Origin of the sequence: Halocatena marina (assembly GCF_023276375.1) — an archaeon.
GTDB classification, from domain to species: domain Archaea; phylum Halobacteriota; class Halobacteria; order Halobacteriales; family Haloarculaceae; genus Halocatena; species Halocatena marina.
Map to the genome: position 1 here is coordinate 3727084 of NZ_JALLPK010000001.1, position 188141 is coordinate 3915224.

Consider the following 188141-nt stretch of genomic DNA (forward strand, 5'->3'; position numbering starts at 1 on the left):
CGTTGTGTCCGCGGTGCGCTCACGAGCGATGTATCCGTGGCGTGCGAGGACCTCGTCGCGCTGACGGCGTGCACTCTCCGCTTCGTCCGCGTCGCTCGCGTCTCGTGCCCGACGCGTCAACCGTTCGGCTTCATCAGCGATGTTTTCAGGAAGCATCAAGCGCCTCATTGGCAAGCTTGTCTGCGCGCTCGTTTATCTCCCGCGGAACGTGTGTCAGTGACCATTCGTCGAACTGTTCGAGGAGTTCGAGCGCCCGAATTCGACGTTCACGAAGCCCCGGATCGTTTACGTTCCACGCCCCAGTCACCTGCTTGACGATGAGCTGTGAATCCCCCCGGACGACTACCGTATCGAATCCACTGTCTGCGGCGACCGTCAGCGCGTGAATAAGCGCCTCATACTCCGCACGGTTGTTTGTCATGTCGTCGATTCGTTTGCCACCTTCCGAGACAATCCCATCATCCGTCACGATGACCCAGCCGACGGCCGACGGTCCGGGATTTCCACGTGATGCTCCGTCGAAGTAAATGTGTGCGCGTCCACCCGCTTCGCGTAACAGCGCGACTAACCGTTCCGGTGTCTGACCCTGTATGACGACCTTGGTGTCGTATGCAACGGCTACTGCGCCACCGTGCTCAGCTCGCCAGCGTTCGTGGTCTGTGTTGCCCGGTTCGATATCTATATCCGCGTCTGCGAGTCGTGCGCGCGCCACGCCGGGATCACACTCGATGACCGGCATTGGTTCGACTCACCCGGGGAATGATAAATGGCTTCTGGTCCGGCATACTCAGGATCGAAAGAAGACGCACGAATCTATCCCTGTTTATCAATTTTGACCAATTTAATTGCGGCAGATGACCCCACGTTACGGAAGGTCTAAGTACCTTGACCAAGGTAGTATAAAAATGCGATGACACGGTCCACCCGTACGCGGGAGCGCGAGCAGGAAACGGAACACGAAGCAGAAAGCACGCGAGAATGTCCCGAATGCGGGTCCGACCATCTTATTAAGAGTTCAGATCGTGGTGAACTCATTTGTGACGATTGTGGACTCGTCATAGAGGAAGAAAAGATTGACCCTGGTCCTGAGTGGCGGGCGTTCAACCATCAAGAACGCCAGCAGAAGTCCCGTGTCGGAGCCCCGACGACTCAGACGATGCACGATAAGGGGCTAACGACCACCATCGACTGGAAGGACAAAGACGCCTACGGTCGGTCGATTTCTTCGAAAAAGCGCAGCCAGATGCACCGGTTGCGAAAGTGGCAAGAGCGCATTCGAACCAAGGACGCCGGTGAGCGAAACCTCCAATTCGCTCTTTCCGAGATCGACCGGATGGCCAGCGCGCTCGGCGTCCCCCGATCGGTTCGGGAAGTCGCGTCCGTCATTTATCGACGCGCGCTGAAGGACGATCTCATCCGTGGCCGATCCATCGAGGGCGTCGCTACCGCCGCACTGTACGCGGCCTGCCGCAAAGAAGGAATTCCACGGAGCCTCGAGGAGATCTCCGAAGTCTCCCGTGTCGAGCGAAAAGAAATCGGACGCACGTACCGGTATATCTCCCAAGAACTCGCCCTGGAGATGGAACCGGTCGATCCGAAGAAGTACGTCCCCCGATTTTGCTCAGAACTCGACTTATCCGAGGAAGTACAAGCAAAAGCCAACGAAATCATCACCACTACCGCAGAGGAAGGACTGCTATCGGGCAAATCCCCAACGGGATACGCCGCCGCAGCGATCTACGCTGCCTCCCTTCTCTGCAACGAGAAAAAAACCCAACGGGAAGTCGCCGACGTCGCTCAGGTGACAGAAGTCACCATCCGAAACCGGTATCAAGAGCAGATTGAGGCGATGGGTATCCACAGCTAACTACCGCTAATCGACGTACGAAATCCAACCTCGCTCGCGCTTCCGTTCATCAGCACACCTGCGTTACGTTTTGTAAACACCAGCTGTGGTTTCCCGTGTCGGTCCATTTTTCCGCTCCACTACGAGTGAAGATTCAAGCATCTGTCGCTCTTACTGCCAGTAATGCGGCTCGATGAGTTCATCGACGGGCTCGCGTACGACGAAGAGACCCGTATGCGTCAGTTGGCAAAGGAGAAATCCTACGCAATCACGGAGTATCTTGCCGACACTGAGCGTCGCATCGACGAGACCGTCCAAGGTGACTCACTGTTTGGGAGCACGTCCCCCTCGATTTTTGTTGGGAGATCTGGGTATCCACAAGTTTCTGCGGGCATTCTCGCCCCGGTCGGTGACGAGCAACACGCCTCCGAGTACGCGACCAGCGGAGAGTGGTACCAGCGTGGCTACACCATCGATGACGTGTTCCAAGCCAGAACCGGCCTGCTCAACTCTGCGCGACCGACCGATGTTCACGTCGCTGATGAGTGGAACGGGTTCACTGGCGTTCGACGCGAAGTCGCTATCGCCGACCGTCCAGTTGACGTGGAGGTTGATCTCGATGGACCACCCTCAATCGATCTTGACGTCGGTCGTGACGACATAGCGACGCCGACGGGACCGCGGGCGCGGGCAACTGGGGCGCAGCTCACAGAGAACCCTCACGTTCCACGAGCAGTCGAGAAGACGCTCTCAGACGATGACTGGCGCGCCGACGGAGCAATGGCGTATCTCTACAACCGTGGGTTCGACGTATACGATATCAACACCATTCTTTCGGCTGGCGCGCTCGGACGGACTACAAACCGACGACTCGTCCCGACGCGGTGGTCGATTACTGCTGTCGACGACACGGTCTCTCAGTTCTTACGGGGACAACTCCAAAACGCATCGTCCATCGACGAGGTGGAGGTCCGCTACAACGAGTATCTCGGTAATCAGTTCTGGGTGCTGCTCGCGCCGGGTGACTGGGAGTTCGAGCTCGTCGAGATGAAAGCACCAGGAAGTGTTTGGAATCCCGACCGCAGCGAGTACTGGCTCGCGAGCGACCGCGAGGGATACGAAGGACGAACGCAGTACGTCGAAGAAACCGCTGGCGCGTACTATGCGACCCGCCTTGGGGTCCTCGAACACCTCGCAGAGCGTGACCGTCAGGCGAAGGTGCTCGTGCTCCGGAACGTCACCGACGACTACTGGGGTCCGGTTGGCGTCTGGCAGGTGCGCGAATCAGTCCGGAACGCCTTCTCTGAGGAGATGGCCACCGCAGAGACGTTCCACGACGCAGTCCGACAGATCGTTCCGCGGCTTCCTGTCGGCACAGACGCCCTCCGTCGTAAATCCAATATGGTCGCGGGATTACAGACGAGTCTGAGCTCATTCATCACGACCAACGAGGGGTAGCACAGCGTGCTACGCTCTCCCTTTCGTTACTCCGCGAGTGCTGCGAACGCTTCATCAACCAGTTCGCCCGTCTCTCCAACGAGTTCGTCCCACTGTTCGCTTTCAGGAGCCATCCCGAGCAGTCGAGCAGCGCGCATAATGCTGACGTGATAGACGCGTTGGACGCCTGATTCTTCTTCCCAGATAACGACGTTACACGGGAACAGCGCGCCGATCGTTCGGGTCATGTTGAGCGCACGATCTGCCATCTCAGGATGACACGCACCGAGTACGTAGTACGGACTGCGGTCGGCATCGATCTTCTCGTTGAGAAGTTCGGATGGGGAAAATTCGGCTGGGACACCAAAGCCTCTCTCCGTGAAGGCAGTCCGGACGTGCTCGATGGCTTCCTCATGCTCCATGTGGAGCGTCGCCTGCTGCTGGCCGATATCTTCGCCGTCCAGTACCGTTGGATCGATCTTCAGGTCCATCACACCCTCGTTCGAACGAGCAGAATAAAACGCTTCGTTACTCGTCGGTCGATTCGGCCGTCGGAACCGGTCCAGTGCCGATGACTTCACGGACGGCGGTTTCGAGGTCTTGCTTGCGTGGGAAGTACGTGCCGTCTGACTCATCGAGAATATCTGTGAGCTCGCGCGGTCCATCGGGTGTGCGGATGAGTTTGTCTCCCTCGCGGCGAACGACCTCGCTTTTCGGAATGCCGTAGTGGAGCCGCGAGGTGATGCGTGCGAGCGGTGCCCCCTCGACCGATTCGCCCTCGCCGAGTTCCACGATCGGTTCGGTTTCCTCGTCGTCAGCCATGTTCGTCCGTCTGCTCGGTTGGCGATTAATACTGTCGGTTGTCCCCTCGTCTCGCTTCCAACGGATCGACAGATACATCGATCCGGTACGGAGGTCGAGAACTGTGTTTGGTTACTGATTCTGTGGTCGATATTGAACGCACAGTGTGACCGTTCACGACCGCCAGCGAGTGCGAGACACCATATTTCCGCTGACTATGTTACCAAAAACCACACCACACAAAGGCTTATACTCAGATGGACTCCACTTATGTGAGTGACAATGATGATCGTTTTCGTGTCCAACTGAGACGACTGCCGCCGTTTCACGCGTAGGCCCTCCGTCTTCGATTTCACGACAGTCGCACTGCTTATCCGTCTGCCGCAGCCGCGGCACTGTCTCGCTCTCGCTCCCGATTTGGATTCGCTTCACGAATCCACCGAGCTGACAGTTGACAGCGCCCCTATGGCTGGATTTTCGTGATCTGGCTATTGGGTGAACTGCTCGTATTCCACCGACTACGACAACGATGACAAACGATACTGATCTCGACGATGATAGCGAAGAAAAGACGTTCGCCGTCCAGCGAGACCGGGTTGACGCTCCGATTCGCCGTCTGTTTGCAACCTATGGCAGAGAGCAGTGGTTTCCGCTCTCCGTTGGTCTTGTTGCGAGCTTAGCCGCGCATCTCCTCTCGCTCGTTCCACCGTACATTCTCGGCGTCGCTGTTGATGCGATTTTCAACCAGAACGATCTCTACGAACTCCCGTTGGTTCCACAATCGTGGATCCCGAACGATCCCATCGGACAGTTCTGGCTCTCTGCTGGACTGATCATTGCCACGTTTGTTGGCGGCGCGGTGGGCGCGTGGGTGAAGGGCTGGGGACTCAACGAATTTGCACAGTCCATCCAACACGAGATCCGCGTCGACACTTACGATGCAATGCAGCGGTTGGATCTCGGCTTTTTCGCCGAGAAACAGACGGGCGAGCTGATGAGCATCCTGAACAACGACGTCAACCGTCTCGAACAGTTCCTCAACGGCGGGCTGAACGTGATGACGATGATCGGCGTCACCGTTGTAGGCGTCACTGGGCTTCTCGTCTACATCAATTGGCAACTCGCGCTCGTGACGCTGGCGACGGTTCCGGTGGTCGCCGTGTTCACACACAAGTTCGTCCAGACCATTCAGCCAAAGTACAGCGAGGTCCGATCGACCGTCGGACGCCTCAACGCTCGACTCGAAAACAATCTCGGTGGCATCGAAGTCATCAAGGCTAGCAGCGCCGAAGATTATGAGTTCGATCGCGTCACCGACAGCTCTCAGGAGTACTACGACACGAACTGGGACGCTATTCGCACCCGCATTATGTTCTTCCCGGGGCTTCAGCTGAGTTCTGGCTTCGGCTTCGTGCTCACTTTCGTCGTTGGCGGCCTGTGGGTGTTTAACGGTCCGCCGCTTTTCTTCTCGGGCGGATTTTCGATTGGGAATTTCGTGACGTTCGTGTTTTTGAGTCAGCGATTCGTCTGGCCGCTCGCACAGTTCGGGGAGTTCATCAACATGTATCAGCAGGCGGTCGCCTCCGCTGAGCGTGTCTTCGGATTGATGGACGAACCGAGCGGACTCGATATCGACGACGACGCTCCCAATCTCACCGTTACAGAGGGCGTCGTCACATACGAGACCGTCACCTTCGGCTACGACGAGGAATCGATTGTAGAAGACGTGAACTTCACTGTCGGAGGCGGCGAGACGCTCGCGCTCGTCGGACCGACTGGTGCCGGAAAGTCCACCGTTTTGAAGCTCTTGTTACGGTTCTATGACCTCGAAACGGGCACAATCCGTGTCGATGGCCGGGATATCCGTGACACCTCCCTCGTCAGCCTTCGTAAATCGATTGGCTACGTCAGTCAAGAGACGTTCCTCTTTGCGGGTACCGTCGCGGAGAACGTCGCATACGGCTCCTTCGAGGCGACACGACGGGACGTTATCGAGGCCGCAAAAGCCGCGAAAGCACACGAGTTCATCGAGGATCTGCCAGATGGATACGATACAGAGGTTGGCGAACGTGGCGTCAAACTATCGGGGGGCCAGCGCCAGCGCGTCGGTATCGCGCGAGTGCTGCTGCAAGATCCCGAAATCTTGCTCCTCGATGAGGCGACCAGCGATGTCGATACGGAAACAGAACTCCACATCCAAGAGAGCCTTGACGCTCTCTTGGAGGATCGAACCGTACTCGCCATCGCACACCGCCTCTCGACCATCAAGGATGCAGACACCATCCTCGTCCTTGAGGATGGTCAGGTGGTCGAGCGCGGCGACCACCGAGCACTGATCGCACGGGATGGGCTGTACGCCGACCTCTGGGGAGTACAAGCCGGAATGATCGAGGATATTCCGTCGCGGTAACGGTACGCACCCACGGTCCGTATTTTAGTATCCGAGGATCGAAACCCGACCATGAAGGAGTACGAACGGAAGCAGCTCCTCGAACGGATCGACCGCGAGGGTGCGACGGTGGGGTCGTCAATCCCGGAGACGATCGACGTGCAGGGTGAGGAAATAAATCTTCGAGCGTTCGTCTTCGAGACAAAACGACGCGCGACCGTGCCGCCGGGAGAGCAAGATCGTCTCGACCGGGTGAAACGGAATCTCAGGCGCGAGCGACTCCAGCGCAGACAGCGCATCGAGGACGATGCGGTCACCTTCGAGACTGGCAAGCAACTGGTTGAGAGCATCATTGGTATCGAGCGGGCGCTCTCAGCACTCGACTCGCTCGAACGGCCGGACATCGAACGAGAGATCGAGGCGAAGGAGGCGGCCGATACGAAGCGGTGGACGAAGTTCCTGAAACAGGTGCTCGGAAGTGACACGAACACACCACGGAGGAATCGATGACTGTTCGGAACGACGAGCTGGCCGCCCAATTCGAGGAGATGGCAGATCTTCTCGAAGCCCAAAACGTCGAGTACAAACCCGTTGCCTACCGCCGTGCAGCAGAAAACATCCGGGAATATCCGGAGAACGTCGCGCATCTCTCACAGGAGAGCCAGAGCGCCGTTGAGCGGATCGACCGCGTCGGCGAAGCAATAGCCGAGAAGATCGTCGAATACGTTGAGACCGGAACTATAGCCGAGCTCGAAGAGCTCAGAGACGAGCTCCCTGTTGACATGGCTGGGATCACGAGCGTCGAAGGCGTCGGTCCGAAGACGGTCGGTACACTGTATGAAGCTCTCGACGTACGAACGCTCGACGATCTCGAAACTGCGGCACGTGAAGCGAACATTCGGGATGTGAAAGGCTTCGGTCCCAAGACCGAAGAGAACATTCTTGCGAACATTGATTTCGCGCGTGAGTCACGTCAGCGCCAACTCCTTGGAGAAAGTGTCCCGCTTAGTACAGATATCACGGCGTATCTCTCCGACACTGGTCCCGTCGATCGCTGTGACGTGGCAGGCTCACTTCGACGCTGGCGATCGACGATCGGCGATATAGACGTTCTCGTCGCAAGCGCAGACGCACCGAAAGTTGTCGAGGCGTTCACTGATTGGCCGGACGCAGACGAGGTTATCGAAGCAGGGACGAGCAAAGCAAGTGTTCGATCGAACGGTGTCCGCGTCGATCTCCGCGTTGTCGTTCCGGACGAGTTCGGTGCCGCGCTCCAGTATTTCACTGGGAGCAGGGATCACAACATCGCGATTCGGAACCGTGCCATCGACAGGGGTCTGAAAATAAATGAGTACGGCGTCTTCGACATCACAGACGTAGACGATCCTGATGCAGGACAACGCGTTGGTGAGCGAATCGCTGGTAAAACCGAGGCTGACGTGTACGAAACACTCGATTTGCCGTTGATCCCGGCAGAGCTTCGAGAAGCTCGTGGCGAAATTGAGGCTGCGGCCACAGACAAGCTCCCCGAGCTGATTTCGGTTGATGACATTCGGGGGGATCTTCATCTCCACACTGAATGGTCGGACGGACGAAATAGCATCGAAGAGATGGTTGCTGGAGCCGAGGAACGGGGCTATGAGTATCTCTGTATCACCGACCACGCGAGTGGTCCGGGGATGGTTGGTGGCGTTGGACTCTCGGATGACGAACTCGAAGAACAGCTGGCCGTGATCCGTGAGACCGGAGACGATGCAGCTATCGAGGTGTTCGCTGGTGTCGAAACAAACATCGACGAAAATGGCAGCGTTTCTACCAGTGATGCGATCCTCGAACAGCTCGATTGCGTCGTCGCATCGCCACACTTCGCGCTTGATGGCGACGGCACAGATCGACTCATCGCTGCCGCCGAACATCCTGACGTCGATATCATCGGCCATCCGACTGGCCGCCAGTTGAACCGCCGGTCGGGACTCGATATCGATGTCTCGAAACTGGCGAACGCCGCAGCGAGAACGGAGACGGCGCTCGAAATTAATGCCAATCCTCACCGTCTTGATCTCCGCGGGGGTGCGGTGCAGGTCGCAGTTGAGATGGGTGCGACTGTCGTCATCGATACAGACGCACACCGTCCGTCGAGCTACGACTACGTTCGCTACGGCGTTCACACTGCCCGTCGTGGATGGGCCGAACCCACTGACGTGCTTACCACTTGGAATGCTGATGCTGTCAGAACGTTTTTCGAGTCGTGAGTTGGTTGGATATTCAATATCTATAATTTGATACTAATTATATAAAGGCGTGTGTTTCGATTCATTGCTGTGATGTCTAATCGAGGAAGAATCATCATTTGATAACTATTTGTGATAAGTTTCTTATATGAGGGTTGATTAACGACAACTCCCAAAACCACAATATACCATGGATCTGCATAGACACATTAGAAATAATACATACGAATCATTCGTAACTATGCTATAACATCTGTCTGTGATATTCTAGAGCAGGATCAAATAGATGCTTTACTGTGGATAAGGTATATAGCTATTCTCCAATCAGTCCTGAATGATGCCCACCCGGATGACCTCCACTTTCGAGTTCCTCTTTGGGAGGTCATGGGTTGTCTCGCTACGGATTATTGCAGTTGGTGTGTTTCTCTCGATAAGTATTGGTCTGATCGGGCGGCTGATCCCGTTGGGTGCGATTGTCGTTTATCGATCAGAGATTGCAGGTGTTCTTGCTAGTATGGCATTCCTCAGTGGAGCAGGAGCGATCGCCTACTTCAATTCTGGCTACGTTGTGATATTACTGATTCAGGTACTTCTTCTGCTTGGATTATTTACCAGCGGTGGTGTCGCAGTGTTTCCCGGGTCGAGTATGGTCGAACAGTTTCAACTGAAAATCCAATTTGCAATTGTAATCGGTCTCTTGCTCAGTACTATCGGATACGCCGTTGGTGGTGCTGTTCGGTCTATTCGAAGCTGATTACCTATGAGAAACTGTGACCGTAGAATGGTACTCTCTCAAATGCTGGTCGATAAGCAGTCACGAAAACGAGTTGGCTGATAATGTCTTGCCGCAAGAAACACCATCCGAAAACAATTATATGGATTTTGTATTTGTTGGTGTAATTAGATATGAATGTGATATAAAATATGACAGTGGAGAAATTCATACCTCGGTTAAATAAAATAGCATTGGATAAATTGAAATATGATGATTGTGAATTAGATTACCGAGTCTTGATATTCACCGCGGAAAATGGTGGCTGTTGAGTCATATCATGTTTCGAACCTATAATGCAACTTCGACAATCTATTTTACGAATGTGACAGTACTCCGAGTCAGATGATGTTAGATGACCTTGTACGTCCATCGACCAACAAGATCCATGGTGAGACGTACCCAGGAATGAGCCGACGCCGTTTGTTATCTTCTCTTTCTGGATTGGGATTTACACAGGTTTCAGCAAAATTTATCACGAGGGAGGACATTGACAACGCAGCTTCTGATGAAGTTCCGATTGTCACTGGGTTCTACAGTGATGATCCAACATCGGAGACAACTGCGTACAAAGAGTATGTGCCAGCTGATTGGTACAACGAATTTCGTCACGCAACACAGATAAAACAGCAATTAGAGAGTTCTCTCATCCAAATTCCTGGTGTCGTTAGTGTCGGTGTCGTTCCTGGAGAACGTGGAGGGGAGAGTTCTCACGTCGTCGTCAGAATCCAAGAAAATGTGCTGGGGACGATTCTTGGAGATATCCCGACACTGATCGATGGTATCGAGATCAGTGTCGAACCAGTCAACGAGTTCCGATCCCTGAGTTGTGCCGGGAGTCTTCGAAATTGGAATGCTTCTCAGTCGTCGATTTATGGCGGATATGAAGTTTGGGGAGACGCATCGAAACCGATTGGAACCGTTGGTGCGCCAGCGTTCAAAAATGGTCGTCGATATCTCGCTACGTGCAAGCACATTTTTTCGGGGAAAAATTCCACTGGGAAGATATTGAGACACCCAAATGGGGCTCGACTCGGGAAAGTTAGTAAGAGTCGTTGTATGGAGGACTTTGCCATGGTGTCTCTCGATCCGGGCCATTATATTGAACGTAACATTCGTCATTCGGGATTTCGTGGGATCTCTGGTCATTATTCGCATGACGGATTAGCAAATCTCAAGAGTCGAAGAGTGAAGACCCGGAAAGTTGGTCGGACCACGTGTCGGACCACCTTCGGACGGATCCAATCCACCGCCGAGACGATTTTCACTGCACCGGGTTGTGTACCAAAACCCTACTCAGTGTTTCACAAGGACCAAAGCTCAGGGAACGATCTCAAACAAGGCGACAGTGGGTCTATCAGCTTCTATAAAGCTCCGAACAATAGTAATAAATGTTGGTTGGTGAGCTTCATAAATTATGAGGATGCAGGCACGAATGATGTTTTCGGGATTGGTCTCTATCGCCTAGCCGATTTTGGATACAGTTTTTAATAAGACATACTGTATCATTCACATCTAATAAATATAGTTTGTCTTCTCGTAATTCGCTCGGCGATGTTGACGCGACGGAATTCTCTTATCCCCATTCAATCCCCATCGCGCCTCCAATGATGAATTCGAGCGCGTTCACGAGATAGTGCGCAACGACAACAGCGAGAAGACTGTTGGTGTAAATGAATACGACTGCTAGTGCGAATCCGAGGATTCCCGTAACGAGAATTCCGAGTCGACCTTGCGCGCCGTGACCGACCGCGAACGCCACAGACGAGCCCCCGGCGAGGAACCAGGGGGAGATCGCAAAGCCAGAACTCAGAACACCGATCAACACTCCTCGAAAGAGTAACTCCTCAAAGCCAGCGATAATTGGAAGGACGCCACAGAGCAAGAGAACCCAACCAGCAGGCGTCTCTGGAGTCAAGAGATCGCGTAGTTGCTCTTCGTATTCATAGCCAAGTGCAGTCGCACTCGCAGCACCGACAGCGTTAGCTGCATAGAGTCCAAGACCAGTCACAACACCGACCCCGACCGCCAACAGACCAACACTCAATGGATCCCGAACATCAAGACCGAGTGCCGCTGGTGGAATTGCTGTATACCACGCACCGGCAACGAGAATAAACCCAAACAAACCCTGCGAGAGTGCAACGTTGGCGAGCAACATTCCCGCAGAGAACTGTGGTTGGGTCGGAGCCTCATCACTCGGCGAGCTCAACTGACGATTTGAATTTGAATTTGAATTCGTATTCTCGGTAGTATTGGTGCTGATCTCTGCTTCGTTCTGCTGGTCGCTGTCCTTTGTCGTGAACGCCTCAGTCTCGTGGTTGCTGTTCGACTGTGGTGTTGATTCGTTGGGGCGCTCACTCATGTCTTGGCCTTGTGAAAGGCGAGCAAGCGACAGTAAGAGAACGAGGACGACGCCCGTCAACCCCGAAAACGCCGTCCAATTGGGCACGCGTTATTGTGGGCTCGGGCTGCCGGGGCCGGTGGCAGAGCCCGATTCGAGTGCTTGTCCGGTAATGCTCTTGAGACGGTCGACGAGCGAGTCCTTTTCTGGTTCACCAACCAGCGCGATGTCGAGCACTTCGCTGATGTGTGAGACTGGAATGATCTCGATCATTTCCTTGTACTCGTCTTCGATCATCACGTCTTGCATGTTCGCGGCGGGGATGATGACTGTCTCCACCCCGGCCTTGGCGGCGGCCTCAATCTTGTGAGTCACGCCACCGACGGGGAGAACGTCACCGCGAACCGACAGTGAACCAGTCATCGCAACGCTCTGATCGATCGGGATGTCCTCCAACGAGCTGATGACGGCTGTGGCCATTGTGACGCTTGCAGAGTCGCCTTCAACTCCTTCGTAGGACTGCACGTACTGGATGTGGATGTCCCTCTTGGAAATGTCCTCATCAGAGAACTTCTTGATGATGGCAGAGACGTTCTGAACAGCTTCCTGTGCAATGTCCTGAAGGTTACCAGTTGCGATAACCTCACCAGGTCCCTGTGAAGGAGCAACCTCGGCCATCACCGGCATCACGATGCCGGAGTCTTCGCCCATGACTGCAAGGCCGTTGACCCGACCTCCGACGTTCCCTTGCGCGATGGTCATATCGTAATCTTTGCGCCGCTCGATGTAATCATCGGCAAGCTGCTGTTCGATAGAGCGCGAACGTCCTTTCGCCTGCAGAACGTGGTCTCGGGTCGTGAACTCAGCATCCTCAGCGCGGGCGATGTCACCTGCAACTCGTACGAGTCCACCGAGGGCTCGCAGTTCGAGCGTCAGGTGCCCCTTGCGACCGGAGCGACGCCGCGCTTCGAGGATGAGTTCTTCGGCGGCAGTGCGGGTGAAATGCGGTAGTCGGCCGTCTTTCTTAACTTCCTGAGCGATGAAGCGAGAGTACTTCCGGCGCATCTCCGGTGTATCCTCGATGGTGTCATCCATGTACACCTCGTACCCGTAGCCTTTGATACGGTTCCGGAGTGCTGGGTGCATATTCTCCATCGCATCGAGGTTCCCCGCAGCGACCATGATGAAGTCCGTCGGAACCGGTTCGGTCTGGACCATCGCGCCCGAGGAGCGCTCGGACTGCCCCGTGATCGAGAACTCACCTTCCTGAATGGCAGTCATCAGCTTTTGCTGTGACCTGATATCGAGGGTGTTGATCTCGTCGATGAACAGCACGCCTTTGTTCGACTTGTGAATGGCACCAGGCTCAACGCGATCGTGGCTCGGTGTCTCCATCCCACCTGACTGGAATGGGTCGTGTCGAACGTCCCCGAGCAGCGCGCCAGCGTGTGCGCCTGTTGCGTCCTCGAACGGGGCCGTCTGCTTATCGGCGTTGTTCACGAGCAGATTCGGGATCATCGCGTCGCTGCCGCGACTGCTGTAGCGGAAGACGAGATAGATGATTCCTGCTGCAAGAATCCCGATGAGAAGCTGCTGGCGAAGGATCAACGCGTACCCAAGGACGATCGCGATGATAATCCACATGAGGAACGACCGCATTTGGTTGCGCTTTCTGGCTTCCTCTTTATGTGCATCGACGATCTGGTCGCCTTTTCCTGCTGGCACCGTCCGGATCTTCGGCTCATTCCCGTCGTCGGGATTGTGGTAGACCAATATGTCTTGGAGTTCTTCTCGTGGGAGAAGCTGGCTCATCGCCTTTGCGAGCATCGACTTGCCCGTGCCCGGTGACCCGATCATCATCACGTGGCGGCGCTGTTTGGCCGCTTTCAGGACGATGTCTCGGGCGTGATCCTGTCCGATGACCTGATCGACGAGCCGATCTGGCACCTCAATGTCGGCGGTAGTATCAATTTTTAGGCCGCCGAGCAGGTCGTCTTCGGCCATCTCTTCGTCGATCTTCTCCTCGTTGATCTGCTCTTCGCCAATCTGCTCCCCGCCGACTTCGCGAACGACCTCGGCGGATCGGTCTCCCGACTCGGATAGCGAATCGCTTGTCCCCCCGCTCCCCGGAAGAGCCTCATCTGGGTTGTTATCGCTCATAGAACCGTGCTCTCATCATATAGGATGTGATGTTTACTGATATACTTTCTCCCCTCTTTCTCGTATCTGTCTGTCGAAATCGCCACCCATGAGAGTGACTGACAGCATTTTCGGCTCGACCGAAGGACGTTGGGCTTATTAAACGTCCGGGTGAGGTTTGAGTATGCGCGGGTTCCTTATTGGGCGGTTCCAGCCCTTCCATGAGGGCCACCAGACAATGGTCGAACGAATCGCCCCAGAGGTCGACGAACTCGTTCTCGGTATCGGCAGTGCTGATCAGTCACACACGATGCGTAACCCGTTCACCCCCGGTGAGCGCATCATGATGATCACCAAAGCCGTCTCGAAACTCGACCTCACTACCTATGCTGTTCCGATCGAGGATCTGAATCGAAATGCGGTGTGGGTGAGCCACGTTCAGAGTATGTCTCCTCATTTTGACGTAGCGTACTCGAACAATCCGCTGGTCGTACGGCTGTTCGAGGAAGCCGGGGTCGAGGTCCGGTCGACCCCAATGATCAGACGCGAAGAACTCGAAGGCTCCGAAGTCCGCGATCGAATGTGTCGAGACGAAAATTGGGAGTCACTCGTTCCTGATGCGGTCGTCGAAGTCATCGACGAGATCGATGGTGCCAACCGACTTCGACAGGTGAGTGACTCGGATGCAAACGGAGCGTAATCAATCTCACTGTAGCACAACGCAGTTCGGTTTTTAGCGCTCCGATCCAAACAGACTGCCATGATCACGCTCGCAACTGATTTTGGCTCTCCGTATCCGGCGGCGATGCGGGGTGTTATTCTCGGTGCCTGTGATGCTCGTATCGTCGACATCACGCACGAGTTTCCGCGCCAGGACGTACAGACGGCTGCGTTTTGGCTCCGCGAGGTGCTCCCGTATTACCCACCAGCCGTCCACTGTGCGGTCGTCGATCCAGGTGTCGGAACTGACCGTGCTGCACTCCTCGTACGGGCAGGCGAACACCTACTTGTCGGTCCGGATAATGGTCTCCTCTTACCAGCCGCCCGTGCGCTCTCTGAACGTATCGATGTTTTTGAGTGGCAGTACGAATCCCCAGACAGCACGACATTCCACGGACGAGACGTGTTCGCACCAGCAGCAGCAGCCGTCCACGAACACAGCATCGCGGAACTCGATCGTGCGAGACCGACCGACGAGTACGTCGATCACGCGTTCCCCGAACCCGAACTCCGCGAACAGGACGTGATCGGCACAGTCCTCGTCGTCGATGGGTTCGGAAACGTAATCACGAACATTCCCGGCACCGTTCTCGATGCGTGTAATGAATCCGTCATGGTGAACGAAGAACGAGTGCCAGTCGAGCGGGCGTACGCCCAACTCGAACCCAACAGCCGACTCGTCACAGTCGGGAGCCACGGAAATGTCGAACTCGCCGTGAATCAGGGGCGCGGCGATAGAGCGTTCGATCTGGACACCGGTGATGCGGTCCGACTCGAATTGTGAGACACTGATCGAGATTCGTGTCCAACGAACGGTATCGATGATCGACACGCTGCTCCGATTTTGTATAATGTCGTACTCACTGCTATGGGATCGTCACAGCGCCAAAAGAGTCGTAGATTGTGGGCCGTAGAGCGTACGCGCCGCTTAGTTGGCGGAGATAACGTCGTCGATGCGGACGATCATCGTTGCCGCTTCCGTTGCGCTCTCGATGGCTTCGCGTTTGACCGCAGCAGGGTCGAGGATGCCGGCTTCGATTGGATCAGCGACGTGGCCGGTCTGTCCCTCGGCGATGACGCCTGCTCGACCCTCTCCCTCGAAGGTCGAACGGAGGTCGACAAGCGCGTCGATTGCATCCATCCCGGCGTTCGTTGCGAGTGTGCGCGGGAGAACGTCGAGTGCGTCAGCGAATGCCTCAACAGCGAGCTGTTTGCGACCCGTGATGGACGCGGCTTCCGTGCGGATTCCGTCCGCAATTGCGATTTCGGTCGCTCCTGCGCCGGGCACGACACTGCCTTCTTCGAGTGCGGCAGTAACGACATCGAGTCCGTCAGCCAGCGCGCGTTCGAGTTCGTCGGTGACGTGATCGGTGCCACCTCGGGCGAACACAGTGACGGCTTCTGCTTGGGCACCACCCTCGACAAACGCGAGTTCGTCCTCACCGAACTTCTCGACGCGGACGAGTTCGGCGGAGCCAAAGTCATCTTCTTCAAGATCGTCGACCGTACCGACGAGGCGAGCGCCCGTCGCACGGGAGATCGCCGATGCTTCGTCGTCGTCGACACCGTCGAATGCGAGCACACCCTCGTTTGCGAGGAACGAGGCCACACGGTCGTCAACATCGCCGGTCACGAATGCGACATCGATACCCGCATCGGTGAGCGTGTCAGCGTACTCTCGAAGTTCACCTTCCTCTGCGTCGAGTGCGGCGTTGAGCTGGTCGACGCTCGTAACGTTGTACTCGGCATCGATGCTGCTCTCGCGCACTTCAAGATCGACATCGAGCACTGCGATCGTCGCGTCTTCAACGCGTCGGGGCATATTCTCGTGGAGTGGCTCCTCTTCGGAAATGACACCCTCGACGAGTTCCGTTGCGGAGGAGGATGCTCCAGTCTGCGTGCGTACTCGAACGTTCTCACGCTCGACTCCGTCCTCACCATCGACCATCAGAATAGCCTGGACGACAGTTTCCGAGAGTGGAACTGCGCCGATGTCTCCGGTTCCCTTACCGGTCATGCTCGTGACAGCGACTCGTTCGAGGAGATCGGCGTCGATCTCGTCCTCAAGCTCCTGCTCGGCAATCGTTTCCTGTGCGATGCTCGCGGCTTCGTGGTAGCCCTCGACGATCGCAGTCGGGTGTACATCGTCGTCAAGGAGATCTTCGGCGCGAGAAAGAAGCTCACCAGAAAGCACTGCTGCCGTCGTCGTTCCGTCGCCAACCTCTTCTTCCTGAGTGCTGGCGACTTCGACGATCATCTGTGCTGCCGGGTGATCGATGTCCATCTCCTCAAGGATGGTCGCACCGTCGTTCGTGATAACGACGTCGCCCGAATCGGAAACGAGCATTTTGTCCATCCCACGCGGACCCAGTGTCGATCGAACGGCGTTGCTCACCGCCTTCCCGGCGGCGATGTTAGACGATTGAGCGTCCTGGCCACGCGTACGTTCACTATCCTCTGCGAGAATGAACATCGGTTGACCTCGGCGCTGGGCGGATTGTGACATAATCATGGAGACATGGATTGCGCTTCTATATAAAAGTTGCTGTGTTGGGATTAGGAATCGGACGACGGAGCGCCATGTCGATTGCTATCATGGACACTAACGTCGTTGTGTCGTCCGAATTGACTATTGTTCAAAGGGGTCCGGTCGTTAGGATTCGGTGACTGGGATCTCGGTCGCGTTCTCCCAACTCCGTTGTGTGTGTTCTTCGATCGTTTCGTCGACGAGAATTCCGATTTTCGCACCGATACTTGCTCCAACACTCGCGCCGACGGGTCCACCGATCGCACCGACGCTCGCGCCGATACTCGCACCCGTAATCGTTCCGCAGTTGTCTCGTCGATCCATATGTTCACATCGTCGCGGTGGCATAAGAGTCCTATCGTCGATCGTAGACAGTGACAGCACGGTCTGTGCGTGCTGAGAGACCACGGTGATTGCGGCGGGGTGTTCGGTCGCGGAGCCGAGCGATGAGGCTATCTTTCAATCCGACACCCACGCCTCCAGCAATATCTCGCCCGTTTGTAAGCCATTCTGACGGTCGTGTTTCGCCTCGTGCGATGGTCGGTATGCCCGAGCCAATGTCGGTAACGATGTGTCGAGCAACCCGCCAGAGCGAACGAGTGCCGTAGTTCTTCACTAATCGATAGGTGAGTGATCGGTATCGCCAGCGCCAGTCTCTCGCATCTTTCCCACCATCAGCACGGATTCCCGGCTGTGCGCCGTATTCGTCGACTTCGGGAACAGGTCCGTCGTGAGATTGTGTTTGTCGTCGAACACTCATCTCAGGTTCCCACGCCACCTCGTGTCCGAGGCGGGCAAGCCGGTGGGCGACATCCCGCGCTCCGCCGGTCGCTAGATACTCATCGAAGCCGTCGACAGCTTTGAGCGCATCTCGATGAAAAGCGACGTTTCCGCCACGAAAGTATGTCACGTGCTGGCCTGCAATAGAGCGACGTTCGACAGTTTCCGTGCTCATACCACCGCGGAGCGGTCGATGGATCGGTCCAGTAACGACTGCTGGTGATTCCGGTCCATGCCCGCTAGCGCGGTGGGCTGGTGCAACGCATTCAAACGCTCTCTGAATTGCGTCTGCCCAGCCTTCCTCGACGGCAAGCCAGTACTCGACGAACGCGAGAATGTCGCCACTCGCGCGGTCGAGACCGGCGTTCCTCGCGACGTTAATATTTCGTTCTCCGACCTCTACAAGCACGTCTACGTCGTCTCGCTGACGGATTACTCCTGTCGTCCCGTCCACGCTCGGGCCGTTGACAACGATGATTTCTGCCGATGGTACATTGGTCGATAGCGCATCGAGACACCTCACCAGGTGCTCGCGGCCGTTGAGCGTCGGCACGACCACCGAGAGTTGCATACCTTTGCTACGGACCCTCGAACGATAAAAAGACGCCGTTACTCTGCTCCCGACCGAACTTCTATACTTCTGATAGGTCCCCCATAGTCACTGACTTTTCGATTATTTTCGGCTGTATATATCTATTGTAAAGATGCTAATATAACGATCGATGTATCGCCACACCGATCATGCCGTGAGAGGATAGTGACAGGGGTACTCTGTAGAGAGTGATTCACACTACGCGCGTATTCCAGTACGACACCGAAGCGAGACGGTCGCCTATGGTCGTGCTACCGACTGTCGTATCTGCTTCCCGGAATGTGGATGCAATCTCGTCGGGGATCTGTCGGTAGAAACCGTATGGAAGAATAAAATCGTGTGATTCATCGACGAGTGTGAGACTTGCGCCGCTGAGAAGGCGATTGACCTCGTTCTCGGAGTACAGTCGTGATCCCATCGGAAGCAGCCAGTTGTAGACCGTCCGTGTGCTGTAGCGGTTGAACGTATCGAAGAAGACCTGTTCCCGTGAGACTCGACTCATCTCACTCAGGAACGATGCTGGTGTGTCTGCGAGGTGGAAAAAGCGCATGGCGAACACCGAATCAAAGTAATTGTCTGGAAACGGCAACCGGGCCGCATCGCCCCGAATGAACTCGATGTGGTCTGGCACGCCATTCTGTTGTGCCTTCTCTCGGCCTTGCTGTAGCATGGCAGCAGAGATATCGATACCGGTGACATCTGCGCCCCGTTTTGCGAGCATCGAGGTGAATCGACCCGTCCCGCAGGCAATTTCGAGAATTCGGCGGCCTTCAACGGGCGAAAGAGCGTTGAGAACAGCCTGTTTTTCCCGTTGGTCGATGAGTCGCCCACCCCGCGAGAACCGCTTTGTGTCGTAGTCCTCGGCAACATCGTCCGCTTGGTACCACTCCTGCCCTTTCACGCTACCCACAACAATCCATTCGGGAAATAAAACGGTACTGGATTTGAGTGCAACGAGTTGACTAGTCCAACTGTGATGAAAACTACGTGGTGGCGACGTTGTTGGGTGCAATCCGTAGTACAACCCGCGCGCCCTCTTCCTCATCCAATCCCGGATATTCATCGCGCCCCATGTATCGCTGAGTGAGTTCGTTGATGTGCGCTATGGCTCCTGCTTCGGTAATGTCGACTACTTCGCCACGAACCGAGACGAATCGGTAAGGGTCCTCGGGATCGATCATGCTCACGCCAACGCTTGGGGTTCGCTGAACGTTCCGTTCTTTCTGTCGCCCCCGTTCGGTGTTGATCAGCACGTGTCCAGCGTCAGCGTCGTAGTCCACCCACACCGGTGTTACCTGTGGCGTTCCGTCTGGCATCACCGTCGAGAGGTGCGCAAACGTTTTCTTTTCGAATAGATCGTGGTACTCGTCTGGAATTGCCATACCCACTACACGCGCCCGACTGAGAAAAATGAATGGCGTCGTTTCTTCTACTCATTTCGGTCCGGATCTGTGGCGACGCTTTGACGCTGGACGCTTACCCTGATTCGGACGAACATCGCGTTATTCTGGACTGACGACCTCGACTTTGATCCCCGCTGGATCTTCGCAGTAGAGTGCGTAGTAGCCGCCTGCATACGGATGCTGGTCCTCGTAGAGAACAACAGAATCCGCTCGTTCGCGGATTTCCGCGGTCAGTTCGTCAACCTGTGCACGAGAATCTGCGTGGAAAGCGAGGTGGTTGAGGCCCGGAGCCTGCCGGTCGAAAGGATCATCGGAGACGTCGGCCTGTTTGATGACGATGTACGTTGGGCCATTACTCCACGAACGACCACCATCCCACTCGTTGTTTTGTTCGTAGCCGAGTTCGGTTAGCAACCACGCCCAAAAATCAACTGACGCCGCGAGGTCAGAGGCGCACAGCTCGACATGGTGAAGTTGTCCGGTGTGTTCGAAATTGGAACGATCGTGGTTCATTTACACTGCGTCGTAGATTGCGTCCACTCCTCGGAGGGTAACGGATACGCTACTTCCCACAGGTGGCCATCAGAATCTTAAACGTTCTGGAGTATCCGCCCAAACGTCCTGTGCTGATTTTACGATGCGACCACCGGCTGCTTTGGCTTGCACGAGTAGCTCTCGTGGAGAGATAGCAAGCCACGTTCCATCCAAGGGAAAAAAGCGATATCGCTGTCGTCCTCTCGGTCGCGTAGTGGGAAGCCGAGATCATCTCGGAAGGAAATTTGATTCATCGATGTCCGAGACACCGAGTGTAACAACTGAGAGCTGTGGATCCAGCCGACGAGTATATATTGAATGATGGTGAAGGTGTCTGTTCTCTCCTCTCTTGGTAGTCGGATACTATGTCGTTGAGGATGTTTGCCATCGTCAAACGATTACGTCTGTATTTGCATCGGTTGCGGCAATACCTGTCTGATATCTATGTATAAGGATAACAACCCTACATTGGAGTATTCGTATTGTTTTGTGGGGGTTATAGCGAAGATTTACAATCTCCTTCCCCCCAGAGCCGGTATATGAGTACGAATGCGGAAAACCAGCCCGTGGAAACGTTCCTCACCAACCCGGATTTTCGTGACAGATTGCGCGAACTCCCCCCAAGTGCGAAGCTAGTGGCCAAGGTACTCGACGATGAGTCGCCTCTCTCACAAGGACAGCTCGCTCAAGAATCACTGCTTCCCGACCGTACCGTTCGATACGCACTAAATCGACTCGAAGAAGCTGATCTCGTCAATTCCCGTTACAGCTTCCACGACGCGCGAAAACAGGTATACTTCCTCATTAAGTAGTTCTTCGAACGCGTGTGGATATGCTACGTGACGATTCGTGACGAACTCGTGTTCTCTCTGAGTGGCCCGGCTTCGAGAGATTCATGGGACTCACGATACTGTAGCTGTTTTTTAGATTCGCCGTCTGAGTGACTAGCATGAACGTGTCCCGAGTCTCCGTTCAAACTAACACACCAAGCGGGACGACAAACACCTATCTCCTTGGTAGCGATAGCGCTCTTCTTATCGACCCAGCGGCACGAAACGATGCGCTCGATGCTGCTATCGCCGCACACAGCGTCGATCATATTGCCGTCACGCATCATCATCCGGATCACATCGGTGCTGTCCACGAGTACGCTATCGAGACTGGTGCCACGGTGTGGGCAAAGCATGGGCGTGAGCGATCATTCAAATCAGCAACCGGTATCGCTCCAGACAGAACATTTCGCGGCGGAACTGCTATCGAAATTGGAAGCGAGCGAATCCACGTGCTCGAAATACCTGGTCACACGCCCGAACACGTCGGATTCGTAGGGAATGATGGGGAACAAACACGACTCCTCGTTGGTGACCTCGCGGTGGCGACCGGGAGTGTTGCCGTCGGTGCACCGGAGGGCGATATGCGCGCGTATCTCGGCTCGCTCCGTCGCGTCCACGCCCGTGCACCAGACGTACTCGACCCCGGCCACGGTCCAGTTATCACTACTCCGAGAACAACGATTCGTGAACTCATCGACCGTCGACTCGACCGCGAACAGCACGTTCTCACAGCCGTCGAATTGGGAGCCTCGACCGTTTCGGAAATCACCGATGCAGCCTATGAGAAAGATATCTCCTCTGTTCGCTCGCTCGCTGAGGCAACAGTGAATGCGCATATCAAAAAGCTCGCCGTCGAACAGAAGGTGAAGTGGGACGGAACGCACGCATCGTTCGACCGTCCTCGAGAAGATGATCTTTTCTCGATCGAGGAGAAGACTCGATATGGACGGTGAAGAGTTCGATGGCGTTGGCTCCGACCCCACGTCCGGCGCTTCGTCCGAACCGGAATCTGACCTCGAACGCGAGCACGAACGCGCGCTCGCACTCGATATCGAACGCCTCGCGGACGCCATCGAATCCATCGGTTTTGAGTGTACCCGTTGCGGTGCGTGTTGTACCAGTCACGGGGATGAACGAGACCAAGAACACACCGCGACCGTCTTTCCAGATGAGGTACGCACACTACAGGACTCGGAGGACGAGTGGCGCGATGTTGCCCGTCCGATTCCGTACGGCCTCAGCGAAGGACCAGACGGTCTGGAAGGTGAAACGTTCGAGTGGGCACTCCAGACGGATTCTTGTGGTGACTGTGCGTTCTATACGGAAACTGACGGGACAGGCGAGTGTACGGCACACGAGAACCGGCCGCTCATCTGCCAGACGTATCCCTTTAGCGTCGCGCTTTCGGGAACGAGCCAGCCGATGGGTGAAGTCGTTGACAGACGCTCGGTTAGCAGCCGAGCGAAGCTCGGCGACAGAGACGGATCCAGTCCTTCAAGCAGCCAAACTGTGTCCGGTGACAGTGAGGAGGTTCGTGCTCACGAGTGTGAGGGGCTCGGTCGGGAAATCAGTCGAGCAGACGCACGCTCGCTTGCAACCGCGCTGAAAGAACGCGCTGTTCGGGAACTCGAAGAAGCCATCGCCGTTCGTGATGCGTACGAGCCAACCCGTCCCGCTAGCGGCGAAATCGTCGTCCACGATTCGGAAGGCGCGAAACATCCAGACGGTACACGACGCTGAGCGAACTGCGATTCCCGTATTGGTGTAAATTCTTCGATGCCACGGCTTGCCGGCAGCTACTTTCGAATTCCTCGGCTCCGGTACGAAATCGGTCCAAGTGTGAGATACGCTAGTGCGACGACGAGTAACACGCGCGCCAGCCACTGGCCGGATGATCCCCACGCGATGACGACGGTCTGTACGGTCCCCACTCCGAGCGCATCGCGTGCGCACAAACCGGGGTAGGGTATTTGAGCGAGCATTAGATACGTTAGCGCGGCGGCCTCAACCAGCAGCAGGGTCGCACTGTCGAAGCCAGCGAGATACGTCAGAGTGAGAACCGTCGCCGCGAGCGTGTTCGGAACTCCCGGACGAAATTCATCTGACTCATACACCATGTACATCGTCGTGCGAAGAAGCGCCGCTACCACGAACGCCGTCGTGATCGCTATGGTAAGCACAACCCGTTCGGTCGGATCTGGTATCGAACTCCATCCCCACTCCGTGCGCGCAACGGTGTAAACAAACAGGCCTGGCGCGACACCGAATGAGACGATATCTGCGAGCGAATCGAGCAGTTCACCGATTTCCGAACTGGTACTTATCCGAGCCAGCACGCCGTCTAACCCATCGGCGATCACCCCGAGAAGAATGAGCCGCGCTGCCAAGCCTAACTCTCCTCCCGACCCTGTCTCTACAGATATCACGACGATTGCGAGAAATCCAAACATGACGTTCGCTATCGTCACTATGTCGGGAAGTTCGAGCCGCCTAACTGGATGCTGGCGCACGTTTGTGCCCGCGAGACAGTCGACAATATACCTTCCGTTGCTTCCTATGAAAGTGATACCCAATCAATCCAGGTTCGTTCCATCTCAGAAAAACGATCGATGTCGTTCTGAGGCGATACATTCTTTACCCCGTGCCCGTGACATCGCGTTCAGAGGTCTATCATGGAAATCTCAGAAAAGCTCCTGTGTCTGTTTAGTGCTGAGGTGTCCGCTAGTGGGGACACCTACACCGTCGAAATCCCGCGGCGCGAGATCGAAACTGGATCTATCGACCCCGGTGAAACCTACCGTGTCGCACTCATCTCGGCCAGTGATGACTCCCCTTCGCCTTCAACTTCCACTCCTGATCAGGTCACGGGACAACCACAACCACCGGTCGAAGGCGGAGAAATCCGGTACGTCGAAATAGAAGATCTCGGAAAGCAGGGCGATGGTATCGCTCGTGTCGAACGCGGCTACGTCATCATCGTTCCAGATTCAGAGGTCGGCGAGCGCGTCAAGGTCGAAATCACTGAAGTGAAATCCAATTTTGCTGTTGGAGAGATCATCGAGTAAGTAATCTCTCCTTACTTCCCTCCTCCGTCGCGGATCGAATCACTTTGAGAGAATGTTCAGAAACATCTCTTATTATCTTATCCTACTAAATTGACCGCCAGTTCTTCGGTACTCGGGGAGATAATCGGTCTTGTGTCGATATAAAGCAACCGACATTTCTTCGGTAATCTCGTGTTACCCGCGTGTACCAACCCCCCGGCCATAGCTCCTTCTATACGACGGTAGAGGTGGAGAAATCGCATGAGGGAAGCGTGTTACCCCACTGTACCAAACCCACTATATGCCGTTCGGCCATGATTTTGCTTATGAGTGTCAGCGCCTCATCGGCAACGGAACTGACGGAGAAGCAACAACAAATCCTTCGATATCTCCGCGAGAACGCAGCGACGAAGACGTACTTCAAATCACGCCTCATCGGAGAGGAACTCGATTTGAGCGCGAAGGAAGTAGGCGCAAACATGCGTACGATTCAGGAAGCAGCGTTTGATCTCACGATCGAGAAGTGGGGATACTCATCCGGAACAACGTGGAAGGTCACGACCTAATCTTGAAGTTGCTCTCGATCAATGAGAACGTTCTACTGGTCACTCTAAGGATGGGTTACTGTGGGTCGTACCGGACCAGTGAATCGGCATCAGCAGCGAGTGCAATTGCGTCTGGCCCGAATGAATCGGCATAGCGCACAAGGAGGGTGAGTACAGTCTCAGGGCGCTCGACCGTATAGCCGTTGTTGCGAGATAACAATGCAGCCTCTTCAAGTTCCTTTGCGTATTTGCTTACTGTTGGCCGCGAGACACCAAGGGTCTGGGCGAGATCGCTTGCACTCGTCTCTGGCTCCCGAAGAAGCGTGATAAACATCCCCCGTGCAGTCTCACGGCGAAGATAGCCGAGGGCTGTTTTCTCAAAGTCACTGAACCGGCGCGCTTGAACGTACCGCCGGTACTCGCCGTCACGGAAGCTTTCAATTGCTTTCGATTCGACGAGTCTGCGGAGATGATGTTGTGTCTCGCCAGTCCCCAGCGATAGATCATCACGAACCTTCGAAAAGTGTGCACCAGGTGTCGTCGAGAGATACCCCACGATGGCATCGCGCGCGTTGCTTGAGGACCCGCTATCAACAAGCCGCGAGAGCGGACCCGCGGCTCCAAGTGCCGCAAACCGCCGAAGCGTCGCCCGCTTCTCCGTGTCAACTGTCTCTCCCGACTCACCAGTCATTACTTATCCGTAAGAACGCGGTGTGTAAAATATCTTTGTCGGTTCGTGATGCGTGATCGACTCACTCGGTTTCCGTTTCGGGTTCGGATTCCGGTTCTGGTTCTGGTTCTGGTTCTGTCTGCCGATTATTCGATTCGGCTTCCGTATTTTCGGTGGTATTGGTGCCTGTCTGTCCTCCACCATTGTCCATTTCTATTTCGGCATCCATCTCTTCGATCACTTCATCTGGATCTTTGATATCGATGGCATCCTGCCCTTCTTTGATTGCTTGTGCCTCCTGTTCCATCTCTTCGACGTCCATTTCTGCTGCGTTGTCGATTTGGCCGATGATCTGTTCGATGTCATCGATACCGATCAGTTCGCGGGTCTCCGCGTCGAAGTCGAGACTGTCGAGTGCTTGGCTGTCTGTCGCCTGGACATCGCTGCCAGTGAGGTGCTTGCCGTAGCGCCCGAGGAGTGACGTGAGTTCCTGTGGGAGCACGTACGTGGTGGAGTCGCTCTGGCCGATCTCTGCGAGTGTTTCCATGCCTTTGTCGATGACAGCCCGTTCGCCCATCGATTGTGCCGACTTCGCTCGCAGCACTGTCGACACAGCGTCACCCTGTGCTTCCAAGATCTGTGCTTGCTTTTCACCCTGCGCGCGAATGATGTTCGACTGCTTGTCACCTTCTGCCGTCTCGACAGCACTGCGGCGTTCACCCTGCGCTTCGAGGATCATCGCGCGACGGCGGCGCTCTGCGGATGTCTGTTGCTCCATGGCCTGCTGGACGTCTTGGCTCGGGTTCACTTCACGAACCTCAACGCTTTCGACGCGGACACCCCACTCGTCGGTCGGCTCGTCGAGTTCCTTGCGGATGCGTGCGTTGATCTCCTGTCGCTTGTTCAGCGTGTCGTCGAGATCCATATCACCGAGCACAGCCCGAAGTGTTGTTTGGGCGAGATTCGACACTGCTCGCTTGTAATCATCGACTTCGAGAAACGCCTTCCTCGCATTCATTACCTTGATGTAGACGACCGCATCCGCCGTCACGGGGGAATTGTCCCGCGTGATCGCTTCCTGACGGGGGACATCGAGCGTTTGTGTCCGCATGTCGAACGGGTATGTTGCCGAGACGAACGGTGGGACGAAGTTGATGCCAGGTTCGAGCAGCTTCCGGTACTCGCCGAACACCGTGAGTGCACGCTTTTCAGTCGCTTGAACGATCTCGACGGCTTGAGAGACCGCGAAGATAAGAATAAGCAGTACGACGAGACCGATTATCGACGCGATACCTACTTGCAACGGGAGGGCTAGCATACCATGACGTTGGCATACTGGTACTAAAAGCGTTTTTATCAGGAATAGTAGCTTTAAACTGCAACATTCCTCCATGTGTTTCGACCGCTGTCTTACCGATTCCAGTAACTAATAGCACGTTGCTCGGTGCTGTTGTTATGCTGTATCTGGCTCTCGTTCCTCGTTTCGGTATTCTTTGGCGAGTTCCCGATCGATGTCGTCTTCGATCGCTGAGAGTGCTTCGACAGTAATGACGTTCCCGCCACCGGGATCGAGGACCATAATCTCTTCACCAGCTGGAATTTCACCATCGAGCGTCCGGGCCTGATAGTAAGGGTTGAACCCACCGTCTTCGAGTTTCACTTCGCCTCCCGACCGCGAGACGTCCTCCGTCACGTGTCCTGTCTTTCCCCGAAGTGCATCCGAATCACTGGTCCGACCGCTCCCTTTTCCACCATAAATATCAAATTCTCTATATGTGTAGAGAGATAGTCCGCCCGCGATGAGGACGGTGAGCGCCATTCCGATCAATGTCGGGAACAGGGTAAGACCCAGACCGCTCAGTGCGATTCCGACGGCGCCAGCAATCAGTAGTGCGATGCCGATGACGATGAAGTGAGCTCCTGGAGCGAGGGCTTCGGCGATCATGAGCCCTGCTCCAGCGAGCAACAGTAGGACCGGTATCGGGAGCGTCAACCAATCGGCAATTTGGAGGACGATTGTATCCATGCGTGATGATTGGCCGTTCGATATGTTAACCCTTCGGGGGTGATGGTGCCGTGGTATTTTTTCGTTGCTCGCTGCTGGTGTTCTGTTCTCACGACGTGGGTTTGTCTCTCCTTCGTGACCGGTTACTGACAATGGCTGATCTGAAAAGCATCAGAGACGACCCGCTTGCTGTGATCTAGTCTCAACTTCACAGACCGTCACACCACCGCAGTATTCGAGCGACTGGTGACGAACATCGTGGTTTCGAGAGTGACAGTCACCAGATCCCGCAACTCTACGCTGTGACACAGAGAGCAGTCACAGCACGCCAAGGAGCAATAACAGGACCGTAACCGTCACTATCGCTCCGAGCGCAACGAACGCCGCGTTTTCGGCAGACGGTGATCCCGGTTCCGGGTCCGCAGATCGAAGCCTTGCGATCTCGTCGTTGTACCCACCATTGGCTTCTACTTCGTCCTCGTTTTCGGTTCCGACATCATCGATGTCAAACCGCCACTCCCGTTCGTCGTCCATGCTTTTCATAGGCACTGTACGCATAAGTCGCTACCGAACAGATAGCAACATGCCACTTTGTTTCCCGCCGAACTGTCCGTAGCGCGTTCGATCGTCGCGTGCTCAGTGCGCTATTCAATCGATCTTTGAATGGCGTTTTCTCGGAACGAAGCTGATTGATGGATCACTCACTTCGACACAGCTCGTGGGTCTTGTTCACGTGATCTTCGTTCCAAGTGGTGCGTCGCCGTGGGTTGTGAGGAGATCTGCCTCCTCGCCGGCGGCGAGTACCATTCCATTGCTTTCGACGCCGAACAGCTCTGCTTTCTCCAAATTCGCAACGAGGACGACACGCGTTCCGGGGAGGTCGTCCACGTCGTGTAGCTGTCGCAGTCCAGCAACGACCTGACGTGTTTCGAGACCGATATCAACAGCGAGCTTTACGAGCTTGTCTGCCCCCTCGATCGGCTCGGCGGATTGAATACGGCCGACCCGTAGATCGAGTGCCTGAAACTCCTCGAAGCCAATTCGTTCCTCAGAAAGCGGTTCGAGATCGACATCATCGTCAGTCTCTGAACCGTCATCGGTGGGTGTTTCCGTCATTTCTTCGTGCTCGATTCGTTCGTCAAGACGCTCGTTCAGTGCTTCGATCCTGTCGTCTTCGATTTTCTCGAACAGTTCGGTCGGCTCGTCGAACCGTGCGGCTGGCGCTTCGAGCGCGTCGTCGAGCGTCGTGTTGTGAACTGATCCATCCTCGTTCAGTTGCGAGTAGAGCCGCGCTGCCGTAGCTGGGGCGGTCGGTTCGATGAGGACGGCAATTGCTTTCACCAGTTGGACGCAGTCCCGAATGACCTGAGCGGCTCGTTCTGGATCCTCATCTGTAAGCTTCCACGGCTCATTTCGTTGGATGTACTCGTTGCCAAAGCTCGCCACGTCAACCGCGGCCTGCGTGGCGTTTCGGATGGAGTACTCGTTGATGCTGGTCCGGAATGTCTCGATCGCGTCCTCGATCTGTTCGCGGACCTCATCGGAGACAGACACGTCTGGCGTCCCCTCGTAATTTCGGTACGCAAACAGCAGCGAGCGATAGACGAAGTTGCCGACGTTGCCGACGAGCTCGCCATTGACTCGTTGTTGGAAGCGTTCCCAAGCGAAATCGATGTCGTCCTGAATGCCACCGACAGTCGTCAGGTAGTATCGCAGCAGATCGGGATCGAATCCCTCGTCGAGATACTCGTGGGCCCAGATAGCGCGGTTGCGACTGGTCGAGAACGCATCTCCATCGAGGCTCATGAATCCGTGAGCGACGATCGCTCGCGGTTCGTTGTACTCAGCGACGTGGAGCATCGCTGGCCAGAAGACTGTGTGATGCTGGATAATGTCTCGCCCGATGATGTGGATGATCTCTCCATCTTGCTTCCACGGATCTTTCCAGTCGTAGACATCGCTTCCAACGCGCTCTGTGTACTGTTTGGTCGAGGCGATGTACTCGATCGGTGCATCCACCCAGACGTACAGGACGAGATCCTCTTCGCTGTTCGCGTCTGGATCTGTGTCCGGGTAGTCGATCCCCCACTCCATATCGCGGGTAATACACCAGTCTAGTAGCTCCCCTTCGATCCATTCACGGGGCTGGTTGCGGGCGTTGCTGGTCCCTTCAAGACGGTCGATGAACGACTGAAGGTACGACTGGAGATCCGACAGTCGGAAGAATTTGTGCGTCCGCTCGCGGTATTCCGCCGGATTTCCTGTGAATGCACTATACGGGTCCTCGATCTCGCCGGGTTCGAGGTGGCGCTGGCACCCCTCATCACACTCGTCACCGCGTGCTTCGGCACCACAGTAGGGGCAGGTGCCGCGGACGAAGCGATCGGGGAGCGGCTGCTCTTCTTCGGGGTCCCACGCAACGAGCACCTCGTCTTCGTAGATGTAGCCCTCGTCTTCGAGCGTCTGGACAATCTCTTTGGTTAGTTCGGTGTTCGTCTCGTCGTGGGTGTGCCCGTAGTTGTCGAACTCGATGTTAAAGCGTGGAAACGTCTCCTCGTACTGCTCGTGTCGTCCGAGCGCCAGCTCCTCAGGCTCGACTCCCTGCTGGAGTGCTTGGACCGCGACCGGCGTTCCGTGCATATCGGTTCCACAGACGTAGGCAGTCTGTTGACCGAGCGTTCGCAGGGCACGCGTGAACACGTCGGCACCGACGTAGCCCCGCAGATGACCAATGTGCAAATCCCCCGTGGCGTACGGTAGTCCACAGGTCACTACCGCTGGCCGATTAGTTGGAAAGGTTTCGTGGCTCATACGTGATGCTGCCTCCCAGCGGGTGTAAAACCGCCGATTGTTCGCTTTTGACTCCTTCGTTCGTGTTCGTGTCTATGTTCGTGTTCGTGTCCGTGTTCATGTTCGTCGATGTGATTGTAGCGGTTGTCTTCGCTGTGCTCGTCGTTCGTTCACGTTCCGTGTCGAATTCTCACACCGAGCGAGATCGTAATACGATCCACACAAACCGTATGACCGGCATCTCGGGGAGATCCACCGACACAACAGCAGCTACAGACGCATAGAACAGACCACAAGCGACCGCGCTGTAACCGTCACGTCAAGCTATCCGTTACGATCGAGTAAAAACCCTCGGACGCGTGTTATTGTTGCTCGCTGCCGGTGGTTCGGTACTACCAATTCTACGCGCGTGAAGAGTGTGTGATTTGAAACGGCGTTCAAAAGAACAGGAAGACGATCTCGATGCCAGCGAGCCAGACGATCAATCGTCCCACGCTCCCGATGAACGTCGCCACCGCGAACTTCGCGTAATCTTCTTCGAGCACGGTGAAGGCGTAGATCGAGAGTGTGTCCGGAAACCCCGGGATACAGAGCGCGAGTGCGAGCCCGATATACCCGTACTGTTGGGCGATAGCGACTGTCTTCCGCTGTGAGATTCCGACGACATCGATGCCAGTGCGGTTTAGTGCACGCATCACTGGTCCTGCCTTCTTGGCTTCATTACCGATCCGGAGCGCAAGCACGCTTCCGATCGATTTTCCGACACCGCTCACAACGACGATAAGGGCCATCGTCATCCACTTTGGGAGGCCGAGATCGAGCGGCGCGGCGAGAACGACCTCGCTTGGCAACGGGAGGATGATGGCAATGAGAAACGAATAAACGAAGATGATCAGCAACCCGATTGGCCCGGTCGCCTGCTCCACCATCCGTTCAAGTCCCAAGAAGCCGCCCTGAAGAAATACAGCTTGGAACGCACAGAGGAACGGTGTGGAGGGATCCACGATCACATGTGAAATTGTAGAAGGAAAACTCCTAAATGTTCCGAAATTGTTGAGTAACAAAACCATGCCGCAGTACTGCGGTTTTCGTTGATGAGGCTGCTGAGATCCCACCGAATCTGTTCCATTATCCTCTCTTTGGAACCGGAGTGCTGCTCAATGACGGACGCTTTATCGGGGTGGCGGTCACAGATGAACTATGCAGGTCAAATCCCGTCACCATCTTCGCGGCGACGAGATACGGCGCATCGAAACGACGATCGAAAGATCACTCGGTGTCGCTCTCGATGCTGACAGCTACGAGCGCGTCGATTTCGACGATAGTGATACCGATCTCGTTCTCGTTGACGGTGATCCATTCATCGCGTACTTCGAGCAATCGGTCAGCTCCGAGGAAGATCACACCGAATTATCACCGTTCCTCACCGTTCGTGGCGCGAACGCGTATCCACCACAGCAGCACGTAGTGACCGTCGACACCGGAGCCATCTCGTTCGTCTCGGACGGCGCAGACGTGATGCGTCCTGGTATCGCTGCTGTCGATGACGGTATCGAGTCGGGCGATCTCGTCGCTATCAGCGAAGAGTCACACGGGAAAATCCTCGCCATCGGGCGGGCGCGGGTCAGCAGTGATGACCTCCTCGGAGACAGCGGTAAGGTCATCGACTCGCTCCACCACGTCGGAGACGAACTGTATCAAGTGACGCTGTGAAACTCTCGATTTTCACTGATGCTGATAGAGCGTACAACTACTGGCTATCTATTTAGACTAAATCACCAGGCAGCTCGTCGCTCTGGGATTCAAGGAGTTCCAACACTGGTCGTATCTCCTCGAACCGCGGTCCCTTCTCCACTTTGTTCGACTCGTATGTGATGAATTCGTTGTCGGTCAGCTTTGGGAGATGAACGTGGTAGTCCTTTAGCGTGTACTGCTTTTCTCCGTTGGCTGACTGTGGTGAAACTACTTGGGGGTTGTGTTCGAGTAGGGCGAACAGCAACTGCCGTCGTCGACTATTCGACAATGCGTCGAATATCGCATCGGTGCTTGTAGTTTCGGTGTGTGACATCAAAAATGGGTTTGACCTCGATAACAGTGAGAGTGACTTCTGTATATACAACAGGCTTGATAGTCTTCACTGTGGCTGGTTCTCTGAACTGATCGAGGCGTTCGCTATGAGCCGTCGCATCCCGCGCCGAATTCGGGAACTAAGTGCCTGTTGTGTGATTTCGAGTTCGTCAGCGATGTCAGTGAGTGTTACGTCAGGGGGTGATTCGAAATAGCCACGCTCATACGCTAAGAGCAGGGCCTCTTGTTGCGTATCGGTTAGCTTTTTGGCTGCTTCCGGTTCGGTCAGCGCACTGACTGAAGTGATATCGATCGAGATATCATTACACTCACAATATTCTTTGAACGTAGAGATACTATCCGCATCGTCGCCACGGATCTCGAACCGCCAACCGTCTTCAGTTCCGACTGCGCTGAGTAACACGATATCCGACTTGGCAAGTCCTGTCAAAATACCTTCATATTTCCTCACCCACTTACACTTCATGAGATGTCGTGATCCAAAAGTGTCGACAACTGTTATATTTCGCACTCCCGGATGTTCTGAAAACTGTGCCACGATGTCGGCCATATTCATATCCTCAATCCAAAAGTATGGAACGACTCCCTCTGTTTTCGGGACGACGCGTTCGAGTTCTACTGTAACATCTTCAACATTCTTAAAAATGGTCCCTAGTGGGAACTGGCCGGCGTTGACGGTAAACTCGACGATAGTGGCCATAATACAACCTATGTGATGAGCGGCAATGAGATTGTAGGTGAAGTGATTGTTACGGCGTACATCAACGTGTCTGGAATACGAATGGTGGTCGAATAACACCGCTGCTGAACGGATCGTTCACGCTGTTCTGTTCAGTGTGCGTCTGACCTCGCTCATCTTGAATCACTGTGTTGCAGGACCATCAGTCGAATCGGCTTGCACACGCTCTCCATCGGCAGTTTCGGGAAATATCTTTCCTGGGTTGAGCGTGTCACGAGGGTCGAGTGCGCGCTTGATCTGTCGCATTGCCTCGATGCTTGATTCTCCGTGTTCGTGAATCATATACTCACGTTTTCCCATTCCGATGCCGTGTTCTCCGGTTGCGGTGCCGCCGAGGTCTATAGCTTTCTTCACGACACGGCGATAGAGCAACTCACCACGTTCTCGCATTGTTGGATCATCCGGATCGACCAGCACCGAATAGTGGACGTTACCGTCACCCGCATGCCCGAAACAGGGGACGAGAAGATCGTGTTCCGCACTGAGTGCTTTCGCATAGCGAATGATCTCTGGATACTTGCTGATTGGAACGGTAATATCCCCTGGATGGAGCGGTCTACGATCAGGGTCGTACACTTGCACGGCAAAAGCGAGCTCCTTGCGGGCAGTCCAGAGTTCGTCCATCCGACTTTCGTCGCTCGAAATTTCACACTGCTTGGCTTCGTGTGCCTCGAAGATCGATCGGCAGGTCTCGATCTCTCGTTCGACTGGATCGTGGAAGGCAACAAAAACCATCGGTGCGTTCGGCAGTCCGGTGTCGAGATACGCGTTGGCCATCTCGGCACTCTCTCTGTCGATCAGTTCGATGGTAGCAACGTCGATGCCCGACTGAACAGTGTCGAAGACGGCTTCGGTCGCACCAGCAAGCGTCGGGAAGATGGCCCGACCGCCGTGGATTCGTTCGGGACGGCCCGCGACTTCGAGTGTCGCGCGCGTGATCACCGCAAGCGTCCCTTCGCTGCCGACGAGGAGATCACAGAGGTTGTAGCCACTCGATGTCTTGCTCGCAGTACTTCCCGCCGTGATAACCGATCCATCAGCGAGCACAGCCTCCAGTTCGAGCACCCAGTCGCCCACTTCGCCGTATTTGACGGTCTTCATTCCGCTTGCGTCGTTAGCGATCATGCCACCAATCGTTGAGAGATCGGCGGAGGCGGGCATCGGTGGAAAGAACAAGTCGTGCGTTTCGAGTGCGCTGTCGATAGCCGACCCCATCACTCCCGGTTCGACGTCGATCTGGAAATCATCGGGACGAACGTCGAGAATCGCGTCCATCCGAGTCAGGTTCATACTTATTCCTCGGTGAGCGGGCACAGCGTTTCCTTCGAGACTCGTTCCCGCTGCGTAGGGCGTCACGGGAACACCGTGCTCGTTCGCGCTGGCGAGAACTGCTGACACCTCCACCGTTGATGTTGGCCAGACGACAGCATCGGGCGTCACTGCGAGGTCGAACGCTTCTGCTCCCCAGTCACCCGCATGGCTCTCCCTGTCGGAATCACCGTACGATACCTCGACCGAGAGATCGTCGAGGAATGTACAATCGTTGGACATGTTATCTACCCTCACGCCCACGACCATACATGTATCGGGACACCGAATTCGAGCAATCTGGTATGAGGGAGCGGAACGGCAATAGGGAAGCCACTGCAATCGGTCGTTCAATATCAATACTCACGAGATGAATACGAATTTATTCTCCGAACTCTGATGATAGAACGTGATCATCGGTGAACGGAGAGTATTTTGAGCGCATTGTCGATCCGGATCGACTCGCTGTGTATCTCGAATCGGAACTCGGAGCTGTAGACGAATACGATGTCGAACATCATCAGGAGGGTCATTCTAACGAGACGCTGTTCGTGACGTGGGGTGAACGTGAGCTCGTCATCCGCCGACCGCCGCCGGGTGACATCGCCGAAACGGCCCACGACGTGCTCCGAGAATACCGCGTGATTGATGCATTACAGGAGACGAGCGTCCCTGTTCCGGAGACGGTTCTCGCTTGCGAGAATCACGACGTAATCGGGAGCGACTTCTACGTGATGGAACGAATCAGGGGCGACGTTCTCCGTGCGGGGGAACCAGAACGATTCCAGCATCCGGATGCTCGCCGATGCATCGGGACAGAGCTGATCGATACGCTTGCGGCCATCCACACTGTCGACGTTGAAGCTGTTGGTCTCGACGAATTCGGTCATCCGCCCGGATTCACCCACCGACAGGTCAAGCGATGGTCTGAACAGCTGATGTGGGCGTTTGAGGTGACCACCGACGAGCGTGAGGTGCCCCTGCTCTACGACGTGATGGAATGGCTGCAAGCCAACGTTCCCGAGGATACACCGTCGACGCTCGTCCACGGTGACTACAAGCTTGATAATGTAATATACGCACGCGACGAGCCGACGATCGTTGGGGTGTTCGACTGGGAGATGAGCACGCTTGGAGACCCATTTACCGACCTCGGATGGATGCTCTCATACTGGTGGGACGAAGACGACCCTGACCCACCGCAGGCAACTGATACGCTCACAGCTACGTTCATGCAACGCGATGGATACAACACCCGATGTGACTTGATCGAACGCTACGAGGCGGCGACCGGGTTTACATTCGAAAACAACCGATTCTACCGCGCGCTCGCTGTGTACAAGCTCGCTGCCCTCGGGGAGATGTTTTTCCGACGATATCTCGAAGGAAATTCTGACGATCCGATGTATCCGCAGATGCGCGATGGGGTCGGCCAGCTTGCTGCACGGGCACAACGAATCATCGACGGCGAAGAACCTCTCTGACAATGACTATCAAATAATAAATAATAACTATAGTAATATCGAATACAAATTATATTAATGCAAAACAAGGGATAGGAGTGATCTACGGTCCTATCCCCTTACTATAAAACCCATCAGGGCTACTACAGTAGTATGCAGCCGTTGTTCAGGCTTGCGATTTCGATATTTCCTTCGTGGCTCCCGGTTTATGATCTCCTTCTCGTCGGTGCTATCGTTCTCTCATTCGGTATTGCCAGATGGTTCGGTGGCTTCGATCCCGTTCGGGTCGCACGAACGCGCTTTCGCTGGGGGATTCCGTGGGGGACACTCTCTATTAGTGGTTTCGTGCTTTTCGTGTATCTCTTCGTTCAGAATGGGATTACCTACCCTAATGCGCCAACCGTGATTCCGTTTCGAGCGTGGTCGTATTTCTCCCCAACAGGGATTGTGATGTCACCGTTCACGCACGCGAATCGTGGACATGTCACCGGTAACATCGTTGGAACGCTCACCGTTGGCGTGCTGGCGGAGTATCTGTGGTCTCACTATCCTGAAAAGCGAACATCGAATGCATCCACGTCGTTAAAACGTGGATTCGTGCCGACACTGGCTCATCCGTCCGTGCGAATACTTGCGTTCGTCGTCGGATCTCTCGTTGTTGGTCTCTTGTCTGGCGTGTTTTCGCTCGGGCCGACGATCGGATTCTCGGGTGTGGTCTTTGCGTACGCTGGTTTCACACTGATGCGATATCCGCTCGGAACAGTGCTCGTACTGCTTTCCGGCCGCGTTCTCTCGCTCGTCTATCAATCGATCAAAAATCCAACGGTCACACAAGCCGGACAGCCACAGTTCGTCACGCCGTGGTGGGCAGGTATCTCGCTCCAAGGCCACGCATTGGGACTGTTCATCGGTGCGCTGTGTGGGATCTATCTCGTTCGTCGTCGATCGGTCCGTCCGAATGGACTCCGTCTCTGGTCGGGCGTTCTCATCTTTGCCGTATTCGAGGGGATGTGGGCGATGTACATCCCGCTGGGTGGATCTCAATTCAAGCTGTTTCGAGCCATCGGAGCGGCAGCAGTCTTCTTACTCGCAGCGTTGCTCACGATTGCGGTCCAAAGCTCGAATCAGCCGTTGTTCGGTCGCTCTAGAATCCAGTACAAGGACGCTGCACTGAGTCTCGTGGCCGTCTTGCTCGTCGTCATCGCTGCGGTGGCTGTTCCGTACAATCTATTTACTGTTTCCGATCGATCATCGGGGATCACTGATCAAAACAGCATTCAGGTTCGGGGCTACACCATCGCGTACGCCGAAGGGATTCCTAATCAGTACATCTCGGACGTCGAATTCAATGCATTAGGTGAGACGACGAATGTAAAGGCAAGTGGCGTCATCGTCGTCAACGATCAACAGGAAATCTGGTGGCAGGAGATCTCGAAAGATCGACTCGGATTTGATCATAGGGTCGCTGTGCGTGTCGGCGGCATTGGGTGGCGCGAGACCGTTCTCGCCAGTCGAACGACGTGGAAGGTCGTCGGGAACCACTCGGTGTACACCGTCCAGTTAGAACACGACGACGAACGAACCCACGTATTCACCTCACAACCCGCACGCGCCGAACCGACCATCGCGGGCCGGAACGTCACATTCGTCCCCGGCGAAACGTTCTCGTTTCGCGTCACACGCAACGGAACCGTGCTTGGTCAAGCAGACATCCCCGAACGCGACGAAGCGGTCTCTGCTGGCGGACTCACGCTCGTCCGAATGAAAAACCGTTTGTACGCAATGAACAACCAAACCCGAGTCCGAATAGCGAAATACGTCCCACCGAAAAAATAACACTGACTTCGATGTCATTCCTCGGTGAGATTGGTCGAGTATCCCCCTGATGCGGTACTGGATTTAGGCATGCCTAAAAATCAATACTTTTATGTTGTTTAGGCGAACCTAAAATATTGTATGCAGAGATTGATGTCCCGGACGTGGCGCGTCGTCAACGATCGTGACGAACAGAGACACAACGGGGTATGAGACAGATGGTTACAAACGAGGATTTCTTGACACAGCAGTCTCGACGCGAATCGAACGCACGAACGTATCCTCGTGGGATACCGATCGCGATTCAGTCGGCTCGTGGAATCGAGATCAAAGACGTCGAGGGGAACACGTACATCGATTGTCTCGCGGGTGCCGGTACCCTCGCTCTTGGTCACAATCATCCGGTCGTCGTCGATGCAATGCAGAGCGCGCTTGAAGACGACCGCGCGCTTCACACGCTCGACCTCACGACACCGATCAAAGAACAGTTCGTAGATACGCTGTTCGATAGCCTCCCAGATGAGTTCACAGACTCTGCGAAGATTCAGTTCTGTAGTCCAGCTGGAACGGATGCGGTTGAGGCGGCGCTGAAATTAGTGAAGCACGCGACTGGAAATCGGGATGTGCTGGCGTTTCAGGGCGGCTATCACGGGATGACGAACGGTGCACTGAGTTTAATGGGTGACGTGGAGGCCAAAGAGGGCGTTTCGGGTTTGATGTCTGGTGTTCATCACCTACCGTACCCCTACGAGTACCGGTGTCCGTTCGGGGGTGAAGGCAGCACTCACGAAACCGCCAGTCGATACGTCGAGCGTCTGCTCGATAATCCGACCAGCGGTATCGCTGAACCGGCCGGGATGATCGTCGAACTCGTTCAGGGAGAGGGTGGTATGATTCCCGCACCAGATGCGTGGACGAAGGAGATTCGACGGATCACACGAGAGCGTGACATCCCGCTCATCGTCGATGAGATTCAGACCGGACTTGGGCGGACAGGCGAGCAGTACGCGTTCGAACACGCCGACATCACACCTGATGTCATCACGCTCTCGAAGGCGATCGGTGGCAGCCTTCCGCTGGCGGTCGTGTTGTACCACGAGCGATACGATGTCTGGGAGCCGGGAGCACACGCGGGAACGTTCCGTGGGAATCAGCTGGCGATGGCGGCGGGCCAAGCGACGATCGAATACGTTCTCGAACACGATCTCGCCTCGCACGCAGCGGAGATGGGTGCGCGACTCCAAGAGAAACTATCCCAGACAGCGCAACTCGACGTTGTCGGTGACGTTCGCGGGCGCGGGCTCATGATCGGCGTCGAAATTGTCGATCCGACCGGCGAACAAGAGCCAGACGGAAGCTATCCAGAGAACCCCGATCTCGCAAAGCAAATTCAGTCTGGCTGTGTCGATCGCGGACTCATCATCGAACGTGGTGGTCGGCGAGGGAGCACAGCACGATTCCTCCCGCCGTTGATCGTCTCGAAAGGCCAGATCGACACGATCGTAGAGATTTTCCACGAAGCCGTTGTTGGGGCTCGATCGGATCCATCATCTGATGAGCAGACCAATCGATGAGCGGGACGAAAACGTTTCGTGAGAGTCCAGAAGATCTCACAGAAGGGCTCTTCTTGGGAACTGATGCCGGGACCATCGCCTACCGGACAGCGATGGGGCAGGCCCAGCAGGCCGTTCTCGACGCGTACTTACGGCGCGCAACGCCCTATTCGGGCGCGTCACACGAACAACAGGCAGCACAGCTTGCATCGATCGAGTGTCTCCCAGAGGACGGACGAGGATTGCCCGCGACGATCGAACTGGTCGCCGAGACGGTGCTCCAACATTCGGTCGGCGTCTCCGATCCCGCCTGCGTCGCACACTTACAGTGCCCACCGATGATCCCGGCACTCGCCGCTGAGGCGATGATTACCGCGACGAACCAGTCGTTGGACTCGTGGGATCAGAGTCCGTCTGCAACCGAACTTGAAACGCGCCTCGTCGACGCGTTGGCTGAGGTGTTCGGATACGAGGAGCACTCAGATGGCGTGTTCACGAGCGGGGGAACACAGTCGAATTTCATGGCACTCCTCCTCGCTCGGAACTGGTATCTCGATGATCGATTCGATCACAATGCACGAATTGACGGACTTCCACCTGAGATTGATTCACTCCGTATTCTCTGCTCAGAGGACGCCCATTTCACCACGCGCCAAAGTGCAGCGCAGCTCGGTCTCGGTGAAAATGCCGTTGTCACAGTTCCCACAGACGACGAGCATCGTCTCTCGGTCGATGCGCTCGATTCGACGGTTCAGACCCTGTGCGAACGGGATCTACAGCCATTCGCACTCGTTGGAACCGCTGGAACCACCGATTTCGGGAGCATCGATCCGCTTACACCCCTTGCCCAACGCGCGCACGAACACAACATGTGGTTTCACGTCGATGCGGCCTACGGCGGCGCACTCGCGTTCAGCGAGCGACACAACGAGAAATTGAGCGGAATCGCTCTCTCCGATTCAATCAGTATCGACTTCCACAAGCTGTTCTATCAACCGCTCAGCTGTGGCGCATTCCTCCTCCGAGAGGGTGATCGATACCGATACATCGATCGCAACGCCGCGTATCTCAATCCCGAATCCGACGATACTGATGGCGTCGTGAACCTCGTCTCGAAATCCGTCCAGACATCCCGGCGATTCGACGCTCTGAAACCGTTTATCGCGTTCCAGACGCTCGGTCGAGCGGGAATCGCGGAGCTGATCGATTACACTCTCGAACTCGCCACGGCCGTCGCCGACACGATCGCTGCCGATCCTGCCTTCGAGCTGAAACACGAACCAACGCTGAATGCTGTCGTGTTCCGCTATCTGCCAACAACAGACGCGAACGGATCGGCCACGAGCGAAACGAGCGAGGTAAACGAGCGGATTCGTGATCGATTGCGCGCGGAGGGTGACGCTATCATCGCGCGGACAACGGTCGATGCGGAGACCTATCTCAAGTTCACGCTGTTGAACCCGCAGACAACGATCAGTGATGTCGAACGAATCCTCGAAGCGATCAAACAGTACGGGACAGAGATCACACCGCTTTATGAACAGAAAACAAACTACGATGCCTCAGCTGAAGAATAAAAATGACTGATAAATCGATATCCTCCGAGAAAATTGCTGAATCGGCAACGATCCACAGTTTCGTGAACTGCTATCTGCGCGAGACAGGAAACTACGACCGTCTGAAACCGGACGAGATCTCGATCACAGCACGGGACGGTAGAAACGATGGTGGAGATGACAACAACGATAATGGAGAGAGCGATGGAAATGGGGGACGGCTGTCGTGTGATACCGTCTTCTGGAGTGAACTGTCTACTCTGAATCTCGATTTACTATTTCCCGTCCGATACGAATCGCCAACTGGGCGCCACCTGTTTGACCTTCCGGTGTACGTTCGCTCAGCCGGGGATTGGATCGAGCTGGACTACACCACGCTCGCAAGTCTGATCGTTCGTGAGCTCGCGCTTTCACGCTCGGACTCAGACGACAGTGCTGATGAGCTACTGTTGCGAGTCATTCGGAGTGCTCGTAACATCGAACGTTACGTTGCAGCCCGAGACGATTTCGAGCAGCTCTACGGGTTCGAGACGACCTTTCGGGACGCCGAGCAGTCACTCGTGTTCGGTCATCTCCTTCATCCGACGCCAAAAAGTAGACAAGGGATCGCTCGCCGTGATGCGCCGACGTACGCGCCCGAGCTACACGGGGCGTTTCAGCTGCACTACTTCCGCGCTGATCCCGAAATTGTGACACAGGGGTCGGCGCGCGAGGAGAGCGCCACAGAATGGGTAAAATCGGAGCTACGCGACGATCCAAACGTTTCGAATGCGTTCATCTCCTCACACGTCGACAGCGAGGACGCGTTACTCCCAATCCACCCGTGGCAAGCCGAGTATCTCCTCGATCAACCCCACGTCCAACAGGCGATCGAGGACGGGTGCCTCGAACATCTTGGCGCACACGGACGGACGTTCTATCCCACATCATCCGTTCGTACTTTGTACAACCCGACTGCCGCATTCATGGTGAAAGGGTCACTCGATGTGAAGATCACCAACTCCGTTCGAACGAACAAACGACCGGAGCTAGAGCGAGGCGTCGCTGTGAGCGAACTTCTCGAAACAGAGTTGGGAGCGCAACTCCGAGAGCGGTTTCCAGACTTTCAGGTCGTTCGTGACCCCGCCTCTCTCACGCTCGATATCGGGACCGAGCGGGAGTCAGGGTTCGAAGTTGTCCTCCGTGACAATCCGTTCCGTGGTGATGCAGCGACGAATGCGACGCCGGTCGTTGCTCTATGCCAGGATCACCTCTATCGTACAACCGACCGAACCGACCACAATGCCTCGCGGCTCGATCACATCATTCGGACGCTCGCAGACCGCGAAGGTCGCACGACAGCGACGGTTAGTGAGGACTGGTTCCGTCAGTATCTCGCAATTTCTGTGCGCCCGGTGCTCTGGTTGTACCTCACCCACGGCGTCGGCGTCGAGGCACATCAGCAAAACAGCGTGCTGGCCTTGGATGACGGCTATCCTGACCAGTTCTACTACCGCGACAATCAGGGCTATTACTTCTGTGAATCGACCTACGAGGCCGTCGATGCACTTCTTCCTGGCGTCGGTGAACGAGCAGACACGATCTGTCCGGACGCGATTGCAGACGAGCGCATCCGATACTACGTCATTTTGAACAACACGTTCGGTCTCATCAACGCCTTCGGATGCGCCGATCTCGTCGACGAGCGGCGATTGTTAGAGCTTCTTCGCGAGGAACTGAACCGGTTGCAAGCGTTCGACCGCGAGACGTCGAACTTGTTGGAGCCGCTTCTCACGTCACCGACGATTCCCTGCAAGGCGAACTTGCTCACTCGATTTCACGGGATGGACGAGCTCGAAGCCTCGATCGAGAACCAGTCGGTGTATACGGAGATCGACAACCCGCTCGTTACTGAACGGGAGGCCCAGTGATGACCGGTCCAACGTTCCCGTCGGACTACGACTACAGAACCTACAACGAGAGGCTCGAAAAGCTGATTGCATTCAGACAGGTCTCGTTGGAGCGCGATCTTGAGCGATTGCACGCGTGGCTCAACGCAGAACACGTCCTTCCATACTGGCAGCTCAACGACCCGCTTCCGACGTTTCGGGCCGAACTCGTCGAGAAAATCGAGGACGAGCATTTGGCACCGTACATCGGCTACCTCGATCACGTCCCGATGAGCTACTGGGAGTGTTACTGGGCGGCAGACGACGTGATAGCGGACTACTGTGAGACGAACGCGGCCGATCAAGGGATTCACCTGCTCATTGGTCCAGCGGAGTATCTCGGCCGTGGATACGCCGAACCGCTGGTGCGAGCCGTCACGGAGATGCAGTTTTGCCATCCAGAGACCGACCGCATCCTCACCGAACCCGATGTCAGAAACGAGACTGTGATTCACGTCTTCGAAAAGTGTGGCTTCGAACCGCTCCGAGAGATCGAACTCCCGGAGAAAGACGCTCTGTTGATGGCCTGTGAACGAGCGCAGTTCCAACAGCACGGTTCGAGTGGAAACGAAACCCGAGTGAGTGCCGACACAGGTGAGGATGGCCAATGACCGACGAACCGTACGACCTCGTTGGCATTGGTCTCGGTCCGTTCAATCTCGGTCTCGCGTCTCTCCTTGAAGACTGGGACCTCGACGTTGTGTTCCTCGAACAGCGCTCGGAGTTTTCGTGGCACGAAGGGATGCTCATCGAGGGAACGACGCTCGAAGTGCCGTTTCTCGCGGATCTCGTTACACTCGCGGATCCAACGAACCCCTACAGCTACCTCAACTATCTGCGGGAAACTGGACGAATCTACGAATTTTACTTCTACGAGACGTTCCAGATTCCCCGAAGAGAGTACAACGACTACCTCAAGTGGGTCACAACGCGCCTCGATAACTGCCTGTTCAATCGCCGGGTACAATCAGTGCGCTGGGAGCAAGAGGAGGAACTGTTTGTCATTACGGCCGTGCACCCCGACAGCGGGGAGGAGCATGAATACCGAGCCGCTGACGTCGCACTCGGGATCGGGAGCCAGCCACAGATTCCCGATTCGCTACACGGTCACTCAGAAGACGTGTTTCACACAGCGGCGTATCGCTCACACCGGCAGCGGTGTCTCGATGCTGATTCAATTACGGTCGTCGGATCGGGCCAGAGCGCAGCTGAGGTCTTTTTGGATCTTCTCCAGCGCCAACCCGACGGTGAGTACCGTCTCGATTGGCTCACCCGCTCTGAGGGATTTTTCCCGATGGAGTACTCGAAACTCGGACTCCAACATTTCACGCCGGAGTACACACAGTACGTCTACGAACTCGATCAGGACACCAAAGACGAACTCATTCCGGAGCAGGGGCTGTTGTATAAGGGGATTGACGTCAACACGAGTGCTGAGATATACGATCTCCTCTATCGCCGATCGATCGGTGCCCGTGATCCGGACGTTGGTCTCTTCGCGATGACCGAAGTCTCGGACGTTCAGGCGACAGAAGATGGCTGTCGCCTGACTTGCGAGCAATGGCAGACTGAACAGTCATTTGTTCAGGAAAGCGATGTCGTCATTCTCGGAACTGGTTACGAACGCCCCGATCCCAGCTTTCTCGATCCACTCGAAACGCACATTGTGCGCGACGAGAGCGGTCGGTTCCGGATGAGCGAGGACTACCGCATCGAACTCGACGATGTTGCAGGCCGAGTGTTCGTCCAAAACGCCGAGTTACACACTCACGGCGTCGGTGCGCCGGATCTCGGACTCGGCTGTTACCGAAACACGCGGATTATCAATCAACTCCTCGGGCACAAAGCCTACTCGGTAGACACCGATACTGTCTATCAAGATTTCTCCGTCGAGCGGTTTCTTGAACACGCCCCCGGTGCTTCCCGAGACCAGGGTCAGCCTCAAAACTGAGAACAGAGTCACTCTCAGGATGTAACAACATAAACCGACTGACGTACCCGCGCGAAGATGCGAGAACTAACAGAAATATTTGATGATAGCTTTCTACCGCTTCGTCATCAAGTGCACTCCACGAGATTGCAACCGATTTACGACCGACAGATCACCACTCTATTCGGTACGCCTCGGCGTCGATCGTTCGTTTGTCGGTCGTATGGAAATGGAACTGTCGCGGGAGATCGAGATCGACGGCGAACGCGTGGGTAACGGTTCCTCCGTGATCGTCAGCGAACGCCTCGATGAACGCGTGGCTCCCATCGTTGTGTATCGAGTAGGAGACGGTTGCGATATCAGACGTTGCACGGAGGAACGCCCGATCTGCGTGCGCTCGTCCTTGTTGTGCGCCAAATGGCGGATTCATCAGGACTGTAACCGGTTCATCCAAACAGAGTGGGAGACGGGTTGCATCACCGCGTATCCACGCTGGTGTCACTGGGGGCGTAACGCAGTGCTCGTTTTCGCGGGCCGACGAGAGCGCACGCTCATCGCGGTCGATACCGACGATTTTGCTCGCTCCACTCAGCGCCGCACCGAGCGCCAGCATCCCTGTTCCGGTTCCAAGATCGACGACAGTATTTGCAAGATCTCCGTGTGTGCCCGCGAGATGAATGAGATGGGCAGCGATATCCGCCGGCGTCGGATACTGCTCGAACTCGATGCGTGGCTCCTCGAAGCCAGCGACCGCCGATAGTTCGCGTTCGAGCGCACCCCGTCGCATAGCACGCCTAGTATTGGGACGAATAAAAGCAACTGCAAATTAGACACACAACCCAGCCACAACTGCGACTCGATCCGAGTGGTAGCGACAGTCACCACGTTCCGTGGAACGTATCGAACGAGAGATCTTCGAGGGGTGCGTTGCCGACAGCGATCTCGTATTCGCCCGGCGTGAGCATCGGCTTGTGGAACTGTGGTCCGTCGTCAGTTGTGATGCGTGGACAGCCGGTGTTCACGAACGCATCGAAACCGAAGTTTCGCAGGCGATCTGGTGTCACTTCGTCCATCGTGAGGAGGTAGGCGTTGTCGTTGTTCTCGACAATTTCTATCGCGGTCTCCCACCGTCCCTGTCCGATTTTCGTACAGAAGACGACGCCCCATGTTTCGGCATCCATCGCCCGGTGAACAGCTCCGTAGCGTTGCTTCATGAACTTCTCTGTGTCGGCGATCGTGACGACGTTGTTCACTGGATCGGCGATCACGACCCGTTTCTCGGGGTGTTCCATCGCAAGACCGAGCGGATGGAACTTCCCGCCGCCCACATAGAGGATCTGTTCGGCATCAATATCTGCACTCGCGTAGTTACAGCCCAGCACCTGTCCCTCGTGGGTGAGGCGTTCGTCGCCACGGCGCGTATGAACCGTGTAGCCCCGCTCTTCGAGCCACGAGCGCATCTCGTCGAATCGGTTCATGTGCTGGGCGGTCGTGACGAGGCCGACCTCCTCTTCAGGGAGCTTTTCGAGCGCTTCCTCCATGATGGGAGCCACCTCCACGTTCGAGAACAGCGGGACGTAGATGATTTTATCCGACTCCTTCATCGGCGAGTGACCGAAGTGAACGAACACGTCCGTCCGGCGCAGCAAGTACGTATCGAGATCACACGCACCGTAACACGGCTGCCCCGAAATCATGATGCTGACGTCGTCGCCGAGTAACTCCCCGAGATCGTCCGCGACAGCCGATCCACGTCGTTTCAGTCCTTCTGGAAACTGTAGGCCAACCGTCGTGGCGTCTCGCTCTTCGCATGCCTCGACGATACGCTCGAGTTCGTAATCCCACTCGCGATCGTGTTTGAGCGACAACCCCGTCTTTCGGAGATCACCCTCCGAGAACTCCGATCCGTGACTCATTATACGATGCAGTGGATCAGTGCGGATAACGCGTGCGGTTCAACGATCGTTCGGTTCTCACTTTGCTTTCACTGAAGGTGTTGTGTCGTCGTGCTCTGGTGCTTCACTGTATGATTGGTTCACGTTTCTCGCGTTCTGAACGCTCGGTCCGAGCAGAAAATGAGCAAAATTTGGAATATACACCAAGTTCACTTCTCCGTTCAAGTAGCAGGCCGAATTTGGGGGAGGGTCATTTTTCGCCACACCTAAACCATCTCGCTTCCAACTGCGAGTATGAGCACCGACACGACGCCGGATGTCGAGACGATGCCCGAAACGACGGCGACGGAGTTGGCGAGTGATCTGGGGGAGGCGATCACACAACTTCCGACTTACCAGCGATTCCTCGAAGCCAAGGAGGCCGTTGAGGAGAGCGAAGAAGCCCAGGAGAAAGTCCAACAGTTCGAACAACAGCGCGAGGAGTTCATGCTCGCACGCCAGACCGGCAGCGCAACCAATCAGGACCTCCGGGAGCTACAGGCCGCCCAAGAAGAGCTTCACGACATCCCAGTCATGAGTGAGTTCCTCGAAGTGCAATCGGAACTCGAACTCACACTACAGGAACTCAACGAAACGATTTCTGAGCCGTTGGCAATTGATTTCGGCGAGAAATCCGGCGGCTGCTGTCAAGACTGAGTGTTCAGTCTCAATCTCCGTGCGCACCGTTTCAGAGAGAGGGGACCGTAAACTCGTACGGCAGATCCTCCTTCCGTGCGGTGTCGAGAACGCGCCTCATGAACTGTGTTTTTCCCTTGGAGTAGGCACTGAGATCATCGTGCGTGTCGGACAGATCACGCTTTAGCTCCTCGTACTCACGACAGAGGTCGGGATACATCCGGAGAACGTCGCGTGTAACAACACTGATCTTCCATCTGTCACTCGATACGGCGAAGACGTGATCGTTGAACCGTTGACCGTTTTCCACGCGAAAGACAGGCTGCCACTGATCTGAATTTTTCACACGTTTGCCGCCCCATTCGGCTTCGAGCGCCAGTGAGACATCGCTCACTGTACCATCGTTGACGATGATATCGAGATCGACGATATCTTTCGCCGCGAGGTCGGGGACGGCAGTCGAGCCAACGTGTTCGATTCGCTCAATGTGCGCGTCAAGTGCATGCGTCGAAAGCGCCGTACGGATACGATCGCGCTCTCCGGTGAATTGCTCGCACCATTCTTCATAATTAGATGACACGAGTTCGATTGGATCGTCGTCCACATCGACCATTATCTCACCAACTACTGAGGCGTACTTCAGCTTGGTCGAACTGTGTTAGGTGCTATCATGGGAAACGAGTGTGCGCGACAGGCCGTCTGATGCGGTATCGGACGATTTGGCGTTCTTACTGTGCCCATTCTAACAGCCGTTCATAAAACGGGTCGCTTCGAAGCGTGTCCGCATCTCCCACGAGACAGAGTGCTTTTTTCGCCCGCGTGAGCGCGACGTTTACCCGTCTGCGGTCCTCGAAGATCGGGCTGTCGAGCGATTCGGTAGCAACGAACGAAACGATGATGACCTCCCGCGAGGAGCCTTGAAAGCGATCAACTGTATCGACCGTGATCTCATCTGGAACGCGCTGTGTAATCGCAGCCACCTGTGCGCGAAACGGGGCGATGACGCCGATCTCTTCAGAGCTGACGCCCACTTCCCTGTATGTGTCGACGATTTCTGCGACTCGCTCTGCTTCGATCGGATTCACGTTCCCGTTCTCTCTCCCATCAGGATCGACGAACGAGACCGCATCGTGGAGTTCAGTTGGAAGCTCATCTGTCGAAACGGTTGGAAGCTCATCAAGTCGCTGGCCGGCGATCGCCGGTGTTGCCGGCCGCAGTTCACCGTCGTAAAACGCATCCGATGAAAAATACTGGATGCGCTGGGCCATCCGATACTGGCGATCGAGCGTGACCGATGCGTCCGGAAAGCGTTCGATGAGCCGTTCGAACAGCGAGGTGTCAAGGTCGGTGTCGGCTCTGACGACCGGTGGGAGCTGTTGGTGATCGCCGACAAGGACGAACCGCTCTGCGAGGTTGATGGCAGCGAGTGTTCCTGGTTCGGTGAGTTGACTCGCTTCATCGACGATGGCTACGTCGAACTCACACTCTTGCAACACGGACGAACCACACGCAGCAGCCGTCGCAGCCACGACGGGAGCGTTCTGGAGCTTCGTGACCCGTTCTGTTGGATCACCTCGATAGTCAAAGCGGGCCTCCTGCATCGACGGACTAACGCTGTGCTCAGATCCGATTCTGATGAACGCATCGAAGCCCTGCTCGTCGAGACATTCGAGCGCGTTGTCGACGGCTCGGTTCGTAAACGCCGCCAACAGAACCCGATCGCCCTGTTCACAGAGCGCGCGCACTGTTTGTGCAAGCGTGTACGTCTTTCCAGTCCCGGGTGGGCCGTGGATGAGCGCACAGTCGTCGGCCGTCACCGCTAGCTTCACGGCACGATTCTGCGCCGCGTTGTTCTCGATGAACGTCTCGTCACTCTCGCCGAACGACGGCTCACGACGCCCGAAGAGGATGTCTTTCCGGTGGCTGTCTCCTTTCAGAACAGTGTCGTGAATTGCCGTTTGCAACACGTTGAGGCCGTAATCAGAGGGATACACGTCGAGACGACGGAGTTCGACCGGTTCGTCCGCCGTCACGACGATTTCACTGTCGAGCCGAATGACTCGGGCAAGTTCTGCGTCGCCACGTGTTGGGTGGCCGTCGCTCGCCAGAACAACGTCACCCTCACGTATCTTAGAGACAGCGTCGGTTCCCTGCGCGCGAAGTTCCCACGTTCCGTCCGCTCGCTGGTCGTGCCCGAGTGGCTCGAGATCGATGAGTGCTCTGTCGTCGTCTGCGCGCTCTGAGGCTGATTGGGTCCACAGCTTCACGTACTCGCGGTGAATCTCACGGCGTTCGGCCTCAATTGCACGATACAGCCGCTCGAAATACTCGCGCTCTTCGTCGGAAACGGAATCGCCAATCGCACCGGCTTTTGATTCCTGATCGAGCCGCCCCGCAACGACCATGCAGGTGTCGCGCACGAAGCAGTACTCACAGACTGCATTGCTTTCCTTGCCTGTTGGAACCGACAGGTCGTACTCCATGGCGGCAAGCTCGTTTCGTGCACGAACCACGAATTCGAGAAGTCCAGATCCGATCGAGAAGTCCTTCGCTGGTGAGAGATCCCCCGACGCTTCTGCGCGGTCAATCGCCGAGTTCTTCGTATACAGCAGCGTTCCCGTATCGGGTGCTGTTTCGTCGTGTTCTCCGAGTAAGAGCGCATAACAGGTCGCCTGTACTTTATCTTCGAACCGTGGTTCTGATTTGGTGTTCTTCCCCGTCTTGAGCTCGACCGGTACACCACGTCTAACGGCGTCTGCACGACCCTTGATGGCGAACGTCTCACTGATCAGCGTCTGTTCTGATCGCCACTCGTCTTGTTCTGTGAGCCTCCCCTGTTCGAGCCAGCCCTCGATGGCTCGCGCGTTGGCTCTGACGTCGCCCGCGACAGATTCGGCATCACGCCCGAGCAGCCCGAGCTTCAGCCCCGCGTCCGCGACCTGATCCTCGATTGATGCATCGAGGTCTCGCTCTCGGAGCAAGTCGCCAAACACCTCGTGGACGAGCGATCCCTTCACGAGCGGATAGGAGAGTGATGCACTCGTGAACTTATTCAGGTAGTACTGGCGCGGACACTGCACCCACTCGCGGATGTCGGTCACGTTGACCAGAAACTCCGGTTCAACAATAACGTACGACTCACGCGTAGTGGAATACTGTGTCTCACCCTGAAATTCGCGCGCTTCCGGCTCGGTCACGCGGATCGACATCCCGGATTCGAGCAGCTCGGCCGTCTCGACCCACGATCCCCACAGAGTAACTGTCACAGGTGCACCCGCTCCCCGCTCCGGACGCATCGTCACTTCAGCGAGCTCGCGGCTGCCGTGGCGTGTGCTCACTGTCTTCGGTTCATCAACGCTGACGACAGGGCCGCAAAGCGTCACACCCGAACTGGAACGGCCACTCGAAAAGAGGGTGTCGGTTGCAGAAGTTTGGACCGTCAGTTCCTCGCCGGCACGAGACGCAGGCTCGCGTAACCGTTATTCTCCTGACTCTGTAAGCCGATATATGGACTGTGACAAGTGTGGCGATCAGGCAGTGATGAACGCCGCGTACTCTGGCCTGCATCTCTGTGAGCGCCACTTCTTTCGCTCGGTCGAAAAGCGCGTCAGACGGCGCATTCGAGAGGATGCACTCATTGGTGATGATGCATCGCCCGAAACGCCAGAGAATTGGGTCATCGGTCTCTCCGGTGGAAAAGATAGTGTTGTCCTCACGCACATTCTCAACGAAACGTTTGCGAACGATCCACGCATCGAACTGATCGCCCTCACGATACACGAAGGCATCGAAGGCTACCGCGATGCGTCGCTAGAAGCGTGTCTCGATCTCACTGATGAAATCGACATTCGCCACGAGGTCATCACCTACGAGGACGAGTTCGACCTCCAGATGGATGATGTGGCCGAAACGGATCCCGAGGGGATGGCTCCCTGTGCGTACTGTGGTGTTTTCCGTCGAGATATTCTCTCTCGGTATGCAGAACAGTTCGAGGCGGATAAGCTCTTTACCGGCCACAACCTCGATGACGAGACCCAAACCGCGCTGATGAATATTTTCGAAGGTGATGTTGCACAGATTGCAAAACACTTCGACGCCAGTCTCGGCCGCTTTGAGCATCCGAACAACGACGGACGGACGCGCACCGAAACAGAGGCGTTCATTCCGCGCGCAAAACCCCTTCGAGACATTCCCGAAAAGGAAATCGCACTCTATGCGCACCTGAAAGATCTCCCGGTACATATGGCAGAATGTCCACACGCGAGCGAAGCGTACCGAGGTGAGATCCAACAACTGCTGCTCTCTCTTGAAGAGAATCATCCTGGAACACGCCACTCAATCATGGCCGGCTACGAGGAACTCGCTGGTATTGCTGCCGAACAGTACCACGATGACGGTGGTCCCGAATTAAACGAGTGTGAACGCTGCGGTGCGTCGACAACCCAACAGCTTTGTCGGAAATGTCAACTAGTAGATGCAGTTCATGCTGCGTGATTTCTATTCGTCGGTCAAGAAACGACACACGTCATCCTACTGCCGTTAAATTTTAGAAACGATTCATGACAGTACCGAAGTGTAGATCTCCTGTTTATTTTCTCTGGGAGATAGGTTATCTAATGACATCGAGACCATTGTTGGTCTCGATAGGATCCTGTCCGCCGTCGGATTGCGCGCTTCCGAACTCCGTTTCTGTCTCCGTGTTGACCTGATCCAGGGCAGCACGGCGTGAAGCATCTGCCTGCTTTTGTGTTGTTGGGCCGAGTATTTGGGCACTCTGAACGCCCGTCATGATCGCCATGACACGGACTTTGCCCTTGTACTCTTCTTGAATGCGCGCACCCCAAATGACGTTTGCGTGGGCTTCGAGTCGCTCGGTGATCCGTTGAGCGATTCCCTCAGCCTCCTTGAGTGTGAGGTCTGGACCGCCGGTAATGTGGACCAGCCCACCGGTTGCGCCTCGATAGTCGACATCGAGTAGTGGGTGGCTCATTGCGTCGCGGACGACCTCTTCGGTTTTGTTCTTATCCTGGGTCTCACCAACAAGCATGACTGCAACACCACCTTGACCCATGATGGCGGTCATGTCTGCGTAGTCGAGATTGATGAGCGATGGTTGAGTAATCGTCTCGGAGATACCCTTGACTGTTTCGGCGATGATCTGGTCCATCACCGAAAACGCCTTTCCAATCGGGAGATTTGGGACGTAATCGAGCAGCCGATTGTTATCGAGGACGATGATAGAGTCGGCCTCGTTACGAAGCTGCTCGAGTCCCTCTTCTGCTTTGACGGTCCGTGCCCGTTCGACGTTGAACGGGGTTGAGACCATTCCGACGACGATCGCACCCAGCTCCTTTGCAACTTTCGAGACGACAGGTGCCGCCCCGGTGCCCGTGCCGCCACCCATGCCAGCCGTGACGAACACAAGGTCGGCACCCGAGAGAACATCTTTGACCGTTCCTCGAGCCATCTCTGTCGCGCGCTCGCCCATTGCGGGATCGCCACCCGCACCGAGTCCTTGCGTGAGTGTTTTACCGACGAGAACTTTCGTATCGGCCTCGATCATCTGTAGGTGCTGCTTGTCAGTATTGATCGCAACTGTGTCTGCACCTTCGACGCCAATATTGTAAAGCCGATTAACCGTATTGTTCCCTGCACCGCCACAGCCAACGACAACAATACGAGGATCGCCGAACTCGTCGATGTTTCCCGCATCTGCCATCTCACGCTCTTCGTCCTCAGCGTGTTCGAGCGCGTCGTTGACGAGTTCTTGCATCGTCAGGCACGCGCCCACGGACGCTTATTTTCCCGTCGTTGACGCTCCGCGTTCTCTTCGTTAATCATATCACGAACAGCGGACCGAATCGCCTCGCTTCGGTTCGGGAACTCACCCGTTTCGACCAGCTGTTCCACTGCTTCGATCTGTTGTTTTGGAATCCGTAGTGTCACACGCTCCATGGTTTTCCCCTTTCCGGTAAGACGATCAGACGCACGTCCGCCCCGCGTCTTACACGGCGAAATCACACGAAAGCGACCGAATCACTCCACACGATTCGCCGTGTAAGACGATCGTCTTACGCAGGTGTGTGCATTATCGCCGGTGTAATAAATCTTTGCCCTATGTATGACATTGCCGTCTGATACAGTGCAAATAGATCAGGAGATGGTGTAAAATTAAATATCTATGTCTGATCGAGAACGTCCGCCGCAGGCGTGCGACGGCCGCAGCTGGGGCAGAACGACCAATCAGAGCGAATTTCATCACCACAGTCACAGAACACCCGCCGACTCGATTTTTCTCCACAGTTGGGACAGTAAACGTGGGGTTCCGAAAGTGGTTCACCGCACTGAGAACACTGTTTACGTTTTGCCTCGGATTCATCCTCTGGCGTAGTACGCGTCTTACACTTTTCAGCTGATTGTGACGACTCATTGTCCAGAGACGCCTCATGCTCTCCGTCTACGGTGATGTTTACGTTGATATCTTGTGGCTCTGATCGTGTAAACGCGCCTGTGGAACGTTCTGTGATGAGTTCGTCGACTCGCTCGCGCACGATCCGATCGATTTCGATCCCAGCGTCGGGAGCAGCACGAGAATCAGACGTCTCGACAGAATTTTCGAGATAGGAGCGTAGCGCTTCGCGCATGATCGCGCTCTTGGAGGCATCGAACTCCTCCAACTGGGCAATGAGATCATCGTCTGCGCGAAACGTGATCTTGCTCATTCGTACCGTCGTTGTTTCCCAAACTATTTTAACGTTGGTGCCAACGTCATACGTCCGTCAGTCACACACCAGAATGGTTCACTCCGGCGAAAAAAGACAAGGGTTAAATTGGGGTTAGGACATACAAATGAATGACCGCTCTTAGCTCAGTCTGGCAGAGCAGTCGACTGTAGATCGACTTGTCCCCCGTTCAAATCGGGGAGAGCGGACTTCCTGTCACACAGCATCGTGGGAGCCGTGAATAGCGATGTGTCTGGAATCCGTCTCGGTATGATCTGAGTCAGTCGTGCCGAAGGGATGACGCATTTCACGTCGAGAAGAGTAGATTTGAATAGTTGCCAATCCCATTCGAATACTCTCCGTTCTATTCTCCGAAATTAGATGATTCAACCACCAAACCAAATGACTGGCTGTTAATAAGCGGCCAGAAAGCATATTCCGAACATCTCTAAGTGACTCACATAATGACGTATCAACGGGTGCCGATTAGCCGGCGGTCATTTCTTTCTGGAGCAACCGCTGCTGTTGCTGGTGGTGTATTTCTCGGAAAGAGCAACCCGGTACGAGCGGACTCGGATCCGACAGGCGACGAGCAGTGGACACAGCTTGGTAAGAACGCAGCATCCACCCACTCCGCCATGACCGGTGTTGGACCAACAGGCGATATTTCTATCGCGTGGGACGCGCACAAGAGCGTCCATGGATACAGTGGGGATTCAAGCGTGGGGGCGGTCGTCGACGGAACGGTGTACGCCTCGGGCACTGGTCTGGTTGCGCTTGATGCGACAGATGGGACCGAACTGTGGAGCTTTGGTGCCAAAATCCCCGACAGAGAGTACCCAGAATCAGGAATTACAGGGGATATCGAAACACCAGCGGTCATGGACGGAACCGTGTTCGCTACTGTCCGCTTTGGAGTCTACGACGCAGATTCGTCCGTTTTCCATACAGCCATTGTCGCTGTGGATGCAGAATCTGGTGAGAAACAGTGGCGTATTGATGTGCCGTACGGTCTTTCGTTTTCGGAACTGACAGCAGTCGACGGATCACTGTTCGTGAACGGTCCGGATATGGACGGTGGAGATGGCCTATTCCTGTACGTCCTCAACGCGGATGATGGATCAGTGCAGTGGCGCCAGCCTATACAAAGGACTGAGTTCGGCACCCGTCCGCGCGATTACTACTCGGCCCCAATCGTTGCCGATGGGTTGGTGTTCGTTGCACCTCCCAACGGCGTCAACGCCTACGATGCGGCTAGCGGCGACCTCGTCTGGGACGCCCTTCCTTATGTGAAAGATCTCTCTGTGGCGATGGTCTCGGAGGAAACGCTGTTCGTGAATGAGAACAGCAGGCCGGGAGCGACGATCATCGCACTCAATGCGAGGACCGGAGATGACCAGTGGAAAACAGCCTACGGCGGAGATATTCGCGTGGCCATGCACACAGTCGATACGGAACGGCTGTACATCTCCACGAGCGAAGACGACAGCGATGTCGTTGCCCTCGATCGGTCCACTGGGAATGAACGCTGGCGGACGACCATTCCTCAGCCCACCAATGAAGAGCAACCCCGAATGTGGATACCAAACCGTGGCATGATTCGCGTCGGGGAACTGTTGTACGTCGGTGGAGCTGCGTTGCAGCCGTCAGACGGTGAAATTCTCTGGAAAAAGGAGCTCAGAGAGGTCCCGTCAGGTGGCTATTCGTTAGACGCCGTCGCCGGGGGACAGATGTATATCAGCGACCGCGGTCTCGGGGGTGGTCTCGTCGTACTGGAAGGGACGAAAACACAGACAACGACGCCAACGCCCCAACCGGAGAACACCGAGCAACAGGGTGACCTCAACGAGAGAACTGACACGTCACATCGAACCCAGTCGGACGATACTACTGCTCGAACTGATACGTCACATCCTACCCAGTCAGACAATACTGACCAATCGACGGCCGACCACACCGAGAAAACCGACACGCCCAATCACACTCAATCGGGCAGGACGATCCAACAAGCCGCCGAAACAACACCGCAGGCGACCCCTACCCAAACCGGCACCGCTTCGAACTCCGAACCCGCAACTCGCGCAACTGACGCAACGACCGCCACTGACGGACCAGGATTTGGTCTGGTGACAGCTATCGCGGGCGTTGGAGTCGGTGCGTGGCGATATCTTACCACCGACTAACGTATCCTGTATCTGATCTGGGACTGTCCCGATCCTTCCGGGTCGGTTACCCACACCAGAACAAATTGTCACCATCTGATACAGTCCAGACCACGAGACCTACTTCCCGAAGAAGTCCGTATCAAATATCGGTGGCCTGATGAGAAAACGAACGAATCTTTCGAGGCTACGGTCTCAAACAATTGCTAGCTGTGCCCCCCTGTTGTGACTGTAGCTGTGGACGTGATTGATTGGTACAGGCGGTGTACCAACGTCGAGCAGTAGATGCTAAACGCAGTAGCACCATTACTGTCGTATACTCGAACGGATCTGCTTGTTCTATGTTTGTAAGTCATGAGTGCTATTGTCTTACGCAATCTGTATCAGAGCAGAATTTATTATGGCGTTGTAGTAGTGATCTCACGATCGTTCTCTACGACTGTTCTGCAGCTCCAAGATCGGTAGGTGCTACTCAACTTCCTCCTCTGATTGCTGCTGTTAGGTCCTGTTTACGAAGCCAATACCGCATTTATCGGCACTGAGACGCTCTCTCGTGGAACTGATACAGCGGAATACATTTCGTTCAGAGAACCGAAAACGATGCACTCATATTGCACTTCTAACTATATTGTTCCCATATCTCTTGTGTAATTATATCTGCGTATTGGTAGTACCGCTCGATTTCTGGTTCTCGAACGAAATATATAATTTCGATTGCATCAACTGATCGGTTCGTGTTCTGACTAGAATGTAGTACGTAAGACATCTAACGTCATTCAGAGAGAAGGAACGACCCCTGTCTTATGTGTTGTATACAAACATGATCTCAGTGTACGCAATCTGTTTGAACGAGAACCACTGCACGCGAATCCGACGAGGCCCTGAATTGGCGTATCACTTCAGTCTGTGCTACGGTGACACGTGTCTTACAGCGAGTCAAGCACGGATCCTAACACGTCCAACGCCTGTTTCATCTCATCAGTCTGCCCGCCGAGACTTATCCGGATACGTTCAGGAGCGTCGAAAAAGCGCCCTGGAATAACAAGGAGGTCTTGCTCCCACGCGGCTCGTGTGACCCGATCTCCGTCAGCGTGAGTGCAGGCGAGTGTGGCAAACGGGCATCCATCCGGTACAGTCCCAGTAAGGTCGGTGCGCGAATCGACGAATGATGAGAGGAGGTCGTGGTTTCGTTCGATGAGATCGCGTGATCGGTCAGTGAGTGTCTCCGCATTGAATAATGCCCGTCGACCGAGAGCACGGCTGGTGTCGGCTACGACAGGCGTATACCACGCGACGGAGGAGAGTCGGTCGACAAACGCGGCAGGGCCGATGACCCAGCCGATGCGGAGGCCACCGAGCCCGTGAAACTTCGTGAATGATCCTGTCACCACGGTGTTCGGAAGTCCTGCCGCCGTCACGCCCCCAAAGCCACGCTCTCCGCGCGATGTTGGGACGTATGGTGCGTACACTTCATCAACAAGACAGAATGCATCACTTTGACTCGCAATATCGGCTACTGCTGCCAGTGTCTCGCGGTCAGTCATCGTCCCCGATGGATTGTGTCGGTTCGTGAGGACAACGAGATCAACAGGACCGCTGTCTGCTGCGTCCGCGATGGTATCGGGATCGAGCTGTCCGTTCGTGTCGCGTGGGATGCGGTCGACTTCAGCACCAAGACCGATCGGCGTCTTCACAAGCGGTTCGTAGCCGGGCGTCTCGACGAGCACTCGGGAACTCAGATCCCGCTGTCGCTCGAACTGGAGTGCGGTTGCCATCACGAGCAGATTTGCGTGAGTGGCTCCTGCTGTGACGTGAATCTGGTCCGGGCGGACGGCGTACACATCAGCAAGCTGTTCTTCGAGTGTCGTCTCTGCTGGCGGATCTGGAAACCCATCGAGCGCCTCACGAGGTGAATCCTGAGGAACAGCGTGGAGATCGCTCGACCCGAGATCGTGCGCCGCGGCGTCTGGTCGTCCGGCGATCCATTCGAGATACGCTATCGGTTGGTTCATTCGCACGCCCATCCGCGATTCGTGTGGTTCAATCGCTCGTAGCCATCATCGGTCACAACAACGAGATCCTCGACCCGGACACCGAACTCACCGGGGATGTAAACCCCGGGTTCGACGCTGAATACCATCCCTGGTTCGAGCTCGCGGTCGTTGCCAGCAACAATGTATGGCTCCTCGTGAACCGCGAGACCGACACCGTGTCCAGTCCGGTGGATGAACTGCTCGCCGTAGCCCGCCGATTCGATAACAGACCGAGCAGCGCTATCAATTTCACTCGCCTCAATGCCGGGTTCGACGGTCTCCACGGCCGTCTCCAGTGCCTCTTGAACCAACTCGTGGACAGTCACGAACGTCGAGGACGGCTTGCCGTCGAACACCACAGTTCGCGTCTGGTCACTCGGGTATTCATTGGCTCGTGTCCCGAAATCGAGAACCACTGGATCGCCAGCTTCGATTTCGCGCTTGCCGTGACCGTGGTGTGGTTTTGCTCCATTCGGACCGCTTCCAACGATCGGTTCGAACGAGACCCCCGTCCCTCCCGCCGCCGTAAGACGCGTCTCGATCTCGGTAGCGAGTTCCGTCTCCGTCATTCCAACTGCACTGGAGCCAAGTTCCCGAATCGCCTCCATCGCTTGGTCTGCGATCGTCGCCGCCTCCCGTAGCGCGTCGAGTTCGGCACTATCTTTTCGGCATCGCTGTGGACCGAGTACCTCGCTTGCGAGTCCGAACGTCGCCGCCGGAAACACATCTCGGAGATCCTGCGTGAACTGCGCCCACATCGTGTCATCGACGAGAAGATGATTTTCGTCACCCGGTTCTCCAATCTCAAGCGACGACTCATCAACGACCGTTTCGAGAAGCGCGAGGGGGTCATCGTCGTCACTCCACGTCCGGACGTTAGTGACCCACGATTCGTCTCGAATGTGCTCGCCGTACATGTCTGGAACGACGAAGACTGGCTTGCCCGTCGCCGGAAGGAGAAAGAACAGGTGACGCTCGCTCGGCTCTTCGTCGAAGCCCGTCGTGTAGTAGAGGTTCTGACTCGGGAACAAGATAGCTGCTGATGCTCCGTGGTCCTGAAGCTGCTTCTGACAAGCGTTGGTTCGGCGCTCGAATGGCGTCATACTCCGTCTTTTGTTCATGACAACTAAGCCGTTCTGCCACCATCCCAGATCGATTCCTGATACGAAAAGCGCCATTCGATTCGCCAGTGAGACAGGTCCGGACTTCGAATTTACGACTGTTGTTATAAGCTGAGAAACCAATAGAATTGATAAAACTCTTTATTCTCCAGATCATTTTTTCAAGAATTGGTACCGACGATTATGGGAGATGATTTCAATCACGACGGTGAACACGGTGGGACAGACCAACCGCCGCGCTGGAGGAGGCAAACCATCCCTCTCGACACCATATTCCAACTCTTGAGCAATCAGCGTCGTCGGTACGCTCTCTACTGTCTGAATCGATTCCCAGGTAGCGCGATAGAAATTGATACTCTTGTACAGCACATCTCGGGGATGGAAACCGATTCCCAACCGGAATTGATTGATCTCGGGGCCGACACTGATGACGCTGAAACCCACCGTGATACGTACCATCACAAGCTTACTGTGGATCTCCTCCACAAACACCTCCCAAAACTCGAAACGGCTGGCGTTATCGACTATGACACACGGAGTGGTATGATTCGATACTGGGTTCACCCATCGCTGCAAGAATGGCTCGAACACGCAGAGTACAAAGAGTGCGAGCAGCGGTTAGGATCGTAACGTCGTCTCTTGATAGCAGTTCGAAGTAGCACAATTATCGAACTATGCTTGGTTACAGCACCGAACTGATCCGATCTACGATCTGTCGCTTTTCTGATTCGGTGATTTCGTGGTGCTGAAGCCGCTTTCGCAACGCATCGGTCACTTCGGGAGCATTCGAGACAATGTTATGTTGTTCTTTGCTGTCCTCAGTGAGGTTGTACAGCTCTTCGGTGTCGGGCGTGACGATATACTTCCATCCGTGGCCACGGACGGATTTGACCCGGTCAAACTCTGTTTTAGAGAGACAGAAGTCGCTCGTGTACTGTTCCGGAGTGAGAGCACTATCTGCACTATCGAAGACAATCTGTGGAAGTTGTGAGAGAGAGAGCTGTTCGGTCACAGTTTCGCTCGTATCGCATCCATAAACGACGAGTGGCACCCGAATGTTCTCTTCGTATAGCACTCGTTCGTGGCCGTAAGTGCCGTGTTCGCCGTGGGCTTCTCCGTGGTCGGCCATAACGATGAAAGTTGGATCGCCTTTGGGGCTGTCGTCGAGGAATCGGGCAAAAAACGCATCGACCGACCGAACAGTATCGCGGTAGGCGCGCCGTATCGACCGCCCAGCGTGCTCTGGGAGCGGATCGTCTGAATCCCGTCCGTGCCAGTATCGAGCCACGCTGTAGTACATCTCCAGCGCAGACGTTTCTTGCCGGTATCGACGCGGCGTGATGTACGGCTGGTGGCTGTCGAGCAGAAACACCCAGAGAAAATACGGCTCCGACAGTTCTGCCATCGCGGTCTGAATCTCTTCATACAGGCCGGTCCACTGAGCGAACCACTCTCGCTTTGTCTTCCAATTGAACGCGTTTTCGGCGTTCAGACGGCTCAATACGCCATCAACTCCGGCTACAAGTGACGATTCCGAGTATGCACGGTCATTCGCACTGCTCTCAACGAAGCGATCGAAGCCGCTGTCGAACCCCGTGTCGACGCTCGTCCACGGACTCGCTGTAACGCTCCCTGTCGAATATCCACACGCGGATAACCGATCGGCGATCGTCCCATATCGGGTAAGGTGTTCGGCCAATCGCGCCCGTCGAGCCACCCAGTCCTGCTCTGGACACTGTTCTCGGTACTGGTAGAACGCTCCAGTCGAGAACACCGGAGCGGACGAGGGAGTTCGCGGTCCTGGTGCAACCGCATTCAGAAAGCCGATGCCTTCGCTCGCCATCCGATCGAGCGTCGGCGTCAGATCCAGATCACGCTCGGGATCGACGAACCCACAGTGGTCTGCGCGTAAACAGTCCACCGTGACAAGAACGATGTTCTCACTCACGCTATTCGATACGTCACCCGCCATCTAAAAGAATGCAGCGTGAGTGCCTCGGGTCAGGTTGGTGGGGTAAAAGCATTAATGCAGTTTGTTGTTGGCGATCGGTCTGGGAAATCCCGCTGAAGCGCAAAGTGGGCCATTCTTTTCGGTCGGTCCATCTCTTTGGCCGTTGAGCAAGCGAATCACCGGGCTCACAAACCAACCGTCTACTCGGAAGGTAAGCCTGTCTGGATCGAGGCGCGTAAGCCGCCCGTCATCATCCCATTCCGTCGCAGAACAGAGTGTACTTCATATCACAGTCAGAGGGAACTAGAAAAGCCATGGGTCACCCGATCCGTGGTTGTCACATCAATCGAACGGGCATCATACGAGCACGATACCCACCACCCGCCGAACGAATACGTTACATCTGTATGGGAATGTTGTCACAGTACATGCGTTCGATCAAACGCGCTATCGGCCACGCTCTCTCCGATAGTAGAAGTGTGAAAGAACTCTACGGGGTGGGTATTGCTGGGTGGCTCGCTTACAGCACGCGCGTTCCATTTGGAACGAACATCTACGAGCGAGAGTGGGACGCCCTCATCGTTCTCGATGCCTGTCGTGTCGATACGCTGCAAGCTGTCGCCGACGAGTACGAGTTTCTCGACACTGTCGATAGCATTCGTTCGGTTGGAAGCACCTCGAAAGAGTGGATCCTGAAGACGTTCACGGATGATTATCGCGAGCAGATCAACGAAACAGCGTACCTCACCGCGAATTCGTGGGCTTCTGAGGCGCTGGCGGCTGATGCGAACCCACTGCTCTACCCCTCTGCGGGTGACACCGTCGTCTCGAAGCTCGGTGTGACTCGACTCCTCCGCGATTCCGGTATCACGGCGGATGATTTCTCCGATTTCCGTCCCCTCTGGAACGATCTAGCAGAGCGAAACCCGTACGGACCGACGCCGCTTCCGAGTGACGTTACTGACTATACGATCGCGTACTGTCGTGAGATGAACCCCCGTCGACTCGTCGTCCACTACATGCAACCGCACGATCCGCACCTCGCAAGCGCACTCGATCGGGGACACATCACAGAGGTCGAACAGCGTCCGTGGGACGCGCTTCGCGACGGTGCAGACGCCGATACCGTCCGGGAAAACTACACTGACAACCTTCGGCTCGTTCTGGATGAACTGTCGCGTCTCCTCCAAAATGCTACGTTCGAGACTGTCGCAATCACCGCTGACCACGGCGAACTCTTGGGCGAGATGGGCCTCTTCTCTCACGGTGCAGCCATTCCTCACCCAGCAGTGAAACGCGTCCCGTGGGTCACGTGCTCTGCAACCGACACCGAGACTGTCACACCAGAGATCGACACGACCGACGCGAGTGATACAAGCGAAGAAGACGTCATTGCCCACCTGAAACAGTTGGGATACATCTGAGGACTCGGTCTGTCGAATCTTTTCCGAGCGGACCGATCGATAGAAGCGGCCAATCGATTCGCTCAGGCGCTCTTCTCCGATTGGGTCCACACCAACAACCTCAGTCGAGCGGCACGACTTCGTCACCGGGCTGTATCGTTCCACCATCGACAATATCTGCTCTAAGCCCTCCGCGGTGGGTGAGTGCCCCGAGAACGCCGTCCGTAGTGATTCGCTGTAAGTGATCACACGGTTCACAGAGCCGGTCTCCACGACAGACGACGTCCCCAATTCGGAACCGATTCCCGACGAGGTGATTGAGCGCAACGTTACGGGTCTCGATATTCCGACGGTGTTCGCCGGGAGCGAGCTCGATTCCAGCCTCACGCTCGATTGCTTCGATGGCCTCTCGCTCGATGAGCGTCACGTCGTAGCCAGCAGGTCGTGTTTCGTCCGAATCCCACTTGACGAACGTCCCCGTTTCGATGTCGCTGAAATACCGGTCGCCACGAAGACCACTACTGGCAACGGCTTCGATTTTGTCAACGTCCTGCATCTCGGCTTCTCCTTCGGGTGCGATGAAAATTCGATCAGCTGTGCCTGTCCCGTTCATGGTACTAAATTTCACTCTCTGCACATATACATTTGTTAAGGATAGATGGATTGCAAACAAGTTGCGAACGAAGTGGCGTTCCGGTCTCTAATCGTTTGGAGACATTTTATTTGTATCCAAGCGCTTCGAGGCGGTCTTTGATCATTCGTCCAGGCATTTGTCCGCTGTTGCTGTTTTCACCTGCGGACCATTCTTCGTCGATAACAGCGAGCAGTTCCTCGACGTTCGCCTGATCCGCACGAGCGGGCGTCTCCCCAGGTGTTGCCGGATCGACGGTCGAGTGGAGGAGAACGTTGTCTTCCCGTGAATGGATGATTTTTTCTGTTCCTCGGTAGACTGCCTTTCGCTCTGTGCCGTGACGACAGGATTCGCAAACGACAGCGCGGTCGTCTGGAATCTCGTCTTGCCACGCCACGCCGGGAAACGGACCGTCGTGGCCGAACGCCCGGAGGATGGTGTTCGGAATGTCACGGAGGCTTGCCCAGCCGCCTGATGGAACAATTGAACCATGGTCAGGATGATGTGCTGCTGCCGGAACGCGGGCAAGCATGTCGTACGGCGTTCCGCCGTGGCCGACAGAATACGCCGGTCGAGAGTCGGAAAATTGCTTGTCTATCTCGTGGTGTTCCCAGTGGAGCTCGCCGTGATCGCCGGTGACGATGAGGAATGTGTCTTCGAGTATCTCATCGAGCAGGGGCGAAAGCTGTGCTTCAACGTGCGCGAGACACGCCCGATAGAGTTCGAGCCGGTTTTCGCGGTAGCGAAGACACGCTGGATCGTCTTCATCGTACGCATCCCAGTAGTCGTAGTTCCACGTCGAGAGTCCGTCGATCGTCGTATCGACCTGCTCTCCAAGGTATTCGCTCGGTGGATCGAGCGGTTCGTGGAGATCTGAGAAATGGAGGTACGCGAATGTTTTGTCTCGGTGTTGACGCCACGATCGGTATCGGTCAACGACGTGCTGTGCCCCCGTATTCGCCGAGGCGTGGTGTCGCTGATACCAACCACCGGCTGCGAGGAGTGGGATCGTAAAGTCCGAAGCGAAAAACGTCGAATATCCGCTTTGTTCGAGCGTGACTGGGAGGAGATCGACATCGGTCGCTTGCTCCGGAATAAGATACGTTCCGTCAGCACTTCTGACGTGGCTGCCGTGCTCGCTGGGATACAGCCCCGTGTGCATGCTGGTGACCGATGGAAACGTCCACGTGCCGGGTGTGATTGCGCTCCCGAACGAAAGCGGGAGATCTGGAGCACAATCGGGCCTGAGCGCATCGATAACGAGAACGAGGACGTGGTTGGGACCAGTTGCAGTAAGGTGGGGGGCGTCGAACGATCGACGTCGGTGTCCGAGATCGGCACGCTTTGCCTGATATGTCAAATACGCTGGCGCAAGAAGCGACCGAAGCAGCCGTATGCTCTCATTCACTCGTGTCATTCACACTCCTCTGTGCAAAGCCTGTCTGCATACAAATACCACCTGATGTTTGTTTATCCAACTGCGGTCGTCGAACGAGGTTCGCTCTCCCATCAGCGAACGCGAACTTAGACGCGCGTCAGAAGAGATCATCCACTGCTGCGTTGTGGACGATGAGGTCGTCGTGACGTAGTTCGCGGCAGTTCGTGTCATGATCGAAGTTCCTAAATGATTTAACCTTCCTGACCGTACGACGGCCAACAGTGACCGACTTACTTTCACTTTCCGGGCTCAAGACACAGTTCAACACTGACCGTGGTGTGGTGAAGGCAGTCGATGGAATTGACCTCACTATCCGCGAAGGCGAGACAGTCGGTCTCGTCGGGGAGAGTGGTTCGGGCAAGTCCGTTACTGCCCTCTCGACGATGGGTCTGATCGATGCACCAGGCGAAATCGCCGACGGTCAGGTCCTGTTCCACGATGCTGATCTCGTTAGTTACGTAGCACGGAAATATCCCGACCAGATCGTCACTGGCCGACATGACGGATTCATTTATATCAACGATGGCCAGATTGACATGTCGTCCATCCCCGATCGCATCAACGTGCCCAATCGCGCTGATGCGCTCGCAACGCTTGCTCGTGAGAACCCCAAGGACATCGTCCAAGATCCCAACGATACGGGCTTTCTCTACATCGATGAGGGATACGTCGACCTCACCGATGTGCCGGAACCGGTGTTGCGCGATGTCCGTGGCGGCGACATCGGCATGATCTTTCAGGACCCGATGACGTCGCTCAATCCCGCGCTCACTGTCGGTGAGCAGGTCGCAGAAAGCCTTGAGCTTCATCGGTATGGTGGCCGAAAGAAGGATACGTGGTTCAACGCCGTCAACGAAGCACTCTCTCGGGGCGGAATGAACGAAGATCTCCGCGAGGAGACCATCGATCTGCTCGCAGAGGTCGGGATCCCCGAACCGTCCCAGCGTGTTGATGAGTATCCCCACGAGTTCTCCGGCGGAATGCGCCAGCGCGTCCTTATCGCCATCGCACTGGCCTGTCGCCCGAAACTACTCATCGCTGACGAACCCACGACTGCTCTCGACGTGACAATTCAGGCTCAGATTCTCGATCTCATCACGGAGTTACAAGATGATCTCGGAATGTCTGTCCTGTTCATTACCCACGACCTCGGTGTCGTCGCGGAGACGTGTGACCGTGTCGGCGTCATGTACGCCGGTGAGATCGTCGAAGAAGGTCCCGTTGAAGAGATCTTTACGAACCCTTCCCATCCATACACATACACTCTTCTCGAATCGATTCCACACGAGGGAACCGATCGTCTCACTCCAATCGAAGGGAACGTTCCCGATCTCATCGACATGCCTGATGGGTGTAATTTCGCCCCCCGGTGTCCGTGGTCGAAGCCCGAGTGTACGGGGAACGACATACCGTTCCTCCAGCACGGGCCGGCCAACGTCGACCACAGAGCGAAATGCATACTTCCAGAATACGATATCAATCGATACCAACCCGATGGGATCAGTGCCACTTCCACCCACGAAATTTCGGACGACGAAGAGCCGCTTGTCTCTGTGAAGGGACTGGAAAAGCATTTCTCTCGAGCTGATGGAATCCTCGATGAGTACTTCGGTCAAGCAGGAACTGTCAAAGCGGTCGATGGTATCGATTTGGACATCTACGAAGGAGAAACGCTCGGTCTCGTCGGCGAATCCGGTTGTGGGAAGTCGACAACCGGTCGGTCGATCCTTAGACTGCTTGATCCGACAGACGGAACGGTTCTGTTCATGGGCGACGATCTCGGTGATTTGAACCGATCGGAACTCCGGAAGAAGCGCCGAGACATGCAGATGATCTTCCAGGATCCCTTGTCGAGTCTCGATCCGCGACAAACAATCGGTGATACGATTTCAGAGCCGCTGTCTATCCACGACAGACCCAAATTCGACGTCTCCGCGAACGTTTTCGGCGGAAAGGACGTCACACTGACCGGTAGCGAGTCGTTGCTCGGCAATCTGGTTGACCGGGACAGCAGTGATATCGCAGTGACAATTCGGGATGGAGAAATTGGCTCACTCGAAATTCGGACCGAGATTCTCTCCGAAGAGGATCTCGACATTCAAATTAATGAGACCCGCACCGACCTTACCCTCTCAGTCGAGATCCCCCACTCAAAGCGCGACATCCGACGGCGGCGTCTCACCGAACTCCTCAACGCGGTGGGACTCGATCCCAGCCAGCGTGACCGATATCCTCACGAACTGTCTGGCGGACAGCGCCAGCGTGTCGGTATAGCCCGGGCACTCGCGGTCGATCCTGATTTCATCGTCTGTGACGAGCCAGTGAGCGCGCTTGACGTCAGTGTACAGGCACAGATCATCAATCTCCTCGAAGATCTTCAGGAACAGTATGGACTGACGTATCTGTTTATCGCCCACGATCTATCCGTCGTTCGGCATATCTGCGATCGAATCGCAGTAATGTATCTCGGCGATGTCGTCGAAGTCGCTACCACCGATGAATTGTTCTCAGAACCAAAGCACCCCTACACACGGGCGCTTCTGTCGGCGATTCCCGTACCGGATCCGACACGCGATACGAACAGAATTCTTCTGGAGGGTGGCGTCCCTAGCCCAGTCGACCCACCGTCTGGCTGTGCATTCCGAACGCGCTGTCCGTCGATAGTTCCACCGGAGAATCTCGATATCGAGCAGGAGACGTACCGAGAGGTCATGCATTTCCGCCAGCGCGTTGAGGATCGATCACTCGATCTTGAAGCGATTCGAGAGGAAGGACTCATCGCCGATGGAGGAACTGGTCTCCCAGCGAGTACGTCACAAGATATGGGAAGCCAAACGAGACCGGCAGCGATCGTCGAGACCATCTTCGACAATCCGTTGACCGGCGAGGATCGCGTGACCATCGAGTGGGCTATCGAACTTATCGATTCGGGTAAGTGGGATGAGGCTATCGACGTGCTTCGCCAGCGCTTCGGTAGTGTCTGTGAACACCAGAATCCAGTTCTCCAGAAAGAGCCCCACCCTGCGGCGTGCCACCTCTACAATCAACCAGATCACAGCCAATAGTAATTTTTTGTTGTCCATTTCGGTAGACTTATATAGTGAGATTCATGTGTCTGGGTATGGAAGAGGATGGCGCTCATAGTAGGCGGACGTTTCTAAAAGTCGCAGGAAGCGCGGCCGCAGCAGTATCATTGGCCGGTTGTCTCGGTGGAGGGAACAACGGTGGCGGAGGCGGAGGAGGAGGGAACGATGGTCCCTCTGGCACGCTCGTTTACAGTCGAGGTGCCCCGTCCGCGACCCTCGACCCACAGAACTCCACGAGTGGTGAGGATGCGAAAGTCATAAACCAGATCTACAATCAACTCGTCCAGTTCAAGCCCGGTGATGTCAGTCTCGAAGCTGGACTGGCGAAGAAGTACGAACTCAGCGGAAAGACGGCAACTCTCACACTCCGCGAGGGTGTGAAGTTCCACAACGACGAAGAGTTCACCGCAGAAGACTTCAAAGCGACGTTCCGTCGCTTCACTGATCCGGAGTACGAGTACTATCCTGGTGATACGTACATCTCCGGATACGCAGCGATCACGCTTGGTAACTGGGTCGAGACGGTTAATGCCAAAGATAAATACAAACTAGAAATCCAGTTAAAGCAGAAGTTCGCGCCGTTCCTCCGGAACCTCGCGATGTTTGCTTCGGCTGTCCTCTCGAAGAAGGCAATTGAGGAAAAGAATAAGAAACTCAACAAGGAACCAGTCGGAACCGGTCCGTTCAAACTCGGACAGTACGAGAGCAACGGCGAACGGATTCAGCTCGAATACAACGACAACTACTGGGGGAAAGGACCAAAGGTCGAACAAGTTATCTTCTCGACCATTCCGGAGAACTCCACCCGAGCGGAAACGCTCATCGGCGGTGATGCGCATATCATCGACGGTCTCGGTACGACGGCTTCGCAGAAGGTTCAGAAGGCGGACGGTGTCAAGCTGAATGCATTCGAGGGGGTCAACACCGGCTACATGGCGTTCAACATGGAGCGGTTCAAACCATTCCGGAAAAAGAAGGTCCGACAGGCGATCAGCTACGCCATCAACACGAAGGTTATCGTCGAAAACATCTTCTCTGGGTTTGCAGTGCAGGCCAGCCAGCCGATCCCGTCGAATATGATGGGATACAACAAGGATCTCGATCCGTATCCCCACGACGTGGAGAAGGCGAAAACGCTGCTAAAGGAGGCGGGTCACGGGGACGGAATATCGTTCGAATTGGCGACATTCAAGAACCCACGTTCGTACAACCCCTCGCCGCTGCGCGCCGCACAACAGGTCAGATCTGACCTCTCCAACGTCGGTATCGAAATCGAGATCAATCAGATGTCGTTCGATCCATTCCTCAACTACACCGACAGTGGCAAGCACGATGCCTGCTTCCTCGGCTGGATGAGCGATAACGCCGACCCCGATAACTTCTACTACTCACTGCTGCACCCTGGCGTAGAGAGTCCTGCTGGACAAGACTGGGTAAGCTTCGACACGGAGGGTTACAACACTCTCAGCGTGAGTGGGTGGGCGAACAAAGAATACATGAAGACGGTCGAGGATGCACAGAAGATGTTGAAGGAGAGCGAACGGAAATCTCTCTACCAGAAAGCAGCTAAGATCGCACACGACGAGGCACCGTGGGTGTTCTTGGACCACGCGAAGGAACTTCGAGGCGTCTCAAATGCCGTCTCTGGATACGTTCCGTCGGCGATCGGTGGTCCATACCTCAACCTTGTCTCTGTAGGGGGTGAGTGACAAGCATACTCCTTGTCACACCTAGTCTTGTTGCTCTGTCTCTGAAAATTTTTCATATATATTTCAAGTTGATAAATATAGAGCTCACCACGAATAAACAGAGTAAAACTTTTATTTATGACAAAGATACCCTCCATCTCACTGAGTGCTTCGGCTGTTCAGTAACAGAGTTTTTGACCGACATCTTAGAGTGCCAAATCTCTCTCTCTTTCTCTTGACTTGATCTGAGCGATAGTTAGTACACAGCGGTATAACCACCTTTAGTGCCTAAGATAAGGATTGAAAATCAAGGAATGTATCAGCCCAGTCAGTAGCAAAGCTGATTTTCTGGGTAAACTGATCGAAGGTGTCTCGAACGAGAGCGCAGAATGCGTCCGCGCTTTAGAAAGAAATCGGCGAGATCTCCCACTTGAGCGATTTCCAGACCTGATCGATGGGGTTGAGATGGGACGAATACGGTGGCAGAAACGCGAGATCGATGCCAAGTTCTTCAGTACGCTCTCGTGTGTACGTACATGTGTGTGACGAGAATCTATTTTTTCGGGATCGGTCTCCAGCCAATCGCATTTCCTGTCAATTTTTTATAGTTAGTCCCTTAGCTAGGGATCGTACAACAATTTAATATCTGCCTGCCAATATCCCTATGGATTACATTCCTCCACCTTGTCCTGCCTTGTTTTGCCGCCGAATGACGACAGTCTCTGAGGCACTCGCTGCAATATTCCGCCAGATTAACCGGGAAATGGACGCCGTCTGGCAGTATGGCATCGCTCAGACGGCTCGCGTGGATGTGTCGAAATCTTGCGAAACAGCACGTTGATGATCCGGACGTACCCGCCGCACCGAATGGCGTGGACGGGTACGCCGAGTGGGTACAGATCGCGTTGATTCTCTTCCGTGTCGAACTGGAGAAGAGTCTCCGTGAGACTGAGGACTACCTCACCGAGATGCCCGGTGTCCTCGCCGCGTTTGACCTCAACGAGGCACCGCACTACAGTTCGTTCTGCCGGTGGGAACGACAGTACCGAATGCGTGAACTCCGCCGCCCGCTCTCCCTTCTCTGGACGTATCCGGAAGAGGCATCGCCGTCGTCACCGGAACAATGCAGCAAGATACCATAGTTTTGACCCTTCGACGAACACCGCTAGCGACAGCGACTGCATCTTCTGCGTCCAAGAACCGGTCTCTGACGGCGTAAAACCGTGAGTAATTGACCCTACCACGACGCTGTCTTGCGTTCAACAAGGCACCTTGTCATCTGGACAATCGCATCTCCTATCAATTATGTCACAGTTAGTCCCTTGACCAGGGATCGTACAACAATTTAATATATTCCGACCCCAACCAGAACTACAATTACACTTACACTCATATGTTTGATAACACCCAGCTGGTTTTACGCCATTAGCTGGGTCGTATAGGCGCTTGTGGGTACTGCTCCCCACATACGCGTACGCTCGACGAGCCTGCGGATAGATATGGAGGCGGATTTCTTCTTCGTCATCGAACCGAGCAACGATATTTGCGGTTGCTTTTCCATCGATTCTGTCCGGGAGGACATTGAGATAGTCAGCCTCGACGAGGGACGACGGAGGTGATACGCCCTCTGATTCCATCAGCTGAGCAACCGAATCGATGTGTTCGACGAACGCCTGCTCAATCTTCGCCTCGTCGTCGATATATTCCTGATAGGCACGCGCTTTGTCATCGTCCACCTTGTCGAGATCCAGTACTCCCATACTGTCCATGTCGTCCTGTGCCGTCGCACCAGCGACGCCAGTGAAGCCAGCCATCGCTACACCTGTTGCTCCGATTCCGCGGAGAATGCTTCGGCGACTCAATTCTCGCTCCGCATCTCTTTTTCCTGCCATCATATAATTCCATAGATGAAGTAACATAAGTCTATTACAATTTCCAAATACATAAATACTAGTTATATTTATAATAAATATATGGATTGATTAAACGCCACTCTACGACCATATATAAGTTGGTCTTAATTTCTCACACTAATAATGAGTGGGAGGAGGCAAATAGTGGGTTTTTTCATCACCCGACTCTCCCTACTGGTAGATGGCTTCGAAATGGTTCGTTACGAAGCGACTCCTGTTGTTGGTACCGGTTCTCATAGGGGTTGCAACGCTCGTCTTCGCCGTTCTTCATCTCGGAAAGGGTGATCCAGCTCGGGTTATGGTCGGCCAGCGTGCGTCACAGGCACAGGTTGAGTCGGTCCGCCAGCAGCTAGGTCTCAATGACCCTATTTGGGTTCAGTATGGCCGGTTTTTGAAGGATGCTGCTCAATTTCAGTTTGGAGACTCCTACGTGCTCCAGCCGAATAATCCAGTCAAATCGTTGCTGGTGAACAAGCTTCCGACCACGATGGAACTCGCATTGTTGGGCCAGTTCGTTGGAATTCTGTTCGGAATTCCGCTGGGCGTCCTCAGTGCGATCAAACAGGACTCGCTGACCGATCACTTTACGCGAATCGGCGCGCTCGCAGGGATCAGCGTTCCTATCTTCTGGAGTGGTCCGCTACTCATCATTCTGTTCTCGGGGGCACTCGGAATGTTTCCGACAAGTGGACGGATTGAATCGACAATTTTCCTCGATAGCTCGTGGTTCTTATTCGGAACTGAGTTGCCACTAACAGGATTCATCACCATTGACACGCTCTTACTCGGTGAATACGACGCATTCATCTCGGCAGTGCACCATCTCGCGTTGCCCTCGTTGGTTATCGGTATCTACTCGATGGCGCTGATCTCGCGGATGATGCGCTCATCGATGTTGGAGGTTGTCCGGCAGGACTACATCCGGACAGCGCGGGCGAAAGGTCAGGGTGCGAGAATCACCATGCTGAAACACGGGTTCAAGAACGCACTCATTCCCGTGATCACGGTCATTGGCATTCAGTTCGGGACGCTCCTCGGTGGGGCTGTGCTGACCGAGACTGTCTTTGCGATCTCAGGAATGGGGCGGCTGCTCGTCGCCGCGATTGAGGTCGGCGATTACCCCGTCGTGCAAGGGGCGGTGCTCGTCTTCGCGCTTCTGTTCACGCTCGTCAATCTCGGTGTCGACATCACGTACTCCTATCTCGACCCACGTATCCAACAATAACACATTACAATGAGTACACAGATCGAATCAGATTCACCGCAGACGCAATCGAGGGGACTCCTCTCGCGGCTCCGGGCCTCACAGTTCCTCTCGAATCTTCTGTCGAATCGGCTCGCCCTCACGGGGTTAGTCATCATTCTCTCGATGGTTATGATCGCACTGTATTCCCGTGTCACCATCGGCGGTGTGCCGATGGTAACTGACGGGTATTATCAGGACTTGATTCAGTCGAATCTCGGGAACAACCCGGGACTGGCCAAGTCACCACCCAGCCTTGAGTATCCTTTCGGACTGGATGGGCAGGCACGCAGTATCTTCCCCCGAGTTCTCTTTGGTGCGTGGTTAGCGCTGAAGTGGGGGACGATCATCGTCGGTACCTCGACGGTGCTCGGTGTTGGCTTCGGGATCATTGCCGCGTACTACGGCGACATCACGGATAACGTCATCATGCGGACGATGGACGTATTGCTCGCGTTCCCTTCACTTCTGTTGGCACTCGCATTGGTCGCCATCTTCGGTGAGGGTCTCCAAAACGCTTCCATTGCACTCATTCTCGTGTACACACCACGGTTTGCGCGGGTCGTTCGGGGGGCCGCACTGACGGTGCTCGAAGACGAATATATCGACGCAACGGTCGCGCTCGGTGCGGCTGACCCTCGTGTACTCGTGCGTCACGTTGTTCCGAACTGTCTCGCTCCGGTCACCGTTCAGAGTACGCTCAACTTTGGTCTCGCAATTATCGACCTCGCAGCCCTCTCGTTCCTCGGATTCGGTGCTGCACCCGGCACACCGTCGTGGGGTATCATGCTCAACAACGGTGTCAAACACGGCTTGGAGATCGCGTGGTGGTGGTCGTTCTTCCCAGGGCTGTTCCTCGCACTGACTGTCCTCGGATTCAATCTCCTCGGCGACGGAATGCGTGATGCGCTTGACCCACGCATGCGCGAGGCAGTCGACTGATGGATCGTGCGGTCGCGGCGTGGGTGCGCGTTCGCGTCCGTCTGGTCGGCTCGGCTGCTGCGCTGGGCTTTCTTCTCGTTGCGCTTGCGGTTCCGATCCTCGTTTTCGCCGCACAGTACGACCTGCGATTCGTGAGTGCACAGGTGTTCTCGCTCGCGGCGCTCTGCTTTGGGATTGGGATGCTTGGGTGGTCGGGTTCGATACTCGCCGGTGGGGGCTTTGAACACGCGCAGCGTTATCTCGACACTGGGACGAATTGGACCGAAGCCGAGTCCCGACGGGCAATGGCCCGGGTCGGTGGTGTGGGTGCTGGTGGGATGATCGGCGTAATCATTGTCGTGTCGCTCCTCGGTGGGGCGTGACTGTTCTCCAGTCGAACGAGCGCCCGATCGACAGTAGACTACGAGTCTCGCACGTTTTTTCCGACTGGCTCTCCGAACTCCCCGTTTTCGTAAACGATCTGACCACGGACCATCGTCCACTCCGGAAAGACACCTTTCTGGCCTTCGAACGGCGTCCATCCGCATTTCGAGTGGAGTTCTTCGCCTCTGATTTCGCGTGATGCGTCCGGGTTGACGAGTACGAGATCGGCGTCTCGCCCGGCTTCGATTCGACCCTTTCGCGAAAGATCAAACACCCGTGCGGGATTCGCAGCCGTGAGATCGCGCACTCGTTCGTAACTCAGTCGTCCTTTCCGGGCGTCCTCTAGCAATAATGCAAGAGCGGTTTCGACGCCGGGCACCCCGCTCGGTGCGTCCCAGATAGTCGCGTCTTTCTCAGAGAGCGTGTGTGGAGCGTGATCGGTTGCAATCATATCCACTGCACCGGAAGCGACGCGCTCATACACCGCCTCTCGTCGTTCTTCGCTTCGCAACGGTGGGTTCATCCGGCCGAGCGTCCCGAGTTCGTCGAGATCGTCTCGGCTGAGAAACAGGTGGTGTGGCGTCACTTCACACGTCATTTCAGCCTCGTTCGCGCGGTCGATACCTTCTGGTGTGCTCGTGTGCGCGATGTGGATGCGCGCATCGCAGTCAGCTGCGACTTCACAGGCGCGCTTGACGGCAGTGGCTTCGGCCTCTGGCGTTCGGTAGGCGCTCCACGCGTCAGCATCGTCGTGCGCTCTCTCCTCGAACTGCGTTGCGTCCTCCGCGTGGACGGTGACGGTGACGCCTCGCTCTGTGGCTCGCTCGACAGCGTCGGCGAAGAGATCGGTCCCAATACCCATGTTTCCGGTCGAGTCGGCCAAGAACACCTCGCCGAGCGCGAACAACGGCTCCTGGAGGAGTGCCTCCGGTTCCCATGCGGACGTGACGCCACCGTTGAGACCGAAGTCGACGTACGAATCCTGTGCAAGCGCGAGTTTTTCCTCGAATGCCGTTTTTGCCACTGTCGGCGGGTCAGTGTTTGGCTGATCGACGACGCTCGTTACGCCGCCAGCAGCGGCGCTCTTGCTTCCCGTCGTCCACGTCTCTTTGTGCGGATACCCGGGTTCACGAAAATGGACGTGTACGTCGATCATTCCTGGCAGAAGGAGATTACCATCAACCTCCCGAATCGTTTCTTCACCATCGTGTTCGGTACTCTCGTGTGAGAGGTGTTGACCGACAGTCACAATACGGCCATCTCTGATCCGAACGTCTCGGACTCGTCCGTCAGCGAGTGTGGCATTCGTGATGAGCATGATCGTCACTCTCCCCTCAACCTCGGATAGACCTAATCCTGCCGAACATACTCTACGTTGTATTTGTCGTTTTCATCAGATCCGAGTCCAACGAGTGCCTGTTCGATTTCCCGTTGGGCTCGCTCAGGATCACTGTCTCCGCCAGCGCGTCCGATGCTGCCGACGCTGTCGGGATCGAATGGGACACCGAGGGCAGCGTAGACATCAGAGAGCACCGCCGCAATCGCTGTGTGGTCGCGGACAACGACGATCCCTGCGACGAGTGCGACACCGCGCTGGACGCGCTGTGCGACACCGACGATTTTCCCACCGGCTTGGAGGGAGTGGCTCCCGGGACAGAACGAGTTCGCCGGTTCACCGGGAGACGCATGGACATCGAGTTGCATCAACGCCACCTGCAGGTCGGTCACTGCGGCAGAATAGCGATCTTGCATGCCACGACGAATCTCTTCGAGGGGTTCTGTCCGGGCGAATGCGATCGTCTCTCCGGTGTACGCGACCGCGCGTCCACCGACGCTCCGCTCGTACGCCGGGAAGCCGTGTTCGTTTGCGGCATGAGTTGCTCTTCCGTACCCTTCGGTGTTCGCATCACGTCGCCCGAACGCGATCTGTCGATGAGGCGTCCATACTCTGATAACAGACTCCCCAGTTTCACGGGTGTCTTCGAGAACTGTCTGGGTGACAGCGCGGTCGGCGTCGATAGTTTCGGCCCGACCTCGGAGCACGCGCATGCTGTTACGTTCGAGCGATGGGGCTAAAGGCTCGCGCTCGAAGCCTCGGTATGCCCACCCTCGCGGCCGACGTGCTCGCGCGCTATCGCCGGTTTTCGTTGTACAACTCACCCTACGTCGCCCACGACAACGGCAGTGCTATCGATCTCTATCCAACGGATGATTTCGTGCCAAGTCCTGTCGCCGGAACCGTCCTCGACGTGCAAACGGTTCGTGCGCCACCAAAGGAGTACGCTGCTGTCCACGACCATCTCATTCTCATCGACACCGGTGTGCATACTGCGCGCTTGCTCCACGTCGACCCGTCAGTCGAACCAGGCGAGACTGTTGCCGTTGGTGACCCGCTCGGAACGCTCGTTCGCGCTGGCTTTTTCGCTCCGTGGGTCGACAACCACATCCATCTTGGATTCCGCTCTTCCGAGACGAACCCGTACAGAGCATCGGGATCGCTCGCTATCGACGTGGACGTTCCCATCGAAGCGCTCTCATGGGATGGCACCGGACGCGTTGATCGAGTCGGCGACACCTACGTTGTTCTCGATGCCCCTTCTCACCCGGCGCCAGGTGATCATTTTGTGGGAATCGCAGCCGGGAATGGTGTGATTGACGGCGGGTGCCCTCACTACGACGGCGGTGGTCTCCTCGGAACTAACGGTTCGCTACCAGCACACACCAACGGAGACGTCACGCTGGTCGGCACACGCGTTGGACGCATCGACGGTCGAAACGTGCAGTGGGACGATATCGAAATTCGGGCGAATGGAACGCCAATCACCGGAATCTCCTTCTTTCTCGCACAAGATGCGGCATTTGGCGCAAAGTTGATCTGTCCGAATGCGTCGTTCGAGCCGAACGAATACGTCGAGGTAACCATTCATCCGTCTCACGACGAATCATAACGTGATCCATTTTGATCGATCTACACCCCGGAGACGGGAGTGTGGGCGGTGCAGTGTACAGAGAGTCACTCACTAGAATCAATAACTGTGAATTGATGTGATGGATAGTAGGTACGTTCTGAATCGGTGGCTACAAGCCCGTCCACCTGCGAACGGATTCATGACCGAGCAGCTGCCGGATGACATGATCGAGATGGTTCAGCTATTCATCGAGGAAAACCACGGCTATCTCTCGTGGCTCGGTGTCACTGTCGATGAATTCACTTTCGACAGTATGACGCTCACCATCCCGTACGACGACAAGCTAACCAATCCGACCTCGCCGCCGACGATGCACGGCGGAATCGCAGCGACGATTATTGACACCGCCGGTGGACTCGCACTGCGACCGACCCTCGATGATCCGATTGGCGGCAGTGTGGCAACGATCAACCTCAACGTCAACTATCTCCGGCGAGCCGCGGGCGATCTCACTGCCCACGCTGAAATCGTTCGAGCCGGTAACAGCGTCGGTGTGAGTCAGGTGACTGTCGAAAGCGAAACCCCCGACGGCGAAGTACAACCTGTCGCCGTTGGACAGGCCGCCTACCGGCTGTTTCAGGGCTAATCGAAGAATCGAGCGTGTGTTGCTAGGATCGCATTATTGTACAAATATTCATAAATTATTAGGAATGTATATGGTGGCAAGTAGAACGCTCCCGAAAAATCCTACAATTTGATACCAAAGGACGCTGCCTCCAATCACGACCATCGTCGTTAGATCGTACTCGTGTGGGTCCCAGTCGTACCCGATCCGCGGGAGAATGACGACTGGAATGAGCCACAAGAGCACAAGAGAGACTCCAATCAACACAATTAGTCCCCGAAAAAGAAATGCGTCTTCGGCGGGTGAATCCATGCCCGGCGGTGAAAACAGCGCATCACCACCGACCAAAATGGCACCGATGAGAAACACTTGCACCACCGCAATAGCCACAATGACAAGCACGTAGTTGAGAAGCCACCTGTTCGTAACGCCGATAATGAACAGTGCACGTACGCGACTGAACAACAGAAGCGGCGTACAGATCCCCGCAACGACACATGCGAGGAGTATGCTGCTGATTGCTAACTTGATCAGTGGAACTAGTACAGTTCCGACAATGGCGAAACCGTGACTCACAGCCCACATACTTTGCCTTACTATGAACTATCCGTCGTATAAATCACTCTGTGGGATCCATCTAATCGGAGCGCAACGAATCTCGTTCCCCACACGCCGGGGACGTTTATACGAGCGCATTCCCTTTCTGTCGTATGTACGAGGCGACGTTCCGCATCGAGGGCGATGGGACCTACGCTGCGGCGACAGCGGATACTGGTGCCTCGGTCGAACTCTGGTGCAACGATCATTGTGACCTGCTGTACGTCGCAGACGGTGCGACCGACGAGATACTCGCGCACGTACGCGAGCGCGTTGGAGTACAGGACCTCCTTCGACGGCCAAACGAGCTGGTTATCGTCACCGCGAGCTGCCTGCAACGACACGAGAGCGACCTCATCGAGACGTATCTCATGCGTCACAACTGCTTGTTGTTACCACCAGTGCGGTACGCTGATGGCGCGAAGTCCTGTCGGCTGCTCGCGCTCGATCCAAGTGCCCTCACAGGCTGTTATCGCGCGCTCATCGACGACGGATACACGGTGACCGTAGAGCGCAAACGAGAGATCGAGACGGTCACGCACGACGCGCCGTTACTCACGCTCGACGGTGTTCTCCCGAACCTCTCTCCGCGCCAGCGCGAGACTTTCGCGGCCGCGTACGACCGCGGCTACTACGAAATTCCTCGAGAGACGACAACAGCCGATATCGCGGACGCAGTCGGCGTCGAACGTCGAACCGCAGAAGAGCATCTTCGGCGTGCGGAAAACAAACTGGTTGCGGCGTTGATCGAGTACGTCCGTGCCTAACTAATTCAGAACAGCCCAAGCTCGCTGACGAGATGCGTCATCACTGCGATGAGCGGCACAAGGATGATCGTCCGCATCGCGAACAGCATCACGAGATCCCGAAAGCGGATCGGAACGTCGCTGAACATATCCATCGTCATTGGGCCGACGCTGGAAAAGAAAATCAGCTGAGAGACCGCGAGCACAGCGATGAAAAACCGTGCCATCGGTGCGGTCTCCGTGACCAACAGAACGGGCGTGTACATCTCCGTGATGCCGACGATGGTCGCCGGAGCGACTGTCTCTGCATTCGGTAGTCCCAACGCATTGATAACGGGCACAAGCGGCGCACCGAGATATTCGAACGTTGGCGTGTACACTGACAGGAGCACCGCCGCTAGCCCGACCGCGAGAATGGTCCCGAGGATGAGACTCGTGAGCCGCAGTCCGTCGATGAATCCGCGCCACGCAGCCTGTGCGAACGTTTCGCCTCGTTTTGCCTTGCCGACAGCCTCGCTGAGTGCAAATCGTAGATATTCCCGTCCCGTCCCCTCGAACGGCATCTCGGGGTCGGGTTCGGCGACGTACTCCTCGGAAATAGTGCTGATTGGCGGCACCCGAACGAGAATCACCGCACAAACGACAACGCAGATGAAGTACGCGAGGAAGATGAGCGGAAACAGCGCGAGCATCTCGACCGTGGCAGCGACAACGCCCACGAATCCGATGCTCACTGTCGAAAAGCACGTTGCGATGGTGTACACCTCGCGTTTGTTGTAGCCACCGCGGTCGAAGACGTTCCGTGTGACGTACAGCCCAACCGAGTACGAACCCACCCACGAGGCGAGGCTATCGAGCGCTGCCCGACCGGGGAGCTTGAATAACGGCTGCATCACTGGCCGTGCGAGCGTGCCGATGAACTCCAATCCACCAAGTTCAACGAAAATTGTGATGAAGACGGCACCGATTGGGATGATGACTCCAACGCTGTACACCAGTTTGCTCCACATGAACCCACCCGTCGTTGCGGTGTGGAGCCACTCTGGGCCGCTCCCGAGGAACATCACTGGTGCGAGCAGCGCTCCGATCACCCGGAGCGTCCAGAACGCGGTCGAGCTTTCGAACGACGACAGGTCGACGTTGGTCGAAACCAACCCGCGGCTGTCGAGCTCCGCCGCCGTCGTGAACACACCGCCAGCGACAATGACCGAGAGCACGTACACCCCGACGGCGTCCGGAACAGATTCGGTGATCGTGCTGACGACGATATCGAACGGAACAGTGATCTCTCCGTGCCACGGAACCGGTACGAGAAAGAACACAGCCCCGATGGCGAACGCAACGACGAACTTCACCACCGGCCGTATCTCGTACTCGTTGAGATCGATGTCGTCGATTTCGCGTGCAGACGGCGTGCTGTCGATGTCCCACGTTTGATCTTGTGGTTCGGTACTCATGTACACACGCTCGTTCTGAAGGAATGAGACTACACCATCACCATGTGCGGTGGTGTTTATGAGCTATTGCAGTGCTGACAGCGTACCGAGAACGTACAGATAGAGAGCATCCACATTCGCATCACTCACTTCGAATCGTGTGTGAATTCGATCGAATCGAGCGGGCGGACGTCACCGAACAGCCAGTCAGCGTGATCGAGTGCGTACTCGCGGTGCTGTTCTTCGATAAATCCAACCGCGTCTTCGATGATGACGGGTCGGAAATCGCGGAGACCGGCACTCGATGCAGTGTGAAGGACACAGACGTTCGCAAGCGTCCCACAGATGAGGAGGTCGTTGATTCCGTGCGCATTGAGATGGCCCTCAAGATCGGTCTGATAGAACGCGTCGTAGGTGTGTTTCGTGACGACGTGATCGCCCGCCTCGACGGTCAGCTCGTCGACGATCTCGGCCTCCCACGTGCCTTCTACGACGTGTTCACCCCAGCGATCGAACTCGTCGTAGTAGTGTGTCTCATCGAACTGTTCGGGTGGATGCATATCGCGGGTGAAAATCACGTGAGAGCCTGCTTTGCGGGTCAGATCGATGACGTTTTGAACCGACTCAATGGCCGCTTCGCTGTCTGGTGCGTGCAAAGATCCATCTGGATGACAGAACCCATTTTGCATGTCTACGACGACAGCAGCGGTGGTGTCGGGATTGAATTGCATGAATGAACGTAGAATGCCACCATCTAAAACAGTTCTTCCGTGGTGTTTTTCCCGCTTGCCGTGTATAATCGTTTATGCGATTCCGCTCCGTTTTGCTTGCTGTCTTGGTCGTTCTTGCAGGCTGTAATGCTCTCCCAAATGCCGGGAACACTCCCTCTCCGACTGAATCTGGTGTATCCGGGCCTCAGAAATCGACAGCTGCGCCCGGCAACGCTACAGACGGAATCGGCCATGAAAACGGCTATTCGGCCGATGCGAAACTATCGATCAGCCCGAATGACGGCCTGAACAAAACGGAGCGAAAAGCGGTCGTCTCTCGAACGATGGCCCGTATCGAAATCGTTCGCCAGAAGGAGTTCAAACACTCGGTCCCCGTCACGATCCAGTCCCGAGAAAAATTCAGAGGAAATCAATCGAACCAGAATATAACGAAGTCGTTCCGTCGGTTCGACAACGCAAAGTTCGAAGCGATGTTCCTCATCGGGGAACAATCAGATTCGCTCGCTGTTCAGAACGAGGCCAGAGGACAGAGCGTTCTTGGATACTACAGTCCGACGAAAGATTCGATCGTCATTATCAGCAACAGTAAGACACCCACACTTGACGGCGAATCGACGCTCGCACACGAACTCACCCACGCGCTTCAGGACCAGCATTTCAACCTCTCTGACTACAATCGGACCACACGGGACGAACACAACGCGGTCAACGGTCTTATTGAGGGTGAAGCGAATCTCGTCCAACAGCGATACATGTCGAACTGCGGGAATAATTGGGACTGTCTTCCACGCTCGGAGAGTGGAAGCAGCGCCCAGCCCCCGAGCAACTGGGGCGTGTATCTCCTCAATTATTTCCCGTACGCTGATGGACCCGAGTTCGTCAACTACTACCAGCAGCGTGATGGCTGGAGCCGAGTCGACGAAATGTTCTCACAGCCTCCTGTAAGCTCCGAACAGGTGATGACGCCCACGAAATACGGCTCCGACGCACCAACGAACGTCACACTTGATGACCGTGCCCGGAACGGATGGTCGCGCGTCCATCTCACGGGACAGCGATCGGGACCATCACGCCCCGATTACGCGACGCTCGGACAGTCAGGACTCACCGCAATGTTCGCACAAGCAACGTTCGATTCGTACAATCGGTCGGCTGTCGTTCCTCGCCGGGCGATCTTCAACTACGATGGGAACCAACCAAACAGATCCGATCCCCTCGATTACAGTCTCCCGATCACGAACGGATGGGACGGCGATCGACTGCACGTCTATCAGAAGAACAACGAGACGGCCTACGTCTGGAAGGTGAAGTGGGACTCACCGAAAGACGCCTCGCAGTTCGCAACTGCGTACCGTCAGCTTCTCAGCCACTGGGGAGCGACAACGGCTGGAACGAATACGTGGGTCATCGAGAACGGACCGTATGCAGACGCTTTCTCGGTTCGGACATCGGGTAGTACGGTCGTCATCGTAAACGCGCCGACGACCGACGATCTCGGTGACGTTCGGCGGAAGGCATAGCTCGGCATCACAGCCCATCCTTAATAGAATATGACAACTCGACCATCGGAATGGACCGGTCTCGCATTCTCTGTGCTCATCGTCCTCTCTGGCTGTTCCGGCCTCCTTGGGGGATTACAGGCCGATATCGGTCAGGAAGATGGCTACAGTGCTACCGATTCAGTGAATGTAACGACGAGCGACGGACTGAACGCAAGCGAACGAGAGGCAGTCGTTCACAGAACGATGGCCCGTGTTGAGGTTATTCGCGGTCAGGAGTTCACGAAGGACGTTCCAGTTCGTGTCATATCACGAGAACAATACCAAAACGAGAGTGGAACGTTTGCCGTTCGAGACGACCCGAACTACACCGCATGGAACAATCAGGTCTGGGAAGCGCGGTTTCTCGTCGATGAACCGACGAACGCAAACAAAGCCGTCGAAGGAGTTTATGCAGGCGCAGTGCTCGGCTACTATTCGAACGGCGAAATCGTCATCGTCAGTGACAGCAAAACGCCGCGTATCGATTCGCTGACGCTCGCACACGAACTCACACACGCACTTCAGGATCAGCAGCTCTCGTTAGGCGAGGGTAATTTTGATCAAACGCAGGACGCTCAACTCGCAGAGAACGGTCTCATCGAAGGTGACGCAAACAGTGTAGAGTCTCGGTACGAGGAGCGCTGTCAGAATGATTGGTCGTGTTTACCCCAGCCAGAGCGACCGGAGCAGTCGAATCGCACTGACTTCAATCAGGGCGTGTACACGACAGTTATCATGCCGTATATCGCAGGACCGGATTTCGTCGATGCACTCCACGAACGTGGTGGCTGGAGCGCGGTCAACGATGCATACGATGATATCCCACAGAGTTCCGAACAGATCATCCACCCGGAGCGCTACCCTAACGATACTCCTGTGAACGTCACCGTCAAAGACCGATCAAACAACGAGTGGGAACGACTCGATGTTGACCCACAGGCCGAAACAGCCGGTGAAGCCTCGATTTACACGATGTTCTGGATGAACGGCGTCATCGATACGCAGAGTCACTACCAGTACAACTACTCCCACCCACTATCTGCGGGATGGGCCGGTGATAGCCTTGTTCCTTATCAAAACACGGCTGGCGAGCAGAACGGATACGTCTGGAAGACGGAGTGGGATTCCCCCGAAGACGCCTCGCAGTTCTCCGATGGATACAAACGACTGCTCAAACAAAAGGGCGCAAAGCAAACCGGTAACACGTACGTCATTCCCGAGAAAAATCCGTACGGAGACGCATTCCGAGTGAGTCGTCAGGGGACGACGGTGACGATCGTGAACGCACCAACCGTCGAAGAGCTCGACCGCGTTCACCGATCATCGAACTGACCCGAGGGAGATCGGTGCGGATCTGTGTATGGATGGGCCGGCTGCTTGTGTAGCCAGAATCACGTAGTTTTTCGACGCTCCGGCGGAATAGGGTGTATGTTCGACATCGTCTCGCCGGATGAAATTCGCGAGGGACGGGCGACTGATGCTTACTTCGATCGGACAGTCACGACGCTCGAGGACGCCGACCGTGACCCATACGTTGTTGCTGAAGTGTGCGCTGATCAGTTTCCGACAGGAGCGTTCGAACTCTTCGCTGGTGTCAAAGACGCAGCGAACTTGTTTTCATCAACGACTGTTGATATCGATGCGCTCTGCGAGGGACAACTGTTTGACGGTGGCCCCGTCATGCGTATCGAGGGTCGATACACTGAGTTTGCACGGCTCGAAACGTCTCTTTTGGGCTTTCTCTCACACGCAAGTGGGATTGCCACGCGTGCGCTTCGTGCACGCCGTGCTGCTCCCGACGTACAACTGTTAAGCTTCGGTGCACGCCACGTTCATCCGTCACTGGCAGCAGTCGTCGAACGCTCTGCGCTCATCGCGGGATTCGATGGCTTCTCACACGTCGCTGCCGGCGAGATCCTCGGTCGTGAATCAAGCGGAACGATGCCCCACGCGCTCATCATCTGCTTTGGACCGAACGAACAGGAGGAAGCGTGGGAGGCGTTCGATGCGGCCGTCGGGGACGATATTCCTCGCATCGCGCTGTGTGATACGTACTCCGATGAAACCGACGAAGTGCTGCGCGCGGCACGAACCATCGATCTCGATGGCGTCCGTCTCGATACGCCGAGTTCTCGACGTGGTGATTTCAGACACATCGCCAGAGAGGTCCGCTGGAAGCTCGACACAGAGGGGTACGAAGATGTCGATATCTTCCTCAGCGGTGGCCTCGGTGCAGCCGAACTCCGAGAACTTCGAGACGTCGCGGACGGCTTCGGTATCGGTGGATACGTCAGCAATGCCAATCCGGTGGACTTCGCGTTGGATCTTGTCGAAATTGAGGGCGAACCGGCGACAAAGCGGGGAAAGCTTTCCGGGCCGAAGGATGTCTACCGAACATCAGACGGCGACCATTGTGTCCTCCCTGCTGGGACTCCCAGCCCAGCGGAGAGTGAGTCGTTGCTAGAACCGCTCGTCCGAGACGGAGAAATCGTGCGCGAATTTAGTATCGACGCGAGTGCAACCCGAGCACTTCGAGATGCCGAACGGGTGGGATTCGAAGCAGATTGACAGCGATCAAAATCGATCGAACGTGGGTCTCCGCTCCGCTAGTGATCGAACAACTTACCCACCGTCGCCGAGTATTAACAGTGTGGCAGTGGGTGTCCGGTTTCCGCGTTTTGCGAGGAAAGTCCCCCCACCGTCCGGGCAGGTGACCGGGCGCAAGCCCGGGGCGAGAGATCGCCGGCACTGGAACAGAAACGAGACCCCTCTCCCGGACCGATGAGGTGTGCGACGCCTGAGGTAACGAGGGCACGCTAACCCACCGAGGATCGAAGGGAGAGAATGGATGGAACGGCGAATCCTCACCGGTGCAAGCCCGCGGTTGATGGTAGCCCGGACACACGCCGTGGGTGCTCAGCCGAATGCCGGATAGAACAGAAGGGGGCTTACGGCCCACAGCCACACTATTCAAAATATATACGCTATTGTACTTACTATTGTGACAAATGGTTGTTCGGTTTTGTTGGTGTCCATCTTATGTGATCATAATCAAAAACGTCTTTTTCCTGGTGAACAATCACAGTGCAAATGACAACTCGCGTCCTCCCCGTGCTCGTACTCGTCATGGTTGTCCTCGCTGGTTGTTCCGGTATGCTCACCGGTTCCAACACGACGAATGCCACGAATTCGACATCGACACTAACACCAGATGGAATGACAAATCCAAATGCACAGCCCACGATCCCAGGCGAAACGGGGCCTGATGAGAACCTTCCTACTTCTGCAGCGTCACCGGCATCAACTCAAACTTCCGCGTCCTCCTCGGCTTCTTCTTCACCCACTGATGACGACCCCAGCAGCCACGACGGTGCGACTCCGGATCCGGGTTCTGATGCTGTACCGAGTAAAGAGAACCCGTGGGGTGAACGTACACTGACAGTGGCGATCAAAGACGAAACAGGGAACGACCGCGCGTTCGAACCATTGGTTCAGAACGCGCTCGCCTACTGGGAACAGAACAGCAGAAAGTACGCGGGCTATCAGATCAACTATCGTCTGGAGCCGGATGCAGCGAATCCCGATGTCGTCGTTTCGTTCGTTCCTTCTATCGAAGAATGCGGTGTCGAGGAACAAGTTGAGGGGTGTGCGCCGTATATTCGATCGCCGGAGGAGGTCAACCGGCCTGCCAATGTTCAGGTTCGGAGCGGATATACGGACGAATCGACAGTGAAGTTACTCATTCATGAATTCGGCCACACGCTTGGTCTCGGTCACGATGACAAACCGAAGAAGATCATGGCTGCGACGACCGATCTGACAACACTCCCGAAGCCAAACGTAACCGAACGCGCCCTTCCGTGGGATCACTCGACGCTGAGCGTTGCTGTCGATCTGTCGGGCGTCCCCGCTACTGATCGCGCAACTGTCAATTCACAGGTTGATAAAGCGTTCGCGTACTACGATCAGGGTGCTGATGGAACTGTCCCCAACCGCGTCTCCTTCCGTCGAGTCTCTAATCCTGAGGAAGCCGATATCGTCGTTCAGTTCACCGATGATTCACCGTGTCAGGGTCTCAAATCCGGTTCGTGCAGTGTCGCTTCGGGCTATGATCCGGACGACGACGGTGCAACCGAAACGTACGCCAAGACCAGAATCGTGATCACCAATGTCGAACCCAAGACCGTCGCGTGGCACGTTGGTAACCGGCTCGGTGAGGATGCTTTTGGATTTGACCATCCGAGCGACTTCCCGCAACCGCTGCGTGGCAACGCGCCCACAGAAACCCGTCGCTCGAACTGGTGGGCGTAGCACTCGCTGTTTAGACGGCATCTGATCAGATCGTACCGATTCGATCCTTGTTCCGTTTCACTCCGCATCGAAATATCGTTGTCTGCTCATCCTCGATCATCTCACGCTTGATCTCGGATGAGCTGTGCGAGTTCGTCGTAAAAGCTCGGTTCGTATTTCGCCTCGTCATCGACTGTCGGTCGCGCGTTCGTTTCTGTGACGAGTGCACGGTCTTCACTCACCAGCAGATCGACACCGAGATACGGGATGTTGAGCGCGGCAGCCGTCTGTTCTGCGATGCGGCGATACTCCGATGGGAGCGAGACACTCGTTGCCTGAGCGCCTCGGTGGACGTTGTGTTTCCATCGTCCTGTGTCGTCTGGCAACCGACGCTCGACCGCACCGGCGTACTGTCCGTCGATGATCATCGCTCGGTAGTCGCGCGCGTCAGGAAGATATTCCTGAACGAGGTAGGATTTGTCTGCTGTCGTGGGATAGCCGTGAACGAGTTCGAGATAATCGATCGTCCCGAGAAATGAATCGAGATCGGAGACCTTCGTGATGCCGGTGCCACGAGTCGTCGAGTTCGGTTTGATCACGACGGGTGGCTCGAATCGCTCGAACACACCGCGTGCATCTGTCTGATCGATTGGATTCGAGACCATCACGGTCTCTGGTGTCGGTACGCCAGCCCGACCGAGCCGTGCGAGTGTTTCGGCTTTGTGGCGCGATCGGAGTATCGCCTCCCTGTCGTTGACCCACGGAACGTCGAGGAGTGCATCGACGACGCCACCCTCTGGGAGTCGGCTAGGATACACGAACCCGACGTCGAATGACTCACTCTCATCGGCGCTCAGATCGACTGTCCGTTCGTCTGCCTGAACGTAGTCGACCGCGATCTCACGCGCTTCGAGCGGCTCGCGGATCCGCTCGTACGTCTGTGCAGCAGTTGTGACCGCGAGGCGGAGCATACGATATCCCGGTGTCCAAACGATGAAAAGCCTGCGTCTGAGCAGTGCTCACGGGATATCCGACATCGGTTACTTTGTCGCACTATTCGGAAACGATCCTACTCGCAAAGTAAAGATGAGGAACAACAATGCTCAGATCGCATTGTATGATTGAAACAGAAGAACGTCCTGACGGAGATTTGAACTCCGGTCCCTGGCTCCGCAAGCCAGGAGGATAGTCCACTACCCTACCAGGACTCATCTCTGTGTTTTGTGTATTCGCCTAAAGCCGTTGCGGTTCACGCCTGTCGTGTTTGGATCTCCCTCGCACTGATACATCTGGTATCTGATTACTATCGAGTAACACCGATGAGCGTCCAAATGTTGAAATACGGAACAGTGACCACACCAGCCATGATCGCTGATTCGTGCAACCGACAATGCTTAGCGGCGGTGTTACCATGTCCTGTCTAATGAGCGTGATCGAGGATATCTACGCGGATCTCGATACGGATGTCACAGAAGAGGAGTTTCGAGAAGCCGTTACCGAGAAGGTCGAACAGATGGGTGGTCTCGCTGACGAGGAAACTGCTGCAAAGCTCGTTGCTCACGATCTAGGTGAGAGCGAAGCGAATACAATCGCCGATATTGACCCCGAAATGTCTGAGGTCGCGTTTGTCGGGAAAGTCACATCCGTCGGTGAGCTTCGTACGTTCGAGCGCGACGACAGCGAAGGACACGTCCTGAATATCGAATGCGCGGACGAAACCGGCCGGGTTCGCGTCGCGCTGTGGGACGAGAAGGCGACCGCGGGTGTCGAGGAACTCGAAATGGGACAGGCACTCCGCATCAAGGGCCATCCGAAAGAAGGATACAGCGGGTTAGAGGTGAGTGCAAGCCGTATCAAGGGCGATCCGGACGCCAACATCGACGTGACTGTCGGTGACGCTGGCACCATCGAGAATCTCTCTCTGGGTCAGTCTGATATCACGCTTACGGGGCGGGTGCTCGCAACCGAACCCGTGCGGACGTTCAGTCGGGACGACGGGAGCGAAGGACGCGTCTCGAATCTCGTGCTCGGTGATGAAACGGGACGCGTACGCGTAACACTGTGGGACGAGCAGGCAGACAGCGTCGAGTCGCTCGAAGAAGGACAATCGGTCGAAGTCATCGACGGTTACGTCCGCGAGCGCGACGGCACCTTAGAGTTGCACGTCGGATCGCGCGGTGCCATCAAACCAATCGATGAGAACGTCAGTTTCGTTCCCGACGCAACAGACATCGAGACGGTCGAAATCGGACAGACTGTCGACATCGCTGGTGTCATCCGCTCGACCGACCCAAAGCGCACATTCGAGCGCAATGACGGGAGCGATGGACAGGTTCGGAACGTCCGCGTACAAGATCAAACAGGAGACATTCGCGTCGCACTTTGGGGGGCAAAGGCCGACATCGATCTCGGTCCGGGCGACGAAGCGCTGTTCGCGGATGTCGAGATACAGGACGGCTGGAAAGACTCTCTCGAAGCGTCCGCTGGGTGGCAATCGACGGTCTCACTACTCGATGAGGGGACGGCTTCCGGCGGGATCACAACTGGCGATTCCAACGGCAGTAGTGGGACTGGTGCTCCCAACGCCGACGCCTCAGCGCAAGAAACTGGAGGAACGCTCTCATCGTTCACCGAAGACGACGGTGGCAACCGAGAAGAGAGCAAGACTGAGACTGAGACGAAGACGGAAACAGAACGTGGGGGATCGGAGGAGTACCGCGAATTCACAGGAACAGTCGTTCAGACTGGTGATCCGGTGATGCTCGACAACGGGGACAGTACGCTCACAGTAGTGACAGATGCGGACGTTCGACTTGGTGAGGAGGTCACGGCGCGCGGTCAGATGCGCGATGGGACATTGGAAGCCGAGGACATTCTCTAACGCGGAACGCTTAAGCCTGCGACAGTCGCGTATCAGCCTATGAGCGTCGAGCTACCGTTTGCCCCGGTAGATGCCGTCATTCGACGAAATGCGGGAAATCTCAGGGTAAGCGCCGGTGCGGCCGAAGCCCTGGCCCGCCGTATCCAAGAGCACGGTGCGGCGTTGGCGATCGAAGCAGCCGAACGAGCGACCGAAAATGGTCGAAAGACGTTGATGACTGAGGATTTCAACGTCTCTGCTGTCGATCGGAGCAACGTTGAACTTCCCATCGCACCCGTCGATCGTATCGCCCGTCTTGATATTGACGACCGGTACCGCGTCTCGATGGACGCACGCGTAGCCTTGGCAGCGATCCTCGAACAGTACGCGGATGATATCGCGGCTGCTGCTGCGAAACTCGCACGCCACGCCGGTCGACGAACAATCAAATCTGAAGACATTCAAACATATTTCGAAATCGAACAGTACTTCTGATGAAGTTCGGGTACCGCGATATCTGTCTCTCGCACGACACCGGTCCGCGTCATCCGGAGGGACCAGACCGACTGCGTGCCATCCGGCGAGCGCTGTCGCGCGAATACGGCGTCGAGTTCACGAATCCAGAGTCGGCCGACGAAGACACTATCTGTGCCGTCCACGACAGAGAATACGTCGAACAAGTCCGTGAGTTCTGTGCGGACGGTGGTGGCCAGTGGGACGCAGATACGGTTGCTGTCCCCGAGACGTGGGACGCTGCTTTGGCGAGTGCTGGGATTGCCGTCTGGGCGGCCAACGAGGCACTCGATGGGGCTTCTGGTCATGACACACCCTTCTCGATCGGTCGGCCACCGGGGCATCACGCCATTATTGATGACGCGATGGGGTTTTGCTTTTTCAACAACGTCGCTGTCGCCGCTGAAGCTGCGCTAGATCGGATCGATCGGGTTGCGATTCTCGATTGGGATGTCCACCACGGCAACGGGACGCAGGACATCTTCTACGAGCGTGGCGACGTGTTTTACGCCTCACTACACGAGCAAGGGTTGTATCCCGGCACTGGCCCAGTCGAAGAGACAGGGTCGGATGCGGGCGAGAAGACAACGCTCAATCTTCCGCTCCCGCCCGGCAGCGACGACGCCGTCTACCTTCACGCGTTCGATGACTGCATCACCCCGGCGTTCGAGCGGTTCGATCCAGACCTTCTCCTCGTCAGCGCGGGATTCGACGCACACGAGCGTGATCCCATCTCTCGGATGCGTGTTTCGACTGAGGCGTTTGGCGCGATGACCACGCGGTGTCAATCCATCTCAGAGCGTTTCGACGCCCCGCTCGCGTTCGTTCTCGAAGGCGGTTACGGGCTTGAGTCGCTCTCTGATGGCGTCTGCATGATCAACGAAGTCTTTGAAGGCCGCGAGCCAGAGGAACCCGATACCGAAGTGAATGAAAACGGTCGCGCGGTCGTCGATGAAGCACGCGAGCAGTTGTTCGAGAGCGAGTGATCCGAGTCGAAGTCGGTCCATTCACGGCTTCGGATCGAAATAGCGTGCGAATTCGGCCCCGAACTCGTCGGCGAGCACAGCCGTTTCCTGTCCGACGAGCACCTCGTACCCTTCTCGAAGCACGTCTTCAACGGCGACACCGAGTGCGACCGAGAAGATCGCTTCTTCCAGTACCGAACGCGCACTCGTGAACTCACGGGGACGTTCGACCACGTAGCGCTCTCCGTCGACAAACGGACCGTACGCCTCGCTGTCCACGTATTTCTCGTAGAAATCGCTCGCGTGTTCGCCAGCATCGACCGGTGGCCCCTCGTGACGTTCGATTGCTGGCCGCTCCGTGATTTCGCATTCGACGAACAGCACCGCGCTATCGTTGGCAAACGTCGCTGTCCGGAGCGTCTCGAAGCCACGGCGGTCGAGTTCACCGCGAACACCGCTGAGCGACCGTTCGAGCTGTGGATAGAGCTGATCGTCGACGAGATCCGGGGCATCGAACTGGACCGCGACAGGCGTCGTCTCGCGGCTCGCAAGTTCCTGTTGCATCTTCTCGGGAGAGAGTGGGTCAGGACTATCGAGCACGAACTGTTCGGTGTCCGGATCGGTTTGGAATAGTCTCGTGTGATGGATCAGCCGAGAGACGTTTGTCTGCGAGCAAACAGCGGCGACGTTCCGTTCAGGATCGGTCGGATCGATAACGACGAGCGGATCGTCGAACGACCGCGTGCCGTGATCTTCCGGGTCGATTTCCACCGGGAGCTGCCACTGTGCGACGGTTTCGACGAACGATCGAAAGCTACCGTATTCGAGCACGAGCAACTCGGTGAGATATCCCGAGAACCCCTTCGTTTTGAGATCGCTGCCGTAGATCCCGACCCCTTTCAGGAAGCCCTTGGTGAGACGGACCTCGCCGGCCAGTGTCGGATCAAGACGAGCGGTGACGTACTCCGAGTGAAAGGGTGTCCGATCGACTGCCGACCGAATCTCACTCGCGCTCTCGACTGCATAGCATGGAACGATATCCACCGCAAAGCCCGCACACTCTCCTGTGACGTACGGATGCTCGGCAAACTCCTCACGGCCATCGGGAAGCACTGACCAGCCGACTCGCAGCCCATACGTTTCTAACTTTTCTCGGGGGAGATCGGGCGAGAACCGAACAAATACGTCAATATCGCGGTCTCCGCTGGTCCACGTTCCCCGAGCCGTCGAGCCGACCTGTACGATGTCTCCCGAGACGGGGAGCTCTGTGACGGCCGCTTTGGCCTGTGCGATGAGTCTCTCTGCAACCTCATCGAGGCGTTTGCGTTCTTCCGAATCGGGATCGACGCGTTCACGAACCCGTTCCGTAACGGTCTCGAACTCATCGCTCATGACTGTCGGTGGCCCGTCGAATGCTAAAGAATGTCGAATGAATCGCAATCTTACCTACGTGAGTGAATGTACATACACAATAGTGTACAATGCAGTTCTGACATGACTTTGAGCGTGTATACCGAAGCAAAAGCGAAAAGGGTTTTAGGCAAATCCGATTACGAAGAAGTGCAGGCAGGAACCGGAGCCGCCATAGCTCAGTTGGTAGAGCCCCTCGCTGTTAACGAGGTAGTCCCAGGTTCGAGTCCTGGTGGTGGCGTCTCTCACTTCGCTTTCTCGTTTTATCATCTATATTCAATCTTGGTGAGACTGCTCTCTCGATCAAAATTCAGCTTTCGTCATCAATCAGAATCGGAATCGGAATCGGAATCGGATCGAGATCTGGATTGGGATTGAAGTCAGACTGATTGTGGTTTGAGATCTCGATCACATATTGAGTGTGTTACCAGGCTTTCTGCAGCACTCGTTCGAGTTCCTCCTCTGTCGTTTCCAGTTCGGGTGGCGTATTCGAAATAAAGCCGTCGGTCGCAACTTCGGAAGCGATCGTTGGAAGGTCTTCTTTCGAGAGATCATCAATCGATTGGAGTCGTCTTGGGAGTCTGAGAGCGTCCCGCACCTCAACCACGGCTTCGATGATTGCTTCTGCTGTTGCATCCGGATCTTCGTTGGATTCGACATCGAGTGCGTTGGCCAGCATGTCGCGTCGTCCATCGGTGTGTTCGAACAGGAAGCGCAGCGCGTGGGGTGCAATGATGGCGTGGGCACCACCCTGTTGGATGGCGTATCCTCGGGCAATGCCGTGGCCGAACGCGTGGATGAGCGACAGCGTCGTTTCGGTCGCTCGTGAGGCACCGTACTGAACCAGCATTGTCCCAACGATCGCATCGTGGAGTGTCTCTTCGTTTCGTCTCCCAACGCCGATCTCTGGAAGTCCCCGTTTGAGAAGGGCCAGGCCACGGCTGGCTGTCGCATCCGTGATCGGAGTTGCGTTCCGTGCATACAGGGATTCAATACCCTTATCAAAGCCGTTCATTGCGGAGGCACACAGGACTTGATGTGGAGTCGTCTCTATTAATGTTGGATCGTAGAACAGTGCTGCTGGCATGAGCCGTCTGTCGAAGATACCGCCGCGTGTCAGTGTCTCTGTGTCCATACCCATTCGATCTGTGATCCCGGCAGTGATCGAGAGATCAGCCCCCGCCAATGTTGTTGGCACCACGAGAATCGGGAGCGGTTTCGACATGATACTGATCGTTCCTGTCTCTCTGAATTCGGCACGAATAGTGTCTCGTGGTCGTTTGTCGCCAGCGAGCACGCTTGCCACCGTCGCTATGTCGAGGCTGCTTCCTCCACCGAGGCTCACCACAGCGTCTGCCTCTTTTTTCCGCAATTGGTCTGCGCCATCGAGTGCGGTCGTCAGTCGCTTATCTGGCGTTGTTTCAGCGAACACACCGGCGAGTCGCGTCCCGATCCCGTCTCTGACTGGATCGATGACTGTCGATACTCGTCCGACGATCGTTCCGGTGATGACGAGCGCTCGCTCGCTTTCGAGACGAGCGAGCTCCCGCTCGAGCCCTGCAACGCAGTCGCGACCGTACACGATGGTTCCAGGATCGTAATCGAACCGAAACGATTCTGTGACAGACATATGGTACAGTATGGGATCAGAAAATAACCGTCTTGTGTCGAGAGTCCCGATCCAGCGAGATCTAGATGTGATATCCACCTCACACCTTCGAGTGTGGACTGACGACCACGAGCTACCACGTTATCTACAGCATTCCCATCAGATCCAGCCTTTTAGGTGGCTTGTGCAGCCGTCCTCTGAGCGTGACTCGAATCGACGAATGAAAACGCACGGGAAATATAGGAAACAGCAATGGATCTCCGGTTTCTTGGTGGTGTACACGAGGTTGGGCGAAGCGCCGTTCTGGTCGACGACTCGCTCTTGCTCGATTATGGGATGCTGACAGGAAATCCACCACGTTTTCCGGTCGGTTCGATTGATCCGGACGCGGTCATCGTTTCACACGGTCATCTCGATCATGTCGGTGCCCTGCCGTCGCTTCTGTCCGGTGACTCACGGCCAGCGATTCATTGGACGGCTCCCACTCGTGAGCTAGCGCTCGTGCTTGCGCGCGATACGCTCGGTCTCCACGGTGGCACCTACAACTGTCCGTTTACTGAAGAGGAAGTAAAGCGTATCAGGCAGGTTTCGAATCACCACAGCTATCGGGAACCGTTCGAAGCAGCAGGCTACGAGATCACTTTTTATAACGCTGGACACATACCAGGGAGCGCGCACATCCTCATCGACGACGGCGACACACGATTTTTGTACACTGGCGATTTCCACACCGACAATCAGCGGTTGGTCTCTGGTTCCACTGCCCGACCCGCGGCGGACGTGGTCGCCTGTGAGAGCACGTATGCAGACGTAACGCATGCGGAACGAGCGAGCGTCGAAAAGCAGTTCGTTGAGAGCGTTCGGACGACGATTTGGGAGGGTGGGACAGTTGTCGTCCCCGTTTTTGCCATCGGACGAACACAGGAACTACTCATGATCTGTGCAGCACACGACATCGATTGCTACGTTGACGGGATGGGACAGCGCGTAACGCAACTGCTGAGTAGATACCCCGATTTCCTTTGCAATCCTGAGGCACTCCAGCGGGCGCAATCCAGCGCTCGCTTTGTGACTGGACGCGATCGTAGCCGCATTGCAGCAAAAAATACGACAATACTCACAACAGCAGGAATGTTGACCGGTGGGCCAGCGATGAGCTACATTCCGGAAATTCGCACACGCCCGGTAAATAAGATCGCACTGACTGGGTATCAGGTCGAGGGAACGCCAGGACGGGAGCTTTTAGACACCGGACGAGCCGACATTGACGGGCGAGTGATGCCAGTGAGTGCGCAGGTGGAATCGTACAACTTCTCGGCTCACGCGGACCACAACGGACTTCGGGCGTTTCTCGAATCGTACCGTGATTCGAAGATACTCATCGGCCACGGCGATCGATGCGAATGGTTCGCAGCCGAACTACGAGACGACGGCTACGATGCGACTGCACCGACACTAAACGAACAGATCAAAATTGCCGTATGAACAACTTGTACGCTTGATTGTTCGAGTGTTTGATGCAGCTACGTACGTCATTCGTTCTTAGACGCTGGCAGCCAGCGCCAGTACGAAACCGAATCGTCCGACACCACAAGGATTGTCCCCGCAGTAGTGTTATTATTCATCGCCAGCTGGATCGAGTTCTACTTCACCAGTGCTAAAGACAGTCACCTGATACCCCAGATATTCGAAGGTTACTTGTGCCGATACGGTAGTGAACAGCTGATCTAGTGCATCAGTGTGGATGGAGTCGTACAGAGGATCTGGGAGCTCTGTTGGCTCGACACCTTCTCGAGCGGCAACCGCTTCGATAATCTCGCTGCTCAATGACTCCCGAGATGGCATACCTTCTCCCTAGTCCCGGGAGTGTAAAGTAGTCTCGGACCGATCCACTGTGCTGTCAGAGCCACTCGTCGGGGAGATCGTCTGCGTGATCGTACATCAACTGGAGTAACGGGAGGAGTTCATCGAACTGTGGTCCTTTCGAGACGTTGTTGCTCGACCGATCCCACACGATGACGCCCGCGCTTTCGAGTTTGGGAAGGTGTGTGTGGATAATCTGGATGTGAAGCTGATCCAGATCTTCATCCGCGATCGTTATCTCCGCGGGGATCTGTGTGTCTTGGTCATCCTGTGGGTTGTGCTCTAAGAGGGCTATCAGCAGACGGCGGCGGTATCTATCTGCTAAGAGATCGAGTGCGGTATCCAGCCTCTGCTGTCGTTGTGAAATTTTCTGCATAGCTACGGTCACATTGTTGGCATATGTGCAGGAATTGTCCCGACTGCACGTCATCTAGTACACCGGGAGGATCGGAAATAGCCCACACTCTCGATGTGGAAGCCATTTAAATACGAATGAGCAGCGTGTCGACAGAGCGTCCGATGAAGCAGGGAGCGCGTGGTTCTGACTGGAACGACAAACCAATCCGGTGTGTCACCTACCACTATCGTTCCCGTCTGATCGTTATTTTTTCGGAGAGCTTGGAAACAGTGCCTCTTCGATCAGTCGAGCTGTCCCCCGTCGCAGTCGCTGTGAGAGTGAACTACCGCTGATCCCGATGAGGGCCCCAAGCTCCTGTTGGGATATTTCTCGTGGAATGCTGTAGTACCCCCGCTCGTACGCTGTGAGCAGTGCGTCCTGTTGCTCAGAGGAGAGTGGGCCGTGTTCAGTCGGAACTGAGGGATTGTAAAGACGATTCAACGTGAACTCGACACCGTTTCGATGGACCTGTCTCTGAAAATCGATCAAGTGATCGTGAGAGGGGAACTGCAGTCGTACCTCCCACGATCCATCAGAGCTGGCGGCTTGGAGAAACGCAGCCTTTGTTTCGATGAGTGGCTGGATCAGACCATTGATCTCATTTGTCCAGTGGATCTCATACAGAGTGCGTTGGCCAGTCTCGGTGAGGATGCTGATCTCTTCGATAAGTGGATCCGATTGGAGTGTCGCCTTGATAGCAGCGTTCTCACCACCGGTCACCCAGAAATAGGGAATGATTGCATCTCTGAGTGGAATCAGCCGTTCAAGCTCAATCTCTACTGTCGGATACGTCTTGAGTACAGACGTCAGCGGAAAGTGCTCGGCAGGCACGGTAATATCGATGATTGTGATCATAAGTCCCACAGACGAGTCGTGAATACGATTCGAGAACCATCCCTACTGGTTGCTGCTAGACGTAGGGCTTCGCTACCGAGTACAATAATCATTTGGCTTCTTTGACTCAAATTCCACCGCAAAATTGCTGTGGATGTTGATTTTGGACGCTTCGATCCCTCGGACGAATCTGGAATCGGTCGGATTCGAGAATCAGCTACTCTTCTGTTGTTTCAACTCGTTCAGCATATTCGATGAGTTCTCCAGCGAGCGTCCGGGCTTGTTCGGCCGTCATCGTCACCGAGTCAGCGTGTGGGGGGAGATGATCGAGATCTGTGTTGTCGAGCTCGAGCTGGAGCGTGACGTGTTCTGGGCTCTGTCGAGGTGCGCTCACGTTGAGTGTCGCAAGTGCTTGTTCCTCGAACTCGTGGGCTTGCGCACGGCCGTCTAGCAAGTCGAGTGTCGTGTATGCGTTGACCGTCATGATGCGATCTGCCATACTCAAAATAAGAATCGAGAGAATGGTAAAGTGTGCGGCCTTCCAAACACGATCTTATCCTGTCCCTGCGCTCAAACGCGAGTCCTCCGCCGGGTGTCCGGCTACCGACTCACGGCGTCAAGATCGTGCGGATGCCTTTTTGCGCACACTCTCTGTCCGGTTACTGCTACCGTCGTTTGGTCTCAGTCGTCAGCCGGAGCGGGCGCGTGTTCCATCGCGTCGTCTTCGGCGTATGGGTACCACGTCATCTTCGTGTTGTGCATGAACGGATCCTCGTAGCTCGTCTCTTCTGGCTCTGCGAGTTCCTGTAGCTCTTCTTCATCGCGTGCTGCGATGAACTCTCGGAAGCTTTCGTTCTCTCGTTGCTCCTCGTACGTTGCTAACAGGTTTTTGATGTACCCCGGCACTTCATCGGCAGCGACCCGCATCTCTGCCCACTCTGCGAACTGGGGATTCTCTCCGAGTCCGCCACCGAGACCGATGTCGAACGCCTCGACCGGCTCCCCGTCTTTGCGAGTTTTCATCCCTCGAAGACTGATATCGGCGATCTGTGGCTGTGCGCACGAGGCTGTGCACCCTGAAAGGTGGATGTGGAAGTTTTCGACGCCGTCAGGAACGGTAACGTTGTCTCGAAGCCAGCGACCGTATCGCACCATGCGATTTTTCGTTTCAACGATCGAGAGCGAACAGAACTCCGTTCCCGTACAGGCGATCGAACCCTGCATGAACGTGTGTGGATCAGGGCTGTACTCTTCGAGTAGTGGCTCGTCGAGGAAATCTTCGAGATCATCTTCGTCGATGTCGGCGACGATGACGTTCTGGCGTTGGGTGAGTCCGATCAGCTCAGACCCGTACTGCTCTGCGACGTCTGCGAGTTCGATGACTTCTGATGCATCCATTCGACCGACAAGGACGCTCAGTCCTACGAAGTATTTCCCATCGTTTTGCTCTTGGACACCGATGTAGTCACCGGAGGCGTCCGAGCGACCCGCGTTGTAGTCGTACTGATCACGGAGGTCTTCGCCTGCTGTCGGGAGTTCCTCGTCGATGTACTCTTCTTGTAAGACACGACGGAACTTCTCCGGTCCCCATTCGTCCATGAGGAACTTGATTCGGGCGTTGAACCGGTTATCGCGGTCGCCGTGATCGCGGAACAGCGCCGAAATACCTGCTGAGACATCAAAGAGGGTTTCTGGTGTACAGAACACGTCGATATCGCGGGCAATGCGAGCCTCTTTCCGGGCCAATCCACCGCCGACGAGAACATTGAAGCCGTTGACCTCCCAGCCGTCGATCTCTTTCACCGCTGGCTCAAACGCAAGGTCGTTGATATCACCCTGTCCAGCACCACGGGTGTCACCAGTCACCGATACCTTCCACTTTCGTGGCAGATTCGAGTAGGCTTCGTTGCTTTTGAACTCGTCGTTGAGCCCTTCGATGAGCGGCCAAACGTCAATGTGCTCGTCGGCATCACGACCAGCGATGGGACTGCCGACAATGTTTCGCCACGAGTCACCACACGCTTGAATGGTCGATAGTCCGTGATCTTCGAGCTTTTCGAAGATATCCGGCACGTCCTCGATCTGTATCCAATGGAGCTGAACCGACTGACGGGTAGTGAAATCACACCACACATCTCCGAATTCGGGGTTGCTGGCTGGACCACGTGCGTATTCGTCTGCGACCTCTCCGATAACGCGCAGTTGCTCGGGTGACAGACGACCACCAGGCACGCCGATACGCATCATGAAGTTGCCTTCTTGACCGTTTCGCTGGTGGTACAGCCCCCACCATTTGAACCGCTCGAACCACGCGTCGTGTTCGTCCTCGGGAATTGATTCCCATCCCTCCTCGGCGAATCGTTCGAGATGTTCGCGTATCTCGCCGCCGTAGACCTCATCTTTCCATCCCTCGACTTTACTCGGCATATACAGGACGTGGAGTTCCCTGCCTAAATTCCCACGTATTTCGACAAGACTGCACGTATCAACGACTATCCGGGGAATATCACCGCTATCTGCTGGGGAGACACGGTTGATGAACGCTGTTCGGTACGACTGCCCTGAACTCGTCGGTTTCTGGATCGACAGCCCCCATTCGAAGCCAGCCAGTGACACCGCTGGCACCACAGATAATACACTGTCCTGCAATACGTGCCTCGACGTTCGAGACATCGACACCGACCTCGACGAATCCTTCTGCAAGAACGTCAGCGAGATCACACCGACAGAAATCGTGGTCTCTCAGGCGCCACAGGTTGCTTACTGGCATGACTCGTGTATCGTTAACACTGATCCACGCACCGTCGTCAAGTTGATGAACCGACGTCGTCACGATCCCACTAGTGGGCTGGTGGCTACTAACCACGACGATCTGGGCAGCGGTTACCGCTCGTCACCATATTTGATGACGGGTTGACACACGGAAACCGAGTGACGGGATGGGACTCTTCTAAGACGAGGCGACACAGATACCGGCAAGGCAGTCCCCAGAGACGATAGTACGGGCCAGCATTACAGCCGAACACGGGCTTATACTCAGTTGTGCCGTACAACTGTTCGATGTCAAAGATGGAACCGTCCGTGAGTGGTGTGCGCCAGCACGTCTCAGCGGATGTTGCGCCGGAAATCTACGAGGGGGACAGTGATGAGTAACACGACGCACAAAACAGATGTCGAACAGCGCGCCGATCCGAACGACGCGTGTCGCATTGGTGCGGGTGAGGTGGAGTCGAACGACACCGACACGTCGCATCTCGATGGCCTCGATGATGGCTGTGGCTGTGCGGAGATTTGGGAACACCTCTCCGAACAGCGGGACGAGTGAGTCCCTCTCGTTCCCCGAGACACTTTTCCTGACTGCACTCGTTCACACGGCTGATGAGTGATGATCCTCCTGCTGACCGCGAGTCACCGATTGGTCATCCGGTTATTCGAGGTAATCCGGACTTGACGGGTGACCGTGCTCCCGAAGCAGTTCAATTCGACCCGTCAGATCCAGAACGACTGGCTGATGCCGCCAAAACGGTGCGTGCATTCTCACAGAACACTGCCGGGGCCGAAGATAACATCTACATGCTTCGGGGAGCCGCTGCGTGCGCTGCGTTGGTTCGTGGGGAAGGATCGTACAAAAAAGCGGCTGAGCGGGCTGGAGGAGAAACGACGATCTCGTTCATCCGAAAATGGGCGCGCGTCCACGATCTTCCTCGATCTGTACGCAAGTACGTTGCCACTGGGAGGATTGCGCCGACAGCAGCGAAGCACATCGCACGCGTCCACGGTGAAGCAAGATACCAACTCGCCTGGGCAGTGCTCGATCACGACCTCACCGTTCGACAGGTCCGGTCAATCGCAAGCGATGTGAATAACGGGCAGTCGGTCGAACGCGCGCTCAAAGAGCAGGACATCGAACTCGGACAGATTACGCTGACGCTCCCACCGGAAACGTATCTCGAACTCCGCCGCACAGCAGCACTCGAAGGCACTGATCCACAAACGGTCATCACAAATTCACTCAAACAAACATTTCAGGAATAGCGAGATATTGCCGCCAGTACGTCTCTATTCCTCGAACAACAGTATTTCAGCCAGTTATAGTTGTGAATATTATGTCGTGTTTGTCGATGGCATCCCCGGATCATTCCGTAACGGTTTAGCGCAGGGCGCAAGAACGAGAAGTTGAGGGCTGGTAGCTCAGTCCGGCAGAGCGTCTGGCTTTTAACCAGACGGTCGGGGGTTCAAGTCCCTCCCAGCCCGTCCTCGAATTTTTTCACAGCAATCATTCATCGTGCTTAGTGATTTCTCACAGTAGTTGAGAAGAAATATTCACCCGTCCCGAGGCGGGTGATGATCGAAAATCGGTGTTGTTCGTGCTATCCGCGTACGGGGAGGTACGACAGTCCAATGAGTAGTACTCCTGCCACTGCGCTCATGACCGTCACGGCAACGAGTCCTTTCGAACGCGCTGCGGGAACGTTGGCCATCGTATCGATTGCGTACGCACCAATACTCAGTACGAGAAAGAGCAGGAAATACGCCGCCGCTGCTCGTCGTTGCATACCCAAACGTAGGAATACGTCCATAAAACGATTGCTCTTCGGCTGCTTTGCGTGACATCAGCTCCTCATCAGTACTGTCGTTGAGATGCAAATGCTGATATAACATCTACATTGGACCGAACAAGCGTGTAACGACGTAACGATCGAATGAACTACCACTCATCGCTCATGAAGGCCTTCCAGAAAGAGAGACAGAATCCAATATCCCGCACCAAGCGCGATACCGACGCCAGCAACACCAACCAAGTACTCTCCTGTCAGGAGTTGCCTTGCTAACCCGACACCAAGTATTCCGAGTACAGCAAGCCCGAAACCTAAGATGCTGCGGTGAAGTGATGACGCTAACGTTCCGGCGTCTGATTCTGTTGAGGGCATATTAGCGTAAAGTTTATCAGAATAAATAAAAAGTGTTCTGGTGCTTCGTTCGTGTTCTAATGATTTACCAGTTCCAGCGTACGATGAGCTGACTGCTGGAGAAAAAGAACTCGTTTGGCGGATTATCGCATATCGAATTGTCAAACGATGGGTTATTACCATCGTTCACTATTTTCCACCGACGTCTCTCTCAAAGAGTCATTAACGTATTTTAATACGATGTATTCGAGCCAGAAAGCTTATTATGACCTCTCCAAACACTGAGATATCATGATATGTGATTCGCTCATGCAAAGAGTAGCTATGTTAATTGACCGAAGCACGTCGCTCGGTGTTGGTTATCTCATCGGTGGTGGTCAACCCGAGCGAACTGGATATCAATGACCGACGAAAACACGAACAAGCGAGGTCGACGCGAGGCGACGGCACTGCTCAGTCAGCGAGAACGTAAATATCTCCGCGACGGTGCCCATATCGAGCCAAATTCTGCAAACGAACGAGCGATCCGTTCGAGCATCCGCCGTAAACTTGTTCATTTATTTAATGATTTAGAGATTATAACTAATAATATTGAAGATAGGGATGTGATTCAGGTGCAGAATAAAATCAGAGAGGACGCTGATACCGCATACGATTCGCTCAACCGATTCGCTGAACAGTTCCTTGAAGACGCGATAACTGCACAGCGGACCAGCCGAGTCGTCATCGACACACCAAACGACGAGTTTGCGAAGCTTCTCAAAGAAACTGCGCAGGAGACAGAGCAGAGCGAGCAATAGACTATTGGACTGGCGACATTCCATCCACTGTAAGCGCATTCACGCGTTAGCTGACGACAGGCGGTACGCTCGAGATATCTGTAGCCTGTCGAGAAGTTAGTAAATAAGTACAATATTTCTCGAATATCCCTTCAGTGGCTCCAATACGTATCTACAATTAGACTATGTGAACGGATATAAGACGACTGAGTAAATACTCACCTACATGACCGATGACGTTCCGGTTGCAGTCCGGGATGAGATTGCTCGTGCTGTCCTGCACGCCCTCGCAAACCACGGCTACGCGGGCTTGACGACAAAGAAGGTCGCAGCCGAATCGGAGAAAAGCGAGGCAGCACTCTTCTATCACTACGATACAAAGGACGATCTTGTGGTTGCGTTCTTGGAATGGGCTATCGATCGCTCGACTGGGCGTCTGACCAATCTTGATGCGGAGGATCCCATCGATGAACTCACTATCGCATGTGAGGTTCTTCTCGGCGACGCTGATGACGAACTCGACCGTGGGATCAACGTTGCCATGATGGAACTACTCTCTCATGCTCCCCACAACGAGCGGTTCCGTGCGCTCCTCACTGATTTCGAGCGCGCGGAAATTGAGACGCTCGCTACCATCATCGACCGTGGCATCGATGCTGGTGTGTTTCGATCAGTCGATTCGACAGCCACTGCCGCGTACATCCTTATGACTACCGACGGGACGGCTGGGGCCGTCATGGCGCTCGGACTGCACGATGTTGGTGAGCAGGTGCGCGATCGGCTGTTTTCGTATATCCAGACAGAAATTATTGCTGGGAACCGCTCTCACTGATCAGCGTTTGATCACATGAAAGCGTGATCATTGTGATTCACGACTCGGAGGAAGAATTATCGTAACTGAGTATGTACTCACTTAGTATGGGAAATTTGGAACCTTCACAGTCTGGAAAGGATAGGCCACCCGGATTTCAGTCATTAGCGTCGGAAATTGACGTGGATGATCTCTCTGTTGAGGGTCACCTTCCGGAGTGGCTAGAGGGAACACTCCTTCGGAATGGCCCAGCGAAGTTTGAAGTCGGTGAACGACGCCTCCAACATTGGTTCGATGGATTCGCCATGCTGCATCGGTTTTCGTTCCAAGACGGTCGTGTTGGATACACAAACAAGTTCCTCGAAAGCAGAGCGTACGAACACGCTCGTGACGAGGGTGAGTTGCGCTTTGGTGAGTTCGCTACTGATCCGTGTCGGGATATCTTCGAACGGGTGTTTACCCTGTTCTCATCGCGTGCTCAAACTGATAACGCGAACGTAAACATCGCCCGTCACGCGGATCGGTTCGTCGCCATGACCGAAACCCCGCTTCCTGTCGAGTTCGACCCAGAGACGCTGGAGTCACTCGGTGTATACGACTATCCGGACGATCTCGACGGACAGCTCACGACAGCACACCCGCACCACGACTTCGAGCGAGGGGAGACGGTGAACTACGTCACACAATTCGACCGACAGAGCAGATACACAGCGTACCGGCTCGTCGATGGCGCTCGTGAAGCTATCGGATCGGCTACCGTTGATGAGCCTGCATACATGCACAGCTTCGGGCTGACTGACCAGTACGTGATCTTGGCCGAATTTCCATTCGTCGTGAACCCGTTGCGATTACGCTTTGGCAATCGACCGTTCGTCGAGAACTACCAGTGGAAGCCAGAACGTGGGACCAGATTCACCGTACTCGACCGTGAAACGGGAGATGTCGTCGCTCGTCCCCGAACGGACGCCTTCTTCGCATTCCATCACGTCAACGCCTACGAGCAGGATAATACAGTCGTCATTGACATCGTCACCTATCCTGATGCGTCTATCATCGATGACTTCTACCTCGATAACTTCGCCACTCCGGATGCAGCGCTTCCAGGGGGAGAACTCTCTCGATATCGGCTATCAATCGATGACGGCACCGTAACAAGCGACACGCTGTACGACGGAATCATTGAACTCCCACGGATTAATTATAAAGAGTGTAACACCAACGAACATCGCTACGTCTACGGCGTTGGAATCAATAGAGATGCTCCTGATGAATTTCTCGATCGGCTGGTCAAAGTCGACATAAACGGGTCGACCAAGACGTGGCACGAGCCCAGTACTCACCCAGGTGAACCGGTGTTTGTCTCCGCCCCAGACGCCACCCGCGAGGATCAGGGAGTCATTCTTTCGGTCGTGCTCGATAGCGTCGACGATCGATCATTCCTGCTCGTCCTCGATGCCGAGTCCTTCAAAGAGCGTGCCCGAGCGACAGTTGAGCACCCAATTCCGAACGGGTTTCACGGACAGTTCTACTCCGAGCACTGATCAGACACTGAACTCAAACGAAATGCAGATTATTTTGTATTCTACCTCGGTCTGATCGGTATGATGTCAAGCTCACTTCCGATGCTACAGAATGTGGAGTGACGACGCCCTCACCTCGAAGAGACCCGTTTGGAATCGATAGGAAATAAGGTTATTCAGGTTAGTACCGATCAAATCTTTCTTGACTCGAATTCTGAGTAATTGCGGTCAGACACCACTCACACCGGTCCGGTACTCTCGAACGTGTTCGAATGCGCGTTCGATATCTGGATTGTCAGTCGCGTCGTGAAGCTCCCGCAGGATGTTCATGTGGCGGTCCAGTCGACCGTGATCGGGATCAAGGTCTCGTTCTGCGAGCTGCATGAGATCTTTGGATTGCTTTTCGATGCGCTGGCGATGCTCGTCAGCGGCGGTCGTTGCAGCCTGCTCAAGCGCTTCACTCGCTGTCACTAGCTTTTCTCGTGTCATAGTTATGTATCGTCAACGGGCGGTAAAAGCCTATGTATCACAGTTGTGGGGACGAGACTCCTGCTACGGTCAGACGTTCGAGTAGATTCCCCCCTGCGAGTAGTTCGACTGTGCCGATATCCGTTGCCAAAGCACGTACGTCGGTTTCAAACGGTGCGGGCCGAGCGAGGATGGCGTGTCCTGCTCCGTTTATTGTTCGAGCGTGCTCAACCTGATTGATCGTTGCCGATGTGACCGTCCCGCCGGGTGGCGTCACAGAGATGACTGTCGTTTTTGTCCGGATCAAACCAGACTTGCGCGCGACAAGGTCGATTCCGCCTTCGACGGTGGGACCAGCGTATTCGACTTCGTATCCTTCGGCTGTTATCAGGGCTCCGATCACCAGCTCGAAATCGGCGGGTGACAATCGATTCAGGTCGTCGAGCCCCCACCGAATCTCTCCCCACGACGACCCGCGGTTGAGTAGTGAGTTGAAAAGCGCCTCATCCTCTGCCATGTTTGGGTAATTGTGCCACTAAAGAAACGGTTTTCGAAAGGAATAATATTTATTACACATCCCTTACCAATATTGCTTGCTGGTACAATCAGACAATAATCACTTAGCGTTGTATTAGTGTGCTCTGATCAACATATATTCGAGACAGCGCCTGCGGGGAACGGAAACAGTTGGGACAAATCCACTGAGGAGATGAGATAGCCACGATCGAGATATTCAAGTTGGCTTGGACTAATCACGAGAGAGTGGTTGTATCGTTCGATCTCTTCGGGACACTCGTTCAGGTGAGTATGCCCTCCGATCCTGCTGGTGCCGTGGCTGCGGAGCTATCGTCCCGTGATGTCCCCGTTCCCGATGACTGGCCGATCGCTTATCGGGAGTCGCATGTCGATGCACCATCGGGCGCGGAGATCGCTCTCCCGACACACGTCAAACAGGCACTCCGGAGTCGTGGAATCGAATCAGAGAGGAACGTCACCCGCCGTGCAGTCGCGTCGGCGTTCGTCCCAAACGTGAAAACGCGTTCTGGGGCGCGAGAGGCGGTTGAATCGGCTGCGCGTTACGGACCCGTCGGCCTCTGTTCGAACTGTAGCGTTCAGGGACTCGCTGTCCAAGCGCTCGTCCGATCAGATGTAAATCGAAATTTGTTCGATGCTATCGTTACGAGCGTCGCTTGTGGGTGGCGAAAGCCCAATTCCCGCGTGTTTGAATCAACAGCATCACAGCTCGGAACGCGCGTGAGCGATCTCACGCACGTCGGGGATGACCCGGCGACAGATGGTGGTATCGAAGCAGTTGGTGGAACGTTCGTCGACGTGAACGACGTTCCGTTGACAGCGATTCCTGACCAGTTAGCGGAACGATGAGCGTCCTGACTTCGGAAGCAGGGAGCACCGCTGTGCTTGCGCTCGTGCTGGCGTTCATGCTCGACAGCCTCCTCGGAGAGCCGCCGTTGAAAGCCCATCCAGTCGCGTGGTTTGGACAACTGATTGTGCTGTTCGATCGGGAGTGGCGGTGGCCACTGCTTTCTGGCGTTCTTATCGCGGGCTGTCTACCGCTTATGGCAGCCGTCCTCACCGGTCTCATTGTTACCACAGCTTTCACAGTTCATCCGATTGCGGGCGCCATCACTGCCGGCGTCGTCCTGTTCGTGGTTACGAGTCGTCGGATGTTGCTCGACACCGCAAGCGAGGTGGTTGTGCTGACGGAGACGGATCTTGCGACGGCGCGCGGTCGACTCCGCGCGCTTGCCGGGCGTGAAGCGTCGTCGCTCTCTTCGGGCGAGGTTCGAAGTGCTGCTGTCGAGAGCGCCGCCGAAAATCTCTCTGACGGACTCGTTGCCCCATTGTTCGCGTTCGCGCTGCTCGTCCCAGTGTCGCTCTCGCTCGGGACCGCGGGTGCAGCGTGGGTAAAGGCTGTGAACACGCTCGACTCGATGCTCGGATACGAACATAAGCGAGTTGGAACAGCAAGCGCCCGGCTCGATGACGCCGTAATGTGGTTTCCGGCCCGTGTGAGTGCTCTGTTGATAGCGCTCGCTGCTGGCTCCCTCACCGCGCTGTCCGTACAGACGGCGTGGCTCGACTCGGTGCCATCACCGAACGCCGGCTGGCCGATGGGAACACTCGCTGTCGCCACCGACTGTCAACTGACAAAGCCCGGCGTCTACACGCTCAATCCGGAGAAATCGCTCCCCACGGTCGCAACCGCAGAGCGAGGAGTCCACCTCATCAGCCTCGCGAGCGTCTTGGCGTTCGTGTTCGTCTGTGCGGCTCTTGTTCTGCTTTTCGTTCTTTTACAGGGGGTGGGGCAGTGGATCTGACTGCGCTTCGCGGCGCCCTCGGCTTTCTCACTCAATTGCCGATTGGTCACGACGAAACGGCGTGGGATGCGTTCCGACAGACACCTGCCGCGTTTCCACTTGCCGCCTACCCAATCGGCGTTCTCATCGCCCTCCCGGTCAGTCTCTCGGTCGTTCCCGCAGTGACCGCATTTTTCTTTGTAGTTGCTATCGTTGTCGTGACGGGCGTCAACCACGCCGACGGTCTCGCTGACCTCGGGGATGCAGCAGCCGTCCACGGCGACAGTGAGCAACGACGAGCGGTCATGAAAGACACGACAGTCGGTGTCGGTGCGGTCCTCGCGCTCGGAACTGTTCTCGCCGGACTGGTCCTCGCCGGGCTGGCGCTCGCGGCGCTTCCGTCACTGATCGCTGTTGGCATCGTCGTCGCGGCAGAAGTCGGTACGAAGCTCGGTATGGCCGCTATTGCCTGTCTCGGCACTGCGACCCACGAAGGACTCGGATCAGCATTCACTGGCCGACGTCCACGACAGTTGGTCGCTCCATCGGTTGCGACACTGCCCGCAGTCGTGCTGACGGGCCGATCTCCAGCTGCCCTTACAGCCGTTCTCATTGGTGTGTGTACCGGTCTTACTGTACTCCTCGTGGCTCGTCGGTCACTCGGTGGTGTCAGTGGTGACGTCTTCGGAGGCGCGAACGAACTTGGGCGCGTACTCGCGCTTCACGCGGGGGTGATCGCGTGGACGCTCTCGTGATGTGTGGCGGGCGAGGAACGCGGCTACAGTGCGCTGAAAAGCCGCTGTTCTCAGTCGGTGGGCGGCCGATGATCGATCGCGTAATCGATGCACTCGATGCCTGTGAGTCCGTCTACGCCGTCGTCTCTCCGCATACACCTGAAACTGCTATCAGAGCGCGAGAAGCACTCGAATGCACGACGATCGAGACGCCCGGCGATGGCTACGTCCCAGATCTCAACAGCGCGCTTTCTCGCGTCGAACCTCCCGTACTGACTGTCGCGGCCGATCTCCCGCTCCTCGACGGACAGACAGTCAGCGCTGTTCTCGACCGCACAACAGCGTATGATGGATCACTCACTGTCTGTGTCCCGGTCGAGCGAAAGCGCAAGCTGGGCGTGAGCGCTGACACCGTATTCGAACACGAAGGACGAACACTCGCACCGAGCGGACTGAATGTCGTTGCGGACGCTACTGACGAACTCATGATTCGAGAGAACGATCGACTTGCAGTGAACGTGAATCGACCCCGAGACGCACAGATTGCAGAGGCACTGTTGCCATGCGAGTAGTTCTCGTTGCTGGGACGACCGCGACCGCCGAGATCGAGGGAATCAGTGCCGCTGGCTCGACGCCAGCGCTCATCTCACACACACCGAGCGCCGACAGCGCGATTCTCGTCTACGGCCGTCCTGTCGCCCCGCTTGGCATCCAACATCCGACACCGGTCAGTCCGACTGGCTGTCCGACGCCCGCGGTCATCAGTCGTGCCGCCCACGAAGTTTGCGGATTCGATGTCACCGTGGTTGACGCCGGGTTAGCAACACCGACCGGCGCACCAACAGTCGATCTCAGAACACAATCTGATCGTAGAATGAACGCAGAGATGAGAACGGAGGATGCTGCTGCGGTGTATGGTGGCGGTGACATTCGTGAGCCAGTTCCGGTCCCAGACGCAGCAGAAATCTTCGAACGCGCTCGCGGTCTTGGTGGATCGATCCCTGGCCCATTGCTCGTCGGTGAGACGATTCCCGGCGGAACGACGACCGCACTCGGTGTGCTACGAGCGCTCGGGCACTCGTTTTCTGTTTCCTCTTCGTTCGCGGATAATCCTGTTTCATTGAAACGACGCGTTGTCCGAGAGGGTCTCGAGGCGAGCGGGCTGGCTCCCGGCGAGCTCGACGATCCGTTGGATGCAGTGCAGACCATGGGCGACCCTGTTCTCGCGGCAAGTGCGGGTCTGACCGTCGGTGCGATCGAGGCTGGAACGAGCGTCACGCTGGCCGGAGGGACACAGATGCTGACGGTGGGTGTGCTCGTCCGTTCGCTTTCGGACGCTCCTCTCTCGCTTGCGACCACGTCGTTCGTCGCCGATTCTGTCTCAGATCTTTCTGATGCAGCCAACGCGTTCGATCTCGATCTCACCGTTACTGATCCCGAATTCACAGACAGCCACGTTGCAATGGAGCGCTACCTCGCTGGCGAGGCGAAAGAAGGCGTTGCAATGGGCGGTGTGCTCGCGGCCGCAGCCGGTCGGGTTGGGGGACAGACAGAACAGCAACTCGACGCGGTTCGTGAGCGGATCGCAGTCGTCTACGACCGCTTGTTAGAGGACGATGGATCCTGATGCCACAGCCTCCGTTGGTCGCGTCCCCCACGGGAGCAGCGACGCTGTGTACGACTTCAGCGCGAACTGTAATCCCCGCGTCCCCGATGTTCGCAGCGTGTACGACGCCGCGTTCGAAACCGCTCGATCGTATCCCAATGAGACGTCTCCTGACTACCGCGCGGCCGCCGCCGAGTACGTCGATTGCGCTCCGGAACAGGTGATTCCAACGGCGGGCGGAATGGCTGCACTCCGACTCGCAATCGAGGTGACGGTTAATCCCCGAGACTCCGTACTCATCCCGGTTCCTTCGTTCGGAGAGTACGCACGCGAAGTGCAACTCCAAGGAGCAACACCGACGTTCGTGCCGTACAACGAACTTCTCGCTGTCGATCCCAGCGAACACGCACTTGCCATCATCTGTACACCGAACAATCCGACGGGTGACCTCCCTGACCGCGACCGATTACTCGCGTTTGCGGCAACGTGTAGAGACGCTGGCACTCCACTCCTCGTTGACGAGGCGTTTCTCGACTTCACCGACCAATCTTCGCTCGCCGGAACTCGTGGTGTCGTGGTCGCACGCTCGCTGACGAAGATGTTCGGTCTCCCTGGCCTTCGTGCGGGATTCGCCGTTGCAAGCGGCGAACTGCGCGAACGCCTCCGAACAGCGGTCCCTCCGTGGGAGCTCGGTTCACCGGCAGCCGCCGTCGGAACACACTGTCTGCGTGCAACCGAATTCGTGAACGAAACACGTGAACGCGTCCAAAGCGAGCGCAAACGGATGCGCCGAGCGCTCGCGTCTCGATTCGAGGTAGCCGATTCTCGTGCGCCGTTTCTCCTGATCGACGTGGGGACCGACCCGAAACCACTGATTGCGTCGCTGCGCTCGCGCGACATCGCTGTCCGCGATGCGACGACGTTCCGCGGGTTGGATACGCACATCCGGGTCGCCGTTCGGCTCCCGGACGAGAACGACCGACTGGTGGAGGTGCTCCTCAATGCCTGAGATCACCGCACATGAAGGTGTCCTCCAGTACACCCACTTGGGAGCACGTTGGCTCTCGACAGGATGGCGCGGGGGCTACTGTGTGTCCTCTACAGCCTACAACGTCTCAGTGCCCGAACAATGGGAGGACGTTGATCTCGACGCCTACGCAACGGCTCGACGGGATCAAGCAGGATACGATGCATCCGGTCCGACGCTATTCACGGGAGTCGATCTCGAACACGCTCGCGGGGCGCGCTGTCACCCCGTCGAAGCGGTCGTGACGGCTGGCATCTCGAACCCAGCCGCTCTCCCAATGGAGCCGACGCCCAAGGCGACACCGAGAACGGACGCAAAACGAAAAACTGGCACAGTGAACATCATACTCTCAACGACCGAGGCGCTCACTGACGGTGCGCTCGCAACGCTGCTCGCCTGTGCCGTCGAGGCGAAGACAGCGACACTTCTTGCCGAAACTGGCTTTCCCGGGACGACAACCGATGCTGTCGTCGTTGGCTGTAATCAACTGAACTCTGGGGAAAAACGTCCGTTCGCAGGGAGCGCGACGGAGATCGGTGCGGCCGCCCGTGCGTGTGTACGCGAGAGCATCCGCGCGAGCCTCACATCACGATACGAAGAGACACCACTCCCAACGTCAGTCGCAGATGCACAATACGGTGTCACGACGACTCAACGAGCGGATGTCTTCGAGATACTCGAGTGTTAGGAGAGATCCGGAACGAGCGGATCGATGCTGTACCGTTCGTCTGCTGGAAGCACTTCAGGCCCGGTCGCCCGTTTCTTGAGAACACCACCATCCGGCCGAATGAGGGACTGTGGCATCACCGGAACCAACGGTTCGATTTCGTCTGTCGGACGGTCGTCGATCATGGCTGCACTACTTCATTCATCATGGACATTCATAAAACTTCATGGTCTTTCATGCCCTTTAATGATATAGAGTGTATACTTACATACCAATCATACACTGAGCACGTTTCATTACTTAGCATTCTCATCACCGATAAATATATTCATCATCAACTGAAGGTTATTCTATGCGCATTCAGTCAGTACTCGATACTATACGACAACCAGAGTATACCGGTGATAACCGGTGTATCCCCTGCACAGTCGTCAACCTCGCCATCACGGTCGTCATCTGCGTCGTTCTCGCTGTATGGATGTGGCCAGTAGCCATCGGGTTCGCTGTTATTGCGCTTGCGAGCATCGCGCTGCGTGGGTATCTCGTCCCAGGAACGCCAACGCTGACCAAGCGATACCTTCCGGATCGAGTGCTCGCAGTGTTCGATAAAGGCCCAACGCAGACGACCGCTGTGGATCCCGACGAGACAGCCGCAGTCGACGCCGAGCAGATCCTCCTCAAATCTGATGCCGTCGAACCCTGCGAAGACATCGACGATATCTGTCTCACGCCCTCGTTCCGCAAAGCGTGGTACGACCGGATGGATACGATCGTCGAAACGGAGACAGAGCGAGAAGCGCTTGCGGAGTCACTCGACACAGAGGGTGAAATCGAGTTCGTCGACCACGGCGAGGCGTTCGCCGCGCACATCGACGGCCGCTCTGTCGGCCAGTGGGAATCACGCGCCGCATTCATCGCGGACCTCGCCGCTGCGCGTGAACTGTCAAACTGGATCGACGCGTGGGAAACGCTCGATGTGACCGAACAAGGAACCGTCATCCGCGGTCTTCGGGTGTTCGTCGAGACGTGCCCGAGCTGTGACGGGCCGGTCGTTCCCTCACAGGAAACTGTCGAATCGTGCTGTCGAGAGCACACCGTCGTTGCCATCGCGTGTGAAAGCTGTGATGCGCGCATCTTCGAGTCGACGGTTGATCCTGCTGTCGAGATCGGACAGCCAGAAGCAGTGTAGCTCACGACGTCTGTACAGCACGCTTTGGCTGCGCTACCGATGTCTCGTTGCTATCCTCGTTCGTCGACGAGTTCGTATCCGATCCCGTTTTCACGGAGCCGTTCGGTGTGATTAGAGAGTCTGTTTTCGGTAACGAGTAGCAAGACTGAGATTCCTCTTGCGGAGGCTTCGGGAACAGCACTCGCGGTGCCAAATCGGAGATCGGGAGTGATACCGGCGCTCTGGGCAGTCGCAAGGGCTTCAGTGCCAGCAACGGCAACGTAGTCGTGATCTGATGCGAGTGTGGTGGTCGTTTCGCGCTCGACGGAGCGACTCCCTCCGTTACGGATCTCAGGAACGACGAGTATCGTTACCGCACCGATCTCATACTCATGGAGTCCTTCGAAATCCGTCACTCCAACGTCTTGCCCTTCGTTCGCATCAGTGATGGCGATAGCAGTCACACTCCCCGAGCCGTTCGGCGTCGCACAGAGCGTCCCGTCGATCATCGAGAGTGTGACCGACTCGTTTGCTGCGATGTCGTCAGTCGCGATTGCTGTCTCGGTCTCGACGTGACCGATGATCTCTTCGGCGACAAACCGCGCGAAATCTCGGAGATCATCAGTTCGGGAAATCAGCCAATCAACGCCCTCTTTGGTCACCGTATACCGTCCCCGACCTTGTGTCTCAACGTAGCCTTCGTCTGTGAGCTCCTGTACGTATTCGCTCACAGCTTGTGCAGTGATACCGACGGTATCAGCAATCTCCTGTTGGCTCACTGCGGGCTGTCTGTCGGCGATGGCAACGAGTATCTGATAGCGCGAGGCATCGCGTTTGCTCTTAAGCACCCGCAGATCACGCTCTCCAGCCCCATTCGTTGACATAGAACACGGTTATCAACCACGGTTGAAGTAGCTTATCGAGTATGATCGAGTGAGAGGCCATCCTTTGAGGGTGTGCATCGAGTAGTTGTTCTATGCACACAAAACGGTGGTTCTCGTGCGTGGGCTAGTTATCGCCGGAACGCATTCGGGTGTCGGGAAAACGGTTGCAACGCTTGCGGTCTGCCGTGCGCTTGGAACGACCCGAGTGGCCAAAGCTGGGCCGGACTTCATCGACCCGAGTCACCACACAGCCGTGACGGGTGATCCATCACGAACCCTCGATCCGTGGCTCTGTGGTGTCGAGGGGACCCGCCGGAACTACTACCGAGGAGCGAAAGAGAACGGAGCTGGCGAGTGCTGCGTCATCGAGGGGATGATGGGTCTGTACGACGGGACGGTAAGCACAGCACGCGTCGCGGAAGTGCTCGATGTCCCCGTTATACTCGTCGTTGACGCGAGTGCTGGCATGGAGAGCGTTGCGGCGAGTGCACTCGGCTTTCGACGATACGCCGAACACGCCGGACGGGCTATCGATGTTGTTGGTATTATTGCCCAGCGAACACACGGTGGCCGTCACGAGCGCGGTATCCGCGATGCGCTCCCGGATTCACTCGCGTACTTCGGTCGGATCCCGCCCCGCGAGGATCTCGAAATCCCCTCGCGCCATCTCGGGCTTCATATGGGCCAAGAAGCACCGCTCTCTGAGGACGCGCTCGATGCGACAGCAGCGCACATCGATGCCGACCGATTGCGGTCGGTTGCACGCGCGCCGCCCTCTCCGACCGCCGATGAACGCGAACACAATAGAGCGCCTACAGGAGCACGCGATAAGCGAACGGAACCACGCATCGCCGTCGCGCGTGACGATGCGTTCTGTTTCGTCTATCCGGCGGTTCGTGAGTGCCTCCGCGAACAAGCGACGGTAATTCCCTTTGCTCCAACAGCTGGCGACGATCTCCCTGCGTGTGATGGTGTCTACCTTCCGGGCGGGTATCCTGAGAAACACGCCACAGCACTGGCTGCGAGTCCAGCGCTCGATACGATTCGTGAGCGTGCAACCGACGGGCTCCCCGTGTTCGGTGAATGTGGTGGGCTGATGGCACTCTCAGAATCACTGACAGTCGACGGCGAAACGCACGCAATGGCGGGTGTGCTCCCCGCCGAAATAACGCTGTGCGATCAGTATCAAGCGCTCGATTACGTCGAGCTAGAAGCGACGCGCGAGACGCTCACTGCCCGTGTGGGAGAGACGTTCCGAGGTCACGAGTTCCATTACTCTCGGGCCGACGTGGCGAACGACGCGCGGTTCGCCTTCGACGTTCGCCGTGGAACAGGAATCGACGACGCACACGATGGACTGACCGAGTACCAGACACTCGGCACGTACTGTCACGTTCACGCCGAATGCGGAGCGTTCGATCAGTTCGTGAAAACAGTCGGTGACACGTAACACGAGAATCGAAGACAGTGGCCGTGTTATAACTACATCATGTCACAAGTCGGTTACTGGCGATACCGATATTCGATCATCTCGACGGAGATGGTATAGTGATGCGTGTGTAATCGTCTCTGATGGATCCCCATCGATACCTAGCTCGGATCGGGGTTTCTCTCGATCCAGAGAAGCCTCGTGATCTCGATCTCTTACAGGAACTCCAGCGAGCACATCTCCGCACTGTTCCATTCGAGACACTCGATATCGCCCGGAATGAGCCGATTGTTCTCGATCTTTCCTCTTTGTACGCGAAGATCATCGATCGAGAACGTGGCGGCTTCTGCTACGAACTCAATTCGCTGTTCGGCTGGCTCCTCCGACAACTCGGGTACGACGTGCGCATCGTCGAAGGACGTGTCCGAGACGATACCGAGGCGTTCGGTCCACCGTTCGATCACATGGCCCTTCTCGTCGATCTCAAGAGACGCTATCTGGTCGACGTCGGGTTCGGTGATTTCTGTCGTCGTCCACTGCCCATGGCGGGCGATTCGCTGTCTGATGTGAGCGGGACCTACAGAATTACTCCTGCTGACGATCCCGGTCACTATTTCACACAGGAACAGACCGACAGCGAATGGACGCCGAGCTACCGGTTCACAACCGAGGAACGAGTGCTCGCTGATTTCATCGAGATGTGTGAGTATCAGCAAACTGCTGAAGAATCGGCTTTTATCGGCCGAACTGTTTGCACAATTGCAACCGGTTCGGGGCGGGTTACGCTCTCTGATGATACTCTAATTGTCACTGAAAACGGTGGAAAGCGGAGTGAAACCGTCAGTTCACAACAAAAACGGGCACGAGTTCTCGACGACTGCTTCGGTATCTCACTCTGAATCTTGGTCAACGTATCCATCTCACGTACTCACACTCGAATCCATGAGACGATCTCTTCGTATCGACTAGTTCCTGACTCCTGAAGTAATTCGGCAGGAATTTCGAATGCAAGCGCTTCTCGTCACGATGATTTACCGTCTTCTGTCACTGATTTCATCATAGATGGAAATGTAATGACCAGTAGATTTATAATGGTCTAATCAATTGTTTACCACTGGATTGGCACCATGGGTAAACAAGCGAGCCGTGGAACCCAATAGATCTGGAGTGAGACATCATGTCATCAGACACATACGTCGGCGCTATCGATCAAGGGACGACAGGAACGCGATTTATGGTTTTCGACCACGCGGGGAGGGTCATCACCAGTGCGTACGAAAAACACGAACAGCACTATCCGGAGCCGGGATGGGTCGAACACGACCCGATAGAAATCTGGCAGAAGACACAGGCTGTCATCACCACAGCGTTGGATGAAGCCGACGTAGATGCAACTCAGCTCGAAGCAATCGGGGTGACAAATCAGCGCGAGACGACAGTGCTCTGGGACCGTGACACGGGAGCACCAATCCACAACGCTATTGTCTGGCAGGATCGACGGACGACGGACCGGATCGAAGAACTTGCCGAGGCAGGCACAGTCGAGGAGATTCGGGACAAGACCGGTCTCGAAGCCGATGCGTACTTTTCAGCCACAAAAGCCGAGTGGCTGCTCGACAACGCCGACCCGATCAAGACACAGCGAGCACGACCAGCTGACCTCCGTGAACGTGCCGAAGACGGCGAAATACTGTTCGGAACGATTGACTCGTGGCTCATCTACAACCTCACAGGAAACCACATCACCGAGGTCACGAACGCGTCCCGGACTATGCTGTATAACATCCACGATCTCGATTGGGACGACGATCTCTTATCGGAGTTCGACGTTCCACGTGAGATGCTCCCCGAAGTCCGACCATCGAGCGACGATGAGTACTACGGACACACCAATTCCGACGGTTTCCTCGGGGCAGAAATTCCGGTCGCGGGCGCGTTCGGCGATCAGCAGGCGGCGCTGTTCGGCCAGACGTGCTTTGACGCTGGCGATGCGAAGAACACCTACGGTACCGGATCGTTCTTCCTCGCAAACACTGGAGAAGAGGCCGTCGAAAGCGATCACGGTCTGCTGACGACCATCGGTTTTCAGCGATCTGGCGAACCAGTCCAGTACGCACTCGAAGGCTCTATCTTCATCACTGGTGCGGCGATCGAATGGCTGGAAGATGTCGATCTGATCGAGGATGCACTCGTCTCCGAGGAAGTCGCTCGAAGCGTCGATTCCACAGACGGGGTGTATTTCGTTCCCGCATTCACTGGACTTGGCGCACCCCACTGGGATGGACGTGCGCGAGGAACGATCGTCGGAATGACTCGTGGCACCCGCCGTGCGCACATCGTCCGCGCAGCAATCGAATCCATCGCCTTCCAGACGCGGGATGTCGCCGAGGCAATGGAAGCCGATGCGGATATGGAGATCAGTCGGTTGAAAGTCGATGGTGGTGCGGTGAAGAACAACTTCCTCTGTCAACAACAAGCTGACATCATCGATGCGAACATCGTCCGTCCTGAGGTGGATGAGACGACTGCGCTCGGTTCTGCATACGCTGCTGGACTCGCTGTTGGATACTGGAATAATCTCGAAGAACTCCGGGACAACTGGCAGGTCGACCGGGAGTTCACTCCAGAGATGAACACCGACGAAGTCGACGCGAAGTACGACCGGTGGAGTGACGCCGTTGAACGGTCGCTCGATTGGGCCCGCGAGGAGGGCGAATAAAAATGGGGGTTGATATGGTTATCGAAGCACTCAGTGATCCTGGGCTTTGGATCGCCGCGTTTGCTGGTGGCGCGTTCGGTGCGGCGCTTGGCGCACTCCCAGCGTTCATTTTCACTGGCTTCATGGTCATCTTCGGAGAGGCTGCGAATCGGACCGGAGTGTTCCTTTCTTCTAACATTCCCGGTGTCTCTCCCGACGATATCGCCATCGGTATCACAGGAAGTGTTGCGTTCGGTCCCGTTTTCGGTCCACACGTCTCCTTTGCGGGCGGTGCTGCCGCAGCTGCATACGCCGCAGAAAAAGGCTACATGGATACCGGATTTGATTACCACGAAGCGAAAAATATCGCTCACGCGCTCGGGACGAAACCAGATGTGCTCGCCGTTGGCGGACTGTTCGGCATGTTCGGAATGGTCGTCGGCGAAGTGTCCGGCGGTCTCGGTTTGCCGTGGGACCCAATCGCGTTCGGTGTCGTCATCTCGGCTGTCGCTCACAGGCTCGTGTTTGGCTACTCGCTCATCGGTACTGTTCGGGGCAAGAACATCTTCGATATGACACCGTTCGAGCGGGGTGAGATGCACTCAACGGCCGAAGGCGGCAACATCGTCGCCGACGGAGGTGAGAGCGTAGAGGCGGCCGAAACCGGAACTGAAACTGAAACTGAAACACAGAAGACGAATGGGGACGAGGAGACGGTTTCCGACGGAGACACAGCCCCACAACGACTTCTCGTCGAACCGTGGCTTCCCCAACAGTATCGCTGGGCTGGCGTTGCGATGATTGGGCTGGTCGTCGGTATCCTCGGCGGATATCTGGTCGTTTCGACAGGGAGTGTCTTCCTCGGATTTGGCATCAGTGCCGCGACACTCGTGTTCTTGAACTGTGGTGTCGAGAATATTCCCGTGACTCACCATATCTCGCTACCAGCATCGACCGCAGCAGCGGCGTTAGCTGGTGGGACCGCATCGATGCCGATGGTTCCGTCGCTGGCAATTGCTGCGGTGTTCGGTATCAGCGGAGCGCTCACCGGTGAGATCGTCCAGCGAGTTTTCTACGCTCACGCAGACACCCACTTCGACCCGCCTGCGACAGCCATCGCCATCAACACGTTCTTCATCGGGATGCTGTTCCTCCTCGGCGTCTTTCCGGGTCCCTCTTGGATTCCGGTTCCGTGAGTGCGGACATGATCTTTTCGCACAGGTGTAATTTCAGGAAACCAATCTTGTCGTGTATCGTTCGGATATCCACCCCACTCGTCCCTCTGACATCACGATGGATCTGAGATCGCGCATTCGACGGCGACAGCACTCTGGCAACGACGCACAGCTCATACTCGATTATGACGCTGTCAATCCCGCTGTCCATGTCGAAGAGCCAACAGGTCGTGGTCCTGTCCTAGAACAGCTGCTCGATTACACTGATCCGATCTTTCACGGTCAGCTTCCTTCTCACGCTTACGTCTGGGGTCCATCTGGTTCGGGAAAATCAGCCGTCATCACAGCCCTTCTCACGCAGCTCGACAGACTCCTCTGTCGATCCCGGACGGCGATTCACACGACGACGCGTGCTCGACCGGACGGAACGCCGGCGTTCGTCTACGTCGACGCACGTCGTGCTCGAAGCGACTTCGGCTTGTATCAGACCATCCTCGATAGCGTGCTTGAGGAGTCAGTGCCAGAACACGGCGTCGGGGTCGATGCGATCAGTTCGTGGCTCAGCGAACATCTCGAACCGCGCGAAAACCGAGTGCTCGTTGCCGTCGATCACGTTGGTGAACCAGACACCTACTCGCTCTCGGAGCTCGCGGGGACGCTATCTCCGCTGAACGATTCACTCTCGTGGATCGCCGTCGGTCGGTCACCACCGGACGACCTCCCCGAAATACCTCCTGAGCACATCGAAATCCCTGCCTACGACGACCACGTTCTCGTCGATATTCTGACCGAGCGTGCCTCCGACGGCCTCTCTCAGCGAGCCGTCACGCACGAACAGCTGCGTCGCATCGTCAGATGGGGTGAGGGTAACGCACACAACGCACTGGCAGCACTGCTCAGCGCAGCGAGCGTCGCAGTCGCTCACAATCGATCTCGTGTTATCGACGAGGATATTCAGACAGGGATGGACGCTGTTCCGCGCCCCTCGGTATCGCTCGCTCGGGTGCTGTGTCTCTCACAGAATCGTCAGTCCGTGCTGCGTCAACTCGTCGATCTGGACGACACAGAACGGGCTTCTGTCGACACCACAACAGAGACAATAGCACAAACCTCCGGCGTCAATCTGTCAGAGGCGACGGTCAAGCGCTTCTTGTACGAACTCGCCGAAACCGGCATTATAGAGCGCGTGACAAACGATACATCTCCGGGCATCGGTCGACCGCCGAGCCGACTCGAACCTCGATTTCCGACGCTCGTCTTTCGTCAACTGTACGATCTCCCTTCATGAGTGAGTATACTGTTACACACACCACGCTATGACTATACGGAGTCGTCTTTGTATTGTCCAACTGAGAGTCTCAAGTCAGTCTCTGGCTTCCTTCTACCGAAATAAAACAGAATAGGAGAGTTGCGCCGATTCCTACTCAGAAGTCAATAATACTCTTCTACTTCGTTCAACTTCCTATCAATTAGTAAAATGATTAAAATCGTCGGTGGATCTATACAAAGATTCCGAGCCAATAGCAAAATACAAAGTGCATAATATGGGATTTGGAGCTGAGACGGTGTGAAACCTCTCTCCGAGTCCATCAACCCTACATTCGGCTACGCCTCATTACCACTTCCACGCTCTCGGCTACGCTTTGCTCCGCCTGCGCTTTCGCTACCGTACCGCAGCTACAGGGCAACAGGAATCCGTAGTCCACACCAGCAGGTCAGTAGGGCCGATGAGAGACGGTCTTATCACAGGTCGTTGTAGGCTCGGAAAACGAGTCTCCGATCCTCGCTGAGTAGGCTACATACACTCTCATAGCCCACTACTCGTAGCTTTCGCGGATAGGAAATCATCTAATCAATGCCTGACTGTTCTCCAATCAGCTCTTAATCAGCTAATGTCTCCAGAAACCATTCGATTTTAAAAAATAAACAAACCTTCACAGTGGCACTCGCCAACTACGGGTTTTCATTTTCAGGTACGAACTCCTGACCGTTCCACTCGAATTTGACTAATAGGTCTAGGTCATTACCACAGGGCACGGACTCCGTTTGGTCAGGGTCGGCCGGATCGCCCATACCAACCTCCGCAGAGCCACTCATAGCGCCGCTCTCCACGAACTTCTCAATGTCTGGCCCGGCTTTGAGCTTCACTTCCTGGATCGGAACATCCGAAGTCCACGAGATCGCGACCGGTTCGGATGGGTCGTTATCCTTGAACTCAGTGGGAGTCACGGTCACATCGTCTGCACTGCCCTCTGTACCTGGTGTGACACAGAACGCAACGAAACTGATTGCCGGTCGCATATCGGGCGTTGTCGTTGGTGTCGGTGTTGGTGTCGGTGTTGGTGTCGGTGTTGGTGTCGGTGTTGGTGTTGGTGTTGGTGTTGGTGTTGGTGTCGGTGTCGTCGTCGGTGTTGGTGATGGCTTGACGGAGACTCCAGTGCTACTGGCATCGGCATTAGCGTTCGCATTATTATTGTTATTATTTGTATTTGTGTTCTCGAGATTGTTGGAGTTCTTGTTGTTGTTTTTATTTTTGACGATATTCACTGGATTGTTTTTTGACGTATCAGAGTTTTTATCTGAATTATCGTTTATTTTTGTGACCTTATCGAATTTCGGGACGTGCTTTGTACCGAATGATGCCCCGACGGCAGGTACAACGACGACTCCCACGGTCACACTCAGCACCATGAAAACTATCAATGCGGTTTGGGTTTTTTGTTTCATGATTGTTGGTTATATGTACAGGAACAAGCACCATCGAGTCCAATAGACAGCCCGAAGGCTCCTATGAACAGGTCGGTCTGCGTTCCTACTCGCGATATCCGAATACAGCCACTTCAAATTTTTTCTTTGTGTTTTATATATAAATTTATCCTGTCTAACTATGTTATTTGTAATTAATCAATGATAGTGCTATAAATCACTGGTGGCAGCGTGTTCATATCAGCCACTAACAGCGTTTTTAACCAACATCACTACTTTTGTTGTGGAACGAGAGATTCATGCTTCTATCATCTATCCCTCATCGTTCCGATCGAAGTATATAGAACGCACCATGGCTACACGTGGACACAGAATAGATCTGAGTGGAATTGGGCCGAACTCGAATTCTGATGTCATCACTATGGTTGCTGTAAGTCAGAAGGAGGCGGCGGGAGACATCACCGGGAATCACTAGTGATTCACACTTAATGTATAGACTTATAACGCGGGGAACAGAGGCACTGTACGATCTCGAAACGGGTTGAGTTTCGTACTGGTCGGTCACTCGCCCAGTCTCCAAAATATCAGAAGGAGTTCACTTATACTGGCGCAAACAGGAGGAATATCCCGTACGGAATCACGAACAGGAGGACGAACATCGCAAGCAGAATAGCGATGTATCCGAAGGTCGTTCCAAGCGCGGTCAGCCACGATGGATGCGTGAACTGGCCGAGGCGTGCTTGCTGTGTCATTACTCCACACTGGAACGCTCGCACAATAGAACTGTCGTTGTTATCGCTGCTACTCAGCCCAACGCGAACGTGTGGCTGTGAGAGAGTAAGATCAGATAGCGTAGAGAAGAGCAAAGCAGGAAAGGAAAAGGGAAGGATACTATGAGGTGGCTGTGTCGAACGGAGTGTATGAACCGTCGTCGTGTTGGGACGAGTCTCTACGCTGGATTTCTGTTCACAGTTCTCGGTCTCGTTGCGTGGGCAAGCGGGCAGCCGTTTATTTTTCCGAGTCTCGGGCCGTCTGCGTTCATTCTCTCGTTTCAACGCCGAGTTGAGCGAACTCGGCGGACGATCGTTGGAAGCCACGTCATCGGTGGCTGTGCTGGTCTCCTCGCGTACTCCTTACTCGCCACTGATGCTACGATTGTTGCGACATCTCCTGCATTCTCTGCAGACGGCCTCCGTCTCGCTGCAAGCGGTGTCGTATCGATTGTACTGACGAGCTGGGGAATGATTGCTACCCACACAAACCACGCACCGGCGTGTGCGACGACGCTCATCGTCTCTCTTGGATTGCTTTCGACGCCGGTTCAGGTCGCAATCATTGTGATAAGCGTCATCGTCCTTGTTGAAGTCCACTCTGTCGTGCTGTCTCTGTTCAAATGGACGGTCGGTGACAGCCACCCTGTGTACCGCGACTCGTGAGCACTACGTACTGATAGATTGAGTCACGAAACTCGATTGGATCTTGACGAACATTCACAGCTATCCACATCAAACCCTCATCAAGTACTCTCGTGTGTCAGCGCACGATATCTTCGATGCGGCGGGGTTCGCCCTCAAGCGTCGGACTCTCCTCGATGATTTTCAGCACTTCGTGATCTGTAATTGATGGATACGATTTTTCGATCGCGTTCTCAATGAGCTGTCGTTCGAGGCGGAATTCAGTTCCCTCGTAGACGACATCGACACCTTGTTCGTCGAATGATAAGGCAGTCATGCTCGGTCTTATTCACGGCGAAACAAAAACTTCGTCGCTCGTCAGCCGTGCGTCAGACGGTCCCAAGAGATTATAGCCCCGTCGTGGTAACGCTAGTCCGTGTCGATTCGCGGTGATACGCTTGACCGGCTCGTCATTCCAGATGAAACGACGGTCGAAGAACACGATCTCGTGACCGATGGAGACATCATCATCGGTGGGCAGAGTACGGTCGAGTTCGGGGTGCGCGGACGCAGCGTTATCGCCGGTGAGCGCACCGTATTCGGTGGTTCTATCGAGTCGACAGATGACTGTCGGCTCGATATGTGGTGTGATGTTCACGGAAACGTTCTCGTGGGTGCAGACGCCTACATCGGAGAGCGGGCGCGCATCGGGGGCCAACTCGTTGTTTCCGGTGACCTCGATATCGGCGATGAAGTAGACATCGAAAAAGGCTTCGAGGCGAGTGGTTGGATCATTATCCGGAATCCGATGCCAACCATCGTCTTCCTGTTCCTGTATCTCTCGCATTTGTTGCGGCTCGGTGAGGAGGAAGCGGCTGCAGAGGTTGCAAACGAGTTCTTGGGCGAACAAGATGACGCACTCGTTATTCCTCGTGGCTCACACGTGAGCGACGATATGTGGCGCGTCTCGACCCCGGGTGTTATCGGCAACGGCTGTCGGTTACACGGGAATATCAGAGCGGCATCGCTCACTGTCGGTGAGGACAACGACGTGTTCGGGAGCCTCAGAACGAAACGCTGTATCACGATCGGGAAAGGGACCCGTATTCACGGCGACGTAACCACACGGCACGGCACGGTCACCGTCGCCGAAGGCGCGGAGGTGCTCGGCGATATCTCCTGTGGTGATCTCGATCTGCACGATAGAGCGACCATTGACGGCGCGATCCGTGCGAGCGGCGAGATGTCGATTACGAACGATTCCATCCACGAAACCATGTAATGGAGGTGTGGAATCGAAAGGCACTCTCCGACGCCGACCCTGTACGGTGTATGGTTTCACTCTCCCTCTCGCTTGCCCTTGCCGGAAAGCCCAATGCCGGGAAGTCCACGTTCTTTCGTGCGGCGACGCTCGCAGATGTCGAAACCGGTAACTACCCATTCACAACGATCGATCCGAATAGAGGTGTGAGTCACGTCCGCACGGAATGTCCTTGTCTTGCACGTGAAGAGCGCTGTGACAGCGACAACTGCCACGACGGCATTCGCTTTGTTCCAGTCGAACTGCTCGATGTAGCGGGACTCGTCCCCGGTGCGCACGAGGGTCGAGGTCTCGGTAATCAGTTCCTCGACGCTCTCTCGAACGCCGATTGTGTCATCAACGTTGTCGACGCCAGTGGTGCGACGAATGCCGAGGGTGAACCGGTCCCAACTGATTCGTACGACCCCGTTCAGGACGTGGATTTCATCCAACAGGAGATGGACCTCTGGCTCGCGGGAATCGTTGATCGAAACTGGGAAACCGTCGAACGTCAGTCCCGATCGCCCAACTTCGACCTCGAAGACGCGCTGACAGAGCTACTGACCGGCTTCGGCGCGAGCGAGCCGAAAGTCGCATCAACGCTTCGTGCGGTCGACTATTCTGACGATCCACTCTCGTGGGACAGCGACGATCGTGAACGACTGGCGCGTGAGCTACGCGCCCGCACAAAGCCCATCATCGTCGCTGCCAACAAAGCAGACACCGCCTCAACAGAGAACATCGAACGACTCCGCGAGACAGGAAGCCGCGTGACTCCGACCACAGCAGAGGGTGAGTTTGCTCTCCAACAGGCCATGAACGCGGGCGTCATCGAGTACGATTCTGGCGATCCAGATTTCACCGTCGTCGGTGATCTTACGGACGAACAAGAACGCGGATTGGAACGGATTCGTACCGTGATGAGCGACTGGGGTGGAACCGGCGTTCAGGAAACGTTGAACACGGCCGTCTACGATCTTCTCGATCATATCACCGCTTATCCTGTTCAAAACGAGACGAAGTGGACCGACGGGCAGGGAGTTGTTCTTCCTGATGCCTTCCTCCTCCCGCGTGGGTCGACCCCGAAGGATCTCGCATACGCCGTCCACTCCGATATTGGGGACGGCTACCTCCACGCGGTCGATGCACGTTCTGGACGACGCGTAAGCGATGAGTACGAACTTGAAGAAGGAGACGTGATCAAGATCGTTAGCACGGCTACGTGACATCCTCACGCCCCTTGTATCCCGACACATAGTTCGTGGTGTGCTCGGTCGGCACAGCGTGAACCATGATTCGAGAGCTGATTAGTATGAGAGAAATGGAAAGACTCATCTTCTAATTATTCTGTTATATAACTGATTAAAAATATATGAAAAATACACGCGCTCTTGTTGAGCGTGTTTCTGTCAAAATCCGTCGACGATTCGGTGTTTGGTCAGCATTCGTCGAATTCTGCGCTGCAACTACTTTTGGTTATCATGAATAACTGTGCTATATCGTATCCTTAGAACAGAATGTAGCTCCGGTTCACGTGGAGACTAACATATGATGATTATTTTATATATTTGTGGGATTGATGTCATATTATGAACGTTCAAGTTATATATTATTGCCACAATTACGCCACTCTCCAACGAATACAGACGGACTGTGAAATGGTTTCTTCGAACAACCACTATCTGTTGTTCGAATACATATCAGATGTTGCAGACGAACCTGGGGGCACAAGACTCATGCCTATGTAGAATACAATTTAGTGTGGGCGTCGGTCACACAGCGACTATGTGACGTGACGGTTTCATCCAAACCCCCGGCGTCCGAACCGGTATAGTCCAAACGTCACTGTCGCGCTCCATAGCCAATCAGCCCCCTTCTGGCCTATGGTATTTTTTCCGAACCCGACAGTAGTGTGTCGATAGTACTGTTAGACGAATGTCCATCGTGCCGTGTACTGTGCGTTGTCTGTCAGTTGATTGCGCCCGTTTCGCGCAGTTGTTCGAGTATTCGCTGATCGTAGCCGACCGATCGGAGGACATCATCTGTGTGCTCGCCGTGTGCTGGAATCGATTCGTCTGGTTCGGGTGTATCGATCACGGCTGGAAATCCAATCCGTGGTGCCTGATCCACATCACGTCGTATTATTCCTCGTTCGTTGAACTGCGCCGCCTCGACTGCCTCTTTTGGTGTGTAAACGCCGTCGACGGTTGCGCCGTCGCCAACGTTTTCCCATTCTTCGCGCGTTCGCTCTCTGAATATCGATTCGAGTTCTTCTCTGAGCGCCTGCATCGTTGCCGGATCGGTGTTCATGTGCTCTGAGACGAGATCCTCGCGTTCTACGGTCTCACAGAAAGCTTGCCAGAACTTTGGTTCGAGCGCGGCGAGTGTGACATACGCCCCGTCAGCAGTTTCGTACGTATCGTACCACGGAAAGTCGCCTGTAAGCGGCGTTGCGCCGGGTCGTGGGTTTTTACCGGCAAGCGCTTGGGGTGCGATTACTTGTGAGAACGACAGGGCAACATCCGTCATTGCCACATCGATGTACTCACCGTCACTATTACCGAGTTCCCGCGAACAAAGCGCACCAACGATAGCGAACGCCGCGAACAATCCTCCAGCCATATCCGCTACTGGGTAGCCGGGGACCTGCGGTTTCGAAGACTCGTCCTCGCGGGTCATATCAAGCAGTCCTGCCCGTCCGACGTAGTTAAGATCGTGTCCTGCGCGTTCGGCGAGCGGACCGCTTTGACCGTATCCCGACAGCGAACAGTAGACGATTGACGACTTGTGTTCACGGACGCTGTCGTAATCGATCCCAAGCCGTTCGGCGACACCTGGCCGGAAGCCTTCGAACACCACATCCGCATCGTCAAGCAGGCGATAGAACGCGTCCCGTCCGCCGTCCGTTTTGAGATCGAGCGCAACGCTTCGCTTGCCTCGGTTGACGCCGTCGAACACCGCTCCGACACCACTGTCGGTCACGGGCGGCATATAGCGCGCGTAATCACCGCTGTCGGTGTCCTCTATTTTGATCACGTCTGCGCCCGCATCGGCGAGTAGCTGTGTCGCATACGGTCCCGGAAGGAGGCGTGTGAGATCTAACACACGAACGCCGTCGAGTCGCATACTCCGACGTCGCTACCAGCGACTGTAAAGCCACGCGATCAACATCATTCTCATTCACAAAATCCGTTGTCATTCTGTCACCTCTCTCTCGGACGCTAAAACGACTGCCGTCTCGAGCTATCCGCCGATCTCTGATTCAATTCATGATGGCCAGAAAGCATTTATAAAACATGGTTATTGTTGCTCTCGTAATGCAACAGTCCTCGATGGAACTCAGTCGTCGATCGTTCCTCACGAACACCGCTGTCGGTTTGGCTGGCCTTGGGGCGCTCGGTCACGGATCGGTCCGCACAGCCGCTGCCTCGAATCAGTCGACCCCTGTGCAGGGTGAATGGCCACAGTACAGGGCAGGCCCGGCTCACTCAGCCCGGCTCACCGATGACACTGGACCCACAGGAGACATCGAACAGGCGTGGTCAACGAGTCACGATCGCATTCATGATGGAGTAGCGGTCATCGACCAGACGGTCTACGTTGGTGGGAAAGAGCTGATTGCGGTGAACGCACAGAACGGTCAGACTCGTTGGTCATTCGAGCCAGCACCCCCGGAAATCGAGGATCCCGGAGAACCACTGATCCCCGATGTCGATTCGCCAGCCGTACTGGATGGAACGGTCTATGCGAGCGTTGGGTTTGGTCCCTACGACGGAGGGACGTACGACGCCGCGCTCATCGCGGTCGATGCGAACACCGGGAAGCGCCGCTGGCGGTTCGATACCGATGACGCATCTTCATTACGAATGGCTCCGGTCACGGTCACAGACGATACCATCGTGACGAGTATTCCCCGAGGGTACAATGACAGGACTGTAACCGCATTCACCACTGATGGGGAGATTCGCTGGCAGACACCGATCGACGATATGTTTTCAGGCGCTCTCCCTGTCACCGATGGACGAGTGTACGTTCCCAGCGCGGCAGGCGTTCAGGCGCTCGATCTAGAGACCGGTGAGACCGTCTGGACAGCACTCCCAAGGGTCAAATTCGATCCCGCAGCCACTCCGATCGTTTCTGACGGAACACTGTTCGTAGCTGAAGAGGGCGAACCGGGCGTAACGCTCATCGCGCTTGATGCGGCAACCGGTGCGGAGTACTGGCGCACCGCTTATGCGCCGGACACGTACCCCAACCTGAGGATCGGATCGGCGGACGAGAAACAGGTGTACATTCACGTGAACGGGATCGACGCCGACGTCATCGCGCTTGATCGAACAGATGGGGGTGAGCGCTGGCGAGCACACGTCGAGCAGCGGGACGTACCAACAGATGGCTTCGCACGGGTTGGTGAGCTTCTCTACGCCGGTGCGTCTGCTATCGATCCCACTGACGGTACGATCGTCTGGGAGCGACAGCTACCCGTTACGGGCTATGGGTGGCGTCTGAGTGCTGTCACCGGCGGACAGGCCTATCTCAGTGGTGCGGAACTCGTCGTCTTCTCCGGTACTGGACACCCGTAGTGTGCCCTTCCTGATCGAGTATGGCTGTAGCGTAGCGATCAAAACAAATCCAGCCCGAGCAGTTCCTGCTGAATTGCATCACCGGCCCTGATGTGACAGTCTGCTTGCGGGTACGAACTGCACAGCAGTGCGTAGCCGTCTTCTCGCTGATCAGATTCAAGCGCCATCCCGTCGCTCTGGTCGATTTCTCCGTCGAGTAGCTCGGCAACACAGCTAGTGCAGTTTCCGTTTCGACAGGAAAACGGAAGATCGAGTCCCGCCTCGTGGCCCGCATCAAGAATGTACTCGTTCTCGTCGACTGATACTGTCGTCGTGTCACCGTCGAACTCGATGGTGACGTCGTATTCCGTGCTCACGATTGTTCTCAGATTAGAGCTTTTGTCTGAGTTTGTACAGTTCGAGCGCCTCAAGACGTGGATCACCAGTGCTCCCGGTATCGTCTTGGAGGCTCGCACCACTCACCATTTCGTTGAATGAGGTGCTCACACCTTCTTCTTCGAACGTCGAGTCCATGATATACGCGACGTTCTCGCGTACCTCTTCGGGAGATTCACCGAGTTCCTCGGCAGCCGTTTCGATCGCCTGATCGACCTCCTCGTCAGTCGCAGTGAACTCCGCTCCGCGGGCAAGTTCACGTAGTTCTCGATCGAGTGCCATCTCAGTTTCCTCCGTCGGTTGCAACAGGACGCTTTCGCTGGTAGTGCTGTTCTCGTTCGTCGATTCGTTTCTGTAAGTCCCACTCTTCGATTTCTACGTAGCGGTCACGGACGACGCTGATGACTTGCATGTAGTCAACATCGAGTCCGAGCGTTTCGTTGTACATCCCGTCGATGAGGTTGCCACCGCGTAATAGGACCTCGTTGAAATCGAGACCGAGCGGGTCATCCAGTGCGTCAGTAAACATATAGCCAAAGTCAGCCATGTACGGCACATCCGCATACAGCGTGTCGACGATGCCCTTCTCGACGCCCTGAAACTGTGGTTTCCCAGCTCGCTCCTTCGCAATGAGTTCTTTGAGGAGTTCGACGCCGTGGGTGATGTGACGACCTTCATCGGTGCTGATGAATTTGAAGGCGTAGTTCAACAGCGGGAGATTCGCTCGTTGGGGGAATCGGCTGATCGCGCTTGCCCCGACGCGCGCAAGAATCCCCTCGACGTTCAGGTGGTAGTTCGCTGCCGCCTTGGCGATATCGACGGGATCGAGCGTGCTCGCGGCCTTCGCTGTCAATAGTCCTTGATGCTCGAACACCTCACCCAGACCGGTCGCCTGCACCACCGGAATGCGTGTTCCGCGCCGTGGATCGAGGTCGTTGTAGTTGTCTCGGTCGTCCATCACCTCCTGCATGTAGATGTCGAGAAACTGCGTGTGCTTGTGCTCGGTGAGCGTGAGCATTGTCATGTACATCTCCTTTTCCGTGTTCGAGTCCAGACACGGTGCGCCCATAATGCGCTGGAGATTCGTCGCAGCGTCCCCGGCAACTTCTCGCTCGCCGTCGAGAAAACCCGAGAGGAGATATCGTATCTGATCCCGTTCGTCCTGTGAAAGCGATTTCCACGACTCCCGATCTTGTTCGAATCCGATCTCATCGAACAGCTTCTCGACGTTCCACGTCCCGAGTTCAACTCCCTTCTGGAACAGCTGATACCACTTGCTCCCGGTATCTACCCGCTGTCCTGTGAAATCTGATTGGAGAACCTGTGACATACGGGATATCATCACGCACAGATCCGCATTAGGGTTCGGCCACGCATGCGTGGTAATTTAAAGTCCGTGAGATAGCACTTTCGAGGAAATTAAAAAAGAAAGTTTGTCTCTATCCGTCCAGCAGTGTCGCCTAACTCCTGTGCAGCCTCCGGATATAAGATGACGTTCGTGATCGATCCATCGAGGCTCATATCTTGTGACATTACTGATTCGATGACATCAGTGCCGTCGATGAGATCGTTCCATTTCGAGTACGGAGCTGTCAGCACGAATCCAGCGGTGCGTTCCTCTGTCTGCTCAAGTACCTCCGCCGTGCGACACCTCCCATCGTAGAGATCGAGGTACGTATACACTGTCGAACCGTCGAGATATCGATCCAGTTGATCGAGGAGATTTGCGAGATCCTCGGGATACTCAGAACGGAGGTCAGGCCACGTCACACGAGGTGCATCCTCGATCGTCGTTCCACAAAGCGCGCTGATGAAGCGTTCACGTTCGTTTTCGACGTGCTCCTGTTCTTCGAATCGCTCTTCGAGAGCGGATGGAGCGTCGGCGATCAGTTCCTCGATGCGTTCCTCAGAGAGCGATGCGAGGTTTTCCCGAAGCGATTCAGAGAGATCCTCCGGAAGATCGCCGATGGTCGTCTCTGCAGTCGGGAGATCTGTGATTTCAAAGACGAAATCCCCCTCGAAATCGACACCCCATCCCTCACTCATCGTCTCGTATGTTTCGTTGTCATTCAGCCGCTCGCGGTAGGCCGCCAGCCATTCGCGCGACGGAAACCAGTACGCCATGTACGTGGTCTCTGCGTGTCCATTCGCATGAGGATGAGGGCTCGGATAGGGGGCCGTTTATTTACGCGATTGAGCGATAGAATTTCCCTGAACGTGTCGAACTCTCTCGTTATCACGAATTGATCTAGTCAGGCGGGACGACCGAGCGTCCAGAGGAACATCGGCGTTTGGCTGGCGGCGCGGGGGCTGAAGAACTCGGTTACCTCCTCGTCGTAGAACGTTAGTCCGGTCGCACCGAGATCGCGGTGGGCGTACGCCGCGAGGTAGAGTCGTCCGGCAGTAAGCGCCGCTTCAAACTGTGCGAGGCGATAGCCGCGGTCACCGAACTGGTCGGTGACTGCATCGATGTCCGAAAGGAAAAACGCGCACAGGCCGGCATCGGCCGCGAGGCCCTGATCCAGTGCGAGGTGACCGGCCTCTCGACGAAATGATCCCTCTCGAAGGAGTTCGATCGTTCCGTCCCCCTCGTCCGGATGATAGTGATACGCCCCGCTCGGAACGTTTTGCACGTCGTTGATGAGGAGATAACAGTCGGTGAACTGGAGCGATGGCCCCGACGGATCGCGCACATCCAGTGGGACGCCACGAACCGCGCGGTCGAGGATTGTCGACACCTTGCGAAACGACAGGGGATCACGAGTGTATTTGCGACAGGATCCACGACGTCGGATCGTCCAGTGCAGCGGCGTCTTCGCCGCTCGCTCATCATCAACTGGTTCGAGATCGATTCGCCATCCATCACCTCGGGCCGTTCCACTGTTCGAGTCCGGTCGAGTCCTCTGCCAGTCACGCACGGCGTTCTCGTCCTTGAGCGTCGAGGCGCTGAAGGCTTCCTGAATCAGTTCGTACTCCACCCGTTTCTCCGAGAGAGGACGCGTATCGGGATCGATCGGCTCGATGGCGGGCGTATCGGGCACTTGCTCATCCATTCCGACAGAGACGAGTGCGATTGGACCCTCATGGGCGGGATCGATTCCGAGCACATCAGCGACTCGATCGTCATCGAAGCCCAAAGCCGCGCGCGCAGGAATATCGAGCGCGTGTGCGGTGGCAAGCAGATTGGCAAGAACAGTTCCCGAATCCCAGAACGCGTGGCGATACGCTCGTGCGCGGTATTTCCACGCGTTTCGCCACCATGTCGAGGTTGCGACAATTGTGAGGGGCGCAGACCCTGCTTCTGAAAGCGCGCCGCGAAAATCCCCTCGCCGGAGTACATCGAGCGAGAGCGTTCGTGGATCGAAGTGATAGACGCCGGACGCAAGAGTAGGAAGCGACCCACAGATCACGTACAGGTTTATGTGATAGAGCGCGCCTGTACAGGCCGCAGCTCGAAAGGGAATCTCTCGTTTTCCTCGTTGAATCGTTTTCGTGATCCCCGACGAAAGGTAGCACAACTGCGTGAGCACAGCACGATCGAGCGGATGAGCACGCGTCTTCGACGGTGAGTGCTGATCGAACTCCGGATCTGATCTCGAATCTGTGTCTGCGTCGTATCCGGTGATTGCGCGTAACGTCGGGAGCTGTGACGGGCGAATATTAGATGACAGCTCGACGGACGGGAGGTTCTCGTAGATCTTGTACGGGATCGGTTTGTTCTCAAAATCGAGACTGAAGCTGTTGTTGCGGATCGCTTCTGGAGTGTGGCTCGTACGCTCGTGGTAGGACAGCGCTGACGTTCCGCGTGACATAAGTTGACAGTACGATTGGATGGCACAAAAGCAGGGTGGCGGCTACGAACTTGCTGTCGATCAATCAGTAGTCATCGATGCTCAGCTATCGGATCGCCAATTACCCTCTAAAAGTCCGTACGAATACAGATTCCAGTCTATCTTCTCCTGTCTTGTAATGTTCGATACAATTATTCACATCGATCAGTCATCGATTGTATGGAACTCGACCCGAGTGAGCAGGATTCTTCGGCCACATATCGGATTGTTTCGAGCACGGTCACACCTCGACCGATCGGTTGGATCAGCACACGAAGCGCTGACGGTGTCGACAATCTCGCGCCGTACAGTTACTTCAACGCCATCAGCTCCTCGCCACCTGTTGTGATGTTCTCGGCGGGACGTACGGAGGGAGAACTCAAGGACACTCCGAGAAACGCCCTCGATTCGGAGGTATTCGTGTATAACTTAGTGACAGAGTCGGTTGCGGCCAAGATGGACAAAACGAGCGCTTCGATCGACGCCGATGAAAGCGAGTTCGAGATGGCTGGGATCGATCGGGAAGAAGCGGCAACGATCGATGCCCCCCGGGTCGCAAACGCCCTCGTCAGCTTCGAGTGCACGCTGTACGATTCGATGGAGATCTACGGAAACACGGTGGTTTTCGGAGAAGTTGTGTACATCCACATTGACGACGAGGTCCTTACTGATGGAGCGATCGACACCCGGAAGATAGACGCTGTCGGTCGTCTCGGTGGCCGATTGTACACTGCGACCGATAGTATGGACCTTCAGCGATGGAACTGACAGCGATACCACCACCAAAACGCGGTTAATCGCTGCAATCTACTGGCTTGCGACTGGACTGCTGTTCGCTACTCGCGTCAATTATTCCCATTTCCTGGGTTTTTCTCGATGATTTCGATACCAGAGATAACAGGATTCTCCACTCTGTGATGGAATCGAATCGTGAGACTTCCATCGTCTACGGTCGTCTCGAAGGATTTGACCGCCCCCACGTCGTGGCCGTGCTCGACGAATGGCTCGTAATTTTGCAGGGCAGTTTTGTTCTCAATGACGACGTCGAACGAACGGGGGCCTTCCTCACTGTACGACTCCTCAGACGGCCGCCCCGACTGTCCGGACGTGAAAAACGGTTCAACGACGTAGATTCGAACTTCGTATACGCTGTTCGGGTCAGCGGGGAATCCCCATTCCATCTCTTTTTGCCACAATTTGGGTTTGCGAGAGAAGCGGTATGTCTTGAACAGCGATTGAGGCGTTGTCGCTGAGACGGCGTTCTCGACAGTGATCGGGTCCGGTGTGTCGTTGACGACCGTATCGGACACCCTGTGGTTCAGATACGTCGAAGGAGCGTTTTCCTGATCGGCCAGCCAGTCTGGACCATTGTCAGTGGCTTTGAGTCTCGGACCACCAACATTGATACGGTAGATCGTGGTGTCGCTCGGTTCACTCGTTGCAGTTGCCGTCGGCACAGGCATCTGTCTCTCAGTTTCTGTCGGGTCCGGAACGGGCGAAACACTGTCCGTCGGAGACAGTGATGTCGAATTGGTATCAGTGAGACCGCCAAGCGGCAGTCCGGGAACACCGACAAGGACGATGATGCTGCCGAGTAAAAAGACACCACCGAGACCAAAGAGTGCCCACTGGAGCCAGTTATCCGAATCCTGAGTGCGGGACGATTGATCGTACGGTGGTGAGCGCGACACAGTGTACACCAAGATGTTCTTTCCGGCACAGCCAATTATACGTCACGTATTTCCGATGTGGGTGTATGATCAATTCTCGAAAATCACCATCTATGTGTGATGTGTGCCGTAACATCGCGACGAGTACGGTGATCGAGAACGGCTGTGTGAGAATATTGTCTGCGGTCATCGAGACAGCGTATCGATCGTGGGATCCCGAGTCGGGATAGTCCTTAACGTACAAGAGGCGAAATGTCGTATGGAAACGTATGGTCTCGGACCTTGCAGAGCAAGAGTGCGAAGCATGTACCTCGGAGGATGAACCGCTCACTGAATCAGAATACGAGGCGTACCTGACTGACCTCGCTGATGACGTCTGGGAGGTCGTCGACGAGCATCATCTCGAAGGAACGTACGCGTTTGAGGATTTCCGTGACGCACTCGAATTCACGTACGAAATTGGTGAGTTGGCCGAAGAAGAGTGGCACCATCCCGATATTCATCTAGCGTGGGGCGAGGTGCGCGTCGAGATGTGGACGCACAAAATCGATGGGCTTCACAAGACAGACTTCGTAATGGCGGCACGGATGGACCGTATCCACGACGACTACGCCCCCGAGTAAGCGCACCGCTCGGGTCGGTTCCCGTCAATACGGTCACTCCGCCCACGGTGTCGTGTTTTTGCGGACGATTTTCGCCTCGTCCTCGTATTCAATCTCGGTGAACGAACAGTTCTCTGCCCGGTTGTGCAGTACCGATTCAGCGATCGACAGTCCCTCGATGTGTCCTATCAAGAGACGGATCGGACCTCCGTGCGTCACGACGAGAATAGTTTCTGATGGGGAACTCGCTGTGAGCAGCTCTTGCCAGCCAGAGACAACACGCTCTGAAACTTGAGCAAGGCTCTCGCCGCTATCGGGAATTCGGTCGGCTGCTTTTGCCCCTGCTTCTCCGAGTCCAAACGCAGGAAAACGATCGGCAACCGTTTCGTACGGGAGGCCTTGATACACGCCCAAATCGCGCTCACGCCACGCCTCGTCGAACTGGACGGAAACATCGATCGTCGATTCTACCGCTGTCGTTGTCTCACGGGTGCGCACCAGATCCGACGAGACCACCCGATCGGGTGTGATTCCGTCCGTATTGAGATACGCGGCTGCACTATTGGCCTGCTCACGACCTTGGTCGTTCAACGGGACTGGTGCCCATCCTTGTAGCCGACTCTCGCGGTTCCACGCCGTCTCCCCGTGTCGCATGAGAACGATAGTTGTCATTCGTACTGTATTGATTATCGTTGAGTATGTAGTTATACCGGTCATGATGATGACGATAACTGATCTCGTTTCTTATCGTAGCGGACAAACTGCTATCTATGTTGGATAATGAATAGAATCAAGTGAGAGCGGCTACCACACAGTAATCCACAGAATCAGATGGTCGAATAATGTCCGAAAACACGCGACAGACGACGTTTAGTACGTTTCTCGATGAGGGAGGGTCTCTGGAGGAGATCGACTGGACATTTAAAGGTGCTGATACGTCATATCTCACACACGGTCTACACAACTACCCTGCCCGGATGATACCACAGATTCCAGATACACTTCTCAGCTATTACAAGTTGTGTGGAGTGATTGAGACCGGTGATACGGTGTACGATCCCTTCAGCGGGAGCGGAACGACCGCTGTGGAATCACGTCTCCATGGCTTGAACGCACAGGCGAACGACATCAATCCGCTTGCCTGCGTTCTCAGCGAGACGAAAGCCTGTCCAATCCCGCGTGAAACGCTTCGATCACTCCGCGACGATCTGCTTTCTAATCTACGTGCTGAGCTGCACACAATTCGAGAGCAGTATCAAACGGGAACATTGACGTTTGCTGATGAACCGCAAGTACGGGACGGGTGGTTTCCGGAACCGCAATTATACGAACTGTGGTATATTCGCCGACAGCTTGATCAGGCCGAAGAATCGTACGGAGAGGATGTCACCCAGTTCTTTCGAGTGGCGCTCTCATCCATCACGCGCACCGTAAGCTACCAGCGCAACGGAGAGTACAAACGGTACCGGCTCCCCGAGGAGAAGCGGAAAACCCACGGTCCTGATGTGTTCGATCTGTATCGCTCGAAAGTAGCGGCGAACTACAAACGCATGCGAACGTACAGCGACCGGGTCGATCACTCGCTCGATACCACAATTCACTACGCTGATTCCCGGACAGCGACCGCAAATGAGGAGAACACGATCGAAGAAAACAGCGCTGATATCGTGATCACTTCACCACCGTACGGCGATCATCGGACGACCGTCGCGTACGGACAGTTCAGTCAGGACCCTGCGATCATCGCTGGACGATACGGATACGACGAAATGAAAGCGGTCGATAAAACCGGGCTCGGTGGGCCGAATAGTGATCTCAAACCGATCGAGGCGTTGGAGGAATGGTCCCCATCGTTCGGTGCAACGATGGACGCGCTCCGGGAAACAGACGGTCGGGCAGACGACGCAATGGATTTTGTTCGGGATTACTACGAAGTCATGAACGACGTTGCGAAAGTTCTGAAATCCGGACAGCCGTCGGTTTGGGTGGTCGCAAACCGAACGATGAGTCGGGTGAACATTCCGACCCACTTAATCACACGAGAACTGTGCGAACACGTCGGGTATGAACACGAATCGACGCTCCCACGTGAAATTCCAACAAAGACGCTGCCGTGGGAGAACGCACCAGAGAACATCGAAGGCGTAACGGGTGATGCAATGGCAAGTGAGAACATCGTGATTCTCACCGCACCATAGCGTCCGAGTGATCGCTTTCGTTGTCGTCCGTCGTGCAGATAGAGTGCCTCAGAACTCTCGTTCGTTCATTATTATGACACAAGGCAGAGCTATCTACAACAATGCCTTTGTGATCAAACCCCATCCCCACTGTATGGGTAAATCGTTGCTCGTTGTAGGGTGGGACGCTGCTACACGCGCACACCTGTCTGGTGATCTCGATCTTCCTTTTTTCAATTCGCTCTCTGCCTCCGACACGCTTCTTCCTGAGCCGATCTGGCAGAATCGTGAGGTGGATAGTGGCACCGCGTGGACGACGATAACGACTGGTCTTTCGATGTGGGACCACCGAGTCGCTACTCTCACTGGAATGGTTGAACACCCAAACGTGTTGCGTGCTTTCTCAAAGTTTGATACGTTAATCCCACGTAATCTATTCGGCGTCCCTGCGCGGATTTGGGCCCGTAAACACATCCTGGGCAAACAACCGACAAACGACGATATACGATACAAACGCGTCTGGCACTATCTTCCGAACTCACTCTCGTTTGCGGTTCCACTTACATATCCTCCTAAACCAACGGACGGCGTCACCGTGAGTGGATTTCCGAGTCCGAGTGTGACCGTCCAACCAGACCAATTAGAAAAAGCAGTCCAACAGCGATACGACGGTGAGCCACGTCGTACGCACAACTCGAACGGAGGGTTTGATGAGAGTTATACTGAAGATCTATTTTCTGTTCACAAACAGGAGGTGGAGACTGTCTGTTGGCTCGATGAACAGACTGAGTTTCAGTTCTACTTCGTTGTGTTCACACTCCTTGACCGCCTCCTTCACGTTGTTGACCGAGGGGATGAAGATATCGAACGAGCGTATAAACGTCTAGATACGTCGACTCGAACGCTCATCGATCAGATCGATCCGGATGATGTCCTCATTCTCAGTGATCATGGAATGCGCTATGCACCTCGTGGAAAATGGAGACATATTCACGATGAAAAACAAGGAATTTGGGCAGGAACGACCGATTTCGGGCTCGAAACACACCTCGATGTGACTCCCACAATACTCGATTACTATGGCGTCTCGATGGACGACCCGACCTATGATGCCGAGACTGTCGTTGAGAATACAGATGAAATCGAAGACCGGCTGAGCAATCTCGGATACTTGTAAAATTCTGTCAGAACCAACCAGTCACGAATGCGTGGCGTACGTGAGTCGGCTCTCTACGTTTCTGCAGAGTACCGACAGAGTATCGATGCGCTAGCAGTGTTGATGTTAGTCGACGCTCGGATAGTCTGTGTCGAATACGTCCGCGCTGACTGTTTCGTCAACAGCACCGTCATCGTCTTTCTCGACGGCAACTCCGTGGTCGCTCTCGGTGTTGTCTGTCTCATTTGTCTGCTCGTTCGCTGGACTCACGCTTCCCGTCTCGTAGCCGTGGAGATCGAGCGTGACGTGATCGAATCCGATATCGGTGAGATGTTCGCGCGCCGCTTGCACAAACTCGCTGTCGAGCGCACGGTCGAGTTCGTCCTGCCCGACTTCGATGCGCGCCAGCCCGTCGTGATCACGCACGCGGAACTGTTCGAAGCCCCACGTTCGGAGGAGTCGTTCTGCTTTTTCGATCCGCGTGAGGCGAGATTCGGTAACCGACAGTCCCGTCGGAATGCGTGAGGAGAGACACGCCATCGCTGGCTTGTCCGCAACTGACAGCCCATAGTCTGCTGCGGCCTCGCGGACCTCTGATTTTGTGAGATCGTAGACGAGCAGCGGCGAGAACACCTCAAGCTCCTCGACGGCTTGTAACCCTGGTCGGTGGCCGTCTCCGGGATCGGATGCGTTTGTCCCATCACAGACCGTTCCGATCCCGAGTTCGCGCGCGGTCTCGTACATCTTTCCGAGCCGCATCGTTCGGCAGTGATAGCATCGTTCCTCGTCGTTGCGCACGAAATCGGGATTGTCGAGCTCCGAAAACTCGACGACCTCGTGGCGGATTCCGATTTCTTCGGTCACCTGCTCTGCGTGAGAGAGCTCCTCGATCGGCAGCGTTTCACTCTTTGCGGTACAGGCAACTGCCTGCTCTCCAAGCGCATCGTGAGCGAGAGCAGCAACGACGCTCGAATCGACGCCACCAGAAAAAGCGACGAGCACACCATCCCGAGAAGCGAGATCATCGCGGGCTGCGGCTAACTTCTCCTCTAGGGTCATGATCTCTCTTTATGGCGATAGACAAAAAGGACGTTGGACGTATTTCATCCCAGTAGCCGTGCCGATTTCGTTGAGTATGATTACATCAGTAAAATATTCTTGATAATAATGGTTGAATATATATTATTTGTTGCTAAGTGCGTGGTGCGGAGCGGTGCAGTTTTCTGTTTTGGTGTCGAGGAGACAGCCGATGGACTTGGAGACCGTCCCGGGTGTCGGCGCAACGACCGCCGAACAGCTCGCCCAGCTCGACGATCCCGAGCGTGCGCTCCGGGAGGGTGATGTCGCCGCAATCGCCCGTGCACCACAGATTAGCGACGGTCGCGCGGCCCGTATCGCTCGTGGTGCTATTCGACAGCGACACGACGATCACGATGAGTTCCTTCAGACCGATCGTGCGCGCGAACTGTACCAATCAGTGCTCGGATTGCTTCAGGAACGTGCTGTTACGAACTACGCGCAAAAACACCTCGAAACGCTGTATCCGAGCACGACACGTTCGCGCATCGATGAGGTACGGTCGTTCGTGACTGAGGCTGTCGAGCGCGAGCCTGCCCCAGAGATACTCGATGCACTGGCTGGCGTTTCACCGCTGGAATCACCATCCAATCTTCGGGTGCGTGAGCGATGTCTTGCGACAAGTGACGCCGAGACCTACGCACAGGCAGAGCAGACATTTCCTGAGCTGAGCATCGAACTCGTCGAAGATGCCCGTGATCTGTCTGAACTCGCTCGGGGGTATTCGACAGTTATTGCAATCGATGAGGCGTTCGCCGGGCTCGATCTCACTGGTGACGTTCGAGTACTTCCTGATGCGTTCGACCGGATTGAGGAGGTCGTTCCCGAACGGCTGCTCACGTTTTTCGCATCGAATCGTGAACGGTTGCTCGCCGCTGCTACGGTCCATGAGAAAGCAGCGATCGAGCCACCGTGTGATCTTGATGCGCTTCGTGACTGTCTCGAACGGCTCACGGACGAAGGAACCATCGCTGGAGACGACGAGCTCGTCCAACTGCAGCGGGCCCTCGATGACCTCGATACCGCTGTTTCCAGCGCCGAACGTGTCGCAAACGATCATCTCCGCGAAGCGATTCAAGAGCAGAACGTTACGATAGAGGGAGCAGACCTTCTTTCTCTCGTCGAACAGGGTGCGCGGGTCGATTCGCTGCTTGAACGCGAACTCGCTGATGAGTTCACAGCAGCTATCGAAGCCGCCCGGTCCGAACTTCTCGATATACTCGCAGTCGATGATTACGACGCGATCGCAGAGCGGGTGTTCGCAGACGATCCGACGTTCCCTGTCGAACGACGAGAGGAACCGGTCGGACGTCTCCAGACGGAACTCACTGCAGCCCGCGATCGTCGTGCGAGGCGACTGAAGGCCGATCTCGCCTCTGATCTCGCCGATTTGCGCGAGCCAGTCGAGAGGCTTGTCAGTGCAGCACTCGAACTCGATGTAGAGCTCGCTCTCTCGCGGTTCGCCCGAGACTTCGATTGCACGATGCCCGTTTTCGAGGACGACGCTGACGAAGTGTGTAGTGGATTCACCATTGCGGGTGGACGCTCGACGCTTCTCGACGTTCCATTCGAGGCGGTTGAGCCAGTTGATTACGCTGTCGAGGGCGTTGCACTCCTCTCGGGCGTGAACAGCGGTGGCAAAACGTCGACCATTGATCTCGTCGGGCTGGTCGTGATTCTCGCACAGATGGGACTTCCTGTCCCTGCTGAGCACGTCCGTCTGGAACGGTTCGATGCGCTCTACTATCAGGAGAAAAATCAGGGAACGCTCGACGCTGGTGCGTTCGAGACGACGCTCCGTTCGTTTGGCAATCTCGTCCACGGAGCCGGGAACCGACTTGTTCTCGTCGATGAACTCGAGAGTATCACGGAACCAGGAGCGAGCGCGAAAATCATCGCTGGTATCCTCGGAGCGCTGGACGAACAAGGCACGACGAGCGTGTTCGTCTCACATCTCGCGGGAGAGATTCGCGCTGCTGCCGACATCGACGTGCAGATCGATGGGATCGAAGCTGTCGGACTCGTCGACGGAGAATTGCAAGTTAATCGATCACCCGTGAAAGGACGACTGGCTCGCTCAACACCCGAGCTCATCGTCGAAAAACTCGCCCAAGAGAGTAGTGCCGAGGGTCGGTTCTACGATCAGCTCCTGGCGAAATTCGAGGAGTGAGGAATCGTCATACAACCGAGAAACCGCTGTGAACTTGCTTTTGCTGTAGTGTGCTCTAGAGTACAGTTGTCGAGACGGTGACTGTTTCTGGCAGCAACTGGTCATAAAACCATCCAGAGTAGTACTATTTTCTAAGTACTAACCAATACCTGAATGATAAAAAATTGATGGTGATGGGGTCGGTTAAAACGTCCTTCGTTCACTCGCGCCCAACTCTTATATGCTCTCGCAAGCGAGGTGAAAGTGAAATGCCGGATGATGAGATGCTGTCTTGGGACGAGACCGTGTTCCGGGACGAACACGTCTTCGAAATCGACTACGTGCCCGAGACGTTTCTCCACCGGGAGGATCAGACGCGGCAGCTCCAGTACGCCCTCCGTCCTGCTGTCCGCGGCTCACGCCCGCTGAACGCGATGGTGCGCGGGCCGTCTGGTACCGGAAAAACAACATCACTCCAGTTGCTCTCCTCGGAACTTCGAACACACACGAACGTGAACGTCTCGCACGTGAACTGCCAGGTTGATTCAACTCGGTATGCGGTCTTCTCGCGGCTGTTCGAGGATATGTTCGAGTACGAACCGCCCACAAGCGGTATTTCCTTTAAGAAACTCTTCGGGCAGATTACGGATCGCCTCGTCGACGAGGATGAGGTGCTTGCTGTCGCACTCGATGATGTCAACTATCTCTTCTACGAGGGAGAGGCGTCCGATACGCTCTATTCGTTATTACGCGCCCACGAAGCACACACCGGCGCAAAGATCGGCGTTATCCTCGTTTCTTCTGATCTCGATCTCGAAATCATCGACGAACTCGATACGCGTGTCCAAAGCGTCTTCCGACCCGAGGAAGTGTACTTCCCGAGATACGACGAGCCAGAAATCGTCGATATACTGAGCGAACGCGTCGATCGCGGCTTCCACGACGGTGTCGCTGGCTCGGAGATATTGAATCGCGTTGCAGAGCTCACTGCCGAGACCGGCGGCGATCTTCGTGTTGGCATCGACCTCCTCCGTCGGGCGGGTCTCAACGCCGAGATGCGAGCGAGCACCACGGTCGAACTCGAAGACGTCGAACGCGCGTTCGATAAGTCGAAATACGTCCATCTCTCGCGCCACCTCCGGAATCTCACTGATTCCGAAATCGCCCTCGTCAGAACAATCGCAGAGCACGACGGCGAACGAGCAGGAGACGTCTACGAATCATTCGAAAAGCGGACTGATCTCGGATACACCCGCTACTCCGAACTCATCAACAAGCTCGATCAGCTCAACATCATCGATGCAGAATATACGAGTGTCGACGGTCGAGGACGATCACGGAAATTATCGCTCGCGTACGACGAGGACGCAGTGCTCGAACGGATTGATTGAATCTAAAATTGTAAGCAGTTGAGGGCTCAGTACGGTTCGTTTTTCCAGCCAATTTGATACGCCGCGATGTTCATGCTCAGGTGGAGTATCGGAGTGACTACTAGTATAACGGCGATCACAGGCAGCGTAAAGACCTCACCAAACCAGTTTGGGGCGACGAGCACAACGAGAAGGAGTGCGCCAACGACGAAATCGAGCTGATCGAGTCCCGGTACGGCAACGCCTCGCTCACGTCCGAGGCGACGTTTGAAGAACGACGCGAGCAGATCTCCGAGCATCGCACCGAACGGGAGCATCACCACGACTGAACGCGGAAACACTGGGAGAAAATCCCCAGCACGCAGGAATGACACGATCACGTTGAGGACAACCGCAACGAGTATTCCAGCCAACGTTCCGCCTGCTGTCCCACGCCACGTCTTGCCATCTCCGAGAAGACGCTTTCCCTTGTACATTCGACCACCATCGATAGGGCGCCCTCCACCGAATAACACAGCTGCATTGTTAGGAACATATGCCGGTAGCATAACCCAGAGAGCAGTGACGATTACCTCCAACATACTCGCAAGGCGGGTTGTCCCGACCTTAAAACGCACTAGATGCTCGGCATCGATCGAGTCACCGCAGACAAACATTTTTGTCTGAATGATGGAAACCGCAGATTTGGGCAATCAATCGTGTGTTTCGTATCACGCAAGCGCTCGATTTACACGCTGGATCTGGTCCGAACTGGTGTGGATATGGATACATATGAATGGATGCAAACGCGATTACAAATATGAACTCTATCTGTGTCTACTGTGGATCGAGTTTGGGCCAATCTTCGGTGTACGCAGAGCGTGCCACTGATTTCGCCGATGAACTCATTGAACGTGATCTCGCGCTCGTATACGGCGGCGCAAGCGTCGGCATCATGGGAACCGTTGCAGATGCGGTCCTCGATGCTGGTGGTGAGGCGATCGGGGTCATTCCGAAGGCACTCGAAGCAAAGGAAGTCACCCACACGGGGCTCACAGAACTCCACGTCGTCGAGTCGATGCACGCCCGTAAGCAGACGATGGTGGACCTCGCCGACGGATTCGTCGCTCTCCCGGGTGGACTCGGAACCGTCGAGGAAATATTCGAGGTACTGACGTGGGCACAACTCGGGTTTCACGAATACCCGTGCGGTTTTCTGAACATCGATGGCTACTACGATATGCTAACCGCGTTTCTCGATCACGCTACCTCGGAGGAATTCGTCAAACCGATCCACCGTGAGATGGTCGTCGTGGAACCGACACCGGAGACGTTACTCGATGCGTTTGCATCCTACGAACCAACCCACGTCAAGAAGTGGATTGATCGGGAAGAGACATAGCTCAAAAGAGAGGTTTTCAGGTGATGCGGTTCATTTGAGGTCGCTTTGTTCGTTATTCGTCTCTTCTTTTGTAATACTCGAATCTTCAGAAGCGAGCACATCAGCCGAAACGCGTTTGATTCTCTCTCTTGTTCTGGCATACACGAACACGAACACGATTACAAACCAATCATGCGCTCACCCCGTCCTCACTCTCACTCCAACGCTCGCACTTCCTCTGTACTGTCCACTCGACGAGACGTTCTTCGAGCGCTCGGTGGTGTTGCAGGCGTCGTCACCAGTGGTTGTATCGGTCGGTTAGAACGGAGCGTCACTGGTGGAAAGCAGCGATCGGTCGCCGAATTGGATCCCGAATACACGGAAGCATCGTTCGGGTCGTACGTCGATCAGATGCGCGAGCGGTACGACGATCACGGCGTCTGGGGTACAGAGAAGGGACCAACGGGCACAGAACGGCTCTCACTCGTCGGTGCGTGGAGCGATAACTGGACGCTCCGGAAACCTCGAACGCCATCAGACAATGGACGACAGATTCGCATTCCAATCGACTACGCTGCCGTCCTCTACCGCGTTAGCGGCAGTGATGATCAGCAATCCCAATCCCAGACGCATCATCTCTGGATGTGGGCTGGTGCAGACCCAAAACAGTCCAAGAAAGGCTACGGTGGGACGACGGTCGTCGAACTGTCGGTCGCTGTTGCACTCGAAGGTACCGGGACACTCACCGCACACATTCCCAAAACGAGCGTTGGGCCCGAAGACGCTCCGGTACAAGTTCAACTATCAGGGAGTGATACACTCGGACCGGCGGCCCCGCTCCACATTCCGGCTGGTCGCATCCAACCCGCTCCCGATGGGACCAATGTTGGTCCCAACGGGACGTTCGATCTCGATTGGACGGGTGCGCACGGATCGCCTGTCTCAGTCGCTGGCGTGTGCGAGCTACAACGCCCACCCGACCGTGAATTCGAACTCACACTCAGCTGTGAAGCCAGCGGATCACAAGGGACACTGTGAACGGTCTTCTGGATACTTGTTTTGTCGCTTCGTTTGGGGGCGTTGTCTCAACAACGGGAGACAATTCCGGATCCAGCTCTAGCCGTACCGGAGCCTTCGCCAAACGAGGAGCCCGATTCCGAACAGACTCACAACAAGCATGAATCCGAGAGAAAAACTGTAGAAGAGATCTGTCGAGCGTAAAATTGTGATACTATTACCATCTCAAGTCAGCTCCAGATCAAAAATAGTCCTGCTAAAGTCTCAGCACTCGATTTCGAGTGTGATATTGGAAGCAATCCATCCATCGGGGTTCGTTTCCTCGATGAGCACCGTCCGTCCAGGACGTGTTTCGTAGGCAACGACATACCCTTCAGAATCTGACGCGTCACGCCCTGACTCGACATTCACGTCCATACGTACTTTTAGGCTATCCTAGACGGTAGGTGTGTCGGTTCATCTACTGTCAGGATTGGTCGCTGCCTGCTGGGTTCGGACGGCTGCGACGTTTTCTGGCACATCGTGGACGCGGACGATATCGGCTCCTCGTTCTGCGGCGATCGCGGTGGCTGCGACGGTCGCGTGGAGGCGTTCACCCGCTGACCGGTCGATGTGATCGAACATCGACTTGTGTGAGTGACCGAAGAGAACGGGACAACCGAGAGCGTGGAACTCATCGATCCGTCCGAGCAGTTCGAAGTTTTCCTGTGGTGATTTTCCAAAGCCTATCCCAGGATCAACGATGATCTGTTCACGTTCGAGTCCCGCCTTTTCCGCGAGAAGAACGCGCTCTGTGAGCGCATCGATCGTGTCCTCAACCACATCATCGTATTCGATCGACGTGTTAGGATCGACCGGTGTCTCGATGCTGTGCATAACAACGATCGGAACGTCGTATTCGGCCACGACGTGGCGCATCTCTGGATCCCCGAGTCCAGACACGTCGTTGACGATGTCCGCACCGGCGTCGAGTGCAGCACGCGCTACACTGGCCCTGCGCGTATCAACCGAGACGTATACATCGAGATCCGCTAGTTGCTCGATGACCGGAACAACGCGGTCGATCTCTTCTGCAACGGGCACCGGAGCCGCACCAGGTCGGGTGCTTTCACCACCAACATCGAGGATATCGACGTCCTGCTCGACCATCGCTTCGGCGTGAGCGATGGCGGCCTCGGTTGAGTTGTACTCGCCGCCGTCGTGGAAACTGTCGGGCGTGACGTTGACGATGCCCATCACCGCGACCCGGTCATCCCACGGGTAGTGGTTGGCGTCAGTGTCGATTTGGATTCCGAGCGCTCGTTTGAGATCCTGTGCGAGGGCGGCTAAGCCATAGGGCTGCCCGTCGAGCTTTTCGATCAACCGCTTGTGCTGTGCGAGCGTTCCCATGAGCACCACATCGAGATAGCGCGGCTGTTGTGATTGGATGCCAGAGATCGCACATTCGCCGCCGAGACTGAGCAGCTCCTCTTTGAGATACCGGGCTTGTCGGGGCTGAACGCGAACTTTCAGCACGCAATGAACGCCCTTCCCGCGCATTCGCCAGACACCAGCCGACGTGACATCCGCGCCGTCGAGTGTGGCCCGTGCTTCCGCAATCGAAGTGACACGCTTTGGCGTTTCCGTCCGCACCCACCGCTCGCGTGCTTCCGAGACGGCGTACAGTGATCCCGCCACGAGCACGCAGTCATCGGGTCCCGAAGCTTCGATCGCCGTTTCGATCGCCGTCTCGACCGACCGAATGACAGTAACGTCCGGCGAATCGGAAGCAGCAGCTGTCGACTCAGGGTCGTTCGTACCTTCGAACGTTCGGGCAAGTACGTCGGCATCTTCTGCACGATCTGTGGCAGGTTCACAGGCGTAGACGTTCGTTGGCTCTGGAAGCGCATCGACCATCCGCTCGTGGTCCTTATCGCTCATCGCACCGAAAACGAGATGGAGATTGTCGTAGTCGAACTCCGCAAGAGTTGTAGCTGCCGTCGCGCACCCGCCAGGGTTGTGTGCCCCATCGAGAACGACCAACGGCTCTCGTCCCATCACTTCGAACCGGCCCGGCCAATGTGCGTTCTCCAACCCTCGGACGAGGTCGCTGTTCTCGACATCGGCGACCTGTCGACAGAGCGCTGCCGTCACGCCCGCATTCAGCGACTGATGTGCTCCGAGCTGTGGAAGTGACGCCTCGATTGACCAGTCCGGGCCAGAGAGACTGACGGTACTGCTCAGCCCGTCCCGACCGTCATAGTGCGCTCGAATGTCGACATCTTCCGCATTACCGACGGTGACAACCTCACCCGCAACCTCTCGAATCGCATCGAGGGTCGATCCCGTTTCAGTGGTCACCAGCGGCTGCTCACCGGCGACGTGGGCCTTATCACGGGCGATCTCTTCGACGGTCTCACCGAGCATCTCCGTGTGTTCGAGCGTCACGGACGTGACAGCGCTCGCGACGGGATCGACAACACTCGTCGCATCGTAGCGCCCGCCAATCCCCACTTCCAAGACGGCTATATCCACCTCTTGACGGGCGAACTCCCACAGCGCAAGCGCGGTGTTCGTCTCGAAGAACGTCGGAGCCTCTCCACGGCTCGCGGCATCGAGAACGTACTCGCGGACTGTGTCAATGAACTCTGTGAGTGATCTCTTGGTGATTTTGCGGCCGTTCACACGGACTCGCTCGCGCACGTCGCTCAGATGCGGAGACGTGAACAACCCCACGTCGAGACCGGTTTCGCGGAGCACCTGTTCTACCATTCGCGCGGTGCTTCCTTTCCCGTTCGACCCCGCGATCTGGATGCACGTGAGTTCATCGTGCGGATCGCCCAGCTCCCCGAGAAGCGCGCGTGTCGCGTCCGTCCCTCTGCGCGGTGGGTAGCGCTGGAGGTCGAAGAGGAAGTTTGCGGCCTCGTAATACTCCATACGCGCACATTCTGAGACCGACCGCTTTACGCTGTCGGAGTACTACCGTAACGGGCTGTGCTGTCGGATTGTGATGACCCTCCTCCCATAGAGTAAAATCGGAGAGCAGCAAAGATAGCCGCACGTCTATGCTGCAGGTTCTGCGCGATCGTCTCACTGAGGACATGACAGCGATACTCACCCAATGGGACTGCGAAGGGGTGATTGGATCCAATCTGATTGAAATCAACGAGTACGAGGAAGGCAATGGAGACAGAGCGGGAGAGAAAGGTCTTCTGGCAACGCCTATTGCCTACCAGCTCGCTTCGGAGCGTGAGAGATCACCGGCCGACATCGCAGTTGAACTCGCTGATGCGTTCCGAAATCGAGAGGAAATTTCTGGGATAGAATCGATCGAAGCTGTCGATGGATACGTCAATTTCTACGTTGACGAGGACGAGCTCACCACCCGTACGCTCGAACGAATTCTCGAATCAGAGTCGGCGTACGGTCAGGTGGCTGATTCGAAAGCGGCGTTTTTCGAGTTCTCTTCGCCGAACATCGCTAAGCCGCTGCATATCGGCCACCTTCGCAACACCATCCTCGGAGATGTACTGGGGACTATTCTAGAGACACGAGGATACGATCTCGTTCGTGACAATCACATCGGCGATTGGGGCGTCCAGTTCGGCCATCTCCTCTCCGAATACGAGAAGGCCATCGAGAACGGAGAAGACGTTGCAGAACGATTTGATGCGGATCCGATCGACTGTCTATTGGAGCTCTACCAGCGCTACGGACGCCACGAAGCCGAACTCGAAAACGCGGGCCGTGAGGAGGATCTTGAGCGGGTACGCGAGCGGGGTCGGAAGTACTTCGCCCGGCTCGAAGCGGGTGAAAAGCCATTGCGAGAGCGATGGGAACGGTTCCACGCTGCAAGCTGTGATCGGTTCGAGTCGATATACGATCGGCTCGGTGTCACCTTCGATACATGGCACGGTGAGAGCTTCTACGTCACCGAGGCATGGACGAACCGGCTCCGGGTACAGGCATACGAACGGGACGTCGCTGTCGAAACGGCCAACGGTGCGTACGTCATCCCAATCTACGACGGTGATTGTACGAACGTTACTGACCCAGAGCGTGCTGATGTCTGCACTGACACTCCTGACGAGATCTCATCCGAGGAGGACGACCCTGAGTACGAAGCGTTCGTGCTTTTGAAACGCGACGGAACCACGACGTACGGAATGCGGGATCTCGCTACGATAGCCTACCGCACCGAGCAGTATGACGAACTGTTCTACGTCGTCGGGAGCGAACAGCGAGACTATTTCCAACAGCTGTTCGCCGCTGCCAGAAAATTCGGCTACACTGACGCTCGATTCACTCACGTCGATTACGGGCTGATCGATCTTCCTGACGGAAGCATGTCGACGCGCGAAGGAAGACTCATCACTGCAAAAGAAGTCCTCGATCAGGTTCACGATCGTGCGTTCAATGTGGTTCGTGAAAACAACCCGTCGCTGGACGAGACTACAGCGAGTAAGATCGCAGAGGGTGTTACGCTCGGAACCGTCCGCTTCGAGAACATTGCCAAACGACGAACCAAGAACACCACGTTCGACATCGAACAGGCAACAGCACTCGACGGCGACACTGGTCCGTACGTCCAGTACGCAGCAACACGGGGTGTGAATATCCTCCGTAAAGCCGACAGCGACGTTCCGGATTCGAGTGATGTGACCACTCAGCCGTTGAACGAGTACGATCACCAGCTCGCTGTTCAATTGGCACGCTACCCGCTCGTCCTCCAACGCTGTGAGGAACGATACGATCCTGCACCGCTTGCACAGTATCTTCTCGATCTGGCGAAAAGCTTCAACAAGTTCTATCACGAAAACCGTGTTCTCGACGCAGCAAAAGCACGTGAACGGCGGTTGATACTCGTCGCAGCGACCGTTCACGTGTTCGAATCTGCCTTCGAAATCACCGGGATCCCGATGCTAGAGCAGATGTGACATTGAAATGGTCAGATATGGGTCTGTTTCTTGCGGTCGTGCAGGATCGATTGTACTCGGGTCGGCCCCTGTGTTCGAATCGCGTTCGTGGGGAACGACCGCGTCGGTGGGAGCCCCCATAGATGAATGCTATCGAGAACTATACGAGATCGTCGTCGATGTACCAGACACAGCCATCGTTGTAATCCATGTACTCGCAGTGGTGATGAATTCGTGACGTCATGTCGTGTTCGTACCAGTTGTAGGGTTCACCACCCGTGCCACCGGTGTACCCACACGCGTGGCGTCCGAATTCGGCAGCCTGATAGATGTCTCCGAGGGTGTCGTCGTTCTCACTGTAGTAGTTGTGCGTTTCGTTGGTACCGTACAGAATACCGTCGTAAAATCGTTCACCGGGCTGTTCGTCCCACACGGCAGCACCGAACAGGTTGACCGAGTTGATGGTGTGACCATACGTTCCATGCAGCCCCCGAACACATTCGAGCGCCATCTTCCCACCGAGGGAGTGAGCAACGAGATTCACCGTAACGCCGTGATCCTCCGTCAAGCCGTAGTAGTCAAGAATCTCGGCGAGATCTTGACCAGCTTCGATCGCGTGATTTTTCGCTGAGTACCAATCGTCCCATGAGTCGCCGGCGTTCCAATCACAGGCCGTGACGTTGCCGTTATATCCGCTGTCCGTGAGATTTCGGTAGATCTCGTATGCGTAGTCACGACCGCCGTTCTGGTTCGTGAAGCCGTGAATGAAGATGGTCAGACTCTCGGTCCCCCACGGCCACTCGTGGAAGCTCCAGTTCTCTGGTTCTACCTCTCCGAGCCACGACGGACAGCTCGGATAGGTGTACGGACACTCGCCGTCTCCGGCGGCTGCTGGACTGCTCATTGCCGTAAGACCAGTTGCCCCAACGACCGCCAGTCCAGCGGATTTCAACAGCCGTCGCCTGCTTACTGAGCCGGATGGTTTCTGTGCGCTCTCGTCTCTACCCATATCGTCACCTAACATGAGTGTGACAACCACTCGACTCAGACATATTCAAATTAATTGAATTACAATTACTATTTGTAATTATACCAATTTTGTAGCATATATTTATATGATTGGCTTAGCTACAGTTGTAGTTCTACAGTACGGTTCAGATCGGTACAGAGGACTTCAGATACCGAGCGTCTGATTGTACGTCGCGTCAGCGCGAAGGGGACATTCCCCTTGTTCGCCGAGCACGGAGTTACTGATTCACTCGTGTTTGAAACACCGCTGTCCAGTGAACGCCATCGCCATTCCTAGCTCATCGGCAGCGGCGATCACGTCCTCGTCATTGACGGAGCCTCCGGGTTGGATAACGGCCTCGATACCGTGTTCAGCTGCCGTCTCGATTCCGTCGGGGAACGGGAAGAAAGCATCTGAGGCCATCACCGCTCCGGCAGCGGACTTTCCGTCAGCGTGCTCGTCGGCTTTGAGCCCAGCGAGTCGGACCGCATCCACCCGGGACACCTGACCCATACCAATACCAACGGTTTCTGTCTCCGAAGCGAACACGATGGCGTTCGATTTGACGTGTTTTGTGACCGACCACGCAAACAGCATCGTTTCGATCTGTTCGTCGGTCGGCTCTCGCTCGGTAACAAATTCGAGAGCATCGCGCGTGAGCTGCTGTCGGTCGCGTTCTTGAACGAGTCGGCCGCCGACAAGCGGTTTTTCGACGAGCGTTTCGGACTGGTCGTAGGCGTCACCCACATCGAGCACTCGGAGGTTCTCCTTCGAGCGGAGCACATCGAGGGCTGCGTCAGTGTAGCCGGGGGCGACGACGATCTCCTTGAATGAATCGATAATCCGCTCTGCAGTCGTCGCGTCGCATTCCCGATTCAACGCGACGATGCCGCCGAAGGCACTCTGTGGATCAGTAGCGAGTGCGTCTTCGTACGCATCGGCCAGTGTCTCGGCCGTCGCACAGCCTGCAGGATTGGTGTGTTTGATGACTGCTGCCGCTGGCTCTTCGAACTCTTTGATCAGATTTAATGCGCCGTCAGCGTCGTTGTAGTTGTTGTACGACAGCGCCTTTGCACCCTCGTTCAGCTGATCAGCGTGCACCACGCTTGCCTCCGTACAGGTTGTATCCGCATAGAGCGCAGCGTCCTGATGTGGATTCTCGCCATACCGAAGCGAGGCAGTGCGGTCGCCAGTTTCGATCCACCGCGCTGGGAACGCACCGCTCTCGTCACCGTCGATATGAACGGTGCCATCATCGACCGTCACACGTCCCTCTGCAACAGCTCGCACAGCACGCGGGTATGCAACGAATTCGCCGTCGTAGAGCACGCGGTCTTTCAGGTCAGCAGCGGTATCGTCCTCGTAGACTGGGACGGGTTCTTGTGTAACGATTGGCCCCCCATCGACTTCTTCGGTGACCACGTGGACAGTACAGCCAGTCACCGTGACGCCCGCAGCAAGCGCATCGCCCCACGCATCCATCCCCTTGAACGATGGCAAGAGTGACGGATGGACGTTCAGCGTCAACGGAGCACTGTCGAGGAACGTGTTCGTCAGCACGCGCATATATCCGTCGAGACAGACGAGGTCGATGTCGTAGCCCGCGAGACGAGCGAGAATGCGTTCCTCGTGGGAATCACGTGATTCGTCTTCACCGCTGCGTTCTACGACCTCAGTCGGAATTCCACGCTCGGCAGCCTCAGTGAGAACGGGCGCGCTCTCGTTATCCGTGAGAACAACCGAGAATTCCACTCCGTTGGGTGCTCTATCGGCGATGTTGAGGAGGTTCCGTCCACGATTTCCAGCCATACCGGCGATGCGCATCATATCTGTCTGAGACAGCTGTGACAGCAAAGAAATATCGGTCTATCAGCAGCGTCGTGCATGATTATCCGATACAAGCACGAGATATATACACAAACGTGCATATTTTTCTGGACATTGATAGTGCTATTTTGATATCTTAGGTAGTCGCGGTCGAGATGGCTCCGATACGCTTTTTCGATGTCTCCACCGACCTCGGGTATGCAGACGCTTACTGCCGTCTCGCCGCTCGACGGCCGCTATCAGTCCGACACAGAGCCGTTGTCACCCTACGTGAGTGAGGCGGGTCTCATGCGAGCGCGCGTTCGTGTCGAGATCGAGTATCTCATTGCCCTTTCCGACCTTGATGCCACGCCGCTCACGATCGACGCTAGTGATCGTGATGCGCTGCGAGAGTTGTACGGTGCGTTTGACGAGGAGAGTGCGGCACTGATCAAACAGATCGAGACGGAGGGATACGGGGAGTTTTCCGCAACGAACCACGACGTAAAGGCCGTTGAGTATTTCATTCGGGAGTCGTTTCCCGAGTACGGGCCGTGGATCCACTTCGGTCTCACGAGCGAAGACGTGAACAATCTCGCATACCGGGTGCTCATCCCGGACGCTGTCGAGGAGGTACTCCTTCCGGATCTTATCGCCGTCCGGGACAATCTCGCCGAACAGGCCGACGAGTACCGTGATCTCCCGATGCTTGCGCGAACGCACGGTCAACCCGCAACGCCGACAACGTTTGGGAAGGAACTGGCCGTCTACGCCGCCCGACTCGACCGAGCCATCGATGGGATTCGGGCGGTTGATCTCTCGGGCAAACTGTCTGGTGCGAGCGGAACGTACGCCGCCCACCACGCTGCCTATCCGGACGTGGACTGGCAAGCGTTCTCGCGTGCGTTCGTCGAGTCGCTGGGACTCAGCCATACACCGCTTGCGACGCAGGTGAACCCTTGTGACGATCTTGCGGCGTTATTCGATGCCTTCCAACGAGCCAACGCAATCCTCCTCGATCTCGATCGTGATATGTGGTTGTACATCAGCGACCGCTATCTCGGACAAGAACGCACGGAAGGCGAAACTGGGTCATCGACGATGCCCCACAAGGTTAATCCGATCGACTTCGAGAACAGCGAGGGGAACCTCTCGAAAGCTAACTCCGATCTCTCGTTTCTCGCTGGATACATCACAAACTCACGGCTCCAGCGCGATCTCTCCGATTCGACCGTCAAACGAAATATCGGAACGGCGCTCGCACATTGTCATATAGGATATGTGAAACTTCAGGCCGGACTCGGGAAAATCGTCCCGAACGAGAAAGTGATGGGTGAGGAACTGGAATCGACCCCCGAGATTATCGGTGAGGCGGTCCAGACGATTCTCCGACGGGAAGGACACGAGGATGCGTACGAGCGAATCAAAGATCTCACCCGAGGGCAACGGGTTACGATCGATGATTTCCGCGCGTTGTTCGACGATCTCGACGTGAGCGAAGCGGTCCGTCGGGAACTACACGCTCTCACGCCTATCGGCTACACTGGTCGCGCGAGCGATCTCGTGGAACAAATCGAAGACAGCGAACCACAGCAGTAGCTGACGACCGGGATGCCTGCCGACTCCTTCACCACCATCATTGTAAATATCAGGAGCGAGTATCTAGAACTGAAATCATGATCCTCAACGCCATCATTGGTGCGGTCGTGACCGTTCTCTCATCGTTCGCCATCGGCCCGCTCGCTCCAATTCTCGGCGGGAGTGTCGCTGGGTATCTTCAGCGGCGGGAGGGTCTCTCGGTCGGTGCACTCTCTGGCGTCATCGCATCGCTCCCGCTCGTGCTGTTGGTCCTCTTTGCTGGCGCGTTCTTTCTCTTTGTTCCCGATCAGATGTTGGCCGGAGTGGGTCTCTTCGTCGTAGGCGCTGTCTTCGTGGTTACACTCCTCCTCAGCGCACTACTCGGCGCGCTGGGTGGCTACCTCGGAGTGTACGTCAGATCGGAGATAACACACTAATCGAGCAGCGCACAGAGCGTTGCGTGGACGATTTCGATCGTGTCTACTCGTTAAGACGACTGGCTAAACGGCTGTATTTATGGTTTCACTGAATAAACGACAATTTGTGCGGCGCTCGATATCCAATTACTTTGGGCTTCATCTGCAAGAAGCGAACCGTATAGGCGGGCGTGTAGAGCAGGGAGATGATTTCTCACGGAGCAGCAGTAGCTTCATTCGATGTTGTATCGAACGGGACTCGCATGATGAGTTCGTCGAACCAGACGACTGGTCGCTTTGCTTTGCCTTCCTCGATAAAGTAGATCACACCCATGTTTGCGAGCCGTGTTAACTGCTCATGAACATTTTTCACGTCCCGGTCAACCGCACGGGCAGCCTCGTTAATGCTCGTCGGCTTCTCTCGTCTGACAGTTTCGATGAGATTGAGTGTTGTTGGCGTGAACGTTTTCAAGAGATCGTCATAACTCGTGAATGACAGCGTCGGTGGTTCGTCTACACGCTCGCCTCCTTCCATCATATCAATGGCGTCTGTAACATCATCGCGGAACTGATTGGACGACTTCACAGTTACAACGAGCGTTGATGCGGCGTCCAGATAGTCGCGTTCTTTTGGATGCATTTGGTGTCACCTCTGTATGGATGGTCTATACGGATTACGGGACCTCGAATTCGTCGTTTGGCACTTCAGTCCAGAATCGATTCCACAACTCGACCATGCCTGGAAACTCGATAATCTCTGGTTCGGGGTCGGGAGCAACATGCAGCTCGTGCCCCTTCGTGTCCTCGTGTGAGTTGTCGTATCGTCGTATCGTGCCATCATCGAGTGTTTCTTCGGTTGGTTCAAGCACGCCGTAGTGAAGTTTGTATGCCCAGCCAGACGCATACGTTTCGTCTGTCGTCCGCATGCAGAACACACGGACGACTGTATCATCGGGATAGCGTTGTTGTCCTCTGTAACCATCAAGTTCGTCTTCCGTAACCGCTGGAACCATCCTTATCTATTGGTTCTCACGCCAATAGCATAGTGCTTTCCATTGGTGTTGAGAACAATGATTCTCGCGCCAGTTCAGCATACTTAGTAGCAGTATTGGAGTATGAAAATGGATTTCTGGCTACGAGGTTAGCAGAGCAGCGCACAGAGCGTTCCGTGGACGATTTCGCTCGCACGCTCGATCTCAGAGCGTCGGACGTACTCTCTGTCGGCGTGTGCCACTGCGCCCGTTTCGTCTGCGAGGACGCCGGGACCAAATACGACCGTCGGCGCTGGAGCGAAATACGACGCCTCAGTCGCCGCTGTGAACGGTCGCACGTCTCCTCCACCGGCTGCACACATTTCCCGGACGAGATCGCTGTCGTCGTCTGTCGCAAACGCCTCTAAAAACGGTGTTTCGCGGTCAGTCAGCGAGAATTCACACGCTGTGTCTGCGTGTTCTTCGAGATGTTCGTTCAGCGCGCGCTCGAATCCGTCTGACGTTTCGGGTGGAACGCTCCGACGATCGAGGGTGATGGTACAGTCATCCGGAATCTGGTTCACGGCGGATCCGCCACGAATAACGGTCGGTGTGAGGGTCGGCGTACCGAGTGCGGGATGCTCATCAGATCCATTCTCGTCGAACGTGCGGAGGGAAGCGAGCACGCTCTCAGCGCCAGCGACCGCGTTTACCCCCACTTTTGGTTCGGCCGCGTGAGCGTTCGAGCCATGAATCGTTATTGTTCCCTCGAATCGTCCTTTGGCGGCGGTACACACGTCGAGACCAGTCGGCTCACCGACGATGTATCGATCACCATCCACGTCGAGTGCCGCTGCCCCCGCTGACGTCGTCTCCTCGTCGGGAGTGATGGCGATCGTGAGCCGTCCACGAGATGGATCGCAAGCAAAGAACGCAGCGAGGAGTGCAGCGAGCGGCCCCTTCGCATCACACGCACCACGACCGTAGACGATGTCGTCCTCTCGCTGGACGGGAACGTGGGGTGGAACAGTGTCGATATGTGTGTTTAAAACGACGTGTGGGCCGCTCTTCGAGCCGTATTTCGTCGCAAGCGTGTTGCCCGCTTCGACCGTCGGCTCCGGGCCGTGGTCACGAATCGTCTCAACGAGTAGTTCACGCATCGCTTGCACAGACTCGTGCGACGGCGTTCGTACTGCCTGCTCATGAAATGCGAGAGAGTCGAACGCCATCAGCTAATACGACGGGGATCGGCCACCGAAAGGTCTGTCGAGCACTCGCGCACAACGGGGCCCGAGAGTGTCGCAACCCCAGCAGAAAGCGACACTTCGAGGTCGCCACCGGGCGGACAAACAGTGATCGGCCCCTCGTCCGGAAGGAATCCCTGTCTGTCCGCCACAGCGGCGATCGCTACTGCCCCCGTGCCACAGGAGTCAGTCTCACCTTCGACACCGCGCTCGAACGTTCGTTGATCGAAGACGGCGACGGCGTCGGAATCCGAATCGAGGGGTGTAGTGTCTCTGTCGGATCGCGCTGACGCGAGCGTTACGTTCGCTCCGGATGGAAACACCGAAGCGTTGCGAACTAGCGGACCGACTCGCTCGAGATCCACGCTATTTACGTCGTCAACGAACGCGACGGCGTGCGGGACGCCCGTATTGACAGCTGTAACAGTGAGTCCCTCGACATCTTCCTCAACGAGTGGTGATTCGCGTGCCAACGGTACCTTATCGGGTAAGAATGTGGTGTGGCCCATCTCGACACGAACAGTCTCGTCCTCGATGATCGCTCGGCGAGTTCCGGCCTGTGTATCAACCATCAGTTCGTCCGCATCGGTCTTTCGAGCCGCCCACGCGGCCGCACAGCGCGCACCATTGCCACACATTTCTGCCACACTCCCGTCCGGTTGCACGAGTGTCATAACGACCCGTGGAGGAGAATACTGGTCTTCTAGTGCGAGAAACAACACGCCGTCCGCGCCGTTGGATTCGGTGTCAGGATGGTTGATACCCGTCTCGCGGTCGCAATGCTCGATGGCGAATGCCCGTCGGTCAGGGACGGGGATTGCGGCATCGACGACAATGAAGTCGTTTCCGGTTCCATGGTACTTCGATACAGAGATCATGATTCTATAGCTATCTGTTAGTTATTTTGTTCTAATCTGGTAAGGTCAGAGAGCGTCTCCCGTCGTGAGACGGTCTCGCCACTGACGGTGACGACCGCTGGTCGCGGTCGAGAGTTGTACTGGCTACTCATTTCGTAGCCGTACGCGCCCGCGTTTCCGACCGCAAGTTGGTCACCGCGCACCGGTGCGGGAAGAGACCGATCACGAGCGAACACATCGGAGGTCTCACAGATGGGACCGACAATGCGACAGCTCATCGCTTCTCGTCCGTCTCGATCGGGGGTAAGGGTGCGAATCTCGTGGTGAGCGTCGTACAGCGCAGGACGGAGCAGCGTCGTCATTCCCGCATCGACGCCGACGACTGTCGTCTCTGCTGTCGGTTTCACGGTCGTAACGGTCGTTACGAGGACGCCTGCGTCCGCAACGAGATATCGACCCGGCTCGATCGCTAGCTGTGCATCACAGTCGCCATACGCTTTGCGCGTCGCAGCAGCCACGCTGTCGAGAGCAAGCGGCGGTTCGTCGGGATGGTATGGGACCCCGAATCCGCCCCCGACAGCGATGAAATCGAGCGCTCCAATCTCTCGACCGAGCACACCCATCCGTCGAACGAGTTCGCGGTGTGAGGCGAGGTCGTCGCCCGAAATACCGCTGCCAGCGTGTGCGTGAATGCCGACGAGATCGACGCCGGTCGCCTCTTTGCGAATCGATGTGCATACGTCAGCCGCTCGGTCGTACGGAACGCCGAACTGCGGTGCATCGCCGGTCGTGACCTTCGCGTGGTGGCCAGCTCCGACGCCGGGATTGACACGTACGCAGAGTCGCCCCGAGTAGCCACGTTCGAGAACACGGTCGAGCGTGTCGGTCGCACCAATCGTGAGTACGAAATCGTCTGTCTGCGAGCGTGAGATGACGTACTCGAGGTCTCGATCAGGAGGATTGACGGCCGTATAGCGGATTCGCTCTGCTGGGAACCCCGCCGCAAGCGCTCGCTGAACCTCGCCTGCTGATGCACACTCCGCGCCGAGACCCGACGTCTCGATCGCTTCGAGTACGGTTCGCGTTGTGTTCGCCTTGAGCGCGTAGCTCACGTCTGCGTTAGGGAAGGCATCGCGCAACCGAGCTGCGTTCTCGCGGACGCGGTCGGGATCGAGCACGTACAACGGTGTCCCGTGTTTTCGAGCGAGACCTCGCAACTGCTGTCCGTCCCATTCGGCCAGCCGTCGCACTCGGTTCGCCTTTGCCTTCGAGCTCATTCTCGGAGGGCTGCCTCCCGTTCTGTTCCTTCGAGTGTCGTCGCCTCGATATCTGTCGCAACGACCGCTGGCTTGTACGCTCCGCCGTCGAACAGTTCGTGCTCGCCAACACTCGATTCGACAAAGCGCGTGAACACCCGGCGCTCGGGCGGGAGAGACCCGTAGATGATCTGTTCGTCGACGAGGTCATAGACCGGGATGCGCGGTGTGAGCAGCGTGTTTTCGCCGACGATACAGCCATCTCCAACGACGAAACCTGATGTGATGCGACAGCCCGCACCGATCGACACGTCGTCTTCGATGACGACAGGTGCACTCTCAACTGGTTCGAGAACACCACCGATGAGCGTGTTCGCACCGAGCTTGACGTTCGCACCGATCTGCGCGCACGAGCCGACAGTGTCACAGGAGTCGACGAGCGTCCCATCACCAACGTGTGCTCCGATGTTGACGAACGCCGGACTCATCAGGATGGCGTCGCCTCCGACGTACGCTCCGCGTCGAATCACCGTTCCGTCTGGCGTGTTTCGTGTTCCGCGTTCCGGAAGATCGTCCGTCTCACGGAGCGAGAGCACATCGTGATACTCGACGTTTCCGTAGGAGTGCGTCTGGATGTCACGTAATCCGAAGTTGAGTAGAATACCACGTTTGACCCATTCGTTCGCGTGCCATTCTCCATCACGTTTTTCGGCGGCGCGTATCTCGCCCGCTTCCAACGCATCGAGAAACGCCTCGAGCGTTGCATACGCCTCTGTCTCCGCATCGCTCGCGGTCAACCCGTCCTCGTACTGGTGCCACAACTCCGTGATTTCTGCTTGTAGGTTTGTCATGCAAGTACCTCTCTGAACTCGTACCGGCCCGCTTTTTGTTTACTCACCCACTCGGCAGCATCGAGTGCCCCCGCTGCGAACACATGTCGGCTTTCGGCCCGGTGGGTTAGTGTGAGGACTTCGTCGTTTCCAGCGAAGAGAAGCTCGTGCTCGCCGCGAACGTTGCCCGCTCTGCGGACGTGAACGCCGATCTCGTCCTCGTTCCGTGGTTGGATTCCTTCTCGACCGTGGACGCGCTCTTCGTCGAATATTTCGAGGAGCGACTTTGCCGTCCCGCTCGGAGCGTCGCGCTTGCCGTTATGGTGTGTCTCGGTGAGTTCCACGTCGTACTGCGGAAGTGACGCAGCGGTCTCGCGGACAAGCGCGAGCAGGGTCTGGATGCCTCGCGCGAAGTTCGCTGCTTTCAGCACGGGGATCCGGTCACTCGTCCGGTCAATCGTCTCAAGCTCTGCTGCTTCGAAGCCAGTGGTTCCGACGACGGCCGGTGTCCCAGTTTCGACACACGCGTCGAGGAATTCGATGCTCGCCTCCGGAACGGTAAAATCGACGAGCGCGTCCGGTCTGTACTCGGATAGCAGCGACTGGAGGTCGTCGGGATGATACGCGTCCGTACCACTAGTAGCACGACGTTTTGAATCAGCGTTCGTGCTCTCAGTTCGTGAGACGGCGATCGCATCCATTCCACGTTCGCGTGCGCCATCAAGCACCTCGCTGCCCATTCGTCCCGATGCACCCGTCACCACGATGGTCATACTCATGGTTGGTGTTCAATTTCAGCCGAGCTCGATTCGAGAGCCGAAAGGACAGCCGTCAGCTGTTCGCGGTTTTCGGAACCGAGCGGTGACAACGGCGCTCGCAACCGCTCGGGAGCGTGTCCTCTGATGCCCATCGCTGCGATGACCGGGATGGGATTCGTTTCGAGAAACAGCGCACGAAACAGCGGGCCGAGTTCGTGGTGGAAGTCGCGCGCACGATCATACTCGCCATCGAGTGCTGAGTGTACCATCCTCCGAACCCGTTCGGGTTCGACGTTCGCGGCAACGCTGATACAGCCTGTGGCACCGACAGCGAGCATCGGTACCGTGAGTGCATCGTCGCCCGAGAGGACGCCGAAGCGCTCTCCACGAGTTCGTTCGATAATTTCAGTAATGCGGCCAATATCACCGCTTGCGGCCTTGTAGCCGACGATGTTTTCGTGTTGGGCAAGCGAAACAGCCGTCTCGACTGCTACGTTTCTCCCGGTGCGTGAGGGCACGTTGTAAACAATTTGGGGGAGATCGACGCTATCCGCAATCGTCCGGTAGTGATCCTCCATTCCTGCCGGTTCTGGCTTGTTGTAATACGGCGAGATGAGTAGCAAGCCATCAGCACCCGCCTCCGCCGAGCGGGTTGCGAGATCGACCGCCTCGTGCGTCGCGTTGCTTCCTGCTCCCGCGATGACCGGGATCTCTTTGACGGCATCGACAACAGTTTCGACGGTAGCAATATGCTCGTCGTGAGACATGGTCGCGCTCTCGCCGGTCGTCCCGACGGGAACAAGACCGTCGACGCCAGCGGCTTCGAGCCGTCGGGCGTCTGCTGCGAGTCGGTCGTGGTCGATGCTGCGATTCTCCGTGAACGGCGTCGTCATCGCTGGATAAACGCCGGTGAACGGTTCCTGTGTCATTTGTGTGAGTGGGTTCGTCTGATTGTCCAGTCAGTATCCGGTGCAAGAGAATTGAAAACAGCCCGCGACGGGGTGCCAACCCGCCATGGACCAACAGCTACGGGCGTTTTTTACGACGAACCCAGCCGTCACACCCGAGGGCAATCGTGGATGTGACGTCTTGCATGTGTACACCCGTGTGCTGGCACAACTTAGCAATTACGCCCGGTACTAATCCTGCCCCAATCGGAGCAGATCAGCATACGCAACGAGATTTTATGCGATGAACGGCGACAGCTTCGGGCAGAGTAAACGAGAGAGTAACTCGCTATTCTAAAACGTATTCCATCTGTGATTACATCACGGTCTGTGGTGTTGGTTGTAATCTCTACGTGATGCATCTCTTCTATGCTGTGCCATCGCTCTTCTGTAGTGATCTCAAACTGATGGTTCACCGCTTTCCGAAGCACCACTACTCACAGTTGCCTCTGAGTGCGGTCTGGCTCCATGCGGATGCGATCTCTATCTAACTCTGGTAGATCTCCAAGAATGACTTGATGGTCTCACTAGCTCAGATTGCCTTCCAAAGCGACGAAGAGAACATAAGTCAGTGCTGATAAGTATTGTCGTTCTGTATCTGTCGTTGATATGATTGAAGAGTCTCTGTCGTACCCGCTTGAAGATGAAACCCGACTCAATACGATCGGTCTTGGTGGTGTGATATATATTATAGTGAGTTTCATGTCTTTTTTCGCTGATATTTTTAGTGATCAGCTGATTGCGATTCCGCTGCTTCTCGTTCTCTCCATTGGTGGGTTTGCTCTCGCAGGCTACTCCGCTCGTGTGCTCCGAGTAACCGCGCGAGGAGAAGAGACGGTACCGAGATTCACTGACTGGCGAGGGTTGCTTATAGACGGCTTCAAACTGACTGTTGTCAATATTGCGTACCTGCTTCCCACCATTCTGACCTTCATCGTAGCGTTCGCCATCGGATCGAACGACGGAGGATCGACGACCGCCGTTGGTTACCTCAGTTTGGCTGCGTTCGCTATTGGACTCGTTGCGCTGTTTTTCACTCCTGTTGCCTGGACAAACGTTGCGCTCACAGATCGTCTCAGTGCGGCCTTCGAGTTCAGGACTATCGTCGACGCAGCGTTGACTGGTCAGTATCTTGTCGCCGTTGGACTCCTCGTTGTTCTCGGTGCTATCTTTCGACTCATCTCAGGATTTCTGGCCATCATCCTCGTTGGATTTTTCATCCTCTTCTACACGCAAGTCGTCCTTTCCTATCTCGTTGGAAGCAGCTGCGGATCGATTCTCGTCGAAGATCTAGACGAGAGTGTGGTTGCTGAGTGAGTCAGTAATTAGGACCGAGTCCCCTCCGTTGTTCGCAATCAGTACTTCGTGGAGTAGTGGGTGTTGTCTGTTGTTACCGATTCGATAGATGCTAGTGGTATGGTCGACGGGGAAATACACACCCGTCATTACGATGAAGAGAGCTATCCTCTTGTTGTAGTCTCTAGACGTGTATTCGACTGACTGTCATGGTGGCTATATGCCATTCGTCGCGCTTTCGATCGGCCATAATCCAGTCGCTTCTGAAAATCTCTGTTGTATCAGGCTAGGGTATGAGGCTGGAGAGTCGATTTTCGATGTCTTGTTGGGTGATTGTACCAGGATGATATTTCTCTGGGAGAATTTTATTGGGAGTGAGTACTAGAGCTAGTAATAAGAAGAATGCAACAAGTGTTATTACGCCATCTTCGATCAGGGTTTTAATCACGATATGATAGATAAACACTCCTGCGACGAGCGTAGCAGCGAGTGAAAATGGTCCCAGTCCGCCGGAATGGCGATCGAATCCATCGCTGGGCTGAAAAGTGAGGAATGGCGCAACATCCAGTAGGAAGGGATGAATAATATAAATATACACGACTGCCATCACCACATAAATTACGGCTAATTTGATGTATTTGCTGGGTTTTTCTTTCATAAGTGGATCAATAGTGAATAGTTTTATATTTTAATAGGAATTGGATATCTGCCATTGTGTCCACAAAAGATGGTTTCAAGAGTTCATAAGGTGGTTGTTCTCAGTGTAATATTGTCGTCTATTTTTGCCTCGATATAATCTTACGGATGTATGAAAACGACCGTTTGACAAGTCCTGGTTTCTCTTTGTACCGATCTTCAAGATCTTGGAGGTCATTCATGTTTTCCGGATGGAATCTCTCTGGGAGAAATAAATTCGGAATGAGTATGAGAATGAACATTCCAATGACCGCCAATAACGGTACGAAACCAACTTTAATCGTATATTCTATCACGACATAATAGAAAAATATTCCGGCGAGGACTGTAGCGGCGAGTGAAAATGGTCCCAATCCGCCAGAACGGCGCTCGAATCCATCACTCGATTGGAAGGCGAGAAATGGCGCAACGTCCAGCAGGAAGGGATGAACGATATAGATATACAGTATTATCGTCACTACAACAATAGCAGCTAGCTTACCGTATTCTCTAGGTTTTTCCTTCATGAATCGATTATTGCGGTAGTGTTAATGTAGCGGTAGCTTATTTAGACTATTCTTCATACATTTAAACCAGGTAGATTCGATGACCGTTTAGAAAATTAATTATATCCTAGGTATGAGCCTCGAAAGACGCTCTCGGATATCTCGTTGAGTAATGGTTCCTGGATGGTATTTCTCTGGGAGAAATCTATTGGGAATGAGTACCAGTACTGTCAACAAGATGGCTGCAAAAAGTGATAATATGCCAGCATCGACCGTGTATTCAATCACGATATAATAGAAAAATATGCCAATGAGGACTGTTGCGGCGAGAGAGAACGGTCCAAATCCGCCAGAACGACGCTCGAATCCATCACTTGGTTGAAAGGTGAGGAATGGCGCAACGTCCAGCAGGAAGGGATGAACGGTATATATATACACGACTATCATTACTACAACAATAACAGCTAGTTTACCGTACTCTCTAGGTTTTTCCTTCATGAATCGATTAATGGTTTCGTGTTCGTATGCGAGTGACTTGATCGGTTGCCTTCATGGCATCGGTTGTTATCATGGTTATACTTGGACCGTCTGACATGATCCTTCTGTTTTCCATTTCTCATTCACATCTGGTTGTCTCTGCCAATTACAGTAGTTATTTGCTAGAGTATAGAAATTACCACCAGTGGTGATCGTGTCTGCATTTACGGCAACCTTTCCTAGATTCTTCCCTGTATATACTATCTTAATGAACTTTGGTGTATATCCTCTCTCTTTCGCCTGCTTGACCCCCTCAAGATCGTTGCCGTTTTCGGCGTAGTATTTGATGTGCTCCAGTGGCATCTCGTCAGCAGCGAGATCTGCTGCCAGATCGACATCAGCGCCTTTCCGGCTGAGCATCTTGATATCGTCCGGCGTGGCCCCTTGTTTGGCGAGGGGGATAGCTGTCTCAGGATCGACGCCTTTGTTGACGATTGTTTGAATATTATCGGCGCTATATCCCTCTTTGACGAGGGGCTTTGCCTTCTTGAGGTCGACACCCGAATGGATGAGCTTCGTCATCTTGTTCCCCGTCAATCCTCGTCTGACCATACTATTCACCAGCTGTTCGTCGTACCCTTTGTTGACAATATAGAGGTATTCATCGTTCGTTATTGTGCCAGAGCTGGGTGGACGCTTCGAGAGGATGTTTGCGGTTTGCTTAAGATCATCCTTCATAGCGTATTGGATGACTTCGTCCATCGATTCACCCCGGTGTAGTAGTACAGACGCCGAGCCATCACTGACTATGTCCAATGCAACCCGCGTCTGCGATTGTGAGGCACTCTTCGAAAGGAACGTCCCTATTGTCTTGAGGACGGCGGGAGATTTGCTGAATCGAGATACCCAGTCCGAGGTGACCGAGGCCACTTTCGGTGCATCGCCAACACCATACCCACCGAGACTCCCAACCAGACCAATTGCGTCGAGAAGAGCCTCCCCTGCGTCCCCCAAACTCTGTTTTTTCACAGCGCTCACCGAGTTCTGAGAGAAATCACGAGCATCTGCGAGGACACCGACGTACGGCGTCGACGCAAGGCCTAACATTCCCAGGAGATAGAACGGCGAATCCTTCTGGTTGACTTCGTGCATTCCACCAGGCATTCCCACCTCGCCCAAAACGCCACCCAGAGCGAATGCCTCCGCTTTCTTGGGATTTTCATGTGCCCACGTGGCGATTCCTACTGATATTCCACCCGTAATAACCGCTGCGAGTTCCGGATGTTTCTTCAGGAAGTTGATGACGTTTACTATATCTTCATCGAATCTTCGGATATAATCTTGCGCTTCTTTCTGCTTGGCAGTTGTGGAATCTGTGGCTTTTTTCGTCGGATTCTCACCGTCGTCATTGGAGCTATCGGACGTCGTAGTACCAGTTCCACTCTTCTGACCAGTTTGTGAGGAGGGAGTCGGTTTCCTCTGATCCACACTGCCAACTTCACCTACAGCCGATCCAGAGATCTCGCTATCGGCGTGGATTTGCACCGATTTGATCACCGAGTCGCCTTCGTGCTGGCGAGTATCGACAGTCAATCCGACGGTCACCGACTCACCTGGTTTGAGCGGTACGGCCTGCTGTTTTCCTTCGAGCGAGCGTCGGTTGTTGCCACTCTCAAAGGTCACAGCCTCACTCGAATCAGTCATCCACACTCCGAACGGCTGGGCCCCCTTATTTGTGATTGTGAATACATCTCTCACAACCGTCAACGACTCTTGGTTGACCCCTGTACCGCTGCTTTCACCCCCGAGCGTCCCGCCCAACGAGACGTGCAACTGCCCGTTGCGTTGGACGGCGTACTCCCCGTTCGAGCTGTTGGCGGGCTGGAGCGACAGATAGCTCGCACCGTCGCCCGCAACACGGACATTCGCATCCCGCTGGGCAGTGATATTCGTGAACGCACCAGTGGCGTAGATGGCACTGGTGATCAGACCGACGGCCATCAGCGCGATAGCTAAACGACGCAGCCGATTCATGAGGTTCGGAGAAGCGGTAGCGTGTACATACGGGCACGCAGGGATTTCCGTGAGTTCACTAATGAGACAACAAATACGATCTGGGAGGGATTCCTTCGTGGCATAAACATGATGCGAGTCATGGTGGCACCCATCGGCGAGGACCGCCACAGGTACTACCCCATCCCTCTCCCTGCACCCACTTTGTATTGGGGAGCTTGAAGAAGGTACAATTTAGATTGTACCCTCTTCAAGATCAGCTTGAAACCATTTTATTATCATCTTAAACTCAGATCCATATTAAACTCTCATCATCGAATGTTCGTTGTTCCCTGAGTTGTGATATGATGGTCCTAAAGAAGTCGCTAGAAGCGTTCGCAGTGCGAGCATTCGAAGAATACCAAGGTCTATCCGGATGGACGGTCCAACTTCGCGTATGCCGCCGCTACATTCGAATCAGCGCGTCGCCGTGCTTGCTGACGCGCAGAATCTCTATCACAGCGCTCACAGTCTCTTCTCGCGGAATGTCGATTATGCTGCGTTGCTTGAGGAAGCAGTACACGACCGCGATCTCGTGCGTGCCATCGCGTACGTCATCCGTGCGCATTCTCCCGACGAGGAACGGTTTTTCGAAGCGCTCGCGGACATCGGATTCGAGACGAAAAGCAAGGACCTGAAGACGTTCGAGGATGGGACAAAGAAGGCAGACTGGGACGTCGGCTTGAGTCTCGACGCCGTCACGCTTGCACAGCACGTCGATGCGATCGTTCTCTGTACTGGTGATGGGGACTTTACGCGACTGTGTTGGCACCTCCGCCACGAAGGCGTCCGCGTCGAAGTCATGAGCTTTCGCCCATCGACCGCAGACGATCTCGTCGATGCCGCTGACTCGTTCGTCGATCTCGCAGACGACGCGTACCTCCTTTAACGTGAACGACTGAGGGCTCGGTCGTATTCGGGTTCTTCTCAAATTCACTTCTGCATTCGTCGGGGCCCGCTCTATCAGATATCAGTAACAATCAGCCGAGGCGTCGGAGCCAGTGGCTGATGCGCGATTGTAACCGTCCGCCCCGCTTCGTCACGATAACTGTGCTCTGAGCGTCTCGTCCGACTTTTTCAGGGGTTGGACCGACGACGAGCCGCTGGGTCCAATCTCGATCGGTGGCGCCAAGAACAGTAACATCCCGCGTTGCCGTCGCTTCGACGATGGCTGATGGAACGGCATCGGTCTCTCGAACGATCTGTTCGACATCGGCAAGCGGTTCAAGCGTCCGTGTGAGAGCTTCCACGAGCTGTTTGGCTGCGGTTCGTTCTTTGTCGGTCGCATCGGTGGCAACGAGGCGAAGGACATCGATTCCGGCGTCGTTCGACAACGCGATCGCACGGGCGACCGTCGCAGCGAGTTCGGTGTTTGGTCCGGGACCCGCTGGGAGCAACACGCGTTCGACTCCACCCGCCGTGACGCCGATTTTCTCGACGAGAATGTCACAAGGTGCGCTCGTAACCACTCTGTCGACGTTGCGCCCGAAGACGGTATCGCTCCGGTGTCGGTCGGACCACCCGAGCAAGACAGCATCGCAGTCAAACTGTGTGATGGCTTGCTCAATTGCCCGTGAAACGTCGTGAGAGACCAACAGACGGCCACGAATGGGTACTTCAGAGCCTTCGGCAATAGATAGCGCGCGATCGAGGATCTCTCGCCGATCACCGCTGAATTCGCGTTTGATGAACTCATCGGTGAACAGCGAGAATGGCGAGGTACGTTGCTTCGTGATAACACTTATAATGAGAATTTCGCCGTCGTTGTAGCGAGCGATATCGAGTGCTGTCCGTAGCAACTGCTCGACGGGCCGCGGATCTTCGAGAGCGACAGCGAGCCGATAGCGGGATTCAGGCATCGACTCGACTGTCGCTGTCTCGTGGAGAGAATTCTCATTGCTCGCCATGACTGATATATGTTAGCATCCATCGATGAAAAGTGTTAGCAAGGCCGGGCAAAAGGCATATCCACGGACCGAACGTTCTCCCTCCCATGACTGATACCGAACTCGTTTTCGATGACGGGCTCTTGCCAGCTCTCGCCCAGGATGTGGAGTCCGGACGTGCTTTGATGCTCGCGTACGTTTCGCCTGATGCCGTCTCAAGAACGCAAGAGACCGGACTAGCACACTACTACTCGCGTAGTCGCGGAGAGCTCTGGCAGAAGGGACAGACGAGCGGGAACGTTCAACACGTCGAGGATATCCGTGTTGACTGCGACGGTGATGCGTTGTTATATCTTGTTCGACAGGAAGGAGGTGCATGCCACACTGGTCACGAGAGCTGTTTCTATCGCTCTGTCGATGACGTTTCGATCGACAACAGTAATCAAGGCGACGAGGCCGATGCGTCATCGGTGACGGTTGCGACGACCAATATCGGTGAGCAAGTGTACGATCCAGAGACCGTTTACAAGTGAATGGACGCAGTCGATGATCTCCGTACGGTAGCCAACGAGTACGAAAATGTACGCGAGCGTGTCGAATCAATCGGAGTGCAGAAACACGAAGCGGTCAGCGAGGCGTATCACGAGATACTCGATCTCTTCGATCGATACGAAGAGCGAGCGACCGACTGGGATGATTTCGAGGGATACGTCGAATTCCAGTCACAGCTCGTTGATGCGATCGAAGGGCTTCCGGATGATCTCCCGGCCCGTGATGCGTTCGAGGCGGCCGACGAACATCTCCATCAACAATCGCTCTCCGAAAGCGATTTCGAACGGGCCAGAGCAGATTTGCAGCCAGCTGCTGCGTACGCCGACCGCTACGAGCGCATCAACGAACTCCGGGAACAGTACCATGATGCCCGGTACGCTGTCCGTCAAGAGCGTGACGAGCTCGACGAACGGATCACTCGACTCGAACGGATCAAACGATTCGGTGAAGCCGACCTCGATGCACCAGTTGACCGAATCCGTGAACCAATTGACCGCTACAACGAGACCATCAACGAAGATTTTCAGGCGTTCGTACAAGAAGAAAGTGCTCGTGCAGTGCTTTCACTCGTTGCTTCGACAGCAGCCTATCCACTCATCGAGTACCGTCAACCACCGGAATCCGTACTGGAGTACGTCAAAACGCATCCAGCAGGCACAGAATCGATCCCGAGCCTCCTCGAATACGCTGAGTACTCCCGTTCGAAGCTCGATCACTACGTAGAGAATGCACAAGCACTGAAGGCCGCCGTGGGAACGAATCGGACGTATCTCAATCGTCTCGACGGCGGGCCGCTCGAACTCGTATGGCCACCACCACAGGCTGCGACGCTCCAGTTTCAGGTGCGCGAGCGTATTTCCGTCGTCGGCCGCTTTGCACCCGAAGAGACAGTTGCTCGCCTCCGTGCGCTCCGCGCGATGAGTGAAATTCCGGCATATGACGATCTCCGCGAAAGCGCACTCGCCCGCGATGAACTCAACGACGACGCGCGCCAGCGACTCCAAAACGGAACTGTCGAGCGAGACCTCGAACAAGCACGCACAAAGCGCGACCACCTCGATGATGTACTCCGTGAATTTTCAGGACCAGAGTAGAGTAGAATAGAGTAAAGCAATGTTTTGTATCGTACTGTATAGATGTCGGCATCTCTGTGTTCCTGCGGGCTGCGGTCTCGGCCGAACGGGATGAAGTGAAACGGAACGGAACGGAACACCGTTTTAGTCGCTCACGTATTTTGTATAGATATGATCGACCCGGCAACGCTCGATGTGACTATTGTCGACGGGTACGTCGACGAACCGGCACACTTCGGCGTTCCGCCGTACATCTCCACGTATCCGCGCTACACCGCGGGTGCGATCGTCGACGCGGGGGTCCCACGAGAGCAAATCACCTACCACACGATTGATGCGCTCCGGGACGAGCCACGTCGCCGGCAGGATATTGAAACGGCTGACCTGTTCGTGTACATTGGTGGAATGACCGTTCCCGGTAGCTACGTTGGTGGGACACCGGCTGAACCGGAGGAGGTACGCCGGATGGCGTGGACTGCGAAGGGTACGACGCTCGTCGGTGGTCCGGTCCGGTTCGGTGTGGGGACACAGAACGAAGGCGCGATGGATACAGAACGCAACGATCTCGATTACGATTTCGTTGCGAAAGGCGACATCGAGGCTGCTGCCTACGATCTCGTGGCGAACGGTCTCGAAGGGTTCGGGAACCGTATTCGGGATATCGATGAAGTCACTCGATGGGCCGCACTCGGGGCATTCATCGTCGAGAGCCACCCGAATCACCCCGAGTATCTCATTGCCGAACTGGAAACGGGACGTGGCTGTCCGTACCGCTGTTCGTTCTGCACCGAACCGCTGTACGGGAACCCTTCGTTCCGTCCGCCAGAGACGGTCGTGAGCGAGGTCGAGGCGCTCGCAGAGCGGGGTGTACGGAACTTCCGCCTCGGTCGACAAGCGGACATTCTCGCGTACGGCGGTGACGGCGAACGTCCGAATCCAGACGCACTCCGCTCGTTGTACGAGGGCATCCGTGCGGTCGTTCCGGACTCAGAACTCGGTACGCTTCACCTCGATAATATGAATCCGATCACGATCGTGAAGTGGCCAGAGAAGGCACGAGAGGGAATCCGCATTATTGCCGAGCACAACACTGCTGGCGATACGGCTGCGTTCGGATTGGAGAGTGCAGATCCTGTTGTCCAAGCGGAGAACGACCTCAACGTGAGCGCCGATGAGTGTTTCCGTGCTGTGAAGATCCTTAATGAAGAGGGAGGCTGGCGGCCCGGTGAGGATCCGAACGACGCGCCGACACACGGTGCTGATTCGAACAATCGACTTCCGAAACTGCTTCCCGGTATCAATCTCCTCCACGGACTGAAGGGCGAACGGGAGGAGACCTACGAACACAATCTGCAGTTTCTCCGGCGGGTCTACGATGAAGGCTTGATGCTCCGGCGGGTGAACGTCCGGCAGGTGATGGCTTTCGACGGCACGGACATGAGCGATACAGGCGCACAAATCGCGCGCGAGCACAAACAACGGTTCAAACAGTACAAGCGAACCGTCCGCGAGGAGATCGACAACCCGATGCTCAAACGGGTTTCCCCAGTGGGGACGCGCCTTCCGGACGTTCATCTGGAGTATCACAAAGACGGAAAGACGTTCGGTCGGCAACTCGGGACGTACCCACTGCTCGTTGCAGTGCCAGGCGAACACGATCTCGGACGAACGATCGATGTTGCGATAACTGATCATGGCTATCGCTCAGTGTCGGGTGTGCCACACCCACTCGATCTGAACAGCGCCTCGATGGATGAGCTGACTGCAATACCGGGGCTTGGACAGCGTCGCGCGGGAACGATCGTCGTTGATCGCCCCCACTCATCGACCGACGACGTCGCAGGAAGCCTCGATGTCGAACTTGAAGCATTCGCAACTGTCGACCAGTCAGGTGCAGCTGACTAATCGATGCAATTGGTATGGTAATTGATAGCCCAACGAGATGAGGCCGGAAAGCACTTCAATTAGTGCAGGCATCAAGCAACAATGAGTGTAGAGGTGAGTGTCGTTCTTCCTGCGTATAACGAGGAAGCAACAATCGAGCAAACGATTCATACGACGCTCGATACCTTAGACTCGTTTCTCCCGAAGGGGAGATACGAGGTATTGGTCGCAGAGGACGGCTGTGATGACAACACACCGAAGATAGCCGCACGAATCGCGGGCGAGGACAGACGCGTTCAGCACGTTCACAGCGACACGCGTCTTGGACGTGGGAGCGCACTCGAACGTGCGTTCCGGATTTCCAGTGGCGAGACGCTCGTCTATTTCGATACGGATCTCGCTACCGATATGTCGCACCTCGAAGAGCTAGTCGAGAGTGTTCGCTCCGGAGAGTACGACATTGCAACCGGTTCGCGCTGGATTCCTGGAAACGTCGCCGAACGTCCCGCCAAGCGGAGCATTCCCAGTCGAGGATTCAACACCCTCGTCAGATTCCTACTCGATTCGAAGTTACAGGACCACCAATGTGGATTCAAGGCCTTCGATCGGAGTGTTCTCTTCGCTTTGCTCGACGATATCGGAGACGAACACTGGTTCTGGGACACCGAAGTGCTTGTTCGGGCACAAGAGCGTGGATACCGCGTCAAAGAGTTCCCCGTCGATTGGGTTCCGGGTGAAGAAACGAAGGTCGATCTCGTCCGCGATGTGTTCGGGATGGGGAGTCAGATTCTCCGCTGCTGGTGGGAGATCGCCGTTCAACCGCGGATCACCCGTGGCGTAACGATCGCAGGCGGATCGCTTCTCGTACTGGTGGCCGTTGCCCTCATGTCTCTGTACATCGACCCCAGTGCGGTCGTAGAACACATGAGCAAGGCCGATCCATGGTACATTGCTGGGGCGACACTTGTTTATCTTGTCTCGTGGCCACTGCGCGGCCTTCGGTACCGCGATATTCTTCAGGAACTCGGTTACAACGAAGGCATCTGGTTCCTAACAGGGGCTGTATTCATCAGTCAGACCGGTAATCTCGTGATTCCAGCACGGGTAGGCGATGCCGTCCGTGCGTACGTCGTGAAGATGCGTCGGAAGATTCCGTACGCATCGGGATTTGCCTCGCTCGCGGTCGAGCGCGTCTTCGATCTGCTCACGATTACCGTCCTGGCTAGTGCGGTGTTCTTCGTACTGGCTGCAATGGGTATCGACGCCGGAAGTCTCGGATCGATATCACAGTCTCGAAGAGACAGTGGTCAGACTGCGATCGTCGTTGCGATTGGTGTCGGTCTGGCTGCCATCCTCGCTCTTGTCGGTATCATTGCCAGCGTGCGTTCTGATCGAAATTTTGTTCGATCGACTATCTCAGCGATCAGTTCGGACTCGTACGCTGACTACCTCGCCAGTGTGATCGAGCGGTTCACTAGTGACATACAGACCGTCGCTAGTACCCCCAAATCGTTCGCACGCATCGGTGCAAGCAGTGTCGGCATATGGATACTCGATGTCGTCACTGCGCTGCTTGTGTTTGCCGCGTTCAATGTCCAGCTGTCACTTATCACATTCGTTGCAGTTGGCTTTTTCGCCGTCAGCGTTGGTAATCTCGCGAAGGTTCTTCCACTTTCCCCCGGTGGTGTCGGTCTGTACGAAGGGGCATTTACGCTCATTGTCGTCATGTTCACCCCGGTTACCGGACCCGTTGCGGTGAGTGCGGCTATCGTCGACCACGCTGTTAAGAACGTCCTCACCGTGATTGGTGGAATCATTTCAACGTTGGTCCTGAACGTCTCACTCACCACTGCCGTCGAGGAGAGCCGTAACATCGAAGCGAGCAATACAGACTGAGAATGCTGTGAACAACAGCGCTGAATGGGGTATCAATATGTATTCATTTATGCTGGGATGGTAGATAATTATAAATGGGTCGAAATCGTGGTCACTCCCGGGAATAAAAGAACATACTGCGATACACGTGGGCGACGGTGCGTTTGACCTCGTGTAATCGCTGCATCCCGAACGGGCCGATGAACTGTTTGCTCGTCGTGGATAGTGTGAAACCCATACAGTAGATACCGGAACGGTTAAGAAGGTTTCGACCGAACATAAAAATACTAAGCGGACATCCGGGGGTTTCGGGGAGTGGTCCTGCCCGGATAGCACCCGCCCTCATCATGAGCGATTCGAACACGCGAATCCGAGAACGTACAGAGGAACAGGAAACAGAGGACACCGGAGAGACGGTCTCTTGTCCCGAATGTGGTGGCAAGCTTGCCACCGATAGTGAGCACGGTGAGACGGTCTGTATTGAGTGTGGTCTCGTCGTCGAGACTGACGAGATTGACCGTGGTCCGGAGTGGCGCGCATTCGATGCCACCGAGAAAGACAAGAAATCCCGCGTCGGTGCCCCGACAACCAACATGATGCACGATAAGGGGTTGTCAACTAACATCGATTGGCGCGATAAGGACGCCTACGGTAATTCGCTCGGCTCGCGTCAGCGCGCGAAGATGCAACGTCTTCGCAAGTGGAACGAGCGCTTCCGTACCCGCGACTCTAAAGAGCGAAATCTCAAACAGGCTCTGGGCGAAATCGATCGGATGAGTTCTGCCCTCGGTCTTCCTGAAACCGTCCGTGAGACGGCGAGTGTCATTTATCGTCGTGCACTCGATGAGAATCTATTACCCGGTCGTTCCATCGAGGGTGTTGCTACGTCCGCTGTGTACGCTGCTGCTCGGCAGGCGGGCGTTCCACGTAGCCTCGATGAGATCTCAGATGTCTCCCGAGTCGAAAAAAGCGAGATCGCTCGCACCTACCGCTACGTCGTTCGGGAACTCGGTCTGGAAGTCAAACCTGCCGACCCCGAGAGCTACGTTCCCCGGTTTGCTTCATCCCTCGATCTTTCCGATGAAGCCGAAAATCGAGCGCGCCAACTGCTTCGCAGCGCCAAAGAACAAGGCGTCCACTCCGGAAAGAGCCCCGTCGGGCTCGCCGCTGCGGCAGTTTACGCGGCTGCGCTTCTCACTAATGAAAAGACCACTCAGGCCGCTGTCAGCGAAGTTGCGGACATCTCAGAAGTTACAATCCGTAATCGGTATCACGAACTTCTGGAAGCAGAACAGGATCTTCCGGCCTGAGCTTGCGCTCCTCCCCGTTTCTATTCTCTCTTTGCTCACGAGACTCGTCTACAGATCTTATCTGAGTTCATCATCGACCGATAGTCGTGACTGTTGCTGTTTTCAGTGCTCATATTTTACAACGATTCACAGCATCCGATGGATACCGTTCCACTTCGCCAAATTAATGATTATGAGATAACACTATTGGGCCGATAAGCGGATTCTCCGAGAATCTTAGTTTGGATTGACATGATATTTTCAACCAGAATAATTCGTGTATTGTGGATAAAATCGCTCTTTAACCCATCTCTCGGCGGTGCCAAATAATCCATCATTTTTATATAACAACATAAACTGGTAAAATGATGTACTAGTATAAAACATCACAACAAAAAGCATTTTTACCCTGACGCCAGACGGTACGGTTGGGTGAAACCATACGAAAATGGTCGATAAAATGCAACCAAATGATGAATCACGGCGAACGTTTCTGAAATCGATCGGCGTGACGGGGGCTGCAACGGCAGGTCTCGGTACGCTTAGCGAATCTGCTGCTGCAAAATCCACATCAACTACCACTCAAAACGCAATGAAGAAGATCAATCTCAACGCTGACGACATCGTCCCGGCAAACAAACTCCTCTCGATCTCTCTCGTCGACTTCGCAACCGAGCGAGTCGAGAGTATGGACGTTCTGGTTGACGGAACGCCGATCAACAACGTCCAGGCTGTCGGTGCCAACACGCTTGTCCTCAGCGTCTTCGATCTCCTGACGAACCTTAATCTCCAATCTCAAGACTCCGTTGAGGTCAAGTGCCAAGGAAAAACCAAGAAGGGCACGAAATTTGTCGGCACCGACACGCTCAGCGTTGTCGACCCGACCAACATTCTCGGCGGCGTGACTGAGACTGTCTCCGACACCGTCGGCGGCCCAACCGAAACGGTCACCGGTACCGTCGATTCGCTCGGAGTCCTCAGCGAGACGTCGAGCACGAAGAAACAGCAGATGTACTAACGGGTGGAGCACGACGCTAACCCCGATTGGTATCTAGAAATCTCGTGTTTTTACTGTAAGTGAGAACGTAAGATTAGTTTGGCTTGTAGTGTCATCTCTCTTGGATCGGTGGTATAGCTCTCGAACAATACGTAGCTATACGCAAACACCAAAATCAGAAATACCGATCCACGAAGGTCGTTGTGCTGTGGATTATTTCCCGCGACCGTCGTTACTTCGGATACTTGGTCGGGTCTTCTCTGCGCCTTTCCCGCGTGTGCCAAGTCCTCGTCCGCGTTTGCCGGCGCCAGTCGCGCCATGGAAGGCGCGACCTTTTTGCGTCTCATCACAGATCCAATTGAGATCGTCGTCGTTCTGGATTGCGCCGTGCTCGGGATCAATCAAGATGATCTCGAACCATTTCTGCGATCCATCCTCACCAACCCAATACGAGTTGAGCGTTCGCAGGTTGCGGTATTTGCGCTGAGCGCGCTCTTCGGAAATTCGCTGAAGATTCTTCCGGCGTGTGATTGGGTTGACGCCCTGTCGCTTCGAGCGTCGCCCGGCTGTGAATCGCTGCTTGCGAGCGCCGCCTTTGCGGACACTCACGCGCACGACAACAATGCCCTGCTTTGCCTTGTATCCGAGCGCGCGCGCCTTATCGAGACGCGTTGGACGCTCGATACGCTCAATCGCGCCCTGCTTGCGCCAGTCCTGCTGGCGCTGCCACTGCAACTCGGCTAATTTCCCTTCTTTTGGGGACTGCCATGCCTCTCGGATGTGTGAGTAAAAACTCCGTGCCATATGCGTTCACCGACGGGCTGCGTGGTTCAACCGATTCCGGTCACATTCCAACCTGCCATAGCAGGTGCCCGCTGGTGCCCGTCACGACCAACGAGATACACGGTATTCTGCTGTTGCGTACTTAGGGGCTTCGAAGCACCGTTGGCCGTGCGATCGGTTCGCGTGTCTATGTCGTTTCTAAAAAATATAATCCATGCTACAAAAATTTATTTTAGAGAACGTTTTAGCAGGTACAACGGTAAGAATACTACTATGAGTCGAGCGGACATTCAGGAGTGTGATGAGTGTGTCTCACCCGCGGAGGCATTTTCGATCATCGGGAACGAGACTCGTCTTTCGATTCTCGAAGCGTTGTGGGCCGTCGAGAACCGGCCAGTACGATTCTCACGTCTCCGCAAGCAGGTCGGGATGCGAGACAGTGCTCAGTTCAACTATCATCTTGACAAACTGATTGGGCAGTTCGTCGTTCGGTCTGAGAAAGGCTACGATCTACGAAATGCCGGTGAACGGGTTGTAGAAGCTGTGCTTGCAGGGTCGTTCAACGAACATCCACGTGTGGAGCCATTCACCATTGACTCGCCGTGTACCCGCTGTGACGCACCGCTGCGCGTCTATTACGAGGACGAGCAACTGACGGTCGAATGTCCAGAATGCGATCGAGGCCACGGAACGTACACCTTCCCACCGGGTGGCTTACACGATCGCTCTCACGATGAGCTTCTGACTGCGTTCGATCAGCGTGTACGGCACCTTCACTGTCTCGCTGCCGATGGCGTCTGTCCGGCGTGTAGTGGTCGGATGCGGACGACCATCGTTCGTGAAGACGAGTGCTGTCTCGGTGTCGATCTCCGCGCTGATCACGTCTGTGAACAGTGTAACCATAATCTCTGCTCGGCGATTGGCTTGAGCCTGCTCGATCACTCTGCTGTCGTTGCGTTCCACAAAGAGCACGATATTGACCTCAACAGTACACCGTACTGGAACTTTGAGTGGTGTGTGAGCGACGATCAAACGACCGTCCTCTCTGAGGATCCGTGGCGGTTGCGCGTCGATATCCCGCTTGACGCACAGACTCTCTCAGTCGTTCTTGATGGTGATTTAACGGTTATCGAGACAGAACACAGGCACTGACGATCGATTATACTGGCCAAACAATCGAAATCCGATGTTCTTATATTTTCCTGAACATTTCCTCAGATAGGTGATGTGTGAATGAAGATATGGTGTCCCGAGTGCGACTGGTCCGGGGAACGGGACATTTTGGATGAGGTAGAAGGGTACGGTCGTCCGTGTGGCTGTCCGTCCTGTGGCTACGTGTTTCCGGTGCTGGAGCAAGCCGGGACGAATTGAACCACCGCTATTCAGTAGGGTCGCTCTCGAATTTCGAATCGTGCTCCGCCACTCGTTCCTTCGGTAACATCGATCGACCATTCGTGTGCCTGAACGATTACGAGTACGATGACAAGTCCAAGTCCGGTACCGTTGGCGTCAGTCGAGTATCCACGCTCGAACACTCGTTCTCGGTCCTCAGGTGGGATTCCCGGTCCGTCGTCCTCGATATAGAATCCGTTTTCATCGAGCATCCCGACCGTAACTGTGACGTCGTCTCCACCGTGCTCAATCGCATTCCGGAACAGGTTTTCGAACAGTTCTTGCAAACGTTGCTCGTCCGCGTCGATTACGGTAAGAGTGCCATCGACAGCGAGCTCTGCGGAACCAGTTCTGGATATGTCCCACGCATCATGAACAATCTCGTCGATTGCGGTCGGAGTCGGCGTTCTAACGACCTTCCCCCGTCGTGCTAACGTCAGCACGTTCTTGGTGAGTGTTTCCATTCGTTCCAGTGCATCCTCAATGTCGTCGAGATGGTGTGTGTCGTACTCTTCTCTAATAATGCTCAGTCTTCCAGACGCAATACTCAGCGGTTGCCGGAGGTCGTGTGAAACGACACTAGCGAACTCTTCTAACTGCTCGTTCTGTCGTTCGAGCTCATACTCGCGCCGCTTTCGGTCCGTGATATCACGGTAGATTGCGTATCCTTGTACTGGTTCTTCACCAACCGAAATCGGCGCATTAGAGAGCCGAAAGTCTCGAAGACCATCATTCGTCATTCGACAAACTTCGATTTCGAGTCGATCTCCGTCGATGACACGTTCGTTGAGCGATTTCGCTTCATTACTCCTGCCCAGAGGAAGGATAAGAGCATCGAGTGATTCTCCGAGAATATCTTCTTCGGAGTGGCCAAACATCTCCTCAAACGCTGGATTAACCGCCTCGACATGTGGGGAGCCGTCTCTTATGATGTATTGAATTGTTGGTTCAGAGATATTTTCGAAGAGAGCAGCGAACTGATCGCGCTCAGTCCGGAGTAGCTCTTCGAGGTCTTTTTGCTTCGTGATATCTCGGACGACGCCAACCGTTCCATTGAACTCGCCAACGTGGGTTAATGGTGTAATATTCGTTCGACACGGGACGATCGTTCCGTCGGAATCCTTGATTGTGATCTCGTATGAATCACTCGCCCGGTCTTGTGACGTATCGGCGAGTAGTTTCCGGATACGCGCTTGTCCTTCACTGATCTCATCATCGTCAAGAATGATTGAGACGTGCTCGTCGAGAAGTTTCTCGCGGTCGTATCCTGTCAGATGGAGCCCCGTCTCGTTGATGAATGTGAATTGGCCGTCGGGATCGAGCGCGTATACGATATCACCGGCGGTGTTCACCATCTGCTCATATCGTTTGAACTCTTCTTCTTGCTGTTTGCGAGCCGTCACGTCCATCAACAGCCCAAATACTGATGGATTTCCCTTGGCGTCAATACGATCGCTGTGTATTTCGACGTGGATAACACTTCCATCTTTTCGAACACCACGGAATGTATACTGAAGCTCGTCGATGAAGTTCCACTCTCGACGTTGAAGATGACGGATGAGTGATGCACGGTCTTTCTCGTGAACGATGTCAGGAACCGTGACTTCTGAACGCAGTTCTTCGCACGTATACCCGAAAATCGCTGCCAGCTCTTCGTTAACGTATTCGAATGATAGGTTCTGTATGAGAAACACGCCAATGAGATTCGACTCGGCAAACCGATGGAGATTGATGTATTCCATCGGAGATAACTGATCCATTGTTGGGAGCGAAGCGCCGTGTGCACGCCGACGGGCAGTGTGATCGATCGTTTGTGGCGGTGTGCTTGATTGATCGATTGCGGTTAGCTCTCGGATTCGGTCGACGACTTTGATGTAGCACTCTTCCCCTGATGTCTTTTTAATGTACTCAGAAACACCAGCAGTAATCGCTCGACTGAGAAGCTCTTCGGTCCCTTTGTCGGTAAACAGAATGAACGGGAGATCGGGATGGTCGTAATCACGTCGAACTCGTTGGAGCGTATCGATACCATCGATTCCAGTGGGACCATGGTCACAGACGATACAGTCAACCGGCTCTCCAGACGTGAGGTACGAGAGTGCCTCGTCGGTACTTGTTGCTGTGATCGTAGTGATCGATCCGTCTGCGCGTTCGAGGGACTGCGCTGTTCTTTCCGCGCCGCTGGAAGTATCATCGACTACGAGGACACGGACCGACTCGTCCATTGCTGTCGTGATAGGACAACGCACGAAAAATACCCTTCGAGATGAGATCGGTGGTCAATCAGACTTATTTGACGGTCATATCAGACGATACTATCGTGAGACACCGCTAGACGCTCTCTGAATGAGCATTCATCAGTACGAAGGATCTCTGTAGTAGTGTCAGTAATGGAAACGGATGTTTTAGCTGCAGGGGGTGTCGGATCACAGAATCTAAAAAGCAGTCATCAAATTGACGCTACTGCAGGATCAACTGAAGAGTTCTCGGAGCTGGTGGTACGTTGGCTCTTGGCCAGCAAACAGCACGAGGGCCTCGTTCGCTGGAGCGTAGAGCGTCATCTTCGTTCCTTTTTCTGAATATCCGACCCCTGCCGGCTCAATAAGTCCTGCCGCTTCAAGTTTTTCGAGGTGATAATGAACATTCTGTATAGACGTCTCAACTTCGTCTCGGATATCACTGGGTGTTGCTGGGTACTCGTAGATGATAGAGAGCACCGCTCGGGTTGTGGATGCTGTTAACGTTTTAAATGCCTTGTCAGCCGCATCGCTATCGAGATTAAACAGACGTGGCTCGTTGGGAGATACTTGCACCTCCTCCCGTAACGGTAGTAGACTCATGGGACTCTGTCTTTCACGCCATTTTAATTTGGTATACTGGTGCATCAACTCATTGTTTAACACATGGGTGTCATTGATAAATGACTGTTACATACTGACGTTACTCGGCGTTTGTCGCTCTTTCAGGAGTTAACTACAGATTTCAAGAAGAATTAAAATCCGAAGACATCTTCGGACTTTGAGTGTGAATAGTCCACATTTCGTGGCTGTTTTTCTTCTCCGGGAGCGGGACTCTCACTCGTTGCATGAACTCGACAACGTTCATCTTTTTATAACATTTATAACAGATGGTTTGGTCAGAGAACACATCGAGATCAGCTTTCTGTCGGTAGTCTTTATCGATCTCTCCACAGTTCTCACAGAAGATGATCTGTGAGTCTGCTTGCCGAATGATTCGCCATCGTACCCCCGTGATGGTTGTTTCGCTTGTTCGACCATCTTTTAGAAAAACTTTCAGATGCACATCGTGTGTGCTTCCATCACCTCTTTCTGAATCTATCTCCTGTCCCCTCATTGAATTCACATGTGTTTGTCATCAATAAAACCGCAGTCATTACATCGGAACTTGTCGTCTTGTCCGATTGCTGTGACCAAATCTGCCCCTCCACACCGGGGGCATTTGGACCGCATGACCATGTTTGTTATTCATTACCTACAAGGATAAAAACCTACTCCTTACTGACAATCATGCCTCACTAGATTATTATCCGAATAGTTCCGCATAACCCGATCTCCTCCGATTCAATCGACTACCCACCCAATACGATTTCAATTATAGTTACATATATGATGGTTCTGGGCCGACTTTGATTCATATCAGGTAATAATATAGTAATTACTGCATTCGATGTATATCATATCTGCAAAGTTCGACAGCTATCATATATGTCGGATAAATGACTAACAATGTCTCCCTCGCCGTCTCGTGGTAGAATCACTCGGATATTTCTCACCGCCCGGTTTCTCGTTGTCTTTGCATTCGTCAGCGCTAGAGGTGTGGGATACTCAGTGCCAGCCACGACCGGCGTATATATCCGCTTTGCTCGTGGACAGTCGAGCACGGATATGAGCAGTATCGACGAAAAGCGCGTCTATGGCGCAACGGAGGGGAAAACCGACGTATTCATCGCCACCGGTATGGGTGTCGCACGCGTCGAGTGTTCTGGCGATCTCGTCGGCGGGTTTGGACTCGTTCATCGTTGTGTCGCAACCGACATTGCTGCCAAAGGAAATCGGCTGGCGGTTGCAACAGACGAGGATGTCCTCGTTTGGAATCGGGACGAATTCGATCCGGCAGGATTCGGACCAGCGCATGCGGTTGGCTACAACGACGAACTGATCGCTGCTGGGAGTGGGCGGATCTCCCGGTCTGTGGAGAACGACTGGAGCGCGCTCGGAGTGTCCGAGTCGGGGGATAAAATCGATGTTCGTGCGATTGACGGTGATTTGATCGCGAGCTCAGACGGCGTTTATCGCCTCTCAGACGGTGCGAACGGTGTCGGATACGTTCCGGTCGGCCTGAACAACGCACGAGACGTTTCGTCTGTTCCGATCCCGCTTGTCGCCACCGCGACTGGACTGTATCAGCTCAAAAACGGATGGGTGAACGTTCTCGATGCTGACGTCCACCTCATCGAGAGTGACGGCACACGGATCCACGCAGCGACCGACGAGGCACTGTACGCTCCATGTAAGTCTGAGAACACGAGTGAGCACCAATCTCACAACGCGCAGTCCGATGAGTGGGAGCGACTCGAACTACCGGTTGCAGAGCAAATTGCGGGCATCGGCCACGGTGAATCGACCTACGCGGTCACAGTAGATGGAACGTTTCTCATCGAATCCGACGACGGCTGGCACACCCGATCGCTCGGGCTTTCGGATGTGTCTGGACTGGCAGTACGGTGAACGGAAACCGGTTTAACCGCCGCTGCGCACTCCATTCATATGATACTTCCCGGAGCTGCGTCGCAGTCGCTCGCTGCCGCGCTCGCAGCCGAGACGAACGACGCGCTCGCTGTCGTCGAGCGGACCCGCTTTGCAGACGGTGAATTCAAAATTCGCACCGATTCCGTGGACGATCGAGCAATAATCGTCGCTTCGACAGTTTCTAGCGACGCACACATCGAGCTCCTCCAGCTCCAAGACATTGCGAGTCAGCATGCCGAGGAAGTCGTTACCGTGCTCCCCTACATGGGATACGGCCGACAGGACGAGGCGTTTAGCGCGGGCGAGCCTGTCTCAGCACGTGCTATCGCGCGCGCCATTTCGACAAGTACGGATCGCGTGCTCACAGTCACGCCGCACGAACCCGACATCTGCGAGTGTTTCGATGTACCGTGTGAGAGCGTTGACGGCGCACCGTTGCTAGCTGATTCGCTTCCAGAGAACCTTTCAGAGCCGCTCTTTCTTGCTCCCGATGAAGGCGCGATCGATCTCGCAGACGCCGTCCGTACTGCCTACGGAAACGGCGAGACCGACTATTTCGAGAAAACACGTGATCACGACACCGGTGAGATCGAACTCTCACCGAGCGAGACGGACGCCGCTGACCGAGATGTGGTCGTTACCGATGACATTATCGCCACTGGATCGACAATGAGCAAAGCAATCGAACGGCTGCGCACGCAGGATGTTGGTCGTGTGTTCGCAGTCTGTGTTCACCCGATGCTCGCTGCAAACGCGCGCACCAAACTCGAAAAAGCAGGTATCGAAGCAATCTACGGCACCGACACACTCGAACGGAGCGTCACAACGGTTAGTGTCGCACCTGTGATTGCTGATGCGTTGTAAAGCGACGCTACTTACACTTCGCTCGTCGCCAGCGGCTTCAGTGCGATTGTCATGATGGTCCCCTCAACATCCCAATCGCGGCGATGCCCGTCTTGGACGGTTCCGAACGAATCTGCACGGACCTCGCTGGCGATGAAGTCCTCGTGTTCGGCCACGAGATCAGCGATGCGCTGATCGTCGATCGACAGCTCGAGCTTGATCTCCTGTTCGAGTTCGAGATCGAGTTCCTTTCGCATCTCTTGGACGCGGCGGATGACCTCGCGTGCGTAGCCCTCACTCTCGATATCGTCCGTCAGGCTCGTATCGACGTAGACGACGCCTCGGTCCTCGCTGTCGACGGAAAAGACCGTCCCGGAAACATCTTCAGGAGTTTCGGTCACGAATTCAACCATTTCTTCGGTGAATTCGACGGCAGGTCCATCGAGTGCTCTGTTCACGTCGGTAGCGAGCGCATCGAGCGTTGGATTGCTCACGCGCGCCTCGTTGAGTGCTCGCATCACATCGCCCGCGCGGCTTTCGAACGCTGGACCGAGGACGCTCATATCCGCCTGCGCAGAGTAGCGAAGCTCACCCCAGTCCTCTTCTGGGGCCACAACCTCGATCGACCGAGCGTTGAGTCGTTCTTTCAGGAGCTCGCGGTACTCATCGACCGCAGTAGCGCTCGCTTCGTCGTTTGCAGCCACCACGACCTGTGGGACGGGCCACCGGAGCTTTCGTTCTGCCTGTTGGCGTGCGTTCGATCCAGCCTCTTCGACGGCTCGCACGATCTCAATCCCCGATTCGAGGTCGGGATCGTGGTACGTCTCGTTGAGTGTCGGCCAGTCACACATGTGGACCGTATCGAAGCCCCCCTCGCCTGTGAGGGTCGCATAGATATCGTCGGCGACGTAGGGTGCGTAGGGAGCGAGCAACTGGACGGTTTCGAGCAGGACTCGGTAGAGCGCCGCGTACGCAGCCATCTTCGAATCGCTCTGAGCTTCGTCCCACATCCGTTCGCGGACGACCTGAATGTAGAACCGGGAGACATCGTCGATCACGAATTCGAGCAGCGCTTCGAGCGCCCGATCTTGGCGGAAATCCTCCCAGTGTTCGGTCATCTCCGCTTTCGTGGTTTGGAGCCGAGAGAGCACCCATTCGTCGACGAGTTCGAGATCGCACTCATCGAGTGTTACGGCTTCGGGATCGAATCCATCCAATCGCATATACGGTAGCGGGAAGCGGAACACGTTCCAGAGGATGTTGAGATTGCGCTGCATCGTTGCCATCTCGTCCCACGAGAAGCGCATATCTTCTCCCTGCGGGTTCACCGACAGCAAGAACAGACGCATCGGGTCTGCTCCGTGACGTTCGAGCGCTTCGGTCGGTGTCACGATGTTTCCGATCGATTTCGACATCTTCCGGCCGTCCGAGGCGAGCGCGTGGCCGTGCATGAGCACCTCGTTGTAGGGGATTTGATCGAGTGCTGCCGTCCCCATCCCGAGCTGTGACCAGAACCAACCGCGTGTCTGGTCGTGTGCCTCCATGATGAGATCGGCTGGCCACAGCTCCTCGAAGTCGTCGGTCTGTTCTGGGTATCCGAGCGTCCCCCACGATGCGACCGAGGAGTCGAGCCACACGTCGAACACATCTGAGATGCGCGTGTAGGTCGTCCCGTCCTCGGTGATCGTGAGTTCGTCGACCGTCGGGCGGTGAAGATCGACAGTATCAGAATCAATCTCCTGATCCACTCGCTCTGTGAGCTCCTCGCGTGTCCCGACGACAATCACCTCGTCCATGTCGCCCTCCCAATCCGACGGCGTCCAGATCGGGATCGGAATGCCCCAGTACCGCTGCCGGGAGACGTTCCAGTCCGGAGATTCCTCGATGAATTTCCGGAATCGATTGTCGCGGGCCTCCTGTGGGTGCCACGTGCTGTCTTCGATGTTCGACAGCATCTCGTCTTTTACGTCTGTGACCGTTACGAACCACTGGTCAGTCGAGAGGAAGACGATGTCCGTATCACACCGCCAGCACTGCCCGTAGTCGTGGCGAGTGGTGCCCGATGCGAGCAACAATCCGCGATCGTCGAGGTCGTCGATGATCTCGCTGTTTGCGTCTCGAACGAACTGCCCTGCGTACGTACCGGCACGTTCTGTGTAGACACCGTCTGGCCCGACCGGACAGAAGATTTCGAGTCCGAGCTCACTCCCGCGCTCGAAGTCCTCCTGACCGTGTCCTGGTGCGGAGTGGACCAATCCGGTACGGTCCATTTCGACGTAGTCAGCGTGGTGAACCTGCAACGCTCCATCGCCGCTCGGATGCTCAGGCACTGTTTCCGAGAACGGATGTTCGTATTCCCACCCGACCAGATCAGCCCCGGACAGCTCTTCGAGAATCTCGTATCGATCGTAGTGCCCCCGTGAGAGAACATCTTCGACCATCGCTGCAGCGAGATAGAGGTGTTCAGTCGTTCCGTCTTTCTCGGCCTCGACACAGACGTAGTCGGCTGCGTCATCCACTGCGACGAACGTATTCGCAGGGATGGTCCACGGTGTCGTCGTCCAGATGACAAGCGATCCTTCGCGCTCTCTGAGCGGGAACTTCACGTAGATGCTCGGGCTTTCGATCTCGTGGTACTCGACCTCGTTTTTCGCAATTGCGGTCTCACACCGCGGACACTGCGTGACTGAGCGCTTTCCCTGCTCGACGAGTCCCCGTTCGTGGGTCTGTTTGAACCCCCACCACGCGGCCTCCATGTAGTCGGGTGTGACTGTCCTGTACGGGTCCTCCCAGTCGAGCCACACACCGAACGATTTGAAATCCTCCTGCAGACCGTCGAGTTGCTCGTCGGCGAATGCTTTGCACTCCTCGATGAAGTTCTCCATCCCGAA

The 188141-nt window shown here is 55.5% G+C and carries 177 protein-coding genes, 4 tRNA genes, 1 other RNA gene and 2 pseudogenes (1 of these 184 running past the window's edge); 92 read left to right on the forward strand and 92 right to left on the reverse strand.

Annotated features, from left to right (window positions below; translation table 11 throughout):
* Positions 1-156, reverse strand: partial view of a DUF7108 family protein gene (locus tag MW898_RS17735; protein WP_248909319.1) — the 5' end (the start) only. 369 nt of this gene lie to the left of the window's left edge; the window shows 156 of its 525 coding nt (coding positions 1-156); its start codon is at positions 154-156; its stop codon lies off the left edge, out of view.
* Positions 146-739 carry a ribonuclease HI gene (gene rnhA, locus MW898_RS17740; RefSeq protein WP_248909322.1) on the reverse strand — a complete coding sequence of 198 codons (594 nt, stop codon included), beginning with the start codon at positions 737-739 and terminating at the stop codon, positions 146-148. The genes MW898_RS17735 and rnhA overlap by 11 nt, the downstream gene beginning before the upstream one ends.
* A gap of 171 nt (positions 740-910) precedes the next feature.
* On the opposite strand from rnhA, the gene MW898_RS17745 reads away from it, so the two are divergent.
* The gene (locus MW898_RS17745; RefSeq protein WP_248909323.1) at positions 911-1867 is read left to right on the forward strand and encodes a transcription initiation factor IIB; all 957 of its coding nucleotides are present in this window, start codon (positions 911-913) and stop codon (positions 1865-1867) included.
* Positions 1868-2029: 162 nt separating this feature from the next.
* Positions 2030-3304, forward strand: coding sequence for a DNA repair protein NreA (nreA, locus tag MW898_RS17750; RefSeq protein ID WP_248909326.1), 1275 nt, complete (start codon positions 2030-2032; stop codon positions 3302-3304).
* Between the two features lie 26 nt (positions 3305-3330).
* Here the strand turns inward: nreA and MW898_RS17755 are convergent, their stop codons facing one another.
* Positions 3331-3774 (reverse strand): DUF302 domain-containing protein, encoded by a 444-nt coding sequence (locus MW898_RS17755; RefSeq protein WP_248909328.1) that lies wholly within the window; start codon positions 3772-3774, stop codon positions 3331-3333.
* A 37-nt stretch (positions 3775-3811) separates the two neighbouring features.
* Positions 3812-4105, reverse strand: a complete 294-nt coding sequence (locus tag MW898_RS17760) for a DUF5789 family protein (RefSeq protein WP_248909330.1) — start codon at positions 4103-4105, stop codon at positions 3812-3814.
* A gap of 508 nt (positions 4106-4613) precedes the next feature.
* On the opposite strand from MW898_RS17760, the gene MW898_RS17765 reads away from it, so the two are divergent.
* From MW898_RS17765 to MW898_RS17780, 4 genes are all read left to right on the forward strand, one after another.
* Entirely contained in the window at positions 4614-6494 is a 1881-nt protein-coding gene (locus MW898_RS17765; RefSeq protein ID WP_248909332.1) for an ABC transporter ATP-binding protein, read from the forward strand.
* A gap of 51 nt (positions 6495-6545) precedes the next feature.
* On the forward strand, positions 6546-6983 hold the full coding sequence (locus MW898_RS17770; RefSeq protein ID WP_248909334.1) for a DUF5788 family protein: 438 nt from the start codon (positions 6546-6548) through the stop codon (positions 6981-6983).
* Positions 6980-8725: a DNA polymerase/3'-5' exonuclease PolX gene (gene polX, locus MW898_RS17775; RefSeq protein WP_248909336.1), complete on the forward strand. Its 1746-nt coding sequence runs from the start codon at positions 6980-6982 to the stop codon at positions 8723-8725. Before MW898_RS17770 ends, polX begins: the two co-directional genes overlap by 4 nt.
* 316 nt (positions 8726-9041) lie before the next feature.
* Entirely contained in the window at positions 9042-9458 is a 417-nt protein-coding gene (locus tag MW898_RS17780; RefSeq protein ID WP_248909338.1) for a hypothetical protein, read from the forward strand.
* 1594 nt (positions 9459-11052) lie between these two features.
* Here the strand turns inward: MW898_RS17780 and MW898_RS17785 are convergent.
* Together MW898_RS17785 and lonB are read right to left on the reverse strand one after the other, a co-directional pair.
* A complete protein-coding gene (locus MW898_RS17785; protein WP_248909340.1) occupies positions 11053-11928 on the reverse strand; it encodes a CPBP family intramembrane glutamic endopeptidase in 876 nt (291 codons plus the stop codon).
* A gap of 3 nt (positions 11929-11931) precedes the next feature.
* The gene (gene lonB / locus MW898_RS17790; RefSeq protein WP_248909342.1) at positions 11932-13980 is read right to left on the reverse strand and encodes an ATP-dependent protease LonB; all 2049 of its coding nucleotides are present in this window, start codon (positions 13978-13980) and stop codon (positions 11932-11934) included.
* 163 nt (positions 13981-14143) lie between these two features.
* On the opposite strand from lonB, the gene MW898_RS17795 reads away from it, so the two are divergent.
* Together MW898_RS17795 and MW898_RS17800 are read left to right on the forward strand one after the other, a co-directional pair.
* The gene (locus tag MW898_RS17795) at positions 14144-14659 is read left to right on the forward strand and encodes a nicotinamide-nucleotide adenylyltransferase (RefSeq protein WP_248909345.1); all 516 of its coding nucleotides are present in this window, start codon (positions 14144-14146) and stop codon (positions 14657-14659) included.
* A 60-nt stretch (positions 14660-14719) separates the two neighbouring features.
* Positions 14720-15463: an SAM hydrolase/SAM-dependent halogenase family protein gene (locus MW898_RS17800; RefSeq protein ID WP_248909347.1), complete on the forward strand. Its 744-nt coding sequence runs from the start codon at positions 14720-14722 to the stop codon at positions 15461-15463.
* A gap of 144 nt (positions 15464-15607) precedes the next feature.
* Here MW898_RS17800 and thsA read toward each other — a convergent pair whose 3' ends face one another.
* The 7 genes from thsA to MW898_RS17835 form a co-directional block, all read right to left on the reverse strand.
* Positions 15608-17185, reverse strand: a complete 1578-nt coding sequence (gene thsA / locus MW898_RS17805) for a thermosome subunit alpha (RefSeq protein ID WP_248909349.1) — start codon at positions 17183-17185, stop codon at positions 15608-15610.
* Positions 17186-17332: 147 nt separating this feature from the next.
* Positions 17333-17530: a hypothetical protein gene (locus tag MW898_RS17810; RefSeq protein WP_248909351.1), complete on the reverse strand. Its 198-nt coding sequence runs from the start codon at positions 17528-17530 to the stop codon at positions 17333-17335.
* Between the two features lie 31 nt (positions 17531-17561).
* The gene (locus MW898_RS17815) at positions 17562-18557 is read right to left on the reverse strand and encodes a glycosyltransferase family 2 protein (protein ID WP_248909353.1); all 996 of its coding nucleotides are present in this window, start codon (positions 18555-18557) and stop codon (positions 17562-17564) included.
* A gap of 214 nt (positions 18558-18771) precedes the next feature.
* Complete coding sequence (locus tag MW898_RS17820) at positions 18772-19479, reverse strand: class I SAM-dependent methyltransferase (RefSeq protein ID WP_248909355.1); 708 nt, start codon at positions 19477-19479, stop codon at positions 18772-18774.
* An 82-nt stretch (positions 19480-19561) separates the two neighbouring features.
* Positions 19562-19960 (reverse strand): PPOX class F420-dependent oxidoreductase, encoded by a 399-nt coding sequence (locus tag MW898_RS17825; RefSeq protein ID WP_248909357.1) that lies wholly within the window; start codon positions 19958-19960, stop codon positions 19562-19564.
* A 120-nt stretch (positions 19961-20080) separates the two neighbouring features.
* Entirely contained in the window at positions 20081-20494 is a 414-nt protein-coding gene (locus MW898_RS17830) for a VOC family protein (RefSeq protein ID WP_248909360.1), read from the reverse strand.
* A 119-nt stretch (positions 20495-20613) separates the two neighbouring features.
* Positions 20614-20769, reverse strand: coding sequence for a hypothetical protein (locus MW898_RS17835; protein WP_248909362.1), 156 nt, complete (start codon positions 20767-20769; stop codon positions 20614-20616).
* Between the two features lie 285 nt (positions 20770-21054).
* On the opposite strand from MW898_RS17835, the gene MW898_RS17840 reads away from it, so the two are divergent.
* From MW898_RS17840 to MW898_RS17850, 3 genes are all read left to right on the forward strand, one after another.
* Positions 21055-21327, forward strand: coding sequence for a MarR family transcriptional regulator (locus MW898_RS17840; protein ID WP_248909363.1), 273 nt, complete (start codon positions 21055-21057; stop codon positions 21325-21327).
* Between the two features lie 137 nt (positions 21328-21464).
* Positions 21465-22301, forward strand: a complete 837-nt coding sequence (locus MW898_RS17845; protein ID WP_248909365.1) for an MBL fold metallo-hydrolase — start codon at positions 21465-21467, stop codon at positions 22299-22301.
* Entirely contained in the window at positions 22291-23088 is a 798-nt protein-coding gene (locus tag MW898_RS17850) for a YkgJ family cysteine cluster protein (protein WP_248909368.1), read from the forward strand. The genes MW898_RS17845 and MW898_RS17850 overlap by 11 nt, the downstream gene beginning before the upstream one ends.
* 56 nt (positions 23089-23144) lie before the next feature.
* Here the strand turns inward: MW898_RS17850 and MW898_RS17855 are convergent, their stop codons facing one another.
* A complete protein-coding gene (locus MW898_RS17855; RefSeq protein ID WP_248909369.1) occupies positions 23145-23858 on the reverse strand; it encodes a protein sorting system archaetidylserine synthase in 714 nt (237 codons plus the stop codon).
* 162 nt (positions 23859-24020) lie between these two features.
* On the opposite strand from MW898_RS17855, the gene MW898_RS17860 reads away from it, so the two are divergent.
* Complete coding sequence (locus tag MW898_RS17860) at positions 24021-24413, forward strand: TRAM domain-containing protein (RefSeq protein ID WP_248909372.1); 393 nt, start codon at positions 24021-24023, stop codon at positions 24411-24413.
* A gap of 305 nt (positions 24414-24718) precedes the next feature.
* Positions 24719-24958 carry a DUF7123 family protein gene (locus MW898_RS17865; protein ID WP_248909374.1) on the forward strand — a complete coding sequence of 80 codons (240 nt, stop codon included), beginning with the start codon at positions 24719-24721 and terminating at the stop codon, positions 24956-24958.
* 55 nt (positions 24959-25013) lie between these two features.
* On the opposite strand, the gene MW898_RS17870 is transcribed toward MW898_RS17865, so the two are convergent.
* The 6 genes from MW898_RS17870 to MW898_RS17895 all read right to left on the reverse strand — a co-directional run bounded on the left by MW898_RS17870 (position 25014) and on the right by MW898_RS17895 (position 31406).
* Positions 25014-25628: a winged helix-turn-helix transcriptional regulator gene (locus tag MW898_RS17870; protein ID WP_248909375.1), complete on the reverse strand. Its 615-nt coding sequence runs from the start codon at positions 25626-25628 to the stop codon at positions 25014-25016.
* A 61-nt stretch (positions 25629-25689) separates the two neighbouring features.
* Complete coding sequence (locus MW898_RS17875; RefSeq protein ID WP_248909377.1) at positions 25690-26925, reverse strand: SPFH domain-containing protein; 1236 nt, start codon at positions 26923-26925, stop codon at positions 25690-25692.
* 135 nt (positions 26926-27060) lie between these two features.
* Positions 27061-27633 carry an NfeD family protein gene (locus MW898_RS17880; protein WP_248909379.1) on the reverse strand — a complete coding sequence of 191 codons (573 nt, stop codon included), beginning with the start codon at positions 27631-27633 and terminating at the stop codon, positions 27061-27063.
* A 297-nt stretch (positions 27634-27930) separates the two neighbouring features.
* The gene (locus MW898_RS17885; RefSeq protein WP_248909381.1) at positions 27931-28146 is read right to left on the reverse strand and encodes a DUF7312 domain-containing protein; all 216 of its coding nucleotides are present in this window, start codon (positions 28144-28146) and stop codon (positions 27931-27933) included.
* Between the two features lie 195 nt (positions 28147-28341).
* Positions 28342-30423, reverse strand: coding sequence for a methionine--tRNA ligase (gene metG / locus MW898_RS17890; RefSeq protein WP_248909383.1), 2082 nt, complete (start codon positions 30421-30423; stop codon positions 28342-28344).
* A 416-nt stretch (positions 30424-30839) separates the two neighbouring features.
* A complete protein-coding gene (locus MW898_RS17895) occupies positions 30840-31406 on the reverse strand; it encodes a YqaA family protein (RefSeq protein WP_373689871.1) in 567 nt (188 codons plus the stop codon).
* Between the two features lie 196 nt (positions 31407-31602).
* Between MW898_RS17895 and MW898_RS17900 the strand changes: the two genes are divergently transcribed.
* Positions 31603-32115, forward strand: a complete 513-nt coding sequence (locus MW898_RS17900) for an RNA-binding protein (protein ID WP_248909386.1) — start codon at positions 31603-31605, stop codon at positions 32113-32115.
* Between the two features lie 52 nt (positions 32116-32167).
* On the opposite strand, the gene MW898_RS17905 is transcribed toward MW898_RS17900, so the two are convergent.
* The 3 genes from MW898_RS17905 to MW898_RS17915 all read right to left on the reverse strand — a co-directional run bounded on the left by MW898_RS17905 (position 32168) and on the right by MW898_RS17915 (position 34780).
* Entirely contained in the window at positions 32168-32470 is a 303-nt protein-coding gene (locus tag MW898_RS17905; protein ID WP_248909388.1) for a hypothetical protein, read from the reverse strand.
* 66 nt (positions 32471-32536) lie between these two features.
* Positions 32537-33190 (reverse strand): helix-turn-helix domain-containing protein, encoded by a 654-nt coding sequence (locus MW898_RS17910; RefSeq protein ID WP_248909391.1) that lies wholly within the window; start codon positions 33188-33190, stop codon positions 32537-32539.
* Between the two features lie 162 nt (positions 33191-33352).
* The gene (locus tag MW898_RS17915) at positions 33353-34780 is read right to left on the reverse strand and encodes an FAD-binding oxidoreductase (RefSeq protein WP_248909392.1); all 1428 of its coding nucleotides are present in this window, start codon (positions 34778-34780) and stop codon (positions 33353-33355) included.
* A gap of 176 nt (positions 34781-34956) precedes the next feature.
* Here MW898_RS17915 and MW898_RS17920 point away from each other — a divergent pair, with 176 nt between their 5' ends.
* The 7 genes from MW898_RS17920 (at position 34957) to MW898_RS17950 (ending at position 44803) form a co-directional block, all read left to right on the forward strand.
* Positions 34957-36021 (forward strand): phosphotransferase family protein, encoded by a 1065-nt coding sequence (locus MW898_RS17920; RefSeq protein WP_248909395.1) that lies wholly within the window; start codon positions 34957-34959, stop codon positions 36019-36021.
* A 132-nt stretch (positions 36022-36153) separates the two neighbouring features.
* Positions 36154-37836, forward strand: a complete 1683-nt coding sequence (locus tag MW898_RS17925; RefSeq protein WP_248909397.1) for a rhomboid family intramembrane serine protease — start codon at positions 36154-36156, stop codon at positions 37834-37836.
* A 188-nt stretch (positions 37837-38024) separates the two neighbouring features.
* Positions 38025-39389, forward strand: coding sequence for a diaminobutyrate--2-oxoglutarate transaminase (locus MW898_RS17930; protein ID WP_303647281.1), 1365 nt, complete (start codon positions 38025-38027; stop codon positions 39387-39389).
* The gene (locus MW898_RS17935) at positions 39386-40945 is read left to right on the forward strand and encodes a pyridoxal phosphate-dependent decarboxylase family protein (RefSeq protein WP_248909401.1); all 1560 of its coding nucleotides are present in this window, start codon (positions 39386-39388) and stop codon (positions 40943-40945) included. Before MW898_RS17930 ends, MW898_RS17935 begins: the two co-directional genes overlap by 4 nt.
* Before the next feature lie 2 nt (positions 40946-40947).
* Positions 40948-42834, forward strand: coding sequence for an IucA/IucC family protein (locus MW898_RS17940; RefSeq protein ID WP_248909403.1), 1887 nt, complete (start codon positions 40948-40950; stop codon positions 42832-42834).
* Positions 42834-43463: a GNAT family N-acetyltransferase gene (locus MW898_RS17945; protein ID WP_248909405.1), complete on the forward strand. Its 630-nt coding sequence runs from the start codon at positions 42834-42836 to the stop codon at positions 43461-43463. The genes MW898_RS17940 and MW898_RS17945 overlap by 1 nt, the downstream gene beginning before the upstream one ends.
* Positions 43460-44803, forward strand: coding sequence for a lysine N(6)-hydroxylase/L-ornithine N(5)-oxygenase family protein (locus MW898_RS17950; RefSeq protein ID WP_248909407.1), 1344 nt, complete (start codon positions 43460-43462; stop codon positions 44801-44803). Before MW898_RS17945 ends, MW898_RS17950 begins: the two co-directional genes overlap by 4 nt.
* Positions 44804-44954: 151 nt before the next feature.
* On the opposite strand, the gene MW898_RS17955 is transcribed toward MW898_RS17950, so the two are convergent.
* Both MW898_RS17955 and dph2 read right to left on the reverse strand, forming a co-directional pair.
* Positions 44955-45569 (reverse strand): METTL5 family protein, encoded by a 615-nt coding sequence (locus MW898_RS17955; RefSeq protein WP_248909410.1) that lies wholly within the window; start codon positions 45567-45569, stop codon positions 44955-44957.
* 91 nt (positions 45570-45660) lie between these two features.
* The gene (dph2, locus tag MW898_RS17960) at positions 45661-46698 is read right to left on the reverse strand and encodes a diphthamide biosynthesis enzyme Dph2 (RefSeq protein WP_248909412.1); all 1038 of its coding nucleotides are present in this window, start codon (positions 46696-46698) and stop codon (positions 45661-45663) included.
* Between the two features lie 306 nt (positions 46699-47004).
* Here dph2 and MW898_RS17965 point away from each other — a divergent pair, with 306 nt between their 5' ends.
* Complete coding sequence (locus MW898_RS17965; RefSeq protein ID WP_373689886.1) at positions 47005-47373, forward strand: YlbF/YmcA family competence regulator; 369 nt, start codon at positions 47005-47007, stop codon at positions 47371-47373.
* 31 nt (positions 47374-47404) lie between these two features.
* On the opposite strand, the gene MW898_RS17970 is transcribed toward MW898_RS17965, so the two are convergent.
* Positions 47405-47965 carry a GrpB family protein gene (locus MW898_RS17970; RefSeq protein ID WP_248909417.1) on the reverse strand — a complete coding sequence of 187 codons (561 nt, stop codon included), beginning with the start codon at positions 47963-47965 and terminating at the stop codon, positions 47405-47407.
* Between the two features lie 115 nt (positions 47966-48080).
* Complete coding sequence (locus tag MW898_RS17975) at positions 48081-50735, reverse strand: AAA domain-containing protein (protein WP_248909419.1); 2655 nt, start codon at positions 50733-50735, stop codon at positions 48081-48083.
* A 124-nt stretch (positions 50736-50859) separates the two neighbouring features.
* Here MW898_RS17975 and ncsA point away from each other — a divergent pair, with 124 nt between their 5' ends.
* Complete coding sequence (gene ncsA, locus MW898_RS17980) at positions 50860-51846, forward strand: tRNA 2-thiolation protein NcsA (protein WP_248909422.1); 987 nt, start codon at positions 50860-50862, stop codon at positions 51844-51846.
* Between the two features lie 115 nt (positions 51847-51961).
* Here the strand turns inward: ncsA and ftsZ are convergent, their stop codons facing one another.
* The 3 genes from ftsZ to MW898_RS17995 all read right to left on the reverse strand — a co-directional run bounded on the left by ftsZ (position 51962) and on the right by MW898_RS17995 (position 54074).
* The gene (gene ftsZ, locus MW898_RS17985) at positions 51962-53071 is read right to left on the reverse strand and encodes a cell division protein FtsZ (protein WP_507237219.1); all 1110 of its coding nucleotides are present in this window, start codon (positions 53069-53071) and stop codon (positions 51962-51964) included.
* 56 nt (positions 53072-53127) lie between these two features.
* Positions 53128-53307: a transcriptional regulator CdrS gene (gene cdrS, locus MW898_RS17990; RefSeq protein ID WP_248909807.1), complete on the reverse strand. Its 180-nt coding sequence runs from the start codon at positions 53305-53307 to the stop codon at positions 53128-53130.
* A gap of 224 nt (positions 53308-53531) precedes the next feature.
* Positions 53532-54074: a double zinc ribbon domain-containing protein gene (locus MW898_RS17995; protein ID WP_248909426.1), complete on the reverse strand. Its 543-nt coding sequence runs from the start codon at positions 54072-54074 to the stop codon at positions 53532-53534.
* 135 nt (positions 54075-54209) lie between these two features.
* On the opposite strand from MW898_RS17995, the gene MW898_RS18000 reads away from it, so the two are divergent.
* Both MW898_RS18000 and MW898_RS18005 read left to right on the forward strand, forming a co-directional pair.
* Positions 54210-54283: transfer RNA gene (locus tag MW898_RS18000), tRNA-Tyr, on the forward strand.
* A 255-nt stretch (positions 54284-54538) separates the two neighbouring features.
* On the forward strand, positions 54539-56257 hold the full coding sequence (locus MW898_RS18005; RefSeq protein WP_248909428.1) for an outer membrane protein assembly factor BamB family protein: 1719 nt from the start codon (positions 54539-54541) through the stop codon (positions 56255-56257).
* Between the two features lie 905 nt (positions 56258-57162).
* Here MW898_RS18005 and MW898_RS18010 read toward each other — a convergent pair.
* On the reverse strand, positions 57163-58248 hold the full coding sequence (locus MW898_RS18010; protein WP_248909431.1) for a pyridoxal phosphate-dependent aminotransferase: 1086 nt from the start codon (positions 58246-58248) through the stop codon (positions 57163-57165).
* Complete coding sequence (locus tag MW898_RS18015) at positions 58245-59372, reverse strand: M24 family metallopeptidase (RefSeq protein WP_248909433.1); 1128 nt, start codon at positions 59370-59372, stop codon at positions 58245-58247. The genes MW898_RS18010 and MW898_RS18015 overlap by 4 nt, the downstream gene beginning before the upstream one ends.
* A 201-nt stretch (positions 59373-59573) precedes the next feature.
* Here MW898_RS18015 and MW898_RS26510 point away from each other — a divergent pair, with 201 nt between their 5' ends.
* A complete protein-coding gene (locus MW898_RS26510) occupies positions 59574-60020 on the forward strand; it encodes a DUF7344 domain-containing protein (RefSeq protein WP_390206249.1) in 447 nt (148 codons plus the stop codon).
* Positions 60021-60072: 52 nt separating this feature from the next.
* Here MW898_RS26510 and MW898_RS18025 read toward each other — a convergent pair whose 3' ends face one another.
* The gene (locus tag MW898_RS18025) at positions 60073-61338 is read right to left on the reverse strand and encodes a sulfatase-like hydrolase/transferase (RefSeq protein ID WP_248909438.1); all 1266 of its coding nucleotides are present in this window, start codon (positions 61336-61338) and stop codon (positions 60073-60075) included.
* Between the two features lie 410 nt (positions 61339-61748).
* On the opposite strand from MW898_RS18025, the gene MW898_RS18030 reads away from it, so the two are divergent.
* Positions 61749-62765 (forward strand): alkaline phosphatase family protein, encoded by a 1017-nt coding sequence (locus tag MW898_RS18030; protein ID WP_248909439.1) that lies wholly within the window; start codon positions 61749-61751, stop codon positions 62763-62765.
* A 100-nt stretch (positions 62766-62865) separates the two neighbouring features.
* On the opposite strand, the gene MW898_RS18035 is transcribed toward MW898_RS18030, so the two are convergent.
* Both MW898_RS18035 and MW898_RS18040 read right to left on the reverse strand, forming a co-directional pair.
* Complete coding sequence (locus MW898_RS18035) at positions 62866-63357, reverse strand: MOSC domain-containing protein (protein WP_248909442.1); 492 nt, start codon at positions 63355-63357, stop codon at positions 62866-62868.
* Between the two features lie 106 nt (positions 63358-63463).
* Positions 63464-64792 carry a sulfatase-like hydrolase/transferase gene (locus tag MW898_RS18040; protein WP_248909444.1) on the reverse strand — a complete coding sequence of 443 codons (1329 nt, stop codon included), beginning with the start codon at positions 64790-64792 and terminating at the stop codon, positions 63464-63466.
* A gap of 242 nt (positions 64793-65034) precedes the next feature.
* On the opposite strand from MW898_RS18040, the gene MW898_RS25695 reads away from it, so the two are divergent.
* Together MW898_RS25695 and MW898_RS18060 are read left to right on the forward strand one after the other, a co-directional pair.
* A complete protein-coding gene (locus MW898_RS25695) occupies positions 65035-67878 on the forward strand; it encodes an ABC transporter ATP-binding protein (RefSeq protein WP_278000624.1) in 2844 nt (947 codons plus the stop codon).
* A gap of 56 nt (positions 67879-67934) precedes the next feature.
* Positions 67935-69608: an ABC transporter substrate-binding protein gene (locus MW898_RS18060; protein WP_248909446.1), complete on the forward strand. Its 1674-nt coding sequence runs from the start codon at positions 67935-67937 to the stop codon at positions 69606-69608.
* A gap of 267 nt (positions 69609-69875) precedes the next feature.
* On the opposite strand, the pseudogene MW898_RS26220 reads toward MW898_RS18060, so the two are convergent.
* Positions 69876-70133, reverse strand: a pseudogene (locus tag MW898_RS26220) (transposase); the annotation flags it as partial.
* Between the two features lie 236 nt (positions 70134-70369).
* Between MW898_RS26220 and MW898_RS18065 the strand changes: the two are divergent.
* Positions 70370-70660 (forward strand): annotated as a pseudogene (locus tag MW898_RS18065) (IS5/IS1182 family transposase); the annotation flags it as partial.
* Positions 70661-70846: 186 nt separating this feature from the next.
* Here the strand turns inward: MW898_RS18065 and MW898_RS18070 are convergent.
* A complete protein-coding gene (locus tag MW898_RS18070) occupies positions 70847-71479 on the reverse strand; it encodes a hypothetical protein (protein ID WP_248909448.1) in 633 nt (210 codons plus the stop codon).
* Between the two features lie 202 nt (positions 71480-71681).
* Between MW898_RS18070 and MW898_RS18075 the strand changes: the two genes are divergently transcribed.
* Genes MW898_RS18075 through MW898_RS18085 form a run of 3 tightly spaced genes read left to right on the forward strand, consistent with a single transcriptional unit; the run spans position 71682 to position 74047 of the window.
* Entirely contained in the window at positions 71682-72725 is a 1044-nt protein-coding gene (locus MW898_RS18075) for an ABC transporter permease (RefSeq protein WP_248909450.1), read from the forward strand.
* Between the two features lie 9 nt (positions 72726-72734).
* Positions 72735-73685, forward strand: coding sequence for an ABC transporter permease (locus tag MW898_RS18080; RefSeq protein WP_248909452.1), 951 nt, complete (start codon positions 72735-72737; stop codon positions 73683-73685).
* Positions 73685-74047: a DUF7268 family protein gene (locus tag MW898_RS18085; protein WP_248909455.1), complete on the forward strand. Its 363-nt coding sequence runs from the start codon at positions 73685-73687 to the stop codon at positions 74045-74047. Before MW898_RS18080 ends, MW898_RS18085 begins: the two co-directional genes overlap by 1 nt.
* Before the next feature lie 38 nt (positions 74048-74085).
* Here MW898_RS18085 and MW898_RS18090 read toward each other — a convergent pair whose 3' ends face one another.
* Both MW898_RS18090 and MW898_RS18095 read right to left on the reverse strand, forming a co-directional pair.
* Positions 74086-75366 (reverse strand): dihydroorotase, encoded by a 1281-nt coding sequence (locus MW898_RS18090; protein ID WP_248909457.1) that lies wholly within the window; start codon positions 75364-75366, stop codon positions 74086-74088.
* A 32-nt stretch (positions 75367-75398) separates the two neighbouring features.
* Positions 75399-76097, reverse strand: coding sequence for a lipoyl protein ligase domain-containing protein (locus tag MW898_RS18095; protein WP_248909459.1), 699 nt, complete (start codon positions 76095-76097; stop codon positions 75399-75401).
* A 50-nt stretch (positions 76098-76147) separates the two neighbouring features.
* Here MW898_RS18095 and MW898_RS18100 point away from each other — a divergent pair, with 50 nt between their 5' ends.
* Entirely contained in the window at positions 76148-76996 is an 849-nt protein-coding gene (locus MW898_RS18100) for a DUF8155 domain-containing protein (protein WP_248909462.1), read from the forward strand.
* 160 nt (positions 76997-77156) lie between these two features.
* A complete protein-coding gene (locus MW898_RS18105) occupies positions 77157-77603 on the forward strand; it encodes a PaaI family thioesterase (RefSeq protein ID WP_248909808.1) in 447 nt (148 codons plus the stop codon).
* 48 nt (positions 77604-77651) lie between these two features.
* On the opposite strand, the gene MW898_RS18110 is transcribed toward MW898_RS18105, so the two are convergent.
* Positions 77652-78158, reverse strand: a complete 507-nt coding sequence (locus MW898_RS18110; RefSeq protein WP_248909463.1) for a DUF8162 family protein — start codon at positions 78156-78158, stop codon at positions 77652-77654.
* A gap of 134 nt (positions 78159-78292) precedes the next feature.
* Between MW898_RS18110 and MW898_RS18115 the strand changes: the two genes are divergently transcribed.
* Positions 78293-78946, forward strand: coding sequence for a helix-turn-helix domain-containing protein (locus tag MW898_RS18115; protein WP_248909466.1), 654 nt, complete (start codon positions 78293-78295; stop codon positions 78944-78946).
* Positions 78947-78951: 5 nt separating this feature from the next.
* Here the strand turns inward: MW898_RS18115 and MW898_RS18120 are convergent, their stop codons facing one another.
* A complete protein-coding gene (locus MW898_RS18120; protein ID WP_248909468.1) occupies positions 78952-80382 on the reverse strand; it encodes a YjiH family protein in 1431 nt (476 codons plus the stop codon).
* A gap of 125 nt (positions 80383-80507) precedes the next feature.
* Positions 80508-81092, reverse strand: coding sequence for a cysteine hydrolase family protein (locus tag MW898_RS18125; protein WP_248909469.1), 585 nt, complete (start codon positions 81090-81092; stop codon positions 80508-80510).
* A gap of 74 nt (positions 81093-81166) precedes the next feature.
* Here MW898_RS18125 and MW898_RS18130 point away from each other — a divergent pair, with 74 nt between their 5' ends.
* The 5 genes from MW898_RS18130 (at position 81167) to MW898_RS18150 (ending at position 86944) form a co-directional block, all read left to right on the forward strand.
* Entirely contained in the window at positions 81167-82612 is a 1446-nt protein-coding gene (locus MW898_RS18130; RefSeq protein WP_248909471.1) for an Hvo_1808 family surface protein, read from the forward strand.
* A gap of 30 nt (positions 82613-82642) precedes the next feature.
* Entirely contained in the window at positions 82643-83965 is a 1323-nt protein-coding gene (locus MW898_RS18135) for an Hvo_1808 family surface protein (protein WP_248909473.1), read from the forward strand.
* Positions 83966-84061: 96 nt separating this feature from the next.
* Positions 84062-85201 carry a nicotinate phosphoribosyltransferase gene (locus MW898_RS18140; RefSeq protein WP_277999801.1) on the forward strand — a complete coding sequence of 380 codons (1140 nt, stop codon included), beginning with the start codon at positions 84062-84064 and terminating at the stop codon, positions 85199-85201.
* An 84-nt stretch (positions 85202-85285) separates the two neighbouring features.
* Positions 85286-85596: RNase P RNA component (rnpB, locus tag MW898_RS18145), an RNA gene on the forward strand.
* A 127-nt stretch (positions 85597-85723) separates the two neighbouring features.
* Positions 85724-86944 (forward strand): matrixin family metalloprotease, encoded by a 1221-nt coding sequence (locus tag MW898_RS18150; protein WP_248909476.1) that lies wholly within the window; start codon positions 85724-85726, stop codon positions 86942-86944.
* 101 nt (positions 86945-87045) lie between these two features.
* Here MW898_RS18150 and MW898_RS18155 read toward each other — a convergent pair whose 3' ends face one another.
* Entirely contained in the window at positions 87046-87894 is an 849-nt protein-coding gene (locus MW898_RS18155; protein ID WP_248909478.1) for an ATP-grasp domain-containing protein, read from the reverse strand.
* Between the two features lie 164 nt (positions 87895-88058).
* Positions 88059-88131: transfer RNA gene (locus MW898_RS18160), tRNA-Arg, on the reverse strand.
* A 215-nt stretch (positions 88132-88346) separates the two neighbouring features.
* Between MW898_RS18160 and MW898_RS18165 the strand changes: the two genes are divergently transcribed.
* Genes MW898_RS18165 through MW898_RS18180 form a run of 3 tightly spaced genes read left to right on the forward strand, consistent with a single transcriptional unit; the run spans position 88347 to position 91282 of the window.
* A complete protein-coding gene (locus tag MW898_RS18165; RefSeq protein ID WP_248909480.1) occupies positions 88347-89804 on the forward strand; it encodes a single-stranded DNA binding protein in 1458 nt (485 codons plus the stop codon).
* A 39-nt stretch (positions 89805-89843) separates the two neighbouring features.
* Positions 89844-90278, forward strand: a complete 435-nt coding sequence (locus tag MW898_RS25700; protein WP_277999802.1) for a histone — start codon at positions 89844-89846, stop codon at positions 90276-90278.
* Positions 90278-91282 carry a histone deacetylase family protein gene (locus tag MW898_RS18180; protein ID WP_248909482.1) on the forward strand — a complete coding sequence of 335 codons (1005 nt, stop codon included), beginning with the start codon at positions 90278-90280 and terminating at the stop codon, positions 91280-91282. Before MW898_RS25700 ends, MW898_RS18180 begins: the two co-directional genes overlap by 1 nt.
* Before the next feature lie 21 nt (positions 91283-91303).
* Here the strand turns inward: MW898_RS18180 and cca are convergent, their stop codons facing one another.
* Entirely contained in the window at positions 91304-92653 is a 1350-nt protein-coding gene (gene cca, locus MW898_RS18185) for a CCA tRNA nucleotidyltransferase (RefSeq protein ID WP_248909484.1), read from the reverse strand.
* A gap of 186 nt (positions 92654-92839) precedes the next feature.
* Here cca and MW898_RS18190 point away from each other — a divergent pair.
* Positions 92840-92912 (forward strand) — tRNA-Asn (locus tag MW898_RS18190).
* 183 nt (positions 92913-93095) lie between these two features.
* Here MW898_RS18190 and MW898_RS18195 read toward each other — a convergent pair.
* On the reverse strand, positions 93096-94301 hold the full coding sequence (locus tag MW898_RS18195; protein WP_248909487.1) for an iron-containing alcohol dehydrogenase family protein: 1206 nt from the start codon (positions 94299-94301) through the stop codon (positions 93096-93098).
* A gap of 231 nt (positions 94302-94532) precedes the next feature.
* On the opposite strand from MW898_RS18195, the gene MW898_RS18200 reads away from it, so the two are divergent.
* Positions 94533-95765, forward strand: a complete 1233-nt coding sequence (locus MW898_RS18200; protein WP_248909489.1) for an MBL fold metallo-hydrolase — start codon at positions 94533-94535, stop codon at positions 95763-95765.
* A gap of 132 nt (positions 95766-95897) precedes the next feature.
* Here the strand turns inward: MW898_RS18200 and MW898_RS18205 are convergent, their stop codons facing one another.
* The 6 genes from MW898_RS18205 to MW898_RS18230 form a co-directional block, all read right to left on the reverse strand.
* Positions 95898-96125 (reverse strand): HalOD1 output domain-containing protein, encoded by a 228-nt coding sequence (locus tag MW898_RS18205; protein WP_248909492.1) that lies wholly within the window; start codon positions 96123-96125, stop codon positions 95898-95900.
* A gap of 55 nt (positions 96126-96180) precedes the next feature.
* Positions 96181-96519, reverse strand: a complete 339-nt coding sequence (locus tag MW898_RS18210; protein WP_248909494.1) for a DUF7344 domain-containing protein — start codon at positions 96517-96519, stop codon at positions 96181-96183.
* A 225-nt stretch (positions 96520-96744) separates the two neighbouring features.
* Positions 96745-97395, reverse strand: coding sequence for a helix-turn-helix domain-containing protein (locus MW898_RS18215; protein WP_248909495.1), 651 nt, complete (start codon positions 97393-97395; stop codon positions 96745-96747).
* 196 nt (positions 97396-97591) lie between these two features.
* The gene (locus MW898_RS18220) at positions 97592-97873 is read right to left on the reverse strand and encodes a DUF6360 family protein (protein ID WP_248909498.1); all 282 of its coding nucleotides are present in this window, start codon (positions 97871-97873) and stop codon (positions 97592-97594) included.
* A gap of 182 nt (positions 97874-98055) precedes the next feature.
* On the reverse strand, positions 98056-99801 hold the full coding sequence (locus tag MW898_RS18225) for a nitrite/sulfite reductase (protein ID WP_248909499.1): 1746 nt from the start codon (positions 99799-99801) through the stop codon (positions 98056-98058).
* A gap of 85 nt (positions 99802-99886) precedes the next feature.
* On the reverse strand, positions 99887-100207 hold the full coding sequence (locus MW898_RS18230; RefSeq protein WP_248909811.1) for a DUF8134 family protein: 321 nt from the start codon (positions 100205-100207) through the stop codon (positions 99887-99889).
* Between the two features lie 312 nt (positions 100208-100519).
* Here MW898_RS18230 and MW898_RS18235 point away from each other — a divergent pair, with 312 nt between their 5' ends.
* The 3 genes from MW898_RS18235 to MW898_RS18245 all read left to right on the forward strand — a co-directional run bounded on the left by MW898_RS18235 (position 100520) and on the right by MW898_RS18245 (position 101628).
* On the forward strand, positions 100520-100699 hold the full coding sequence (locus MW898_RS18235) for a DUF8595 family protein (protein ID WP_248909818.1): 180 nt from the start codon (positions 100520-100522) through the stop codon (positions 100697-100699).
* Positions 100700-100752: 53 nt separating this feature from the next.
* Positions 100753-101409, forward strand: a complete 657-nt coding sequence (locus MW898_RS18240; protein WP_248909501.1) for a DUF7119 family protein — start codon at positions 100753-100755, stop codon at positions 101407-101409.
* 145 nt (positions 101410-101554) lie between these two features.
* A tRNA-Lys gene (locus MW898_RS18245) sits at positions 101555-101628 on the forward strand.
* A gap of 116 nt (positions 101629-101744) precedes the next feature.
* On the opposite strand, the gene MW898_RS18250 is transcribed toward MW898_RS18245, so the two are convergent.
* Positions 101745-101930, reverse strand: coding sequence for a DUF8231 family protein (locus MW898_RS18250; RefSeq protein ID WP_248909504.1), 186 nt, complete (start codon positions 101928-101930; stop codon positions 101745-101747).
* 159 nt (positions 101931-102089) lie between these two features.
* Positions 102090-102305, reverse strand: coding sequence for a hypothetical protein (locus tag MW898_RS18255; RefSeq protein ID WP_248909506.1), 216 nt, complete (start codon positions 102303-102305; stop codon positions 102090-102092).
* 380 nt (positions 102306-102685) lie between these two features.
* Between MW898_RS18255 and MW898_RS18260 the strand changes: the two genes are divergently transcribed.
* The 3 genes from MW898_RS18260 to MW898_RS18270 all read left to right on the forward strand — a co-directional run bounded on the left by MW898_RS18260 (position 102686) and on the right by MW898_RS18270 (position 105415).
* Entirely contained in the window at positions 102686-103084 is a 399-nt protein-coding gene (locus MW898_RS18260; protein WP_248909507.1) for a hypothetical protein, read from the forward strand.
* Between the two features lie 205 nt (positions 103085-103289).
* Complete coding sequence (locus MW898_RS18265; RefSeq protein ID WP_248909510.1) at positions 103290-103895, forward strand: TetR/AcrR family transcriptional regulator; 606 nt, start codon at positions 103290-103292, stop codon at positions 103893-103895.
* 86 nt (positions 103896-103981) lie between these two features.
* Positions 103982-105415: a carotenoid oxygenase family protein gene (locus MW898_RS18270; RefSeq protein ID WP_248909512.1), complete on the forward strand. Its 1434-nt coding sequence runs from the start codon at positions 103982-103984 to the stop codon at positions 105413-105415.
* 207 nt (positions 105416-105622) lie between these two features.
* Here MW898_RS18270 and MW898_RS18275 read toward each other — a convergent pair whose 3' ends face one another.
* Both MW898_RS18275 and MW898_RS18280 read right to left on the reverse strand, forming a co-directional pair.
* On the reverse strand, positions 105623-105883 hold the full coding sequence (locus tag MW898_RS18275) for a DUF7553 family protein (RefSeq protein WP_248909514.1): 261 nt from the start codon (positions 105881-105883) through the stop codon (positions 105623-105625).
* Between the two features lie 37 nt (positions 105884-105920).
* Positions 105921-106379: a restriction endonuclease gene (locus MW898_RS18280; protein ID WP_248909517.1), complete on the reverse strand. Its 459-nt coding sequence runs from the start codon at positions 106377-106379 to the stop codon at positions 105921-105923.
* 245 nt (positions 106380-106624) lie between these two features.
* On the opposite strand from MW898_RS18280, the gene MW898_RS18285 reads away from it, so the two are divergent.
* Genes MW898_RS18285 through MW898_RS18315 form a run of 7 tightly spaced genes read left to right on the forward strand, consistent with a single transcriptional unit; the run spans position 106625 to position 112235 of the window.
* Positions 106625-107245 (forward strand): HAD family hydrolase, encoded by a 621-nt coding sequence (locus MW898_RS18285; RefSeq protein ID WP_248909519.1) that lies wholly within the window; start codon positions 106625-106627, stop codon positions 107243-107245.
* Positions 107242-108201: an adenosylcobinamide-phosphate synthase CbiB gene (gene cbiB, locus MW898_RS18290; protein ID WP_248909521.1), complete on the forward strand. Its 960-nt coding sequence runs from the start codon at positions 107242-107244 to the stop codon at positions 108199-108201. The genes MW898_RS18285 and cbiB overlap by 4 nt, the downstream gene beginning before the upstream one ends.
* Positions 108192-108935 (forward strand): adenosylcobinamide-GDP ribazoletransferase, encoded by a 744-nt coding sequence (gene cobS, locus MW898_RS18295; RefSeq protein WP_248909523.1) that lies wholly within the window; start codon positions 108192-108194, stop codon positions 108933-108935. The genes cbiB and cobS overlap by 10 nt, the downstream gene beginning before the upstream one ends.
* Positions 108935-109486 (forward strand): NTP transferase domain-containing protein, encoded by a 552-nt coding sequence (locus tag MW898_RS18300; RefSeq protein ID WP_248909812.1) that lies wholly within the window; start codon positions 108935-108937, stop codon positions 109484-109486. Before cobS ends, MW898_RS18300 begins: the two co-directional genes overlap by 1 nt.
* Positions 109477-110541, forward strand: coding sequence for a nicotinate-nucleotide--dimethylbenzimidazole phosphoribosyltransferase (locus tag MW898_RS18305; RefSeq protein WP_248909524.1), 1065 nt, complete (start codon positions 109477-109479; stop codon positions 110539-110541). Before MW898_RS18300 ends, MW898_RS18305 begins: the two co-directional genes overlap by 10 nt.
* Positions 110531-111529 carry a threonine-phosphate decarboxylase CobD gene (gene cobD, locus MW898_RS18310; RefSeq protein WP_248909527.1) on the forward strand — a complete coding sequence of 333 codons (999 nt, stop codon included), beginning with the start codon at positions 110531-110533 and terminating at the stop codon, positions 111527-111529. Before MW898_RS18305 ends, cobD begins: the two co-directional genes overlap by 11 nt.
* On the forward strand, positions 111522-112235 hold the full coding sequence (locus MW898_RS18315) for an adenosylcobinamide amidohydrolase (RefSeq protein ID WP_248909529.1): 714 nt from the start codon (positions 111522-111524) through the stop codon (positions 112233-112235). The genes cobD and MW898_RS18315 overlap by 8 nt, the downstream gene beginning before the upstream one ends.
* On the opposite strand, the gene MW898_RS18320 is transcribed toward MW898_RS18315, so the two are convergent.
* On the reverse strand, positions 112232-112399 hold the full coding sequence (locus tag MW898_RS18320; RefSeq protein WP_248909531.1) for a hypothetical protein: 168 nt from the start codon (positions 112397-112399) through the stop codon (positions 112232-112234). The genes MW898_RS18315 and MW898_RS18320 overlap by 4 nt on opposite strands.
* Before the next feature lie 167 nt (positions 112400-112566).
* Between MW898_RS18320 and MW898_RS18325 the strand changes: the two genes are divergently transcribed.
* Positions 112567-113403, forward strand: a complete 837-nt coding sequence (locus tag MW898_RS18325; RefSeq protein ID WP_248909533.1) for a DUF8054 domain-containing protein — start codon at positions 112567-112569, stop codon at positions 113401-113403.
* A 50-nt stretch (positions 113404-113453) separates the two neighbouring features.
* Here MW898_RS18325 and MW898_RS18330 read toward each other — a convergent pair whose 3' ends face one another.
* On the reverse strand, positions 113454-114266 hold the full coding sequence (locus MW898_RS18330; RefSeq protein WP_248909536.1) for a DUF7839 domain-containing protein: 813 nt from the start codon (positions 114264-114266) through the stop codon (positions 113454-113456).
* Between the two features lie 115 nt (positions 114267-114381).
* Here MW898_RS18330 and MW898_RS18335 point away from each other — a divergent pair, with 115 nt between their 5' ends.
* From MW898_RS18335 to MW898_RS18355, 5 genes are all read left to right on the forward strand, one after another.
* Complete coding sequence (locus MW898_RS18335; RefSeq protein WP_248909538.1) at positions 114382-115716, forward strand: cobyrinic acid a,c-diamide synthase; 1335 nt, start codon at positions 114382-114384, stop codon at positions 115714-115716.
* Between the two features lie 122 nt (positions 115717-115838).
* On the forward strand, positions 115839-116594 hold the full coding sequence (locus tag MW898_RS18340; RefSeq protein WP_248909540.1) for an arylamine N-acetyltransferase family protein: 756 nt from the start codon (positions 115839-115841) through the stop codon (positions 116592-116594).
* 278 nt (positions 116595-116872) lie between these two features.
* Positions 116873-118414: a glycerol kinase GlpK gene (gene glpK, locus MW898_RS18345; RefSeq protein WP_248909542.1), complete on the forward strand. Its 1542-nt coding sequence runs from the start codon at positions 116873-116875 to the stop codon at positions 118412-118414.
* 2 nt (positions 118415-118416) lie between these two features.
* Entirely contained in the window at positions 118417-119589 is a 1173-nt protein-coding gene (locus MW898_RS18350) for a DUF7973 family transport facilitator (protein WP_248909545.1), read from the forward strand.
* Positions 119590-119686: 97 nt separating this feature from the next.
* The gene (locus MW898_RS18355; protein ID WP_248909547.1) at positions 119687-120856 is read left to right on the forward strand and encodes a Cdc6/Cdc18 family protein; all 1170 of its coding nucleotides are present in this window, start codon (positions 119687-119689) and stop codon (positions 120854-120856) included.
* 665 nt (positions 120857-121521) lie between these two features.
* Here MW898_RS18355 and MW898_RS18360 read toward each other — a convergent pair.
* Both MW898_RS18360 and MW898_RS18365 read right to left on the reverse strand, forming a co-directional pair.
* The gene (locus MW898_RS18360; protein WP_248909549.1) at positions 121522-122241 is read right to left on the reverse strand and encodes a hypothetical protein; all 720 of its coding nucleotides are present in this window, start codon (positions 122239-122241) and stop codon (positions 121522-121524) included.
* A 632-nt stretch (positions 122242-122873) separates the two neighbouring features.
* Positions 122874-123026, reverse strand: a complete 153-nt coding sequence (locus MW898_RS18365) for a hypothetical protein (RefSeq protein WP_248909551.1) — start codon at positions 123024-123026, stop codon at positions 122874-122876.
* A gap of 168 nt (positions 123027-123194) precedes the next feature.
* Here MW898_RS18365 and MW898_RS18370 point away from each other — a divergent pair, with 168 nt between their 5' ends.
* A complete protein-coding gene (locus MW898_RS18370; RefSeq protein ID WP_248909553.1) occupies positions 123195-123710 on the forward strand; it encodes an HPP family protein in 516 nt (171 codons plus the stop codon).
* 97 nt (positions 123711-123807) lie between these two features.
* On the opposite strand, the gene MW898_RS18375 is transcribed toward MW898_RS18370, so the two are convergent.
* Complete coding sequence (locus MW898_RS18375) at positions 123808-124005, reverse strand: DUF5800 family protein (protein WP_248909555.1); 198 nt, start codon at positions 124003-124005, stop codon at positions 123808-123810.
* A gap of 99 nt (positions 124006-124104) precedes the next feature.
* On the opposite strand from MW898_RS18375, the gene MW898_RS18380 reads away from it, so the two are divergent.
* Positions 124105-124950 (forward strand): polymer-forming cytoskeletal protein, encoded by an 846-nt coding sequence (locus tag MW898_RS18380; RefSeq protein WP_368409107.1) that lies wholly within the window; start codon positions 124105-124107, stop codon positions 124948-124950.
* Between the two features lie 50 nt (positions 124951-125000).
* Positions 125001-126194: a redox-regulated ATPase YchF gene (locus MW898_RS18385; RefSeq protein ID WP_248909813.1), complete on the forward strand. Its 1194-nt coding sequence runs from the start codon at positions 125001-125003 to the stop codon at positions 126192-126194.
* A gap of 742 nt (positions 126195-126936) precedes the next feature.
* Here MW898_RS18385 and MW898_RS18390 read toward each other — a convergent pair.
* Positions 126937-128094: a CaiB/BaiF CoA transferase family protein gene (locus MW898_RS18390; RefSeq protein WP_248909557.1), complete on the reverse strand. Its 1158-nt coding sequence runs from the start codon at positions 128092-128094 to the stop codon at positions 126937-126939.
* 191 nt (positions 128095-128285) lie between these two features.
* On the opposite strand from MW898_RS18390, the gene MW898_RS18395 reads away from it, so the two are divergent.
* Positions 128286-129551, forward strand: a complete 1266-nt coding sequence (locus MW898_RS18395) for an outer membrane protein assembly factor BamB family protein (protein WP_248909558.1) — start codon at positions 128286-128288, stop codon at positions 129549-129551.
* Positions 129552-129589: 38 nt separating this feature from the next.
* On the opposite strand, the gene MW898_RS18400 is transcribed toward MW898_RS18395, so the two are convergent.
* The 5 genes from MW898_RS18400 to MW898_RS18420 form a co-directional block, all read right to left on the reverse strand.
* Entirely contained in the window at positions 129590-129907 is a 318-nt protein-coding gene (locus MW898_RS18400; protein ID WP_248909560.1) for a 2Fe-2S iron-sulfur cluster-binding protein, read from the reverse strand.
* 13 nt (positions 129908-129920) lie between these two features.
* A complete protein-coding gene (locus tag MW898_RS18405; RefSeq protein WP_248909562.1) occupies positions 129921-130208 on the reverse strand; it encodes a hypothetical protein in 288 nt (95 codons plus the stop codon).
* 1 nt (position 130209) lies between these two features.
* Positions 130210-131256: a ferritin family protein gene (locus MW898_RS18410; RefSeq protein WP_248909564.1), complete on the reverse strand. Its 1047-nt coding sequence runs from the start codon at positions 131254-131256 to the stop codon at positions 130210-130212.
* Positions 131257-131345: 89 nt separating this feature from the next.
* Positions 131346-132050 carry a hypothetical protein gene (locus MW898_RS18415; RefSeq protein WP_248909566.1) on the reverse strand — a complete coding sequence of 235 codons (705 nt, stop codon included), beginning with the start codon at positions 132048-132050 and terminating at the stop codon, positions 131346-131348.
* Positions 132051-132178: 128 nt separating this feature from the next.
* Entirely contained in the window at positions 132179-133738 is a 1560-nt protein-coding gene (locus MW898_RS18420; RefSeq protein ID WP_248909568.1) for a SagB/ThcOx family dehydrogenase, read from the reverse strand.
* A 198-nt stretch (positions 133739-133936) separates the two neighbouring features.
* On the opposite strand from MW898_RS18420, the gene MW898_RS18425 reads away from it, so the two are divergent.
* Complete coding sequence (locus MW898_RS18425) at positions 133937-134524, forward strand: flavin reductase family protein (protein WP_248909571.1); 588 nt, start codon at positions 133937-133939, stop codon at positions 134522-134524.
* A gap of 77 nt (positions 134525-134601) precedes the next feature.
* Here MW898_RS18425 and MW898_RS18430 read toward each other — a convergent pair whose 3' ends face one another.
* Positions 134602-135447, reverse strand: a complete 846-nt coding sequence (locus tag MW898_RS18430; protein ID WP_248909573.1) for a malectin domain-containing carbohydrate-binding protein — start codon at positions 135445-135447, stop codon at positions 134602-134604.
* A gap of 248 nt (positions 135448-135695) precedes the next feature.
* On the opposite strand from MW898_RS18430, the gene MW898_RS18435 reads away from it, so the two are divergent.
* Entirely contained in the window at positions 135696-136049 is a 354-nt protein-coding gene (locus MW898_RS18435) for a 4a-hydroxytetrahydrobiopterin dehydratase (RefSeq protein ID WP_248909575.1), read from the forward strand.
* Positions 136050-136082: 33 nt separating this feature from the next.
* Here the strand turns inward: MW898_RS18435 and MW898_RS18440 are convergent, their stop codons facing one another.
* Positions 136083-136700, reverse strand: a complete 618-nt coding sequence (locus tag MW898_RS18440; RefSeq protein ID WP_248909577.1) for a histidine phosphatase family protein — start codon at positions 136698-136700, stop codon at positions 136083-136085.
* 170 nt (positions 136701-136870) lie between these two features.
* On the opposite strand from MW898_RS18440, the gene MW898_RS18445 reads away from it, so the two are divergent.
* Together MW898_RS18445 and MW898_RS18450 are read left to right on the forward strand one after the other, a co-directional pair.
* Entirely contained in the window at positions 136871-138226 is a 1356-nt protein-coding gene (locus MW898_RS18445) for a DNA adenine methylase (RefSeq protein ID WP_248909578.1), read from the forward strand.
* Positions 138227-138359: 133 nt separating this feature from the next.
* Positions 138360-139382, forward strand: a complete 1023-nt coding sequence (locus MW898_RS18450) for an alkaline phosphatase family protein (RefSeq protein WP_248909580.1) — start codon at positions 138360-138362, stop codon at positions 139380-139382.
* Positions 139383-139487: 105 nt separating this feature from the next.
* Here the strand turns inward: MW898_RS18450 and larE are convergent, their stop codons facing one another.
* Positions 139488-140420 carry an ATP-dependent sacrificial sulfur transferase LarE gene (gene larE, locus MW898_RS18455; RefSeq protein WP_248909582.1) on the reverse strand — a complete coding sequence of 311 codons (933 nt, stop codon included), beginning with the start codon at positions 140418-140420 and terminating at the stop codon, positions 139488-139490.
* A gap of 190 nt (positions 140421-140610) precedes the next feature.
* Here larE and MW898_RS18460 point away from each other — a divergent pair, with 190 nt between their 5' ends.
* Positions 140611-142608, forward strand: a complete 1998-nt coding sequence (locus tag MW898_RS18460) for a MutS-related protein (RefSeq protein ID WP_248909583.1) — start codon at positions 140611-140613, stop codon at positions 142606-142608.
* Positions 142609-142856: 248 nt separating this feature from the next.
* The gene (locus tag MW898_RS18465; RefSeq protein ID WP_248909585.1) at positions 142857-143978 is read left to right on the forward strand and encodes an ORC1-type DNA replication protein; all 1122 of its coding nucleotides are present in this window, start codon (positions 142857-142859) and stop codon (positions 143976-143978) included.
* 26 nt (positions 143979-144004) lie between these two features.
* Here the strand turns inward: MW898_RS18465 and MW898_RS18470 are convergent, their stop codons facing one another.
* A complete protein-coding gene (locus MW898_RS18470) occupies positions 144005-144538 on the reverse strand; it encodes a CDP-2,3-bis-(O-geranylgeranyl)-sn-glycerol synthase (RefSeq protein ID WP_248909587.1) in 534 nt (177 codons plus the stop codon).
* A 218-nt stretch (positions 144539-144756) separates the two neighbouring features.
* Here MW898_RS18470 and MW898_RS18475 point away from each other — a divergent pair, with 218 nt between their 5' ends.
* The gene (locus tag MW898_RS18475) at positions 144757-145338 is read left to right on the forward strand and encodes an LOG family protein (protein WP_248909589.1); all 582 of its coding nucleotides are present in this window, start codon (positions 144757-144759) and stop codon (positions 145336-145338) included.
* A 171-nt stretch (positions 145339-145509) separates the two neighbouring features.
* On the forward strand, positions 145510-146355 hold the full coding sequence (locus MW898_RS18480; RefSeq protein WP_248909591.1) for a hypothetical protein: 846 nt from the start codon (positions 145510-145512) through the stop codon (positions 146353-146355).
* 243 nt (positions 146356-146598) lie between these two features.
* On the opposite strand, the gene MW898_RS18485 is transcribed toward MW898_RS18480, so the two are convergent.
* A complete protein-coding gene (locus tag MW898_RS18485; RefSeq protein WP_248909593.1) occupies positions 146599-146751 on the reverse strand; it encodes a hypothetical protein in 153 nt (50 codons plus the stop codon).
* A gap of 39 nt (positions 146752-146790) precedes the next feature.
* Complete coding sequence (gene folP / locus MW898_RS18490; protein ID WP_248909595.1) at positions 146791-149250, reverse strand: dihydropteroate synthase; 2460 nt, start codon at positions 149248-149250, stop codon at positions 146791-146793.
* Between the two features lie 128 nt (positions 149251-149378).
* On the opposite strand from folP, the gene MW898_RS18495 reads away from it, so the two are divergent.
* A complete protein-coding gene (locus MW898_RS18495; protein ID WP_248909598.1) occupies positions 149379-151250 on the forward strand; it encodes an arginine--tRNA ligase in 1872 nt (623 codons plus the stop codon).
* 139 nt (positions 151251-151389) lie between these two features.
* Here the strand turns inward: MW898_RS18495 and MW898_RS18500 are convergent, their stop codons facing one another.
* A complete protein-coding gene (locus tag MW898_RS18500; RefSeq protein ID WP_248909600.1) occupies positions 151390-152238 on the reverse strand; it encodes a DUF726 domain-containing protein in 849 nt (282 codons plus the stop codon).
* Positions 152239-152484: 246 nt separating this feature from the next.
* The gene (gene purH / locus MW898_RS18505; protein ID WP_368409115.1) at positions 152485-154065 is read right to left on the reverse strand and encodes a bifunctional phosphoribosylaminoimidazolecarboxamide formyltransferase/IMP cyclohydrolase; all 1581 of its coding nucleotides are present in this window, start codon (positions 154063-154065) and stop codon (positions 152485-152487) included.
* 198 nt (positions 154066-154263) lie between these two features.
* On the opposite strand from purH, the gene purB reads away from it, so the two are divergent.
* Positions 154264-155643 carry an adenylosuccinate lyase gene (gene purB, locus MW898_RS18510; protein ID WP_248909602.1) on the forward strand — a complete coding sequence of 460 codons (1380 nt, stop codon included), beginning with the start codon at positions 154264-154266 and terminating at the stop codon, positions 155641-155643.
* A gap of 77 nt (positions 155644-155720) precedes the next feature.
* A complete protein-coding gene (locus MW898_RS18515; RefSeq protein ID WP_248909605.1) occupies positions 155721-156059 on the forward strand; it encodes a DUF5518 domain-containing protein in 339 nt (112 codons plus the stop codon).
* A 193-nt stretch (positions 156060-156252) separates the two neighbouring features.
* Here the strand turns inward: MW898_RS18515 and MW898_RS18520 are convergent, their stop codons facing one another.
* The 8 genes from MW898_RS18520 to dapA all read right to left on the reverse strand — a co-directional run bounded on the left by MW898_RS18520 (position 156253) and on the right by dapA (position 162883).
* Positions 156253-156678, reverse strand: coding sequence for an HVO_A0114 family putative DNA-binding protein (locus tag MW898_RS18520; protein WP_248909606.1), 426 nt, complete (start codon positions 156676-156678; stop codon positions 156253-156255).
* A 34-nt stretch (positions 156679-156712) separates the two neighbouring features.
* Positions 156713-157051, reverse strand: coding sequence for a toxin-antitoxin system TumE family protein (locus MW898_RS18525; RefSeq protein ID WP_248909608.1), 339 nt, complete (start codon positions 157049-157051; stop codon positions 156713-156715).
* A 128-nt stretch (positions 157052-157179) separates the two neighbouring features.
* On the reverse strand, positions 157180-158238 hold the full coding sequence (locus tag MW898_RS18530; protein WP_248909610.1) for a M20 family metallopeptidase: 1059 nt from the start codon (positions 158236-158238) through the stop codon (positions 157180-157182).
* Positions 158238-159131: a diaminopimelate epimerase gene (gene dapF, locus MW898_RS18535; RefSeq protein WP_248909612.1), complete on the reverse strand. Its 894-nt coding sequence runs from the start codon at positions 159129-159131 to the stop codon at positions 158238-158240. The genes MW898_RS18530 and dapF overlap by 1 nt, the downstream gene beginning before the upstream one ends.
* A gap of 17 nt (positions 159132-159148) precedes the next feature.
* A complete protein-coding gene (gene lysA / locus MW898_RS18540) occupies positions 159149-160387 on the reverse strand; it encodes a diaminopimelate decarboxylase (protein ID WP_248909614.1) in 1239 nt (412 codons plus the stop codon).
* On the reverse strand, positions 160384-161217 hold the full coding sequence (locus tag MW898_RS18545) for a 2,3,4,5-tetrahydropyridine-2,6-dicarboxylate N-succinyltransferase (protein ID WP_248909616.1): 834 nt from the start codon (positions 161215-161217) through the stop codon (positions 160384-160386). The genes lysA and MW898_RS18545 overlap by 4 nt, the downstream gene beginning before the upstream one ends.
* Entirely contained in the window at positions 161214-161975 is a 762-nt protein-coding gene (gene dapB, locus MW898_RS18550; RefSeq protein ID WP_309242237.1) for a 4-hydroxy-tetrahydrodipicolinate reductase, read from the reverse strand. Before dapB ends, MW898_RS18545 begins: the two co-directional genes overlap by 4 nt.
* The gene (gene dapA / locus MW898_RS18555) at positions 161972-162883 is read right to left on the reverse strand and encodes a 4-hydroxy-tetrahydrodipicolinate synthase (protein ID WP_248909618.1); all 912 of its coding nucleotides are present in this window, start codon (positions 162881-162883) and stop codon (positions 161972-161974) included. The genes dapB and dapA overlap by 4 nt, the downstream gene beginning before the upstream one ends.
* Before the next feature lie 627 nt (positions 162884-163510).
* Here dapA and MW898_RS18560 point away from each other — a divergent pair.
* Positions 163511-164218, forward strand: a complete 708-nt coding sequence (locus tag MW898_RS18560) for a DUF4013 domain-containing protein (protein ID WP_248909620.1) — start codon at positions 163511-163513, stop codon at positions 164216-164218.
* A gap of 265 nt (positions 164219-164483) precedes the next feature.
* Here the strand turns inward: MW898_RS18560 and MW898_RS18565 are convergent, their stop codons facing one another.
* From MW898_RS18565 to MW898_RS18580, 4 genes are all read right to left on the reverse strand, one after another.
* Positions 164484-164855 carry a hypothetical protein gene (locus MW898_RS18565; RefSeq protein WP_248909623.1) on the reverse strand — a complete coding sequence of 124 codons (372 nt, stop codon included), beginning with the start codon at positions 164853-164855 and terminating at the stop codon, positions 164484-164486.
* A gap of 118 nt (positions 164856-164973) precedes the next feature.
* Positions 164974-165399, reverse strand: coding sequence for a hypothetical protein (locus tag MW898_RS18570; protein ID WP_248909625.1), 426 nt, complete (start codon positions 165397-165399; stop codon positions 164974-164976).
* A gap of 99 nt (positions 165400-165498) precedes the next feature.
* Positions 165499-165876, reverse strand: a complete 378-nt coding sequence (locus tag MW898_RS18575; RefSeq protein ID WP_248909627.1) for a hypothetical protein — start codon at positions 165874-165876, stop codon at positions 165499-165501.
* A gap of 75 nt (positions 165877-165951) precedes the next feature.
* Positions 165952-167889, reverse strand: coding sequence for a hypothetical protein (locus tag MW898_RS18580; RefSeq protein ID WP_248909630.1), 1938 nt, complete (start codon positions 167887-167889; stop codon positions 165952-165954).
* A gap of 415 nt (positions 167890-168304) precedes the next feature.
* Here MW898_RS18580 and MW898_RS18585 point away from each other — a divergent pair, with 415 nt between their 5' ends.
* Entirely contained in the window at positions 168305-168796 is a 492-nt protein-coding gene (locus tag MW898_RS18585) for a LabA-like NYN domain-containing protein (protein WP_248909633.1), read from the forward strand.
* Between the two features lie 91 nt (positions 168797-168887).
* On the opposite strand, the gene MW898_RS18590 is transcribed toward MW898_RS18585, so the two are convergent.
* Complete coding sequence (locus MW898_RS18590) at positions 168888-169814, reverse strand: universal stress protein (protein WP_248909635.1); 927 nt, start codon at positions 169812-169814, stop codon at positions 168888-168890.
* A gap of 86 nt (positions 169815-169900) precedes the next feature.
* On the opposite strand from MW898_RS18590, the gene hisI reads away from it, so the two are divergent.
* The 6 genes from hisI to MW898_RS18620 all read left to right on the forward strand — a co-directional run bounded on the left by hisI (position 169901) and on the right by MW898_RS18620 (position 177484).
* A complete protein-coding gene (gene hisI / locus MW898_RS18595; protein ID WP_248909638.1) occupies positions 169901-170326 on the forward strand; it encodes a phosphoribosyl-AMP cyclohydrolase in 426 nt (141 codons plus the stop codon).
* Positions 170327-171439, forward strand: coding sequence for a DUF7118 family protein (locus MW898_RS18600; protein WP_248909640.1), 1113 nt, complete (start codon positions 170327-170329; stop codon positions 171437-171439).
* Positions 171440-171589: 150 nt separating this feature from the next.
* Positions 171590-173323 carry a radical SAM protein gene (locus MW898_RS18605; protein WP_248909642.1) on the forward strand — a complete coding sequence of 578 codons (1734 nt, stop codon included), beginning with the start codon at positions 171590-171592 and terminating at the stop codon, positions 173321-173323.
* An 81-nt stretch (positions 173324-173404) separates the two neighbouring features.
* On the forward strand, positions 173405-175198 hold the full coding sequence (locus tag MW898_RS18610; protein ID WP_248909644.1) for a flippase-like domain-containing protein: 1794 nt from the start codon (positions 173405-173407) through the stop codon (positions 175196-175198).
* A gap of 326 nt (positions 175199-175524) precedes the next feature.
* Positions 175525-176487 (forward strand): transcription initiation factor IIB, encoded by a 963-nt coding sequence (locus MW898_RS18615; protein WP_248909646.1) that lies wholly within the window; start codon positions 175525-175527, stop codon positions 176485-176487.
* Positions 176488-176926: 439 nt separating this feature from the next.
* On the forward strand, positions 176927-177484 hold the full coding sequence (locus MW898_RS18620) for a twin-arginine translocation signal domain-containing protein (protein WP_248909649.1): 558 nt from the start codon (positions 176927-176929) through the stop codon (positions 177482-177484).
* Positions 177485-177676: 192 nt separating this feature from the next.
* On the opposite strand, the gene MW898_RS18625 is transcribed toward MW898_RS18620, so the two are convergent.
* The gene (locus tag MW898_RS18625; protein ID WP_248909651.1) at positions 177677-178267 is read right to left on the reverse strand and encodes a 50S ribosomal protein L15e; all 591 of its coding nucleotides are present in this window, start codon (positions 178265-178267) and stop codon (positions 177677-177679) included.
* Positions 178268-178519: 252 nt separating this feature from the next.
* On the opposite strand from MW898_RS18625, the gene MW898_RS18630 reads away from it, so the two are divergent.
* Complete coding sequence (locus MW898_RS18630) at positions 178520-179398, forward strand: winged helix-turn-helix domain-containing protein (protein WP_248909654.1); 879 nt, start codon at positions 178520-178522, stop codon at positions 179396-179398.
* Positions 179399-179479: 81 nt separating this feature from the next.
* Entirely contained in the window at positions 179480-179617 is a 138-nt protein-coding gene (locus MW898_RS18635) for a hypothetical protein (protein WP_248909656.1), read from the forward strand.
* 11 nt (positions 179618-179628) lie between these two features.
* Here MW898_RS18635 and MW898_RS18640 read toward each other — a convergent pair whose 3' ends face one another.
* Positions 179629-181863 carry a PAS domain S-box protein gene (locus tag MW898_RS18640; RefSeq protein ID WP_248909658.1) on the reverse strand — a complete coding sequence of 745 codons (2235 nt, stop codon included), beginning with the start codon at positions 181861-181863 and terminating at the stop codon, positions 179629-179631.
* Positions 181864-182109: 246 nt separating this feature from the next.
* Positions 182110-182478 carry an ArsR/SmtB family transcription factor gene (locus MW898_RS18645; RefSeq protein WP_248909660.1) on the reverse strand — a complete coding sequence of 123 codons (369 nt, stop codon included), beginning with the start codon at positions 182476-182478 and terminating at the stop codon, positions 182110-182112.
* A gap of 1008 nt (positions 182479-183486) precedes the next feature.
* Here MW898_RS18645 and MW898_RS18650 point away from each other — a divergent pair.
* Positions 183487-184386, forward strand: coding sequence for an HVO_0234 family beta-propeller protein (locus tag MW898_RS18650; RefSeq protein WP_248909663.1), 900 nt, complete (start codon positions 183487-183489; stop codon positions 184384-184386).
* Positions 184387-184425: 39 nt separating this feature from the next.
* Entirely contained in the window at positions 184426-185271 is an 846-nt protein-coding gene (prs, locus tag MW898_RS18655; protein WP_248909666.1) for a ribose-phosphate diphosphokinase, read from the forward strand.
* An 11-nt stretch (positions 185272-185282) separates the two neighbouring features.
* On the opposite strand, the gene ileS is transcribed toward prs, so the two are convergent.
* Positions 185283-188141: isoleucine--tRNA ligase (gene ileS, locus MW898_RS18660; protein ID WP_248909668.1), on the reverse strand; the 2859-nt coding region annotated here is incomplete at its 5' end.

Excerpts from the sequence above, each read along its gene's own strand:
- MW898_RS17930 (WP_303647281.1), top strand. The coding sequence starts at position 38,025 with ATGAGACAGATGGTTACAAACGAGGATTTCTTGACACAGCAGTCTCGA.
- MW898_RS18140 (WP_277999801.1), top strand. The coding sequence starts at position 84,062 with ATGTTCGACATCGTCTCGCCGGATGAAATTCGCGAGGGACGGGCGACT.
- MW898_RS18425 (WP_248909571.1), top strand. The coding sequence starts at position 133,937 with ATGGAACTCGACCCGAGTGAGCAGGATTCTTCGGCCACATATCGGATT.
- MW898_RS17845 (WP_248909365.1), top strand. The coding sequence starts at position 21,465 with ATGAACGTGTCCCGAGTCTCCGTTCAAACTAACACACCAAGCGGGACG.
- MW898_RS18330 (WP_248909536.1), bottom strand. The coding sequence starts at position 114,266 with ATGTCAACGAATGGGGCTGGAGAGCGTGATCTGCGGGTGCTTAAGAGC.
- MW898_RS18220 (WP_248909498.1), bottom strand. The coding sequence starts at position 97,873 with ATGGCAGATCGCATCATGACGGTCAACGCATACACGACACTCGACTTG.
- MW898_RS17745 (WP_248909323.1), top strand. The coding sequence starts at position 911 with ATGACACGGTCCACCCGTACGCGGGAGCGCGAGCAGGAAACGGAACAC.
- MW898_RS18320 (WP_248909531.1), bottom strand. The coding sequence starts at position 112,399 with ATGATCGACGACCGTCCGACAGACGAAATCGAACCGTTGGTTCCGGTG.
- dapB (WP_309242237.1), bottom strand. The coding sequence starts at position 161,975 with ATGAGTATGACCATCGTGGTGACGGGTGCATCGGGACGAATGGGCAGC.
- MW898_RS17935 (WP_248909401.1), top strand. The coding sequence starts at position 39,386 with ATGAGCGGGACGAAAACGTTTCGTGAGAGTCCAGAAGATCTCACAGAA.
- polX (WP_248909336.1), top strand. The coding sequence starts at position 6,980 with ATGACTGTTCGGAACGACGAGCTGGCCGCCCAATTCGAGGAGATGGCA.
- MW898_RS17905 (WP_248909388.1), bottom strand. The coding sequence starts at position 32,470 with ATGTCACACACCGAAACTACAAGCACCGATGCGATATTCGACGCATTG.
- MW898_RS18270 (WP_248909512.1), top strand. The coding sequence starts at position 103,982 with ATGGGAAATTTGGAACCTTCACAGTCTGGAAAGGATAGGCCACCCGGA.
- MW898_RS18480 (WP_248909591.1), top strand. The coding sequence starts at position 145,510 with ATGCGCTCACCCCGTCCTCACTCTCACTCCAACGCTCGCACTTCCTCT.
- MW898_RS18450 (WP_248909580.1), top strand. The coding sequence starts at position 138,360 with ATGGGTAAATCGTTGCTCGTTGTAGGGTGGGACGCTGCTACACGCGCA.
- purH (WP_368409115.1), bottom strand. The coding sequence starts at position 154,065 with ATGATGCGCATCGCCGGTATGGCTGGAAATCGTGGACGGAACCTCCTC.
- MW898_RS18250 (WP_248909504.1), bottom strand. The coding sequence starts at position 101,930 with ATGCAACGACGAGCAGCGGCGGCGTATTTCCTGCTCTTTCTCGTACTG.
- MW898_RS17810 (WP_248909351.1), bottom strand. The coding sequence starts at position 17,530 with ATGGATCGACGAGACAACTGCGGAACGATTACGGGTGCGAGTATCGGC.
- MW898_RS17950 (WP_248909407.1), top strand. The coding sequence starts at position 43,460 with ATGACCGACGAACCGTACGACCTCGTTGGCATTGGTCTCGGTCCGTTC.
- lysA (WP_248909614.1), bottom strand. The coding sequence starts at position 160,387 with ATGAGCTCGAAGGCAAAGGCGAACCGAGTGCGACGGCTGGCCGAATGG.
- MW898_RS18240 (WP_248909501.1), top strand. The coding sequence starts at position 100,753 with ATGAGTGATGATCCTCCTGCTGACCGCGAGTCACCGATTGGTCATCCG.
- MW898_RS18415 (WP_248909566.1), bottom strand. The coding sequence starts at position 132,050 with ATGGCGTACTGGTTTCCGTCGCGCGAATGGCTGGCGGCCTACCGCGAG.
- MW898_RS18115 (WP_248909466.1), top strand. The coding sequence starts at position 78,293 with ATGTACGAGGCGACGTTCCGCATCGAGGGCGATGGGACCTACGCTGCG.
- MW898_RS18470 (WP_248909587.1), bottom strand. The coding sequence starts at position 144,538 with ATGTTGGAGGTAATCGTCACTGCTCTCTGGGTTATGCTACCGGCATAT.
- MW898_RS18060 (WP_248909446.1), top strand. The coding sequence starts at position 67,935 with ATGGAAGAGGATGGCGCTCATAGTAGGCGGACGTTTCTAAAAGTCGCA.
- MW898_RS18265 (WP_248909510.1), top strand. The coding sequence starts at position 103,290 with ATGACCGATGACGTTCCGGTTGCAGTCCGGGATGAGATTGCTCGTGCT.
- MW898_RS17885 (WP_248909381.1), bottom strand. The coding sequence starts at position 28,146 with ATGGACGACGAACGGGAGTGGCGGTTTGACATCGATGATGTCGGAACC.
- dph2 (WP_248909412.1), bottom strand. The coding sequence starts at position 46,698 with ATGAGTCACGGATCGGAGTTCTCGGAGGGTGATCTCCGAAAGACGGGG.
- ncsA (WP_248909422.1), top strand. The coding sequence starts at position 50,860 with ATGGACTGTGACAAGTGTGGCGATCAGGCAGTGATGAACGCCGCGTAC.
- MW898_RS17825 (WP_248909357.1), bottom strand. The coding sequence starts at position 19,960 with ATGGCAATTCCAGACGAGTACCACGATCTATTCGAAAAGAAAACGTTT.
- MW898_RS17965 (WP_373689886.1), top strand. The coding sequence starts at position 47,005 with ATGCCCGAAACGACGGCGACGGAGTTGGCGAGTGATCTGGGGGAGGCG.
- MW898_RS18395 (WP_248909558.1), top strand. The coding sequence starts at position 128,286 with ATGCAACAGTCCTCGATGGAACTCAGTCGTCGATCGTTCCTCACGAAC.
- MW898_RS17830 (WP_248909360.1), bottom strand. The coding sequence starts at position 20,494 with ATGAACCACGATCGTTCCAATTTCGAACACACCGGACAACTTCACCAT.
- MW898_RS17940 (WP_248909403.1), top strand. The coding sequence starts at position 40,948 with ATGACTGATAAATCGATATCCTCCGAGAAAATTGCTGAATCGGCAACG.
- MW898_RS18205 (WP_248909492.1), bottom strand. The coding sequence starts at position 96,125 with ATGCCATCTCGGGAGTCATTGAGCAGCGAGATTATCGAAGCGGTTGCC.
- MW898_RS18640 (WP_248909658.1), bottom strand. The coding sequence starts at position 181,863 with ATGGACGAGTCGGTCCGTGTCCTCGTAGTCGATGATACTTCCAGCGGC.
- MW898_RS17880 (WP_248909379.1), bottom strand. The coding sequence starts at position 27,633 with ATGGATACAATCGTCCTCCAAATTGCCGATTGGTTGACGCTCCCGATA.
- MW898_RS18100 (WP_248909462.1), top strand. The coding sequence starts at position 76,148 with ATGCCCACCCTCGCGGCCGACGTGCTCGCGCGCTATCGCCGGTTTTCG.
- MW898_RS18155 (WP_248909478.1), bottom strand. The coding sequence starts at position 87,894 with ATGCTCCGCCTCGCGGTCACAACTGCTGCACAGACGTACGAGCGGATC.
- MW898_RS17755 (WP_248909328.1), bottom strand. The coding sequence starts at position 3,774 with ATGGACCTGAAGATCGATCCAACGGTACTGGACGGCGAAGATATCGGC.
- lonB (WP_248909342.1), bottom strand. The coding sequence starts at position 13,980 with ATGAGCGATAACAACCCAGATGAGGCTCTTCCGGGGAGCGGGGGGACA.
- MW898_RS18010 (WP_248909431.1), bottom strand. The coding sequence starts at position 58,248 with ATGAACCAACCGATAGCGTATCTCGAATGGATCGCCGGACGACCAGAC.
- MW898_RS18200 (WP_248909489.1), top strand. The coding sequence starts at position 94,533 with ATGGATCTCCGGTTTCTTGGTGGTGTACACGAGGTTGGGCGAAGCGCC.
- MW898_RS18225 (WP_248909499.1), bottom strand. The coding sequence starts at position 99,801 with ATGCCGAGTAAAGTCGAGGGATGGAAAGATGAGGTCTACGGCGGCGAG.
- MW898_RS17850 (WP_248909368.1), top strand. The coding sequence starts at position 22,291 with ATGGACGGTGAAGAGTTCGATGGCGTTGGCTCCGACCCCACGTCCGGC.
- purB (WP_248909602.1), top strand. The coding sequence starts at position 154,264 with ATGCAGACGCTTACTGCCGTCTCGCCGCTCGACGGCCGCTATCAGTCC.
- MW898_RS18315 (WP_248909529.1), top strand. The coding sequence starts at position 111,522 with ATGCCTGAGATCACCGCACATGAAGGTGTCCTCCAGTACACCCACTTG.
- MW898_RS17795 (WP_248909345.1), top strand. The coding sequence starts at position 14,144 with ATGCGCGGGTTCCTTATTGGGCGGTTCCAGCCCTTCCATGAGGGCCAC.
- MW898_RS18275 (WP_248909514.1), bottom strand. The coding sequence starts at position 105,883 with ATGACACGAGAAAAGCTAGTGACAGCGAGTGAAGCGCTTGAGCAGGCT.
- MW898_RS18475 (WP_248909589.1), top strand. The coding sequence starts at position 144,757 with ATGAACTCTATCTGTGTCTACTGTGGATCGAGTTTGGGCCAATCTTCG.
- MW898_RS18135 (WP_248909473.1), top strand. The coding sequence starts at position 82,643 with ATGACAACTCGACCATCGGAATGGACCGGTCTCGCATTCTCTGTGCTC.
- larE (WP_248909582.1), bottom strand. The coding sequence starts at position 140,420 with ATGACCCTAGAGGAGAAGTTAGCCGCAGCCCGCGATGATCTCGCTTCT.
- MW898_RS18260 (WP_248909507.1), top strand. The coding sequence starts at position 102,686 with ATGACCGACGAAAACACGAACAAGCGAGGTCGACGCGAGGCGACGGCA.
- MW898_RS18085 (WP_248909455.1), top strand. The coding sequence starts at position 73,685 with ATGGATCGTGCGGTCGCGGCGTGGGTGCGCGTTCGCGTCCGTCTGGTC.
- MW898_RS18210 (WP_248909494.1), bottom strand. The coding sequence starts at position 96,519 with ATGCAGAAAATTTCACAACGACAGCAGAGGCTGGATACCGCACTCGAT.
- MW898_RS17860 (WP_248909372.1), top strand. The coding sequence starts at position 24,021 with ATGGAAATCTCAGAAAAGCTCCTGTGTCTGTTTAGTGCTGAGGTGTCC.
- MW898_RS17925 (WP_248909397.1), top strand. The coding sequence starts at position 36,154 with ATGCAGCCGTTGTTCAGGCTTGCGATTTCGATATTTCCTTCGTGGCTC.
- MW898_RS18130 (WP_248909471.1), top strand. The coding sequence starts at position 81,167 with ATGCGATTCCGCTCCGTTTTGCTTGCTGTCTTGGTCGTTCTTGCAGGC.
- MW898_RS18070 (WP_248909448.1), bottom strand. The coding sequence starts at position 71,479 with ATGGCAGGAAAAAGAGATGCGGAGCGAGAATTGAGTCGCCGAAGCATT.
- MW898_RS17970 (WP_248909417.1), bottom strand. The coding sequence starts at position 47,965 with ATGGTCGATGTGGACGACGATCCAATCGAACTCGTGTCATCTAATTAT.
- MW898_RS18500 (WP_248909600.1), bottom strand. The coding sequence starts at position 152,238 with ATGGGTAGAGACGAGAGCGCACAGAAACCATCCGGCTCAGTAAGCAGG.
- rnhA (WP_248909322.1), bottom strand. The coding sequence starts at position 739 with ATGCCGGTCATCGAGTGTGATCCCGGCGTGGCGCGCGCACGACTCGCA.
- MW898_RS17865 (WP_248909374.1), top strand. The coding sequence starts at position 24,719 with ATGAGTGTCAGCGCCTCATCGGCAACGGAACTGACGGAGAAGCAACAA.
- MW898_RS18090 (WP_248909457.1), bottom strand. The coding sequence starts at position 75,366 with ATGCTCATCACGAATGCCACACTCGCTGACGGACGAGTCCGAGACGTT.
- MW898_RS18375 (WP_248909555.1), bottom strand. The coding sequence starts at position 124,005 with ATGACTGCCTTATCATTCGACGAACAAGGTGTCGATGTCGTCTACGAG.
- hisI (WP_248909638.1), top strand. The coding sequence starts at position 169,901 with ATGACTGATACCGAACTCGTTTTCGATGACGGGCTCTTGCCAGCTCTC.
- MW898_RS18305 (WP_248909524.1), top strand. The coding sequence starts at position 109,477 with ATGCGAGTAGTTCTCGTTGCTGGGACGACCGCGACCGCCGAGATCGAG.
- MW898_RS26510 (WP_390206249.1), top strand. The coding sequence starts at position 59,574 with ATGGGAGATGATTTCAATCACGACGGTGAACACGGTGGGACAGACCAA.
- MW898_RS18300 (WP_248909812.1), top strand. The coding sequence starts at position 108,935 with ATGTGTGGCGGGCGAGGAACGCGGCTACAGTGCGCTGAAAAGCCGCTG.
- MW898_RS18525 (WP_248909608.1), bottom strand. The coding sequence starts at position 157,051 with ATGGTTCCAGCGGTTACGGAAGACGAACTTGATGGTTACAGAGGACAA.
- MW898_RS18005 (WP_248909428.1), top strand. The coding sequence starts at position 54,539 with ATGACGTATCAACGGGTGCCGATTAGCCGGCGGTCATTTCTTTCTGGA.
- cobD (WP_248909527.1), top strand. The coding sequence starts at position 110,531 with ATGGATCCTGATGCCACAGCCTCCGTTGGTCGCGTCCCCCACGGGAGC.
- MW898_RS18165 (WP_248909480.1), top strand. The coding sequence starts at position 88,347 with ATGAGCGTGATCGAGGATATCTACGCGGATCTCGATACGGATGTCACA.
- MW898_RS18120 (WP_248909468.1), bottom strand. The coding sequence starts at position 80,382 with ATGAGTACCGAACCACAAGATCAAACGTGGGACATCGACAGCACGCCG.
- MW898_RS18495 (WP_248909598.1), top strand. The coding sequence starts at position 149,379 with ATGCTGCAGGTTCTGCGCGATCGTCTCACTGAGGACATGACAGCGATA.
- MW898_RS18405 (WP_248909562.1), bottom strand. The coding sequence starts at position 130,208 with ATGGCACTCGATCGAGAACTACGTGAACTTGCCCGCGGAGCGGAGTTC.
- MW898_RS18235 (WP_248909818.1), top strand. The coding sequence starts at position 100,520 with ATGAGTAACACGACGCACAAAACAGATGTCGAACAGCGCGCCGATCCG.
- dapF (WP_248909612.1), bottom strand. The coding sequence starts at position 159,131 with ATGATCTCTGTATCGAAGTACCATGGAACCGGAAACGACTTCATTGTC.
- MW898_RS18585 (WP_248909633.1), top strand. The coding sequence starts at position 168,305 with ATGCCGCCGCTACATTCGAATCAGCGCGTCGCCGTGCTTGCTGACGCG.
- MW898_RS18325 (WP_248909533.1), top strand. The coding sequence starts at position 112,567 with ATGCGCATTCAGTCAGTACTCGATACTATACGACAACCAGAGTATACC.
- dapA (WP_248909618.1), bottom strand. The coding sequence starts at position 162,883 with ATGACACAGGAACCGTTCACCGGCGTTTATCCAGCGATGACGACGCCG.
- MW898_RS18125 (WP_248909469.1), bottom strand. The coding sequence starts at position 81,092 with ATGCAATTCAATCCCGACACCACCGCTGCTGTCGTCGTAGACATGCAA.
- MW898_RS18370 (WP_248909553.1), top strand. The coding sequence starts at position 123,195 with ATGAACCGTCGTCGTGTTGGGACGAGTCTCTACGCTGGATTTCTGTTC.
- MW898_RS18610 (WP_248909644.1), top strand. The coding sequence starts at position 173,405 with ATGAGTGTAGAGGTGAGTGTCGTTCTTCCTGCGTATAACGAGGAAGCA.
- MW898_RS18075 (WP_248909450.1), top strand. The coding sequence starts at position 71,682 with ATGGCTTCGAAATGGTTCGTTACGAAGCGACTCCTGTTGTTGGTACCG.
- MW898_RS18590 (WP_248909635.1), bottom strand. The coding sequence starts at position 169,814 with ATGGCGAGCAATGAGAATTCTCTCCACGAGACAGCGACAGTCGAGTCG.
- MW898_RS18255 (WP_248909506.1), bottom strand. The coding sequence starts at position 102,305 with ATGCCCTCAACAGAATCAGACGCCGGAACGTTAGCGTCATCACTTCAC.
- prs (WP_248909666.1), top strand. The coding sequence starts at position 184,426 with ATGATACTTCCCGGAGCTGCGTCGCAGTCGCTCGCTGCCGCGCTCGCA.
- MW898_RS18635 (WP_248909656.1), top strand. The coding sequence starts at position 179,480 with ATGAAGATATGGTGTCCCGAGTGCGACTGGTCCGGGGAACGGGACATT.
- MW898_RS18615 (WP_248909646.1), top strand. The coding sequence starts at position 175,525 with ATGAGCGATTCGAACACGCGAATCCGAGAACGTACAGAGGAACAGGAA.
- MW898_RS17915 (WP_248909392.1), bottom strand. The coding sequence starts at position 34,780 with ATGTCCAACGATTGTACATTCCTCGACGATCTCTCGGTCGAGGTATCG.
- MW898_RS18630 (WP_248909654.1), top strand. The coding sequence starts at position 178,520 with ATGAGTCGAGCGGACATTCAGGAGTGTGATGAGTGTGTCTCACCCGCG.
- MW898_RS18565 (WP_248909623.1), bottom strand. The coding sequence starts at position 164,855 with ATGAAAGAAAAACCCAGCAAATACATCAAATTAGCCGTAATTTATGTG.
- cca (WP_248909484.1), bottom strand. The coding sequence starts at position 92,653 with ATGAGCGATGAGTTCGAGACCGTTACGGAACGGGTTCGTGAACGCGTC.
- thsA (WP_248909349.1), bottom strand. The coding sequence starts at position 17,185 with ATGTCACAATCCGCCCAGCGCCGAGGTCAACCGATGTTCATTCTCGCA.
- MW898_RS18600 (WP_248909640.1), top strand. The coding sequence starts at position 170,327 with ATGGACGCAGTCGATGATCTCCGTACGGTAGCCAACGAGTACGAAAAT.
- MW898_RS18350 (WP_248909545.1), top strand. The coding sequence starts at position 118,417 with ATGGGGGTTGATATGGTTATCGAAGCACTCAGTGATCCTGGGCTTTGG.
- MW898_RS18150 (WP_248909476.1), top strand. The coding sequence starts at position 85,724 with ATGACAACTCGCGTCCTCCCCGTGCTCGTACTCGTCATGGTTGTCCTC.
- MW898_RS18040 (WP_248909444.1), bottom strand. The coding sequence starts at position 64,792 with ATGACACGAGTGAATGAGAGCATACGGCTGCTTCGGTCGCTTCTTGCG.
- MW898_RS18485 (WP_248909593.1), bottom strand. The coding sequence starts at position 146,751 with ATGGACGTGAATGTCGAGTCAGGGCGTGACGCGTCAGATTCTGAAGGG.
- MW898_RS18465 (WP_248909585.1), top strand. The coding sequence starts at position 142,857 with ATGCCGGATGATGAGATGCTGTCTTGGGACGAGACCGTGTTCCGGGAC.
- MW898_RS17875 (WP_248909377.1), bottom strand. The coding sequence starts at position 26,925 with ATGCTAGCCCTCCCGTTGCAAGTAGGTATCGCGTCGATAATCGGTCTC.
- MW898_RS18440 (WP_248909577.1), bottom strand. The coding sequence starts at position 136,700 with ATGACAACTATCGTTCTCATGCGACACGGGGAGACGGCGTGGAACCGC.
- folP (WP_248909595.1), bottom strand. The coding sequence starts at position 149,250 with ATGGAGTATTACGAGGCCGCAAACTTCCTCTTCGACCTCCAGCGCTAC.
- MW898_RS18530 (WP_248909610.1), bottom strand. The coding sequence starts at position 158,238 with ATGGCGTTCGACTCTCTCGCATTTCATGAGCAGGCAGTACGAACGCCG.
- MW898_RS18095 (WP_248909459.1), bottom strand. The coding sequence starts at position 76,097 with ATGCGCGTGCTCCGAGGTCGGGCCGAAACTATCGACGCCGACCGCGCT.
- MW898_RS18195 (WP_248909487.1), bottom strand. The coding sequence starts at position 94,301 with ATGTCTGTCACAGAATCGTTTCGGTTCGATTACGATCCTGGAACCATC.
- MW898_RS18410 (WP_248909564.1), bottom strand. The coding sequence starts at position 131,256 with ATGTCACAGGTTCTCCAATCAGATTTCACAGGACAGCGGGTAGATACC.
- MW898_RS18215 (WP_248909495.1), bottom strand. The coding sequence starts at position 97,395 with ATGATCACAATCATCGATATTACCGTGCCTGCCGAGCACTTTCCGCTG.
- MW898_RS18545 (WP_248909616.1), bottom strand. The coding sequence starts at position 161,217 with ATGACAAACCTACAAGCAGAAATCACGGAGTTGTGGCACCAGTACGAG.
- MW898_RS18460 (WP_248909583.1), top strand. The coding sequence starts at position 140,611 with ATGGACTTGGAGACCGTCCCGGGTGTCGGCGCAACGACCGCCGAACAG.
- MW898_RS18080 (WP_248909452.1), top strand. The coding sequence starts at position 72,735 with ATGAGTACACAGATCGAATCAGATTCACCGCAGACGCAATCGAGGGGA.
- cdrS (WP_248909807.1), bottom strand. The coding sequence starts at position 53,307 with ATGGAGCGTGTGACACTACGGATTCCAAAACAACAGATCGAAGCAGTG.
- MW898_RS18620 (WP_248909649.1), top strand. The coding sequence starts at position 176,927 with ATGCAACCAAATGATGAATCACGGCGAACGTTTCTGAAATCGATCGGC.
- MW898_RS17765 (WP_248909332.1), top strand. The coding sequence starts at position 4,614 with ATGACAAACGATACTGATCTCGACGATGATAGCGAAGAAAAGACGTTC.
- MW898_RS18180 (WP_248909482.1), top strand. The coding sequence starts at position 90,278 with ATGAAGTTCGGGTACCGCGATATCTGTCTCTCGCACGACACCGGTCCG.
- MW898_RS17955 (WP_248909410.1), bottom strand. The coding sequence starts at position 45,569 with ATGCGACGGGGTGCGCTCGAACGCGAACTATCGGCGGTCGCTGGCTTC.
- MW898_RS18420 (WP_248909568.1), bottom strand. The coding sequence starts at position 133,738 with ATGTCACGCGGAACGTCAGCGCTGTCCTACCACGAGCGTACGAGCCAC.
- MW898_RS18105 (WP_248909808.1), top strand. The coding sequence starts at position 77,157 with ATGACCGAGCAGCTGCCGGATGACATGATCGAGATGGTTCAGCTATTC.
- MW898_RS18570 (WP_248909625.1), bottom strand. The coding sequence starts at position 165,399 with ATGAAGGAAAAACCTAGAGAATACGGTAAGCTAGCTGCTATTGTTGTA.
- metG (WP_248909383.1), bottom strand. The coding sequence starts at position 30,423 with ATGAGCCACGAAACCTTTCCAACTAATCGGCCAGCGGTAGTGACCTGT.
- MW898_RS18560 (WP_248909620.1), top strand. The coding sequence starts at position 163,511 with ATGATTGAAGAGTCTCTGTCGTACCCGCTTGAAGATGAAACCCGACTC.
- nreA (WP_248909326.1), top strand. The coding sequence starts at position 2,030 with ATGCGGCTCGATGAGTTCATCGACGGGCTCGCGTACGACGAAGAGACC.
- MW898_RS25700 (WP_277999802.1), top strand. The coding sequence starts at position 89,844 with ATGAGCGTCGAGCTACCGTTTGCCCCGGTAGATGCCGTCATTCGACGA.
- MW898_RS18365 (WP_248909551.1), bottom strand. The coding sequence starts at position 123,026 with ATGACACAGCAAGCACGCCTCGGCCAGTTCACGCATCCATCGTGGCTG.
- MW898_RS18645 (WP_248909660.1), bottom strand. The coding sequence starts at position 182,478 with ATGAGTCTACTACCGTTACGGGAGGAGGTGCAAGTATCTCCCAACGAG.
- MW898_RS18580 (WP_248909630.1), bottom strand. The coding sequence starts at position 167,889 with ATGAATCGGCTGCGTCGTTTAGCTATCGCGCTGATGGCCGTCGGTCTG.
- MW898_RS17995 (WP_248909426.1), bottom strand. The coding sequence starts at position 54,074 with ATGAGCAAGATCACGTTTCGCGCAGACGATGATCTCATTGCCCAGTTG.
- MW898_RS18030 (WP_248909439.1), top strand. The coding sequence starts at position 61,749 with ATGGGAATGTTGTCACAGTACATGCGTTCGATCAAACGCGCTATCGGC.
- MW898_RS18280 (WP_248909517.1), bottom strand. The coding sequence starts at position 106,379 with ATGGCAGAGGATGAGGCGCTTTTCAACTCACTACTCAACCGCGGGTCG.
- MW898_RS18355 (WP_248909547.1), top strand. The coding sequence starts at position 119,687 with ATGGATCTGAGATCGCGCATTCGACGGCGACAGCACTCTGGCAACGAC.
- MW898_RS18015 (WP_248909433.1), bottom strand. The coding sequence starts at position 59,372 with ATGACGCCATTCGAGCGCCGAACCAACGCTTGTCAGAAGCAGCTTCAG.
- MW898_RS17800 (WP_248909347.1), top strand. The coding sequence starts at position 14,720 with ATGATCACGCTCGCAACTGATTTTGGCTCTCCGTATCCGGCGGCGATG.
- MW898_RS18390 (WP_248909557.1), bottom strand. The coding sequence starts at position 128,094 with ATGCGACTCGACGGCGTTCGTGTGTTAGATCTCACACGCCTCCTTCCG.
- MW898_RS18435 (WP_248909575.1), top strand. The coding sequence starts at position 135,696 with ATGGTCTCGGACCTTGCAGAGCAAGAGTGCGAAGCATGTACCTCGGAG.
- MW898_RS17910 (WP_248909391.1), bottom strand. The coding sequence starts at position 33,190 with ATGGCCACTATCGTCGAGTTTACCGTCAACGCCGGCCAGTTCCCACTA.
- MW898_RS18575 (WP_248909627.1), bottom strand. The coding sequence starts at position 165,876 with ATGAAGGAAAAACCTAGAGAGTACGGTAAACTAGCTGTTATTGTTGTA.
- MW898_RS17900 (WP_248909386.1), top strand. The coding sequence starts at position 31,603 with ATGCAGGTCAAATCCCGTCACCATCTTCGCGGCGACGAGATACGGCGC.
- MW898_RS17945 (WP_248909405.1), top strand. The coding sequence starts at position 42,834 with ATGACCGGTCCAACGTTCCCGTCGGACTACGACTACAGAACCTACAAC.
- MW898_RS17770 (WP_248909334.1), top strand. The coding sequence starts at position 6,546 with ATGAAGGAGTACGAACGGAAGCAGCTCCTCGAACGGATCGACCGCGAG.
- ftsZ (WP_507237219.1), bottom strand. The coding sequence starts at position 53,071 with ATGGCAGATGCGGGAAACATCGACGAGTTCGGCGATCCTCGTATTGTT.
- MW898_RS18035 (WP_248909442.1), bottom strand. The coding sequence starts at position 63,357 with ATGAACGGGACAGGCACAGCTGATCGAATTTTCATCGCACCCGAAGGA.
- MW898_RS17870 (WP_248909375.1), bottom strand. The coding sequence starts at position 25,628 with ATGACTGGTGAGTCGGGAGAGACAGTTGACACGGAGAAGCGGGCGACG.
- glpK (WP_248909542.1), top strand. The coding sequence starts at position 116,873 with ATGTCATCAGACACATACGTCGGCGCTATCGATCAAGGGACGACAGGA.
- MW898_RS18445 (WP_248909578.1), top strand. The coding sequence starts at position 136,871 with ATGTCCGAAAACACGCGACAGACGACGTTTAGTACGTTTCTCGATGAG.
- MW898_RS17780 (WP_248909338.1), top strand. The coding sequence starts at position 9,042 with ATGCCCACCCGGATGACCTCCACTTTCGAGTTCCTCTTTGGGAGGTCA.
- MW898_RS17835 (WP_248909362.1), bottom strand. The coding sequence starts at position 20,769 with ATGAATCAAATTTCCTTCCGAGATGATCTCGGCTTCCCACTACGCGAC.
- MW898_RS18605 (WP_248909642.1), top strand. The coding sequence starts at position 171,590 with ATGATCGACCCGGCAACGCTCGATGTGACTATTGTCGACGGGTACGTC.
- MW898_RS18340 (WP_248909540.1), top strand. The coding sequence starts at position 115,839 with ATGGATCCCCATCGATACCTAGCTCGGATCGGGGTTTCTCTCGATCCA.
- MW898_RS18515 (WP_248909605.1), top strand. The coding sequence starts at position 155,721 with ATGATCCTCAACGCCATCATTGGTGCGGTCGTGACCGTTCTCTCATCG.
- cbiB (WP_248909521.1), top strand. The coding sequence starts at position 107,242 with ATGAGCGTCCTGACTTCGGAAGCAGGGAGCACCGCTGTGCTTGCGCTC.
- MW898_RS17815 (WP_248909353.1), bottom strand. The coding sequence starts at position 18,557 with ATGCAACTCTCGGTGGTCGTGCCGACGCTCAACGGCCGCGAGCACCTG.
- MW898_RS18520 (WP_248909606.1), bottom strand. The coding sequence starts at position 156,678 with ATGCATCCAAAAGAACGCGACTATCTGGACGCCGCATCAACGCTCGTT.
- MW898_RS17760 (WP_248909330.1), bottom strand. The coding sequence starts at position 4,105 with ATGGCTGACGACGAGGAAACCGAACCGATCGTGGAACTCGGCGAGGGC.
- MW898_RS18625 (WP_248909651.1), bottom strand. The coding sequence starts at position 178,267 with ATGGCACGGAGTTTTTACTCACACATCCGAGAGGCATGGCAGTCCCCA.
- MW898_RS17840 (WP_248909363.1), top strand. The coding sequence starts at position 21,055 with ATGAGTACGAATGCGGAAAACCAGCCCGTGGAAACGTTCCTCACCAAC.
- MW898_RS18385 (WP_248909813.1), top strand. The coding sequence starts at position 125,001 with ATGGTTTCACTCTCCCTCTCGCTTGCCCTTGCCGGAAAGCCCAATGCC.